Below are 193,360 nucleotides of genomic sequence, written 5' to 3' on the forward strand. Positions count from 1 at the left end.
CACCCGCGACGCTAAGAGCCTAGTATCTCGCCGGGGAGGAGGTCGATCGTGCTCCGACAGCAGGATGTGGGACACCGGATCGTGGTTCGCCGCATTGTGGGGATTCGCGAGGGCCGGCCCCTCTTTTCGGACGCCCTCGGTGAGCTGGTCGAGCTGAGCGAGACTCATCTCACCATCGCCACCGCCCAGGGCCGGCTCCGGGTGCCGGTGGCCGAGGTGCACCGGGCCAAGCGGGTGCCCCCCACCCGCCGGCCCACCGCCTCGGCCGTGGTCGAACTGGAACTCGCCGCCGACGAGGCGTGGCCGGCACCGGTACGCGCCCGGCTCGGCGACTGGCTGCTGCGCTCCGCCGACGGCTGGACCGGCCGGGCCAATTCGGCGCTGCCGGTCGGCGACCCGGACCGCCCGCTGCCGGCGGCGATCGACGCGATCGAACGCTGGTACGCCGAACACGGCCAACCCGCCATGGTCAACACGCCGTTGCCGCTGGCCGTGCCGGTCGGCGCCGAACTGGACGCCCGGGGCTGGACCGCCCGGCCGCTGACCCTGGTGCAGACCGTCCCGCTGGCCACGCTGCGGCCGGCGGAGCCGCCCCCCGCATCGCCCCCCGGTCCCACCCCGCAAGGCCCGGCCGGCGGTGCGGCGGTCGCCCTCACCGGCGTGCCGTCCGAGGAGTGGCTCGCGGTCGCCGCCGGGCGCAAGGGCGGCCTGCCGGACTCCGCCCGGCACATCCTGACCGCCGTGGCCCAGGTCCGCTTCGCCCAGGTGTACGCCGACGGCGCGCTGCTGGCGACGGGCCGGGGCACGGTCACCGGGCAGGGCCGCTGGCTGGGGCTCAGCCTGATCGAGGTGGCCCCGCAGGCACGCCGGCAGGGGCTGGCCGCCCGGGTGATCCGGGCGCTGGCCGACTGGGGCACGGCCGAGGGCGCGACCCACGCCTTCCTCCAGGTGGAACAGCGCAACATCGAGGCGGTCTCGCTCTACCGCAAGCTCGGCTTCACCACCCACCACACCTACCTCACCCGCGTCGCCCCTCCCACCTGACCCACCCCGGGCGGGTGGGTCAGCGGCGGACCACCCGGCGGGGCTTGCCCACGTTACGCTCGGCGTACCGTTGGAGCTGGCGGGAGCGGTGGTCGCGGCCGAGGGCGATGAGCACCAGGTAGCCGATCGCCACGCCGGCCGCCGCGGCGGCGAGATAGAGCCAGATCTGGGCGAAGAAGAGCCCCGCTCCCCCACCGAACGGATCGTTGCCGACCAGCAGCGGGCCGACGAGCACGGTCAGCAGCAGCGCCACCGCCACCGCGGCGGCCACGTCGGCTCCCCAACGCGCCGCCGGCACGACCCGGCCCCAGGCGAAGACCACCCCGGCCAGCACCAGTCCGACCACGATGAACATGCCCAGCGAGACCCGGTCGGCGGCAGTGTCGTTCCCGTCGAAGCCGAGCTTGATGATCACCCGGGCCACCACGTTGACCGCGAACAATGCCGCCGCGAGTACGCCGACAGCCCGCCACCGATCTCTCATCACACGCCTCCTGCCACACCGCCCGCCGCGTCGACGGGGCTCCTGGCAGGAATATCTACCACCGTCGGCTGTGTGCCGTCATCACCCGTCGTGGCGGCGCGGCTGCGGGCTGAGGATCTGCCGGAACGCCATCACCGCGAACGTCATCGCGCCGGTGGTGATCATCGCCAGCCCGACCCAGTTGTCCCCGGCGACCAGCAGGTCACCCTCGGCAGTACGGACCGCTGCCACCGCCATCAGCACGAACCACGGCAGGGCCGGCAACGCCACCGCCCACTTGCGGCCGATCGTGGCGTACGCGAACCAGCTCACCGCGATCGCCCCCAGGATGGTGACCACCACCGACACCCCGATCAGCTGCCCGCCGACCCGGACGGTGGACAGCAGCAGGCCGATCAGGGCGGTGAGCACCCCGCCGACCACGGCGACCAGCCCGCCGACCAACCGCAGCACGACGTCGAACAGGCGTACCGTCGGGCCGGGTGGCGGCGGGACGGCGGCGGTCTCCTCCTCGACTACCGGCATCGGCGTGGCGGGCAGCGTCACCGGAGCCCGGCCGTCGCCGAGGCCGGCCCGCCCCCCACCGGGTACGCCTGCTCCGGCCGACGTGCCGCCGCCACCGGCTGACCGGCAGCCGGGTCGGGCCGGCCGGCGGACGAGCCCGACGGGTTCGTGTCGATCCCGGCGAAGAGGTCACTCTCCCAGCCGTTCGGTCCACCGGCTGGGCCGGGTTCCCCCACCGCCAGGGTGAAGAACTCCACACCCATGAACTCGGCGCCGAAGTTGCCGGCGATCGCGTACAACCAGGAGTTGGCGGGGATCTGGGTGCCGTGCGCCCGCATCGCCGCCTCTTTGGCGGCGTGCTGGTCGGTGGCGTCGATCCGGGCGGCGATCTGGTCGTCCGGGGTGCCGAAGGGCAGTTCGTCGACGCTGTCGATGCCCGCGAACGGGTTGTCCGAGGACTCGGTGAAGTGGCTCATGCCGGCCTCCAGGACGCTGCGTGGCAGCGCCGTCCAGTAGACCTTGGCCGGGGCGATGCCCTCCGCGGCGGCCAGCTCGTGTGCCCGCATCGTCACCCGGTGCGCCTGGATGTGGTCCGGGTGACCGTAGAAGCCGTTCGGGTCGTAGGTGACCATGACCTGCGGGCGGATCTCCCGGATGACGTCCAGGAGCTGACCGGCGGCCACGTCGAGGTCGGCCGCCCAGAACGCCCGGGGGTGCTCGTTGGTGGCCAGCCCCATCATGCCCGAGTCCCGGTAGCGGCCCGCGCCACCGAGGAAGCGGTGGTCGGTGACGCCGAGCGCGGCGCAGGCGGCGGCCAGCTCCCCGATCCGGAAGCCGCCGAGCTGGTCGGCCTCGGCAGCGGCGAGCTGCGCCAGCTCCGGCACGTGGATCTCGCCTTCCTCGCCGAGGGTGCAGGTCACCAGCGTGACGTGGGCGCCGTCGGCGGCGTAGTGCGCCATCGTCGACCCGGTGCCGATGGACTCGTCGTCGGGATGCGCGTGGACCAGCAGCAGGCGTCGGTCGGGCAGCGTCGTCACGACGGTCACTCTAACCGGCGGTCCGTCCGCGCCGGGGCGTACGCGTCCACCCAGGTCGGCCACATCACGCCCGGCACCGCTCTACGATCCGGGTTGTGGACTTTCCCGAGCTGGCCGCCCGTACCCGTCGGTTCAGCCACGGGGCGCCGCGTGCCGTGTCCGTGACCGGTGACGGTTCCCGGGTGGTCTTCCTCCGCTCGGGCGGCCCGGAGGACCCGGCCGACGCGCTCTGGGCGCTGGAGACCGCCTCCGCCGAGGAACGCCTGGTCGCCGACCCGGCCGTGCTGCTCGGCGACGACGCCGACCCGGTGGCGCTGGCCCCCGGTGAGCGGGCGCTACGCGAACGACGTCGGCTCAGCACCGCCGGCATCGGCTCGTACGCCCTGGACGGGGCGGGCCGGGTGGCGGTGTTCGCGCTGGCCGGCCGGCTGTTCCGGGCCGATCTGGTGCACGGCGACGTGATCGAGGTGGCCACCGTCGGCCCGGTGATCGACCCGCGTCCCGACCCGACCGGTCAGCGGGTGGCCTACGTGACCGACACCGCCGACGGGGTACGCCGGGGCGAGCTGCGGGTGGTCGCCCCGGACGGCACCGACTCCCTGCTGGCCGGCGAGGACGGTGGGGTGAGCTGGGGGCTCGCCGAGCATGTGGCGGCGGAGGAGTTCGGCCGGTTCCGGGGTTACTGGTGGGCCCCGGACGGGCGGATGGTGCTCGCCGCCCGGGTCGACGAGTCCCGGCTGCCGCGCTGGCACCTGCACGACCCGGCGGACCCGGCGACCCCGCCGACCACCGTCGCGTACCCCCGGGCGGGTGGGCCGAACGCCGAGGTCAGCCTGCACCTGCTCGACCTGGACGACGGCTGGGTCGACGTGCACTGGGACCGGGAGACCTACCCGTACCTGGCCTCGGTCGACTGGGCCGACGGCAACCCGCTGATCACGGTGCTGCGCCGGTCGCAGCAACACGGCCTGGTGCTGGCGGTGGACCCGCGTACCGGGGAGACGCAGGTGCACGCGGAGCTGGCCGACCCGCGCTGGGTGGAGCCGATCCCGGGCACCCCCGCGCACCTGCCGGACGGCCGGGTGCTGGTCGGCGGCGAGCTGGCCCACGACGGGTACGACGCCCGCTGCCTGTTCGCCGACGGCACCCTGCTCACCCCGCCCTCGCTGTACGTACGACGGGTGGTGGGCCGGCTGCCCACCGGTCCCGGGCCGGCCGACCTGCTGGTGGAGGCGAGCGAGGGCGAACCGAGCCAACGGCACCTCTACCGGGTCCGTACCGTGATCGGTGGTGGGGTGGACGCCCGCCGGATGAGCAGCACCCCCGGCTGGCACACGGCGGCGGTCGGCGGGGACACCCTGGTGGTCGGCACCGCCTCGCTGGACGAGGCCGGGACGAGCTGGTCGGTGTGGCGCGGCGACCGGGAGGTGGCCCGGCTACGGTCGCTGGCGGCGACCCCGTCGTCGGCGCCCCGGCCGATGCTGGTCCGGGTGACCGACCGCCGGTTACCGTCGGCGGTGCTCTACCCGACCGAGCACGTCAAGGGCACCCGGCTGCCGGTGCTGCTGGACGTCTACGGCGGCCCCGGCCACCAGGAGGTGGTGGCCGCCCGGTCGGCCTGGCTGGAACGGCAGTGGTGGGCGGACTGCGGGTTCGCCGTGGTCACCATCGACAACCGGGGTACGCCGGGCGTGGCACCGTCGTTCGAGAAGGCCATCCACCGGCGGGTGGCCGACGTGATCCTGACCGACCAGGTGGACGCGTTGACCGCGCTCGCCGGCAAGCACCCCGACCTGGACCTCGACCGGGTGGCGATCCGGGGCTGGTCGTTCGGCGGCTGGCTGGCCGGGTTGGCCGTGCTACGCCACCCGGAGCTGTTCCGGTGCGGCATCGCCGGCGCCCCGGTCACCGACTGGACGCTGTACGACACCGCCTACACCGAGCGCTACCTGGGCCTGCCCGACGACGGCATCGACGTGTACGGGCACCACTCGCTGGTGGAGCTGGCGGCGGAGCCGCTGCATCCCGGCGAGCCGGCCCGCCCGCTGCTGCTGGTGCACGGGATGGTCGACGACAACGTGGTCGCCGCGCACACGCTGCGGCTGTCGGCGGCACTGCTGTCGACCGGCCGGCCGCACGCGGTGCTGCCGCTGACCGGGGCCACCCACATGGCGGCCGGTGGGCTGTCCGAACGCCTGCTCCGCCTGGAACTCGACTTCCTCCGCACCCACCTGGGTTGACCTGGTCGGCGCGGACCGGACCGGTCTGCTGGTCGGGGCGGGCCAGCAGGGCGAACGCGTTCGGCAGGCGGCCCCGAAAGCCCGCCGCGTCAACGTCACCACCACCCCACCCCCACCCCACCCCACCCCCGCCCCGGTGATCAAGAGGTTTACGTCATTCTGCGGCCGAATTCTGACGCATACCTCTTGATCACCGGGGCGGGGCGAGCAACCGGTCACCGGGTGGGACGGGGAACGGAAACAGGGCTGCGGTGGGGGGCGGGTTCGCGCAGACTTTCCGGTGATTCCGCCGCCCCGAACCCGGAGATGACATGCAGACGTTGCGTCCAGAGCCGACCGCGCGGCGTGCCGGCTGGATGTGGGCCGGGGCTGCGGCTGGGCTCCTGCTCGCGGTGGGCATGTTCGTGAACAGCAACAAGTCCCGTACCCCTGCCTCGGCGAGCCGGCCGCCGACGGAGACCTTCGTGGCCTCCGGCACGGTGCTGCTCGGCGACGGGGCGTCCTTCGTCGCCGACGGGCACGGCGGCTGCGCCGGTACGGGCGACCATGCCGGCGTCAAGGAGGGGGCAGCGGTGATCGTCACCGCCGGAGCCGGGTTCGCCGGCGGACGCTTGACCGATGCCCGGGCGTTCCCTGGCGGCAGTTGCCAGTTCCGGTTCTCCGTGCCGGGGATACCCACCAAGCAGGACGGCTACCTGCTGATGGTCGCCGACGGCGACCCTCGCCGGTACCTCGAACACGAGTTGAGGAGCGCCCTGCTGGCTCTGAGGGTCGACTGACGATCCGCGCGGAGGCTCCCGGACGCTGGAGCCCACCCGCCCGCCGGAGCCGTGACCCGATTTCACCCAAGGTCACGCTGGATCCAGGAGGTAGTGGCCTCGCAGTCGCCGGAAGCCACTACCTCCTGGATCCAGCACGATCTCCAGCCGAGGCCGGGCCGGGTGGCGGGTCTACACCGGCGTCGGCAGCCTCAGAGCAGTCCGAGACTGACGGCGAGCGGGGTGATCGTGGTGGGGGCGTGCGGGTCGTGGGCGACCTGGGCGACCACCTCCCGTACCGCCGGCCGGTGTCGGACCTCGGCGGGAGCGATGCTGTCGGCGCGGATCAGCACCCGCGCCGCGCTGACCGCATCGCCGGTCAGCAGGTACCCGCGAGCGGCGTCGACCAGGTGCGCGGCCCGGTGCTCGACCGGCAGCCAGCGCCACCCCTCCCAGCCGATCACCTCATCGTGCCGGGCGACCGCCTGCGGGCCGTCGCCCAACTCCACGGCGGCGGTGACCCGTCCCGCCTCGACGGCAGCCGGCCCGAACCCCGTCCGGTGGTGGTCGTGCCCGTCGCCCACCCGGGCGGCCATCTCGGCGGCCTCGTTCAACAGCTCACCGGCCGCCCGGTCGTCTCCGGCCCGCGCCGCGATCAATGCGGCCTGCACCAGCAGCGACCCACACAGCGACCACTCCTGCGGCGTACCACCGTCAGGGTCGGCCGGGGCCACCTGGTAGGCCGCAGCCAACATCACGGACCGCGCCCCCGCCGACGCCCGCAGCACCTGACCGAGTTGCACCGCCGCACCCGCCAGCAACACCCGCTCACCGGTGGCGGCGCACATCGCCCGCTCGGCGGCCATCCAGGCAAGACTCCCCTCGTCCAGCTTCACCAGCAGCGCCGCCGTCACCCGGTACGCCTGCACCACCGCCGCCCGACCCGCCTCCGGGTCCCGCACGTGGGCGCGGTGCACCTCGGTCAACAGCCCCGGCAGCAACTCCACGAGGCGCGGGTAGCGGGCCTGCTGGAATGTCGTCCACGCGTGCTCCACCGCCCGCGCCAGTCGATCCGTCGACGGCACCTCCCGGCCCGCCGTCGGCCGACCAAGTGCCATCTCGTACGTCGACAACGCCGCCCTGATCCGGCCGACGTCTCCTCTACGGGTATCCGCTCCGCCTCGGCCTGCGCCAGAATCCGCTGCCGCGCCGCCTCCCGCTCGGCGGCGTCGATCTGCTCGCCCCGGCCCGTCGTCGACCCGTCGCCACGACGCTTCATCGTCACCCCCATCAACATCGCGGCGGCAAGCTCATGCCAACGCGTGCTTCATAGATTGACGCTGGAGTGTCGCCATGCGCGGCGGCATAAGGAGTGACAATAGGGTCACTTAGTGGACGACATTAAGGCGACAGAGCGGTACGGTGACCGGCATGGCTGCCCCCAACATCACGCTGCGTACGGTCCGGACCAGGATGCGGATGAGCCAGGACGACTTCGCCCGTGCGCTCCAAGCAGCCGGCCACCGCGTCGGCGAGCCCAATGACGCCAACAAGCGACTCGTCCAACGCTGGGAGGCCGGGGTGATCGCCGCCCCTCGGCCCCTCTACGCCCGCGCGTTGGAGGTCGTCACCGGCCTGCCCATCACACTGCTCGGTTTCGCCGCGATGCCGGACGGCGGCGCGGTGGATGATCCCCACGGCGGCAACGGCCTCACCTCGCCCATGGGCGACCTGGCCACCCCGACGCCCAGATCAGCCGCCGTGCACGGGTCACACGAGGGGGTGTGGCTGAGCCGCTATCAATACCACTCCAGCAGCCGGGGCGAGTCCTTCGCCGGGCAGCACTTCATAGTCGTGCTCCAGCACGGTGACCGGTTGACCGTGCGCAGCCTGCCCGGCTCGGCGGCCTCGTCGCTGTCGCTGGATCTCAGCGTGGACGGTGCCGTCGTCACCGGCACCTGGGTGGAGCAGACCGACCCCGCCGGCCACTACCGGGGAGCCCGCTACCACGGCGCGATCCAACTGCTGGTGGAGCCGACCGGCCGGCGGATGGCGGGGAAGTGGGTCGGGTTCGGCAAGGACATGGACGTCAACACGGGCCCCTGGGAGCTGACCTTCCAGGACGCTTCGACGTCCAAGACGACGCTCGACCGCTACAACACCCCGCCCGAGTAGTCTCTTGACGCCATGTGCCTCCGTTCGGGATCCCACTACTCACCGATCAGGGCGCGAGGGGGCGATTCCCCCGCCGCCACAGGGCCGTCCATGGGTGGCATGCTTCGTCGGACCGTCGCGGCGAAGCGTCGTGCGCCTGCGCTGGCCAGGTAGTCCAATACCTGGTGGGCCGTCAACTGACGACCACGTCGGCCCGTGCCGGCCGCCTGCTCGCCGAGAATCCGCAGCAGGGTTCGCGGCTCACGGGCCCACAGATCGAGGAGAACGGTGTCGGGGTGTTCGGCGACCACCCCGTGGGGTTCGCAGGCGGCGAGGGGGAAGTCCCGCAGGTTGCAGGTGATGATCGAGTCTGCTCCGGTTGCCACCGCAGCGGCCAGCACGTGCCGGTCCTTGGGGTCGTTGCGCATCTGGTCGATCAGGTGCTCGTAGCCGGTGACCAATGCGTCCTCGAAGGCCGCGTTCATGAACGCGATTCGCCGGTCGATCGCGGCTGCCGGCACCGGCACGTGTCGTCGGACCTCCGCAAGAATGGCCGGTGACCAGCGCGGTTGATAGAGGTCTTCCTCAGCCAGCCGCAACAGGAAGTCGCACAGTGCGTTGGGGATCAGAACGTTGGCGTCCAGGACCGCGATCGTCGTCACCCGTCAGGCCGCGTCATCCGTCTCGACCGGTGCGGGCTGTCCGTACATGCCCATCTCGACCGCGTCTGCAGTCAACTCGTCGAGGAGCGCCCGCCGGGCCTGCCCACGCCGATCCCGATAGGCCAGAACCTGGTCAAGCGGGATCCGGCGCGACGAGTTCGGCCGCGAATAGCCGATCTCGCCGGCCTCCAGCAGTTTGATCAGGGTGGGACGGGACACTCCGAGCAACCCCGCTGCCTCGGTGGTCGTCAACTCCCGGTCCACCGGCACGATTGCCACCCCCCGACCGGAGGCCAGGACATCGGCGATCCGGGTCAACACGTCCCGCACGGACGACGACACCTCGACCTGCACCCCACCACGGGTTACCGCCAAAGCCCCCGAGCCGTCGTGGAGCAGGCTGACCAACTCGGTAAGCGAATGGCGTTCGCTGTCCCCCGGCATGATCGCTTCCGCAGCCATAGCCCCTCCCTACCGTTCGACGCCATCACCATCATCCCCTGAAGTGAAAAAAGTGCAACCACCTTCGCGGTTCGGAGCGGCCCGAGCTGGCGGCGGGCTCGCTCATGTCACCAATTGCGCAAATCGTACGAGTCGTACAAGCTTCGACGGACGCCGCCATTACCACTCAGCGCGCCCACGAGCGCCGACGGGCTCCCTCCCGACGCCGACCGGGGAGGGAGCCCGCCGGCTCAGGGTGGCGTCACTGTTTGACGTGGGCGTTGACGAAGGACGGGTAGCCGAAGACGCTGGAGATGAAGACCCCGCCGGCCTTGGACCCGTGGACCGTGTAGGCCACGTCGACGAAGAGCGGCACCACCGGGGCGTACTCGGTCATGATCCGCTGGTCGAGCTTGCCCCACTCGGGCCCCTGGTCGGCCGGGGGCATCGCCTGGATCCGGTCGATCTCGGCGTTGACCGCCGGGTCGTTGAAGTACGCCTGGTTGCTGTTGCCCTCGGCCTTGATGGTGCGGCCGTCGTAGAGCACCGGCAGGATCGACGCGCCGCTGGGCCAGTCGGCGGCCCAGTTGCCGATGTAGAGGTCCCACGGGTTGTTCTTCTTCTTGATCTCGTCGAGCTTCGCGTCGTCCGGGATGTTCCGCACAGTGATCTTGAAGCCGGCGCGTTCCAGGTTGCCCTTGAGCTGGGTGCCGATCTGCTGTTCGGTGGCGCTGTCGGCCACCCCGAGGACCAGCTCCGGGGTTTTCCCGCCGAGCAGTTCCTTGGCCTTGTCGACGTCGCCGTTGGCACCGGCCGGGTAGGCGTCGTACGCCTGGTAGCCGATGGTGGACGGCGGCATCAGGGTGGTCATCGGCTGGGCGACGGTCTGCCCACCGAGGGCCTTGACCAGGCCGTCCCGGTCGATGGCGTAGTTGAGCGCCCGCCGGACCGCGAGGTCGGTCACCCGCTGGTTGTTGATCACCAACTGGTTGGCGCTCGGCGTCGGGGACAGGATGCTCCGCGCCTTGAGGGCCTGGTCCTGGGCGACCCGCGCGACCAGCGAGGCGGGCACGTAGTTCCAGGCCAGCGCGCTCTGGTCGGTGCCGTTGTCGGCGATCACCCGGTTGACGGCCGCGTCGGGTGTCGGCCCGAAGGTCCAGACGAACTGGTCCGGATACTGGTGGCGGACCGGGTCGGTGGCGGCGTCCCAGTGCGGGTTGCGGTCCAGGGTGAGTTGCACCCCGGCCTGGTTCTTGGCGATCTTGTACGGTCCGGAGGAGAACGGCTTCTGGTCCAGGTTGACCCCGGTGTCCCGGTCCGGCCGCAGTGGCGCGGTCGTCGGCAGCGAGACCGCGAACGGCAGGTCGCAGCGGGGCTTGGCGAACTCGAACCGCACCGTCTTGGCGTCCGGGGTGGTCAGGCCCGGCGGCAGCGACGTCCTGTTCTTCGCGAAGTCCCACTTCGTGTCGTACTGCGGGCTGTCGGCCAGCCACTCCTGCAGGTAGGTGGGGCCGCCGGTCAGGTCGGGGTCGAAGGAGCGGGCGATGCCGTACGCGATCTCCTTGGACGTGATCGGGCTGCCGTCCTCGAACTTGACCCCGTCCTTGACGGTGAACTCCCAGACCCGGCAGTCGCTGTTGACGTTGTTGCCGGGGGTCTGCGCCAGGTCACCGACCAGGACCAGGCCACCCTTGCCGTCGTCCTTCCAGGTGGTCAGGTAGCGGGCGAAGAGCGGGTTGGCCATCAGCCCGGCGAAGGAGTACGTCCGCTGCGGGTCCAGGTGGGAGATGGGCGTCTCCCGGATGACGGTGAAGGTGCCGCCCTTCGCCGCGCCGGCCACCTCGGCGGCGGGGCCCTGCGAGTCCTTCGGGTCGGTGGCGATCACCCCGGTCTGCTGCCGGCCGGTGTCCACGGTGGTGCCTTCGCCCGTGTTCTCCGAGCAGGCCCCCAACGCCACCACCAGGGCGATCGCGCCGCCTGCGGCGGCTGCTGCGCGTGGTCGCATTCCTACCTCCTCCACCCCGTCACCGTCGGGCGTGAACGCCGACGTCCCGAGGATCGTCAAGAAGAAAAACTTCGGACTGTCTAACAGATGTCGACAACTCTTGTCGCCCGGCGGGCCGGGTGCGCTGCACCCGACAGGCCGCCCGCCGGCTCAGCGCAGCCGTACCCGGGGGTCGATCGCCGCGTACAGCAGGTCCACCAGCACGTTCGCCAGCACCACGAAGACCGCCGCGATCAGCACGGTCGCCATGATGGTGGGCAGGTCACCGGCGCGCACCGCGTCGACCGCCGTGCGCCCCATGCCGTTGAGGCCGAAGGTGGTCTCGGTGATCACCGTGCCGCCGAGCGCGCCGCCGACGTCCAGGCCGGCGATGGTCACCACCGGGGTGATCGCCGCGCGCAGCGCGTGCCGGCCGTACACCGTGGGTTGGGACAGACCCTTGGCCCGCGCGGTGCGGACGAAGTCCTCGGACAGCGTCTCCAGCATCTGCGCCCGGGACAGCCGGGCGTAGATGGCGGAGAAGAGGAACGCCAGCGCCAGCCAGGCCAGCACCAGGCCACTGGCCCAGCGCACCGGGTCGTCCAGCAGCGGCGTGTAGCTGGGCACCGGCAGCCAGCGCAGCGTGTAGACGAACACCAGCAGCAGCACCGCCCCCACGAAGTACAGCTGCAACGACGCCCCGGTCAGTGAGAAGCCGATCGCCGCCCGGTCCAGCCAGGTGCCCCGGCGCAGCGCCGACACCACACCCAGGCCCACCCCGAGCAGCAGCCACAGCACCGCCGCCGGGACGACGATGCTCAACGTCACCGGCAGCACCCGGGAGATGGTGTCGCTGACCGCCTCGTTGGACACGTACGACCAGCCCAGGCAGGGCGCGTCGCACCGGCCACCCTGGGCGCTGCCGAGGTCCCGGCCGGTGACGATGCCCTTCATGTAGCCGGCGTACTGGCTGATCAGCGGGTCGCGCAGGCCCAACTCCTGACGGACCCGTTCCAACCGTTCCGGGTTGCAGTTCTTCGGGCACATGCCGGTGACCGGGTCCCGGGGCAGGGCGAAGAACATCAGGAAGCTGAGCACGCTCACCGCGAAGAGCGTCAACGTCGCCGAGAAGAGCCGCTTGACCAGGAACCGCGCCACCGCCGCGCCCTCCTACCGGGACGACTTCGGGTCGAGCGCGTCGCGCAACGCGTCACCGAAGAGGTTGAAGGCGAACACGAGCGCAAAGATCGTGACGCCGGGGAAGAAGACGTACGCCGGGTCGGTCTGGAGGTAGTCCAGGCTGCGGTAGATCATCCGGCCGAAGCTGGGGGTGGCGTCGGTCAACCCGACCCCGATGAACGACAACGCCGCCTCGCCGGTGACGTACGCCGGCACCGCCAGCGAGAAGGACACCAGGATCGGCGCCCAGAGGTTGGGCAGCAGTTGCCGGAACAGCATGTGTCCCAGCCCCGCGCCGCTGGCCCGCGCCGCCTCCACGAACTCCCGCTCGCGCAGCGCGATCACCTGCCCGCGCACCAGCCGGGCGGTGCTCGTCCAGCCGAACAGCGCGAAGACGGCGATCAGCACCCCGATCTGGAACGCGGCCGGCACCTCGTCCCGCTGGCCGTAGAAGCGCAGCGCGAGGGTCGGCGTCAACGCCAACGCGATGATCAGGAACGGCATCGCCAGGGTCAGGTCGGTGACCCAGTTGACCACCGCGTCCACCCAGCCGCCCAGGTAGCCGGCGACGGTGCCCAGCACGACACCGATCACCGCCGTGGTCACCGCCGCCGCCACGGCGATGAACAGTGAGGTACGCAGCCCGTGCACCAGCCGGATGAAGATGTCCCGGCCCAGCCCCGGCTCCAGCCCGAACCAGTGTTCCCCGGTCACCCCGCCGGCATAACCGAGCGGCATCCCGAACCCGTCCAACCGGGACTGGAACTGCTCCCGGGGTCCGACCCCGTACGCCCACTCGATCAGCGGGACGGCGAGCGCCACCAGCACGAAGAAGACCAGCAGCGCACCGCTGAACAGCCCGGTCCGGTCGCGCCGCAGCCGGGCCCAGGCGAGCTGTCCGGGCGAGCGTCCGACGAACCCGGGCCCGGACCGGTCGCCACCCGGCCCCGTCCCGGTCTCGGCTTCGGCCAGCGCCGCCGGATCGACCGGGGACACACTCATCGCGCCACCTCCCCGGCGTTCCCGTCCAGCCGACCCGCACCGTCGCCCGCAGGCGTCGCGTCCACGACGGCACCGCCCGGACCGGCCGCGCCCGGGTGGGACGGGGTCGGCGGTCCGGCCTCCGGGAAGTGGCAGGCGGCCGCCTGCCGGGCCTCGTCGCGGGCCACCAGCGTCGGCTCCTCGCGGGCGCACACCTCCTGCGCCCGGGGGCACCGGGTACGGAACCGGCACCCCGACGGCGGGTCCAGCGGCGTCGGCACCTCCCCGGTCAGCCTGATCCGCCCGGCCGGGCCGAGCGTGCCCACGTCCGGGATCGCCGACAGCAACGCCCGGGTGTACGGGTGCCGGGGTCGCTGGTAGATGTCGTCCCGGTCGCCGATCTCCACGATCCGGCCCAGGTACATCACCGCGACCCGTTGGCAGAAGTGCCGCACCACGGCCAGGTCGTGCGCGATGAACACGAACGCCAGGCCGAGGTCGCGTTGCAGGTCCCGCAGCAGGTTCACCACCTGTGCCTGGATCGAGACGTCGAGGGCGGAGACCGGCTCGTCGGCGACGATCAGCCTGGGTCGCAGGGCCAGCGCGCGGGCGATCCCGATCCGTTGCCGCTGCCCACCGGAGAACTCGTGCGGGTACCGGTTGTAGTGCTCCGGATTGAGCCCGACCAGTTCCAGCAGTTCCCGGACCCGCGCCTTCACCCCGCCGGGTGGGTCGATCCCGTTGACCTGCAACGGCATCGCCACGATCCGCCCGACGGTGTGCCGGGGGTTCAGCGAGGCGTACGGGTCCTGGAAGATGATCTGGAGGTCCTGCCGCAGCGGGCGCAGCTCACGCCGACGGGCGTGGGTGATGTCCCGGCCGGCGAACTCGATCGTCCCGGCGGTCGGCTCCAGCAGCCGGACCAGCATCCGGCCGGTGGTGCTCTTACCGCAGCCGGACTCCCCCACGAGCCCCAACGTCTCGCCGGGCCGCACGTCGAAGTCGAGCCCGTCGACGGCCCGCACCAGCCCCCGGGACCGCAGGCCGCTGCGTACCGGGAAGTGCTTGGTCAACCCCCGCACCCGCAACAACGGCTCGGCCGCGTTCACGGCATCCGCCTCTCGCCCGCGACTGCGGGACTCCGCTGCGCTACGTTCCTCGCGCTCATGGCAGCCGCCTCTCGCCAGCGACTGCGGGACTCCGCTGCGCTACGTTCCTCGCGCTCATGGCAGCCGCCTCTCGCTCAAAGCCCCGGCTGCCAGGCGGGTGCGCTCGTCGGGGGGCAGGTGGCAGGCGACCAGGTGGCCGTCCGCGCCGGTCGGGACGAGGCGCGGCACCTCGGCGCGGGAGCGGTCGCCGGCGTACCGGCAGCGCGGGTGGAACGCGCAGCCGGGGGGCAGGTGGATCAGGGAGGGCGGGTTGCCCGGGATGGGCACCAGGTCCGCGTCCGGGTCGCCGTGCAGCGACGGCACGCTGGAGAGCAGTCCCCAGGTGTACGGGTGCTGCGCCCGCCGGAGCACCTGTGCCGCGCTACCCTGCTCGACCACCCGACCGGCGTACATCACCAGCACGTCGTCGGCGACCTGGGCGACCACCCCCAGGTCGTGGGTGATCAGGACGATCGCGGTGTGGAACTCGGCCTGGAGGTCGGCGAGCAGATCGAGGATCTGCGCCTGCACCGTCACGTCCAGGGCGGTGGTCGGCTCGTCGGCGATGATCAGCGCCGGGTCGTTGACCAGCGCCATCGCGATCATCGCCCGCTGCCGCATGCCGCCGGAGAACTCGTGCGGGTACTGGTCGTGACGGCGGGCCGGCTGCGGGATGCCCACCCGGTCGAGCATGTCCACGGCACGGGCCCGTGCCGCCCGCCGCCCCGCCCGGGGGTGGTGCACCCGGTACGCCTCCGCGATCTGCCGCCCCACGGTGTAGTAGGGGTGCAGCGCGGAGAGCGGATCCTGGAAGATCATCGCCACGTCCCGGCCGCGCAGCCGGCGCATCCGGTCCTCGGGGAGGCCGACGAGTTGCCGGCCGCCGACGGTGATCGCGCCGGTGACGGTGCTGCGCCGGGGGTCGTGCAGGCCGAGGACGGCCAGCGAGGTGACGCTCTTGCCGGAGCCCGACTCGCCGACGATGCCGAGCGTCCGGCCGCGCCGGACGGTGAAGGACACCCCGTCGACCGCGCGCACCACACCGTCGGCGGTGTCGAACCGCACCCGCAGGTCGTCCACCCGCAGGTACGGCTCGTCGCCGACGCGCTGTCCCGGCACGGCCGGGCCGGCGTCCGGCGGACCGGGCGGCGCTGCTTGCGGACTGTCCACGACCGCCTCCCTCGGGTTGTAGGGAACCTACAACAAAGAGCCGAGGCTGAAAATAAGCTACGGACCGTGAGCTGACAGCGGACCACAGCGTAACGACCCGATGACCCCGCCGCGCGCCCCGGCCGCCCCGCCCGAACCAGCGCGCCCGCCGTCGCGGCCCCGCGTCGCCGTGCGGTGTCGTCACCCGCCTGTCGCACCCGGGGTGCGACCATGGCCATGGTGCCCGATGGAGGATGCCCGGCGACACGAGGTGGAGGTGACCGACCATGACCGCAGCGGTGTTCGGCCACGACGGACCGTGGACCGAAGAGGAGTACCTCTCCCTCGATGAGACGTCCCAACGCGTCGAACTCTTCGACGGGAGCCTCCACGTGACCCCAGCCCCCACCCCCCGCCACCAGCGCATCTCGCGCAAACTGGGCAACATACTCGAACCGGCGGCCGAGAAGGTCGGTCTGGAACTGCTGGAGGCGGTGAACGTTCGACTCCGGCCCGGCCGCATCCCCATCCCCGACCTCATCATCACCGACCCGGTGAATCTGGACGTGCTCATGATCGAGGCAGATGAAGTGCACCTCATCTGCGAGATCATCTCGCCGAGCAACGCGTCCACCGACAAGGTCCTGAAGATGCACTACTACGCGGCAGCCGGCATCGAGTGGTACCTGCTGGTGGAGCAGAAGACCGGCACGCTACGCCTCTACCGTCGGCGGGGCCGCCACTACACGGAACACTCCGCCACCAAACGCGGAGAAACCCTGCGCCTGCTTGAGCCGGTGCAGGCCACGATCCGCCCGGAGGAGCTGGTGCCCTGACGGATGTCGGTCGGCTCGCTAGGGTCGGTCCATGACCGAGTTCGATGCCGCAGCCGCCGCCGTGCAGGCCGCCCTCGACGCGGGCGCCCGGTATGCCGACGCCCGGGTGATGCACCTGCGCTACGAGTCGATGTCCGCGCGCAACGGCGACATCGAGGAGCTGACCCAGGACGAGAGCCTCGGCCTGGGGGTGCGCGCGCTGGTCGGGTCGGGGTGGGGCTTCCACGCCGTACCCGAGCTGTCCGACGCGGCGGCGCGCGAAGCCGGCCGGCGGGCCGCGCAGGTCGCCGCCGCGAGCGCCCGGGTGCCCGGCCCGCCGATCACGCTGACCCCGGCCGAGCCGGTGGTGGCGAGCTGGGCCTCCGACTGCGCCGTCGATCCGCTCGGGGTGGCCCTGTCCGACAAGGGCGACCTGCTGGTCCGGGCCACCGAGGCGGCCCGCGGGCAGGGGGCCGACCTGGCCCAGGGGCTCTACCAGGTCTGGGACACCCGCAAGTGGTTCGTCTCCAGCGAGGGGCACCGCATCGACCAGCACATCCGCGAGTGCGGCGGCGGCATCTCGGCCACCTCGATCGGCGAGCACGAGACCCAGCGCCGCTCCTGGCCGAGCTACCGGGGCCAGTACGGCACCACCGGCTGGGAGCTGGTCGAGTCGCTGGATCTGACCGGGCACGCCGCCCGGATCGCCGACGAGTCCCGGGCGCTGCTCACCGCCCCGGAGTGCCCGGCCGGCGAGACCGACCTGATCCTCGGCGACGAGCAGCTCGCGTTGCAGATCCACGAGTCGGTCGGGCACGCCATCGAGCTGGACCGCATCCTCGGCTGGGAGGCGGCGTTCGCCGGCACCTCCTGGCTCGACCTGGCCCAGCTCGGCTCGCTGCGCTACGGCTCCGAGCTGATGAACGTCACCATCGACCCGACGATCCCCGGCGCGCTGGGCAGCTTCGGCTTCGACGACGAGGGCTCCCCGGCGGTCAAACGCGACGCGGTACGCGAAGGCCGCTGGGTCGGGGTGCTCGCCGGCCGGGACTCGGCCGCCGTCGCCGGCCTGGACCACGGCGGCAGCGTACGCGCCGACGGCTGGGCCCGGCTGCCGATGGTGCGGATGACCAACGTGGGCCTGGAACCCGGCCCGCACACCCTCGACGAGATCATCGCGGCGACCGACGACGGGGTGCTGATGGACGTCAACCGGTCCTGGTCGATCGACGACCGGCGGCTCAACTTCCAGTTCGGCTGCGAGATCGCCTGGGAGGTGCGCAACGGCCGGCGCGGCCGGATGCTGCGCAACCCCACCTACACCGGCATCGGGCCGCTGTTCTGGCGGTCGATGGACATGCTCTCCTCCGAGATCGTCCCGTGGGGCACCCCGAACTGCGGCAAGGGCCAGCCCGGCCAGATCGGGCACACCGGCCATCCGGCCGCACCGGCCCGGTTCCGGGGCGTCCGGGTGGGGGTACGGGCATGACCGGCCTGCGGGACGCCGGGGCGACCGAGCTGGACGTCGCCGCCCGGGTGGTGGAGCTGGTCCACCAGCTCGCCGGGCCGGCCGCCGAGGCCGAGGCCATCGTCGTCCGGCACGACCTGGCGCTGACCCGGTTCGCCAACTCGTTCATCCACCAGAACGTCGCCGGGTCTCAGGTGACGGTGCGGCTGCGGGTGCACGTCGACGGCCGCACGGCCACCGGTGGCGGCAGCCTGGTCGACCCGGACGGGCTGCGCGCCCTGGTCGGGCGGACCCTCGCCGCGGCCCGGCTCTGCCCGCCCGACCCGGCCTGGCCGGGGCTGACCCCACCGTCGGCGGTCCACTCCAACGGCCTGCTCGACGAGGCGACCGCCTACGCCGAGCCGGCGGACCGCGCCGACCGGGTCCGGGCCTTCGTCGACGCGGTGGGCGGGCTGGAGGCAGCCGGCTACTGCCGCACCTCCTACCGGTCGGGGGCGTTCGCCAACTCGGCCGGCCAGTCGGCGCAGGGGCGCACCACCGAGGCGGCGATGGACGGCATCGCCCGCACGGGCGGCGCGGACGGGGTGGCCCGGCTCTGCGCCGGTCGCCTCGACGAGGTGGACGGCACGCTCCTGGGGGTCCGGGCGGCGGCGAAGGCACGGGCCGCCGCCGACCCGGTCGAGCTGCCCCCGGGCCGGTACGAGGTGGTCCTCGAACCGGCCGCCGTGGCCGACCTGTTGCAGAATCTCGCCTGGTCCGGTTTCAACGGCAAGCGGTACGTCGAACGTCAGTCGTTCGCCCGCCCCGGCACCGCCCAGTTCGATCCGGCGGTGACCCTGGTCGACGACCCGACCGGCACGCTGCCGTTCGACCTGGAGGGCACCCCGCGTCGGGCGCTCACCCTGGTCGAGGCGGGCACCACCCGTGCGGTGGCCCACGACCGGCGCAGCGCCGTCGCGGCGGGCACGACGTCGACCGGGCACGGGACGCCCGACGGATCCACCTTCGGCCCGGTCCCCAGCAACCTGCGGTTGCTCGGGGCACCCGACGGCGGCCCGACCGGCGGGGCGGTGGACCCGGCGACAGACGGCGACCCGACCGGCGGCCCGGTGCCGGGAGCGGTGGTGGATGCGGACACCGCCGCGCTGGTCGCCCCGATGACCCGGGGGCTGCTGGTCAGCGACTTCTGGTACACCCGGGTGCTCGACCCGTTGAGCCTGGTGATCACCGGGTTGACCCGCAACGGGGTGTGGCTGGTGGAGGACGGTGTGCCGGTGCGGGCGGTGCGGAACTTCCGCTTCACCGAGTCGTACCCCCGGGCGTTGGGGCCGGGCACGGTGCTCGGCCTCGGCCAGCGGCCGGTCCGCCAGCCGGACCGCACCGACGGCGGCTGGTGGGAGGGACCACCGCTGCGGCTGGCCTCGTGGAACTTCACCGGTGGCGCCTCGGGCTGACCGGTTCCCGCTGGTCCGCCGGGGGGTGTAGCCGGTTGGCCGCAACCGGTCAGGATTGATCACGGTCCGGGTCTTTCCAAGGTGCGGGACACACGGGACACTGCGTTGCGCGGCCCGACCGTGATGATCGGCGTAACGTGTGTCACTTAGCTGCGCCGATGTCCCGGCGTGGTCGCCTGCTTGCGCACGACGCGGCAGTGGACACGGTCCGGCCGGTCCACTGACCGGCACGGAACGTGAACCGCCCGCCCGCGAGGGCCCGTCCCGTCAGGAAGACGACTCGAATGACATCAACGGCAACGAAGCCGCGGGGTGCGCGGGCGCGCGCCGCCATCGCGGCGAAGACGTTGCGGACCGACCGCTGGTGGTTCGCCCCCCTGATCACCGTCGTCGGGCTCAGCGCCTGGGTGGCGTACGCGACCGTCCGGGTGTTCATGCACAAGTGGTACTGGGTGGACCAGTACCACTACCTGACGCCGTTCTACTCCCCCTGTGTGACCGACCGGTGTGTCGAGGGTTCCTCGCACTTCGGCACTCTCCTGCCCGGCTGGTGGATCATCCCGGACGCGGCGCTGACCCTGCCGTTCCTGCTGCTGTTCCGGTTGACCTGCTACTACTACCGCAAGGCGTACTACCGGTCGTTCTGGTTGTCGCCGCCGGCCTGCGCGGTGCCGGACGGGCACAAGTCCTACTCCGGGGAGACCCGGTTCCCGCTGCTCGGGCAGAACCTGCACCGCTACTTCTTCTACGCCGCCGCGATCATCTCGCTGATCAACACCTGGGACGCGGTCCTGGCCTTCCACTCGCCCGAGGGCTTCGGCTTCGGGCTGGGCAACATCGTCCTGCTGGTCAACGTGGTGATGCTGTGGGCGTACACGATCTCCTGCCACTCCTGCCGGCACATCATCGGCGGGCGGCTCAAGCACTTCTCCGCGCACCCGGTGCGGTACCGGGCCTGGACGTTCGTGTCCAAGCTGAACACCCGGCACATGCAGCTCGCCTGGATCACCCTCGGCACGCTGGCCTTCACCGACTTCTACGTGATGGCCATCGCCGCCGGCTGGTTCACCGACCTGCGGTTCATCAACTAGAGGGCGCGGCGACATGACCACTACCACTCGCATCGAACGACACCACTACGACGTCGTCGTGATCGGGGCCGGCGGCGCCGGCCTGCGCGCGGCGATCGAGGCCCGGCTCGCCGGCAAGAAGACCGCGATCATCTCCAAGTCGCTCTTCGGTAAGGCGCACACCGTGATGGCCGAGGGCGGCGCGGCTGCCGCGATGGGGAACGTGAACAGCCGGGACAACTGGCAGGTGCACTTCCGCGACACCATGCGCGGCGGCAAGTTCCTCAACAACTTCCGGATGGCCGAGCTGCACGCGAAGGAGTCGCCGCAGCGGATCTGGGAGCTGGAGACGTACGGGGCGCTCTTCGACCGGACCAAGGACGGCAAGATCTCCCAGCGCAACTTCGGTGGGCACGAGTACCCCCGGCTGGCGCACGTCGGTGACCGGACCGGCCTGGAGCTGATCCGCACCCTCCAGCAGAAGATCGTCTCCCTCCAGCAGGAGGACAAGCGCGACCTCGGCGACTACGAGGCCCGGATCAAGGTGTTCTCCGAGACCACCATCACCGAGCTGCTGCTCGACGGCGACCGGGTGGCCGGGGCGTTCGGCTACTACCGGGAGTCCGGGGAGTTCATCCTGTTCGAGGCCCCGGCGGTGGTGCTGGCCACCGGCGGCGTCGGCCGCTCCTACAAGGTCACCTCGAACTCCTGGGAGTACACCGGGGACGGGCACGCGTTGGCCCTGCGCGCCGGGGCCACGCTGATCAACATGGAGTTCCTCCAGTTCCACCCGACCGGCATGGTCTGGCCGCCCTCGGTGAAGGGCATCCTGGTCACCGAGTCGGTGCGCGGTGACGGCGGGGTGCTGAAGAACTCCGACGGCAAGCGGTTCATGTTCGACTACGTCCCCGACGTCTTCCGCAAGCAGTACGCGGAGACCGAGGAGGAGGCGGACCGCTGGTACACCGACCCGGACAACAACCGACGCCCGCCGGAGCTGCTCCCCCGCGACGAGGTCGCCCGCGCGATCAACAGCGAGGTCAAGGCCGGTCGGGGTACGCCGGCCGGCGGTGTCTACCTGGACATCGCCTCCCGGCGTTCGGCCGACGAGATCCGTCGCCGGCTGCCGTCGATGTACCACCAGTTCAAGGAACTGGCCGACGTCGACATCACGGCCGAGCCGATGGAGGTCGGGCCGACCTGCCACTACGTGATGGGCGGCGTCGAGGTGGACCCGGACTCCGGGGCCGCGTACGGCACCGTGCAGGGGCTGTTCGCCGCTGGTGAGGTGTCCGGTGGCATGCACGGCTCCAACCGGTTGGGCGGCAACTCCCTGTCCGACCTGCTGGTCTTCGGCAAGCGGGCGGGCGGGCACGCGGCGTCGTACACCGATCAGCTGACCTCGCGGCCGAAGGTGCCGGTGGGTGCGGTGGAGACCGCCGTGGAGGCGGCGCTGGCGCCGTTGCAGCGGGACACCGGGGAGAACCCGTACACCCTGCAGCAGGACCTCCAGGCGGTGATGGGGGATCTGGTCGGGATCATCCGCCGGGAGGGCGAGCTGGTCGACGCGCTGCACAGGCTGACCGAGCTGCGCGAGCGGGTGGCGAAGGTGAGCGCGGCCGGCGGCCGGCGCTACAACCCGGGCTGGCACCTGGCGTTGGACCTGCGCAACATGCTGGTCGTCTCGGAGTGCACCGCGAAGGCGGCGCTGGAGCGGCAGGAGTCGCGCGGCGGGCACACCCGCGAGGACTTCCCGACCATGGATCCGAGCTGGCGTCGGGTCAACCTGGTCTGCGCCCTGGACGGCGACACCGTCCGGCTGGAGCACAAGCCGCTGCCGAAGATGCGGGCCGAGTTGATCGGTCTCTTCGACCGGACCGAGCTGGCCAAGTATCTGACCGACGAGGAGCTGGCCGACTTCGACGCCCTCACCGAGGAGGCGAACTGATGGGAAGCAAGAGGGAGTTCCGCATCTGGCGGGGCGACGAGACCGGCGGTGACCTCCAGGACTACTCGGTCGAGGTGAACGAGGGCGAGGTCGTCCTCGACGTCATCCACCGGCTACAGGCCACCGAGGCGCCGGACCTGGCCTGCCGGTGGAACTGCAAGGCGGGCAAGTGCGGCTCCTGCTCGATGGAGATCAACGGCAAGCCCCGGCTGAGCTGCATGACCCGGATGTCGACGTTCGAGGAGTCGGAGACCGTCACGGTCACCCCGCTGCGGACCTTCCCGGTGATCCGGGACCTGGTCACGGACGTCTCGTTCAACTACGAAAAGGCGCGGGAGACGCCGGCCTTCGCCCCGCCGGCCGACCTGGCCCCGGGCGAGTACCGGATGCAGCAGGTCGACGTGGAGCGCTCGCAGGAGTTCCGCAAGTGCATCGAGTGCTTCCTGTGCCAGAACGTGTGCCACGTGATCCGCGACCACGAGGAGAACAAGCCGGCCTTCTCCGGCCCCCGGTTCTTCATCCGGGCCGCCGAGCTGGACATGCACCCGTTGGACGCGAAGACCGACCGCAAGCAGTACGCGCAGCAGGAGCAGGGGCTCGGCTTCTGCAATATCACCAAGTGCTGCACGGAGGTCTGCCCCGAGCACATCAAGATCACCGATAACGGGATCATCCCCATGAAGGAACGGGTCGTCGACCGCAGGTACGATCCCCTGGTATGGCTCGGTAGCAAGATCTTCCGTCGGGGCGAGACGCCCCAGAGCACCGCGAACAGCGCGGGAAAGGGGTCCGTGGTGCACAGCGGCGCTCGTCAGACCGGGGTCCACTCGCACGCCGGCGGTTCCGGCGACCCGGCCGCGGAGGCCCAGGCGCAGCAGGGTGTGAACTGGCACCGCGAGGTCCCGCACCCGACGATGCCGGCGGTCGACGACCGGGGCAGGCTCCCGCTGACGGAGCTGACCTTCGACCGGGCGGCGGCCCCGTCGCCGTTCGGTGACGACGTCACCTTCCCGCTGCCGCCGGAGCACCTCAACTTCGCCCACCCGAGCCAGGACGACAAGCCGGCAGGCGAGGGCGACAGGCACTGACGCCACCCGGCGGGCCCGCAAGCACTGACACACCCGGCGGGCCCGCAAGCATTGACGCCACCCGGCGGGCCCGCAACGGGCACGACAGACGACGGGGGTCGCGGCGCAAGCCGCGGCCCCCGTCGCCGTCCGCACCCGGGTGGCCGACCCGTCAGTCGGCGGCCAGCAGCGGGCGGAGGGCGGCGACGATCGGCGCGTCGGCGGGAAGCCAGGTGACGCTGTCCAGCTCACCGGCGGCGAGCCAGCGCAGCGCGGAGTGTTCCAGCGCGCGCGGCTGGTCGCCGTGCAACAGGCGGGCCGCGTACACCTTCAACACCGACCGGCCGTGGGCCATCCGGACGTCCCGGCCGATCCGGTCGCCGATCTCCACCCGGACGGCCAATTCCTCGGCGCACTCGCGGATCAGCGCGGCCGTCTCGCTCTCGCCCGGCTCGACCTTGCCGCCGGGAAACTCGAACATGCCGGCGACCTCGGGGGGCGCGGTGCGCGCACAGGCGAGCACCCGCCCCGCGGAGATGATCGCCGCACCCACGACCACCCGCGGCTCACGCCGGTCGGTCTGCCCGTCACCGCTACACCGTTCGGTCTGCACGGGCGTCCAGCGTGCCAGATCAATCGTCGGTTTGGGTACCGTCCTCGACCGGTAGGCCAATAAGAGACGGAAGTGTGGGCGTGGACACACCGCCGTCAGGTCGACAGACTGTTAACACCACGAGGACACGGGACGGCGACGATTTGGCCACAAGCCGGCAACGGCGCCTGGGAGGTGCGGTGATGCGTGCGCTGTTCACCAGCCGAACCAAGCACGACTATCTCAGTGACGCCCTCACGCTCCTGCACGGGTGGACCCGTGACGGTGAGCAGATCCGCCGCACCCTGGTAATGGACGACTCCCAGCACGCGGAGCTGACCGAGCGGGTCAAGGTCGTCGCGGACGCGCTGCGGTTGCGACCGGACATCAGCCGGCAGGACACCGAGACGCGCATCCGGGTCGGCCACGGCGACGGCGAGCCACTCACCGACGGTGAGGTGCTGCTCGCCGCCCGCATCGAGGACGCGTACCGTGCGGTGACGGCGGACTGAGCGCCCCGCGACGGCGGGCACCCGTCCGACGGCAGCACGCCCACGGCCACCCCCGTCATCGTCGGCCCCCGTCCGCCACCGCACCGTCGCCACCAGCCTCAGCCTAGGGCCGATCAGCGGCCGACCAGCTCCCCGGAACGTCCGACCCACCCCCACCGAGTGGTCAACTCGACACCGTCGGTCACGGTCACCGCATCGGTTCACCCTGCGCGGTGGGCAACCGAAGGGCCTGGCGTACGGCGAGCTCGGTGGCCGGGTCCGGGTGCTGCCCCGCCTGTGCCACGATCTGGAGCAGCCTGCCCCGGTCGGGCTCGCCGTCGGCGTCCCGCCAGGCCGGCTCGTCCTGCTCCATCTCGGTGAGCAGCCGTTCCATCGCCGGCCGGACCGCCTCCGGCCAGGGTTCCCGGCGCAACCGGAACCACATGTCGGTGTGGGTGCCCTCGGCCCGGCGGACCGCGTCACGCAACGTCGCCGGGGTGGCGGTCGACCCGCTGGCCACCAGGGCGGCCCGCGCCTCGGTCCAGTCCCGGCTGGCCAGCAGGTAGCCGAGCTGCGCCGGGTCGAGCACCGTACTGTCCATCCGCAGCGGACGGGACAGCTGGGTCGGTGAGGTCAGATAGCAGGTGATGGTGGGATCGGTGGACCAGTCGACCCGGGTCGGCAGGTACCAGCTCAACCGCACCTCGGCGGGCAACCCCAGCGGGTCCACCACGTAGCTGCGCTGGCGCTGCCGGCAGAGCGTCTCCGCCCGCTGGGAGAGCGCCGCCGCGCCGGGGTAACGCTCGTCGGCGGAGCGTTCGTACGCCGGAAAGTCGTCGACGTACTCGGCGTTGTGGGGCGCGTCACAGCCGACCCGGGTGACCTGCTCCGGCGCGGTACGGCTGGCGGTGGCCCCGGTTGGCACCCGGAAGCAGTCCCCCACCCGTAGCCCCCGCAGCCCGGTGTCCGGGTCGGTGCCGGTCGCCGTGACGCCCCACGCCACCAGGCCGGCCAGCACCCAGCCGCCGAGAAGCACCAGCCCGGCGGTCACCAGACCCTTCCCCCGCTCGCCCTCGCGCCTGATCCGTCGCAGCGCGAACACGGCGGTGACCGGCGCGAGCACCCCGCCGAGCAGGCCGAACACGAGGGTGACGACGGCCATCCGGTTCAGCCGGCCCCGGGTGGGCGGCCGCTGCGGCCACGGCTCCCAGTCGGGCACGTCGGTGGTGCCCGCCCGGCGGGGCGCAGCCGCGTCCGCGCCACCGGCCGGTGCCGACGAGGGCTCCGGCCGGGCCTCGTCGGTGGGTTGCGCCTCGGAATGCTCGCTGGTCACGCCGCTTCCCTCCCCCGTCGCCCGCGTCTGGCCAGGCATGGGGAGACTAGTCGACGGGGCCAACCGGCGGGCAACCGCCGACGCTGGCGGGCACCTCCTACCGTGGATTCCATGGCAAATGCGACGTACGACCGCAAGGAGCAGTTCAACCAGATCCGCAGTGGACTGCTCGACGGGGAACAGATCATCGCCGTCTACGACGCCGTCGGCACCGGCACCGGGTTCATCGGCCTGACCGACCGGCGGGTGATCATCCAGGACCGGTCATTCGTGGGGAAGAAGTTCGCGATCACCAGCATCCCGTACTCCAAGATCACTAGCGTGAGCGTGGTGAGCAACAAGTCGTGGGGCGGGGAGTTCTTCTCCACCGGCTCGATCGCGGTGCACGTCGGCACCCACACCTACGAGGTGGAGTTCCGGGGGGCGCAGAAGAGCCACCACGTGCACAACGTGATCCTGCACTACATCTCCTGACCGCCCCCGCGCTGCCGGCCACCGACCCGCCCGCCGACCCGCCCCTCCCGCCGCGCCGCCGACGGGTGCCCACCCCGCTCCGCCTGACCCCCGGATCGGGCGGTCCCTGGAATACTCGGCCCATGCGGACGACTCTCCACTGTGGCCGGCGGGGGCAGGTGCGGCGTGTTCCTGCGTGACGTGCTGGCCACCGACGTCGAGGCGTACCTGCGGATGCGCTGCGACCCGGTGATGATGGCCGAACTCGGCGGGCCGCTGCCGCCGGCCCACGTGACCCGGCAGGTCCGCCGGGACGCCCGGTTGGCCGCCGACGGCACCGCCCTGATCAAGATGATCGTGGTGGACGACGCCGTCGCCGGGACCGTCACCCTCTGGCGGCCCGCGCCGGACGACGGGACGGCCGCCGAGATCGGCTGGATGGTGCTGCCCGAGTTCCAGGGCCGGGGCCTGGCCAAGCGGGGCGTCCGCGCGCTGCTCGACCAGGCCCGGGCCGAGCGACGGTGGGACACCGTGCACGCCTTCCCGGCCGTCACCAACGGCCCGTCCAACGGGATCTGCCGGGCACTCGGATTCACCCCGCGCGGCGAGGAGGACGTCGAGTTCAACGAGCAGGTGATCCGTACCCGGCACTGGACGCTGGACCTGGCCCGCCCGCCGGAAACCGGGTTGCCCCGCTGACCGGCCCGCTGCTTGGCTGGGCGTGAAGCCGACCGGAAGGAGCTGACGACATGTCGTACCCGACGGGGTCCACCCAGGCACCGACAATCCTCCAGCAGCGGGAATCGAGGCTTCGTGACCACCAGCGACACGGCAGTGCCGGCGCGGCTCAGCGCCGGTAACGACAGAGCGGTCCGGCCCGGGGAAGGGGGCCGCTGATGTCGGTCTTCGACGACCCGGGCCACTTCGGCAGGATGTGGGCCGACAGCTACGACAACCCCGGCAACCCCGACCCGGCACCGGCGGTGGACTTCCTCGCCGGTCGGGCCGACGGCGGACGGGTGCTGGAACTCGCCATCGGGACGGGCCGGGTGGCGTTGCCGCTCGCCGCCCGGGGCGTACCCGTCGACGGGGTCGAGGCGTCACCGGAGATGGTGGCGAAGCTGCGCGCCAAGCCCGGCGGAGACGGCATCCCGGTCACCGTCGGCGACCTGGCCGACGTGCCCGTCACGGGTCCATACCAGCTGGTCTACCTGGTGTTCAACACCCTGTTCAACCTGGTGCGCGCGGAGCGGCAGCAGGACTGCTTCCGCAACGTGGCCCGGGTGCTGGCCCCCGGTGGCGAGTTCGTCGTCGAGGCGTTCGTGCCCGACCCGGCCAACTTCGACCGGGACGAGCAGGTACAGATGCGGGCGGTGACCGAGGACTCCGCCACCATCCGGCTGCACCAGTACGACCGGGCCGCACAGACCTTCATCCGGCAGACGATCACCTTCGACCGCGACGGGGTGCACCTGGAACCGTTCGCGATGCACTACCGCTGGCCGGAACAGATCGACGAGCTGGCCGAACAGGCCGGTCTACGGCTCGTCGCCCGGTACGCCGACTGGCACCGGCAACCCTTCGACGACGGCAGCAGATCGCACGTCTCGGTCTACCGGCGCTGACCCGGTGACCGGCCGGGGTCGGGGCGGGGTCGGGGCGGGCGTCCCGACCCCGGCCGGGCCAGCCGTCGATCGTCGAGGTGCCGGTGTTGGCGCCGGCACGCCGTCGCCCGCTCCCGGGGCGCTCGTTCGGGCGGCCCGGGATCCGCACGTCACAGCCGCTTGGCCATCCGGATCGCGGTCACCTCGAAGCCCATCTGCTCGTAGAGCGCCCGCGCGCCGGTGTTGAACCCGAACACGCTCAGCCCGATGGCGACCACGCCCCACTCCCGGCAGAGCCGCTCGGCGGCCTCGATGATCGCCCGGCCGTAGCCCCGGCGGCGCAGCTCCTCGCGTACCGCGAAGTCGTAGCCGAAGGCGTGCAGGCCGTCGGACTTCTGCTCCAGGTGCAGCCAGAGCCGACCGACCTCGACGTCGTCGTCGTACGCCGTCCAGAGCCGGTGCCCCTCGGTGGCCAGGCCGTCGGGCAGCAGGCCCTGGAAGTCCTGCCGGGCCTTCTCCCGCGCCTCCGGCAACGGCATCGCCCCGGAGGCGGCGATGTTACGCGCGTAGTCCTCCTCGGCGCGTTCCCGGTAGCGGAGGTACTGCTCGTCGGTCATCGGTTCCAGCCGCAAGGTCACCACACCACCACCGTAGGGTCAGCACCACCCCGCCCGCTGTCCCGTGGTCGCAGGGTCGACCGGTGACCCGCGAGAGCGCCGGTTCCCGACTGGCGTCCGGCGGGGCCGGCTGTCAGCCTGGGTCCGTGCGGTACGACCCTCAACGGCACCTCTGGTCCGCGCTCTCGGTCGCCGAGGTGCACGAGTTGTTCGCCGGCTGCCCGACGCGCTGGTGGCTCTCCGGGGGATGGGCCATCGACCACTGGCACGGCAGCCCGAGCCGACCGCACGGCGACATCGACGTCAGCACCCTGCGGCCGGCGCTGCCCGCCCTGCTGCACGCACTACCGGCGGACCTGCGGCCGTTCGCGGCCCGGCGGGGGCACCTGTTCCCGCTGGCGGACGGGCACGACGCCACCGGGCTGCACAACATCTGGGTGTACGACGCCGGCCGGGACCGCTTCGTCCTCCAGATCAACCTGGAGGACGGTGCCGAGACGGACTGGCGCTACCGACGCGATCCACGGATCACGCTCCCGTGGGAATCGGCGGTAGTGTCCGTCCGCGCCGTACCGACCGGGACGCCCGGCACCCAACTGCTGTGGAAGTCACCCGACCCGCGCCCCCGCGACGAGCACGACCTGGACGTCGCCCGACACCTGCTGACCCCGGCGCAGCGCCGGTGGTTGCGCGACGCGGTCCGACTGGCCCACCCGCACTCACCGTGGGCGGACGACCCCCGGCTGGGGCACCCCTGACCCGCGCCCCTCGGCGGCGGCGAGGCACCCGCGGTCCGCGGCTGGGCGGGCTGGGATCAGACGTTGAAGCGGAACTCCACCACGTCGCCGTCCTGCATGACGTACTCCTTGCCCTCGATCCGGACCTTGCCGGCGGCCTTCGCCGCCGCCATCGAACCGGCCGCGACCAGGTCGCCGTAGGAGACCACCTCGGCCTTGATGAAGCCGCGCTGGAAATCGCTGTGGATCACCCCGGCGGCCTCCGGGGCGGTCGCGCCGACCGGCACCGTCCAGGCCCGCGCCTCCTTCGGCCCCGCCGTGAGGTACGTCTGGAGCCCGAGCGTGCGGAAGCCGACCCGGACGAGCTGGTTCAGCCCCGGCTCGGACTGCCCGATGGACTCCAGCAGCTCGCGGGCCTCCTCCTCGGGCAGATCCACCAGCTCGGATTCGATCTTGGCGTCCATGAACACCGCCTCGGCGGGGGCCACCAGGGCGCGCAACTCGTCGAGGAAGGCGGCGTTGGCCAACTCCGCCTCGTCGACGTTGAAGACGTAGAGGAACGGCTTGGTGGTGAGCAGGTGCAGCTCCCGCAGGTGCTCCAGCTCGATCTTGGCGGCGGCGGCCCCGGCGTACAGGGTGATGCCGCCGTCGAGCACCTCGACGGCCTGCTTCGCGGCGGCGACGGCGGCGGCCCGGTCCTTACGGAGCTTGGCCTCCTTCTCCAGCCGGGGCAGCGCCTTCTCCAGGGTCTGCAGGTCGGCCAGGATCAGCTCGGTGTTGATCGTCTCGATGTCGTCGGCCGGCGAGACCTTGCCGTCGACGTGCACCACGTTCGGGTCGGAGAAGGCCCGCACCACCTGGCAGATGGCCGAGGCGTCCCGGATGTTCGCCAGGAACGCGTTGCCCCGGCCCTGCCCCTTCGACGCCCCCCGGACCAGACCGGCGATGTCGACGAACGACACCGGCGCGGGCAGTACCTTCTGCGACGAGAAGATCTCCGCGAGCTTGTCGAGCCGCCCGTCCGGCAGCCCCACCACCCCGACGTTGGGCTCGATGGTGGCGAACGGGTAGTTCGCCGCGAGCACGTCGTTCTTGGTCAACGCGTTGAACAGGGTGCTCTTGCCGACGTTGGGCAGGCCGACGATGCCGATGGTGAGACTCACGACGGGCCAGCTTACGCCGTCGGCCCCCGGTACCCGGCAGGCAGGCCCGCCGGAGACGCTCAGGCGGTCAGCAGCCGGGGCTCGATCCGGGTCTCCCGCACCCCACCCGCACCGTCCGGCACCACCTCGTACGCGGCCACGCCGGGCCGGTCGGCGACCGCCTCGGCCAGCCGGGTGCCCCGGTAGACCAACCCCACCCCGTCGTCGGTGCAGTGGCTGGCCGGCAGGGTGCCGTCGGCGACCAACCGGTGCAGCAGCGGCCGGCGCTGCGCCTCACTGTCGTAGTGCACCCCGTTGCCGTACCGCAACCAGCCCAGGCCGTCGGTGTAGGCGCGCAACTGCCGCCCGAAGCTGTCGGTGGGCCCGCCGACGTGCCAGCAGATCGAGCCCGCGGAGACCCCACCGAGCACCACCCCGGCCTCCCAGCACTCGCGCAGGATCTCCGGCAGGCCGTGCACCCGCCACACCGCGCACAGGTTGGCCACGCTGCCGCCACCGACCCAGATGATGTCCTGGCCGAGCAGGTGGGCCCGGACGTCCTCGACGTTGGGCATCGGAAACAGCGCCAGGTGCGACGGGCGGTAACGGGTACCGGCGAATGCGCCGTGGAAGATCGTCAACGAGGTGGGCTGGTCGCCGACGGCCTGGTTGAGATAGCAGATCCTCGGCTCGTCGACCTGCGCCAACTCGGCCATCAGGTCGAAGACCGGCCCGGGGGCGGCATCCAGGGGCCCCCGACCCCGGCTGGTGAAACCCATGCTGGTGGCGACGATCGTCGGTTGAACGGCGGGCATCCTGGTCCTCTCGCTGGCTGACTCCCGCCCCCATCCTGCGCCACCGCCGGCCCCGCCCACCCCAACCCCCGGCAACCGCCACCCGGCGGGTCGCGCCGCCGCTGCGGTCACCGGCCCGGGTCACCCGGCGAGACGCCAGCCCACCCCGCCGTCGGTCACCCCGGGCAACTCACCCGCCGCCGCGAGCGGCAGGGTGAACCGGTCCGGCGCGGTCGGGCCGGCCCGCTCGGACTCACCGAGCATCCAGTGGACCTCGTCGGCCGTCCAGCCCAGCCCCCGCCGGCCGGCGATCTCCCGGACCAGCCGCCGGCCGACCCGGGTGTCGTCGTCGTAGAACCGCATGCACCAGTGGTGCGCCCACATGCCCAGCGCCCGCAGACCGGCTGCGTCGAGGGACCCGGCCAGCCGACCGCACGCGGTGTCGGCGAACGGCCGCGCCGGGTCGTCGGCCCGGTCCCGCTCGATCGCACCGAAGGCGGCCGGCGCGACCACCCGCATCCGGTCGTAGAGGCCCTGCGCGGCGGCCTCGTCCAGCCGCGCCCGCCCTGACCGAGGGTCGCCCCGCCCGGTCACGCTCGCCATCGCCGCACCCTTCTGGAGTTGGTGCCGGGACGCTACCGACCACTACCGACACTTTGCCGCGGGAAACTCCCCGCGGATCCCGGGATAGCTGCGCCGGGCTGGGGCGTCTGTATCGGTGACAGCCAACATCGGGGAGGGCGGGTGGACGAGGACGACCGGGCCCGGCTGGCCGAGTTCGTGGCCAGCCGGACGCCGGCCCTGATGCGGGTCGCGTACCTGCTCACCGGGGACCGGCACGCCGCCGAGGACCTGTTCCAGTCGGCGCTGGCCAGGACCATTCCGAAGTGGCGCGACCTGCGTCACGCCGACCCGGAGGGTTACCTGCGCGCGGTCATGTACCGGGAGCAGGTCAGCTGGTGGCGGCGACTGCGCCGGTACCGGGAGACGTTGCTCACCGGTGCCGCCGAACGGGCCGGTCCCGACCCGTTCGGCGGCACCGACGTACGCCTGGCGATGCGGGCCGCGCTGCGCGCGCTGCCGGCGGCCCAGCGCACGGTCGTGGTCCTGCGCTACTACGAGGACCTGACCGAGACCCAGGTGGCCGCCGCGCTCGGCTGCTCGGTCGGCACCGTGCGCAGCCGCACCCACCGGGCCGTGGCCCGGTTGCGGCAACTCCTGCCGGACATCGAACTGCTGGAGGTACGGCGGTGACCACGCCCATCGAGGACCTCATCCGCGCCACCCTCACCGACCTTGCCGAGGAGGCACCGACAGTGCACGACCAGTTGACCCGCGCGGAACACCGGGCCCGTACCCGACGCCGCGCCACCGTGACGATGAGCGCCGTGGGTGCCGTCGCCGCCGTGCTGATCGCCGCCCCGCTCGCGATGGCCGCCAGCGGTCGCGGGGACGCCCCGCCCGCCGTACCGGCCTCGACGCCGAGCAGGGGGCCGGCCGCGCCGGTCCCCGCCCCGGCCCGGACCGCACCACCCGTAGACCGGCCACCGCTGACCGGCCGGACCGCCGAACCGGGCGCACCCGTCCCGGCCCGCACCGCCGCACCGGCGGCACCCGGGATGCCCGCACCGGCCCGCACCGCACCACCCGTCGACCAGCCCCGGACCGGCCGGGTCCCCGCCGCACCGGTCCCCGCCCGCACCGCACCGCCCGTCGACGAGGGCCCGCGGGGCGGCCGGCCGGCCGCCCCGACGACGGGGAACTGACGCACGGCGACCCTGCCGGCCGTCGACTTACTGCTGTCGGCCGGCGGGGTCGCCCGCCCTCGCGCCGGGCGGCGCGGACGGTGGCCGCCCTCGGACCGGGCATGCTCAGGTCCGATTCCCGCGAGCCACCGCTGCTGAGCTGCGGGCATGATCGGTGGCGTGGAGTTGGACTTTGAACGGTGCTATCGGGCCGTGGACAGCCGTGACCAGCGGTTCGACGGCTGGTTCTACACCGGCGTCACGTCGACCGGGATCTACTGCCGGCCGTCGTGTCCGGCGATGACGCCGAAGCGGCGCAACGTCCGGTTCTTCCCGTCGGCCGCCGCCGCGCAGGGGGCCGGGCTACGGGCCTGCCGCCGGTGCCGGCCGGACGCCGCGCCCGGTTCCCCGCAGTGGGACGTCCGCGCCGACGTGGTGGGTCGGGCCATGCGGCTGATCGCCGACGGGGTGGTCGACCGGGACGGCGTGCCGGGGCTGGCCGCCCGGCTGGGCTACACCGAGCGGCACCTGCACCGGATGCTCCGGGCGGAGTTGGGTGCCGGCCCGTTGGCGCTGGCCCGGGCGCAACGGGCACAGACCGCACGGACGCTGATCGAGACCACCGGACTGGGCCTGGCGGAGGTGGCGTTCGCGGCCGGCTTCGGCAGTGTGCGGCAGTTCAACGACACCGTCCGCGAGGTGTACGGGACGGTGCCGTCGCAACTGCGTACCGGGCGGGGCAGCCGACCGGCACCGGGCGGGGCGGGCACGATCACGCTCCGGTTGGCGTACCGGCCGCCGCTGCACGCCGCTGCCCTGCTGGAGTACCTCGCCGCCCGGGTGCTGCCCGGCCTGGAGGAGGTGCGCGACGGGACGTACCGCAGGGGGTTGCGGTTGCCGCACGGCCCGGCGGAGGTCGCGTTGACGCCGACGAGCGGACACGTCGTGGCGACGCTGCGGCTGGCCGACCTGCGGGACCTGGCCCCGGCGGTGGCCCGGTGCCGGCGTCTGTTCGACCTGGACGCCGACCCGGAGGCGATCGACCAGACACTGGCCGCCGACCCGGTCCTCGCCGGGGTCGTCGCCGCCGAACCCGGGGTCCGTGTGCCCCGGTCGGTGGACGGCTTCGAGTTGGCCCTGCGCGCCATCGTCGGCCAGCAAGTCTCCCTCCCCGCCGCCCGCACCACCCTCACCCGCCTCCTGACCCACCCCACCCCCACCCCCGGCCCAGCCCCCAGCCCCACCCCCGGCCCTGGCCCCGGTGATCAAGAGGTTTGCGTCACGGAGAGCGCTTCCCCGCGACGCAAACCTCTTGATCACCCCGGCGGGGCGGGCGGGGGCGGCGGGGCGGGCGGGGGCGGCGGGGCGGGCGGGGCGGGCAGTGGGGGGTGGGGGGTGTGGGGGGTTCCGGGGGCGGAGGAGGTGCTGGGGTTGCCGGATGCGGCGTTCGGGATGCCGGTCGCCCGACGGGAGACGATCCGGGCGCTCGCCCGGGCGATCGCCGCCGGGGAGATCGACCTGGAACCGGGCGGGGACCGGGCCGAGACGGTACGACGGTTGACCGCGCTGCCCGGGATCGGCCCGTGGACGGCCGGTTACCTGGCCATGCGGGCTCTCGGCGACCCCGACGTGCTGCTCCCCACCGACCTCGCGATACGCCGGGGCGCCGCCGCCCTCGGCCTGCCCCACACCCCCACCACCCTGGACGCGTACGCCGACCGTTGGCGGCCCTGGCGGTCGTACGCGGCGATCAGACTCTGGAGAGCGGCATGACCACCATCGGCACCACCACCATGGACACCCCGGCCGGCCCGCTCAGCGTGCTGGTCGACCCGGACGGCGCGATCCGGGCCGCCGGGTTCACCGCCGACCCGCAGAGCCTGCTGCCGTTGGTGCACCCGAGCCTGCGTGGCCCACTGGAGCCGTACGCCGACCTCGGGCCGGTGACCGCCGCCGTCCGCGCCTACCTCGACGGGGACCTGACCGCGATCGACGGGGTGCCGGTACGGCAGCAGAGCGGCGGCGCGTTCCAGACCCATGCGTGGACCGTGCTGCGCGACGTCAAGCCCGGTGAGCCGATCACCTACACCGGGTACGCCGCGCTGGCCGGCCGGCCCGCCGCGGTCCGGGCGGCCGCCGCCGCCTGTGCCCGTAACGCCGCCGCCCTCTTCGTCCCCTGTCACCGGGTGCTGCGCACCGACGGGACCCTCGGCGGCTACCGGTACGGGCTGCCGGTGAAGAAGTGGTTGCTCGGGCACGAGCGCCGGCTGACGGCAACCTGACAGCGGCATCGACGCGGATCGACGCTACCGTCGGGTAGTGCCTGCGCAGCGCGACGGCGACCCGGCCATCCCGAGGGCGGACGGCCGGGTCCCTCCGCTGCGCAACCTCTGGCGGCTGCGCCGCTACCTGCGCCCGTACGCCGCCGCGTACGTGCTGTTGCTGCTGGCCGCGCTGGCCGCGACGGGGGCGGGTCTCGCCGTACCCCTGGTGGCGCAGCGGGTGGTGGACGGGCCGATCGCCCGGCACGACCCGGCGGGGCTGCTCCGCCTCGGCGGGCTGGCCCTGCTGCTCGGGCTGGTCGAGGCGGTGCTGATCTTCATCCGGCGGTGGAGCCAGTCGTCCTCCTCGGTCGGCATGGAGGCGACCATCCGCGCCGACCTCTACGCCCACCTGCAACGCCTGCCGGCCGGCTTCCACGACCGCTGGCAGTCCGGGCAGCTGCTCTCCCGGGCGATCAGCGACCTGTCGGTGCTGCGCCGGTTCCTCTCCTTCGGCCTGCTGTTCCTGGTGCTCAACGTGGTCACCTACGTCGCCGTGGTGGCCCTTCTGCTCCGGCTGCACGGGCCGCTGGGGCTGCTGGTGGCCGCCAGCGCGGTGCCGCTGTTCCTGATCAGCCGCCGGTTCGGCCGGCACTACCACACGGCGTCGCGGCGGATGCAGGACCAGCAGGGCGACGTGGCCACCCTGGTCGAGGAGACCGCGCAGGGGCTGCGCACCATGAAGGCGTACGGGCGGGGGCCGGAGCTGGCCGACCGGTTCGCCGGGCGGGCCCGCGCGCTGCACGACACCGGCGTCGGCAAGGGCGCCCTGCTGGCCCGCGCGTCGGCCCTGTTCGACCTGGTGCCCAACCTGACCCTGGGGGCGACCCTGGTCGGCGGCGCGACGCTTGTCGCCCGGGGCACGTTGACCATCGGGGAACTGGTCGCGTTCGTCAGCCTCCAGCTCATGCTGATCTGGCCGGTGCAGTCGCTCGGTTGGATCATCGCCAACGGGCAGGAGGCGGCGACCGCGGCGGACCGCATCCAGGAGGTGCTGGACACCCCGCCGTCGATCGTGGACGCCCCGGACGCGGTCGCACTGACCCGGTCGGCGGTGCGCGGCCGGCTCCGCTTCGAGGGGGTGTCGTTCCGCTACCCGGGCAGCGCCGAACCGGTGCTGCGGGAGATCGAGCTGACCGTCGAGCCGGGCGAGACGCTGGCCCTGGTCGGGGCGACCGGCTGCGGCAAGAGCACCCTGCTCTCCCTGGTCCCCCGGCTCTACGACGTGACCGCCGGCCGGATCACCCTGGACGGACACGACCTGCGGGGGGTACGCCTGGACGCGCTGCGCCGGCTGGTCGGGGTGGCCTTCGAGGAGCCGACCCTGTTCTCCATGTCGGTCTGGGAGAACCTCACCCTGGGCTGCCCGGACGCGACCGGCGACGAGGTCCGGGCCGCGTTGGCGCTGGCCCAGGCCGACTTCGCGTACGACCTGCCGTGGGGGTTGGCGACCCGGGTGGGCGAGCAGGGCCTGTCGCTCTCCGGCGGGCAGCGGCAACGGTTGGCACTGGCCCGCGCGGTGCTCGGCCGGCCGGCGCTGCTGGTCCTCGACGACCCGCTCTCCGCCCTGGACGTGCAGACCGAGGCGCTGGTCGAGGCGGCGTTGCGCCGGGTGCTGCGGGACACCACCGCGCTGCTGGTGGTGCACCGGCCGTCGACCGTCGCGCTGGCCGACCGGGTGGCGCTGCTCGACGGGGGGCGGATCACCGCCGTCGGCCGGCACTCCGAACTGCTGGCCACGGTGCCGGCGTACCGTGCGGTGCTCGCCGCCGAACCCTCGCCGGCACCGGGCCTGGTGCGTTCGTGAGCCGTCGACCACCGCGGCAGCACCCCCCGGCCGGTGACGACGGCCAGCCCGGCACCGCGTTGTCGCACTGGCGGGGCCGGGCCACCGACCCGGACGCCGACCGCAGCCGCGCCGAGGACGACTCCCCCGAGGCGGTGGCCCGGCTGCGGGGTCGCAGTCGGGCGCTGCTGCGGGACCTGCTCCGTCCGCACCGCCGGCCGTTGGGCGTGGCGGTGGCCCTGCTGCTGGCCCAGAACACCGCCGCGATGGCCGGCCCGTACCTGGTCATGCTCGGTATCGACCGGGCGGTGCCGCCGCTGCGGGCCGGCGACCCGGGTCCGTTGGCGGCCGTCGCGGGCGCGTTCGCCGTCGCGGCCGTCACCGAGTACGTCGCCCGGCGCAGCTACCTCACCCGCTCCGCCCGGATCGGCCAGGCCGTCCTGCTCGACCTGCGCCAGCGGGTGTACGGCCACCTGCTGACCCTCTCGGTCGGGTTCCACGAGCGGTACACCTCGGGTCGGGTGGTGTCCCGGCTCACCAGTGACGTGGACTCCATCGCCGAACTGGTCGACGGGGGGATCGACACCCTGGTCGCCGCTGCGCTGTCGGTGCTGTCGGTCGCCGCCATCCTGCTCTGGCTGGACCTGCCGCTGGCGGCGGTGACCCTGCTGGCGTTCCCGTTCCTGTTCTGGCTGTCCCGCTGGTTCGCCCGGGCCTCGGCCCGGGCCTACCGGCACAGCCGGGAGGCGGTGGCGCTGGTGATCGTCCACTTCGTGGAGTCACTGCGCGGCATCCGTGCGGTGCAGGCGTTCCGGCGTGAGCCGCGCAACCAGCAGATCTTCGTGACGGTCAACGACGAGTACCGGCGGACCAGCCTGCACGGCTTCCGGCTGATCGCCACCTACTCGCCGGGGATCAAGGTGATCGGCAACGTGACCGTGGCGCTGGTGCTCGGGTACGGCGGTTGGCGGGTGCTGGGCGGCGCCACCGAGGTCGGGGTGCTCGCCGCGTTCCTGCTCTATCTGCGCCGGTTCTTCGAGCCGATGCAGGAGCTGAGCCAGTTCTACAACTCCCTCCAGTCGGCGACCGCCGCCCTGGAGAAGCTCGCCGGGGTGCTGGACGAGCAGCCCGGGGTGCCCGAACCGGCCTCGCCGGTGCCGTTGCCGGCCGGGCCGGGCCGGGGTGCGGTGACGTTCCACGCGGTGTCCTTCGGCTACCTGCCGCAGACGCCGATCCTGACCGGGTTGGACCTGGTCGTGCCGGCCGGGCAGACGGTCGCCCTGATCGGCCCGACCGGCGCCGGCAAGTCGACGGTGGCGAAGCTGCTCGCCCGGTTCCACGACCCGGACGCCGGCACGGTCGAACTGGACGGCGTCGACCTGCGGGACCTGTCCGACGCCGAGCTGCGGCGCGCGGTGGTGCTGGTGACCCAGGAGAACCACCTGTTCGGCGGCTCGGTGGCGGAGAACATCCGGTTCGGGCGGCCGGACGCCACCGACGCGGCGGTGCAGGCGGCGGCGCGGGCGATCGGTGCGCACGACTTCATCGCCGCCCTACCCGACGGGTACGCCACCGAGGTGCACCGGCGCGGCGGCCGGCTCTCCGCCGGGCAGCGGCAGCTCGTCGCGTTCGCCCGCGCGTTCCTGGCCGACCCCCGGGTGCTGATCCTCGACGAGGCCACGTCGTCGCTGGACGTGCCGACCGAGCGGTTGGTGCAGCGGGCGCTGTCCACCGTGCTGCGCGACCGCACCGCGCTGGTGATCGCGCACCGGCTCTCCACGGTGGAGACCGCCGACCGGGTGCTGGTCGTCGACTGTGGACGGATCGTCGAGGACGGCCCACCCGCCCGGCTCGCCACCACCGGTGGCCGGTACGCCGCGCTGCACCGGCAGTGGCGTGATTCGCTGGTCTGACCCGGCCGAGGGGCAGCCCGGTGGCCGTGGGACGACTAGACTCTGCCCGCATCGATGGGCCTCGCCCCCGTTTTCACCGGTCCGCCCGGTCGGGTGCGGCGGAGCCGATCACATCGCCGGCATACGGGGAGGTTGCGGCGTGCGGATCCGTGGACGAGTGGTGCTGGCAGCGGCATTGGCGCTGAGCACGATGGGGACGACAGGCGTGGCGTTGGCCGTGGACCGGGATGCCGGTGCGGCCACCGGCGCGACCGGGGGCACCTGGGCGGCGGGGACGGTCCCGGTCGCCGGGGAGGTCCGCGCGTCGGCCCGCGCCGACACGGCTGGCCGGGCGGCGGCGCCGGCCGCAGCACGCCCGGCGCCGGTGGTGACCCGCCCCGCGACCCAGGTCGCGCAGGCCGCCCCCGCCTCGGTGAGCTACCTGAGCGACCGTTACCGGGTCGCCCCGGGCGAGGCCGCCCGCCGGCTGGCCCTCCAGGAGTTGTCCGCGCCGCTGGCCGACACCCTGGCCGCCCGTTTCCCCGATTCGTACGCCGGGATGTGGCTGGACCAGGCCGGTGGCGGGGTGCTCACCATCGCCGCCACCGATCCGGCACCGGTCACCGAGGCGGTCGCCGGCCTGCCGGACGCCCGGCACGTCACCGTCGTGCCGGTCCGCCACTCGCGGCGCGACCTCGACGCGGCGGCGGCCCGACTGGCTGGGACGCTGGGCGTCACCGCCGGTCGGGACGTGCTGGTCGACGAGCGGGCCAACGAGGTGCTGGTGCTCACCGGCGACGCGGTGCCCGCCGACGACGCCCGGCTGGCCGGCACGCTCGACGCGGCCGGGGTGCCGGTGCGGGCCCGGGCCCGGCTCGACGGCTCCGCGATCCCCAAGGCGTGCGACCCGCGCTACTGCGCCAAGGCGCCGATGCGGGGCGGCATCCGGCTCGACGTGCCCCGCGACGACGGCACCGTCGGCGGCTGCACCACCGGCTTCAACGTCCGGGCGAAGTCCGGGCAGTACTACGTGCTGACCGCCGGGCACTGCGTGGTCGGCGGCCGGCACCAGCGCGTCGACGACACCTGGCACCAGTTCCTCGGGCCGAAGGTGCCGGTGGGCCTGGAGTCGACCAACCCGGTGCTGGCCGAGAACGCCTTCCCCAACGACTACGCGGTCCTGCCGTACGCGAAGGGCGCGACGACCCGCTGGGCGTACCCGAGGCGGACCGTGGGCAACGCGCCGAGCCTGGTCAACTACTGGTGCGTGGCGGACAATCCGGCCTGCGCCAGCAAGGGCAGCCGCGACGTGCCGATCACCGGCGTCACGCCGTACTCCGCCGTGCAGGCCGGCTGGGTGGTCTGCGCCACCGGCTCGGCGTACACCCCGAAGGCCGGCGAGCAGTACGTCGACTCGGGCGCCGGAGCCGGCTACCTGCCGGGCACCCGCTGCGGTGAGGTCATCGGCAAGGCCAGTGGCGGCATCGACGTGCGGGTGTGCGCCCGGCCGGGTGACAGCGGCGGTCCGCTGTTCACCGAGTCCGACGGGCGGGCGCTGGGCATCCTGAACAACGGCGACCCCGGTGAGGGCCCCTGCACCAACCCGGACGAGAAGAACACCTACGCGCCGGTCTCGGTGATCCTCGACCGGGTCAACGGCCGCACCGGGCTCGGCTTCCAGATCGCCACCCAGGGCCCACTGCTCACCCCGCCGGTCGGCTCCTCGAACCGGTAACCCACCGGGTCCGGCCGGCTCCCCGAACCGTTAGGTCGACGGGTCCGGCCGGCTCCCCGAAGCGGTAGGTCGGCGGGTCGGGTCGGTCGGCGGGTCGGGTCGGTCGCCGCGCCCGGCCCGCCCCACGTCGCACCGCACACCCGGCCCGCCACGACCCATGACGTGCCGGCGCCCGGCGCGAGGAAGCCGGCACGCCGGATAAAGCCGGTGGGCGGGAGGTCGCACGCTGCCTACGATCGACCGATGACTGATACGGCGAGGACGGTCCGCGCCGGTGTGCCTGAACGTCCCACCCTGGACGGCATCGAGGAGCACTGGGCGCACCGCTGGCAGGAGGAGGGCACGTACGCGTTCGACCGGGAGAAGGCGACCGTAGCGGGTCGCGGGCCGGCGGGAACCCCGCGTCGGCACGGTCGCGGCGACGACGTGTACTCCATCGACACCCCGCCGCCGACCGTATCCGGCGAACTGCACATGGGGCACGTCTTCTCGTACACGCACACCGACACGGTGGCCCGGTTCCAGCGGATGCGCGGGCGCAACGTGTTCTACCCGATGGGCTGGGACGACAACGGCCTGCCCACCGAACGCCGGGTGCAGAACGTCTACGGGGTGCGCTGCGACCCGTCCCTGCCGTACGACCCGGCGTGGCAGCCGCCCGACGCCCCGGTCACCGAGGCCCGACGCCGGGAGCCGACGCCGATCTCCCGACGCAACTTCGTCGAGCTGTGCGAACGGTTGACCGCCGACGACGAGCAGGTCTTCGAGGCGCTCTGGCGGCGGCTCGGGCTGTCCGTGGACTGGTCGCTGACGTACACCACGATCGGGCGGGCGGCGCGGGCCACCTCGCAGCGGATGTTCCTGCGCAACCTGGCCCGGGGTGAGGCCTACCAGGCGGAGGCGCCGACGCTGTGGGACGTCGGGTTCGGCACCGCCGTGGCGCAGGCGGAACTGGAGGACCGGGAGCGCCCGGGGGCGTACCACCGGCTGCGGTTCACCGGGCCGGGCGGGCGGGAGGTGCTGATCGACACCACCCGGCCGGAGCTGCTGCCGGCCTGTGTGGCGCTGGTCTGCCACCCCGACGACGAGCGGTACGCCGACCTGGTGGGCGCGACGGTGCGTACCCCCGTGTTCGGGGTGGGGGTGCCGGTGCGCGCGCACCCGCTGGCGGACCCGGCGAAGGGCACCGGCGTCGCGATGGTGTGCACGTTCGGTGACCTGACCGACGTGACCTGGTGGCGGGACCTCGACCTGGAAACCCGGGTGGTGATCGGCCGGGACGGTCGGCTGCTGGCCGAGCCACCGGCCGACGTGCCGGCGGCCCCCTACGCGGCGTTGGCCGGGCAGCCGGTCAACGCCGCCCGCCGGGCCCTGGTGGAGCTGCTGCGCGAGGCCGGTGACCTGGTCGGCGAGCCGCGCGAGATCACCCATCCGGTGAAGTTCTACGAGCGCGGCGACCGGCCGTTGGAGATCGTCTCGACGCGGCAGTGGTATCTGCGCAACGGCGGCCGGGACGCCGGGCTGCGGGCGGAGCTGCTGGCCCGGGGTGACGAGCTGCGCTGGGTGCCGGAGCACATGGGGCACCGCTACGCGCACTGGGTGGGTGGGCTGACCGGTGACTGGCTGGTCAGCCGGCAGCGCTTCTTCGGGGTGCCGGTGCCGGTGTGGTACCGGCTCGACGCCGTTGGCGAGCCGGACCACGCCAACCCTCTCACACCGGACGAAGCGTCGTTGCCGATCGACCCGTCCAGCGAACCGCCGCCCGGCTACGACGAATCGCAGCGCGGCGTGCCGGGCGGTTTCGTCGGCGACCCGGACGTGTTGGACACCTGGGCCACCTCGTCGTTGACCCCGCAGATCGTCGGCGGCTGGGAGACCGACCCGGAGTTGTTCGACCGGATCTTCCCGATGGACCTGCGCCCGCAGGGGCAGGAGATCATCCGGACCTGGCTCTTCGCCACCGTGGCCCGCGCCCACCTGGAACACGGGGTGCTGCCCTGGCGGGACGCGGTGTTGTCCGGCTGGATCCTCGACCCGGACCGCAAGAAGATGTCCAAGTCCAAGGGGAACGTCGTCACCCCGATGGCGCTGCTGGAGCAGCACGGGTCGGACGCGGTCCGCTACTGGGCGGCCAACGGCCGCCCCGGCATGGACCTGGCCTTCGACCCGGCGCAGATCAAGGTGGGGCGGCGACTGGCCACCAAACTGCTCAACGCGTCGAAGTTCGCGCTCGGCCTCGGTGCCGGCGACGCCCTGCGCGCCCCGGCGACCACCCCGCTGGACACCGCCATGCTCGCCGAACTGTCCGCCGTGGTCACCACCGCGACGACCGCCTTCGACGGGTACGACCACACGACCGCCCTACAGGCCACCGAGGCGTTCTTCTGGCGGTTCTGCGACGACTACATCGAGTTGGTGAAGGAACGCGCCTACGGCACCGGGCCGGGTGCCGACTCGGCCCGGGCGGCACTCGCCACCGCCCTGTCGGTGCAGCTACGGCTCTTCGCCCCGGTGCTGCCGTACGTGACCGAGGAGGTCTGGTCGTGGTGGCGGTACGGCTCGGTGCACCGGTCGACCTGGCCCACCACGTACGAGGTGGACCGGGCCATCACCGGCACCGGTGACCCGGCCCTGCTCCGGCTGGCCGGGGACGCCCTGGCCCAGATCCGCCGGGCCAAGTCCGACCGCAAGTTGTCGATGCGGGCGGAGATCCCGCTGGCCGAGGCGTTGGGCCCGGCGGCCCTGCTCGACCAGCTCACCCTGATCGCCGACGACGTGCGCGCCGCCGGCCGGATCACCACCCTCGACCTGCTCCCCGACCGCACGTCCGAACTCGTCATCGCCAGCGCCTTCTGAGGCGGGTCGGTGCCGGATCGCCGATGTGGCGGTACCCCTGCGACCGGGTACCACCACATCGGCGCAACGGTGTCGACCGGTCATCGTCCGGTCCGGCCGGACCGGGTCAGCTGGTTTCTCCGGCGACGCTGAAGGAGCGGAGCCGGTCGATCGCCAGGACGGTGAAGCCGACGCTCACCAGGGCGATCAACACGACCGCCACCGGCACCGAGACGGTCGTCGACAGCAGTGCCGTGGGGGCCATCCGGTCGGCCAGGGCGATCACCCACTGCTGGATCGACAGCACCCTGGTGCCGCTGACGAAGTTGCCCAGCAGCCCCTCCCAGATCAGCACGTACACCAGGCCGAGCAGCACCGGCCGCCGGGTGACCAGGCTGAGCGCCAGGAACAGCGCCGAGTAGGCCAGCGCACCCAGCGCCGAAGCGGCGGCGAGGGCCAGGCCGAGGCGTACCGAGTCGGCGAGCACGCCCGCGACGTAGAGCGGCACGGCGACGGTGACCGCGCTGACCCCGGCGGCCACGGCGAGTTTCGGCAGCACGATCTGCCAGCGCGGCAGCGGCTTGGTCAGGATGTGCACCACCGTGCCGTCGTCGATCTCCGCGCCCAGCACGCCGGTGCCGACGATGAGCGCCACCACCGGCAGCACCACGGCCAGACCGAGGCCGACCAGCACCGGCGACGCCCACTCGCCCGGGTCGACCCCGAGCGACCGGCAGAGCACGGCGAGCAGCACCAGCACCGCCGGCAGCGGCAGCAGCATGAGGAACCGGCGACGGCCGAAGAGCCCACGCGCGGTGATCCAGGAAACGGTCGACATCAGGCCTCCACCAGGTAGGAGAAGACGCTCTCCAGGGACTCGTCCTCGGGGGTCAACTGCCGGACCCGGATCTGCCGGGCGAGCGCGATCTTGGGCAGCGCCCGGGTGAACGCGCCGTAGTCGCCGGCCCGTACGGTCAGGCCGGTCTTGTCCAGCTCCACGCCGGTGACCGACGGGTCGGCCATCAACGCCACGGCCAGCGCCCGGTCGTCGGTGGAGCGGACCGCGAAGACGTGCGGTCGGTTGGTCATCAGCCGGCGGATGGTGCGGAAGTCGCCGGAGGCGGCCAGCCGCCCGGCGACCATCACCTGCACGGTGCCGGAGACCTGCTCGACCTCCTCCAGGATGTGCGAGCTGAACAGGATGGTCCGCCCGGCGTCGCCGAGGGAGTGCAGCAGGCCCATCATGTGCAGCCGCTGGCGCGGGTCCATCCCGTTGAACGGCTCGTCGAGCAGCAGCACCTGCGGGTCGTGCACCAGCGCGGCGGCCACCCGGGTGCGTTGCCGCATCCCCTTGGAGTACGTGCCGATCCGGCGGTCCTGAGCGTCGGTCATCTCGACCAGCTCGATCGCCCGGCGGGCGGCGGCCTCCGGGTCGGGCAACCGATGCAGCTTCGCGCTGGCCAGCACGAACTCCTTGGCGGTGAGGAAGGAGTGCACCGCCTCCCGCTCGCTGACCAGCCCGAGCCGGCGGTAGACGGCCGGGTTACGCCAGGTCGACTCGCCGTCGAGGGTGAGCGTGCCCCGGGACGGGGCGAGGAAGCCGGCCATCATGTGCAGCAGGGTGGTCTTGCCGGCGCCGTTCGGGCCGAGCAGGCCGGTCACCCCGGAGCCGAGCCGCATGGTGACGTCGTTGACCGCCACCACGTTGCCGTACCAGCGGGAGACCCCGGCGAGATCCAGGGTGCTGGTGGTGACCGCCGGCCGGGCGTCGGTGTCGAGTGTGGTCATCGGGCGGCCACCTTCCGGTATCGCAGCAGCAGCAGGGCGGTGCAGGCGGTGACCAGCAGCACGGCGACGATCGCGTAGACCGGGCCGAAGCTGCCGATCGGCATCCCGCCGCCCTGTCCCTCGGGCACCAGCAGGTCACCGAGCGCCCAGGTGCCCACCCCGCCGACCAGCGTCGACGGCGAGGCGAGGAAGGCCAGCTCGTTGACCGCGCGGGACGGCAGGATCGACAGCACGCCGACGACCGGGGTGGTCATCAGGAAGACCGCCACGATCCCACCGGCGGCGAAGGCCCGCTTGCCGGTGAGCGAGGCGACCAGCAGACCGATCGAGGCGAAGACCACCGCCCACAGCCCGGCGTAGAGCAACCCGGGCAGCAGGTCCAGCAGCTCGTTCCAGGTCCCGCGCAGGCCGTCGGGGGTGGTGAACGCCGCCCCCAGGAACATCACCAGCTGCGGCCCGCCCAGCAGCAGCCAGATCGCGCTGACCAGGGAGAGCAGCTTGGCCAGCGCGTAGTCGTCGCGCGGCAGCGGCCGGGAGAAGTAGAGCGGGAGCACGCCGCTGCGCAGGTCCCGGGAGACCAGCTCGGGGGCGGCCACCGCGACGAAGAAGATGACCAGCCAGCTCATCGCGTCGGCGAACTGGGCGTACGTCATCACCACCTCGCCGAGCTGGCTGCGGACGGCGGTAAGGCCCGCGGCCACCACGGTCACGATGCCGACGACCAGCCAGGGGAAGATCTTCGCCTTGGCGCTGCGGCCCAACCCGAAGACCGTCCGCAGGCCGTGCCCGTAGAGCGCGCCGAAGACGTGCCGGCGGCCCTGCCTCGGGCCGGTGTACCGCTGGTAGCCGATGTCGTGGATGACGCCGGTCGGCTCAGGCATTGCTGGGCTCCCTCGGGGCGAAGAGTTCGGCCACCCGGTGCCGGCGCTGGTCCAGCCGGTGCAGCGGCAGGTCCAGCTCGGCGACCACGCCGAGGATCAGGTCGTAGGTACGCTCGTCGACCAGCGGGACGAGCAGCATCCGGCCGTCGCGGGTCACCGGCAGGTCGAGCGCGGCGAGCCGGCCGGCCAGCTGGTCGGTGCCCTCGCTGACCTCGACGGCGAGCAGGTCGGTGGCCGAGGTCATCGCGTCGATCCGGTCGGCGCGCAGGAGCCGGCCACCGTCGATGGCGATCAGGGTGTCGCAGATCCGCTCCACCTCGCCGAGCAGGTGCGAGCAGACCAGCACGGAGATGCCGAATTCGGTGCCGATCCGGTGGACCAGGGCGAGCATGGCGTCCCGGCCGGCCGGGTCGAGGCCGTTGGTGGGCTCGTCGAGCAGCAGCAGGTCCGGGTCGTGCACCAGGGCCTGGGCGAGCTTGACCCGCTGCTTCATCCCGGTGGAGTAGCCGCCGACCGGCCGGTACCGCTCCTCGTAGAGGCCGACGTGCCGCAGCGTCTCGGAGGCGCGCTCGCGGGCCACCGTCCGGGGCAGGCCGCTCATCCGCCCGAGGTGGGTGACGAGTTCGGCGGCGGACAGGTCGGGTGGGAGCGCCTCGTGCTCCGGCATGTAGCCGACCCGGGCGCGGACCGCCGCCGGGTCGGTGGTGGGGTCGAGGTCGAGCACGGAGACCCGTCCGCTGGTCGGCGGGAGCAGGCCCAGCAGGATCTTTATCAGGGTCGACTTGCCGGCGCCGTTGGCGCCGACCAGCCCGATGATCCCCGGCTCGACCGCGACGGTGAGGTCGGTCAACGCGGTGACCCGGCCCCCGTACGTCTTGGTCAGCGACTCGGTCGCGATCAGTGTCACGCCGCCAGCCTAGGGAGGCGGCACCCTGGCGGGTATCCGGAATCGCCCGGGGACTTCCCTGAGGTCGGTGACGGGACGCGGGCCTGGTGCCGGCCCGCGTCCCGTCGGCTTCAGCTCCGGGTGATCACCTCGTGCTTGCCCAGGCTCTCGGTCCGCTGGCCGATAAGGGTGCGTAGCTGGGCCACGTCGGAGTCGACGGCGGCGGCGTCCGCCCCATCGACCTTCTTCAGCACCGTGCTGATCGCGGTGAGTGACTCCGCCGCCTTCCCGCTGCCGAAGACCTGTTGGTACAGCTCCCGGTAGGCGTCCTCGTAGGTCGCCTTGAAGGCGTCGCTGGCGAGGAAGCGCTCCTTGAGCTTGTGGCCCATCATCATCCCGCCGCGCGGGCCACCACCCTCGTTGTCCGCACCCCGGGCACCCGGCCCGGCTGGCTGCCCGGGTGGCGCTCCGGCCTGCTGACCCGGCTGCTGACCGGCCTGTTGCCCCGGCTGCTGGCCCGGCCCGCCCGGTGCTGCCTGGTCCGTGACCGCACCGTTGGCACCGGCCGCGCCGGGGAAGCCCCGGCCCGGGCCGAACCCGCCGCTGTCGTGCGGGCCCTGGCTGGCGTTGCCGCTGAAGGTCAGGTTGTGGTCCCAGCTGATCACGCTGAACTTCTTCGTCCCCAGGTCGTACCAGAGGTAGTAGTTCTTCCCCGGGCCGGCCATGTCGTCGAAGTTGAGCAGCAGGTTCTGCAACGCGACGTACCGGGCGAAGGACGCCACGTCCACCCTGTCGGCGAGGTGCGCGTCGAACTCCTCGTCGCTGGCCGAGTTCACCCACCGGATCAGGTTGATCACCGGTTGCAGGTCCTGACTGCCCTTCATGGTGATCTGCTTGAAGTCGTCGGCGTACTCGGTCGGATCGTCGCCCTGGTCGGTGAAGCTGCCGCTGGCCAGCGACTTGTAGAGCACCCCTGTGCCGTCCATCTGATCGGCGAAGTGCTCGTCCGGGTGCTCGACCAGCAGCCGGGCGGTGGTGGGCCGGTCGTTGACGGTGAACGAGGAGTACGCGTACCGCTGCGCGGGCTCACCCGTGGCGTCGAGCAGCGACAACGACAGGGCCTCGTTGAGCACCGTCGAGCCGCCGCCCATACCGCCCACCCGGACGGCCACCTCCCGGTGCCCCTGGTAGCGCCGGCCGTCGACGAACTCGTCGAAGCTGAGCAGCCACGGCAACGTCTCCGGCTCCTCGGCCTTCAACGCCGCCCGGGTCATCCCACCGGGGAACTGACCACCACCGGCCTGCTGACCGCCGCCGGCCTGCTCGCCTGTTCCGGGCTGCTGAGTGCCGGGAGCAGCCCCGTCCGGCAGCCCGCCGTCGGGGAATCCTGCGCCCTGCGGCAGCCCGCCGCCGGGGAATCCTGCGCCCTGCGGCAGCCCGCCGTCGGGGAATCCTGCGCCCTGCGGCAGCCCGCCGTCGGGGAATCCTGCGCCCTGCGGCGGCCCGCCGTCGGGTGGCCCGCCCGGGAACCCGCCGCCCGGTCGCGGCCCACCGCCGTTCTCACCCCGGCCCCCGGAGGGCCGCGTCTCGCCCTTCCAACTGAGCTGGCCGAGCGTCGAGTTGCCCTTGAGTCGGATGCCCACGCTGGGGATCGTGGTCCCGTCGACGGTCAGGTCGGCCTCGACGTACCCCTTCTCGCCCTCCTTCCAGTAGGCGTCGAGCATCCGCTCGTAGTCGGCGTTGCGGAACGTCAGCGAGATCTCGTGCGCGCGACCGGCGTCGAAGAGGTCGACGGTGCCGGGGATGTCCACGCTCACCACGTCGCCCCCGGAGCCCCCGGCACTTGTCACGTAGGGGCGGATCCGTTCCGTCCCCAGCACCAGGGTCAGTACGGCGAGGAAGGCCGCGCAGGTGGTGAGCAGCTTCCAGTTCTGCCGCACCCGGACCGGCAGTCGGCGACGCAGCCGGGGCGGCAGCACCGACCGGGTACGCAGGGACTGCGCCATCACAGGTCCGTCTGGTCGTAGCCGGTCAGCACGGTCACCCGCTGGCCCGAGGTCCGCTCGCTGAGCGCGCTGATCAGGTCACCCGGCTCGCCGCCCTTCTTCAACCGGACCGTGTACGTCATCTCGGTGAGCGCACCGGCCCGGATCGTCTCCATGCTGACCAGTTCGAATTCGGTGGTGTGCCGGACCAGCACGTCCTGGATGTCAGCGGTGTGGTTGCCGCCGGCCGGGACCTGGACCTTGACGACCTGCCGCTGCACGTTGAGCGCGAACCAGTTGAACCGGTACATCACCACGATGATCAGGCTGATCGCCACGGCGGCGACGACGGCCAGGCTGTAGAACCGGGTGCCGCAGGCCATCCCGACGCCCATCACCAGGAAGATGAAGCCGACGTCGCGGGTCTCCTTGATGGCGTTGCGGAACCGCACCACTGACAGCGCGCCGACCAGGGCGAAGGCCCGAGCGATGTTGGAGCCCACCACCAGCATGATCAGCGAGATCAGCATGCCCAGGATGATCAGCGTCTGGACGTACGACTGGCTGTACGACACGTTGCGGTGGGTGGACCGGTAGACCCAGCCGATCATGGCGCTGAGCAGGAAGGACAACGACAGCGTGAGGGCGATGTCGCCCGTGCTGAAGGTGCCGGACAGGTCCTGGAACGTGATGTCCATCGGGGTTCAGGCCTCGCTTCTCGGGGTGGGGGCCACCAGGTCGGCGGCGGGATCGGCATCCTGGACGTGGAAGATCGAGCGCGGCACGCGGCCGAACGCCTCGACGCTCTGGCAGTACTTGGAGACCCGCACCACCGACAGCTCGGCCCGGCCGGCCAGGTCGGTGAGCCAGTACGGGACCCGTTCGTTCGCCTTGACCTCGACGATCGACTTCGAGGCCGGAATGATCAGGCGGTTCTCGGCGTCCGCGCCGAGGTGGAAGTCGCGGTCCCGGCCGCGCACCCGGTGGTCGAGGGTGACCCGCAGGCCCAGGTCGGCTGCTTGGCCGACGAACGCCTCACGCTGGTAGCCGGTCATCGCCACCGGACGCAGGTCGAGGCCGGAGACGAGTCCCAGCACCTCCTCGACGAAACCGCGCTGGGAGGGATCGTGTTCGATCATGACGCGCTCGTCGCAGAGTTGGCGGGCCACCCGGTAGGGCACGGCGATCCGGCGCTTCTGGGTGACCCGGTTGACCCGCTGCTTGATCTCGACGTGCACGGTCCCGTCGTCGGTCACGCCGGACCGGTCGCCGTAGTGGCGTACCCGCAGCTTGCGACGGAACTTCAGCCCCTCGATCTTCTCCCAGTAGAAACGCAGGTCGGTGGTGTCGTAGTAGACGCTCCAGACGCCGTAGCCACCGTCACCGCCGTGCGCGTCGGGCGTCATCCGGGCGGCGAGTGCGGCCCGCAACGCCGGTACCTTCGTCGTCTCGACCAGGTACTTGATCTCGTACCGGTTGAACGCGTGCAGCTTGCTCGGCGCCCGGAGGGCGTGGCCGGCGTGGTCGGTGTCACCAGCAGGGGGCGACGACTCGCGGTGCCCTCGGGCGGAGGGTTCGGCGATGGTGGACGGATCGGATCCGGGGGTCCGGCGGGGGAATCGTAGTCGCATGCGGTGGGCGCTCTCTGGTCGCGAAGGGGTCGCCGGCAGCTAAGGCGACCGGACCGGAAAGTCGATGTGAACGACCTATGAACGAGCTATGGATCGTGGATGTCCGACGACGGTAAGGCTTTCGTAACGCCGCCGGCCGGTGCCCGGCCGCCGCGGTCCGGCAAGACTGAGCGGCATGTCCCGTCGACCGTTTCGTACCCCGCTGACCTGGGTCGCCGTCGCCGTCCTCGGTGTCGGCGTCGCCTTCGGCCTGTACTGGTTCCAACCCTGGAAGGTGGTGACCGACAACCAGGTCGACGAGCAACTCTCCGAGGTGGACGCCGCCCCGGCCGGCACCACCCCGACCGACGCCCCCGGCGGCACGCCCACCGGGACCACCCCCGCCGGCACCACGCCGACCACCGGCAGCCCCACCAGCACCCGGCCGGTGGTGGTCAGCCGGGGAGAGTTCGTCAGTCATGAACACGACACCTCGGGCACCGCCCGGATCGTCCGTACCGCAGACGGGGGGCACCGGCTGGAACTGGTCGGGTTGGACACCTCCAACGGCCCCGACCTGAAGGTCTGGCTGACCGACCAGCCGGTCCGCACCGGCCGGGCCGGCTGGGGCGTGTTCGACGACGGCCGCCGGGTTGAGCTGGGCCGACTCAAGGGCAACAAGGGCGACCAGGCGTACGCCATCCCGTCCGGTGCCGACCCCGCCGGGCTGACGAGTGTCGCGATCTGGTGTCAGAGATTCGCCGTCTCGTTCGGTGCCGCACCCCTGGTTCCGGTGGGTTGACCTCGCTCATCGACCGGTCGACACCCTCCCCCGTTGATCCACTTCCGGGTCGGCAGTGGAGTGGCGCTCTCGACCGATCGCCGGCCGACTGAGAAACTGTGATCCGGCCAGCGAGTGAGGGGTACGGATGAGCAACGGTTCAGTGCTGCCCGAGGACGTGCTGCGGGATGCCCCCGCGTACGCGCCGCGCCCCGGTGAGCTGGCCGATCTGGAGTTGCTGCTGAGCGGGGCGTACACCCCGCTGGCCGGCTTCATGACCCGCGCCGACCTGGCCTCGCTACAGCGTCGCGGTCGGCTGGCCGACGGCACCTCCTGGCCGGTCCCGGTGACCCTCCAGGTGCCCACCGCCGTCGCCGACGGGCTGGACCAGGCCGACCCGGGCCGGCGGACGCTGGTGCTCACCGACGGCGAGGGTGCCCCGGTGGCGGCCCTTGAGGTGACCGACGTCTGGCCGGTCCGCGAGGGTGTGGCCGGGCTGGGCGGCCCGGTCCGCCGGCTCGGCGACGGCGGGCACGGCCCGTTCCAGCGGCTGCGCCGGGGTCCGGAGGAGATCCGACCGCTGCTGCCCCCGGGACGGGTGCTCGGGGTGATCGCCGACCGGCCGCTGCACCGGCCGCAGCTGGCGCAGATCGCGCACGCGGCCCGTACCCTCGGCGCGCACCTGCTGGTGATGATCCCGGTCGGCGAGGACGGCGCGGGTGGGTTGCCCACCGAGGCCCTGGTCCGCAGCGTTTTCGCCGCCCGGGACCGGATGCCCCCGGCGACCCTGGTCGCGGTGCCGCTGCCCCGCCGCGCCGACGAGATCAGCGACGCCCTGTTGCGGGCGAGGATCTCCGCCGCGTACGGGGTGACCCACCTCCTCTCCACCGGCGCCATGCTCTCCGGGGCGGGGCTGCGGGTGCTGGTCCCCCGCGAGCTGGCCTACGACAGCCGGGACGGCCAGTGGCGCTGGCGGGACGACATCCCGCCGCGTAACCGCAAGCTGGCGCTGAGCGAGGCGGAGATCGACGACCTGCTCGACCGGGGGTTCCCGCTGCCCGAGTGGCACACCCCGCCGGCAGTGGCCAAGGAGCTCGCCCGGGCCCGCCCGCCGCGCCGGCACCGGGGGCTGGTGGTCTTCCTGACCGGGCTCTCCGGTTCCGGCAAGTCGACCATCGCCCGGGGGCTCGCCGACCTGCTCCGGGAGCAGGGCGAGCGCACGATCACCCTGCTCGACGGCGACGTGGTACGCCGGGAGTTGTCGGCCGGGTTGACCTTCAGCCGGGCCGACCGGGACGCCAACGTCCGGCGGATCGGCTGGGTGGCGGCCGAGATCGCCAGGCACCGGGGGGTGGGCATCTGCTGCCCGATCGCCCCGTACGCCCAGGCCCGGGCCGCCGTGCGGGAGATGGCCCGGTCCGCCGGGGCGGGGTTCCTGCTGGTGCACGTGGCCACCCCGTTGGAGGTCTGTGAGCAGCGCGACCGCAAGGGGCTGTACGCCCGCGCCCGGGCCGGCCTGCTCACCGGGATGACCGGCATCGACGACCCGTACGAGACGCCGACCGATGCCGATCTGGTGGTCGACACCACCGGCCAGAGCATCGAGGAGGCGGTGCAGGCGGTGATGAACCATCTCACCGAGACCGGCTGGGTGGAGCCGCGCCTGCCGTCCGCCTGACCTCGGGGTTCTACTTCCGCCGCTGCCTGCTGCGCGCTAGTGTTCAATCTTGTTTGAACACGTTCGAGCGCGTGCAGGTGTGCGGGGAGGTACGGCGGATGCTGGCACGGCAGCGACAGGCGACGATCCTCGACCGGGTCCGGACCGCCGGTGGCGTACGGGTCACCGAGCTGGCTGCCGAGTTCGGTGTCTCCGACATGACCATCCGGCGGGACCTGGACACGCTGCACGACCAGGGGCTGCTGGCCAAGGTGCACGGCGGGGCCACCACCACCGGCCCCGGCTCGACCGACGAACCGGGCTTCCACGCCAAGTCCGTCCGGCAGTCCGCCGAGAAGGCCGCCATCGCCGGCCACGCGGCCGAACTGGTCCGGCCCGGTGCGGCGATCGCCCTCTCCGCCGGCACCACCACCGCCGAGCTGGCCCGCCGCCTGGTCGACGTCGCCGGGCTGACCGTGGTGACCAACTCGCTGCCGGTGGCCGAGATCCTGCACACCGCCGGCCGCCCCGACCAGACCGTGGTGCTGACCGGCGGGGTACGCACCCCGTCCGACGCGCTGGTCGGCCCGCTGGCCGTGGAGGCCATCCGGTCGCTGCACCTGGACCTGCTCTTCCTCGGCGTACACGGGATCACCGAGCGGGCGGGTTTCACCACCCCCAACCTGATGGAGGCGGAGACCGACCGGGCCCTGGTGGAGGCCGCCGACCGGCTGGTCGTCCTCGCCGACCACACCAAGTGGGGCACCGTGGGCATCTCCTCCATCGTCGGCCTGGGCGCCGCCGACGTGCTGGTCAGCGACGACCGGTTGGCCCCCGAAGCGCGCCGGGTGATCGACGAGAAGGTGGGCGAGCTGGTGATCGTGACAGGCACGGGCCGGGCGACCGGGCAGGAGACGACGCGGTGAAGCGTACGGCGATCGAGCTGGCCGACGGCCGCGAGCTGATCTACTTCGACGAGCGGGACGACGCCGTCCGGGACCAGCCGGACCAGCGGGAGCTGCCCCCACCTCCGCCGGCCTCCCAGCTACGGTACGACCCGCTCACCGACGAGTGGGTGGCGGTGGCGGTGCACCGGCAGACCCGGACCTTCCTCCCCCCGGCCGACCAGTGCCCGCTGTGCCCGTCCCGGGGCGACCGGCACAGCGAGATCCCCGCCCCCGACTACGACGTGGCGGTCTTCGAGAACCGGTTCCCCTCGCTGAGCCAACGGATCGCCGACGAGCCGGCCGAGATCACCGGGTTCACCCCGGTCCGCCCCGGCCAGGGACGCTGCGAGGTGGTCTGCTTCACCGACGACCACCGGGCGTCCTTCGCCAGCCTCTCCCCCGCCCGGGTCCGGCTGGTGCTGGACGCGCTGGCCGACCGGACCACGGCGGTCGGCGCACTGCCCGGGGTGGAGCAGGTGTTCTGCTTCGAGAACCGGGGGGTGGAGATCGGCGTCACCCTGCACCACCCGCACGGCCAGATCTACGCGTACCCGTTCGTCACACCGCGTACCCGGTCGCTGCTCGCGGCGGCCCGCCGGCACGCGGAGCGCACCGGCGGCGGCAACCTCTACGCCGACGTGCTCGCCACCGAGCGCGCCGCCGGGGACCGGGTGGTCGCGGCCAACGACCACTGGACGGCGTACGTGCCGGCGGCGGCCCGCTGGCCGTTCGAGGTGCACGTCGCGCCGCACCGGCCGGTGCCGGACATCCCGGCGCTCGACGACGCCGAACGGGACGCGTTCGGCCCGCTCTACCTGGACGTGCTCCGCCGCTTCGACGGGCTGTTCGACCTGCCCATGCCGTACATCGCGGCCTGGCACCAGGCGCCGGTGCGGATCGACCGGGAGCTGGGCCACCTGCACCTCCAGCTGTTCACCATCCGCCGGGCGAAGGACAAACTGAAGTACCTGGCCGGCTCCGAGTCGGGCATGGGGGTCTTCATCAACGACATCGCCCCCGAGCGCGCCGCCGAGCTCCTGCGCGCCGGCTGACCCCGCTCCCCTGCCCGCCGGCCGACCCCGCACAGCAGGACGCGGGGGGCCCGGGACGGGCCCCCCGCGGGGAAGGGACGGCTGGCTGTGCTCGACAGCCCGGGAGGCTTGTCGATCGGCACTGGTGCCGTGCGGTGACCGACGTGCTCCCTGGACGCGACTGGCACCACGTCCACCCGGCTCAACGACCTCTTCCCCGACCGGTGACGCCGCCGTCACCCGGACGGGTGGCACCGCCGGTGCCGCCGACCGCAGGCCGCCGGTGCTGCCGGGGCCTGTGCTGCCGGGGTCGCCGGTTCCGGTGCTGCCTGTGCTGCCGGTGCCGGTGCTGCCGGGGCTGCCGGTGCCGGTGCTGCCGGGGCTGCCGGTGCCGGTGCTGCCGACCTTCTGGCACACCGGTGCCGCCGGTGCGCGTCGCCGGGCCGCAGACGACGGAACCCGTCGGCGGACCGCCGACGGGTTCCGTGGGTACGGGCGAGGGTCAGGCGCTGAGCCTGCGCGCCAGGTTCTCGTCGAGGGTGTTCATGAACTCGTCGGTGCTCTGCCACGGGGCGTCGCGCGAGATGAGCAGCGCGAGGTCCTTGGTCATCTGGCCGGACTCGACGGTGTCGACGATGACCTGCTCCAGGGTGTCGGCGAACTCGGTGACCGCCGGGGTGCCGTCCAGCTTGCCCCGGTGGGCCAGGCCCCGGGTCCAGGCGTAGATCGAGGCGATCGGGTTGGTCGAGGTCTTCTCGCCCTTCTGGTACTGCCGGTAGTGCCGGGTGACCGTGCCGTGCGCGGCCTCCGCCTCGACGGTACGACCGTCCGGGGAGAGCAGCACGGAGGTCATCAGGCCGAGCGAGCCGAAGCCCTGCGCGACGGTGTCGGACTGCACGTCACCGTCGTAGTTCTTGCAGGCCCAGACGTAGCCGCCCTCCCACTTGAGCGCGGCGGCGACCATGTCGTCGATGAGCCGGTGCTCGTAGGTGATGCCGGCGGCGGCGAACTCGTCCTTGAACTCGTTCTCGAACACCTCGGCGAAGAGGTCCTTGAACCGGCCGTCGTACGCCTTGAGGATGGTGTTCTTGGTGGACAGGTAGACCGGGTAGCCCCGGTCCAGGCCGTACCGGAACGAGGCGCGGGCGAAGTCCCGGATCGACTCGTCGTAGTTGTACATGCCCATGGCGATGCCGCCGCCGGAGAAGTTGGCGACCTCCATCTCCATCGGGGTGCCGCCGTCGGCCGGGGTGTAGGTGATGGTCACCGTGCCCGGGCCGGGGACCACGAAGTCGGTGGCCTTGTACTGGTCGCCGTGGGCGTGCCGGCCGATGATGATCGGCTTGGTCCAGCCGGGGACCAGCCGGGGCACGTTCGACATGATGATCGGCTCGCGGAAGACGACGCCGCCGAGGATGTTACGGATGGTGCCGTTCGGCGACCGCCACATCTTCTTGAGGCCGAACTCCTCCACCCGGGCCTCGTCCGGGGTGATGGTGGCGCACTTGACGCCGACGCCGTGCTCCTTGATGGCGTTCGCGGCGTCGATGGTCACCTGGTCGTCGGTGGCGTCCCGGTGCTGGATCGACAGGTCGTAGTAGTGCAGGTCGACGTCGAGGTAGGGCAGGATCAGCTGCTCCCGGATCTGCTTCCAGATGATCCGGGTCATCTCGTCGCCGTCGAGCTCTACGACCGGGTTGTTTACCTTGATCTTCGCCATCGGCCGGCGCTCCTCTCGGGGGACACGTGCTCAAGCAGTACGAGCGTACTGGAAACCGGTTCACGGCACCGAGCCGGCCTCGACCCGGCGGCCCCGGACGGCCAAAATCACCGCGTGGGCCGGGGCGGACCCTGGCACCATCACCGGATGCCACTGAGCCGCACCCTCGGGTCTATCACGGTCACCGCCCTCACCGACGGCGAGGGACCGTTCTTCCAGCCCCGGACGCAGGCATTCCCCGCAGCCACCGCCGCACACTGGCGCGAGGCGGACCGGCGCGAACCCGGTTCGGTCACCGACGACGGCGACTGGTGGCTGCCGTTCCGCGCCTTCGCGCTGCGCGTCGGGGACGGGCCGGTGACCCTGGTCGACGCCGGCATCGGGCCGGCCGACTCGCCCGCCGCGAGCTGGGCACCGGTCCCCGGTCGGCTGCCGGCCGAACTGGCCGTCGCCGGCATCGACCCGGCCGACGTACACACCGTGATCCTCACCCACCTGCACAGCGACCACATCGGCTGGGCGGTGACCGGCACCCCGGGCCGGCCCTACTTCCACAACGCGACCTACCTGCTCCAGCGGGCCGAGCTGGCCGCCGTGGAGAGCATCAACCCGGGACTGCCGGCCGGTCTGATCGCGCCGTTGCGCGCCGCCGGCCAGCTCCGCGTGGTCGACGGCGACACCACCCTCACCCCCGGGGTACGCCTGCTACCCACCCCCGGGCACACCCCCGGCCACCAGTGCGTGCTGGTCGACACCGGCGACGACCGGATCCTGTTCACCGGCGACCTGCTGGTGCACGTGGTGCAGCTGATCGACCCGGAGCTGGCCTACGCCCACGAGGCGGACCCGACCACCGCCCGAGACTCCCGCACCACCCTGCTCGACCAGCTCGCCACCACCTCCACCCCCACCCTCCTAGCCACCCCCCACCTCACCGCCCCCTTCACCCCCCACCCGCCCACCCTCGCCCCACCCCGTCCCACCTCGCCCCGTCCCACCTCGCCCCGTCCCACCTCGCCCCGGTGATCAAGAGGTTTCGGTCATGCCAGGGCGATTTCCTGACCCAAACCTCTTGATCACCACCGGAGCCGGGCACCTGCCAGCGGTGATCAAGAGGTTTGGGTCACGTCAGGGCGGTTTCCTGACCGAAACCTCTTGATCACCCGCCGCGAGCCCTGACCCAATGCAGTGATCAAGAGGTTTGGGTCAACTCAGGCCGACTGGTTGACGCAAACCTCTTGATCACCGGGGCAGGGACGGCGGGACGGGCGGGACGGGGTGGGGTGGGGACGGCGCAGGGGCGGGACGGCGGAAGCCGTCCCGCCCCTGCGGCGGATGGTTCAGCGGATCACATGCTGGCCACGTCGGCCTGCTTGGCGCGGACGGCCTCGGCGGCCTCCTTGAGGCTGGCCAGCTCGTCGGCGTCCAGGTCGGTCTCGACGACCCGCTTCACGCCCTCCGCGCCGATCTCGGCCTCGACGCCCAGGTAGACCCCGGAGATGCCGTACTCGCCGTCGACCCAGGCGCAGACCGGCATGACCGCGCCGGAGTCCTCGGCCACGGCCCGTGCCATCCGGGCGGCGGCGGCGGACGGGGCGTAGTACGCCGAACCGGTCTTGAGCAGCGCGACGACCTCGGCGCCACCGTTGCGGGTCTTGACGACCAGCTCCTCGATCTGCTCGGCGGGCATCGCGTCGCGCAGCGGCTTGCCGTTGACGGTGCTCTGCGACGGCACCGGGACCATGGTGTCGCCGTGCGAGCCGAGGGTCAGCGTCTTGACCGACTTCACCGGTACGTCGAGGGCCTCGGCGACGAAGTTGGTGAACCGGGCGCTGTCGAGCATGCCGGCCTGGCCGAGCACCCGGTTCTTGGGGAACTGGGTGGCGAGCTGGGCGAGCGCGGTCATCTCGTCGAGCGGGTTGGACACCACGATCACGACGGCGTTCGGGGCGTACTTGGCGACGTTCTCGGCGACCTGCCGCACGATCTTGGCGTTGGTCTCCAGCAGGTCCATCCGGCTCATGCCCGGCTTACGGGGCAGACCTGCGGTGATCACCACGACGTCCGAGCCCTCGATGGCCTCGTAGCCCTCGCCGTTGGGGCCGGTGGTGGCACCGACGACCTTGGTCTCGAAGCCCTCGATCGCGCGGGACTGGTTGAGGTCCAGCGCGAGACCCGCCGGCTTGCCCTCCACGATGTCGGTGATCACGACGGTGTCGAAGACGTCGTACTCGGCCAGGCGCTGTGCGGTGGTGGAGCCGTAGAACCCGGCCCCGACGACAGTGACCTTCTTACCCATGGTCGTCCCACTCCCCTGCTACCAGTCGGTTTTCCCGACCGTAACAGTCAACGTGGCACCGTTCGGGCCAGGGGCGGCGACCATCCCCGGGATGGGGCCAACGTCACCACCGCCCGGTTCCCGGTGGGGTACGCGGTGGGCGGCGGCACCTGCGGCGGAGCATCCCGGTAGCGCAGGCGTGCGCCACCGCCGCGCAGGGCAGACCACCCGCCCAGCAGGGAACACCCGCCGCCGCGCTGGGGAGTCAACCGCCAAGCGGGGAAGGCCGGCCGCCCAGCGGGGAAGGCCGGCCGCCCAGCGGGGAAGGCCGGCCGCCCAGCGGGACAGCCGGCCACCCAGCAGATGAGGTCAGCCGGCAGCGGGGAGTCAACAACCAAGCGGGACAGCCGGCCACCCGGCAGGGGAGGTCAGCCGGCACGGGAGGTCAGCCGTCAGCGGGGGGAGCCGCCGGACGGCAGCGGAGGTCAGCCGGCAGCGGGGGAACCCGGGCGGCAGGGGAGGTCAGCCGCGTTCGGCGCGTTCGACGACGTTGGTGAGCAGCATGGCCCGGGTCATCGGCCCGACGCCGCCCGGCATCGGCGCGAGCCGGGCGGCGACCTGGGCCACCTCCGGGTCCACGTCGCCGGTGTAGCGGCCCTTGCCGTCGTCGCCGATCACCCGGGTGATGCCGACGTCGACCACCGTGGTGCCCGGGGTGACCATGTCGGCGGTGAGCAGGCCGGGCACCCCGGCGGCGACGATGACGATGTCGGCGGCGCGGGTGTGGGCGGCGAGGTCGAGGGTGCCGGTGTGGCACAGGGTGACGGTCGCGTTCTCGCTGCGCCGGTTGAGCAGCAGGCCGAGCGGCCGGCCGACGGTGTTGCCCCGGCCGACCAGGGCGACGTTGGCACCGCGCAGCGGCACGTCGTACCGGCGGAGCAGCTCGACGATGCCGCGCGGGGTGCAGGGCAGTGGGCCGTCGTAGCCGAGCACCAGCCGGCCCAGGTTCACCGGGTGCAGGCCGTCGGCGTCCTTGTCGGGGTCGATCAGCTCCAGGGCCCGCTGGGTGTCGAGGTGCGCCGGCAGCGGCAGCTGGACGATGTAGCCGTGGCAGCCCGGGTCGGCGTTCAGCTCGGTGAGCACGTCGTCGAGCTGCTGCTGGGTGGCGTCGGCGGGCAGCTCCCGGCGGATCGAGGCGATGCCCACCTCGGCGCAGTCGCGGTGCTTGCCGTTGACGTACGCCTCCGAGCCGGGGTCCGCGCCGACCAGGACGGTGCCCAGGCCGGGGGTGACCCCTCGCTCGGCCAACGCCTTGACCCGTACCCGCAGCTCGTCCTTGATCTTGGCTGCGGTCGCCTTGCCGTCCAGGATGATCGCCGTCACGACCAGATCGTCTCACGGCCGGCGGACGGCGAGCCGGCGACGGGGCGGCCGTCACTTTGAGTTACGTGCCATTGGTCACTTTGTGTCACCTTAGTGTGGCAGGCCACGACGTCGTGGCGGACGGAAGACCCCACACCGACTGCGGGCCGGACAGGCGACGCATACCCCCCACGGCGACCGATCGGCCCTCCGTGGGCATCCGACACCCCCTCCACGCCCATAGTGAGCAGCAAAAATCGCTTCTCCCCGATACCAGGCGAGCAGAACAACCACAAGGGCACTGCCGGTGGTCCGTTATCCGTTCGCAACGCTTCCGTTGTCGTCGGGCCGATCCCGACCTACCGTTGCCGGACGTTGCGCAGAGTCACCCAGCGCCGGGTCCGGCTGCGCTACGTAATGAGATGAGGAGACCCCCATGCGTGTGCGCAGGCTTGCTGCCTGGACCGCTCTCCCGCTCGCGGTGACCCTGGGCCTGGCGGCCTGCGGCTCGGGCGGCGGCAGCGGAACCGGTCAGTCCGACCCCAACGCGGCCGTGCGGATCGAGATCGCCGAGCCGCAGCACCTGGTGCCGACCAACACCAACGAGACCAGCGGTTCGCAGGTGCTCGCCGCCCTGTTCAGCCCACTGGTCGACTACGACGAGGCCAACAAGCCCTACGAGGTGGCGGCCGAGTCGGTCACCTCGTCGGACAACAAGGTCTGGACGGTCAAGCTCAAGGACGGCTACACCTTCCACAACGGCGAGAAGGTCACCGCCGACAACTACCTCGACGCCTGGAACTACGGCGCGTACGCCCCCAACGGGCAGAACTCCAGCTACTTCTTCGAGAAGATCGCCGGGTACGCCGACCTGCAGGGCGACAAGCCGGCTGCCGAGCGGCTGTCCGGGCTGAAGAAGGTCGACGACCTGACCTTCACCGTCACGCTGACCGAGCCGTACAGCGAGTTCAAGACGATGCTCGGGTACACCGCCTTCTATCCGCTGCCGAAGGCCGCCTTCTCGGGGCCCGGCACGCTGAAGGAGGGCTACGAGCAGGCCCCGATCGGGCAGGGCCCGTTCCGGATGAAGGGCTCCTGGCAGCACGACGCCAAGGTCGAGGTGGAGCGCTACGACGCCTTCCCCGGCGAGCAGCCGAAGGTGGGCGGGGTCGAGTTCCGGATCTACCAGCAGCCCACCGCCGCGTACGCGGACGTGCTGTCGGACAACCTCGACGTGATCAAGACGATCCCGACCGAGAACCTGTCGACCGCCGCGACCGACCTGGGCGACCGGTTCCAGCAGAGCCCGGCATCGTCGTTGCAGGTGCTGGCCTTCCCGACCTTTCAGAAGGAGTTCAGCAAGCCCGAGGTGCGCAAGGCCATCTCGATGGCGATCGACCGGGACGAGATCACCAAGTCGATCTTCAAGGACTCGCAGCAGCCGGCCCGCTCGTTCGTCTCGCCGGTGGTCGCGGGTTACCGGGAGAACACCATCGGCGCGGCCGGCGAGTTCGACCCGGCCAAGGCGAAGTCGGCGTACGAGGCCGCCGGTGGCCCGAAGAAGATCGAGCTGTCGTACAACGGCGACGGTGGGCACAAGGACTGGATCGACGCGACCTGCAACCAGCTCAAGGCCAACCTGGGTGTGGAGTGCGTCGGCACCGCCGAGCCCAAGTTCGCCGACCTGCTGACCAAGGTCAAGGCGAAGCAGCCGGTGGGCCTGTTCCGGATGGGCTGGGTGATGGACTACCCGTCGATGGAGAACTACCTCGGCCCGCTGTACAGCACGAACGGTTCGTCGAACTACTACGGCTACAGCAACCCGGAGTTCGACAAGCTGCTCGTCGAGGGCGCCAAGGCCCCGAACGAGGAGGCCGCGATCGCGAAGTACCAGGCGGCGGAGGACCTGCTGGCCAAGGACCTGCCGGTGATCCCGCTGCGCTACGGCCAGAACAACTTCGGCCACTCGACCAAGGTGAAGAACGTCCAGATGGACCTCTTCGACCGGATCGACCTGCTGAAGATCGAGGCGGTCAGCTAGTCCGGGCGGCGCGAACGGCCGCCAGCAGGTGAAGGGGCGGCGTCGGCGAACGGCCGCCGGCAGATGAAGGCGCGGCGGCGGCGAACGGCCGACCGGCACGTGCAGGGCGCGTCGGCGGCAACGGGGCCGTCGACGGGAGCAACGGGTCGGGTCATCGGTGGACGGTGGCCCGACCCGCCTCCGTCTCCGCCCCTTATCAGCAAGACTGCACAGTATGTTCCGCTTCGTTCTGCGGCGTCTGCTCCAGATGGTCCTCGCCTTCTTCGGGACCACGCTGATCGTGTACGCCCTGATGTTCGCCGGCCAGGGCGACCCGATCCAGGCGCTGGCCGGCGAACGGCCGGTCACCCCGGCCCAGCGGGCGTACCTCACGGAGAAGTTCCACCTCGACCGGACCGGGATCGGCGGCTTCTTCTACCGCTACCTCGACTACCTCAAGAACCTGCTCCAGGGTGACCTCGGCCAGTCGCTGACCGGCCGATCGATCGGGGACATCCTCGCCGCCGCCTGGCCGGTCACCGTCAAGCTGGCCGTGATCGCGATGGCCGTGACGATCCTGTTCGGGGTCACCGCCGGGGTGCTCGCCGGCATCCGCCGGGCCAGCCTCTTCGACAACGCCACGCTGGTGCTGACCCTGCTGGTGCTGGGCATCCCCACCATCGTGCTGGCCCCGCTCGCGCAGTACCTGCTCGGCGTCCGCTGGCCGATCTTCCCCCCGACCGCCGGCGCCGACCCCGACCTGTGGGCCCTGCTGCTGCCCGGCATCGTGCTCGGCTCCCTGTCGCTGGCCACCGCGCTGCGGCTGACCCGGACCTCGGTCGCCGAGAACCTGCGCGCCGACTACGTCCGCACCGCCCGGTCGAAGGGGCTGGTCCGGCGGCGGATCATCGGGGTGCACGTACTGCGTAACTCGCTCATCCCCGTGATCACCTTCCTCGGCGTCGAGCTGGGCAACCTGATGAGCGGCGCGATCATCACCGAGGGCGTGTTCAACATCCCGGGGGTGGGCTTCAACCTGTTCCGGGGCATCCGCACCGAGGACGGCCCGCTGGTGGTGGGCATCGTCAGCGTGCTCGTCGTCGTCTACCTGGTCGCCAACCTGGTGGTGGACGTCCTGTACGCCGTACTCGATCCGAGGATCCGCTATGAGTGAGCGCGACGAGGTACGGGCATGAGCGACTTCGAGACGGTGGCGGCGACGGAGGACCAGGCCGCCCGCCGGGGGGTCTCCGGTGAGCCCGGCACCCCCGACCGGGTCGGCGTACCGCAGAAACCCCGCAGCCTGGCCGGGGACGCCTGGCGTGAGCTGCGCCGCAAGCCGGTCTTCTGGATCAGTCTGGTGCTGGTCGTGCTGGTCGCCGCGATGGCCGCCGTGCCGTCGCTGTTCACCGCCAACGACCCGCGCGACTGCGTGCTGTCCCGCCAGCACGCCGGGGCGTCCGGCGGGGCCATCTTCGGGTACGACTTCCAGGGCTGCGACACGTACGCCCGGGCGGTCTACGGGGCCCGCGCCTCGCTGCTTGTCGGCGCGCTCTCCGCTCTACTCACCGGGGTCGTCGCGCTGGTGGTCGGGATGGTGGCCGGCTACTTCGGCCGCTGGGTCGACGCGGTGCTCTCCCGGGTGATCGACATCGTGCTCGGCATCCCGCTGCTGCTCGCCGCGATCGTGCTGCTCAAGCGGGTCAGCACCAGCAGCGACACGGTCCGGCTGTTCGCGGTGATCTTCGTGTTGGCGGTGCTCGGCTGGACCACCGCCGCCCGGGTGGTCCGCTCCTCGGTGATCACCGCCAAGGAGCAGGACTACGTCGCCGCCGCCCGGATGCTCGGCGCGGGCGACGGCCGGATCATGTGGCGGCACATCCTGCCCAATGCGCTCGCCCCGGCGATCGTGGTGCTGACCATCGCGCTCGGTTCGTTCATCGCCGCCGAGGCGACCCTGAGCTTCCTGGGCATCGGACTGAAGGCGCCCACCATCTCCTGGGGCATCGAGATCGACGCCGGCCGGGTGCACATGCGCGAGTCGGCGACCCCGCTGGTCGTCCCGTCCGCCTTCCTCGCGCTGACCGTGCTGGCCTTCATCATGCTGGGCGACGCGATCCGCGACGCCTTCGACCCGAAGCTGCGGTGAGCACCGTGCCGGCCACAGCGCCCCCACCCCCCACGCCCGCAACGGGCCCGGCACCCACGCCCCGCACGCCCGCAGCGGGTCCCGCAGTCGCGAGCGAGAGGCAGATCCGGTGACCGAGTCCACGGTCCGGCCCACGCCGGCCTCACCCACCCCGCCCGGCGGTCACCTGCTGGAGGTACGGGACCTGCACGTCGAGTTCCGCACCGGCGAGGGGGTGGCCAAGGTGATCAACGGGGTCTCCTACCACCTGGACCCGGGCGAGACGCTGGCCGTGCTCGGTGAGTCCGGCTCCGGCAAGTCGGTCACCGCCCAGGCGGTCATGGGCATCCTGGACACCCCACCGGCGGCGATCCGTTCCGGTCAGATCCGCTACCGGGGCCGCGATCTGCTCACCCTGCCCGAGGAGCAACGCCGGCAGGTACGCGGCAAGGAGATCGCGATGATCTTCCAGGACGCCCTGTCGGCGTTGAACCCGGTCTTCCCGGTCGGCTGGCAGATCGGCGAGACGCTGCGACACCGGGACGGGATGTCCCGCGCCGACGCCCGACGGCGGACCGTCGAACTGATGGACCTGGTGCGCATCCCGGGGGCGGCCGGACGGCTCGGCGACCACCCGCACCAGTTCTCCGGCGGGATGCGGCAACGCGTCATGATCGCCATGGCGCTGGCCCTGGACCCGAAGGTGCTGATCGCCGACGAACCGACCACCGCCCTCGACGTCACCGTGCAGGCCCAGATCATGGACCTACTGGCCGACCTGCGGCGCGACCTCGACATGGCGATGATCCTGATCACCCACGACCTGGGGGTGGTGGCCGGCGTCGCGGACCGGATCGCCGTCATGTACGCCGGCCGGATCGTCGAGCACGCCGACGTCCACGCGTTGTACCGGGCACCGGCCCACCCGTACACCAAGGGGTTGCTGGCCTCGATTCCCCGGCTGGACGTGCGCGGCCGGGAGCTGGCCACGATCCGGGGACTGCCACCGAACCTGATGCGGATCCCCACCGGCTGCCCGTTCCACCCCCGATGCCCGTACGTGCAGCAGGTCTGCGTGGACGTGGTGCCGGACGACCTGGTCCTCGCCGACGGCCGGACCAGCGCGTGCCACTTCGCGCAGGAGGTCCACGATGACCGCGCCCGCTAGCCCGGCCAAGGTCCGGGGCGAGACCATCCTCGCCGTCGACGACCTGGTCAAACACTTCCCGATCACCCGGGGCGTGCTCTTCCAACGGCAGGTCGGCGCGGTCCGGGCGGTCGACGGGGTCAGCTTCGTGCTGCGTCGGGGCGAGACGCTCGGCATCGTCGGCGAATCCGGCTGCGGCAAGTCGACCCTCGCCCGGCTGCTGATGCGGCTGGAGACGCCGACCTCCGGCCGGGCCACCCTGGAGGGCCGCGACCTGCTCTCCGCCTCCGGGGGCGAACTGCGCCGGCTGCGGCGCAACATGCAGATGGTGATGCAGGACCCGTACACCTCGCTGAACCCCCGGATGACGGTGGGCGACATCATCGGCGAGCCGTTCGACATCCACCCCGACGCCGCACCCAAGGGCAGCAAACGCGGCCGGGTGCAGGAGTTGCTGGACCTGGTCGGGCTGAACCCCGAGCACGTCAACCGCTACCCGCACCAGTTCTCCGGCGGTCAGCGGCAACGCATCGGCATCGCCCGGGCGCTCGCCCTGCGCCCCGAGGTGATCGTCTGCGACGAGCCGGTCTCCGCCCTGGACGTCTCGATCCAGGCCCAGGTCATCAACCTGTTGGGGCAACTCCAGGACGAGCTGGGCCTGTCGTACGTCTTCATCGCGCACGACCTGTCGGTGGTCCGGCACATCTGCGACCGGGTGGCGGTGATGTACCTGGGCCGGATCGTCGAGATCGGCACCGAGGAGGAGATCTACGAACGGGCCACCCACCCGTACACCCAGGCGCTGCTGTCCGCGGTGCCGGTGCCCGACCCGGCCGCCCGCGACGCCACCGGCATCATCCGGCTGACCGGCGACGTGCCCAGCCCGGCCGACCCGCCGTCCGGCTGCCACTTCCGCACCCGCTGCTGGAAAGCCGAGGACATCTGCGCCCGGGAAGACCCGCCGACCGTCCCCCGGCCCGCCGACCCCCACCCCAGCGCCTGCCACTTCGCCGCCCTACGCGACCCGCCGGGCGGGGCCTGACCACCGGTCACCGCGCCGTGTGGACACCTACGGCCGAGCACACACCGGGTGCCGCTCGGCCGTAGGTGATCACGCAGGCGGTGCGCCGGGCCGGCCGGTGGCGGCCCGCCCGGCCGGGGTGGATCAGTGGAAGAAGTGCCGGGTGGCGGTGAGGTACATGGTGACGCCGGCCTGCTGGCAGGCGGCGATGGTGTCCTCGTCGCGGATCGACCCGCCGGGCTGGACGATCGCCTTCACCCCGGCGTCGATCAGGATCTGCGCGCCGTCGGCGAACGGGAAGAAGGCGTCCGAGGCGGCGACGGACCCCCGGGCTCGCTCCGCACCGGCCCGGCTGACCGCCAGCCGGGCCGAGTCGACCCGGTTGACCTGACCCATCCCCACCCCGACCGACGCGCCGTCGCGGGCCAGCAGGATCGCGTTGCTCTTCACCGCGCGGACCGCCCGCCAGGCCAGCACCAGGTCCCGCAGGGTCGCCTCGTCGGCGGCCTCGCCGGTGGCCAGCTTCCAGTTGGCCGGGTCGTCGCCCTCGGCGTCGATCCGGTCCCGCTGCTGCACGAGGACACCGCCGGTGACCTGCCGCCACTCAGCCGGCAGCGGGGCGAAGGCCGGGGCGCGCAGCAGCCGGATGTTCTTCTTGCCCTGGAGGATCTCCACCGCGCCGGGCTCGAACTCCGGTGCCACCAGCACCTCGGTGAAGATCTCCGCGACCTGCCCGGCCAGCTCCACCGAGACCGGTCGGTTGACGGCGATCACCCCGCCGAACGCGGAGACCGGGTCGCAGGCGTGGGCCTTGCGGTGCGCCTCGGCGACGTCCGCGCCGACGGCGATGCCGCACGGGTTGGCGTGCTTGATGACCGCCACCGCCGGCTGGTCGGGGAAGTCGTTCGCGGCCCGCCAGGCGGCGTCCGCGTCGACGTAGTTGTTGTAGGACATCTCCTTGCCGTGCAACTGCTCGGCCTGGGCCAGCCCCGGCGGGCTGCCCGGGTCGGCGTAGACGGCGGCACCCTGGTGCGGGTTCTCGCCGTAGCGCAGCGTCGCCTGCCGGCGCAGGGCCAGCCCGGCGAAGTGCGGCCAGCCGTCCTCGGCGGGGGCGGCGGTGCCGGCGAACCAGTCGGCGACCGCGACGTCGTACTCGGCGATGTCGGCGAACGCGCGGGCGGCCAGCGCCCGCCGCTGGGCCAGCGTGAAACCGCCCTCGGCCAGCGCGGCGACCAGCGCCGGGTACGCGGCCGGGTCGGTCACCACGGCGACCGAGGCGTGGTTCTTGGCGGCGGCCCGGACCATCGCCGGCCCACCGATGTCGATCTGCTCGACGCACTCGTCCGCCGACGCGCCGGAGGCGACGGTTTCCTGGAACGGGTAGAGGTTGGAGACCAGGACGTCGATGCCGGCGATGCCGTGCTCGTCGAGCTGCGCGCCGTGCGAGTCCTTGCGCAGGTCGGCCAGGAGACCGCCGTGGATCTTGGGGTGCAGGGTCTTGACCCGGCCGTCGAGGATCTCGGGGAAGCCGGTCACCTGCTCGACCGGGGTCACCGGCACGCCCGCGCCGGAGATCGTCGAGGCGGTGGAACCGGTCGAGACGATCTCCACCCCGGCCCCGTGCAACGCGCGGGCCAGCTCGACCAGACCACTCTTGTCGTAGACGCTGACCAGTGCCCGCCTGATCGGGCGGCGGGAGTCCTGCGGGGCACTCACGGAACGGTGACCTTTCTTCCGGTGATCGTCCAACCTGCACGAACCAGGCGACCGACCTGCTCGACGAGCTGGCGGCGCTCGGCTTGCTTGATGCGCTCGGTGAGCGTCTCCTCGTCGTCGTCGTCGAGGACCGGCACCGCGACCTGCGCGACGATCGGGCCGGTGTCCATCCCGGCGTCGACGAAGAAGAGGGTGGCCCCGGTGACCTTGACGCCGTAGGCGAGCGCGTCCCGGGGGCCGTGGATGCCGGGGAACGCCGGCAGCAGCGTGTTGTGCGTGTTGAGATAGCGGTCGCCGAAGGCCGCCAGGAACTGCGGCCCGACCAGCTTCAGGAAACCGGCGGAGATGACCAGGTCGGGCTGGTGCTCGGCGACGTGCGCGGTGAGGGCCTTGTCCCAGTCGGCGCGGGTGGGGTGGTCCTTCACCCGGTCGACGAAGGTCGGCACCCCGGCGGCGGCGGCGCGGTCCAGCCCGACGATGCCGTCCCGGTCGGCGCCGACGGCCACCACCCGGGCCCCGTAGCCGGGGTCGGCGGCGGCGTCCAGCAGCGCCTGGAGGTTGCTGCCGGAGCCGGAGACGAGGACGACGAGGCGGGCGACGGGCGCGGGCTCGGTCACACGGGCCACCCTAGCGGGCAGGTCGGCCCGCCCATCCTGCGGGCGGCGACGTTTCGGGTGATCACGCGTGTCGCCCGGACACGGTACGCTGCCGGTCGCCCGGTGGCCGGGCCGCGCCCGCCACCGCACCCCATAGCCAATGATCAGGTACGGACGCCGTACCGACGTGAACGAGGAGTACCACAGATGCAGCCCGGCTACCCCAACCCGCAGCAGCCGATCAACAACAACATGACCCCGTCGATCGTGGCCATCTTCTTCTTCTGGCCGCTGGCGATCCCCGCCATCATCAACGCATCCAAGGTCAACCCGGCCCTGCAGCAGGGCGACTACGCGGGTGCCGAGGCCGCCGCCCGCGAGTCCAAGAAGTGGTCGAAGCTGGCCTTCATCATCGGTGGTGTGTGGCTCGTCATCGTGCTGCTGTGCTGCATCTTCGGTGGTGTGATGGGTGCGATCGACGGCAGCAGCACCAGCAGCTACTGACGGCCCACGACTGAGGAGCAGCCGAGATGCAGCCCGGAAACCCCGGCCACGACCCGTACGGCCAGCAGCCCCCGCACGATCCGTACGGGCAGCAGCCCGTCTCGGGCCAGCCGCAGGACCCGTACGCCGCGCCGCAGGCACCGTACGGGCAGCAACCGGCGGCACCGTACGGCGAGCAGCCTCCGCAGTACGGGCAGCCCCCGCACGACCCGTACGGCCCCCAGCCCACCTCGGGCCAGCCGTACGAGCAGCCCTTCCAGCCGGACCCGTACGGCCAGCCCGTCCACAAGGACCCCTACGGGCAGCAGCCGTACGCCGCGGCGGCCTCCTATCCGGGGGCCGGCTATCCAGCGCCGCAGGGGCAGCAGAACACCCTCGGCCTGGTGTCGCTGATCCTCGGCATCGCGTCGCTTCCGCTGCTCTGCTGCCTCTTCCTGGGCATCCCGCTCGGCATCGGCGCGGTGATCACCGGTTGGCTGGGGATGCAGAAGGCCAACCAGGGTCTGGCCAGCAACGCCGGTCAGGCCAAGGCCGGCCTGATCTGCGGCGCGATCGCGGTCGGGCTCGGCATCCTGCTGCTGCTGCTCAACCTCATCGGCAGCTTCACGCTGCCCACCTCGCCCTGACCGGGCGCGACATCGAGGGGCGTCCCGGCACCGTCCGGGGCGCCCCTCGCCGTAAACCGGCAGCACCGCGAGACCGCCGGGCCGGCACGGGACGGCCAGGCCAGACCGCCGGGCCGGCAAGAGACGGCCAGGCCGGCAGCACCGCGAGGCCGGCGGGCCGGCACGAGACGGCGAGGTCGACCCGGCCAGGCCGGCCGGACCGCGCAGCCGGCAGCAGGGTGCGCGGCGCGGTGCAGCCGGCAGGACCGCGCAGCCGGCAGGAGCGGATGCTCAGTCGACGACCGGGCGGGGCGGCCGGTCGGCGGCTGATCGGGGGCGGTCCCGGCCCGTACGCGACCGGTCCTCGACCGGGCCCGGCCGGTCCGCAGCCGGCCGGGGGCGGGTGACGGGCGACCGCGGCCGGGCGGGTGGGCGGGCCGACGACGGACGGTCGAGCACCTTGGCGGCGGCGGCCCCGAGCAGCGCGCCGACCGCGACCACGGCGGTGGCCACTGCCGCCACCTGCCACGGCACCGGGCCGATCTCGGCCAGCCGGCCGCCGCCGAGCGATCCGCCGGAGGCCACCGCGGCGAGCCCGACGACCAGGCCGACCACCGGCCCGGCGAGCGCCGCCGGGCCGAGCAGCGCCGGCCAGTCCGGCCCGGCCCGGTCGTCGGGGTCCGGGCGGAGCAGCCGGCGGCCGAGCAGCCAACCCGCCGTCATGCCGGCCAGCACCGGCACCGCCAGCAGCGCCGCACCGAGCCCGTCGACCGGGCCGCTGGGCAGGCCGGCGAGCAGCGGTACGGCCGGCAGCGACCCGACGGACACTTCGCTGAGGCGGATCGCCGTGCCGGTGCCGACGGCGAACCCGGGGCCGAGCAGGTAGGCGGTGGACCAGACGGTGGCGTTCGGTGCGTAGGCCAGGCTGACCAGGGTGATGCCGGCCTGCCCGGCCACCCCGGTCCGGTAGGCCCCGATCAGGTCGGCGGCGTCTCCCCCGCCGGTCGCCACCGCCAGGCCGGCCGCCACGGCACCCGCCCCGAGCAGCAGCAGAGCGGCGACCAGGCCGGTGCGGACACCGTCGCGCAGCACCGCCGGCGCACGCTCGGCCAGCAGGCCGGCGACCCCGGTGGTGCGTGCCGCCCCGACCAGGGCCGCCACCGTGCCGAAGAGCAGCAGGGTCAGCCCGGACCGGACCGGGGAGACCCGCAGGCCGGTGCTGTCGACCAGCAGCGCGGCCAGGACGCCGAACAGGGCGTACCCGATGCCGACCGCGACGGCGACGGTGGCCGCCTGCCGGGGGGACCGGCCGCCGCGCGCGCCGACCGCCCGGCTGGCGTGCACCCCGGCCCGGCTCAGCCGCCAGCACGCGAACACCGAGAGCGCCAGCGGGACGAGGCCGATCGGGCCGGCGGTGGTCCCCAGCGGCACCCCGTGGCCGAGCAGCCAACCGGCGAGACCGGCCCGCAGCGCACCGACCACCGAGCCGGCGTCCTCGGTGAACTGGGCCAGCCCGAGCACCACCGCCACCGGCAGATAGGAGGTGACGGCGGCACCGGCGGCGGCCACCCCGGCGGCGACCGGTAACGGCGCCCGGGAGCGTCCGGGCTGCTCCGGCCGACGGGGGGCGGGCACCCGGGCACCACCGGCACGGCCCGGCGGCCGGCCGCCGGCACGGGCACCGCTGGGACGGCGGGGCTGATCAGGGGTGATCGAGGACATCGGGTCTACTCTGGCACGCCGCGCCGGTGGTGGCTGCCCGCCGGGGCCGCCCGGCTCCGGCGAGTTCCGTGATCCACCGCCATGGGCCCCCGATCCGGTCTAGCCTCGGCGCAGGGACGCGACCGAAGTCGCGGCACCGATCGCCCGGAGGAAGCCGTGAATGCTCCGTACCCACCGCCACCGGCTGCGGCCGGGCGGGACCGCACCACGCTCTGGGGGGTGCTCGGCATCGTCCTCGGCCTGATCTGCTGCGGCATCCTGGGCATCGTCTTCGGTTACCTGTCGATCCGCGACGCCAAGCGGTACGGCCAGTCGCCGCTGCTCGGTTACCTGGCCATCGCGTTCGGCGTGATCAACATCATCGGCACCGCGATCTGGCGGGCCAGCGGGAACTACCCGCTCTGGAACAACTGAAGGGGCCGACCGTCTCCGGTCGCCCCCTTCAGCTGTGCGTCGCTCGTTCGGGCTGGTGCAGCCCACGGCTCAGCGGCCGGACATCAGCTCCCGCATCAGCTTGGCGGTCTCGGTCGGGGTCTTGCCGACCTTGACCCCGACCGCCTCCAGCGCCTGCTGCTTGGCCTCGGCGGTGCCCGCCGAGCCGGAGATGATCGCGCCGGCGTGCCCCATGGTCTTGCCGGGGGGCGCGGTGAAGCCGGCGATGTAGCCGACCACCGGCTTGGTGACGTTGTCCTTGATGAAGTCGGCGGCCCGCTCCTCGGCGTCGCCGCCGATCTCGCCGATCATGACGATCGCGTCGGTCTCCGGGTCGGCCTCGAACGCGGCGAGCGCGTCGATGTGGGTGGTCCCGATGATCGGGTCGCCACCGATGCCGACGCAGGTGGAGAAGCCGATGTCGCGCAGCTCGTACATCATCTGGTAGGTCAGCGTGCCGCTCTTGCTGACCAGGCCGATCCGGCCGGAGCCGGTGATGTCGGCCGGGATGATGCCGGCGTTGGACGCGCCGGGCGAGGCGATGCCGGGGCAGTTCGGCCCGATGATCCGGGTCTGCTCCCCCTTGGCCACATTGTACGCCCAGAACGAGGCGGTGTCGTGCACCGGCACGCCCTCGGTGATCACCACGGCGAGCGGGATCTGCGCGTCGATCGCCTCGACCACCGCGCCCTTGGTGAACTGCGGCGGTACGAAGATCACCGTGACGTCCGCCCCGGTCTCCCGCATCGCGTCCGCGACGGAGGCGAAGACCGGCAGCTCGGTGCCGTCGAAGTCGACGGTGGTGCCGGCCTTGCGCGGGTTGACCCCGCCGACGACGTTGGTGCCGGCGGCGAGCATCCGCCGGGTGTGCTTGGAACCCTCGGAACCGGTCATCCCCTGCACGATGACCTTCGACTCCTTGGTCAGCCAGATCGCCATCGTCAGACCCCCGCAGCTGCCAGCTCGGCGGCCCGCTCGGCCGCGCCGTCCATGGTGTCGACCCGCTGCACGAGCGGGTTGCCGGCGCCGTCGAGGATCGCCCGACCGGCCTCCGCGTTGTTGCCGTCGAGCCGGACGACGAGCGGCTTGGTGACCTTCTCGCCGCGTTCCTCCAGCAGGGCCAGCGCCTGGATGATGCCGTTGGCGACCTCGTCGCAGGCGGTGATGCCGCCGAAGACGTTGACGAAGACGCTGCGAACCGACGGGTCGGACAGCACGATCTCCAGACCGTTGGCCATCACCGCGGCGCTCGCGCCGCCGCCGATGTCGAGGAAGTTGGCCGGCTTGACGTTGCCGTGCCGCTCGCCCGCGTAGGCCACCACGTCGAGGGTGGACATGACCAGACCCGCGCCGTTGCCGATGATGCCGACCTCGCCGTCGAGCTTGACGTAGTTGAGGTCCTTCTCCTTGGCGGCCTGCTCCAGCGGGTCCACCGCGGCCTGGTCGACCAGCGCCTCGTGGTCCGGGTGCCGGAAACCGGCGTTCTCGTCCAGCGTGATCTTGGCGTCGAGCAGCAGCATCGTGCCGTCGCCCGTCTTGGCCAGCGGGTTCACCTCGACCAGGGTGGCGTCCTCGGCGACGAACGCCTTCCACAGCCCGACCGCGACCGCGACGACCTGGTCGGCGACCTCGGCCGGGAACCCGGCCGCGGCGACGATCTCCCGGGCCTTTGCCTCGTCCACGCCCTCGACCGCGTCGATCGGGGCCTTGACCACCTTGTCGGGGGTCTCGGCCGCGACCTGCTCGATGTCCATACCGCCGGCCACGCTGGCGATGCAGAGGAAGGTGCGGTTCGCCCGGTCGAGCAGGTAGGAGAAGTAGTACTCCTCGGCCACGTCCGCGGTCACGGTGATCATGACCTTGTGGACGGTGTGACCCTTGATGTCCATGCCGAGGATGTCGGTGGCCCTGGCCACCGTCTCGTCGGCGCCCTCGGCCAGCTTGACGCCGCCGGCCTTGCCACGGCCACCGACCTTCACCTGCGCCTTGACGACCACCCGACCGCCGAGGCGTTCGGCGATCGCGCGGGCCTCCTCCGGGGTCGTGGCGACGCCGCCGGCGAGCACGGGCAAGCCGTGCCGCTCGAACAGGTCCCGCCCCTGGTACTCGTACAGGTCCACGATTGCGCGTCCCGTCCCGTCTCCGCGGCGCGCCGTCGCGCCGCCGCCAGCGTTGTGAAACTCCGTTGACGCCTGTCATCAGTTGAAACAGGCCATTGGCCGCAGCCTAGCGAGGTGGGCACCGGCGGCAACCGAGCGGGTGCGCGGTGTGCGGTAATGCACAGCGCGCCGCTGGCGACTCGCCGGTGACACAAATTGGTCCACAGGTTGTCCCAAGCAACGCGTAACCCCACCGTACGGGCGTCGTTGAGTCTGATGTCGGAGCGCTGGTCAGCGCGAAGACGGGAGCGGCCGATGCCCTGTCGGTCGAGGGGTGGCGGCGGGGCATCGTGCATAGAAGGGCCGGGCGTGTGAGGGGTGCGTCCGGCCCTTCACCCTGCCCGGATTCGGATGCCTCCCGATCCGTCGCCCCGGCCGGGCCACACCGCCCCCGGGATCACACCGCCGCCCGGGTCACACCACCGCGGGGAGCACACCGCCGCCGGGGTCACGGCACGACGAAAACGGCGGCGACCGGAAACCGGCACACCACCGTCGGCGTACGAAGGGGTGCGGCGCACCCGGGTGGTCAGCCCACCGGCTGGGCCACGTTGGCCCGGACCCACTCCACGATCGACTGGGTGGTCGCACCCGGCGTGAAGATCTTCTTGACGCCCAGCTCCACCAGCTCGGGGAGATCGGCGTCGGGGATGATGCCGCCGCCGAAGACGACGATGTCCCGCGCGTCCCGCTCGGCGAGCAGCTCCAGCACCCGGCGGAAGAGCGTCATGTGCGCACCGGAGAGCACCGAGAGGCCGACCGCGTCGGCGTCCTCCTGGATGGCGGTCTCGACGATCTGCTCCGGGGTCTGGTGCAGGCCGGTGTAGATGACCTCCATGCCCGCGTCACGCAGCGCACGCGCCACCACCTTCGCGCCCCGGTCGTGGCCGTCGAGGCCCGGCTTCGCGACGACTACCCGGATACGAGAGTTCATCAGCGCACACCCTTCACGGCTCCGCGGCTACCAGCTGAACGAACGGTAACCCGACCGACCCGGGGTGGAGAACCCGGGCCGGACCCCTACCGTGCCGACCGGCGACCCGGAAGCCGGACGCCTCCGCCGAACGGTCACGGTGCGCGACGAACGGGCAGGAAGAGGGACAGCCGTCCGGCGTCTGGAGCTATGACAATGAGGGACGGAAAGGGACAGAAGGAATCGCCGCTTCGGTGCCTACGCTTGTGACCGGAGCGGTGGAGGGCTAACGTGTCCACGGTTGTCATCAGGTCCACGGACGGGTGATGACGCGATCTACGACCGTTCGATCAGCTGCACCGAACGGTCGGAGATTGCATCGGATCCCCGACAACGGAGGGTGTGCGTGCGCCAGCGCCTGTCGTCTGAGCCCGATAGATATCGCGGCCGCCGCCGTGTACCAACCCCCCCACGGAGCCGCTACGCGGCGGTCGTCACCACCGCGTTCGTCGGTGCCGGGATCGTCGCGCTCGGCGCGGGGGCGATGCCGGACGCCAAGAGCGTCAGCCCGTCGGTCCTCGACGAGCTCCGGCAGGCCTCGATCACCAGCCAGGACGCCGCCGCGCGGGCCGACGCCGCCGACCGGGCCACCCGCGACAACGCCCGGGACACCGCGGCGGGCGTCGACGAGCAGGACCCGTGGCTGCTGCCCATGCAGGGCTACGACTTCAACTCCCCGTACGGCATGCGGTGGGGCAAGCTGCACACCGGCATCGACCTGGTCGCGCCGGAGGGCACCCCGTACGTGGCCATCCACTCCGGCACGGTCACCAAGGCCGGCTGGTTCGGCGGTTACGGCTACGCGGTGATCGTCCAGCACGCCGACGGCAGCGAGGCCATCTACGGTCACTCCTCCGCGGTGAGCGTGCACGAGGGCCAGCAGGTCAAGGCGGGCGACCAGCTCGGCCTGGTCGGCAACACCGGCCACTCATACGGCGCGCACCTGCACCTGGAGGTCCACGTCAAGGGCCAGCCCCTCGACCCGGTGCCGTGGCTCCAGGAGCGCGGAGTGGACATCAAGCTACAGGTCGAGGCGTACTACACCGAGAAAGCCGCCTCCTGACCCTGCGTGACGCCTGTTGACCGCCCGGATCTACGGATCCGGGCGGTTTCGCGTGCGGGTAAGTCTGCTGCGTCACACACCGCGATGTGACCGACGGCACTGGCGACCCGGCCCGGTCAACGGGGCAGACGACACCCCGGCGGGACATAGCCGGGCAGGCCTGCGGGGCGGTCGGGGCTACCCGCCGGTACCGGTTCCCGTCCCGGCGCGCTCCGACACCCAGGATGGTCCGGTCCGAATCCCCTGAGTGTGTGAAGGTCCGCCGTGCAGGAAGACAACGACAGCACCACCGGCAACGCCGACAGCACCACCCGCAATGCCAGCACCACCCGCAACGCGCGGATCTCCGCCGCCGTGATCCGGCACCGGCGGCGTCACCCACGCGGCGCGCGCGCCCTCGCCGTCGGCGTGGTCGCCCTGGTCGGCCTCGGCCTGGCCGGGGCCGCCACGGCCGCCCTCGACCGGGACGACGCCCCCGAGCCGGCCACCGTCGCGCTCGACGCACAGGCCCGTGCCGAGGCCGCCGACCGTGCCGACCGGTCCACCCGGGAGTCGACCGCCCCGGCCAGCCCCAGCGCCGTGCCGACCCCCACCAGCGCCAGTCCCACCCCGACGGCCGCCCCGACGCGGAAGCCGAAGACCAAGCCGAAGGTCACCGCGAAGCCGAAGGCCGTCGCCAGGAAGACCACCGCTCCCAAGCCGAAGCCGTCCTGGGTGATCCCCATGGCGGGGGCCGGGATCACCTCCTGCTACGGGCAGCGCGGGGGCGCCCTGCACGCCGGAATCGACTTCGCCATGCCGGCCGGTACCCCGATCCACGCCGCTGCGGCCGGCACCGTGGTCAAGGCCGGCGACGTCGGCGACGGCTACGGCATCTCGGTCTTCGTCGACCACGGCAACGGCTACCTGACCCACTACGCCCACCAGAGCAGCGTGAAGGTCGGCGTCGGCGACCGGGTCGGCGTCGGCGAGGTGCTCGGCTACGAGGGCTCCACCGGCGACTCCACCGGCCCCCACCTGCACTTCGAGGTGCACCAGGGGCAGATGTGGAACCAGATCGACCCGGCGCCGTTCCTGCGCGCCCGGGGCATCGACGTGGCCTGCTGAGCCGCGACGGCGAAGGGCCCGGCCCGGCAGCACGCCGGGCCGGGCCCTTCGGCGTCGGTCAGAGCTTGTCGAGCGGGGCGTGGCGCAGCACCAGCCACATGGTCTGGTCGCCGAAGTCGATCTGCGCGCGGGCGCTCGGCCCGTGCCCTTCGACCGCGAGCACCCGCCCCAGGCCGTAGCGCTGGTGGTTGACCCGGTCGCCGGCAGACACCTTCGGCCCCTGCGGCAGCTCGCTGGCGGTGGCCAGCCGACTGGCGTCGACCCCGAGCCGTTTCGCCAGCTCCGTCGCCCTCGGCGTGCCCCCGGTGAAGCCGCCACGCCCGCCGGGCACGCGGTCCGCACGCCCCCCGACGCCGCCGCCCCCACCGGCCCACGAGGTGTACGTCCCCTCGGTGCGCTCCCAGCGGACCAGCTCCGGCGGCAGCTCCTCCAGGAAGCGCGACGGCGGGTTGTACGACGGCTGCCCCCAGGCCGACCGGGTGACCGCCCGGGACAGGTAGAGCCGCTGCCGGGCCCGGGTGATCCCCACGTACGCCAGCCGCCGCTCCTCCTCCAACTCCCGGGTGTCGCCCAGCGAGCGCAGGTGGGGGAAGACGCCGTCCTCCAGGCCGGTCAGGAACACCACCGGGAACTCCAGGCCCTTGGCGGTGTGCAGGGTCATCAGGGTGACGACCCCCTGGTGGTCGGGGTCGTCGGAGGGGATCTGGTCGGCGTCGGCGACCAGCGCCACCTGCTCCAGGAAACCGGCCAGGGTGGCCCGCTCACCGTCCTCGCCAAGCGCCTCGATCCGCTCGGTGTACTCCCGGGCGACGCTGACCAGTTCCTGGAGGTTGTCGACCCGGCCGGCGTCCTGCGGGTCGACGCTCTCCTCCAGCTCGGTCAGGTAGCCCGACCGGGTCAGCAGCGCCTCCAGCACCTCCTCCGGGGTGCCCTCCTCGGCCAGCTCGCGGGCACCGTCGAGCAGCGCGACGAACTCGGCGATGGAGTTGGCGGCCCGGGTGGAGATGCCCGGTGCCTCCCGGGCCCGGCGCAGCGCCGCGCCGAAGGAGATCCGGTCCCGGCTGGAGAGCGCCTCGACGCACGCCTCGGCCCGGTCGCCGATGCCCCGACGTGGGGTGTTCAGCACCCGGCGGAGGCTGACCGTGTCGTCGTCGTTGACCACCGCGCGCAGGTAGGCCAGCGCGTCGCGGACCTCCTTGCGTTCGTAGAAGCGCACCCCGCCGACCACCTTGTAGGGCAGGCCGACCCGGATGAACACCTCCTCGAAGACCCGGGACTGGGCGTTGGTGCGGTAGAAGACGGCCACGTCGCCGGGGCGGGTCTCTCCCGCGTCGACCAGCCGGTCGACCTCCCGGCCCACCCAGTCGGCCTCGGCGTGCTCGGTGTCGGCGACGTAGCCGACGATCTGCTCACCGGCCCCGGCGTCGCTCCACAGCCGCTTGGGCTTGCGGGAGGTGTTGCGGTCGATCACCGCGTTGGCCGCGTTGAGGATGGTCTGGGTGGAGCGGTAGTTCTGCTCCAGCAGGATCGTCCGGGCGTCGGTGAAGTCCCGTTCGAACTCCAGGATGTTGCGGATCGTCGCGCCCCGGAACGCGTAGATCGACTGGTCGGCGTCACCGACGACGCACAGCTCGGCCGGCGCGATCCCCTCGGTGCCGGCGACCAGCTCCTTGATCAGGGTGTACTGCGCGTGGTTGGTGTCCTGGTACTCGTCGACCAGGACGTGCCGGAACCGGCGGCGGTAGCTCTCCGCGACGTGCGGGTGCGACTGGAGCAGGTGCACCGTCGTCATGATCAGGTCGTCGAAGTCCAGCGCGTGCGCCTCCCGCAGCCGCCGCTGGTAGAGGGTGTACGCCTCGGCGAGCGCCCGCTCGTTGGGGCCCGTGGCCCGGCCGGCGAACTCCTCCGGGTCGGTCAGCTCGTTCTTCAGGTTGGACACCTGGGCGGCGAGCCCCCGGGCCGGGTAGCGCTTCGGGTCGAGATCCAGCTCCCGGGCGACCATCTGCATCAGCCGGCGAGAGTCGTCGGCGTCGTAGATGGAGAAGGTCGACTTCAGGCCGGCGTGCTCGTGCTCGGCGCGCAGGATGCGCACGCAGGCGGAGTGGAACGTCGACACCCACATCAGCCGGGCGCGCGGGCCGACCAGGTGGGTCACCCGTTCCTTCATCTCACCGGCGGCCTTGTTGGTGAAGGTGATCGCGATGATCTCGCCGGGGTGGACGTCCCGCGCGGCGAGCAGGTAGGCGATCCGGTGGGTGAGCACCCGGGTCTTGCCGGAGCCGGCCCCGGCCACGATCAGCAACGGCGAGCCGGAATGGGTGACCGCATCCCGCTGGGGACCGTTCAGGCCCTCCACCAGGTCCTGCGGGTCGAGGCGGCGGGCGGGGCCGGGCCGGCGCGGCGGAACCGACGCGGGCTCGGGCGCGGGCGGGGACGCGGGGATGTCGAAGAGAGGATGCATCGCACGGCGAGTCTATGCCGTCGGCCGGACACTTCCCGCCCGCGCACGCCCGGGGCGCCCGAGCCCCGTCACCACCGCCGCGCCACGGCCACCTGCCGCCGCTGTCACGCCACGACCCGGTGACGGCGTCGGCCAGGACTGAGACGAACCTGTCACGCTGGCCCCACTGGCATCTTGGGTCCCGAGGCGCGACGATGACCCGGGAAATCCCCGCCTGCTCCCCCGTAGACGACTTGGGAGAACAACCATGAGTCAACCGCGCTCGCGCGGTCGGGCCGTGCTGCGTCACCTCGCCGCGCCGGTCCTCGCCCTGGCCGTCGTGGCCAGCCTGCCCAGCACCGGCCGCACCACCACGCCGCCGGCCGACGCCGCCCCCGGGGCCGGCCTCGCCCCGGTCGCCGTCTCGTACGCCACCGCGACGGGTGGCGAGGTCAAGGGCCAGTTCCTCAGCTACAACGACTTCCACGGCGCGATCGACCCGCCCGGCGGCAGCGGCGCGACCGTCAACGGCACCCCGGCCGGCGGGGTGGAATACCTGGCCACCTGGCTGAAGAAGCTGCGGGCCGAGGCGAAGGCCGAGGGCCGGGTCACCACCACCGTCGGCGCCGGCGACCTGATCGGGGCCACCCCGCTGGTCAGCGCCGCCTTCCACGACGAGCCCACCATCGAGCTGATGAACCAGATCGGCCTGGACGTCAGCTCGGTCGGCAACCACGAGTTCGACGAGGGCGTCAAGGAGCTGCTCCGGATCGACAAGGGCGGCTGCCACCCGGTCGACGGCTGCCAGGACGGCGACGGCTTCGCCGGCGCGAAGTTCACCTACCTCGCCGCCAACACCATCAACAAGAAGACCAAGCTGCCGATCCTGCCCCCGATCGACGTGAAGTTCGTCGGTGGCGTGCCGGTCGGCTTCGTCGGGGTCACCCTGGAGGGCACCCCGGGCATCGTCAACCCGGCCGGTATCAAGGACGTCACCTTCACCGACGAGGTGCAGACCGCCAACAAGTGGGGCGGCCTGCTCAAGCTCTTCGGTGTCAAGGCGATGGTGCTGCTGGTGCACGAGGGCGGCGCACAGTCCGCGCCGCCGGCCACCCCGGGCGTCTCCGACTGCGCCAACTTCTCCGGCCCGATCGTCGACATCGTCAAGGGCCTGCGGCCGGAGTTCGGCGTGGTGGTCTCCGGGCACACCCACCGCTTCTACTCCTGCTCGCTGCCGAACTCCTCGGGCAAGCCGAGCGTGGTCACCAGCGCCGGCAACAACGGCCAGCTGGTCACCGACATCGACTACTCGCTGGACCGGCGGTCCGGCCGGTTCACCGGCATCACCGCGAAGAACGTGATCGTGGAGAACGGCGTGCGCAACGCCGACGGGACCTGGCAGCAGACCGGCGGGGTGTTCGCCAAGAACCCGGCCCTGGTCGACGCGGGCGCGAAGACGCTGGCCGACAAGTACCGCACGGCGGTCGCCCCGATCGCCAACCGGGTGGTCGGGAAGATCAGCGCCGACCTCGTCCGGGACGTCCGGCCCAACGGGGAGAGCCCGATGGGTGACGTGATCGCCGACGCGCAGCTGGCGTACACCAGGGGCGACGGGGCGCAGCTCGCGCTGATGAACCCGGGCGGCGTACGGGCCTCCCTGTCGTACGGGGCGTCGGCCGGTGGTGAGGCGCCGGGCGAGGTGACCTACGGCGAGGCGTTCACCGTGCAACCGTTCAACAACCTGGTGGTCACCCAGACGTTCACCGGCGCGCAGCTCAAGGACGTGCTGGAGCAGCAGTTCGTCGGCTTCAAGGGGCAGACCACCCAGCGCATCCTCCAGCCGTCGGCCGGGCTGACCTACTCGTACGACAGCACCGCGCCGGCCGGCTCGCGGGTCAGCGCGCTGACCCTGAACGGCACCCCGGTCGACCCGGCGGCCAGCTTCCGGGTCACCACGAACGACTTCCTCGCCAACGGCGGGGACGGGTTCACCGAGCTGGCGGGCGGCGCCGGCCGGACCACCGCCCCCGGCTTCGACGTGGACGCCCTGGTGGCGTACCTGGGTGCCGGGGAGCCGGTCGCCCCCACGGCGGCGGACCGCATCACCCGGTTGGGCTGACCTGAGGGCCGGGCTTCCCGTCGGCGCGTCCGCGCGCCGACGGGGCCCGGCCCGATCCCGTCGGCGGGGGACACGGTCGAACCCGGCGGCCGGGGACTGCTTGCGCGGACCGGCTTCCGGTCGGCATACTCGACGACGTGATCGAGCGGCGGTTCTTCTTTTACTACGGCACCGGGAGTCCGGCAGCCGTGGGTCGCGCCTGATCGACAGGACCTACGAAAGCCCCGGGCTCGGAGAGCCCGGGGCTTTTTCGTCCCGGGATCCGAACACCGGGCCCGAGACCCGAGGGGTACGACGATGATGACTGACGTGGTGGAGTCCAGCGGTGGCCCCGCGCGGCACGACGAGCCGGCCGGGGCCGATCCCACGGAGACCGACCCGACCGGAGCCGCTGCCGCCCGTACCGGCACCGGTGACACGGCGGCGGCCGAGCGGATCGTGGCGATCAGGGAACGGATCGACGAGATCGACCGGACGCTGATCGCGCTCTGGCAGGAACGGGCGGCCCTCTCCCAGGAGGTCGGGGTGACCCGGATGGCCTCCGGGGGCACCCGGCTGGTGCTCTCCCGGGAGCGCGAGATCCTGGAGCGCTTCCGCACCGAGTTGGGGGCCGACGGTACCCAACTCGCGCTGTTGCTGCTGCGGGCGGGGCGCGGCCCGCTGTAAGGGCGGACCGCCGGGCGCTGCGGAAGGGCGGACCGCCGGGTGTGGGGGTGGAGCTGCCGGACCACGGGCCGGCAACGACGAACCGCCTGCCGCCGTCGGGGTGACGGTGGCAGGCGGCCCGGGTGTGGCTCACGCGTCGTGCGTGGCGACGATCTCCCGCTTCTCGGCGAAGTGGCAGGCGCTCGGGTGGTCCGAGCCGGGGCGGATCTCCAGCAGCGGCGGCTGCTCGGCGCAGAGGTCCTGCGCCTTCCAGCACCGGGTGCGGAACCGGCAGCCCGACGGCGGGCTGATCGGCGACGGGACGTCACCGGTGAGCCGGATGATCGCCTTGTTCTCCCGCAGCGTCGGGTCCGGCACCGGCACCGCCGACAGCAGCGCCTGGGTGTACGGGTGGGTCGGCCGCTCGTAGATCTCGTCCTCGGTGCCGATCTCCACGATCTTGCCGAGGTACATCACCGCGACCCGGTCCGACAGGTGCCGGACCACCGACAGGTCGTGCGCGATGAACACGTACGACAGGCCCAGCTCGTTCTGGAGCTTCTCCAGCAGGTTCATCACCTGGGCCTGGATCGAGACGTCCAGGGCGGAGACCGGCTCGTCGCAGACGATCACCTCGGGGCGCAGGGCGAGCGCCCGGGCGATGCCGATGCGTTGCCGCTGACCGCCGGAGAACTGGTGCGGGTACCGGTTGATGTGCTCCGGGTTGAGGCCGACCAGGTCGAGCAGTTCCTTGACCTTGTCCCGGCGGCTGCCCCGCGGCGCGACCTCCGAGTGGATCTCGAACGGCTCACCGATCAGGTCACCGACGGTCATCCGCGGGTTCAGCGAGGTGTACGGGTCCTGCATCACCAGCTGGATCTGCCGGCGCAGCCGCCGCAGCGCGCCACCGGAGAGCTTGGCGATGTCCTGGCCCTTGTAGTGCACCGTGCCGGCGGTGGGCTTCTCCAGGTTCATCAGGACCCGGCTCAGCGTCGACTTGCCGCAGCCCGACTCGCCGACCACGCCCAGCGTCTCGCCGGCCTTGAGGTCGAACGAGACACCGTCGACGGCCTTGACCTGGCCGATGGTCTTCTTGAACACGATGCCCCGGGTGACCGGGTAGTGCTTGACCAGGTCACGGACTTCGATGATGTTGTCAGTCACGGTTCACCAGCTCCTCGGCGAAGTGGCAGGCGCTGGCCCGACCGGTGCCGATCTGCAACAGCGGGGGGACGGTCTCCCGGCACACCGGCTGCGCCATGGGGCAGCGCGGGTTGAACGGGCAGCCCGGCGGGATGTTCATCAGGTTCGGCGGGAGGCCCTTGATGGTGCGGAGCTGCTGCCCCTTCTCGTCCAGCCGGGGGATCGAGTTGAGCAGGCCGAGCGTGTACGGGTGCGCCGGCTTGGCGTACAGGTCGTAGACGTCGGCTTCCTCGACGATCCGGCCGGCGTACATGACCGCGATCCGGTCCGCGACGTCGGCGACCACGCCGAGGTCGTGGGTGATCAGGATCATGCCCATCCGGCGTTCCCGCTGGAGTTCGCCGAGCAGGTCCATGATCTGGGCCTGCACGGTCACGTCCAGCGCGGTGGTCGGCTCGTCGGCGATCAGCACCTCGGGGTCGAGCGCCAGCGACATCGCGATCATCGCGCGCTGCCGCATGCCCCCGGAGAACTGGTGCGGGTAGTTGCTGAACCGGCCCTTGGCGTTCGGGATCTTGACCTGGTCGAGCATCTCGATCGCGCGCTTCTTGGCGTCGGAACGGCTCATCCCGCGCCGGATCCGGAACTGCTCGGCGATCTGGAACCCGACGGTGAAGACCGGGTTCAGGGCGGAGAGCGAGTCCTGGAAGATCATCGCGATGCCCTCGCCACGGATGCGGCGACGTTCCTCGGCGGACATGGTGAGCATGTCCTTGCCGTGGAAGCGGACCTGACCGCCGGTGACGAAGCCGGGCGGCATGTCCAGGATGCCCATGATGGTCTGCGCGGTGACGCTCTTACCGGAGCCGGACTCGCCGAGCACGGCGAGGGTCTCCCCCGCGTCGACGTGGTACGTCACTCCGTTGATGACCTTGGCGACGCCGTCCCGGGTGCGGAACTCCACCCGCAGGTCGTCGACCTCGAGCAGCCGGCCGGAGGGGCGACCGGATCCGTCGGCGCCGGGCGCGGACTGCTCGGACACGAGAATGTCGGACAACTCAGTCTCCCCTATCGGAGCTTCGGGTCGAGGGCCTCGCGGACCGCCTCGCCGAGCATGACGAAGCTCAGCACGGCGGTGACGAGGAACGCGGAGGGGAAGAAGAGCAGGAAGGGCGAGACCCGGAGGTAGTTCTGCGCTTCATTGATCATGATGCCCCAGGAGACCACCGGGCTCTGCAGGCCGATACCCAGGAAGGACAGGGTGGCCTCGGCGCCGATGAAGGAACCGATCATGATCGTCCCGTAGACCAGCAGTGGCGCCAGGCAGTTCGGCAGCAGGTGCTTGAAGATGATCCGGCCGGTGCTGGCACCCATCGCGCGGGCCGCCACGATGTAGTCGGCCTCCTTGGTGGCGAGCACCGAGGAACGCATCAGCCGCATCACCACCGGCCAGCTCAGCAGCACCAGCGAGCCGATCACCAGGAACTTGATCTCCCACTCGCCGTTGTTGGCGCCGGCGCCGTTGAACGTGGTGAGGATGACGATCGCGCCGAGCACGAACGGCAGGCCGAAGAAGATGTCGGTGATCCGGGAGAGCAGGCCGTCGACCCAGCCGCCCTTGTAGCCCGCGATGATGCCGACCGCCCCGCCGATCAGCAGTGTGCCGATCGTGGAGAGCAGCGAGACCACGATCGAGGCGTTGGCGCCGTAGATCACCCGGGCGTAGACGTCCCGCCCGAGCACGTCGTAGCCGAACCACGCGTCGCCGGAGGGCTCGAGCCGGCTGCGGGAGAGCGCGGTGGCGTCCGGGTCACCGGAGGTGAACAGCGACGGGAAGGCCGACATCACCACGAAGAGCACGATGAAGATGGCGGAGATCCAGAACAGCGGCTTGCGGCGCAGGTCGATCCAGGCGTCGCCGAGCAGGCTGCGCGGCTTCTCCTTCTTGCCCGCCGGGCCGACGGGGGCCGGGGAGCTTGCCTCGGTCAACTGCTCGGGACGGGGCGTGCTCACGATCGAAGCGGCACTCGGGTCGCTCATGCCTGCACCTCGCTGCGCTCGGCGCCGGCCTGGTTGCCCGCGCACACTGCAATGACGATTCGTTCGCTGCTGCGCTCACTCATAGCGGATCCTCGGGTCAAGTGCGGCGTAGAGCAGGTCCACCAGCAAATTCATCACCAGGTAGACGAGTACCAGCACGACCACGATGGAGACAACGGTAGCGCTCTCCTTGGTGACGATCGCCCGCAGCACGGTGCGGCCGATGCCGTTGATGCCGAAGATGCCCTCGGTGATGATCGCGCCACCCATCAGGGCGCCGAGGTCGGTGCCGAGCAGGGTCACCACCGGGATCAGCGAGTTGCGCAGCAGGTGGATACCGACCACCCGGCGCATCGGCAGCCCCTTGGCGATCGCGGTACGCACGTAGTCGGCCCGGCGGTTCTCCGCGATGCTGGTGCGTGACACCCGGGCGATGTACGCCATCGACGCGCTACCCAGCACGAAGCCCGGTAGGAGCAGTTCGGTGATCCGCATCTCGTTGGAGACGGTCGGCTTGACGATGCCGAGCTTCACACCGAAGAACCACTGGAGCACGAAGCCGACCACGAAGACCGGCAGCGCGATCAGGAAGAGCGTGGAGACGAGGACCAGGTTGTCCAGGAAGCCATTGCGGCGCAGGCCGGTGAGCACACCGGCGGTGAGACCGATGACACCCTCGATGACCAGGGCCACCAGGGCCAGCTTGAGGGTGTTCGGGTACGCGGTGGCGATGATCTCGCCGACGTCGCGCCCCGACCAGGTGGTCCCGAAGTCGCCTTGCAGGAGGTTCTTCATGTAGGTGGCGTACTGCACGAACCAGGGCTGATCCAGCTGGAACTTCTCGGTCATCATGGCCCGGTAGTTGTCCGGGCAGCCACGGTCACCGCACTTGCCGGCGAACGGGTCCCCGGGGACCTTCCACACCAGCAGGTAGATCATCAGCGTCGTCCCGATGAAGACCGGGACGAGTTGGAGCAGCCGTCTCACCAGATAACGGCCCATGGGGTGGTCCTCCTGACAAGGGGTGTGCCGGGGGCGGGGGTGCGGCCGACACGGGTGGCGACAACGTGGCGAGGGGTGGGGTGCACGCACTCGCGGAACGGCCCCGGGTCGGGCTCACCGGTAGGCGAGCCCGACCCGGGGTCAGATCGAACGGATCAGAGCTCGACGGAGGTGATGTCGAGCTCGCCGACGTTGGTCAGCTCCATCTTCTTGATCTTCTCGGAGTGACCGGACTGCTGGCCACCGAAGTAGATCGGCATCGACGGAACGTCCTGGTCGATCTTCTCGACCGCCTTGGCGAACAGCTCGTGCGAGGCCTCCAGGCTCGGGGCGGAGCTGGCCTGCTTGGACAGGGCGTCCACCTCGGGGTTGCTGTAGAGACCGTCGTTCGAGGAGCCACCGGTCACGTAGAGCGGGTTGATCCAGTTCTCCACGTCCGGGTAGTCCTGCTGCCAGCCGGCACGGTAGGCGCCGTCCATCTTGTGGGCGTTGATGTTCTGCCGGAAGACCGCGAAGGTCGGCACACCGACGGCGACCGCGTCGATACCCAGGGTGTTCTTGATCTGCCCGGCGACGGCCTCCATCCAGTCCTTGTGGCTGGCGTCGGCGTTGTAGTACATCTTCAGCTGCCCGGTGAAGCCACCGGCCTCGCTCAGGAGCTGCTTGGCCTCGTCCGGCTTGAACTGGCAGGCGGTGCAGTTGCCCGGCTTGGCACCCGGGGTCAGCGGGTTGGCCCAGCTGTCGGCCGGCTTGCGGTTACCGAAGAAGATCTTGTCGGTGATCTCCTGCCGGTTGACCGACAGCGAGATCGCCTTGCGCAGCTTCGGGTTCTGGAAGCGCTTGTCGTAGATCGGGAACGCGATGATGCCGGTGGACGGCGTGGTCGACGGGATCGCCCGGTCGGCCAGGTCGGCTTTCCACTTGTCGCCGGCCAGCGAGGAGACCGGAACCTGCTGCTGGAAGTCCAGGTTGTTGGAGACCAGGTCGTTGTAGGCCGCCGTGTCGTCCTGGTAGATCTTGACGTTGACGTCCTTGATCTTCATCTTGTCGCGCAGGTTGTAGTCGTCGAACCGCGTCAGCTTGATCGCGACGTTGTTCTCCCACGAGACGAAGCTGACCGGGCCGTTGCCGATCGGCTTCTTGCCGAATGCCTCGGCGCCCTGCGAGAAGAAGGCGTCCGGCAGCGGCATGAAGGTGCTGTAGCCGAGCTTGGTCGGGAACACGGCGGTCGGCGCGGCGAGCGTGACCTCGAAGTTCCAGTCGTCGACGACCTTGAGGCCGGACATCTCCTTGGCCTTGGGCTCGGGCGCCTTCTTCGGGCCGTCACCGTCCGGGTCGGAGGTGTTGACGTCCTCGAAGCCGGCGATGTCGGCGAAGAAGCTGGCGTTCTGCGCGCCGTTCGGCGAGTACGCGCCCCAGTTCCAGGCGTCCACGAAGTTCTTGGCCTTGACGACGGTGCCGTCGTGGAACTTCGTGTTCTGCTTGATCTTGATCTTGTAGACCTTGGAGTCGGTCGTCTCGATCGACTCGGCCAGCGCGTTCTGCGGCGCACCACCGTTGTTGGGGTACTCGACCAGACCGGTCCAGAGCCAGTCGATGATCTTGCCGCCACCGGTCTCGGTGGTGTTCGCCGGAACCAGGGGGTTCTCCGGCTCGGTGCCGTCGACGACGATGGCCCCGTCCGAGCTGCTGGCGCCGCTGCTGCCTTCGTCGTCGTTACCGCTGGAGCAGCCGGACGCGATGAGCGCGAACGCCGCACCCATCGCAATGGCGCCGCTCGCCCGCTTCGAGACTCTCATTCCGAGGGGCCTCCTCTTTCTAACCTGGTTCCGTCGTGGGTTTCACGCACGTTGGGGGGTGACACCGCACGGCGATCATGTGTTGCAGATCACCGGTTACCGCAGAGAAATCGGGACACCCCAGGGGTACCGATCCGCCGGGCCACCACACCCCCGTACTCGGCTCCCGGGCAGGCTCGACGACCACGATCCGTGCCGGAGGCAGCGGCGACGTGGTCGGCCGGGACACACGGGTGCCTCACATCAGGGGTGAGGTGCTGCCACTGTGACACCCACCGGCCCATTACGTGAAGGTGCCGTTATCAAGCCGTTAGTTGCCTGCCGTGTTGCCGATACTTGAGAAAAGATCATGAGATGCCCTGGTCGTACCGCTCTGAGCAGGAAAGACAGCAAGTCCGCTCGACCGGGTGGTGACCCCCGGGTCAGCAGTGTGAGCTTTACCGCCGTCCGGTTGGCGTGCTCCGACCTCCACCGGGCGTCACCGCATTCTGCCCGTCCGGCTGAGGGCGGCTTCGGCCAGCCGGAGCACAGTCCCAGCCAGCCGGCCGAAGACAGTCGACACACCTGCACCGCAGCTGACTGCCGGCCGCCGCGACGCCCCACCCCGCCGACGACCGGCCCTCCGCCACACCGCCCCCACGCCACCGGGTCTCGGAGCCCCCGCAGGGGTGACCGGTGAAACAGCCGGCCCCGGCACCGTCGGGTGCCGGGGCCGCAGGGAGCCGTACGTCAGACGGTGAAGTGGACCTTGCGACGACGGACCAGCAGCACGGCCACCGCGCCGAAGGCCAGCAACGCCAGCCCCGCCAGGGCGGCCAGCGCGACCGGCGAACCGGTCAACGGCAGCCCGCCACCGTTGCTGGCGGGCGAGGTCGACGGTGCCGGGCTGGCCGGCGACGAGGACTCGACCGGGGTGGCCGACGGCGACGGCGACCCGGCCGAGGGGGACGGCGACGGCGACGGCGACCCGGACGGGGTGGCCGACGGCGACGGAGAGGCGGGGGCGGCGGCGAAACTCGCTGCCGCGTCGGCGTTCACCGAGGTGCCGGTGCTGCCACCCAGGATCAGCTTCTGCTTGGCGTTCTTGCCGCCGGAGAAGAGGAAGACCCGACCGAAGGAGACCGAGTCCGGCGCGGAGACCGTCACGGTGACCCGACCGGCGGCGGTTGCGGTCAGCCAGAACCGGCCACCGTTGGTGGTCGTACCGACCGGACGCCCCTCGGCGTCGACGGCACGGCCACCCTCGACCTTCAGCGCGATCTCCCCCGCCGGCCCGTGCACCGTGAACGGCCCGGCCCGCCCGCCGGTGGTCGCGGTGGCCGACGCCGGGTCCAGGCTCAGCTCGGCCTTCGGCTCCGGCTGGTCGGTGGCGTTGCGCACCAGGTAGTCGTGTACCCGGCGGATCACGTCGTACTCGGCGGCGGCGGTCAGCCCCCGCTCCCAGTCGCCCAGGGTGATGCCGTCACTGAAGTGCCAGACGGCCGTCTGGGTGCCGAAGTAGAGCAGCGTGTCACGCCGGGAGTCGGGCAGCCCGGCGGGCAGGGTGGCCCCGGCGGCGGCGAGCAGCTTCGCCCGGTCGGCGTTGGGGTAGCCGTGGGTGAGCACCCACTGCACCCGACCGAGGTTCTTCACCTCCGACTCGCCCCAGGTGCCCTCGGCGTACTCGCCGTCACGGGCCACCGGGGTGTGGAAGTCGATGCAGAAGACCGGCACGGTGCCGTCCTTCAACTCCAGGGCCAGCGCCGAGGTCTTCTGCGCCCGACCGTCCAGCTTCAGCGTGACGCCGGTACCCGGCACCGCCCGCGCCACGCCCTTCGTCGCCGGCTCGGCGGCGGCCGGACCGGCTGCGGCGAGCACCAGCGCGCCACCGGTGACGAGCGCCGTGGCGATACCCGCCCAGCGTCGTCCTCGTTGTCCGAACATCAGTTCCGTGCACCTCTCCCCAGGGGTGGGCCCGCTCCCGGCGGGCCGGTGTGCGTCGCCCCCGGGCGGGGTCGTGACACCACCCGCACGCGCGAAGGCGACGGGGCATTATGCGACACGAATTGATCTCTTGTCAGCCCTGGGGCGATGCTCCCGGAATGGGAGGTCTCAGACGAGTCGTCGGTCCGCCGCCCAGCGGGACAACTCGTACCGGTTGGACATCTGGAGCTTGCGCAGCACGTTCGACACGTGCGTCTCGACCGTCTTGATCGAGATGAACAGCTCCTTGGCGATCTCCTTGTACGCGTACCCCCGGGCGAGTAGGCGCAGCACCTCGCGCTCGCGGTTGGTGAGCTGGTCCAGCTCGGGGTCGGCGACCGGGGCGTCCGGCCGGGCCGCGAAGGCGTCCAGCACGAACCCGGCCAGCCGGGGGCTGAACACGGCGTCCCCGTCGGCCACCCGGCGGATCGCGTCGGTCAGCTCGTCCGGGGAGATGGTCTTGGTCACGTAGCCCCGGGCACCCGCCCGGATCAGCCCGATCACGTCCTCGGCGGCGTCGGACACGCTCAGCGCCAGGAACTTCACCTGCGGGTGGCTACGGCGCATCGCCTCCAGCACCGCCCGACCCCCACCGTCGGGCATGTGCACGTCGAGCAGCACCACTTCCGGCCCGGTCGCGGCGATCCGGGCGACCGCCTCGGCCACCGTGCTCGCCTCCCCGACCACCTCGACGTGTGCGCCCAGCTCGGCCCGGACCCCGGCCCGGAACATGGCGTGGTCGTCGACCAGGAAGACCCGCAAACGCTCCACCCGGGTCGGGGCGTCCGAACCCGGTTCCATCGACTGCTCCGCCATCTCAGCTGTCCCTTTCCGCCGTGGAGCCGGTGCCGGTGATCGGCAGCATCAACCGGACCTCCGTCCCCTCCCCGGGCTCGGAACGGATCTCCGCCCGGCCACCGTGCCGCTTCATCCGCCCGATGATCGACCCTCGGACGCCGTGCCGGTGATCCTCCACCGTATCCGGGTCGAATCCCTTGCCCCGGTCCCGGACGAAGACGCTCACCTGCTCCGGCTCGACCTCGGCGTAGAGCGACACCGTCTGCACCCCGGCATGGCGGGCCGCGTTGACCAGCGCCTCCCGGGCCGCCGCCACCAGCGCCCCGACCCGTTCGTCGGTCTCCCGGTCACCCACCACCACCGCCTCGACGGTGATCGCGAAGGTGTCCTCCACCTCGGCGGCGGCCTGTTCGAGCGCTGCCGCGAACCGTTCGGTCGGCGAGGCGGTCGGCTTGTAGAGCCAGTTGCGCAACGACCGCTCCTGGCCCCGGGCGAGCCGCTGCACCGTCTTGACGTCGCTGGCGTTGCGCTGGATCAGGGCCAGGGTGTGCAGCACCTGGTCGTGCACCATGGCGGCCAGTTCGGCACGCTCCTGCTCGCGGATGCGCCCCTCCCGCTCCGAGCGGAGCTGGTTCCACGTACGCCACAGCACCGGGGCGGCCACCACCCCGACGCCGACCAGCCCGACCAACGCGAAGATCACCCCGTTGACCACCGCGTCGAGGTTCTGCACCGGCGAGTAGACCGCCGCCACACCGATGATGCCCACGGCGACCAGTACCGCGCCCCCGGCGAAGCGGAGCACGAAGGCCCGCCGGTCGCTCTCCTCCACCACCGCGCCGAGCCACGGCACCGGCATCGACCCGCTCCACTGCCGGCGGCGCTCCGGCGCGGACTGGTGCCAGATCACCCCGGCACCGACCGCGATGATCGCCACCAGCCAACCGGCGGTGCCCGCCGCGCCGACCGAGTCGAAGACCAGCACCTGGACCAGCAGCACACCGAGGCCGATCGCCACGAACGGCAGCAACTGCCCGGGGTCCCGCCGGGGCGGGGTCGCGGTGTCACCCGGCCGCAGCGGCACCACCGCCCAGAACGCCGCGTACAGCAGCAGCCCCAGTCCGCTGAGCCCGAGCAGCACCATGAAGGCGACGCGTACCCGCAGCACCGAGATGCCGAGATGGTCGGCGATGCCGGCGGCCACACCGGCGGCCAGCCGGTGCTCGGGCGCCCGGTAGAGGCGCGGCGGCGGGGTCACGACGCTGATCGGAGGCTCCCAGGTCACGGTGGGTGGCGGACGGACACCCCGGAGTGCGGTGCCGCTCCGATCGTCACACGGGGGAGACGGTGCCGACCACGGGGACGCCCCGGACATCCGCCCACCGGGATCTCAGGGTGGGGTCAGGGTCGGTTCCGGAGGCGACTCGGCCCGGCGACGCCGCAGGATCGAGTCATGACCGAGGACCCTGCCCCGCCGCCGTACCCTCAGGTGGCCGCACCGGGTGGTATGCCGCCGCCCGGCTCCGCCGCCGGGCCGCCCCCGGCGCCCACGTCGCCCACGGGGGGCGACGACGCGCCGAACCCGCCCGGGGGGTATCCCCCGCCGTCCGGAGGTGCCAGCTTCACCTCACGGTACGGCCTGGTCCGGCCCCGTGACGGCCGCTACCTGGCCGGGGTCTGCGCGGCCATCGGCCGGGCCACCAACACCGACCCGGTGCTGTGGCGGGTGCTCCTCGCGGTGCTCGGGTTCTTCGGCGGGGTCGGCATCCTGGTCTACGTGGCCGCCTGGCTGATCATCCCGGGTGAGGGGGACAGCGCCTCGCCGCTGGAGTCGATGCTGGGTCGGGGCCGGTCGAGCATGTCCCCGATCACCGTGATCCTGCTGACCATCACGGTCGCGGTGGGCTTCGGTTACATCGTCACCGACGCGTTCCGGGCGGTGCTGCTGGGCGCGGCCATCCTCATCGGTGGTGCGCTGCTGCTCAACCGGGAGAGCCGCCCCGGCGTGCCGGCCGCCGCCGGTCCACAGCCCGGCCCGGCCGCCCCGCCCGGACCGGTCCCCCCGGTCGGCTGGCCGGCCCCCTTCGCCCCGGTGGCGCCCGCCCCGCCGGCATCCCCGTTCCCGTCGGATCGTGGCGGGCAACCCGCGGGGTGGCCGGCGGCCCGCACCGGCGAACCGGCCGGCTGGCCGGCGCAGACCCGTACCGCACCGCTTCCGGCCTGGCCACCGGCCGCGCCGATGGAGCTGGCGGCGACCCGGGCGGAGGCACCGGCCTGGCCGCCCCGGCCACCGCTGACCGGTGTGCCCGCCACCGCGCCGGTGACCGTCCCACCCACCGGTACGGGCTACCGGCCGCCGTTCGCGCCCCACGGCCCGTACGCCGGGGGCCCTCCCCCACCGCCGCCGCCCGCACCCCGGGTCAAACCGCCGAAGAAACCGAAGGAACGGTCGGCGCTGGGTGCCGCGACCTTCTCGCTGATCTTCCTGGCCCTCGGCGTGGTCGCCATCCTGGACCTGCTGGACGTCTTCCCGATCGGCGCCGCCGGCTACTTCGCGGCGGTGCTCGCCACCATCGGGTTCGGGCTGCTGGTCGGCACCTGGTTCGGCCGGGCCCGCTGGCTGATCGCCCTCGGCCTGGTCGCCGCCGCCGCTCTCGGTGTCGCCACGGTCGCCGAGTCCTACGACCGGGTTCGGGGTGTCGACGGGGCGGTCACCTGGGCCCCGACCAGTTACCAGGAGCTGGCCGACCGCTACGAGAACAGCTTCGGTGACGCGACCCTGGACCTGCGTGCGGTGGACTTCGACAAGCGGGACACCGACCTGACCGTGGTGGTCAACTTCGGGGAGGCCACCATCGTGGTGCCGCCGAACGTGGACGTCACGGCCGTGACGAACGTCAAGGCCGGGGAGGCCACCGTCTTCGGGAAGAGCAGCTCCGGGTTGGACGGGCAGGGACGCCAGGTCACCGATCTGGGGCTGGACGGGGCCGGCGGCGGCACGCTGCGGCTCACCGTCCACGTCAACGCGGGCAATCTGGAGGTGATCCGGTGAAGGGCCATCGCACCGATCTGGTGTCGTTCGTCTTCGGGCTGCTCTTCGTCGGGCTCTCCCTCTGGTGGCTGCTCGCCCAGATCCTCGGGCTGGCCCTGCCCGCGGTGGGCTGGTTCCTGGCCGGCGCGCTGGTGCTCATCGGAGTGCTCGGGCTGGTCGGGGCGGTGCGCTCGGCCCGCACCCCGGACCGCCTGGTCCCGCCGGCCGACGGCGAGCCGGGCCGACAGCACGGCTCGGACCACCGACCCGAGCACGAACCGGCGGCCCGGTCCGACGACCAGGACGCTTCTCGGCGGCCGTCCGGCGACCTGGTGGACCCCCCGGTCACCGGCCCACCCGGGGCGCCCAGCTGACCGCACCGGTGCGGGCGGCGTCCGACGGCTCGTATGCTGGCCGGGGAGATCCCGCCTCCGCCGGCACGCGCCACGTCGTCGGGCTCCGCCGGTGCCTGCGCACCAGGTGCCCCGGCACCGGCCCGGATGCGCCTCGTCCGGGCGTCCGAGGCGGTCCCGCCGCGACGTCCGTCTCTACCCGTCAGGAGTCCGCCCGACATGACCCAGTTCCCCGCCGTGCGCCCCTCCGGTCCATCCGGTCCGGTCCGCATCGGCGAGCGTGCCGCCCGTACCCTCGTCGCCGAACTCGCCCGACGCAACGACCCGAAGGCAGCCCTGCTGGTGGGTGCGGCCCCCGGGGCCGCGGCCCTCGCCGAGGCGATCGACGCGCTGCTGCCGGGCGACACGTTGACCGTCGTGCCGGCCGCGACGACCGACGCCGCCACGCTGCGTGAGCACGTGACGGTCCAGGGCCGCTGGGTCGCCGACCGGGTCCGGGTGGTCGACTCCCTCGCCGAGGCGGACGCCGCCGAGCTGGTCATCGCCGCCGAGCCGTTCACCGGCACCGACGAGGAGACCCGCGACGTCGTCGACGGGCTCACCAAGTACCTGACCGACGGCGCGGTGCTCAGCGTCGCCGCACCGGTGTTCCGCACCGACGGGGCCGCCGCCGAACTGGACCGGATCGGGGTGCTGCACGGCGTCCGCACCGACCTGGTGCTGCGTAACTCCCCGCCGGTACGGGTGCACCACCTGCGGTTCACCCCGGCCGCCGCCGCCTCGGCCGCCCAACTGGCCCCGGCGTACCGGCCGTCGAGCGTGCCGCTGACCCGGGGCATGCACATCGACTCGAACGGGGTCACCGCGGCCGGCATCGCGCTCGGCCTGGCCGCCGTCGCCCGGGTCGTCCGGCCGAAGTCGAAGCTGTGGCTGGTGCCGGCACTGGCCGCCGCCCCGGTGGCCGCGTTCTTCCGGGACCCGCAGCGGGACGTGCCGGAGGACCCGTCCGCGGTGGTCGCCGCCGCCGACGGTCAGGTGCTGTCGGTGCAGCGGCTGCACGACGAACGGTTCGGCGACGGTGAGTGGCTGCGGATCGCGGTCTTCCTGTCGGTGCTGGACGTGCACGTCAACCGCTCCCCCGTGGCGGGCAAGGTGGTCGACTACTTCGTCGCCGACGGCGGCTTCGTCAACGCCATGAAGCCGGACGCCGAGCACAACGTCGCCGCCTACACGGTGCTGGACACCGCGCACGGCACGGTGGTGGTGGCGCAGCGGACCGGGCTGATCGCCCGCCGGATCGTGCAGCGGGCACCGGTGGGGGCGCTGCTGGCCCGGGGGGAGCGGTTCGGGCTGATCCGTTTCGGCTCCCGTACCGACGTCTACCTGCCGGCCGACGCCGCCACCCCGCTGGTCGGCCCCGGCGACAAGGTGGTCGGCGGTTCCTCGGTCATCGCCCGCTGGAGCTGAGTCGACACGAACGCGAACAGGGGCGCCGCGGTCGCGGCGCCCCTGTCGTGTAGCTGCGGACGGGTCAGGCGGTGCGGCGCTGGTGCAGCCAGAGCAGCGGACCGCTGACCAGGTAGCCCACCACCACGAGGGCGAAGGTGAGCCGGATGTCGACAAGCGCGCCGACGGCCGGGGCCAGCCACAGCCACGGCGGCAGTTTCACCAGCCGGGCCAGCTTGGCGTACGGGAAGCTGGAGACCATCGCGAAGGCCAGCAGCGCCACCCCGCCGATCTGCACGCTCGCCGGCAGCGGCAGCCCGATGGCCACGGTGAGGGCGAGCACCGCCGCCGCCATCGTGGTGGGCACACCGCAGAAGAACCGGCCGTCCTTGGGCGAGACGTTGAACCGGGCGAGCCGGATCGCGGCGCAGGACGCGACGAGGGCGGCCGCGACCGCCGCGGCGGCGGTGGGGGCCGATCCGGCCAGTGCGGCGTAGACCACCACCGGGGCGGCGAGGCCGAACGAGCACATGTCGGCCAGCGAGTCCATCTGGGCACCGAACGGGCTGGCCACGCCGAACTTGCGGGCGAGCGCGCCGTCGAGGCCGTCGAAGATGACGCAGGCGATCAGCAGGAGTGCTGCGATCCGGGTCTGGCCGTTCATGGCGACGAAGATGGCGTTGATGCCGAGCACCAGGCTGGCCAGGGTGCAGGCGTTGACCAGCGCGAACTTCATCCGGCGGGCGGGGGTACGCGCGCCGGGGAGCAGCGGGATCGCCATCGCGGGCGACTCGTCGACCGGCGCGGCGGGGCTGAGGGCCGGGCTGACCGGGGCGACCGCCGCGATCTCGGTACGGTCGAGGGTGACCCCGCGACGGTCGAAACCGTAACGGCGACGCTGCCGGTCGACGCGGTGCTCGGGAAGAACCAGGTCGGTGCCGTTGAGCTGGTCGCCATCCCGGCGACCCACCCGGACCAGCAGCACCTGGCGGGCGAATGTGCTGCTGCGGCGCAACCGGCCCGCCCAGCGACGCCCTGCGGGGCGCGGACTGTCAGTCGTACGACGCCGGCGCCATGGGGCTCTCGGCACGTTTTCCTCCATCACCGGATCGGCTGGCCGCCCGTGTGGGCGGGTGTCCGGCTGTCTCGTGCCGGACCGCTCTTGGCCCGGCAGCCGTTCGAGCGGAGTACACCATTGCACAGCGGCGTGGTGGTTGGCGATAGCTGCCGGCGGTACTGGTAACTACTCTTAACCGCGCAAACCGCTCGCTTATTCCCATCTCGGGCTTCATCGCCCGTTTTCTTCGCCAACCGCAGTGCCGACTTTACCGGAGCACCCCACAGTCGGCTCGTCGAGCGACCGTCATCCGACCGTCCGCCCGGTGGCCAACTCCGCGACGTCGGTCATCGCCAGGCCGCTGAGCTGGGCAGACGTGAACCAGGCGGCAGCCTGCGTCGATCCGCCGGCCGCCTCGGTGACCACTGGATCGGTGGGCTCGTCGACCAGCACCCGATAGATCACCCGCACCCCGTGCCAGTCCAACGGACGCCCTTCCGGGCCCAGCGCGACCGGATTGTGCAGATTGTCGGCCAGCATCAGCCGGTCGATCCGGCCCCGCTGACCCGACTCCTCCACCAACTCCCGTAACAGACCGTCAACCGGTTGCTCACCGTGATCGGTGCCGCCACCGGGCAGGTGCCACAGACCGGCACCCGGATAGCCGGGCGCGATCATCGTGAGCAGCACCCGTCCGTCGGGGTCGGTGACCAGCCCGTACGCGGCGAACCGCTGCCGTCGGTCAGCAGTGGGCTCCACCCCGGCGGACGTTACTTCCGCCGACCCCGCCTCTTCCGCCGACTCCGACCCGGCCGGTGAATCCGACGGGGCTGGCCCGGTCGGCGGTCCGGCGGCGGGCGGAGGTGGTGGCGGTCCAGGCGGTCCAGGCGGTCCGGCGGCGGGCCGGGCGGGCAGGCCGAACAGTTCGGCGGTGAACGGCATCAGCGGCAGCGTGGCGGCCTGCTGCGGAGTGCACCAGGCCAGTTCGGCGGGACCGTCGGCGGTCGTTTGGTCACCGTGCGACGGCTGACCATCGAGGACCGTGACGTGGAACACCAACCGGTCGGTGTGCACCGGCACCTCGACCGCGCCGAGGCGGCGGGTGGACAGATCGGCGACGGCGGCGCGCAACCCGCCGACGGCGACGCCCAGCCCGGTCTCCCCGGTGAACCGGCGGACCACCGTGTCGGCCGGATGCTCCGCGTGCGCCACACCCCCACCGGGCAGCCGCCAGAGCCCCGGTGCCGGATCGGCTGCGGCCCCGCGCACCAGCAGCACCCGGCCGGTGTCGTCCGCACACCAGCCGTACGCCGCGATCCGTCGTCGCTCCTGCACGTGTACTCCCCCGCCCGCGTTCCGCCCCGTCGATCATGAGGCTAGCGGTCGCCCGAGCGGGGTGGGTGCCGTCGCACCGGCCTGTCCGGCCGGTGCGACGGGCGCAGCCGGTCAGGCGGTGAGGCGGGCGGCCTGGACCGCCTCGGCGGTGACCTCGGTGAGCCGGTCGGTGGGCAGGGCGCCCAACTCCTCGCGGCCGAACCAGCGGGCCTCGCAGGTGGAGCCGCCCACGTCGGTGACGGTGGGCGGGGCGGGCTGGTCGACCATCACCCGGTAGAAGGCCCGCACGCCGTGCCAGTCGATCGGGTAGCCCTCCGGGCCGAGCGAGGCGGCGTCGCGGTGGCTGGCCACCCCGAGCAGCTCGACCAGTCGCCCCGTCTGCCCGGTCTCCTCGACCAGTTCCCGGATCAGCGCCGCGCCCGGCTGCTCGCCGTAGTCGGTGCCGCCGCCGGGCAGGTGCCAGCAGCCCGCGCCCGGGTAGCCGTCGGAGACCCGGGTGAGCAGCACCCGACCCGCCGGGTCGGTGGCCACCGCGTACGCGGCGAAGCGCTGCGCCCGGTGCAGCCCGTCCGGGCCGGGGACGGCGTAGAAGGAGGGGAACTCGGGGGCCTCGTCGGGGACCACGTCGGCGGAGGACGCCGGCAGCCCGAGGGCACGGGCGGTGAAGGCCCGCAGCGGCAGCTCCCGTGCCTCGTCGAGGGTGTACCAACGGGCCAGGTCGGTGGAGCGGTCGACCCGGTCGGTGAGGGTGCCGCCGCGCACCGACACCTGGTAGATCAGGCGGTCGGTGTGGATGGTGATGCGGCGCTCGGGCAGCGCGCGCATGTCGGCCAGCACGTCCGCCAGGCCGGCGACGGCGACCGAGAGACCGGTCTCGGCGGCGGTCTCCCGGACGACGGTGTGGTTCGGGTCCTCGCCGTGGTCGACCGCCCCGCCGGGCAGGGACCATACGCCGGGGGTGCCGGAGCGCTCCGATGCGCGGACCAGTAACACTCGGCCGACTGAATCAGCACAGACTGCATATGCCGCGATCCTGCGGAGCGGCTCCAGCAAGGTGGTCACGGGGCCAAATTCTCCCCGGGTCGCGTTACCAGTGCGGAAAAGAGTCGGATTCCTGACTCAGGGCTGGCCTCTCGGGGATCGATCAGGGTAGGGATCGGGGCAGTCACCGAGGTCGTCGGGGTGGTCGGCGCGGACCGTGGAGACATGACTTCGACGAGCACCCCTCACGCCCCGTACAAGCAGCTCCGCCGGCCGACCACCGACCGGATGGTGGCCGGCGTCGCCAGCGGTCTCGGCCGCTACTTCGCCGTCGACCCCACCCTGGTCCGGGTGTTGTTCGCGGTGGCGACCCTGGTCACCGGCGGTCTGGCCGCGCTGGCGTACCCGGTCATGTGGTTCCTGATGCCCGAGGAGCCGGCCGGCGCACCGGCCTGGCCGCACCCGACGGACCCGGCGGCGCAGCCGGCGACGACGGCTGCGACCACCTGGCCGCAGCCGACGGCCCCGACCACCGGACCCCAGCCGGGCGGGCCGACCACCTGGCCGCAGCGGGACGGTCCGACCGCCGGGCCTCAGCCGGGCGGGCCGGCGGTCGGGCCGCAGCCGCCGACGACCCCGCCGACGGCCGGCTGAGCCCGGCTCACTCCCACTCGATGGTGCCCGGCGGCTTGCTGGTCACGTCCAGGACCACCCGGTTGACCTCGGCGACCTCGTTGGTGATCCGGGTGGAGATCCGGGCCACCACCTCGTAGGGCAGCCGGGACCAGTCGGCGGTCATCGCGTCCTCGCTGGAGACCGGGCGCAGCACCACGGGATGCCCGTAGCTGCGCCCGTCACCCTGCACCCCGACGCTGCGCACGTCGGCCAGGAGCACCACCGGGAACTGCCAGACACCCCGGTCCAGGCCGGCGGCCGTCAGCTCCTCCCGGGCGATCAGGTCGGCGTGGCGCAGCAGGTCGAGGCGCTCGCGGTCGACCGCGCCGATGATCCGGATGGCCAGCCCCGGCCCCGGGAACGGGTGCCGCCACACCATCGCCTCGGGCAGACCCAGCTGGAGCCCGAGCGCCCGGACCTCGTCCTTGAACAGCGTGCGCAGCGGCTCGACCAGGGCGAACTTCAGATCCTCCGGCAGGCCGCCGACGTTGTGGTGGCTCTTGATGTTGGCGGTGCCGGTGCCGCCACCGGACTCGACCACGTCCGGGTAGAGGGTGCCCTGCACCAGGAACTCGACGTCGCCGTGGGCGGCGATCTCCCGGGCGGCGGCCTCGAAGACCCGGATGAACTCCCGGCCGATGATCTTCCGCTTCTGCTCCGGGTCGGTCACCCCGGCCAACGCGCCGAGGAACCGGTCGGCCGCGTCGACCACCTTCAGCTTGATGCCGGTGGCCGCCACGTAGTCCTTCTCCACCTGCTCGGCCTCACCGGCGCGCAGCAGGCCGTGGTCGACGAAGACGCAGGTGAGCTGGTCCCCCACCGCCTCGTGGACCAGCGCGGCGGCGACCGCCGAGTCCACCCCGCCGGACAGGCCGCAGATGACCTCCTTGTCGCCGACCTGGGCCCGGATCCGGGCCACCTGCTCGTCGATGATGTTCTGCGGGGTCCAGGTTGGCGCGATGCCGGCGATGTCGTAGAGGAAGCGGCGGAGCATCTCCTGCCCCTGCGCGGTGTGCCCCACCTCCGGGTGGAACTGCACACCGGCCCGCCGACCGGCCAGGTCCTCGAAGGCGGCGACCGGGGCCCCGGCCGACTCGGCGGTCACCGTGAACCCGGCGGGGGCCTCGGTCACCGCGTCACCGTGGCTCATCCAGACCGGCAGGTCCGCCGGCAGGTCCCGCAGCAGCACACCCGGGTCGAGCAGCCGGGGACGCAGCGGGGTGCCGCCGTACTCCCGGTTGCCGGTCCGGGCGACCGTGCCGCCGAGCGCCTGGGCCATCGCCTGGAAGCCGTAGCAGATGCCGAAGACCGGCACGCCCGCGTCGAACAGCCCGGCGTCGATCTGCGGGGCGTCCGGGGCGTAGACACTGGACGGGCCGCCGGACAGGATGATCGCGGCCGGGTCCTTCGCCAGCATCTCGACGACCGGCATGGAGTGCGGGACGATCTCCGAGTAGACCTTCGCCTCGCGCACCCGGCGCGCGATGAGCTGGGCGTACTGGGCTCCGAAGTCCACCACGAGGACTGGGCGAGGCGTGCTCATGTGCGCAAAGCCTACCGACAGTCACACCCGCCCCGGGCACGGGCCGCCCCCGGGCGTGCCGCACCCGGTCAGCGCGGCCCGTGACGCAGCGCGCCGGGGGCGTCCGCCGGGACCGCCGGGTGCCGCGGTGCCACCACACCCACCCGGGTGTACGCCGACCCGAGCGGCGGCCGTGGGTCCGGTTCGCCCTTGTTCGGCCAGTACGACATGGCCCGCTCCGCCTGCGCGGTGATCGTCAGCGACGGGTTCACCCCGAGGTTCGCCGAGACCGCTGCCCCGTCGACCACGTGCAGTCCCGGATGGCCGTGCACCCGGTGCCACGGGTCGATCACCCCGTCGGCCGGGCTGACCCCGATCACCGCACCGCCGAGGATGTGCGCGGTCATCGGGATGTCGAACGGTTCGGTGAGCGCCCCGCCGGGGGTGCCGCCGATCTCCTCGGCGAGCAGTCGGGCGGCCCGGTTGCCGGCCGGGATCCAGGTCGGGTTCGGGGTGCCGTGCCCCGGCCCGGAGACCAGCCGCCGCTGGCCCAGCCACCCCCGCCGCCAGCGGGTGGTCAGCGAGTTGTCGACCGACTGCATCACCAACGCGATGACCGTCCGCTCGGACCAGTGCCGCACCGAGAGCATCCGGACGGCCTGCCCCGGATGCCGGGCCAGGCCGACCAGCCAACGCCGGAGCCGGTGCGGGCCACCGTCGACCAGCAGCGACTGGAGCAGCCCCATCGCGTTGGCGCCCCGGCCGTAGCGGACCGGCTCGACGTGGGTCTGCGGGTCGGGGTGGAACGAGCTGGTGATCGCCACCCCGTCGGTGAAGTCCAGCCCCCGCAGCCGGGCCTGCCGCCGGCCGACCGACGCGCCGAGGATCGCCTCCGAGTTGGTGCGGGTCAGCTCGCCGAGGCGGTCCGACAGGCGGGGCAGCACACCGGTCTGCTTCATCTCGTGCAGCAGCCGTTGGGTGCCGAGCGCACCGGCCGCGAAGACCACCTGGTCGGCCCGGAACACCTGGCGACGGCGGCGCAGCCAGGCGCCGGTCCGTACGGTGTGCACCCGGTAGCCGCCGTCGGCGGCCGGCTGGACGGCGGTGACCGTCGTCAGCGGGTGGACCCGCGCGCCGAGCCGTTCGGCCAGCCACAGGTAGTTCTTGACCAGGGTGTTCTTGGCACCGTGCCGGCAGCCGGTCATGCACGAACCGCAGTGCGTGCAGCCGGTGCGCTCCGGGCCGGCCCCGCCGAAGTACGGGTCCGCCACGCGTCGACCGGGGTGGCCGAGGTGCACCCCCACCGGGGTGGGCCCGAAGGTGTGCCCCACCCCCATCCGCTCGGCCACCGCCCGCATCGCCCGGTCCGCGCCGGTGTGCCGGGGGTACGTGGTGACCCCGAGCATCCGGGCGGCCTGGTCGTAGTGGGGGGCGAGTTCGGCCCGCCAGTCGGTGACGTCGCGCCACTGCGGGTCGGTGTAGAAGGCGTCCGGCGGCTGGTAGAGGGTGTTCGCGTAGACCAGGGAGCCGCCGCCCACCCCGGCGCCGGAGAGCACCAGCACACCGCCGCCGTGCTTCCGGTCGGCCGGGCGGAGCAGGGTGAGCCGTTGCAGCCCGTAGCAGCCGAGCCGGGGTGCCCAGAGGAACCGGCGCAGCCGCCAGGAGGTCTGCGGGAACTCGTCGTCGGCGAACCGCCGGCCCGCCTCCAGCACCCCGACGGTGTAGCCCTTCTCGGCCAGCCGCAGCGCGGTGACGCTGCCGCCGAAGCCGGAGCCGATGACGAGCACGTCGTACCGCATGAACGCATCATTACCGGCGGGTAGCCATCGCGCCAGTGCCGGATTTCGCGCGATCATGCTGACCGTCGCCGACCGCAACCCGGGGGGCCGGTCGACGCGTTGTGCAGACGGGGGTGGCGAGCGATGACTCAGGAAACCGGAACGGGACGCCCACGATGGGTGTGGGGGCTGGCCGCCCTGGTCGGTGTCGTACTGGTGGCGGTGGTCGCCCTGGTGGTGACCCGGCAGGTCCGCGACGACGGGCCACGGCGTACGGCGGGGCCGGTCGCCACGACCGCCAGCCCCACACCGAGCCCCACCCCCAGCCCGACCCCGCCCCCCGGCGCGGCCATCACCGGCCCGCTCAACCTGCTGCTGGTCGGGGTGGACACCCGGGTCAGCGTGCCCGGCTGGGAACCGCACGGCGACTCGGTGCTGATCCTGCACGTGCCGGCCGGGCTGGACCGGGCGTACCTCTTCTCGCTCCCCCGCGACCTGGTGGTCGACATCCCGGCGTTCCCCAAGTCGGGCTACCAGGGCGGCCGGACCAAGCTCACCCATGCCATGAGCTACGGCAGCCGGGTGCCGGGCAAGCCCAAGAACCCGAGCGCCGCCCAGGGGTACGAGCTGCTGCGCAGCACCGTCGCCGGGTACACCGGGCTGCGCTTCGACGCCGGTGCGGTGATCACCTTCAACGGCTTCGACCGGCTGGTCGACACCCTCGGCGGGGTGGACCTCTACGTCGACCAGCGGGTCCCCTCCCTGCATCGCCGACCGGACGGCAAGTACCGCGACCCGGCCCCCGGTGGGGGCGGCTACACCGGCCCGCAGATGGTCTACGAGAAGGGCGAGCGGCACCTCAACGGCTGGCAGGCGCTGGACTACGCCCGGCAGCGGTACATCACCGGCGGCGACTACGCCCGGCAGCGGCACCAGCAGCAACTCCTCCGGGCGCTGGCCGCCAAGATCCTCAGCGAGAACCTGGCCCGGGAACCCGACCGGGTGGACCAGGTGGTGGCGGCGCTCGGCGACACCCTGGTCTATGCCGGCGGCCCGCGCATCGTCGACCTGGCGTACGCGCTGGGTGGGATGAGCGCCGACCGGATCACCCTGGTCGGGCTGCCCGGCGACGGGGTGGGCAAGGGCAGCAGCTACCGGGGTGAGCAGCTCACCAGCGTCGGCAAGGGCTTCCTGCCCGCGCTCAAGGCCGGCAAGGCCGAAACCTACCTCGACGCCCACCCCGAGCTGCGGGTGAAGAACTGACCTGGTGCGGGTCGGGCGGGCCGACCCGGCCGCAGCCGGTCAGCGGCGGGTGGGGGTCGCGGGGCGTTCGGTGCCGTACAGCCAGGTGACGAAGAGGTCGTCGAGCTGCTGCCCGCTGACCCGCTCGGCGGTCGCCACGAACTCGACGGTGGTGGCGTTGCCGTTGCGCTTCTCCGCCGCCCAGGTCTTCAGTAGCCGGAAGAACGCCTCGTCGCCGATCGTCACCCGCAACGCGTGCACGGTCATCCCGCCCCGCTGGTAGACCGACTCGCTGAACAGGTTGGTCACCCCGGGCGCGGCCGGCGGCACCCGCCAGACCTGGTCGTCGGACGCGGCGTACTGCTGCTCGAAGGCGGCCTGTGCGGTCTCCCGGCCCTGGTGTTCGGCCCAGAGCCACTCGGCGTACGTGGCGAGCCCCTCGTTGAGCCAGATGTCCTCCCAGCGGGCCACCGAGACGCTGTCGCCGAACCACTGGTGGGCGATCTCGTGGGCGACCACCCCGGTGTTCTCGCCGGTGCGGAAGAAGTTGGCCGAGTAGACCGGCCGGCTCTGCGTCTCCAACGCGTACCTGATCCGGGGCTCGTCGACCACCACCCCGCCGTACGCCCCGAACGGGTACGGCCCGAAGACGGTCTCCAGGTAGTCGGCGACCGCCAGGGTGCCGGCGATCGACTCGTCGGCGGCACCCCGGGGCAGACTGGCGGCGACCGCGCTGAACACCGGCCGGCCCCGGTGTTCGCCGGTGCTGGTGCGGTACTTCCCGATCACCACCGTGCTCAGGTAACTCGCCATCGGGGTCGCCTCGGACCAGCGCCAGGTGGTCCAGCCACCCGCCGCCGGGCGTTGCCCCTGCGGCACCCCGTTGGCGACCGCGACCAGCCCCTTGGGCACGGTGATCTCGAAGTCGTAGGCAGCCTTGTCGGAAGGGTGGTCGTTGACCGGGAACCAGCTGCTCGCCGACTCGGGCTGGCCGAGCGCGATCGCCCCGTCGGCGGTGTGCAGCCAGCCCCCCTCGCCGATCGTCTCGTTGGGCAGCGGCACCGGCTGCCCGTCGTAGCCGACCTCGACGGTGAACGCCGCCCCGGACCGGACCGGCGTGGCCGGAGTGACCACCAGCTCGGCTCCCTCGCGGGCGTGCCGGGCCGGGGTGCCGTCCACGGTGACCCGACGGACCGTCAGGCCGGCCAGGTCGAGGTGGAACAGGGGCAGGTCGGCGGTGGCCCTGGCCCGCACGGTGGTGGTGCCGCGCAACTCGTCGCCGGCGGGGTCGTAGCGGACCTTCAGGGTGTACCGCTCGACGTCGTAACCGCTGTTGCCGGCGGTCGGGAAGTAGGGGTCGCCGACGCCGGCCGGGCCGGGGGTCACGCTCGGGGTCGCACCGGGGGTCGGGGCGGACCGGGACTCCCGGGGTTTCGGGCCGGCAGTGCAGCCGGCCAGGGCGAGCGCCACGGTCACCAGCAGCGCGAGGCCGCGCCGGTTCCGGCTCATGGCCACCTTCGTCCCCCGTTCGCCGCCCCGCCGTGCGCGCAGCCTACCGAGCGGGCCGACCCCGTGTGCGCCGAACGACGGACCGACGGCAGGGCGGGTCGGCGGCCCCACGGCAGGGCCGAACGGCAGACCCGGGCAGGACCGGCCGGCGGGGTCGAACGGCGGCCCCGACGGCGAGACGGGCCGCGACGGCCGGCCCACACCGGGGCCGGCCGGCCGTCGTGCCTGGCGGGTCAGCGGTCGAGGACCAGGCCGACCTTCTGGAACTCCTTGAGGTCGCGGTAGCCGCACTTGGCCATCGCCCGACGCAGCCCGCCGAAGAGGTTGAGCTGGCCGTCCGGCTCGTCGGCCGGGCCGAAGAGCAGCCGCTCCATCGAGCCGAGCGGCTCACCTGCCACCTCGAAGGCACCGCGCGGCAGCGACGGGTGGCTGGCCGCCGAGTGCCACCACGCCCCGCCGGCCGGGGCCTCCTCGCACAGCGACAGCGGCTCACCGAGCATCACCGCGTCCGCGCCGCAGCCGAGCGCCTTGGCGATGTCGCCGGAGGTCTGCATGTCACCGTCGGCGATGAGGTGCACGTAGCGTCCACCGGTCTCGTCGAGGTAGTCGCGGCGGGCCGCGGCGGCGTCGGCGATCGCGGTGGCCATCGGCACCCGGATGCCGAGCACCGACTCGCTGGTCGACCAGTCGTCGCCGCCGATGCCGACGATCACCCCGGCCGCACCGGTACGCATCAGGTGCAGCGCCGTCTTGTAGTCGGTGCAACCGCCCACGACCACCGGAAGGTCGAGGTCGGCGATGAACTCCTTGAGGTTCAGCGGCTCGTCGGTGGTCGAGACGTGCTCGGCCGAGACGATGGTGCCCTGGATGACCAGGATGTCGACGCCCGCGTCCAGGATCACCGGGGCCAACGCCAGGGTGTGCTGCGGGGAGACCCGGACGGCCACCGTGCTGCCACCGGCCCGCAGCTCACGGACCCGCTCGGCGATCAGGTCGGGGCGGATCGGCTCGGCGTAGACCTCCTGGAGCCGCTTGGTGGCCCGGGCGTCCTCCCCCAGACCGGCCAGCTCCTCCAGGACCTTGGCCGGGTTCTCGTACCGGGTCCACAGGCCCTCGACGTTGAGCACGCCCAGGCCGCCGAGCTGACCGAGCCGGACCGCCGAGGCGGGGCTCATGGTGGCGTCCGACGGGTGGCCGACACAGGGGATGTCGAACTGGTAGGCGTCGAGCTGCCAGCCGGTGGAGACGTCGTCGACGTCCCTGGTCCGGCGGCTGGGCACGATGGCGATGTCGTCCAGGTGGTAACCGCGCTGCGCGGTCTTGCCCAGCCCGATCTCGACCACGTCACGCATGAGGGACTCCAGGTGGTTGGGGTGGTGGGTCAGCGGGTGTGGTAGTTGGGGGCTTCGACGGTCATCTGGATGTCGTGCGGGTGGCTCTCCTTGAGCCCGGCCGCGGTGATCCGGATGAGCTGGCCCCGGTGGTGCAGGTCGGGGATGTTCTCCGCACCGGCGTACCCCATCGCCAGCCGCAGCCCACCGACCAACTGGTGGGCCACCCGGGACAGCGGCCCCCGGTAGGGCACCTGACCCTCCACGCCCTCCGGGACCAGCTTGTCGTCGCTGAGCACGTCCTGCTGGAAGTAGCGGTCCTTGCTGTACGACTTGGCCTGGCCCCGGGACTGCATCGCGCCCAGTGACCCCATCCCCCGGTACGCCTTGAACTGCTTGCCGTTGACGAAGATCAGCTCGCCGGGGCTCTCCTCACAGCCGGCCAGCAGGCTGCCGAGCATCACCGAGTCGGCACCGGCCACCAGGGCCTTGGCGATGTCGCCGGAATACTGGATGCCACCGTCGCCGATCACCGGGACGCCGGCCGGACGGGCGGCGCGGGCCGCCTCCATGATCGCGGTCACCTGCGGCACGCCGACCCCGGCGACGATCCGGGTGGTGCAGATGGCCCCCGGGCCGACACCCACCTTGACGCCGTCGGCACCGGCGTCGACCAGGGCCTTCGCCCCGGCGTACGTGGCCACGTTGCCGCCCACGATGTCGATCGTGACGTCGGCCTTGAGCCGGCGGACCATGTCCAGCACGGCCCGCTGGTGACCGTGCGCGGTGTCCACGATCAGCACGTCGACGCCCGCGTCGACCAGGGTGCGGGCCCGCTTGTAGGCGTCCTCGCCGACCCCGATGGCGGCGGCGACCCGCAGCCGGCCGGCGTCGTCCTTGGTGGCCTCCGGGTACTGCTCGCTCTTGGTGAAGTCCTTCACGGTGATCAGGCCGCGCAGCCGCCCCGACTCGTCCACGATCGGCAGCTTCTCGACCTTGTGCTGGCGCAGCAGCGCCAGCGCGTCGTCCTTGCTCACCCCGACCGGGGCGGTGACCAGCGGCGTCCGGGTCATGATCGCGTGGACCGGGGTGGCCGGGTCGGAGACGAAGCGCATGTCCCGGTTGGTGACGATGCCGACCAGCTGACCGTCGCCGTCGACCACCGGGACGCCGGAGATGCGGTAGCGACCGCACAGCTCGTCGACCTCGCGCAGGGTGTCCTCGGGGCTGGCCGTCACCGGGTTGGTGATCATGCCGGACTCGGAGCGCTTGACCAGGTCGACCTGGAGCGCCTGGTCCTCCAGGGACAGATTGCGGTGCAGCACGCCGATGCCGCCCTGCCGGGCCATGGCGATCGCCATCCGGGCCTCGGTGACGGTGTCCATCGCGCTGGACAGCAGCGGGATGGTCAACTCGACGTTGCGGGTGAGCCGGGTGCGGGTGTTCACCCGACTGGGCACCACGTCCGACTCGCCCGGCTGGAGCAGCACGTCGTCGAAGGTCAGCCCGAGCGGCACCACCCGCGCCGACCCGGCGGGCAGCTCCGGCAGGTGGCCGCCCCACTCGCCGCTGTCGACGCCGGCCGGAAGATCGGTGCTGGGCGAATTCTCCACGATTGCTCCCCTGAGCTGCTCGGACGGGATTCAGCGAGGCGGCGCGCGCGGCACCGGCGCACGCCGGGGTGACGGCGAGTCGTCTCATCGTACCCACTGAGCTGGGCGGCCCTCGTCGGCGACCGGCCGGCGTCGGCGAGGCCACAGCGACCGCCGGGGGGCGCGTGCGGCGAGGGTTGGGTCTACGGTGAGGGGGTGCACGACGAGCCCATCGACCCGTTCAACGGCGACCCGGCCGATCCGGCTGCGGGGCTGGACGATCCGGGCGACGACGCCCCGCTCGACCCGCTGACCGAGGTCGAGCGGCAGGACGTGCTGGAAGACCTCGCCGACCTGGAGATCTACCAGGCCCTGCTGGCCCCGATCGGCGTGCGCGGGTTGGTCATCGAGTGCGAGGACTGCCGCGAGCCGCACTACTTCGACTGGGACCTGCTCCGGGGCAACCTGCGGCACCTGCTCAGCTCGGGCCGCCCCCGGGTGCACGAGCCGGCCTACGACCCCGACCCGGACCACTACGTCACCTGGGACTACGCCCGTGGCTACGCCGACGGGGTGCACGACACCCTGACCGAGTCCACCGGCGACGACGACCCCGACCCGGACGACTGACCGGCACGACAGACGCCCAGGCACCCAGGCCGGCACTCTGACGACCAGGCCGGTACGACGCCCAGGCGACACGACGGTCTGACGACCAGGCCGATGCAGCGCTCAGGCGACCAGGCCGGCGCGGAAGCCGGCGGCCACCGCGTGCGCCCGGTCCCGGGCACCGAGCTTGCGGAACAGCCGTCGGGCATGGGTCTTGACGGTGTCCTCCGAGACGAACAACTCCCGGCCGATCTCCGCGTTGCTCTTACCCTCGGCCATGCCGAGCAGCACCTGGAGTTCACGCTCGGTCAGCCCGACCGAGGTCCGCCCGCCGCGCGCGCCGGGGGCCGGCCGGGATACCCCACCGGCCGGGCCCGCCTCGACCGGGCCGGTCTCCGGTTCCTCGTCGACCTCGTCGTCACCACGCTGCACGGGCACCACCGACGGCGCTCCGGGCGGCCCCTCGGCCGCCGCCTGCGACCAGCCCGCCGTCGGCGTACGGCCGGTGGTGGGTCGGGGTGGTGCACCGACCGCCGCGGTATCCCGGGCGGGGTCGGCGACCCGGTGCCGGGCGGGCCGGCCGGGTGCGGAGAGCAGCAGCAGTGCCTTGGCCACCGCGCTGGTCAGGTCGTGGTCGGCACCCTGGATCAGGCCGCGCGCCCCGGCGCTGATGGTGGCCGCTGCGGCCTCCGACTCCTCGACGCCGAGCAGCAGCACCGCGGCATGCGGTGCGCGGGCCAGCACCCGGCGGACGAAACCGGCGCTGTCCGGCCGGGTGAGCGCCGTGTCGGCGAGCACCACGTCGACCGGGCGTTCGGCGAGGCGCAGCATCACCTCGGGATCGGAGACGGCCGTCCGGACGACCGCGGCCAGGCCGAGTCGCGACGCCGCATTGGTCAACTGCTGCGCGGCGGCCGGTGTCCGGACGCATACGAGAACGGTACGCACGGTGGTCTCCTCTCCGGACACGAGCAGACCATGACGGGGTCCACCGGGGAGGAGGTTCCGGGCAATCCTCCGAACTTTTCCGACATTTGGGTCATAGGCCGCAGCCGGCTCGGGTTTTCGATCTCATCACGTGTGAGTCGACGCGGGTTCGGGTACCGATGCTCCAGGCCGGAAGGCGGTACGCAGCGCGGACCACAGCCCGGACACCGGTTCAACGAGGATCTCCGCGGTGCCGCGCGGGAGGAGGGGTGCTGATGTCGAACGTACGCAGACTGCCCGGACCCATCGTCGACCTGTGGGACTGGCAGCGTCTCGGTGCCTGCCGGGGCCGCGACAGCGCCCAGTTCTTCCACCCGGACGGCGAGCGCGGTTCTTCGCGGCTGCGCCGGGAGTCCGGCGCCAAGTCCGTCTGCCAGGCCTGCCCGGTACGCGCCGAGTGCGCGGCGCACGCCCTGGCGGTCCGCGAACCGTACGGCGTCTGGGGTGGGCTCAGCGAGTCGGAGCGGCTGCGGCTGCTCGCCCTCGGCTGGGAGGACCTGGCCGACCGCCGGCAGACCCGGGTGGACATCGCCCGGATGGAGGCCCGCCTCGGCGCTCCGCACAAGACCGCCGTACCGGCCCAGCACAAGATCGCCTGACCGACCCCACACCTCGACGAGGCCGCACTCCGATCTCCGGAGCGCGGCCTCGTCGTTTCCCCGGCCCCTGGTCCCGACGCCGGGCCGGGCCGGCCGACATGCACGAAGAGCGGGGCGGGCCCGGCATCGCCGGACCCGCCCCCTCATTCCACCCGATCCCGCTCCGAGCCGTCCTACGGCTCACCCGGTGCGGCGTACGCCGCCGGTCGCGGGAGTCAGGAACAGCGGGGTCCCACCTGCATCACACCGTCAGCGCTGCAGGGTCAGCAGACCCGGCCGGTACGGCAGGAGGCCGTAGTCACCGCCCGAGTTCGTGGCGCGGCCCTGGTACAGCAGCTGCAAGTTGCACGGGTCGATCGTGTTCGTCTGGTCCGCGCTGGTGCGCAGCAGTTCACCGTGACTGATGTCGTTGGTCCAGGTGGCACCGCTGTTGGTCTTGCCCGCGAACGGGTTGTTGTAGGTCGTCGCGTTCGGCGTCCAGGTGCCGCTCAGGCTGGTCGCCGTGAACGAGCGGAAGTAGCGCTCCCAGCCGCTGGTCCTGGCCTCGATGATCATCAGGTACTGGTTGCGGCCCGCGACCTTGTAGACCTGCGGTGCCTCGAAGATGTTCTCCGAGGTGTCGCTCATGATCGTCGTGTAGCTGGAGCCGAAGCTGCCCGGGAAGTTCCCGATCGGCATGATCTGGCGGTAGATCTTGCCGTTGTCACCGGCGAAGAACAGGTACATGTTCTGGTCGTCGCCGATGATCGTCTGGTCGATCACGCCGGTGCCGGAGTCGGTGATCTTCGCGGTCGACAGGGTCTGCGCGGCCGACCAGCCGTTGGCGTTGGCCGGGTTGGTCGACGTGCGGTACGAGAACGACGTCGGGCCCCACTGGTGGGCGAGGATCCAGATGTTCTTCGGCGCGAAGTAGAACAGCGACGGCGCGACGGTGCTCTGGCTCATGGTGTTCTGGCTGGCCGAGCCGAGCTGGTTGAGGTTGTCGACCAGGCCGAAGTTCATCGAACCCCAGCCGCCGGTGGCGCTGCTGCTGTGGGTGGTGGCGTACACCAACTGCTTGCCCTGGTAGGGGGCGATGGTGAAGTCCTTGAGTGACGCCCAGCCGGACTTCGGCTGCGCCAGCGGGCCGGTCGACGACCAGCGGTAGGACGTCGGCAGGGAGCAGTTGCCCGGCGGCGGGGTGGTCGGCGGAGGCGTGGTCGGCGGCGGGGTCGTGGGAGGCGGCGTGGTCGGCGGCGGGGTCGTGGGGGGCGGGGTGGTCGGCGGCGGGGTGGTCGGGTTCGGGCCACCGTTGCAGGCCACCCCGTTGAGCGCGAAGCTCGTCGGGACGGGGTTGCTGGACGTCCACGCGCCGTTGAAACCGAACGACACCGAGCCGTTGGTCGGGATCGCGCCGTTGTAGCTGACGTTCTTGGCGGTCACCGCCGAGCCGCTCTGCGTCACGGTCGCGTTCCACGCCTGGGTCACCGACTGCCCGGAGGCGAAGGACCAGGTCAGCGTCCAACTGCTCAGCGCGTCACCCAGGTTGGTGATGGCGACGTTGGCCCCGAAGCCGCCACCCCACTCCGAGGAGACGGCGTAGTTCACCGAGCATCCCGCCGCCGCCGCGCCTGCGGGCAACGCGGTGACGATCGATGCCGACGCCAGCAACGCGACACCGGCCGAGATCAGGCCGACATTGGCCGATCTGGATCTGGACATAAAACACCCTCCTGACGGGACGGAACGTGCACATTGGTGGTGGTCGTTGTTAGGTGAACGTTAACAGTCGCATCAGGGATGTTACGGGAGCGCTCCCACAGCCTCAACCCTCGACACCGCGGAGGATTTTCCAGTAATCAACACATCGATCGTGGCTGATGACCGAGAGGTGGTGCGGAATCAGCGGACGGTGACTGTGACACTGTGCCAACCGGTGGCGCCGTCCGGGGCCACCGGGGCGGCCAGCGGGGTCTGGGTCTCGCCGTCCCGGTCGGTCGCCCGCACCTGGAGGGTGTGCTCACCCGGGGTCGCCGGCCACCGCCACGACCACTGCACCCAGGTGTCCACCGACACCGCCGGGGCGAGGGTCGCCTCCTGCCACGCGCCGCCGTCCACCCGTACCTCGACCCGGGCGATCCCCCGGTGCTGCGCCCAGGCCACCCCGGCCACCACCACCTCACCGGCGGTCAGCCGGTTGCGCGGGCGGGGGGTGTCGATCCTCGACTGGGTCTTCACCGGCCCCTGCGCCGACCAGCCACGTGGCACCCAGTACGCGTCGAAGTCGGCGAAGCTGGTCAACTCCAACTCGGTGACCCACTTGCAGGCCGACACGTACCCGTAGAGGCCCGGCACCACCATCCGCACCGGGAACCCGTGCTCGACGGGCAGCGGCTCGCCGTTCATCCCCACCGCCAGCAGGGCGTCCCGGCCGTCGCGCAGCACCGCCGTCGGGGTACCGCAGGTCCAGCCGTCGACCGAGCGGCCGACCACCTGGTCGGCCCCCTCCTCCGGTTCCGCCTCGTCGAGCAGTTCCCTGATCGGGACGCCCAGCCAGCGGGCGTTGCCGATCAGGTCCCCGCCCACCTCGTTGGAGACGCAGGCGAGGGTGACGTAGCGCTCCACCATCGGGCGGGCGAGCAGCTCGGCGAAGGTCAGCTCGATCGGCTTGCGTACCCGGCCATGGATGCGCAACCGCCAGGTCTCCGGATCGACCTGCGGCACCACCAGCGCCGTGTCGATCCGGTAGAAGCCACCGTTCGGCGTGGTGTAGGGGGCGAGCTGGGCCAGCGACAGGTCCGCGCCGGCCGGCACCGTAGGCGCCGCCGCCGACGGGGTGGGCAACGCGACCGCCTCCCGGGCCGCCGAGACCCCCCGCCGCCCGGCGAGCCAATGCCCGCCCAGCCCCACCACGGTCGCCGCGCCCGCCAGCAGGCCGGCCCCCCGCAGGAACCGCCGCCGGGACTCGGGGTCGGTCGACTCCAACGGTTCCCAGCCGGCCGGTGGCCCGGCGGCCGGGGGATCGCCCGACCCGACGGACCGCTCCGCCGCAGGCCCCGGGGTCGGCTCGCCCATCGACGTGGCGGACGACCCGACGGCTGCGGGCCCCCCTGCGGCCGGGGACGGGGACACCTCCGCCGCCGGGGACGGCCCGACGGACGGAGCCGGCTCACCGGAAGGAGCCGGCGCGGGGTGAGCCGCCGCGGTGGGTGGCAGGGCGGTGGATGGCAGGGCGGTGGATGGCAGGGCGGTGGGTGGCTGCCAGGGCCAGGGGTCGAGCTGCCACGGGCCGGCCACGAACGCCCAGAGCACCAGCGCACCCAGCCCTCCGCCGAGCAGGGCCGGAAGGGTGTCGGCAGCGTCCGCGCCGGCCCGAGTGAGCGCGGCGGCGGCACCGAGACCGGCGAACACCGTGATGCCCAACAGCCCCACGGCCAGCCGGCGCGCGGCGAGCACACCGATCCCGGCGGCGAACGCCGCCAGCAGCACCGCCGTACCCACCAGCAGGGCGATCTTGTCGTACCGGCCGAAGACGTCGATGGCGAACTGCTTGAGCGGCTCGGGGACCGTGTCGACCACCACCCCGCCGACCGCGATCAGCGGGGCGGAACGTGGGCCGGTGAGGACGGCGACCGGCTCGGCGACACCGATGGCCACCACGGCGGCGGTGACCCCGGCCAGTGCGGCGAAGCCGCGGGGGGTGGTGCTCATCCGGCCAGTGTCGTCGATCGACCGGGCCGGCCGCCAACCACGTCACCGATCCGTAAGCAGCCGGCCCCGGACGCGTCAGGGCGCACCGCCGAGGTACGACGGTGCGCCCTGAACAGGCGTACTACCGGGTCAGAAACCCGGGCCGTGCTGGTGGCCGTGACCGTGGCCGTGGCCGTGCCCACCGGCGGCGGCCGGCTCCGGCTGCTCCGGCTTCTCCACCACGAGGCTCTCGGTGGTCAGCAGCAGACCGGCGATCGAGGCGGCGTTGGTGACCGCGTTACGGGTCACCTTCACCGGGTCGATGATGCCGGACTTGACCAGGTCGACGTACTCGCCCTTGGCGGCGTCGAGGCCGTGGCCCCACTCCTTGCCGGCGACCTTCTCGACCACCACGTAACCGTCGTGGCCGGCGTTCTGGGCGATCCAGCGCAGCGGCTCGACCAGCGACTTGCGCACGATCGAGACACCGACCTTCTCGTCACCGGTCAGGCCGAGGTCGTCGTCGAGCACCGAACGGATCTGGGCCAGCGCGGCGCCGCCGCCGGGAACCGTACCCTCCTCGACCGCGGCCTTGGTCGCGGCGATCGCGTCCTCGATGCGGTGCTTGCGCTCCTTCATCTCGACCTCGGTCGCCGCGCCCGCCTTGATGACCGCGATGCCACCGGAGAGCTTCGCCAGCCGCTCGGCCAGCTTCTCCCGGTCCCAGTCGGAGTCGGACGCCTCGATCTCCTTGCGGATCTGGGCGACCCGGTCGGCGACCTCGGCGGACTGGCCGCCGCCGTCGATGACGGTGGTGTTCTCCTTGTCGACCACGACGCGCCGGGCGGTGCCGAGCGCCTCCAGGCCGACCTGGTCGAGGCGGTAGCCCAGCTCCGGGGCGACCAGCTCGGCGCCGGTCAGGATCGCCATGTCCTGCAGCATCGCCTTGCGACGGTCGCCGAAGCCCGGGGCCTTGACCGCGCAGACCTTGATGGTCTTGCGGATCGCGTTGACCACCAGGGTCGACAGCGCCTGGCCGTCGACGTCCTCGGCGACGATCAGCAGCGGCTTGCTGTTCTGGAGGACCTTCTCCAGCAGCGGCAGCAGCTCCTCGATCGCCGAGATCTTCTGCGTGGTGATGAGGATGTACGGGTCGTCCAGCACCGACTCCTGCGACTCGGAGTCGGTGACGAAGTTGGGCGAGATGAAGCCCTTGTCGAACTGGAGACCCTCGGTCACCTCCAGCTCGGTGGTGAGGGTGGAGCCCTCCTCGACGGTGATGACACCGTCGCGGCCGACCCGCTCCATCGCCTCGGCGATCAGCTCGCCGATGGTGGCGTCCTGCGCGGAGATCGTCGCCACGTGCGCGATCGACTCCTTGTCGGCCACCTCGACGGCCCGGCCGAGCAGCGCCTCGGAGACCTTGGCGGCCGCCGCGTCGACGCCCCGCTTGAGGCCGGCCGGGTTGGCCCCGGCGGTCACGTTGCGCAGGCCCTCGCGCACCATCGCCTGGGCCAGCACGGTCGCGGTGGTGGTCCCGTCGCCGGCGACGTCGTTGGTCTTCGTCGCCACCTCCTTGACCAGCTGCGCGCCGAGGTTCTCGTACGGGTTGGTGAGCTCGATCTCCTTGGCGATGGTCACACCATCGTTGGTGATCGTCGGCGCACCGAATTTCTTGTCCAGGACGACGTTGCGCCCGCGCGGGCCGAGGGTGACCTTGACCGTGTCCGCGAGGGCGTTGACACCGTGCTCCAGCAGGTGTCGGGCGTCGTCCGAGAAGCTCAGGATCTTCGCCATGAATGTCCCTTCGAAGCGTCGTCGCCCCGGCCCGGCGAGCCGGACCGGGGCGACGACACTGGAATCGGTTGGTTACTTCTCGATGACCGCGAGAACGTCGCGGGCGGAGAGCACCAGGTACTCCTCGCCGGCGTACTTGATCTCGGTGCCGCCGTACTTCGAGTAGAGAACGGTGTCGCCGACCTTGACGTCGAGCGGCACGCGGTTGCCCTTGTCGTCGATCCGGCCCGGGCCGACGGCGAGGACGGTGCCCTCCTGCGGCTTCTCCTTGGCGGTGTCGGGGATCACGATGCCCGACGCCGTGGTGGTCTCAGCCTCGTTCGCCTGGACCACGATGCGGTCCTCGAGCGGCTTGATCGCAACCTTGGTCGCGGTAGTCACGGGCATACCCTCCTGGGGTACTTGGTTTCGTTGCCGGCCGAGAGTCCGACCAGCGTCAATCTGCCACATGCCACCGGGCGGGGCCGTCGTCGCGGGTGCCGGTCCGCCTGGCGTTCAGCACCCGGACCAGGTGGCCCGGACGCTGGCACCCTCAGGGTGAGAGTGCTAATCGCAGGTTATTCCTCGGCTAGCACTCCGTCAAGGAGAGTGCCAATCCGCCGCCCTTCGTGTCGACCGGGCGGTGCCCGACCCGACGGCGGCGATCCGGCGGTGCGGACACCGCCCGGAGGCCGCGACACCGACCGGAGGCCGCGACACCGGCCCGACCGAGTCGGCCCGTCGGCCGGGCCGGACAATGAGGGCGTGGATCTCGACCAGTTCGCCGCGCTGCGTACCCCCGAGGGGTCGGTCGTGCTCGCCGCGGCGACCGAGGTGGCCGGCGGCGACCCGCTGGTCGCGGCGGCGGCGCTGCGGTCGCGTGGGGTGCCCCCCGGGCTGGCCGCCGCCGCGCTGACCCAGGCCGAGCTGCGTCGCCGGGCGGTCGGCAAGTTCGGCCCCGAGGCGGCCGGGATGTTCCTCACCCGCCCCGGCCTGGAGCAGGCCACCCGTCGGGTCGTCGCCGACCGGCGGGCCGGGCGGCTCGCCGCCGCCGGGGTGCGCACCCTCGCCGACCTGGGCTGCGGCCTCGGCGCCGACGCGCTCGCCGCCGCCCGCGCCGGCATCCGGGTGTACGGGGTGGAGGCCGACCCGGTCACCGCCGCGCTCGCCGCCGCGAACGCCGAGGCGGCCGGCCTGGCCGGGCGGTTCACCGTCGAGTGCGGCGACGCGACGGCGTTCGACGTGACCCGGGTCGACGCGGTCTTCTGTGATCCGGCCCGACGGCGGGCCGGCACCGGACGACGGATCTTCGACCCGAACGCCTACTCGCCGCCGTGGGACTTCGTCACCGGGCTGGCCGGCAGGGTGCCGCACACGGTGGTGAAGGTGGCCCCCGGCGTCGACCACGCGTTGATCCCGGCCGGGGCCGAGGCGGAGTGGGTCAGCGTCGACGGGGACCTGGTCGAGGCGGCCCTCTGGGGCGGCCCGCTCGCCGAGGTGCCCCGCCGGGCGACCGTGCTGAGGGCGGGGACCGCCGACCGGCAGCGCCCGGCGGACGGTTCTCCCACCTGCCGTACCGCCGACCGCGATCCGGTCGCCGCCCACCAGTTGACCGGCACCGGTGCGGCCGAGGCCACGGTCGGACCGGTGCGGCGCTACCTGTACGACCCGGACCCGGCGGTGGTCCGGGCGCACCTGGTCGCGGAGCTGGCCGGCACGCTCGACGCGACGCTTGCCGATCCGAGCATCGCCTACCTCTACGCCGACGCCCCGCGGCCGACCCCGTTCGGCCGGTGCCTGGAGATCGTCGACGTGCTGCCGTTCTCGCTGAAGCGGCTGCGCGCACTGCTGCGGGAGCGCCGGGTCGGCCGGGTCGAGATCCTCAAGCGGGGCTCGGCGCTGGTGCCCGAACAGCTGCGCCGGGACCTGCGGCTGGCCGGAGAGAACCCGGCCAGCCTGGTGCTGACCCGGGTGGCCGGGGCACCGACGGTGCTGGTCGGTCGACCGGTCGCGGACGGGGCCGGGCCGGGCTAGCGTGACCGCATGGCGGGACGGTCCACCGCGGCGACGGCGCTGCTGACCAGGCAGAAGATCACCCACAGCATCCATCCGTACGACGTCTCCCCGGATGCGCCCCACTACGGCGCGCTGGTCGCGGCGGCGCTCGGGGTGCCACCGCAGCGGGTGTTCAAGACCCTCGTCGCCGAGGTGGACGGGGCGCTGACGGTGGCGGTCGTCCCGGTCACCGGCGAGCTGGACCTCAAGGCGCTGTCGGCGGCGGTCGGTGGCAAACGGGCCACGTTGGCCGACCGGGCCGTCGCCGAGCGGAGCACCGGGTACGTGCGGGGCGGGATCAGTCCGCTCGGTCAACGGCGACGGTTGCCGACGGTGGTGGACGTCTCCGCGCTGGACCACGAGACCGTCTATGTCTCGGCGGGTCGTCGGGGTCTGCAGCTCCAGCTCGCCCCGACCGACCTGGTCGCCCTCACCGGGGCCGGTACCGCGCGGATCGCCACCCGCTGACCAGCCCCGGCAGGGCGGTCGCAGACCGGACACGCAGCGTGATTGCGGGACGGGTGTCCTGCGGGTGACAACCGCGTTGCTGAATTGTTACCGCCGCCAACAAACTTCTGACCTCGGCAGTCTTGCGCCCAAGATGTGAGCGGGAATACGTTGCCGGACACAACAAAACACCGACCACTCCTTCCCCCACCCTCGAAAGGACCCGTGCAGACATGCGCAAGGGCTTCCTCACCTTCGCCGCCGTCGGCCTGCTCGCCACCGGCAGCATGGCCGCCTGTGGCGACGACTCCAGCAGCAACGACACCGGCGGCAGCGCCGCCAAGAAGCCGAAGATCGGCGTGATCCTGCCGGACAGCAAGTCCTCCGCCCGCTGGGAGACGGCCGACCGCCGGTTCCTCAAGGAGGCGTTCGACAAGGCCGGCGTCGAGTCGGACATCCAGAACGCGCAGAACGACAAGAACGCCTTCCAGACCATCGCCGACCAGATGATCACCGGTGGCGTCACCACCCTGATGATCGTCAACCTGGACTCCGGCACCGGCAAGGCCGTGCTGGACAAGGCGAAGTCGCAGGGCGTCGCGACGATCGACTACGACCGGCTCACCCTGGGCGGCTCCGCCCAGTACTACGTCAGCTTCGACAACGAGGCCGTCGGCAAGCTCCAGGGCGAGGGCCTGGCCAAGTGCCTGACCGAGAAGGGCGTCAAGAACCCGACGGTCGCCTACCTCAACGGCTCGCCGACCGACAACAACGCCACCCTGTTCAAGAACGGCTACGACTCGGTGCTCAAGCCGAAGTTCGAGTCGAAGGAATACACCAAGGGCCCCGACCAGGCCGTCCCGGACTGGGACCCGGCGCAGGGTGCCACCATCTTCGAGCAGATGCTCACCCAGACCGGCGGCAAGATCGACGGCGTGCTCTCCGCCAACGACGGCCTCGGCAACGCGGCCATCTCGGTGCTCAAGAAGAACAAGCTCAACGGCAAGGTCCCGGTGACCGGCCAGGACGCCGACGTGACCGGCCTGCAGAACATCCTCGCCGGTGACCAGTGCATGACCGTCTACAAGGCCGTCAAGAAGGAGGCCGACGCGGCCGCCGAGCTGGCCATCGCCGTGGCGAAGGGCGAGCGCAAGGAGACCGGGCAGACCGTCAAGGACCCGGAGAGCGGCCGGGACGTCCCGTCCGTGCTGCTGGAGCCGAAGGCGATCGACAAGTCGACCGTCAAGGACGTCGTGGCCGACGGCTACGTCGACAAGGCCAAGCTCTGCACCGGCGCGTACGCCGCGCTCTGCACCGCCAACGGCATCAGCTGACCCGTACGACGAGCGTCGTACCCCGCCGACGCGACGCCGCCCGGCACGGAACCTCGTGCCGGGCGGCGCTCGCCGCCGGACGGGTCCCGAGATCTTCCCTCCGTACGAAGGAGACCCCCGTGTCCGCGACCCCCCTGCTGGAACTGCGCGGGATCGACAAGAGCTTCGGTCCCGTCCAGGTCCTGCGCGACGTCGCCCTCGCCGCCCACGCCGGAGAGGTGACCGCACTGGTCGGCGACAACGGCGCCGGCAAGTCCACGCTGGTCAAGTGCATCAGCGGCATCTACCCGGCCGACGCCGGTGAGTTCCTCTTCGACGGCCGACCGGTGAGCATCAACAGCCCCCGCGACGCCGCCACGCTCGGCATCGAGGTCGTCTACCAGGACCTCGCGCTCTGCGACAACCTCGACATCGTGCAGAACATGTTCCTCGGCCGGGAGAAGCACAGCGGGCTGGTGCTCGACGAGCCGACCATGGAGCAGATGGCCGCGGAAACCCTGGCCGGGCTCTCCGTACGGACCGTGAAGTCGCTGCGCCAGCACGTCTCCAGCCTCTCCGGCGGGCAGCGGCAGACCGTCGCCATCGCCAAGGCGGTGCTCTGGAACAGCAAACTGGTCATCCTCGACGAGCCGACCGCCGCGCTGGGCGTCGCCCAGACCGCCCAGGTGCTCGAACTGGTCCGCCGGTTGGCCGACAACGGGCTGGCCGTGGTGCTGATCTCACACAACATGAACGACGTCTTCGCCGTGTCCGACCGGGTCGCCGCGCTCTACCTCGGCCAGATGGTCGCCCAGGTGAAGACCACCGACATCACCCACTCACAGGTCGTCGAGTTGATCACCGCCGGTCGTTCCGGCAACCTCGGTCTGACCGGCGAGCCGGTCACCGCCGGCAACGGCGCAGGACCCGCCGACACCACTGCAGGAGGCGTTCGATGACCACCACCGCCGTGCGCAAGGAAGGCCCGGCGGCGGTCACGCCACCGCCTACCGTCGGCAGCCACCTCCGCGGCTACTGGGGCCGGGTACGCGGCGGCGACATCGGCGCGCTGCCCGCCGTACTCGGGCTGATCGTGCTCTGCACGGTCTTCTCGGTCATGCGGCCGTCGTTCCTCACCGCCGGCAACTTCGCCAACCTGTTCACCCAGGGCGCGGCGGTCACCCTGATCGCCATGGGGCTGGTCTTCGTCCTGCTGCTCGGCGAGATCGACCTCTCGGCCGGCTTCGCCAGCGGGGTCTGCGCGGCCGTCCTGGCCAACGTCGCCACCAAGGCCGGCTACCCCTGGTACGTGGCGGTGCTCGCCGCGATCCTCACCGGCGTGGTCATCGGCACCGTGCTCGGCTTCCTGGTCGCCAAGATCGGCATCCCGTCCTTCGTGGTCACCCTGGCCGGCTTCCTCGCCTTCCAGGGCATCGTGCTGATGCTGATCAGCGGGGGCGCCAACATCTCGGTCAACGACGAGGTGCTGGTGGCGATCGCCAACCGCAACCTGCCGCCCACCCTCGGCTGGGCGCTGGCCGCCATCGCCATCGGCGGGTACGCGGCCGTGCAACTGCTGCGCCACCGCAAGCGGCTGTCCCGGGGCCTGACCACCGACCCGATGGCGGTGGTGCTCGCCCGCATCGGCGGGCTGACCCTGATCCTCGGCATCGCGGTCTACATCCTCAACCAGGAACGCAGCCGCAACGTCCTGATCAACTCGCTCAAGGGCGTACCGATCGTGGTGCCGGTCATCGCGGTGCTGCTGATCGTCTGGACCTTCGTGCTCCAGCGCACCAGCTACGGCCGGCACGTCTACGCCGTCGGCGGCAACAAGGAGGCCGCCCGCCGGGCCGGCATCAACGTCGACAAGATCCGCATCTCGGTCTTCGTGATCTGCTCGTCCATGGCGGCCATCGGCGGCATCGTCGCGGCCAGCCGGGCCAACTCGGTGGACCCGAACACCGGCGGCAGCAACGTGCTGCTCTACGCTGTCGGCGCAGCGGTGATCGGCGGCACCAGCCTCTTCGGCGGCAAGGGCCGGGTCCTCGACGCCGTGCTCGGTGGCGCGGTGGTCGCCGTCATCGACAACGGCATGGGCCTGATGGGCTACAGCGCCGGGGTGAAGTACGTCGTCACCGGCGTGGTGCTGCTCCTCGCGGCCAGCGTGGACGCGCTGTCGCGCCGCCGCGCCTCCGCCTCCGGCACCCGCTGATCCGCGTACGCCACCGGCGGGACATGGGGTGCCACCAACGATGCGGGTAGGACCGAGCCAGGACGAGATCCGGCGGCAGAACCTCGGGGCCCTGCTCCGGCACGTCCACGTGCACGGCGCCACCTCCCGCGCGGAACTCACCACCGCCCTCGGCCTCAACCGCAGCACCATCGGCGCGCTCACCTCCGACCTGGCCGGCGCCGGGCTGGTCAGCGAGGGCACGCCCAAGGAGACCGGCCGGGCCGGACGACCCTCACTGGTCGTCCGGCCCGAGTCGGCCCGGGTCTACGCGTACGCGTACTCGATCGAGGTGGACCGGCTGCGGGCCGCGCGGGTCGGTCTCGGCGGCGAGGTGCTCGACCGCCGTGAGCTGGACCGGCCGCGTGACCTGGACGCCGCGGAGACCGCCCCGATGCTGGCCGGCGCGCTCAAGCAGATGCGGGAACGGGTGGCACCCGGGTCGGTCTGCGTCGGCGCCGGGGTCGCCGTCTGCGGCATGGTCCGCAAGGCCGACGGGCTGGTCCGGCTCGGCCCCACCACCGGGTGGGTGGACGAGCCGATCGGCGCGGCGCTCGCCGCCGAGGTGGGCGTGGAGTTGCCGGTCACGGTCGGCAACGTGGCCGACGTCGCCGCCTTCGCCGAACACGCCCGGGGTGTCGCCGCCGGCTGCGACAACGTCATCTACCTCTACGGGGACGTCGGCGTCGGTGCCGGCATCATCGCCGGAGGCCGCCGGCTGACCGGCCACGGTGGCTACGGCGGCGAGGTCGGACACATGGTCGTGGTACGCGACGGCACGCCCTGCGAGTGCGGCTCACGGGGCTGCTGGGAGACCCAGATCGGCGAGTACGGGCTGCTGCGGGCCGCCGGCCGCTCCGAGGCCCGGGGCCGCGACGCGCTGCTGGCCGTGTTCGACGCCGCCGACCGGGGTGACGCCCGCGCCCAGACCGCCGTACGGCACGCCGGTGACTGGCTCGGCTTCGGCGTGGCGAACCTGGTCAACATCTTCAACCCCGAGATGGTCATCTTCGGTGGCACCATGCGGGACCTCTACCTCGCCGCCGCAGCCCAGGTCCGCAGCCGGCTCAACGAGACCGGGCTGCCCGCCTGCCTGGAACACGTCCGGCTGCGTACCCCCAAACTCGGTGACGACGCGGCCCTGATCGGCGCGGCCGAGCTGGCCTTCGAACGGCTCCTCGCCGACCCGCTCGACGCCGCCTGAACGGATACTCCCCGACTCGTGCGCCACCCGGTGAACTGATCGGCCCGACAGTCCGTACCAGTGGACGGACGGGCAGCCGGCGGGTCGCTGCCCGGCAGGACAGGTCGGCCCGGATCGAGGAGGCACCGCAGCATGGCATCGCTGGATTCCGTACGTCGTCGGCGAGGGCACCGGACCCACCGGGTGGCGGTGTTGGTCGTCACCTTCCTGGCCGGGCTGGTCGTGCTACCCGGCATGGCCGTCGCCGCTCCCGGCGTCCAGATGAACGCCGCCGACGTGGCGCTGCTCAACGGCGTTCGACTGGCCGGCCTGTGGGAGATGCCGGCCGGCACGATGGCCGCCGACAAGGGCCAGTCCGCGCGGGTACGGGAGGTCGGCGCGGAGATCGCCCGGCAGCACGGCGTCCTCGACGAACTGGTGGTGCAGGCCGCCAACAAGCTGGGCGCGACGCTGCCGAGCGACCCCACCACCGAGCAGAAGGGGTGGCTGACCGAAATGCAGAACGCCTCCGGTGCTCAGTTCGACCAGATCTTCGTCACCCGGCTCCGGGTGGCCCACGGCAAGATCTTCCCGGTGATCGGCGCGGTCCGGGCCAGCACCCGGGACAACACCGTCCGCAAGCTCGCCGACGAGGCCAACAAGTTCGTCAACGACCACATGGCCATGCTGGAGAGCACCGGCCTGGTCCGCTGGCAGCAGATGCCGCCGGCCGCGATCCCGGCCGCGCAGCAGGACTCGCTGGTCGCCGCCGCCCAGGCCGGGGCCGCCGGCCCGTCGGTCGCGATCAGCACCACCGTCGTCTGGGCGGTCTTCCTGCTCGCGCTCGGCGCGGGCGGCTACGCCACCTGGCGGATCACCCGCCGCAGCTGACCCCACGCACCTGACCCGACGGCCCGCAGGCGGCACCACCGCCGGCGGGCCGTCGGGCTGTCCGGGCCGGGGCGGCCGATTTTCCGGCCGGGGTGGCCGACTTCCGGGCGCACCGGGTTGGGGACGGCCGGCTGTCCGGGCGCACCGGGTTGGGGGCGGTCGGTCAGCGGTCGACCTGGGTGAAATCCCACGAGTGCGGGGGACGGGCGACCAGGGTGGCCGGCGGATCAGGCAACGCGCGGGGGTTGCTGCGCCACTTCGAGATGACCACCACCCGGTGGTCGGTGGACGAGAAGACCTCACTGGACAGGTGCAGCGGATCGTGCTCGAACTCCGGCAGCGCCGTCTCGCACACCCAGGTGATCAGGTCGGCGAAGCCGTACGACTCGGCCCGCGCCTCCCACATCCGTACGATCACGTCGTCCCTCCCGTCACACGCTGACCGTGGTCAGGGGCAACGCCGAGTCGGCGGGCAGGTCCAGCCGGCTCGGGCGTACCCCGGCGGCCACCAGGTGCGACCCGAGTGCGGCGACCATCGCCCCGTTGTCGGTACACAACCCCGGCCGGGGCACCCGGACCCGGATGCCGTACCGCTGCGCCCGCTGCTCGGCCATCGACCGCAGCCGTGAGTTCGCCGCCACTCCCCCGCCGATGACCAAAGTGTCCACCCCGTGTGCCCGGCACGCGGCGAGGGCCTTGCCGGTGAGCACGTCGCAGACCGCCTCCTGGAACGACGCGGCCACGTCGGCCACCGGCACCGGCTCACCGGAGCGCCGCCGGCCCTCCACCCAGCGGGCCACCGCCGTCTTCAGTCCCGAGAAGGAGAAGTCGTACCGGTGGGCGGCGAGATCCTTGGCGGCGGTGAGGCCGCGCGGGAAGGCGATCGACGCCGGGTCGCCGGACCGCGCCTCCCGGTCGATGTACGGGCCACCCGGGAAGGGCAGGCCGAGCAGCCGGGCCACCTTGTCGAACGCCTCCCCGGCCGCGTCGTCGATGGTCGCGCCCAGCGGGGTCACCCCCCGGGCCAGGTCGTCGACGAGCAGCAGCGAGGAGTGCCCACCGGAGACCAGCATCGCGATCGCCGGCGCGGGCAGCGGGCCGTGCTCCAGGGTGTCCACGGCGACGTGCGCGGCCAGGTGGTTCACCCCGTACACCGGTTTCTCGGCGGCCAGCGCGTAACCCTTGGCGGCGGCCACCCCGACCAGCAGGGCACCGGCCAGGCCGGGCCCGGAGGTGACCGCGATCGCGTCGATGTCGGCGATGGTCACCCCCGCCTCGCGCAGCGCCCGGTCCATGGTCGGCACGATGGCCTCCAGGTGTGCCCGGCTGGCCACCTCGGGCACCACCCCACCGAACCGGGCGTGTTCGTCCACACTGGAGGCGAGCGCGTCGGCGAGCAGGGTGTGCCCGCGCACGATGCCCACCCCGGTCTCGTCGCAGGAGGTCTCGATGCCGAGGATCAGCGGTTCGTCAGCCATGGTCCGTCCCGTCTGCGGCCGGTTCCGCGTCACGCCGCATGACCAGCGCGTCGGTGTTGCTCGGTTGGTAGTAGCCCCGCCGTACGCCGATCGGCTCGAACCCGTACGTCGCGTAGAGCCGCTGGGCGGGGGCGTTGTCGACGGCCACCTCCAGCAGGACGCTGCCGATCCCGCGCCGGGCCGCCTCGGCGAGCAGGTCCACCAGCAGCGCCCGGCCGATCCCGCGCCGCTGGGCGTCCCGGCGGACCGCGATGTTCTGCACCCACGACTCGCCGTCCGGGTCGACGGTCAGACCCGCGTAGCCCAGCAACGACCCGTCCGTGTCCAGGGCGACCCGGTAGTAGTGGCCGCTGGCCAACTCGTTCCAGAACATCGCCGGCGACCACTGCTCGGCACCGAACAGGTCCTCCTCGATCGGCAGCACCTCGGCGACGTGCCACCAGCGGAACCGGTCGATGCGTACCGTCACGGCAGCACCGACTTGCGGCTGGTCGCCGCGACCGCGTCCGGGCGGCGCAGATACAACGGGGTGAGCGTCTCGCCGGGGGCACCCGCCCGGATCCGTTCGGCGGCCAGGGTCACCAGCGCGACGGCGTCGGGGTAGCGGGGTTCGGCGCACAGCGGCAGGCCGAGCACGTCGGCGTAGCGGTGGGCACCGTCGCCGGCCGCGACGGTCACGGCCAACTCCCGGGCCCGGGCGGCGGCGACCGCCGGGGCGTCCACCTCCGGCCCGACGATCCGCTGGCCGTCGCCGTCGTAGACCGCCCAGTAGACCTCCTTGCGCCGGGCGTCGGCGGCGACCAGCACCCGCCGCTCCCCCGCCGCCGCGTCGCCGACCGTCGCCCCGCCTGTTCCGACCTGTCCGCCCGTGGCGTCGCCGGCTGTGGCCTGTCCGGCCGTGGCGTCGCCGGCTGTGGCCTGCCCGCCCGTGGCGTCGCCGGTTCCGGCCGGCCCGGCCGTGGCGCTGCTGGCTTCGGCCTTACCGGACACGGCGTGGCCGGGCGACGCATCCGCCGTGGTGGTCGGGGTGGTGGGGTGGGCGATGCCGTCGAGCGAGCAGACGCCGTACGTGGGGATGCCGAGCACCTGGCCCATGGTGGCGGCGGTGACCAGGCCGACCCGCAGCCCGGTGAAGGGACCGGGGCCGAGCCCAGCGACGATCGCGCCGAGGTCACCCGGTCGCGCGTCGACGTCGGTGAGCACCGCCTCGACCTGCGGGGCGAGTAGCTCACCGTGGGCCCGGGCATCGATCGTGCACCGGTACGCCCGCAGCGCGACGCCGTCCGCCGTGACCTCGACCAGCGCCGCGGTGACCGCGGGGGTCGAGGAGTCCACCACCAGTACGAGCACGGTAAGCCAGCCTAGCCGTCCGTCCGCGCCGCCCGCCCACACCCCGCCCGCCCACACCCCGCCCGCCAGTCACGCCCACGCCCGCCCCACCCCCGGTCGGGCAACGCCGGTGCCGCCATCGCCGGAGCCGGTCGTCGGGAGGGGCCGGCCGCAGGACGCAGGACGGTGGGGTGGGCCGGAACGGGGTGTAGACGGTGGGGTGGGCCGGAACGGGGTGTAGCATTCCGTGGTAACCGTTATGCCTCTCCGTCATTTTTATGACGCACAGGCATAACGGTTACCGCCATCACCTCATCATGCTGGGATGCCTGAGAGTGGTCGCCTCACCACAGAGATCGCCGCCCTGCTGCGCCGGGAACGCCATGCCGCCGCGCTCACCCAGCAGCAACTGGCGGATCGAGCCGGGACGAGTCAGAGCGCGGTGGCCCGCATCGAGCGCGGGGAACGGGTGCCGGCCCTCCCGTTGGTGGAGCGTCTCTTCGCCGCCCTCGGCCAACAACTCGCCGTTACCGCCGAGCCGCTCGACAGCCACCTCGACGCCCGGATGGACGCCCTTGCCGCACGGTCGCTCGACGAGCGGATCGACGAACTGGGGCTGGACCGGATGTTGGAGCGGCTGGGCGATCTGCCCCACCTGGTCACCGGCGGCACCGCCGCACTGCTCCAGGGCGCGCCGGTACCGGTCGACGCGGTCGAGATCGCCGTCCGGTGGCGCGACTCCGCCCGGTTCACGGCCTGGCTGGAAGCCGCCTACGGGCAGCGCTGGAACGCCAGGTGGCGGGAGTTCGGCGGACTGTACCTGGAGCCGGAGGAGCCGGGCGAGCACTACTGGATGACCCGGTACGGCGGGATCCGTGCCCAACTGTGCGACGAGTTCCCGGAGGCGATCGAGGTGCGACACGGGGGCCGCGGCTACCGGGTGGTCCCGCTGGTCATGGTGGAGCTGACCGACCCGCAGGCCGCCGCCCTGCTGCGCCGACACCGCCAACGCTCAGCCGCCGACCGCACCTGACTCAACCCACACCTCGGTCACCGGCCACCTCCCTGGGCAGCGGGCCGAGGGAGGTGAGCCAGGGAGGTGGCCGGTGACCGAGGAGGTGAGCCGGGCGGCCGACAGCCGAGAACGGTGGGCCAGGTGGCCGCGAGGGGCGGGCCGGGCGACCGACAGCCGAGAACGGTGGGCCAGGTGGCCGCGAGGGGCGGGCCGGGCGACCGGTATGGCGGGCCGGGTGGGCGGGCGGCGGGGTGGGCGGGTCAGCCGGCCGTGCGCTCCCAGTCGATCGGGGGCGCACCCGCGTCGGCGAGGGCCTTGTTGGTGGCGCTGAACGGGCGGCTGCCGAGGAAGCCGCGCGGGTTCATCGGGCTCGGGTGGCCGGCCTCCAGCACGACGTGCCGGGTGTTGGTGACCAGGGCGGCCTTCTTGCGGGCGTAGCCGCCCCAGAGCAGGAAGACCACCGGCTCGTCCCGGGCGTCCAGGGCCCGGATCGTCGCGTCGGTGAACTCCTCCCACCCCCTGTTCGCGTGCGAACCGGGGCTGGCCTGCCGGACGGTGAGCACCGCGTTGAGCAGCAGCACACCCTGCGCCGCCCAGCCGTCCAGGTTGCCGCTGCGCGGCTTGGGCACACCGAGGTCCTCGCTCAGCTCCTTGAAGACGTTGCGCAACGACGGCGGCACGGACACCCCCTCGCGGACGCTGAAGCTCAACCCGTGCGCCTGCCCCGCCTTGTGGTAGGGGTCCTGGCCGAGGATCAGCACCCGGCACTGCTGCGGACCGCACAGCCGGTAGGCCGAGAAGAGATCGTCCAGCGGCGGAAAGACGGTCTGGGTGGCGTACTCGTGGGCGACGAACTCGGCCAGCGCCGCCGTCCGGGCCGGGTCCAGGTGCGGGGTGAGCACGGCACGCCACTCCTGCGGCAGCAGCGACAGCAGGTCGAGGGCGGGGGTGTCGTCGGGCATCGGCAACCTTTCACAACGAAGTCCACGGCACTCTAGGCAGCGGGTACGACAGCCCTCGGCGCAGGGCGGCCCTTCCGGAGCCGGTCAGCCCAGCGCGGTCAACCGTCGCGACCAGTCCCCGCCCACCGGCTCCAACTCGACCACCCGGGTGTCGTCGTCGCGCCGGTCGATGCGGACCCGCAGGTGGGCGTCGGCGAGCTGCTCGACCAGCCCTTCGCCCCACTCGACCACGGTCACCGAGTCGTCCACCGAGGCGTCGAGGTCCAGGTCGTCGATCTCGGCGCGCGGGTCGGTCGCGTCACCCAACCGGTACGCGTCGGCGTGCACCAGGGCCACCGTGCCGCCGCGTGCCGGGTCGGGCCGGTGCACCCGGGCGATCACGAAGGTCGGCGAGGTGACGTCGCCGCGTACCCCCAGGCCGGCACCGAGGCCCTGGGTGAGCGCGGTCTTGCCGGCCCCCAGCGGGCCGGTGAGCAGCAGCAGGTCACCGGCGCGCAGCACCCCGGCGAGCCGCCGGCCGAAGGCGTGCGTGTCGTCGACCGTGGGTAGCGTGACGCGTACGGTCACCGGGCCACCCCGGGTCGGTCCGGCCCGCCGGCGACCGGCGCAGGGACGACGGGCCAGCTCACAGCGCCTCCAGGAAGCGTTCCAGCGCGGCGTTGACCTCGTCGGCGTGTTCCAGCATCACCACGTGCCCGCTGTCTCGGATCTTCAGGTATTCGGCGTGCGGCAGCCGACGGACGATCTCGTCCGAGTGGACCACCGGCGTGATCATGTCCTTGTCGCCCACCACGACCAGCACCGGTGTGCCGCTCAGCGCGGCCAGCGCCGGGAACCGGGAGTGGGTGGCCAGGGTCCGCAGGTAGCGGGTCACCGTGTCGGCCGACGTGCGGGAGTTCATCCGTTCCACGTACGACACCAGGGCCGGGCTCGGTTTCGGGGTGCCGAAGCCGTACCGGCGGGTCAGCAGCCAGGCCACGTTGGAGGTGGACTTCCGGGCCCGGTCGATGACGAGCCCGCCGTACCGGGTGGTGGTGCTCATCATGAACAGCACCGGCGAGCCGACCCGGCCGAGTAGGGCCGGCGCCACCAGCTTCGTCTCGGCGAGCAACCCGCCCGACGTGGCCATCAGCACCGTGCCGACCACCCGGTCACCGAAGAACTCCGGGTACGCCTCGGCGAACGCCATGATGGTCATCCCGCCCATCGAGTGCCCGACCAGTACCAACGGCCCCTCCGGGGCGGTCCGGTCGATCACCCGGCGCAGGGTGTGCCCGAGCGCGGCGAGGTCGTACTCGCCGCTCTCCAACCGCCCCGACCGGCCGTGCCCCGGCTGGTCGTACGCGACGACCCGGTAGTCGCCCCGCTCGGCGAGCAGTTGACGCTGGAAGTGGAACGTCCCCATGTCCAGGCAGAAGCCGTGCACCAGCACCACCGTCGGGTGCCCCGGCACCGGCCGGGTCGGCTCGACCACCTCGACGTGGATGTCGGTGCCGTCCGGCAACTCCAGCCGGTACGCCTCGTCGTAGCGCTGCGCGCCGAAGTCCTCCCCCGCGTACGGGTCGGCGGGGTCGGCCTTGAGCCGGCGGACCAGGGCGCGTTCGGTGGCCACCCCGGCGGCCAGCCCGGCGGCGGCCACCCCGACCGCGGCCCCGACCACGCCGGCCACCCTGCCTGCGGCCGTCCTCGGCCGGGGCACCCGGAACCGGCTGACCGCGCTCACGGTCGCTCCCCGTCGTAGATCCGGGGCACCCGGACCCCGCCGAACCGGGTGACGATCTCGTAGTTGATCGTGCCGACCGCCTCGGCCCAGTCGTCGGCGGTGGGCATCCCGTCGTCGCCGCTGCCGAACAGGGTCGCCACGTCACCGGCGGCCACCTCGTCGGCACCGCAGTCGAGCACGAACTGGTCCATGCAGACCCGGCCGGAGATGGTGCGTCGTTTCCCGCCGAGTTGCACCGGGCCGACGTTGGAGGCGTGCCGGGGCACCCCGTCGGCGTAGCCGAGCGGCACCACCGCCAGGTTCGCCTCCTCCTCGGTGGTGTAGGTGTGCCCGTAGGACACGCCGGTGCCGGCGGGGACCCGCTTGGTGAGCATCACCCGGGCCCGCGCGGTCATCGCCCGACGCAACCCGAACTGCTGCCCGGCGATCGGTGACAGCCCGTACACGGCGATCCCGGGCCGGACCAGGTCGAAGTGGGTGTCGGGTCGGGTCAGGGTGGCCGCCGAGTTGGCCAGGTGCCGGTAACGCGGGCGCAGGCCGGCCCGGTCGACCATGGCCAGCCCCTCGTGGAACACCGCCAACTGCCGGTCGGTGGTGGGGTGGCCGGGCGAGTCCGCGTACACGAAGTGGCTCCACACGCCGACGACCTCGACCAGGCCGTCGGCCTGGGCCTTCGCGGCGGCCTCCAGCAGGGTCGGCCAGTCGGCCACGGTGGCGCCGCCCCGGGACAGGCCGGTGTCGATCTTGAGGTGCAGCCGGGCGGGCCGGTCGGCGGCCCGGCCCGCCGCGACCATCTCGTCGAGCTGGGACAGGCTCGCGGCGGCCAGGTCCACCCCGGCCGCCACCCCCTCGTGCAGGGGCAGCCCCGGGTCGAGCAGCCAGGCCAGCACCGGCACGGTGATCCCGGCCCGGCGCAGGGTCAACGCCTCGTCGAGGGTGCACACCCCCAGCCAGTCCGCCCCCGCGTCGAGCGCGGCCCGCGCCGACGGGACCATGCCGTGGCCGTACCCGTCGCCCTTCACCACCGCCATCAGCTCGGCGCTGGTGCCCGACCGGAGTCGGGTCACGTTTGCACGGATCGCGTCCAGATCGACGCGTACCTCGGCCTGCCACATGCGCCCAGCCTACTGGCGTCGCTGATCACCGGCCGGTGGACGCCGACCCGGGCCGGTCAGAGCAGCGGGGCCACCACCGGGCGCAACGCGGCCACCACGTCCGGCGCGGTCACCGGGCCGCCCCGGGCCGCCTCCCGACCGGCCAGCCCGTGCAGGTACGCCGCGACGACCGCCGCCCGTTCCGGGGCCAGCCCGGCGGCGAGCAGCGAACCGAGCAACCCGGCCAGCACGTCCCCGGTGCCCCCGGTGGCCAGCGCGGGGCTGCCGGTCGGGTTGACGTACGCCCGGCCGTCGGGCGTGCCGACGACCGTGCGGTCCCCCTTGAGCAGCACCGTCGCGTTCATCCAGGCGGCCAGCCGCAGCGCGGCGGCGACCCGGTCGGCCCCCGGCTCCTCCCCGGAGAGCCGGCGGAACTCCCGGTCGTGCGGGGTGACCACGATCGGGGCGTCCCGGTTGCGCAGCCGGCCGGCGAGCGAACCGTCCACCAGCAGGGTCAACGCGTCGGCGTCGAGCACCACCGGCACCGGCGCGGCCAGCACCGCGCGCAGCTCCGCCCCGGCCTGCTCGTCGGTGCCCAGGCCGGAGCCGCAGACCCAGGTCTGCACCCGGCCGGCCCCGGCGACCCGGTCGGTGGCGATCACCGACGGGTGCTGCCGGACCACCTCGCCCCGGGCGCCACCGGCGTACCGGACCAGCCCGGTGGGGCCGGCCAGCGCGCCACCCACCGAGAGCACCGCCGCCCCCGGGTAGGTCCGCGACCCGGTGGCCACCCCGACCACGCCCCGGCTGTACTTCTCCGAGGACGCCCCGGTGCGGGGCCACCAGTCGCGCACGTCCGACCATTCGGTCACCCACGATGCGGGGGTGCCGCGCAGCCACGGCCCGAGCCCGATGTCGACCAGCTCGACCTGACCGGCGAGCGGGGCCGCCGGGCCGACCACCAGGGCGGGTTTGAGCGCGCCGAACGCCACCGTCACGTCGGCCCGGACGGCGCCGGGCCGACCGGACCCGTCCGTCGGCACGTCCCCGGTGTCCACCGCCACCCCGCTGGGCACGTCCACCGCGACGACCGTGGCCCGGCCGCCGTCGCGTCCCCGCAGCGCGGGCAGGCCGGCGACGAGGTCGTCAGCGGCCTCCCGCAGCCCACCGCTGCCCCCGATCCCGACGATCCCGTCGAGCACCAGGTCGACGGTGGGCGGTGGGGCGTCGACCAGCCGGCCACCGGCGGCCCGCAGCGCCGCCAACCCGTCGGCGTGCGTCCGGCCGGGGGCGGTCGCCAGCACGGCGACCTGCGCGCCGCGCCGGGCCAGCCGCTCGCCCGCGTACAGCGCGTCGCCGCCGTTGTCGCCGGAACCGGCCAGCACCAGCACCCGCGCGCCGTAGACCCCGCCCCGGCCGGCGAGCAGCAGGGCGCAACGTCGGGCCAGCCCGGCCGCCGCCCGCTGCATCAGCGTCCCGGGCGGGAGGGTGGCCATCAGGCCGGCCTCCGCCGCACGTACGTCCGATACCCGCCACACCGGTCTCATGCCGTCCCCGTCCCTGCCGCCGGCCGTCTTCCCGGCCACGGCGTCCCGTCGCGGAGGGACGGCCGGTTCGACCCACGTCCCGGCTCCGTCGTGGCCGAGATCACCCTACCGGCGGCCGGGCGGCAGAGTAGCCACCGGCGACGCCCCGGGCAAGACCTGTGGACAACCCGGGGGTACGACCGCCGCCCGTCGTCCACAGGGCAGGTCCACCGGCTGCCCGTCCGCCTAGCGTCGGTGCGGCAGTCGGGCGGCGGGACCGACCACGGGGGTGGAGGAGGCGGGCGGGTGACGAACGAGCCGGTGGAGGTCGACCTGTCGGTGCTGCGGGTGGCGGCCGGTGGGTTGGCCGACGAGGCGTACGCGCTGGCTCAGGGGTTGGCGGGCCGACCCGGCCTGGTGCTGTCCGCACCGGGGTGGCGGGCCGGCTCCGCCCTGGCCGGGCTGGAGTCGGCGGTGCACGCGTGGCACGGGGCGCTCGGCGTCCGGGTGGCGGAGGCCGGCGCGGCCCTGCGCGCCGCCGCCGAGGCGTACACGGCGGCCGACGACCGGGCCGCCGGGCGACTGGTCGGCCGACCCCGATGATCGGGTACGCCCAGCTCTGGTCCGCCTCCCCGGGTGACTGGGACGCGGCGGGGGTGGCCTGGCGCGGGGTGGACGCACCGGTCGGGCGGCGACGGGCCGGGCTGGCCGACCGGGCCGCGGCGTTGCGGGCGGGCTGGGCCGGCGGGGCGGCGACAGCGGCCGGTGGGCGGCTCGACGGGCTCCGGTCGGAACTGGCCACCATCCTGCCGGCGCTGGTCGAGGTCGACCAGGTGCTCGCCGAGTTCGCCGGTCGGCTCCGGGTGGCGAAGGCCCGGCTCGCCGAGGCGGTGGCGCTGGCCGACCGCACCGGCGTGGCGGTAGACCGGCACGGCGGTGTCCGGGCGGCACCCCTGCTCTGGCGCGGCCCCGAGGCGGGTGAGCTCCCGGTCGGGGTGGGTGCCCGCCCTTCTCCGACGGGCGGTGGCGTCGGCGCGGGGGGCCAGGTCCGTGGTCCGGCCCCGGACCCCCGCGCCGGTGGGAGCGCCACTGGCAGCGGCGCGGGTGCCGGGGGCGGCAACGGGGCGGCGGCGGGCGCAGGCGGCGGGGGTGGGGGCGGCGGGGTGGGTTCGCCCGTGGCGGTGGGGCAGGTGGCGGCGGCGCTGCGGGAGGCGCTCGCGCTGGCCGACGCGGCCGACCGGGAGGCGGCCTCCCGGCTGGCCGAGCTGTCCGGGGCGGCCCGCACCGGCTGGGTCGAGCGGCCACCACCGGGCCGACCGGCCGACGACGCCACTGCGGCGACGGTCCGGGCCTGGTGGGCCACCCTCACCCCGGCCCAGCGGCGCTGGCTGGTGCTGCACGAGCCGACCCGGATCGGCCCGCGCGACGGGGTGCCGACCTCGGCCCGGGACCAGGCGAACCGGCTGCTGCTGGCCGGCCACCGGGAGGCGCTGCTGACCGCCCGCCGGGCGACGCCGGGCGGGCGCGGTCGGCGGCGGATCGATGCGGCGTTGGCCGTCCTGGACGGGCTCGCCGGTCGGCTGGCCGCCACCTCACCGCCCCGGGCGTACCTGCTCGGGCTCGACCCGCGCGGTGACGGCCGGGCGATCGTCGCGCTGGGCAATCCGGACCGGGCCGGCCGGGTGCTCACCTACGTGCCGGGGATGACCAGCGACCTCGCCGACGTCCCCGGTGAGCTGGGCCGGGCCGCCCGGGTGCAGGCCAGGTGCGCCGCCATCGCCCCCGGCGTGGAGACGGCGGCGGTGCTCTGGCTGGACTACGACGCCCCCGACTTCCTGCCCGAGGCGTCCTCGTCGACCCAGGCCCGGGACGCCGGTCCGGCGCTGCACCGTTTCCAGGAAGGGCTGCGCGCCACCCACGACGGGCCCACGGCCCGGCAGACCGTGCTCGGGCACAGTTACGGCTCACTGGTGGTGGGCAGCGCCGCCCGGGACCACGGGCTGGCCGCCGACGCGCTCGCCTTCGTCGGCTCACCAGGAGTGGGGGTGGACCGGGCCGGGGCGCTCGGCCTGCCACCGCAGCAGGTCTGGTCGAGCACCGCCGACGACGACGTGATCAGGCTGGTCGAGCCGCCCCGGGAGCTGGCCGGCCGGGCGGTGCTGGCCGCCTCGCCGCTGGCCAGCGCCGCCTCACTGCTACGCCCCGACGACCACCAACTGTGGTTCGGGCACGACCCGAGCGATCCGGGTTTCGGTGGCCGGACCTTCCCCAGCGGCCGGTACGGCCACACCGGCTACTGGGAGCCCGGCAACCCCGCCCTGGACGGGATGGCCCGGATCGTGCTCGGCCGGTGACCGGGTCACCGTCGGTGGCGCGGGGTCACCTACTCGACGGTGACCGACTTCGCCAGGTTGCGCGGCTGGTCGACGTCGTGGCCCCGGGCAGCGGCGATCTCGGCCGCGAACACCTGCAACGGCACGGTGGTGACCAGCGGCGCGAGCAGGGTCGGCGTACGCGGCACATAGATCAGGTGGTCGGCGTAACGCACCACCGCCTCGTCGCCCTCCTCGGCGATCACGATGGTCCGCGCACCTCGGGCCCGGACCTCCTGGATGTTGGAGACGATCTTGTCGTGCAGCATGCCCCGGCCGACCGGGGACGGCACCACGCAGATCACCGGGGTGCCCTGGTCGATCAGGGCGATCGGCCCGTGCTTCAGCTCACCGGCGGCGAACCCCTCGGCGTGCATGTACGCCAGCTCCTTGAGCTTGAGCGCGCCCTCCAGGGCCACCGGGTAGCCGACGTGCCGACCGATGAACAGCACCGTCGGCTCGGACTTCAGCTCCCGGGCCAGCTCCCGCACCGGCTCGATCCGGCCCAGCAGCTCCCGCAGCTTGCCCGGCATCTCCTGGAGCTGGGCCACCACCGCGCCGACCTCGTCGGCGAACTTGATCCCGCGTACCTGGGCCAGGTGCAGCCCGATCAGATAGCAGGCGACCAGCTGGGTGAGGAACGCCTTGGTGGAGGCGACGGCGATCTCCGGGCCGCCGTGGGTGTAGAGCACCGCGTCGGACTCGCGCGGGATGGTGGAGCCGTTGGTGTTGCAGATGGCCAGCACCCGGGCCTTCTGCTCCTTGGCGTGCCGCAGCGCCATCAGGGTGTCCATCGTCTCGCCGGACTGCGAGATCACCACGATCAGGGTGGACCGGTCGAGCACCGGGTCGCGGTAGCGGAACTCGCTGGCCAGCTCCACCTCACAGGGGATCCGGGTCCAGTGCTCGATGGCGTACTTGGCGACCATGCCGGAGTGGTAGGCGGTGCCGCAGGCCACGATGAAGATCTTGTCGACGTCGCGCAGGTCCTGGTCGCTGAGGCGGACCTCGTCGAGGGCGATCTCGCCGGTCTCGGTGAGCCGGCCGAGCAGGGTGTCCGCGATGGCCTGCGGCTGCTCCTCGATCTCCTTGAGCATGAACCAGTCGTAGCCGCCCTTCTCGGCAGCCGAGGAGTCCCAGTCGATGTGGAAGTCCTTGCCGGTGGCCGGCTGACCGTCGAAGTCGGTGATCTCGATGCTGTCGGCGGTGATCAGGACGAGTTGGTCCTGCCCCAGCTCGACCGCCTCGCGGGTGTGCTCGATGAACGCCGCCACGTCACTGGCCAGGTAGTTCTCCCCCTCGCCCCGGCCCACCACCAGCGGCGAGTTGCGCCGGGCGCCGACCACCGCACCGGGAATGGCGGCATCGACGGCGAGCAGGGTGAACGCGCCCTCCAACCGCCGGCACACCACCCGCATCGCGGCGGCGAGCAGTTGCGGGCTGTCGGTCCCGCCGGCCGCCCGCAGCTCGGCGAGCGCGTGGGAGAGCAGATGGGCGGCGCACTCCGTGTCGGTGTCGCTGGTGAACTGGACGCCGTCGTCCTCCAGCTCGGCGCGGAGCTTGGCGAAGTTCTCGATGATGCCGTTGTGGATCACGGCGACCCGGCCGTCGGGGGCCAGGTGCGGGTGGGCGTTACGGTCGGTCGGGCCGCCGTGGGTGGCCCACCGGGTGTGCCCGATGCCGGTGGTGCCGTCGCCGATGCCGACCGGGCTGGCGGCGCAGTCGTCCGGGTTGGTGGCGGCCCGCTCGGACAGGACCTTCTCCAGGTTGGCCAGCTTGCCGGCCTTCTTCTCGGTGAGCAGCTCGTCGTCGCAGACGATCGCGACCCCGGCCGAGTCGTAGCCCCGGTATTCCAGCCGCCGCAATCCGTCGAGCACGATGCCGAGCGCCGGACGTGCGCCGGCGTAACCCACGATTCCACACATGGTTCGCAGCCTAACCCAGTTTCGCTCACCTCGCGTGCGCGGAAGTCGGGCAATCAATCACCGATTTTGAGCGATCGGTCGGTGACGGGCGGCAATCGGACTACCGGCGCACCCGGCCGTCCGGACGGGGTTGCGGGCGGCCCGGCGGTACGAGAGTCTCTCGGCGACCCCTGGAACGTCCCTGGGACGGCTCGCTCGCCCCTTTCCTCCACTTCCGTCCCGGAGCCGCCATGTCCGACGCGCCACCCCCCAGCGATCCCCCGCCCCCGCCCGGCGACCCGGCCCCGGCTGCGTCCAACGACCCGTCGCCCGGCCCGTCCCCCTGGACTCCACCGGACCCGTTCGCGGTCCCGCAGCCCTGGGCGGCCCCCGACCCGTGGCCCGGCGGTCCGACTGCCGGCAGCGCGCCCGCCGGGCCGGTCCCTCCCGACCCGCCGATCGACCCTGCCGGCGCACCCGCTCCCGGCTGGCCCGGCACACCCCCGCCCACCGGTTGGCCCGGTCCGACGCCGGGACCCACCGGTTGGCCCGGTCCGGCCCCCGGACCCACCGGTTGGCCCGGCGCGGCCCCCGGGCTGCCCGGCGGCCCGCCCACCGGGTGGCCCGGCACGACCCCGGGAATGCCGGGCGGGCCACCCGGTCCCGGCTGGCCACCGCCGGGGTATCCGCCGCCGTTCGCCTATCCGGCCCACCCGTCGCCGGGCGGGCGGAGCTCCACCGGCACCGGTGCGGTGGTGGGCATCGTGGTCGCCGTGGTCGTGGTGCTCGTCCTCGTCGTCTGCGCCTGCTTCTGCGGGGGAGGTCGCCTGCTGGGCAGCTCCGGGCCGGACACGGCAACCGCAGAGCCCTACGACAACGGTTACTACGACGACGAACCCGAGCCGAGCTGGAGCCCGCCGCAGCCGCTCCAGCCGCCAGCGCCCGCCACCGCGCCGGCCGACGGCCCCGGCCGGTACCCGGTGACGTACGAGGTGACCGGGACCGGCTCCGTCGACCTCCAGTTCTATGACGGGGACGGCTACTTCATCCGACAGGACAAGGTGCGGCTGCCCTGGCGGATGACGCTGCGTGTCGACGATCCGACCCGGGTGCTGGTCAGCGCCACCCGCTCCGGCGGCAACCCGGGCGGGTTCCGGTGCACCACCACCGTCGGCACCCGGCCCCGGGTCACCGACGTGGCCGGCCCGGACGACTGGCAGGTGCAGTGCCACGCCAACCGGGTCCGCTGACCCGCCGGACCAGGGGAAGACCCCGTCAGGGGAAGAATGGCGGCGACCGGACCCGGTGGCAGGGGTGGTCGCGGGCCGTAGGCTGACGGGCGTGACGACGTCGACCGATGTGGACCCGCTGGTGACCCGGATGCGTCCGTTCGGGACGACGGTATTCGCGGAGATGTCCGCGCTCGCCGTCCGGACCGGTGCGGTCAACCTGGGCCAGGGCTTCCCGGACACCGACGGGCCGCCGGAGATGCTGGCCGCCGCCGCCGAGGCGCTGCGCTCCGGGCACAACCAGTACCCGCCGGGCCCCGGCATTCCCGCCCTGCGCGCTGCCGTCGCCGCGCACCAACGGCGGTTCTGGGCGCTGGACTACGACCCGGACGGCGAGGTGATCGTCACCGCCGGGGCCACCGAGGCGATCGCCGCGAGCATCCTCGCGCTCTGCGAGCCGGGCGACGAGGTGATCTGCTTCGAGCCCTACTACGACTCGTACGCGGCGTCGATCGCCCTCGCCGGGGCGGTACGACGGCCGGTGACGCTGCGCCCCGGCGACGACGGCCGGTACGCCTTCGACCCCGCCGAGCTGCGGGCCGCGTTCGGGCCGCGTACCCGGCTGATGCTGCTGAACTCCCCGCACAACCCGACCGGGAAGGTGTTCACCGCGCCGGAGCTGGCCCTGCTCGCCGACCTCTGCCAGGAGCACGACGTGTACGCGGTCACCGACGAGGTGTACGAGCACCTCGTCTTCACCGACGCCGCCGCCGCGCACCTGCCGCTGGCCACCCTGCCGGGGATGTGGGAACGGACCCTGCGCATTTCGTCGGCCGGCAAGACGTTCTCCTGCACCGGCTGGAAGGTGGGCTGGGTCAGTGGCCCCGCCGCGCTGGTGTCGGCGGTGCTGCGGGTCAAGCAGTTCCTCACCTTCGTCAACGCGGCACCGCTGCAACCGGCGGTCGCCGTGGCGCTGGCCCTGCCCGACGACTACTACACCGGTTTCCGTGACAGCCTCCAGCGGCAGCGGGACCTGCTGATCGGTGGCCTGACCGACGCCGGTTTCGCGGTGCTCACCCCGGAGGGGACGTACTTCGTCACCGCCGACATCACCGGCCTCGGCGGTCGGGACGGGTTGGAGTTCTGCCGGTCCCTGCCGGAACGCTGCGGTGTGGTGGCGGTGCCCACCCAGGTCTTCTACGACGACGCGGAGGCCGGCCGGCGGTTGGTCCGGTTCGCCTTCTGCAAGCGTCCCGAGGTGCTGACCGAGGCGGTCGCCCGGCTACGCGCCCTGTCCGACCCCCGCTGACCGCCCACGCGGGACTGGCGTCCGACGCCCGCTGACCGCCCGCGCGGGCCGGCATCGTCGCGCCCGCCAGCAGGGTCAGCCGGCACCGGCACAACCGGGGGCACGCGGTGGGGCAGCCACCGGGACGCTCCCCGGGCCCACCGGCGACGCCGGCAGCACAACGAGGGGTGGACCAGGCGGGACCCGCCCGCAACGGGGGCGGTCAGTTGGCAGGGCTGGCGGCGCTGACCTGGGCGGCGATCCGTTCGGCCACCGACCGGGCGGTCTCCTCGGTGCCGGCCTCGACCATCACCCGGACCAACGGTTCGGTGCCCGACGGCCGCAGCAGCACCCGGCCGGTCTCCCCCAGCTCCGCCTCGGCCCGCTCGACCTCGGCCTTGACGGTGGGTGCGGTGGCACCGGCGGTGCGGTCGCCGACCGGCACGTTGATCAGCACCTGCGGCAGCTTGGTGACCACCGAGGCCAGTTCGGCCAGGGACCGGCCGGTGGCGGCCATCCGGGCCATCAGGTGCAGGCCGGTGAGGACCCCGTCGCCGGTGGTGGCGTGCGCGGGCATGACGAGGTGGCCGCTCTGCTCGCCGCCGAGGGCGAGGCCGGAGGCGCGCAGCTCCTCCAACACGTACCGGTCGCCGACCTTGGTCTCGACCAGCCGGATGCCCTGCGCGGACATGGCCAGCCGCAGGCCGAGGTTGCTCATCACGGTGGCGACCAGGGTGTCCTGGGTCAGCTCACCGGCGTCGCGCAGGGCCAGCGCGAGGACCGCCATCAGCTCGTCGCCGTCGACCTCCGCGCCGGTGGCGTCGACCGCCACGCAGCGGTCGGCGTCGCCGTCGTGGGCGAGGCCCAGGTGCGCACCGTGCTCGACCACGGCGGCCCGCAGGCTGTCGAGGTGGTTGGAGCCGCACTCGTCGTTGATGTTGAGGCCGTCCGGTTCGGCGTGGATCGCGATGACCTCGGCGCCGGCCTCCCGGTAGGCCACCGGGGCGACCTCGGCGGCGGCGCCGTTGGCGCAGTCGACCACGACCTTGATGCCGTCGAGGCGGTGCGGCACGGTGCCGACGAGGTGCTGCACGTAGTGGTCGGCACCGTCGAGCAGGTCGTGTACCCGGCCGACCCCCGCGCCGACCGGACGGTCCCAGGCGGTGGTGGCGTTCGCCTCGACGGCCGCCTCGATCCGCAACTCGATCTCGTCGGGCAGCTTGTGCCCACCGGCGGCGAACAGCTTGATCCCGTTGTCCGGCATCGGGTTGTGCGAGGCGGAGAGCATCACGCCCAGGTCGGCCTTGGCCTCGGCGGTCAGGAACGCCACGGCCGGGGTGGGCAGCACGCCGACCCGGACCACGCTGGCCCCGGCGCTGGTGAGCCCGGCGACCACGGCGGCCTCCAGCATCTCGCCGCTGGCCCGGGTGTCCCGCCCGACCACCGCCAGCGGCGGGTGGCTGCGGTCCGACTCGGCCAGCGTGTGCGCGGCGGCCACCGCCACCGCGAGCGCCAACTCCGGGGTGAGATCCACGTTCGCCCGCCCGCGTACGCCGTCCGTGCCGAACAACCGCCCCATACCCGCGAACCTCCGGTGCACCTGCGATGAGTGGAGAAAACGGAAACGGCCGGGCCGCCTCCCGTGGGGGAGGCGGACCCGGCCGTCCGTCAGAAGTACAACGCGCTGGTGGTGATCAGCGCTTCGAGTACTGAGGCGCCTTACGGGCCTTCTTGAGACCGTACTTCTTGCTCTCCTTGACCCGGGCGTCCCGGGTCAGGAAGCCGGCCTTCTTCAGGGCCGGGCGGTCGTCCGGCTCGTTGACGATCAGCGCACGGGCGATGCCCAGCCGCAGCGCACCGGCCTGGCCGGTGGTGCCGCCGCCACGCAGGTTGGCGATGACGTCGAACTGCTCCAGCTTCTCGGCGGTGACCAGCGGGTCCTTGATGAGCTGCTGGTGCACCTTGCTCGGGAAGTACGACTCGAGCTCCTGGCCGTTGCAGGTGATCTTGCCGGTGCCGGGGACGATACGGACCCGGACGATGGCCTCCTTGCGGCGGCCCACGGTCTGGATCGGCCGGTCACCACGAGGCGCGCGGGCGACGGGCGCGGGCGCCTCGGTGGCCTCAGGGGCTTCCGGGGCAACCTCGGTCTCGGTGATGTCGGTCATGCTGTTTCCTTCGCCCTCGCTCACTGCGCGATCTGCTTGATCTCGAACGGCACCGGCTGCTGCGCCAGGTGCGGGTGCTCGGCACCGGCGTAGACCTTCAGCTTCTTGATCAGCTGACGGCCGAGCTTGTTGTGCGGGAGCATCCCCTTCACGGCCAGCTCGATGGCCCGCTCGGGCCGCTTGGTCAGCAGCTCCTCGTAGCCGATCTGCTTGAGGCCGCCCGGGTAACCGGAGTGCCGGTAGGCGACCTTGGTCTGCCGCTTGTTGCCGGTCAGCGCCACCTTGCCCGCGTTCACGATGACGACGAAGTCGCCCGTGTCGACGTGCGGCGCGAAAGTCGGCTTGTGCTTGCCGCGCAGCAGCGTGGCGGCGTGGGTGGCCAGGCGGCCCAGCACGACATCAGAGGCGTCGATAACGTGCCACTGACGCTCGATCTCACCCGGCTTCGGGCTGTACGTACGCACAGGTCTACCTTGTCTCGTCGTCGGTCTGGGGTCGCGCGCCGAGGTGACCAGAGGCTTCCCGGCCGGACCAGCGCGCACGAACGACCAAGCGTACCTGAGCGGCACGCCTCTGGATGTCGTACAACAGCAGGCAACGATACCCGGCGCCCGGTCTGCTGGTCAAAACGGGGGGTCGGCCGGCGTGGCCTGCGGTTTCGGCGGATGACCAGGGTCACACGCCGATCAGCTTACCCGGGCCGGGCCGCAGGTAGACCACCCAGGTCACCACGAAACAGAGCGCGTACCAGCCGATGAAGGCCAGGTAGGCGGCGTCCGCGTTGCCCGAGGTGAGGAACGACTGCCGGAAGGCCACGTTCACCAGCACCCCGCCCGAGGCGCCGACCGCCCCGGCGATGCCGATCAGCGCCCCGGAGCGTCGCCGGGCCCGGCGCTGCGCCGCGACCGGGTCGCCGGTCAGCTCCGCCTCGGCCGCCGCCCGGACCCGGAAGATCGCCGGGATCATCTTGTAGGTCGACCCGTTGCCGATGCCGGAGAAGACGAACAACGCCAGGAACCCGACGAGGTAGAGCGGGAACGACTGCTCCCGGGCGGCGTAGAGCACCAGGCCGGCGCCGACGGCCATCGCGACGAAGTTCCAGAACGTCACCCGGGCCCCGCCCAGCCGGTCGGCGAGCTGACCGCCGAACGGTCGGATCAACGAACCGATCAGCGGCCCGAGGAAGGTCAGCCAGGCCGCGTCGACCGGGGTGGGGAACCGCTCGGCGAACTGGAGCTGGAGCACCTGGCCGAAGGCGAAGCCGAAGCCGATGAACGAGCCGAAGGTGCCGATGTACAGCAGGGACATCACCCAGGTGTGCCGGTCGCGGGCGGCCTCCCGCAACGCGCCGGGTTCGTTGTGGGCGTCCGGGATGTTGTCCAGCCAGCGGGCGGCGGCGAGCGCGGCCAGCACGATCAGCGGCAGGTACACCGCCGGCACCAGCCGGGGGTACGCGGCCCCGGCGGTGGCCAGCACCGCCAGCCCGACCAGTTGCACCGCCGGCACGCCGAGGTTGCCGCCCCCGGCGTTGAGCCCGAGTGCGCGACCCTTGAGCCGGTCCGGGAAGAACAGGTTGATGTTCGCCATCGACGAGGCGAAGTTGCCGCCGCCGACCCCGGTCAGGCAGGCCAGCACCATCAGCGTGGTGTACGACACACCCGGCTCCAGCAGCAGCGCCATCGGCACCGCCGGCACCAGCAGCAGCAGCGCGCTGACGATGGTCCAGTTCCGCCCGCCGAAGCGCGCCACCGCCAGGGTGTACGGCAGCCGCAGCACCGCCCCCAGCGCGGCCGGTACGGCGGTGAGCAGGAACTTCCCCGCCGGGTCGATGCCGTACGCCGGGCCGAGGAAGAGCACGGTGACCGACCAGAGGCTCCACACCGAGAAGCCGACGTGCTCGGCGAAGATCGACACCCAGAGGTTGCGACGGGCGATCGGCGCTCCGGTCGTCTGCCAGAAGGTCGGGTCCTCGGGTCGCCAGTCGTCGATCCGGTGCCGCCGCCCGGCGGGCCGGTCGGGTCCGGCGGCGGTGACAGCCGCGTCGGCGGTCGGCGGGACGTCGGTGTCGCCCGGCGGACCGACCGTGGCGGCGGCCAGCGGGTCGGTGGTGGCGGCCGGTGGATCGGCGGCGGCGTTACTGCTGCTGGCGAGCGTGCTCACGGCGACTCCTCCTCGTCGATGTGAGCAGGACGCTAGGCAGGGTCGGTTTCCCGGCGGTGCCCCACGTGGGTCGGGCCGGAAACGGAGACCGCACGTCGACCGGGAACCGGTGGTGAGGGGCCCACCGTTGCGGTGGGTCGCCGCTCCCGCCGGGGCGGGTCACAGCTCCTGGAGGATGCGCAGTGCGCGGGCCACCCGCTGCATGGTCTCGGTGTCGGCGACGTCCACGCACTCGGTGAACCACTTCTTCATCGGCGCCGACAGCCGGTCGGGCATCACCACGTTGGCACCCATCGGCACGGCGAGCGGGGAGTCGCGCAGCAGGGCGGTCTCGACCACCTCGGCGACGATCACGATCGGCACGTCGGTGGAGTTGTAGACGTCGGAGCTGATCACCAGGCCGAGCCGTTCCCGGGCGCCCTCGATGCGCCAGACCTCTCCCCTACGCAGCACGCGGGCGACCGCCGAAGAGCACGTCGGCGACCATGCCCACCTCGCGGGCGTCGGCGAGGGCGGCGGACTCCAGGTCGAGCCCGGCCCGCCCGACCGCCTCGGCGTGGGCGGTGAAGACCTCCCGCAGCGCCTTCTCCCGGGCGGCCTGGTCCATCCAGGCGGAGAGGGAGAGTCCTTCCCGCTTGGCGAACCGGCGGGCCTCCTCGATCGTCTCGTCGGAGAACGAGAGGGTCACCTTGGCAGTCATGCCTGCGATCCTACTCCCGGTATGACCGCCGGTCGTTCCGTTCGCCCGCCTCGACGAACCCGACAAACCGCCGTGTGCCACCGCCCGGCCGGCCCGCCGCAGGGGGTCCGGGTCAGGCGGGACGGCGACCGCCGAAGACCGCGAACCGCCACGCCTTGTAGAAGCAGTCCACGTCGACCAGGCCGGCGTCGACCAGCCACCGGCACTGGTCGGTCACCGACGCCGGGCGGTCGTGCCGCATCCGCTCCCGGGCGGCGGCGATCTCGTCGGCATCCGAGCCGCGCGCGGCGGTCTGGGCCAGCCAGACGTCGTCGTAGCGGCGGTCCAGGGTCGGGGTGGGGCCGGCCACCTGCTCGGCGTTGACGAACACCCCGCCGGGGACGAGCGCGTCGGCCGCCCGCCGGTAGAGGGCGCGCTTGCCGTCGTCGTCGAGGTGGTGCACGGCCAGGGCGGAGACCACCGCGTCGTAGCGGCCGGCGGGGAGCGGGTCGGCCAGGTCGGCCACGACGGTCCGGTGCGCCACCCCCCGGGCGGCCAACCCGTCGGCGGCCACCGCGAGCATCCGCGCGGCCCCGTCGACCAGGGTCACCCGCACCCCGGGCAGCGCCGCGGTGAGCAGCAGGGAGAGCAGTCCGGTGCCGGCACCCAGGTCGAGCACCTCGGGGGTACGCCCGGCGGCGAGCGCGGCCCGCAGCGGTGGGGCGGCCACCTCGACGGCGGTGCCGTAGAAGTCGTCGAAGCAGGGGACGAGCCGACGGCGGGCCCCGTCGTAGGAACCTGCCACCGCATCGAAGGCCGCCGTCACGTCCACGATCCACCCCTCTCACATATTAAGAAACTTGTCTCATATTATAGACCCCACCGACCGGTCCCCTGCCCCCGTGCGGTGTGAACCGCTCTTGACAGGACCGAAACAGAAGGGACCCCGGTCGGAAACCGCCCGGCGGCACGCTTTGCGGACATGACAGACGGTGCACGCGCCGCGACACGAACGGAGCCCCCGCCCCGGGAGACGGAAACGCACTGCCCGTACTGCGCGCTCCAGTGCGGCATGATCCTGCGGGACGCCGACGGCCGGATCGAGGTCCGGCCCCGGGAGTTCCCCACCAACCGCGGCGGGCTGTGCCAGAAGGGCTGGACCGCCGCCGAACTGCTCGACCACCCCGACCGGTTGACCACCCCGCTGGTCCGCGACCCGTCCGGCACGCTGCGCCCGGCCAGCTGGGACGTCGCGCTGGACCGGATCGCCGACGGGCTGCGCACCATCCAGCGGGCCCACGGCCGGGACGCGGTCGCGGTCTTCGGCGGCGGCGGGCTCACCAACGAGAAGGCGTACGCCCTCGGCAAGTTCGCCCGGGTGGCGCTGCGGACCCGGCACATCGACTACAACGGCCGGTGGTGCATGTCCTCCGCGGCGGCGGCCGGACTGCGCGCCTTCGGCGTCGACCGGGGGCTGCCGTTCCCGCTGACCGACCTGGGCCGCACCGGAACCCTGCTGCTGGTCGGGGCGAACCCGGCCGAGACCATGCCGCCGCTGATGCGCCACGTGACCGACCAGCGGGCCCGGGGCGGCCGGCTGATCGTGGTCGACCCCCGGCTCACCGCCACCGCCCGCCAGGCCGACCTGCACCTGCAACCGCTGCCCGGCACCGATCTCGCGGTCGCCAACGCACTGCTGCACATCGCGCTCACCGAAGGGCTGATCGACCGGGAGTACGTCGCCACCCGTACCGAGGGCTTCGACGCGGTACGCCGTACCGTCGCGGGGTACTGGCCGGCCGAGGTGGAACGGCTCTCCGGGGTGCCGGTGGCCGACCTGGAGGCGACCGCCCGCGCGCTCGGCACCGCCGACTCGGCGGTCATCCTCACCGCCCGGGGCGCCGAACAGCACGCCAAGGGCGTCGACACCGTCAGCGCGTACGTCAATCTCGCCCTCGCCCTCGGCCTGCCCGGCCGCCCACACTCCGGCTACGGCTGCCTCACCGGTCAGGGCAACGGCCAGGGTGGACGCGAGCACGGCCAGAAGTCCGACCAGCTCCCCGGCTACCGCAAGATCGACGACCCGGCGGCCCGCGCCCACGTCGCCGGGGTCTGGGGAGTCGACCCCGCCGAACTGCCCGGCCCCGGGGTGCCGGCCTACCAGCTGCTCGACTCGCTCGGCACCCCCGACGGCCCCCGGGCACTGCTGGTCTTCGGCTCCAACCCGGTGGTCTCCGCGCCCCGGGCGGCCCGGGTCGAGTCCCGGCTACGCGGGCTGGACCTGCTGGTGGTGGCCGACTTCCTGCGCTCCGAGACGGCCGAGCTGGCCGACGTGGTGCTGCCGGTGGCCCAGTGGGCCGAGGAGGACGGCACGATGACCAACCTGGAGGGTCGGGTGCTGCGCCGCCGGGCGCTGCGCCCACCGCCCCCCGGCGTCCGCACCGACCTGACCGTCCTCGCCGAGCTCGCGGCCCGCCTCGACGACGCCCCCGACGCACCGGCCCCGGCGACGACGCCGGACGGCCCGGCCCCGACCACCCCGACGACCACCCGGCCCGCCGTCCCGGCCCCGCGCACCCCTGCGGACCACGTCCCGGCCCCGCGGACCGCGCCGGACCGGTTCCCGACCGACCCGAGGGTCGTCTTCGCCGAGCTACGGCGGGCCTCCGCCGGGGGCGTCGCCGACTACGCCGGGGTCAGCTGGGACCGGATCGAATCCGCCGACGGGGTCTTCTGGCCGTGCCCCGACCCGGACGGGCCGGACTCCCCCCGGCTCTTCGCCGACACCTTCCCCACCCCCAGCGGCCGGGCCCGGTTCCACGCCGTGCAGCACCGGCCGGCGGCCGAGGAGGTCTGCGCCGACTACCCGCTGCACTTCACCACCGGGCGGGTGCTGGCCCAGTACCAGTCCGGCGCGCAGACCCGGCGGGTGGCCGCGCTGCACCGGGCCGCCCCGCACGGCTTCGTCGAGCTGCACCCCGACCTGGCCGACCGGCTCGGGGTGGCCGAGGGCGACGAGGTCCGGGTCGCCTCCCGCCGGGGTGAGCTGCGGGCACCGGCCCGGCTCAGCCCGACCATCCGGCCCGACACCGTCTTCGCCCCGTTCCACTGGCCCGGGGCGGCGCGCGCCAACTCGGTCACCAACGACGCCCTCGACCCGGTCTCCGGGATGCCCGAGTTCAAGATCTGCGCGGTCCGGGTGGAGCGGGCATGACCGGGCAGATCGTGATCGTCGGGTACGGGATGGCCGGCGCCCGGCTCGCCACCGAGCTGCACGCCCGCAACGGCGACCGGAAGGTCACCGTGCTCGGGGCGGAACCGCACCGGGCGTACAACCGGATCATGCTCTCCACCCTGCTGGCCGGCAAGGTCGACGAGCCCGACGTGGAGCTGGCCGAGGTCGCCGGGCAGGGCACCGACGTGCGGACCGGGGTGGTGGCCGCCGCGATCGACCGGGCCACCCGGACGGTGCACACCACCGACGGCGACCGGATCGACTACGACCACCTGGTCCTCGCCACCGGCAGCCGGGCCGTGGTGCCCCCGCTGCCCGGCCTCGACCCGGCCGCCCTGCCGCCCCGGGTCGCCGTCTTCCGCACCCTGGCCGACTGCCGCCGCATCCTCGCCACCGCCCGCACCGCCCGCACCGCGCTGGTGCTCGGCGGTGGGCTGCTCGGCCTGGAAGCGGCGCGCGGCCTGGCCGCCCGGGGGTTGGCGGTGACCGTGGTGCACCCCCACCCGCACCTGATGGAACGCCAGCTCGACCCGGCCGCCGGGGAGGTGCTCGCCGCCACGCTCGCCAGGCTCGGCGTCACCACCCGACGGGGGGTGCCGGCGACCGGGTTGGCCACCGACGACGACGGGGTCCGCCTCGACGTGGCCGACGGCACCACCCTGCACGCCGACCTGCTGGTGCTCTCCTGCGGGGTGCGCCCCGACACCGACCTCGCCACCGCCGCCGGGCTGGCCGTCGACCGGGGGGTGCTGGTCGACGACCGGCTACGCACCGACGACGGGTCGATCTCGGCGATCGGCGACTGCGCCCGCACCGGCGGCCCGACCGGGCTCGTCGCACCCGCCTGGGCACAGGCCCGGGTGGTGGCCCGGCTGCTCACCGGCGAGGACCCGGCGGCCCGCTACCGGCCCCGACCGGTGGTGACCCGGCTCAAGGCCGCCGGGATCGACCTGGCCGCGATGGGCGACCCGACGGGCGGCCCCGGCGAGGAGTTGACCTTCGCCGACCCGGCCCGGGGAACGTACGCCCGGCTGCGTATCCACCACGACCGGCTGACCGGGGCGATCCTGCTCGGTGACAACCCGGCGGTCGGCACGGTCGTGCAGCTCTTCGACCGGGGCGCCCCGGTCCCCACCGACCGGCGGGCGCTGCTGCTCGGCCGGTCGCTCGGCAGCGCCCCCGCGACACCCGCCGCCTCCCCGGCGCTGATGCCGGACGCGGTGACCGTCTGCCAGTGCAACGACGTCGACAAGGGCACCCTGGTGCGCTGCTGGCGCTCCGGCGCCCGGACCGTCGACGAGGTGGTCGCCGCGACCCGGGCCGGGACCGGCTGCGGTGGCTGCCGGCAGGCCGTCGAGGGCATCGTCGGCTGGCTGTCCGAGGTGGACTCGGTGGGGACGACCCGATGACCGTGATGACACCACGAGGAGGTGACCCGATGACCGGTGGACGATTGGTCGTCGTCGGCAACGGCATGGTCGGCCAACGGTTCGTCGAGGCGCTGCGCGCCCGCGACCACGACCGGCGCTGGCAGGTGACGGTGCTCGCCGAGGAACCCCGCCCGGCGTACGACCGGGTGCGACTGTCGGCGTTCTTCGACGGGGTGTCCGCCGAGGAGCTCAACCTGCACACCCCCGACGAGGGGGTGCGGCTACACCTCGGCGAGCCGGTCACCGGGATCGACCGGGACCGGCGGGTGGTGACCACCGCGACCGGGGAGCACCCGTACGACGCGCTGGTGCTGGCCACCGGGTCGTACCCGTTCGTCCCGCCGGTGGCCGGCACGGACCTGCCGGGCGTCTTCGTCTACCGCACCCTGGACGACCTGGAGGCGATCCGGGAGCACGCCCGGGGCCGGGTGACCGGGGCGGTGATCGGCGGCGGCCTGCTCGGTCTGGAGGCCGCCAACGCGCTGCGGCTGCTGGGGTTGCGCACCCACGTGGTGGAGTTCGCCCCCCGGCTGATGCCGGTGCAGGTCGACGAGGCGGGCGGCGCGATGCTGCGGCGCTACGTGGAAGAGCTGGGCGTCACCACCCACCTCGGGGTGGGCACCACCGCGCTGCGGCCCGGCCCGACCGGCACGGTCGCCGCGTTGGACCTCTCCGACGGTGGCACGGTCGACGCCGACCTGGTGGTGGTGGCCGCCGGCATCCGGCCCCGCGACGAGCTGGCCCGCGCCGCCGGGCTGGGCCTCGGCCCCCGGGGCGGGGTGCTGGTCGACGGGAGCTGCCGCAGCGACGACGAGCGGATCTGGGCGGTCGGCGAGTGCGCGGCCGTCGACGGCACCTGCCACGGCCTGGTCGCCCCCGGGTACGCGATGGCCGAGGTGGTGGCCGACCGGCTGCTGGGCGGCGCGGCCACCTTCCCCGGCGCGGACAGCGCCACCAAGCTCAAGCTGCTCGGCGTCGACGTGGCCTCGTTCGGTGACGCCCACGGCACCACCCCCGGCTGCCTGGACGTCACGTTCACCGACCCGGTCACCCGCTCGTACGCGAAGCTGGTCCTCTCCGACGACGCGCGGACGCTGCTCGGCGGGGTGCTGGTCGGGGACGCGACCGCCTACCCGACGTTGCGGGCCAGCGTCGGCGGGCCGCTGCCCGCTCCCCCGTTGACGCTGCTGGCCCCGGCCGGCGAGGGCGGCGGCGGGGTGACCGCGCTGCCCGGTGCGGCGCAGGTCTGCTCCTGCAACGCGGTGACCCGCGACGACATCGACGCGGCCATCGTCGGCGGGGCGTGCGACGTGCCGGCGTTGAAGGCGTGCACCCGGGCCGGGACGAGCTGCGGCTCCTGCGTGCCGATGCTCAAGCAGTTGCTCGACGCGGCCGGGGTGCAGCAGTCCACGGCGCTGTGCGAGCACTTCGACGCCAGCCGGCAGGAGTTGTTCGACATCGTCCGGGTGCGCGGCATCCGGACGTTCTCGCAGCTCGTCGCCGAGCACGGCCGGGGCCGGGGCTGCGACGTCTGCAAGCCGGTGGTGGCCTCGATCCTCGCGTCGCTGGGCACCGGGCACGTGCTCGACGGCGAGCAGGCGTCGTTGCAGGACACCAACGACCACTTCCTGGCCAACCTGCAACGCGACGGCAGCTACTCGGTGGTGCCCCGGATCCCGGGCGGCGAGATCACCCCGGACAAGCTGATCGTGATCGGTGAGGTGGCCCGCGACTTCCAGCTCTACACCAAGATCACCGGCGGGCAGCGGATCGACCTGTTCGGCGCGCGGGTCGAGCAGCTCCCGCAGATCTGGCGGCGGCTGGTCGACGCCGGCTTCGAGTCCGGCCACGCGTACGGCAAGGCGCTGCGCACGGTGAAGTCCTGCGTCGGCGAGACCTGGTGCCGCTACGGGGTGCAGGACTCGGTCGGCCTGGCCGTCGCGCTGGAACTGCGTTACCGGGGGTTGCGGGCCCCGCACAAGCTCAAGTCCGCCGTCTCCGGCTGCGCCCGGGAGTGCGCCGAGGCCCGCAGCAAGGACTTCGGCATCATCGCCACCGACACCGGGTGGAACCTCTACCTCGGCGGCAACGGCGGTTTCCGGCCCCGGCACGCCGACCTGTTCGCCACCGACCTGACCACCGACGAGCTGATCACCCTGATCGACAGGTTCCTGATGTTCTACGTCCGCACCGCCGACCGGCTGCAACGCACCTCCGCCTGGATCGAGGCGATGGACGGTGGCCTGGAGCACCTCCGGTCGGTGATCGTCGACGACTCGCTCGGGCTCTGCGCCGAACTCGACGCGGCGATGGCCCGGCACGTCACGTCCTATTCCGACGAGTGGCGGGACGTGCTCGACGACCCGGAACGGCTGCGCCGGTTCACCTCCTTCGTCAACGCCCCCGAGGTGCCGGACCCGTCGATCACCTTCGCCGTGGAACGCGGCCAGCCGGTACCGACACGCGGTCCCGTCGCCGCCGGGGCCGCACCACCGGACGGGGCCGCCGCCCCCGCCGGGGCACCCACCCGGCGTCGCCAGCCGGTCGTCCTCGGCCTGCCGGAGGTGCGGCGATGAGCGACACCGTCACCATCGGCTGGGCCCCGGTCTGCCCGCTGGAGAGGCTGGAACCCGAGCGCGGCGTCGCCGCCCTGGTCGACGGCGTCCAGGTGGCCATCTTCCGCACCGACGACGAGCTGTTCGCGGTCGACAACCTCGACCCGCTCAGCGGCGCGTACGTGATGTCGCGGGGCATCGTCGGCAGCCGGGGCGGGGTGCCCACCGTCGCCTCCCCCCTGCACAAGCAGGTGTACGACCTGCGAACCGGGCTGTGCCTGGACCTGCCCGGGGTGACCCTGCCCCGGTACGACGTCCGCTGCCGGGACGGCCTGGTCGAGGTGCGGCTGCGACAGGAGGAGTGATGCGGGACGAACTGGCCGGCTTCACCATCGGAGTGACCGCCGACCGGCGACGCGACGAGTTGGCCGCGTTGCTGGAACGGCGCGGTGCCCGGGTGGTGCTCGCCCCGGCCCTGCGGATCGTGCCGCTGGCCGACGACACCGACCTGCGGGACGCCACCCGGGCCTGCCTGGACCGGCCACCGGACGTGCTGATGGCCAACACCGGCATCGGGATGCGCGGCTGGTTGGAGGCGGCCGAGGGCTGGGGGCTGGCCGAGCCGCTGAAGAACGTGCTGTCCCGGGCCTACGTGGTGGCCCGGGGCCCCAAGGCGCGCGGCGCGATCCGGGCCGCCGGCCTGCACGACCAGTGGTCGCCGGCCTCGGAGAGCTGCGAGGAGGTGGTCGAGCACCTGTGCCGACGTGGGGTGGCCGGGCAGGTGATCGCCATGCAGCTGCACGGCGACCGGCAACCGGAGTGCACCGAGGCCCTGGAGGCCGCCGGGGCCACCGTGATCGAGGTGCCCGTCTACCGGTGGGCCCCACCGACCGACCCGGCCCCGCTGCACCGGCTGATCGACCTCGTCGCCGGCCGGCTGGTCGACGCCGTCACCTTCACCTCCGCCCCGGCGGCGGAGGCGCTGCTGCGCGCCGCCGGGGACCGTACCGAGACGGTGCTGGCCGCGTTGCGGGGCGACGTGCTGGTCAGCTGCGTCGGCGCGGTCACCGCCGAACCGCTGGTGCGGCGGGGCGTGCCGGTCAGCGCGCCGACCCGGGCCCGGCTCGGCGCGCTGGTCCGCACCATCGTGGACGAACTGCCCCGCCGAACCGTCACGGTCAAGGCGGCCGGGCACCTGCTGACCCTGCGTGGGCACGCCGCCGTCATCGACGGGGAGCTGCGGCCCCTGGCGCCCGCGCCGATGGCGGTACTGCGGGCGCTCGCCGCCCAGCCCGGTCGGGTGCTGTCCCGGACCGAACTGCTGCGCACGCTGCCCCGGGGGGCCGACGAGCACGCGGTGGAGATGGCGGTGGCCCGGCTGCGGGTGGGGCTGCGGGCACCCCGGGTGGTGCAGACCGTGGTCAAGCGCGGCTACCGGCTCCGGGTGGAGTGAGGCCGGGGGTTGGTGGAGTGCGGTCGACGTCGCGCGGGCGGGATGCTCAGACCTCCAGTCGCACCAGCGCCCGCAGGAAGGCCGACGCGTGGTCGGCCTCGTCGAAGGCGATCTCCCGGAACAGCGCCGCCGCCCGGCGGTCACCCGCCGCAGCCGCCTGCCGGGAGAACGTGGGGTACATGACGGTGGCCTCGTACTGCTCGCCGTCGATCGACTCCCGCAGGTTGGCCGCGTTGTCGCGGACCAGTCCGGCCAGCTCGGCGGTCTGGGCGAAGTGCTCGCCCAGCTCCTGGCCGGCCGTGTTGTCCCAGAGCCGGGCCAGCCGGAGGACACCGGTGGCGCGGGCGTGCCCGGCGTACGAGGTGTAGCGCGCGTTGGCGAACGCCTCACCCCGTAGGGTGGCCTCCAGGTTCTCCTGGGTCGCCCCGGTGCAGGCGGGCAGGCTCGGCAGGATCGGCACCGGGGGCACCGCCTCGCCCACCGGGATGCGTACCCCGGAGCCCGGATCGGTAAGCGCTTGCAGCGCGGTGCGGAACCGGGCCGCGTGCACCGCCTCGTCGGCGGCGAGCTCGGTGAACAGCTCGGCCGCCTCGGCACAGCCGTCCTGCTGCGCCTGGGCGGCGAAGCCGGGATAGACCACTGTCGCCTCGTGCTCCTCGCCGGCGATCGACTCCCGCAGGTTGTCCACGTTGCTGCCGACGAAGTCGATCAGGTTCGCCTCGGCCGCGAAGTGGTCGTACCGCTCGGTCCGCGCCGTGTCGGCGAAGAGCCGGGCGATCCGCCGTTCGCCGGTACGCGCCGCCTGTTCGCCGTACGCCAGGTACTTCGCGTGGGCGAACGCCTCCCCCTCCATCGCCGTCAACGCGTCCGCCCGGGTCTGCGGATCGAGACCGGCCGCCTGGGCCGGCCCGGCGACTCCGGCCCCGAGCACGACCCCGGCCGCAATGATCGACATCACTGTCACTGTGCGCATGACGCCACCTCCACCAATGTTCCAGTGAGGAACCTCTCACTGGGCGTTACATTCGTGGAAAAGCGTACGTTGCTGCAGGTCAGAGTGGGTTCATCCAGTTTCTGGGCGCACCCGGAGGGCGTCGTCGGATTGAGCGCGGCCACGCCGTGTCGTTACAAATGGTGACAGGTTTGCCCTCAGCCCACCGGAGTCGGGAAGCCCCGGCCGTGCTCGGCCTGCAGCCGGATCATGGCGTGCTCGACCACCGTCACCAGCACCTGCTTGACCGACTCCCGGTCCCGGGCGTCGCACATCACCAGCGGCACGTCCGCCGAGATGGCCAACGCCTCGCGGACCTCGTCCGGCTCGTACAGGTCCGAGCCGTCGAACCGGTTCAGCGCCACCACGTACGGGAGTTTGCGGTTCTCGAAGTAGTCCAACGGGGCGAAGGCGTCGGTGATCCGCCGGGTGTCCACCAGCACGGCGGCACCCACCGCACCCCGGATGATCTCGTCCCACATGAACCAGAAGCGGGTCTGCCCGGGGGTGCCGAACAGGTACAGGATCAGGTCCTGCGCCATGGTGATCCGGCCGAAGTCCATGGCGACCGTGGTGGTCTCCTTGCCGGGCACCTTCGACGGATCGTCGATGCCGACGCCAGCGGCGGTCATCAGCGCCTCTGTGGTCAGCGGAGTGATCTCGGAGATCGCCCCGACCAGGGTCGTCTTGCCCACGCCGAAGCCGCCCGCGACCACGATCTTCGCGGAGACGATTCCCCGGCTCTGGCGCGACCCGACGGGGTCATAGCCTGCGAAGTCCACTTAGCACCCTTCCAAGGATTTCCATTCGCTCCTCGAACCCCTCGGCGGGAGCGGCAGTGTGTAGCGTGAGCAGACCGTCGGCGACCAGGTCGGCGACCAGCACCCGGGCGACGCCCAACGGCATCCGGGTGTAAGCGGCGATCTCCGCCAGCGACTGCGCCCGGCCCTCGCAGACGGTGGCGATCCGGTACTTGTCGTGGCCGGCGAAGCGGGACTCGGCCACCTGGGTCGCACTGGAGGTGAGCACCGCCTCCAGTGCGATGTCCCGGCTCGGCTCGGTGCGGCCCCGGGTGACCGCGTACGGACGCACCAACGCCCCGCGCGGGTCCCGTCGGGGGTCCATGCCGCGATCACCTCCTTCCGCCCGGGTCCGGCCCGGATGCGTCGTCCCTCCGGCCGGACGCGGTCGCGCCCGGCCTCACCGGTGCTACGAACGCACGGCGTCCCGGGGCAGCGGCACCAACGCCGCACCCACCCGTTCGACCAGCAACGCCATCTCGTAGCCGACCTGACCCACGTCACAGCTGCGGGCGGCGAGCACCGCCATCGACGAACCGTCGCTGATCGACATGAGGAATAGGTAACCGCTGTCCATTTCGATCACTGTCTGCAGCACCCCGCCCGCGCTGAACATCCGGGCGGCACCCTCGGTCAGACTCACCACGCCGGAGGTGATCGCGGCGAGCTGGTCGGCCCGGTCGGTGGGCAGGTCCCGCGAGGAGGCGAGCAGCAGCCCATCCGCGGACACCGCCACCACGTGGGCGATGCCCGCCACGCTGTCGGCGAAGTTGGTGAGCAGCCAACCCATGTCCTGCATGGCAGCTGGCCTGTTCATCGGTTCGTCTCCTTGGTCGAGGTGCTGTTGAGGTCCGCGCCTGCGGTGCGTCCGCGCTGCACGCCGCGGTGGTAGGCCGAGAGCAGACCGCGTACTTCGTCGGGGGTGCGGCGGCTGCGGTCCCGGCCCTCCTTCGGCTCGATCCCGCCGGGGACGAGCTGCGCCTGCGGCACCCGCTTCGGCAGGCCGGAACGGGTGGTGCCGGCGTTGGCCGGTTCGGCCGCCTGGCTGGCCCGGGTCCAGCCCTCGTCGGCCGCTGTCCGCCAGGCGTCGGCGTCGGCGGCCGGTGGGCCTGCCGGCGCCTCGGGCGCGGCCGGCGGGGTGGTGCCGAATGTCGACGCCGTGGTGGGGGCGGCCGGCGCGGTGGTGCCGAATGTGGACGCCGCGGTGGGGGCCGGCGGTACGGGTCCGGTGGCGGCGGGCGCTTGCGGGGCCGCCGGGGCGGGGGTGACGGTCGGGGTGCCGGCGGCGGTGGGTGCCGTCGGTACCCGGGTGGGCAGCGGCGGGCGGGTCGGCTTGCTCGCGCCGTTGGACCGCGGCGGTGCGGCCGGCGGTTCCTCGTCGAAGCGGGGCCGGGTGAAGATCGCGGTGGCGTCGTCGCCGTGCGACCGGAACCACACCGCCTCCATCTCCCGGAAGATCGGCGAGTCGGCCGGCCGGTCCGGGCGGGCGACCACCGGTGCGGCCGGCGCCGGCGGGGTGTAGGACGCGGCCGGTGCGGTGTACGGCTGGGCGGCCGGTGCGGCGTACGCGGCCGGCTGGGCCGCCGGGGCGAACGCCGCCGCGGCGGCGGCCGGGGCGAACGGGGTGGCCGCCGGAGCACCCGCGTACGGGGTGGCGGCGGGCGCACCGGCGTACGGGGTCGCCGCCGGGGCACCGGCGTACGGAGTCGTTGCCGGGGCACCAGCGAACGGCATGGCCGGCGCACCGTAGGACTCCGTCGGGGCGGGCGTGGCACCGGCGACCGGGCCGACCGGGAGCACCGGGGCGGACTCGCCCGGCGCGGCCCGGCGCGGCAGCGGGTCGATGGTCGGGTTCGCCACCGTCGGGCTGCCGGCCGAGAAGGCCCCGAACCCGGAGTCGGCCGACGGGGCGGGGACCGGCGCGAACGGTGGGGCGGAGACCGGGCCGCCGAACTGCACGGCGGGGGCGGTCTCCCGGGCGTCCACCGGCGGCTGCCACGGCGCGGGCGCCGGTGGGGCGGTGCGCCACTGGTCGTTCAGCGTCGCCGCCGCGCTGCGGGCACCGCTGAAGGCCCCGCCGATGCCGGACGACGCGGGCGTCGGCTGCTCGACCGCGAGCGGCTGGCGCGGACGGCTGATCGCCTGGTCGCGGCCCCGGTGGGCGGGCAGGACCACGGTGGCGTTGGGCAGCGTCACCTGGGCGACGGTGCCGCCCTCGACGTTGCGTCGCAGCTCCACCCGGACGCCGTAGCGGCTGGCCAGCCGGCTGACCACGGCCAGACCCATCAGCCGGAAGGCGGCCACGTCCACGGTCGGCGGGGCGGCGAGGCGGCGGTTGAGCGAGTCGAGCTGCTCGTCGGTGAGGCCGAGTCCCCGGTCCTCGATCTGGATCAGCACATAGTCGCGGATCCGCCGGCCGTCGGCGACGACGGTGGTGGTCGGCGGCGAGAAGCGGGTGGCGTTGTCCAGCAGCTCGGCGACGAGGCGTACCACGTCGTTGACCGCGTGGGCGGCGACCGAGATGTCGGTGTCGACGGTGCCGAACTCGATCCGGTTGTAGAGCTCCACCTCGGACTGGGCGGCGCGCAGCACGTCGACCAGCAGCGCGTCGTCGCGGCGCGGCACCGCCGAGTCGGCACCGGCCAGCACCAGCAGGTTCTCGTCGTTGCGGCGCATCCGGGTGGCGAGGTGGTCCAGCTCGAAGAGCTGGGCGAGCCGCTTCGGGTCCTCCTCGCCGCGCTCGATCGCGTCCAGTTCGCCGATCATCCGGTCGACCAGGGTCTGACTGCGGCGGGCCAGGTTGAGGAACATCGCCGAGACGCTGGTCCGCAGCGCCGCCTGCTCGGCGGCGACCCGGACGGCCTCCCGGTGGACCACGTTGAACGCCAGGGCCACCTGGCCGACCTCGTCCCGGTTGGTCAACCGGATCGGGTCCCGCACCTGGCGGACGATCTCCTCGACCCCGCCGTCGCCGACGCTGCCCATGTTCTGCAACCGCTTGACCGCGTCCGGCAGGTCGTGGTTGGCCACCGAGAGGGCGCCCTCGCGCAGCCGGCGCAGCGAGTGGTTGAGCGAGCGGGCCAGCACCACGGCGAGGGTGATCGCGACGATCAGGGTGAGCAGCACCAGCACCGTCTCGATGACGGCCTGCTGGATGACGTCGCTGCGGGCCTGCTCGGAGCGGGCGAGCAGGGTGTCCTGGAGCTGGATCTCGGTCCACCGCATCAGGTCGTTGACCGCGCCGATCGCGGCGCTGGCGTCACCGGCGCTGATCGGGCTGCGCTGGCCGACCGAGCGGGTGATGTCGGCGGCCACCCGGTCGGCGAGGCCGACGGCGTCACCGGAGACCGCGCTGAAGACCAGCGCACGTTGGGTGGGGTCGGCGGCGAGGGAGAAGCCGAGCAGTGCCTCCTGCTGACTGGTCAGGGTCGCCACGAACGAGGAGAACTGCTCCTCGTCGAGGCGTCCGCTGACCAGTGCGGTGTAGGCGACCGCCTCTTCCTCGGCGACGGCGGACTTGGCCCGGCTGAACGCGGCCACCGCGCGGCGGGCGTCCGCGAGACTCTCCTGGCCGGGCAGCTGGGCCAGGGTGTCGCCGTACGAGACCAGGTCGGTGAGGATCACGCCGTACCGCAGGGTGGCCTCGGCGACGGGCATCTGCCGGCGGTCGAGCACCTCCTGCCGGGTCGCGTCGAGCGTCCGCAGGTGGTCGTCGATCACCTTGAGCCGGTCCCGCACGGCGGCCGGGACCTCACCGAGGTCGGCCCGCTCGGCCCGGTAGGCGTTGATCCGCTCACCGGTGGCCCGGACCCGAAGGTTGTAGTCGTCCGGGAGCAGCTGCGGGTTGGCCAGGTAGCCGGCGGCGGCCATCCGCTCCTTGTGCAGATCCTGCGTCAGCGCCGAAACGTCGATGGAGAGCGCGGTCAGCGAGCGGATCTGGGTGGCGTCGACCGCACCCTCGGTAGTGGAGACGAGTCGGATTGTCGCCAGTGCGATGACCGCTGCGACCGGTACGACCAGAATGAGGGCGAGTTTGGAACGAATCCGCGCATCCCGCAGCCGGGGCAGTCGGCGCTCCCGTTCGGTTCCGGCGCTTTCGCCTGGCTCGGGCAGGGTCGTCGGTCCGGTGCTCACGACATCGCCTCCGTCGTATCTTCCACACGCCTGACCCGCCGACCCGCGCCTGGTGCGACGGACAGCGCCACGCGCGGCACGGCCGCGATTTCATCAGAGAAGATCCTGTTTGGGAAGCCGCGTTCGGACAGGAATCGGTCGACCAGCATGCTGATCACCGTTTTCCCTGCTTAGCAGGCCACCCCTGAACAGGGCATGTCACTCCAGAGTGTTCGTACGCCTCTGATGAGTGAGCATGGGTAAATATCTGATGTCCCCACAATGTGAGATTCGCGTCCCGAAACCGCCGACAGCATCCGCGCTTGACCGCACGCCCCGGCATTGGCAAGGTTTTGCAGGCTTTCGCGCACACCGTACGGCACACAATCCCGTTTCTCCACTGAGGACGGACTAGCGGCGGTGACCGGGCCCGTCCCGCGCCGCACCTGGAGGACTGAGTTGAGCCCCATCCGCTCCGCGACCATCGTGGCGCTCGCATCGGCCGTGCTGGCCACCACGCTCACCGGCTGCTCGTTCGGCGCGACAGAGGAGGACGACAGCCCGATCACGATCGCCGCCGATCTCGAACTCTCCGGCGTCGCCGCGCCGGTCGGCAAGGCATACCAGCGCGCCCTTGATCTGAAGGTCGAGCAGTTGAACTCCTCCGGCGCCCTGGGCTCCCGGAAGATCAAACTGGTGGTCAAGGACAACCGGTCCGACGCCAACGAGTCGCTGCGCAACATCGGCGACTTCAGCAACGACTCCACGGTCAACGCCATCATCATGGGCGGCTGCAACGAATGCGCCGTCGGCGCCGCGCGCACCATCAACGAACGGAAGGTGCCGACGATCGCACTCGCGCCGTCGGGCGCGGTCGCCAGCCCCGTCCCCGAACGCCGGTACGTGTTCAAGCTCGCGCCGAACGCGGGCGACAGCGCAGCCGCGCTCACCGCCGAACTGCGGCGGCGCGGGATCACCGAGGTCGGCATCCTGCACAGCGACGACGACTACGGCCGCGAGGGGCTGACCGCGCTGGAGGGCGAGTTCCGCAAGGTCGGCATCGAGCGGGTCCGCGCCGAGGCGGTACGCACCACCGACACCGAACTCGCCGCACCGGTTCGCCGGCTGGTCGACCGCGACCCCACCGGGCTGGTCATCTGGACCCCGCCGGAGCAGGCCACCCTCGCCGCCACCGCCGCCGACCAGTCCGGCTACTCCGGGTCGCTCTTCCTCGACGCCGCCGCGGCCGGTGACCTCTTCCTGGGCGGCTCCGGCCGGGCCACCGAGCGGGCCACCCTGATCTTCACCCAGACCATGGTGATCGACGACGTCATCGCCACCACCCCGGCCAAGGCCGCCCGCCGGCAGTGGTTCCAGGACTACACGGCCCGGTTCGGCGGCTACAACGGCCTCTCGTCGTTCGCCGCCGACGCCGTCCAGCTGATCGCCGACTCGGCGGTACGGGCTGGCGGCCCGAGTGGCCGGGTCAACCGGGACGGCCTGCGGGACGTGCTGGAGACGTCCCAGTTGGACGGCCTGTCCGGGCCGATCCGGATGACCCCGGACAACCACTCCGGGCTGATGCCGCAGGCGCTGACCACGCTGGTGGCCCGGGGCGGCCGGTGGCGGCTGGCGAGCTGACCGCCCCCGACCGACGGGCCGGCCCCCGGGTGGGGTCGGCCCGTCGGTGCTTCGGGTCGGGTGGCTGCGAGGGTCAGCGGGCCGAGGTGGTGGCCCGGACCCAGGGCAGGGCCAGCCGCTCGACCAGCGACAACGCCGAATAGAGCAGGATGCTCATCGCCGCGATCAGCACGATCGCCGCCCAGGCCGTGGCGGTGTCGCCTACCCCGTTGTACTGGAGGATCTGGTAGCCCAGGCCCGGCTTGTCGGAGTAGAACTCCCCGATCACCGCGCCGATCGCGGCCAGCGGCATCGCCACCTTCAGCCCGACGAAGATCTGCGGCAGGGCGGCCGGGAACCGCACCTTGCGGAACGACTGCCACCAGGAGGCGTTCAGCGACCGGGCCAGCTCGGCCAGGTCCGCCGGGGTGGTGGTCAGGCCGGTGGCGGTGGAGAGCACGATCGGAAAGAAGCAGAGCAGGAACACCATGGTCAGGATCGGCTTCGAACCCCAGCCGACCGAGACCACCAGCAGCGGCCCCAGCGCGATCTTGGGCACCGCGTTGATCGCCACCAGCAGCGGGGCGAACATCCGCTCGGCCCGCCGGGAGGCGGCCAGCGCCATCCCGATCAGCACCCCGGCGACCGTCGACAGCAGGAAACCGAGGACCGTCATCAGGGTCGTCGTGCCCAGCGCCGGGAAGAGCACGTCCGCCGATGCGGTCAGGGACGTCCAGACCGCCTGCGGTGGCGGCAGGGACGCCGGGTGCACCAGGTGCAGCCCGGAGGTGACCACCCACCAGACGGCCACCGTGACCACCAGGCCGGCCAGCGGCAGGCCGACCGCCGCCGGGCGTATCCGGGACCAGGGTGACCGGGCGGGCGGCGGGGGGACGGTCGGCACGGGCCGACCCGCGGGGGTCGGCAGGCCGGCCGAGCCGGGTACGGGACGGGTCCGGATCGAGTCCGTCACAGGATCCTCCTCTCCTGCCGGCACGCTGGCCGGCACGCGAACGGGGGTGCGCCCACCGGTCGTCCCGCTGGGTCGCACCCCCGTGGCACCTCGGCGTCGATCAGGCCTTCGGGACGAGGTTGAAGTCGATGATCTGGTCCGGGGTGATGTTCGACTTGAGCGCGCCGGCGCCCTGGAGGATCGCGATGCTCTTGGCGACCCGGTCGCTGTCCAGCGTGCCGATCGCCGTGCCGGAGTTGCTGGAACGCACGTAGCCGGCCATCAGCTGCAACTCGGCAGCGGCGGCGGCCGGGTTGGTGGTGTCCACGTTCTTCTTCAGGATGTCGGCCGCCTCCTGCGGGTGGGCCAGAGCGTACTCAAGCCCCTTGAGCAGCGCGGCGGTGAACTTCTTCACCTTCTCCGGGTTCTCCTTGGCGATCTTGCTGGAGGTGATCAGCGCGTTGCCGTAGAGGTCCTGCATCACGTTGCTGTACGGCAGCACGACGGGCTTCTTCTTGGTGACCGCCTCGACGGTGGGCTGGCCGACGACGAACTGGCCGATGCCGTCCACCTGGCCGGAGGCCAGCGTGCCCATCAGGGTCTGCGCGTCACCGTTGACCCAGGTGACTTTGTTGTAGTCCACCCCGGCCATCCGGGCGTACGTCGGGAAGAGGTTGCGCACGACGGAGCCGGGGGTGTCGGCGAGCTTCTTGCCCTCGAGGTCCTTGGGCGTGGCGATGTTCTTGCCCTCGACCGAGACGATGGCGGCCATGGTGCGCTGCTGGATCGCGGCCACCGCCACGAAGTCCTTGGCCACCCCGTTGCCGACCTGGAGCAGGCCGCCGGTCAGGTCGATCGGACCGAAGTCGGCCTGGCCGCCGACGATGGTCTGGATGACCGCGCCGGTGCCCTGACCGGGCTTGATCTCCACCTCGAAGCCGGCCTCCTTGAAGAAGCCCTTGTCCTTCGCCACCCAGGCGTAGGAGTCGCGACCGAAGTTGCCGAACGAGGTGAGGTAGGTCACCTTCTCCAGCGACTTGCCGTCGCCGGTCTTTGCGTCCGCCGAGTCGGACCCGCCACTGCAGGCGGATACCAGAGCGAGGGCGGTGGCCAGGGTGGCCGCGGCGACCGTGCGGGTCAGCCTTGTCATCTGTGCACCATGTCCTTTCCGACCGGGCGGTGTGCCCGGAGGGGGTTGTCGTTCCGGCGGGACGGCGTGAGGGGGCGCCGACGCAGCCGTCGTGAAGGGACTCTTCGCTGGCACAGCGTACGAGACACTTACCGTCACCACACCAGGCGGATCGGGTTGCGGAACGGAAACAACTCGACTCCACCCCGGACGGTGAGCGGCCGGCACGCTGGGGATATCCTTGTCGGATTCCTGACCGCCGACTCAGGGGAGACCGACGGCGATGATCAGACTGTCCGATGTGTCGCGCACCTTCGACGGCCGTTCCGGGCGGGTGGAGGCGCTGCGCGGGATCGACCTCGACGTGGCCGAGGGCGAGTTCGTCGCCGTGCTCGGCCGCTCCGGTTGCGGCAAGTCCACTCTACTCAGGATGATCGCCGGGTTGCTGCCCGTCAGCAGCGGCGAGATCACCGTCGCCGGCAGCCCGATCACCCGGCCCCGCCGGGACGTCGCGATGCTCTTCCAGAAACCCGCCCTGCTCCCCTGGCGCACGGTGCTCGACAACGTGCTGCTGCCGGCCGAGATCTTCGGCTGGAGCCGCGCCAAGCACCGCGAACGCGCCCGCCAACTGCTGGAACTCTCCGGCCTGGCCGGCTTCGAGAAGCGGCTGCCACACGAACTCTCCGGTGGCATGCAGCAGCGGGTGTCGCTGTGCCGGTCGCTGATCGGCGAACCCCGGGTGATGCTGATGGACGAACCCTTCTCCGCCCTGGACGCGCTCACCCGGGAGGAACTCTCCGGCGAACTGCAACGGGTGCACATGGAGACCGGGGCGACCGTCGTCTTCGTCACCCACTCCATCGACGAGGCGGTGCTGCTCGCCGACCGGGTGGTCGTGCTCAGCCCCCGCCCCGGGCGGATCCGCAAGATCGTCGACGTGGACATCCCCCGACCCCGCACCCTCGGCCGCAACGCCCACCTGGCCGACGTCGCCCGGGTCAGCGCCGACCTGCACGAACTGCTGATGGAACGGGAGACACCGGCGACCGCCGGGGTGGAGGGACGATGACCGTGCGAGTGGCGATCTTCACCGAGCCGCACCGGGGCGCCAGCTACGACGACCAGCTCCGGTTCGCCCAGCTCTGCGAGGCCGGCGGCTTCGACGGGTTCCTCCGGGCCGACCACTACCGGGCGATGGGCGACGAACCCGGGCTGCCCGGCCCCACCGACGCCTGGCTGACCCTGGCCGCACTCGCCCGCGAAACCTCCCGCATCCGGCTCGGCACCCTGGTCACCTCGGCCACCTTCCGGCTGCCCGGCCCGCTGGCCGTGATGGTCGCCCAGGTCGACCAGATGAGCGGCGGCCGGGTCGAGCTGGGCATCGGCGCCGGCTGGTACGAACGGGAACACACCGCGTACGGCATCCCCTTCCCCCAGGTCGGCGAACGCTTCGACCGGCTCGCCGAGCAGCTGGAGATCGTCACCGGGCTGTGGCGCACCCCCGTCGGCGAGACCTACAGCTGGGCCGGCGAGCACTACCAGCTCGTCGACGCCCCGGCCCTACCCAAGCCGGTCCAGCAGCCCGGCCCGCCGATCATCATCGGCGGCCGGGGCCCGAAACGCACCCCCGACCTCGCCGCCCGGTACGCCGACGAGTTCAACATGCCGTTCAAGTCGGTCGAGGAGACCGCCGAGGCGTACGACCGGGTACGGGAGGCGTGCGACCGGACCGGCCGGGCCGGGTCGGGACGGGCACCGCTGGTGCTCTCCGCCGGGATCGTGGTGGCGATCGGGCGTACCGACGCCGAGGCCCAGCGCCGGGCCGCACCGCTGCACGTCAAGAGCGCCCTGCCGCCGGAGGACCCGGTGGTCGGCTCCCCCGCCCAACTGGTCGACCGGATCGGCGAGTTCGCCGCGATCGGGGCCACCCGGGTCCACCTGCGGTTGATCGAACTCGACGACCTCGACCACCTGGAGCTCATCGCCGCCGAGGTGCTCCCCCAACTGGACGGAACCCGATGACCGACGTGACCCACGACCTCGAACTCGGCCCGGTCGGCCAGGAGATCGTCTTCGAGAACGACCGGGTCCGGGTGTGGCACATCCGGCTCGCCCCGGGTGAGCGGCAGCCGCTGCACCGGCACGACCACCCGTACCTGGTGGTGGCGATCGAGGGCGCGAAGAACGTGGTGCAGACGATCGACGGGACCCGGATCGACGCCGACGAGCCCACCGGCGGGGTGGTCTACCGGGACCCGGGTGCCGTCCACATGCTCACCAATGTCGGGGACACGACCTACCTGGCCCGCCTGGTGGAACTCAAGTAGTCGCTGGTAGCGCTTGGGTAACAGCTGGTCCCGGCCGCGCCGCGCCACAGTGGCGATCGGGCGCACCGGGCCGTAACGTGCGCGACATGGCCTTTCGGACGTGGGGCAGACTGCTGCTCACCGCACTCGGGGTGAGCATGTTGGCCGGGGCCGGCCAGCTCGGCATCGCGTACGGCTTCGGCATCGTCCGACTCACCGGCGACTTCACCGACGTCAACCGGTGGCCGGCCCAGCTCGCCTGGGTGGGCTGGTTCGCGGTGACCGCCGCCGTGGTCGGCGCGGTCCTCACCGGCCGGCTCGTCCGCCGTGAAGGGCTGCCGCAGGACACCCCGGTACAGCTGGCGATCTCCGGGGCCGCCGCGCTCGGCGCGCTGGTCGTCGCCCCGCTGTGCATGCAACCCGCCAGGGCCGCCGAGCTGAGCGCCGTCGACCCGGTCTGGGCGGTCGGCATCTGCGCGGTCGCCGGGGCGGTGGTCGGTGCGGCTGCCGCCTCGGCCGTCCTGCTGCGCCCCCCGCTGGGCTGGAACGTCGCCCTGATGGGCGGGGCGGTCTGGCTGGTCGCGCTCGTCTCGGCCGCACCGGGGGTGCTCTCCACCGACCCGCTGCGCACCGTACGCCTGGGGGTGCTGGAGCCGGCCTGGCTCGGCGCGGACCGGGCGCAGCAGTTGGCGATGCTGCTGCTGCCCGTGGTCGCGCTGGTGGCCGGCGCGGTGACCGGCGGGGTGGCCCGGCGGCGGGGGCACGTCCCGCTGATCGGCGGGGCCGCCGGGGCGGCCGGCCCGGTGCTGCTCGCCTTCGCCTACCTGACCGCAGGGCCGGGCGACGCGGTGGACCGTTACCAGCTCGCCCCCTACTACGCCGCGGTGATCGCGGTCGCCACCGGTGCGCTCGGCTCGGTCGCCGCCACGCTGCTGCGTTGGCCGCTGCTGCCCGCCCGCCCGGCCGCCGACGACGCGGGCGACGACGCGGCGATCGAGCCGACCGACATCCTCGCGCCCCTGCCCACCGCCCCCGACGCGCCCCGACCCGACCCGACCGGAGCCGTCTCCCCGGCAACCGGCCCGACCGGGACCGGCAGCCCGACTGGACCCGGCAGCACGACCGGGACCGGCTCGGACGAGGCGGTCACGGTGGAGCTGAGCGCCGCCGCACGGGCCTTCGACCCCGAGCCGCCGCGCGTCGGCCGCACCCCCGCCCACTGGGACTGGCCGGATCCCGCCGCTACCGTCACCGACCGGCCGGCGACCCGCCCCGCCCCGACCCCGGGCGGACCGGCCCGGATCGGCTCGACCCCGACCGAGCCGATCCCGACCGAGCCGCCCCGGGTCGAACCGGCCAGAGTCGAGCCGCCCAGGGTCGAGCCGGCCCCCGCCAGGTCGACGCGGGCCGAGACCAGCCAGACCGCACCCACCGCGGCGAAGCAGCGCAAGGCGACCGGACCGGCCACGGGGGAAGAACCCGAGGCCGCGCCCAGGCCAGGGGCGAAGCGGACCAGCCGGACCCGTCCCGCCGCCGTCGTCCCGGTGGCCGAGACCGGTCAGCCCGCGCCCGATCCAGCGGCCCCCACCGGCACCGGCAGCGCGGAGACGGACCGACCGGCCGTCACCGAACCCCGCCACACCCGGCCCGCCAGCGGTGGGCTGGAAGGCACCGGGCCGCAGCCCACCCGACAGGGCCGCAGCGGGACGGGCAGCACCGCGGCCGACCGCCCGGGTGTCGCCGGGCCGGGCGGTGCCCGTCCCGCTGCGACGGCCGCCGAAGCGGGCCCGGCGAGGGCCGGAACGCGGCACGTCCCACCGGACGGTGTCGAAAGCATGCCGCGCCCCCGCCACCAACTACCAGACCTCAGCGGTACGGGTGGCCCGGCCGACTCCCCCCGCCCGGAACCAGCCCGGGCCTCCCTGCCGTTTCCCGAACCGGACACCACCGAGCGAACGGAGCCCCCGGGGCCGGTCAGCCTCCGGTGGGAAGGAGACAGCTCCCGCAGCACCGCGCCGGTGGACGACACCTCCCCCGGTGCGGCTCCCGCCGGCCCAGCTCCGAGCGGCGACGGTCAGCAGCCAGCCGGCCGGGCCAAGGGCCGACGAGGACTGTTCCGACGGAACCGGTCACCCGAGGGTGAGTCGGCAGGCGATCCTCCCGCGGAGCCGGCGACGGCCGACGACGAGTACGTCGACTGGGTCGCCGGCCTGAGCAAGCCCCTCGCCGACAACGAACCGGAACGGGAGAGCGGCCGCCGCTCCCTACGCACCAGCGGCCGCCACCACCACCACGACTAACCCCCCTCACCCCGCCCCACCCCCGCCCTGCCTCACCCCCACCCCGCCTCACCCCCGTCCCCGGCCCCGCCCCGGCCCGGTGATCAAGAGGTTTACGTCAGATTCCGGCCGTCCCGTGACGCAAACCTCTTGATCACCGGGGCAGGGGGGCGGGGACGGGGGCAGGGGGGCGGGGGCGGGGACGGGGGCGGGGGCGGGGAGTCAGGCTAGGGGGAGGTAGACGCGGTTGCCGGTGGAGCGGAATTCGGCTGACTTGGCCTGCATGCCCTGGGCGGCGTACTCCTTCAGCTCCTGGGTGATCTTCATGGAGCAGAACTTCGGGCCGCACATGGAGCAGAAGTGGGCGGTCTTCGCCGGCTCCGCCGGGAGCGTCGCGTCGTGGTAGGCGCGGGCGGTCTCCGGGTCCAGCGACAGGTTGAACTGGTCTTCCCAGCGGAACTCGAACCGCGCCTTGGACAGCGCGTCGTCCCAGGCCTGCGCGCCGGGGTGCCCCTTGGCCAGGTCGGCCGCGTGTGCGGCGATCTTGTACGCGATCACGCCGGCCTTCACGTCGTCCCGGTCGGGCAGGCCGAGGTGTTCCTTCGGGGTGACGTAGCACAGCATGGCGGTGCCGAACATGCCGATCATCGCGGCCCCGATGGCCGAGGTGATGTGGTCGTACGCGGGGGCGATGTCGGTGGTCAGCGGGCCGAGGGTGTAGAACGGGGCCTGGTGGCACCACTCCTGCTGGAGGTCCACGTTCTCCTTGATCTTGTGCATCGGCACGTGGCCGGGGCCCTCGATCATCACCTGCACGTCGTACTCCCAGGCGATCCGGGTCAACTCGCCGAGGGTGCGTAGCTCGGCGAACTGGGCCTCGTCGTTGGCGTCGGCGATCGAGCCGGGTCGCAGCCCGTCGCCGAGGGAGAACGTCACGTCGTAGCGGGCGAGGATCGCGCACAGCTCCCGGAAGTTGGTGTAGAGGAAGTTCTCCTCGTGGTGCGCCAGACACCAGGCCGCCATGATCGAACCGCCCCGGGAGACGATCCCGGTGACCCGGTCGACGGCCAGCGGCACGTACGGCAGCAGCACCCCCGCGTGCACCGTCATGTAGTCGACGCCCTGCTCGGCCTGCTCGATGACGGTCTCCCGGAACACCTCCCAGCTCAGCTTGACCGGGTCGCCACCGACCTTCTCCAGCGCCTGGTAGATCGGCACGGTGCCGATCGGCACCGGCGAGTTGCGGACGATCGCCTCCCGGGTCTCGTGGATGCGCTTGCCGGTCGACAGGTCCATCACGGTGTCCGCGCCCCACCGGGTGGCCCAGGTCAGCTTCTCCACCTCCTCGGCGACCGACGAGGTCACCGCCGAGGTGCCGATGTTGGCGTTGACCTTCACCAGGAACGCCTTGCCGATGATCGCCGGCTCGCACTCGGGGTGGTTGACGTTGAGTGGCAGCACCGCCCGGCCGGCGGCGATCTCGTCGCGCACCAGCTCCGGCGGCAGCCCCTCCCGGATCGCCACGAACTCCATCTCCGGGGTGACCACCCCGGCGCGGGCGTACCAGAGCTGGGTGGGGCGTTTGGCGTCGACGCCGGCCAGCGGGGTGCCCGCGCCCCGGACCGGCGCGACGTCGCCCCGCTCGGCGATCCACGGTCCGCGCAGCGGCGGCAGCCCCACCTCCGGGTCCGAGCCGGGGCCGGAGGTGTCGTAGAGGCGCAGCGGCGGGTTGTCCCCGGCCAGCTCCACCTCGGCGAACGGCACCCGGACGTCCGGCCGGGACCCCTCGACGTAGACCTTGCGACGTGCCTGCATGACAGCCTCCCTGTTGGTCATCGGGACCAGCCGAAGTGGTCCAGCGGGCCGCGTCCCGCGCCCAGTTCCCAACCCCGCGCGCCGGTCAGCGCACGGGTGACGTACTCCTTGGCGGTGGCGACCGCGACCGGCACCGGGTCGCCGGCGGCCAGCCGGACGGCGATCGCCGCCGAGAACGAGCAGCCGGTGCCGTGGCTGTGCCGGGTGTCCACCCGGGGGGCGCGCAGCAGGGTGGTCGTTGCGCCGTCGGCCAGCACGTCGACCGACTCGCCGGCCGCGTCGACGTCACCGCCGGTGACCACCACGTACTCGGGGCCGCCGGCCGCCAGGGCCTGCGCCGCGGCGACCATCTCCTCGACCGTGGTCACCGGGCGTCCGGTGAGGGCGGCGGCCTCCGCGCAGTTCGGCGTCGCCACCCGGGCGTACGGCAGCAGCCGCTCGACGGCCGCGACCACCCCGAGCCGGTGTCCGCTGGTGGCGACGAGCACCGGGTCGACGACGAGGTGCGGCAGCCGGCCCGCCTTCGCCGCCTCGGCCACCGCGTCGGCGACCGCCGGGGTGCCGAGCATCCCGGTCTTCACCGCCCGGACCGCGAAGTCGCCGAGCACGCTGTCGAGCTGCTCGGTGACGGTGCGTGGGGGTAGCGGCAGCACGGCGTCCACGCCCCGGGTGTTCTGCGCGGTGACGGCGGTCAGCACGCTGGTGCCGTACGCGCCGAGGGCGGCGAAGACCTTCAGGTCGGCCTGGATGCCGGCGCCGCCGCCGGAGTCGGAGCCGGCGATGGTGAGCACGGTCGTGGGTGTCATGTCGTCTCCTCGGGCCACGCGTCGGTGCTCGGGGTGCGGGGGAAGGCGCTGGTGAGGGTCGTCGCGGCCCCGGTCGGGTCGGCGGCCCGCATGATCGCGCCGAGCACCGCCACCCCGACCGCGCCCGCGTCGACGCAGGCCGTCACCTGCTCCGGTGTCTCGACGCCGCCCAGGGCGAGCACGGGCACCGGGCTGCGCCGGATCAGGTCGCGCAGCCCGTCCGGGCGCAACGGTGGGCCGTAGCCGGGTTTGCTGCGGGTGGCCCAGACCGGTGAGAGCGTCACGTAGTCCTCGGTGGTCAGTCGGGCCAGCTCCGCCGTGTCGTGGCAGGACCGGCCGACCAGTCCGACGGCCGGCGGCGGGTACGGCCCGGCGGCGGGCAGGTGGACGGCGTCCCCGTCCAGCGGGTCGGGGCCGGCCACGATCAGGGTGCCGCCGGCCTGCGCCAGGACGGCCCGCAGGTCGACGGCGATCGCCGCCCGTTCGGCGCGGGGCAGGTCCCTCTCCCGCAGCACCACCCACCGCACCCCACCGCCTACCGCCCCCGCGACCACGTCGACGAGGTCGCCGCGCGCCACCAGCCGGTCGGTCAGCAGCACCACCCCGTCCGGCCGGAGGAGGGGTGGGGCGGCCGGGCGGGTCACAGGTCGGGTCTTCCGTCGTCGGGGGTGGAGGCGAGGGCGTGGAAGCGGCGGGGTATCCGCCCGGCGTTGTACGCGAGCCGCCCGGCCCGTACGCCGTGCCGCATGGCGGTGGCCATCGCCGTCGGGTCGGCGGCCCGGGTGACGGCGCTGGCCAGCAGCACCCCGTCGCAGCCCAGTTCCATGGCGAGGGCCGCGTCGGAGGCGGTGCCGATCCCGGCGTCGAGGATCACCGGCACGTCGACGCTCTGCCGGATGAGCCGGATGTGGTGCGGGTTGGTGATGCCCAGTCCGGAACCGATCGGCGCACCGGCCGGCATCACCGCCGCGCAGCCGACGTCGGCCAGCCGGCGGGCCAGCACCGGGTCGTCGGAGGTGTACGGCAGCACGACGAAGCCGTCGGCGACGAGTTCCTCGGCGGCCCGCAGCAGCTCCACCCCGTCCGGGAGCAGGGTGCGTTCGTCGCCGATCACCTCCAGCTTGACCCAGTCGGTGTCGAACGCCTCCCGGGCCAGCCGGGCCACCTTGACCGCCTCGGCGGCGGTGTAGCAGCCGGCGGTGTTGGGCAGCAGCCGCACCGCGCACCGGTCGAGCAGGTCGAGCAGTCCCCCGGCGGTGCCGGGGGCGGTGTCGACGCGGCGCAGGGCGAGGGTGACCAGTTCGGTGCCGGAGGCCCGGATCGCCTGTTCCAGCACGTGCAGGTTGGCCGCGCCGCCGGTGCCGAGGATGAGCCGGGAGGTGAAGGTCTGTCCGGCGATGGTGAGGGGCATCCGGGTCACCCGCCCTGGGCGGCGCTGAGCACCTCGACCCGGTCGCCGTCGCGCAGCTCGGTGGCGGGCCAGCCGCCCCGGGGGACCACCTCGCCGTTGACCGCGACGGCGATTCCGCGCCGCTGCCCGGTGACCGTGGCGACCAGGTCCGCGACGGTCGTGCCGCCGGCCAGCTCGCGTCCGACGCCGTTGACGATCAGTCGCACGTGTCCTCCTCAGTGGAACCGGTCGGCGGTGAAGGGGGTGAGCAGCGGGTCCGGCTGACCGGTGACGATCAGGTCGGTGATCAGGTCGGCGGTGACCGGGGTGAGCACGATGCCGTGCCGGTGGTGGCCGGTGGCGGCGAGCACGCCGGGGCGGCCGGGCAGCGGGCCGAGGATCGGCGCGTTGTCCGGGGTGCCGGGGCGCAGCCCGGCGGTGGCCTCGGTCAGCGCGTACTCGGCGAGTTCGGGGACGAGGTCGACGGCGGCCCGGAGCAGCCGCAGCACCGCCCCGGTGGTCACCTCGGTGTCGGCGCGTTCCTCGACGGTCGCCCCGAGGACCACCTCGCCGTCGTCGCGGGGGACGAGGTAGACCGACTCGCCGTCGGCGTACCCCCGGATGACGTGCCGGAAGCCGGGCGGGCGGTGGTCGGGCGCGCGCAGCCGCAGCACCTGGCCCTTGACCGGGCGGACCGGCAGCCCGGTCAGCGCGGCGGCGCCGCAGCCGGCGGCGACCACGACGACGGGCGCGTCCACCTCGGCCAGTCGGGTCACTAGGCCGGGCAGCAGGGTCGCGCCGGCCCGCTCGGCGGCGACCCGGAGCGCGTCGACCAGCCGGCGCGGGTCGACCTGGTGGTCGCCGGGGGCGACCGCTCCGCCGCGCAGCCGGGGGGTCAGCGCCGGTTCGCGCTCCCGCAGCTGCGACGGGCGCAGCGCGCTGATCGGCAGCCCCAACCCCTGCTGGTACGACCAGAGCCGGCGGGCTTCGGCCAGGTCGTCCCCGGTGAGCCCGACGACGAGGGTGCCGTCGGTGCGGTAGCCGAACTCCCTGCCGGTGGCGGCGGTCAGTTCGGCGGCGAAACCCGGCCAGCGGGCGGCGGACGCGGTGAGCAGCCCGGTCAGTTCCCGTTCCCCGAAGTACGCCTCGGCGACCGGGGCGAGCATCCCGGCGGCGACCCGGGACGCGCCGGAGCCGGGGGCCGGGTCGTGCACGGTCACCCGCAGGCCCCGGGTGGCGCAGCGCCAGGCGATCGCCAATCCGACCGGCCCCGCGCCCACGATGGCGACGTCGGGCCGGGTCAGCACGTCAGTGCCGCGATCAGTTCGGCGGTGGCCCGGCCCGGGTCGGCGGCGGTGGACAGCGCCCCGACCACCGCCACGCCGTACGCCCCGGCGGCCCGCAGCGCCGGCACGGTGGCGGCGGTGACCCCGCCGATGGCGATCACCGGCACGGCGACGGCGGCGACGACGGCGTGGATGCCGGCGGGGCCGATCGGGTCGGGCAGGCCGGTCTTGGTGGCGGTGGGATGGCACGGGCCGACGCCCAGGTAGCTGGCCCCGGCGGCGACGGCCCGGGCGGCGGCGTCCGGTTCCCGGGCGGTCGCGCCGAGCACGGCGGCGGGGCCGAGGACCCGGCGGGCCGCCGCGACGGGCAGGTCGTCCGCGCCGACGTGGCCGCCGTGGGCGTCCACCGCGAGGGCGACGTGCAGCCGGTCGTTGACCAGGCAGGTCGCCTCGTACGGCACGCAGAGCGCGCGTACCCGTCGGGCCAGGTCGTACGCCTGCCGGTCGGTGGTGTCGTCGGTCACCCGGACCTGGACGACGAGGTCGGCGCGGGCCACCGGGAGGGCGGCCCGTACGACGGCGAGCGGGTCGCACCCGGGGCGGGTGTCGGTGATCAGATGCAGTCGGCCGAGGGACGGCACGGCAACTCTCCTCCCTGCGCCGGCATTACCCGGATCAGGTTCGACGGTCGGGGGCTCTCAGCCCCCCTCTCAGCCCGGTGTACCGGGCTCCCGTGGGTCACGTGCCTGTGACCGTACGACAGATCCGCTGATCCGCCAAGGGGTGTTAGATTGATCCAGGACTATCAATGCGTACGGTTGTGGGCTTGTATCCACATAAGCCGGAAAAGCGAGTCGCCGATACCGAATCGTTACATGCTCATGCCTTGCCGGAAACCAATCCAGCGGCGCTAATTTGTTCAACCGATCGACATTATTCCGGTGCGGAGCCTCGGCGTGGCCCGCACCTGATCGCCACTGGTGCGGACCTCGGCGGGCCCACACCGATCCGACCGGGGACGGTCTGCGGCGAGTCGTCCCCATGCCCCCACCACTGTCCAGCACGGACAAAAGGAGCATGGAGTGTCTCCATCCCGCCATCGCCGCGCCCGTCGCGGCCCACTGGGTGCCGGTCTACTGGCCCTCTCCCTACTCGCCAGCGGCCTGATCGGCGGCACCGCCGCCCAGGCCGCTCCCGTCGCGGCGGCCCAGCCACAGGCCGCACCGGCACCGGCGGCAGCCGCCGCCGAACCCTTCTCGGTCCTGGTCTTCTCCAAGACCGCCGGATTCCGGCACGACGCCATCCCGGCCGGCATCGCCGCGATCCAGAAGCTCGGCACCGACAACGGGTTCACCGTCGACACCACCGAGGACGGAGCCGCCTTCAACGACACCAACCTGGCGAAATACCAGGCGGTGATCTGGCTCTCCACCACCGGTGACGTCCTCGACGCCACCCAGCAGGCCGCGTTCGAGCGCTACATCAAGGCCGGCGGCGGCTACGCCGGCGTGCACGCCGCCTCCGACACCGAGTACGACTGGGCCTGGTACGGCAACCTGGTCGGCGCGTACTTCTCCGGCCACCCCGCCAACCAGCAGGCCACCGTCAAGGTCGAGGACCACGCGCACCCGTCGACCGCCGACCTGCCGGACCGCTGGTCCCGGTTCGACGAGTGGTACAACTTCCGCACCAACCCGCGCTCCAAGGTGCACGTGCTGGCCAGCCTGGACGAGAAGTCCTACAGCCCGGGTGCCGGCGCGATGGGCGCCGACCACCCCACCGCCTGGTGCCAGGACTACGACGGCGGTCGGTCGTGGTACACCGGCGGCGGCCACACCCAGGCGTCGTACACCGAGCCGGAGTTCCTCAGCCACCTGCTCGGCGGCATCCGCACCGCGGCCGGCGTCGAGAACGCCGACTGCGGCGCCTCCAAGACCGCGAACTTCGAGAAGGTCACCCTCGACAGCAACACCAACAACCCGATGGAGCTGGACATCGCTCCGGACGGCCGGGTGTTCTACGCCGAGCGCGACGGCCGGGTGCAGATCGTGAAGCCGGACACCGGCAACACGGTCACCGCGACCCGGCTGGACGTCTTCACCGGCAACGAGGACGGCCTGCTCGGGCTGCGCCTCGACCCGGACTTCGCCACCAACAAGTGGATCTACCTGTACTACGCACCGGCCGGTGGCGCCCCGCGCAACTACCTGTCCCGGTTCACCGTCAACGGTGACACCATCGACAAGGCCACCGAGAAGGTCATCCTCCAGGTCGACACGCAGCGCAACACCTGCTGCCACGCCGGCGGCAGCATGACCTTCGACTCGCAGGGCAACCTCTACCTGGCCACCGGCGACAACACCAACCCGTTCGAGTCGAGCGCCTTCACCCCGATCGACGAGCGGGCCGGCCGGCAGGACTACGACGCGCAGCGCAGCGCCGGCAACACCAACGACCTGCGCGGCAAGGTGATCCGGGTGCACCCGGAGGACGACGGCACCTACACGATCCCGACGGGCAACCTGTTCGCCCCGGGCACCGCGAAGACCCGTCCCGAGATCTTCGGCATGGGCTTCCGTAACCCGTTCCGGATCGGCGTCGACCAGAAGACCGACACCCTCTACGTCGCCGACTACGGGCCGGACGCCTCGACGGCCAACCCGAACCGGGGCCCCGAGGGCCTGGTGGAGTGGAACATCGTCGCCACGGCCGGCAACTACGGCTGGCCGTACTGCACCGGCAACAACAAGGCGTACAACGACTACACCTTCCCGTCCGGGCCGAGCGGGGCGAAGTTCGACTGCGCCGCGCCGGTCAACGACTCGCCCAACAACACCGGCCTGACCAACCTGCCGCCGGCCATCGCGGCGACGGTGGACTACGGCTACGCCGGCGACCCGCGCTTCCCCGAGATCGGTGGCGGCGGTGCCCCGATGGGCGGCCCGGTCTACCGCTACGACGCCGACAGCACGTCGGGCCGCAAGTGGCCGGCGTACTACGACGGCAAGGCGCTGCTCGGCGAGTGGAACCAGTCGAAGATGTACACGATGCAGGTCAGCGCGGACGGCAAGACGCTGGTCGACATCAACCAGCTGCTCACCGGCATGCCGATGATCCGTCCGATGGACTTCGAGTTCGGTCCGGACGGCGCGCTCTACATGATCGAGTGGGGCACCGGTTTCGGCGGCAACAACGACGACTCCGGGGTCTACCGGATCGACTACACCGCCGGTGACCGCGCCCCCATCGCCGAGGCCAGCGCCGACCCCACCTCCGGGGCCGCGCCGCTGACCGTGAACTTCTCCAGCGCCGGGTCGCGTGACCCGGACGGCGGCACGCTGACCTACGCGTGGAAGTTCGGTGACGGCCAGACCTCCACCGAGGCGAACCCCACCCACACCTACACCGCGGCCGGCGACTACACCGCGCAGCTCACCGTCACCAACCCCAAGGGCCGCACCGCCGTGGCGAACGTGCCGGTGACGGTCGGCAACACCGCCCCGACGGTGACCATCGAGTTCCCGCCCAGCGGCGGTTTCTTCGAGTGGGGCGACCAGGTCAAGTACACGATCAAGGTGACCGACCCGGAGGACGGCACCGTCGACTGTGACCGGGTGCAGCTGCAGGTGCTGCTCGGCCACGACGAGCACGCCCACCCGCTGGAGCAGCACACCGGCTGCACCGGCACCGTGCAGACCTCGCTGGCGTCGGGTCACGGCGCGGAGGCCAACGTCTTCGCGGTCTTCGAGGCCACCTACACCGACGACGGCGGCACCGGCGGCGCCGGCCCGTTGACCGGTCGGGCGATCGAGATCCTCCAGCCCAAGCGCAAGCAGGCCGAGTACTACACGGCCACCGGGCGGGCCCCGGGCAGCACCGGCGGCGGTGACCCGGGCGTGCAGAAGGAGACCACCACCGACCCCGCCGGTGGCGGCCAGAACATCGGCTTCATCGAGGACGGCGACTGGTGGTCGCTCGTCCCGGCCAACCTGACCGGGGTCGAGCAGATCCGGTTCCGGGTGGCCTCCGAGGTCCAGGGCGGTCGGATCGACGTGCACGCCGGTGCCGTCGACGGCCCGGTCGTGGCCACGGCCACCGTGCCGAGCACGGGTGGCTGGCAGCAGTTCGTCGACGTGACCGCGCCGGTGACGGCCGGTGCGGAGGGCGCGCTGTACTTCGTCGCCAAGGACCCCGCCGGTGGCGCGGGTTCGCTGTTCAACGTCAACTGGATGGACTTCATCGGACGGGGCGTCACCGACAACGCGCCGCCGCAGGTGACGGCCACCGCCACCCCGGCGACCGGCACCGCGCCGGTCACCGTGACCTTCACCGGCACGGCCACCGACACCGAGGGTGACACCCCGCTGACGTACGCCTGGGACTTCGGTGACGGCGGGACGGCGACGACCCTGAACGCCACCCACACCTACACCACCCCGGGCACCTTCACCGCCACCCTGACGGTGACGGACAGCCGGGGTGCGAAGTCCTACGCGACCGTCCCGGTCAAGGTGGACGCGCCGACCAACTCGTGCCTCGGCGCGCGGTCGGACGAGTTCCTCGGCAACAGCCTCGACAAGGACCGCTGGTCGGTGGTCCGGGAGAACCAGCTCTACTCGGTCTCCGGTGGGGCGCTGCGGCTGCCCACCTCCTCGGGTGACCTGTACGGCTCCCGTAACGACGCGACCAACCTGGTGCTCCAGCCCGCACCCAGCGGGGCCTGGCAGGCCACCACGAAGGTCACCGTGCCCGTCACCGCCGACTACCAGCAGGCCGGCCTGCTGATCTACGGCGACGACGACAACTACGCCAAGGTGGACCTGCTCTACGGCGGTTCGCGCAAGGTGGAGTTCATCCGGGAGACCGCCGGGACTCCGCGTAACGACGCGGCCGACGCCGTGGCCGCCCCGGCCGGTGACACCATCTGGCTGCGGCTGATCAGCGACGGCACCAACCTGACCGCGCAGTTCTCGACCGACGGTGTCACGTTCACCCCGGTCGGCCGGTCCGCCGCGCTGGCCGGCATCACCAACCCGCGCATCGGCCTGCTCGCCCTCAACGGTGGCACCACCGCCCCGGTGGTGGACGCGGTGTTCGACTCGTTCCTGGTCTCGCCGGACGCCCCGGCCGGCCCGGTCACCCCGTCGGACGAGTTCACCGGCACCACGCTCGACAAGTGCCGGTGGAACGCGGTGCTCCGTGAGGACCCGGCCGGTTACCGGGTGGTCGACGGTGCGCTGAAGATCGACGTGCCGTCCGGTGACATCTACGGCACCAACAACACCGGGCCGAAGAACTTCATCCTCCAGACCGCGCCGAGCGGTGACTGGACCCTGGAGACGAAGGTCGACGGCAGTGCCCTGGCCGAGCAGTACCAGCAGGCCGGTCTGATCGTCCACGCCGACGACGACAACTACGTCAAGTTGGACTACATCGTGGACAACCAGGCCGGGCAGGCGGTCTCCCGGCGGATCGAGTTCCGTGGCGAACTCGCCGGGGCGACGCAGAACCCGCAGCCCCAGGTCTCCAACCTGACCTCGGGGGTGTGGTACCTGCGGCTGGCCCGCGCCGGTGACACCTTCACCGCGTCGTACTCGGCGGACGGGCAGGAGTGGACCACGTTCGAGACGGTGACGAACACCGCCGTCGGGGCCACCCCGAAGATCGGTCTGTTCACCCTCGGCGCGAACGCGGCCACCTCGAAGACGGCCTCGTTCGACTACTTCCGGCTCTCCACCAGGGCGGCCGACACGACCGCCCCGGTGACCACGGCCACCGTCTCCGGCACCCCGACCGAGGGTTGGCACACCGGCCCGGTCACCGTGACGCTGGCGGCGGCCGACGAGGCCGGCGGTAGCGGGGTGGCGAGCACCGAGTACCAGCTCGACGGGGCCACCACGTGGACCGCGTACACCGAGCCGGTGCAGGTCAGCGGGGACGGCACCCACGAGGTGCGGTTCCGGTCGACGGACGCGGCCGGCAACGTGGAGGCGACGAAGAAGGTCGCCGTGAAGATCGACGCCACCGCGCCGGTCAGCTCGGCGTCGTTCGCCCCGGCCAACGACGACGGCTGGCACAACGGCACCGTCCCGGTGGTGATCACCTCCACCGACGCCGGTTCCGGGGTCAAGAAGCTGGAGTGGTCGCTCGACGGTGGCGCCTGGACGGCGTACACCACGCCGGTGGAGGTGACCGGGGACGGCACGCACGAGCTGCTGTACCGGGCCACCGACGCCGCCGGCAACGTCGAGGCGCTGAAGTCGGCGGTCGTCAAGATCGACGGCACCAAGCCGACGTTGCTGGTCTCCGGCATCGCCGACGGCCAACTCTACGGTGACAGCCAGGACGTCCGGATCTCGTGGCAGGCGGTCGACCCGACCTCCGGCATCAAGACGACCTCCGGCGTGCTGGACGGTCGGGCGTACGCCAGCGGCACCCTGCAGGCGCTGTACGAGCTGCCGCTCGGCCTGCACGAGCTGACGGTGACCGCGACCGACAAGGCGGGCAACTCCACCACCTCGACGGTCCGGTTCTTCGTCACCACCTCGTTCCGGGACATGCAGAACCTGCTGGACCGGTTCAAGGCGACCGGACGACTCTCCACCAAGGCGCACCGTCAGCTGTCCAACAAGCTGGACGCGGTACGGGAGTCCGAGGCGGCGGGCAACGACAAGCGGGCGGTGCAGCAGTTGACCGCCTTCAAGGCGTTGGCCACCGACCCCGCGGTGGTGACCGACACCGACGTGCGGGACGTGCTGGTCCGGGACGCCGACGCCATGATCGTCCGGCTCGGTGGCGCGGCCACCAAGGCCGGCGTCAAGGCGAACGCCAACAAGTCGGTCAACGGGGCCGGCCGGCTCGGTGCCGACCCCACCCGGATCGCCAAGGGCGGTTCGCTGTAAGGAGCACCACGGGGCCGCTCCCACCGTCGACACCGGCGGTGGGGGCGGCCCCTCCACATAGCAAGGGAGACGTCGATGCGTACCTTGAGAGCCCTCGCCGCGCTGGTCGTGGCGGCCCTGGTGACCCTGCCGGCGGGTCCGGCGGCGGCGCACGGCGGAAAGGTCAAGCTGACGGTGGCCGGTGACGGCGCCGGTGGGGTGACCGTGATGGCCGTGTACGCCGACGGGCACCGGCTGGACCAGCCGGTCCGGCTCACCGTGACAGCCGAGGGTGAGGGGGGCCGGACGGCCGGGCCGGTGCAGATCGAGCCGTCCGGGGAGGGGCAGGGCTTCTACAGCAGCGGCCCGCTGCTCTCCCCCGGCGACTGGCGGGTGACGGTCCGCGCCCCCGCCCCCTACCAGAGCACGGCGACCGCTCAGGTGCAGGCCCGGGTGGCCCAGTCGCCGTCGCCGGTCGCCGCCACGCTGCCGCCCACCGGCGGGGACGCCGACGACGGCTTCGGCGGCTGGCCGTGGCTGGCCGGTGCGCTGGCGGTGGTCGTCGTCGCCGGGTCGACGCTGCTGTGGTGGCGTCGCCGGGCCCACCCCGGGGAGCCGACCGGCCTGGCCGGCTGACGACCTGGTACCCGATCGGGCCCGGACACCGCGACGGTGTCCGGGCCCGACCGCGTCCGACCCGGGTCGGTCAGAGCAGGGCGTCCAGGGCGTCGAGGTCGTCGTCGGTGGGCTGCCAGGTGCCGGCGGCGGCGTTCGCCCGGACCTGCTCGGCGGTGGTGGCCCCGGCGATGACGGAGGCCACCGCCGGTCGGGCGGCCAGCCCGCCGATGGCCACCTGGAGCAGCGTCAGCCCCCGCTGCGCCGCAAACGTCTCCAGCGCCTCGATGGTCTCCCAGCGGGCCGCGGCGAGCCGCTCGGCGTACCGGCCACCGCCGGAGAGGCGGCTGCCGGCGGGTGGGGCGGTGTCCCGCCGGTACTTGCCGGTGAGCAGCCCGTTGGCGAGCGGGAAGAACGGCAGCAGGCCCAGGCCGAACCGCTCGCAGGCCGGAATGATCTCGACCTCGGCGTCGCGGTGGAGCAGGTTGTAGTGGTTCTGCGCGCTGACGAACCGGGTCAGCCCCCGGGTCTTCGCCGTCCAGTCGGCGTCGGCGATCTGCCAGCCGGAGAAGTTGGAGTTGCCCAGGTAGCGCACCTTGCCGGCGCGGACCAGGTCGTCCAGCGCGGCGAGCGTCTCGTCGATCGGGGTGTCCGGGTCGGGTTCGTGCAGCTGGTACAGGTCGATGTGGTCGGTGCCGAGCCGGCGCAGCGACGCCTCGACGGCCCGCACCACGTACCGCCGGGACCCGCGTACCCCGAAGTCGCGGCCGTTGCGCCCGCCCATCGACATGCCGAACTTGGTGGCCAGCACCACGTCGTCCCGGCGGCCCTTGAGGGCCTGCCCGAGCAGTTCCTCGGAACCCCCCGGGGGCTCGCCGTAGATGTCGGCGGTGTCGAAGAAGGTGATCCCGGCGTCGAGCGCGGCGTCGACCACCGCCCGGGTGCCGTCGATGTCGAGCTTGCGGCCGAAGTTGTTGCAGCCGATGCCGACCACGGACACCACGAGCCCGGAGTCGCCCAACCGGCGGTAGGTCATCTCAGTCACGAGATCCACCCTATGCCGCCCGGACCGGCCCCGACCCCGCCCGACGACCGGCCGGGGTCGGCACCTCACGGTCCGCGTGGGTGACTCAGCCCACGTCCCAGACCGGCTCCGGGGTCTCCACCACCTCACCGTCCCCCCGGAACAGCACGAACCGGTCGAACGAGCGGGTGAACCAGCGGTCGTGGGTGACCGCGACGACCGTCCCGGCGAACGCGGCCAGTCCCGCCTCCAACGCCTCGGCCGAGGCCAGGTCGAGGTTGTCGGTCGGCTCGTCGAGCAGCAGCAGGGTCGCCCCGGACAGCTCCAGCAGCAGCACCAGGAACCGGGCCTGCTGACCGCCGGACAGGGTGCCGAAGCGCTGGTCGCCCTGGCCGGCCAGCTCGTAGCGGCTCAGCGCCGCCATCGCCGCGTGCCGGTCCATTCCGGCCCGGTGCTCGTCGCCCCGCCACAGCGCCTCGACCAGGGTCTTGGCCATCAGCTCCGGCCGGTCGTGGGTCTGCGAGAAGTGCCCCGGGCGGACCCGGGCACCCAGCCGGACCACCCCGCCGTGTGCCACCGGGGCCAGCGCGGCGGCCCCGTCGACCGGGCCGTTGGCCGGGTCGGGGTCGGTGCCGCCCCGGGCCAGCAGGCGCAGGAAGTGCGACTTGCCGGTGCCGTTGGCCCCGAGCACCGCCACCCGGTCGCCGTACCACAGCTCCAGGTCGAAGGGGTAGGTCAGGCCGTCCAGCTCCAGCTGCTCGCAGATCACCGCGCGCTTGCCGGTCCGCCCGCCGGCCAGCTGCATCCGGATGTCCTGGTCCTTCGGCGGTACGGGTGGCGGCCCGGCCTCCTCGAACTTGCGCAGCCGGGTCTGCGCCGCCTGGTAACGGGAGGCGAGCCCGTCGTTGTACGCGGCTTTCTGCTTGTACATCAGCATCAGCTCACGCAGCTTCTGGTGCTCCTCGTCCCAGCGGCGACGCAACTCGTCGAGGCGGGCGTGCCGGGCGGTGCGGGCCTCGTGCCAGCTGGCGAAGCTCCCCGGGTGCACCCAGGCGCTGCCCCCCTCGACGGCGACCACCCGGTCGGCGGTACGGGCCAGCAGCTCCCGGTCGTGTGAGACGTACAGCACCGACTTGGTGGACTCGCGCAGCCGTTGCTCCAGCCAACGTTTACCGGGCACGTCGAGGAAGTTGTCCGGCTCGTCGAGCAGCAGCACCTCGTCGGTGCCCCGCAGCAGCAGCTCCAGGGCGAAGCGCTTCTGCTGGCCACCGGACAGGGTCCGCACCGGGCGGTCCCGGGACGCGTCCCAGGGCAGGTCGAGCACGGTGGTGGTGACGGTGTCGAAGAGCACCTCGGCGTCGTACCCGCCGGCCTCGCCCCAGGCGGCCAGCGCGTCCGCGTACGCCAGCTGGGCCTTGCCGGCGGCGGTGCTGTACTTGCCGCGCAGCTCGGCGGCGCGCATGGCCTGTTCGGTGTCGACGAGCCGGCGGCCGGCGTCGCGCAGCGCCGGCGGGGCCAGCGACAGGGCCAGGTCGGCCAGCGTCGACTCGTCACCGATCATGCCGATGAACTGCCGCATCACGCCGAGCCCGCCGGCCCGCGCGACCGCGCCGGTGCGCACCGGCAGGTCCCCGGCGACCATCCTCAGCAGCGTCGTCTTGCCGGCGCCGTTCGGCCCGACCAGGGCGACCTTGGCCCCCTCACCGACCCGGAACGACACGTCGGCGAAGAGTTCCCGACCGTCCGGGAGGATGTGCCCGACCGCTGCCACGTCCACGTATCCCACGCGGGCATCCTGCCCGAGGCGTGGGGCCGGAGGACACCGGATTACCGGGTGACCCGCAGCACCCGGTAGCCCTTCTGGCTGGCGTGCCGGGTCACCGCGAAGCCCTCGTCGAGCAGCCAGCGGTGCAGCGAGTCGCCGCCGAGGTGGCGGGCCACCACCAGCCAGCCGACGCCGTCCGGGGCGAGCCGGGGCAGCCAGCGGCGCAGCAGTCCGTGCAGTTCGGGTTTGCCGACGTGGATCGGCGGGTTGGACCAGACCTGGGTGAAGGTGACGTCGGCCGGCACCTCGTCGGGGGTGACCGCGTGGACCCGGTCGGCGGCGTCGATGCGGGCGGCGTTCGCGGCGGTCAGTGCGCGGGCCCGTTCGTTGACGTCGACCGCCCAGACGGTAGCGGTCGGCGCGAGGTCGGCCAGCACGCAGCTGATCGGGCCGAACCCGGAGCCGATGTCGAGCAGGTGGCCACCGGTGGCGGCGGTCGGCAGGTCGGCCTTGCGCAGCAGGACGGCGGTGCCGGGGTCGAGCCGGGTGGCGGAGAAGACCCCGCTGGCGGAGGCGAGTGTGTAGTCGCGCCCGGCGACGTGGAACTCCACCTCGCGGGGGTGGGCCGGGGCGCTGGGCTCCGCGGTGAAGTAGTGGTCGCCGGTCACCGGGGCATTGTTCCACCGGTCCGGGGCGGGGCTGCCGTCGGCCGGCGTCCCCGCCCGACGCGCCACAGACCGTATTTCCTGTTATTACCCCCTAAAGGGGCAATGAACCCTACTCTGGGCGACATGGTATATCGGTACGAGTCCGCTGAGGACGCATTCGAGGAGAACCCGCGGCCCGACGCGGACCTGCCGCTGTTCCAGCCCCCGCCGACCACGGCGGCCGGGCCCTCCCCGTCCCGCTTCCCGGCACCGTCGCTGCCCCGGGTCAACCAACCGGCACCGCCGACGGTCGACCCCGTCCCGATCCGGTCCGCCGTCCAGGTGCCCGGCGCGACGTCCGCACCGGACCGCGCCAGGTCCCGCCGCTCCGGCGACGGCCGGGGCCGCCGGGGTGGCCGCGGCTGGCAGATCGTCGTCGGCGGGGCCGCCGTGCTGATGCTGCTCGGCCTCTGCGGGCTCGGCGGGGCCGTCCTGCTCATCGACCGCACCCCGACCGACGACACGTCGCCGAACGGGCAGGCCGCGCCGACGGCACCGGGCACCGCCACCCCCGACGACCAGGCCGACGGGCCACTGGACTCCCGGGAGGTCGACCGGCAGCCGTTGACCGCCAAGGAGGTCTTCCCCGGCAGCAAGCTGGTCATCGGCGTCGACCGGCACGAATACCAGGTGCTCAAGACCCAGTCGAACGCCAGCTGCGCCGTCGCGGCCACCGGCGAGATAGCCGACCTGCTGGTCACCCTCGGGTGCAGCCAGGTGGTCCGGGCCACCCTGCGCTCCCCCGACGAGGACCACCTGGTCACCGTCGGCCTGCTCAACCTGACCGACCTGGCCACCGCGCAACGCGTCCGGGACCGGATCCGCCCACTGCTCGACGACCGGCGCGGCCGGTTCCGGGGCATGCCCGCGGGGGAAGACACCGAGTCGGTCGCCACCGCCGCCGCCCGCGTCGCCTGGCAGGTGCGCGGCCACTACGTCGCCTACTGCCTGGTGACCAGGGACGACGCCGGTGCCGTCCCGGCCGGCGACCAGACCGTCCGCGAGATCATCTACGACCTGGTCGAACTGCACCTCGACAAGGGCGTCCTGGACCGCCGGGCGGCCGGCGTCAGCGTCGACCAACCCACCGCCAAGGCCACCAGCCCCTCGGCCACCCCGCACGCCGGGAACCGGAAGACCCCCACCCCCACCGCGACCCCCCGCGTCGGCGACCCGGACACCGACGAGCTGCCCGGCGACTGACGACCACCGACGCAGGCCCGGCCGGCGCGGCCGGGCCTGCGTCGTGCCCGGCCCGGAGGGAACGGGATCCGCCGCCCGGGACCCGACCGTCCCCCGGCCCTCAGGACTGGACGGGGAGCCGCAACCGGCGGGTACGGTCGGCGCGGTCGGCGTACTCGGCCGGGTCGTGTGGATAGCCGACGGCCACCAGGGTCAACCCGTGCGCCGGCGCGACCGTCACCTCGCTGGAGCGTTCCCGCCGGGCCAGCAGCCCCGCCGGCCACTCGACCGGACGTCGACCGTCCCCGGCGGTCAGCATCGCCCCCACCAGGCTGCGCACCATCGCCTGGCAGAACGCGTCGGCCTGCACGGTGGCGACCAGAATGCCGTCCGGGTCCCGCCGCCAGTCCAGCCGGGTCACCTCACGCAGGGTGGTGGCGTTCTCCTTGCGCCGGCAGTACGCCGCGAAGTCGTGCTCCCCCACCAGCCCGGCCGCCGCGACGTTCAGGGCGCCCAGGTCCAACGGCCGGGGCCAGGCGAGGGTGTCCCGACGCCGCAACGGCTCGACACCCCACGGCGCGTCGGTCACCCGGTACTCGTACCGGCGGAAGGTCGCCGAGAAGCGGGCGTCGAACTCGACGGGCACCTCGGTCATCGCCCGGACCCGCACGTCACCGGGGAGCAGCCGGGCCAGCCGGCGCAACAGCCGCCCCCGGTGCTCCGCCCAGACGACGACGGGCACGTCGAGGTGGCAGACCTGCCCGGTGGCGTGCACCCCGGCGTCGGTCCGCCCGGCCACCGTCAACCCGGTGACGGCACCCGCGCCGAGCACCAGGTCCAGCGTCTCGACCAGCACCCCGGCCACGGTGCGCCGGGTCGGTTGGACCGCCCAGCCGGAGAAGTCGGTGCCGTCGTACGAGACGTCCAGCCGCAGCCGGATCCGCTCGTCCACCTCGTACCTCCCGTTCACGACGTCGGGCCCGGCACCCCAGGAAGGGATGCCGGGCCCGACGGTGCTGCCGTTGCTCAGGCCTTCTTCTCGGTGGCCTCGGTCTCGGTAGCCTCGTCGCTGTCCTCGCGGGCGGCGGCGGTGTCACCGGACGCCGAGACCGGCGCCTCGGAGTCCTGGTCGGCCGGGGCCGCCGGGGTCTCCTCGGCCGGGGCGAGCGCCTCGACCTTGTCCTGCTGGGCGGCCTTGCGGGCGGCGGTCTTCTTGTTCGCCTTGGGCTCGGCGACCTGAAGCTCCTCCACCAGCTCGATGATCGCCATCGGAGCGGCGTCACCCTTGCGCGGGCCGGTCTTCACGATCCGGGTGTAGCCACCGTTGCGGTTGGCGTACCGGGGCGCGATCTGGTCGAACAGGGAGTAGACCACGTCCTTGTCCTTGACGACGCCCAGCACCCGCCGCCGCGAGGCGAGGTCGCCCCGCTTGGCCTTGGTGATGAGCTGCTCGGCCAGCGGACGCAGCCGCCGGGCCTTCGTCTCGGTGGTCTGGATCTTGCCGTGCTGGAACAGCGCGGTGGCCAGGTTGGCCAGCATCAGCCGCTCGTGCGCGGGGCTGCCGCCGAGGCGGGGGCCCTTGGTGGGCGTGGGCATGCTTGGTGCTCCTCAGGTGTGGCGGCAGCGCGGACTAGAGCTGCTCGGTCTCGCGATAGTCGTCGGTGTCGTAGTCGGCCTCACCGAAGGCGTCCACGACGTGTGCCGGGTCGAAGTTCGGGGCCGAGTCCTTCAGCCCCAGACCCATCCCGGCGAGCTTCATCTTGACCTCGTCGATCGACTTCTGGCCGAAGTTGCGGATGTCGAGGAGGTCGGCCTCGGTACGCCCGATCAGCTCACCAACGGAGTTGATGCCCTCGCGCTTGAGGCAGTTGTAGGAACGGACCGTGAGGTCCAGCTCCTCGATCGGCAGGGCCAGGTCCGCCGCCAGCTGGGCGTCCTGCGGGGACGGCCCGATGTCGATGCCCTCGGCGGTCTCGTCCAGCTCCCGGGCCAACCCGAACAGCTCCACCAGCGTCGAACCGGCGGAGGCCAGCGCGGTACGCGGGCCCATCGACGGCTTGGTCTCGACGTCGATGATCAGCCGGTCGAAGTCGGTCCGCTGCTCGACGCGGGTCGCCTCGACGCGGTACGTCACCTTGAGCACCGGCGAGTAGATCGAGTCGACCGGGATCCGGCCGATCTCGGCGCCGGCCTGCTTGTTCTGCGCCGCCGTCACGTAGCCGCGACCCCGCTCGACGGTCAGCTCCATGTCGAGCCGGCCCTTGCCGTTGAGGGTGGCGAGCTTGAGGTCGGGGTTGTGCACCGAGACACCGGCCGGGGGCTGGATGTCGCCTGCGGTGACGTCGCCCGGACCCTGCTTGCGCAGGTACATGCTGACCGGCTCGTCGTGCTCGGAGCTGACGCAGAGCTCCTTGATGTTCATGACGAGCTCGACCACGTCCTCCTTGACCCCGGGGATCGTGGTGAACTCGTGCAGCACACCGTCGATCTTGATCGAGGTGACCGCGGCACCCGGGATGGACGACAGCAGCGTACGCCGCAGCGAGTTGCCCAGGGTGTAGCCGAAGCCGGGCTCCAGCGGCTCGATGGTGAACCGGGAACGGGTCTCGTTGATCGACTCTTCGGAGAGAGACGGTCGCTGGCTGATGAGCATCTTTTCTCTTCTCTTCCGGGACGCCCGCTATATGACGTCCACGACACGAACTGTTCCGGTGGCCCGCCCCGCAGGACGGGCCACCGCAACGGGCCCTACTTGGAGTAGAGCTCGACGATCAGCTGCTCCTGGACCTGGGTGTCGATCACCTGACGGGCCGGGAGCGAGTGCACCAGGACCTTCATCTGGCTCGGGATCGCCTCCAGCCACGCCGGAACGGTCTTCGAGCCGGCCTGGGCCTGCGCCACGATGAACGGGGTGAGCTCCTTGCTCTTGCCCCGGACCTCGATGATGTCGTGCTCCTTGACGCGGTACGACGGGATGTCGACCTTCTTGCCGTTCACGGTGAAGTGACCGTGCTTGACAAGCTGGCGGGCCATGTCCCGCGAGTGCGCGTAACCGGCCCGGTAGACCACGTTGTCGAGGCGCGACTCGAGGATCTGCAGGAGGACCTCACCGGTCTTGGCCTGCTTGGCCACGGCCTCCTCGTAGTACCCGCGGAACTGCTTCTCCAGCACGCCGTAGACCCGACGCGCCTTCTGCTTCTCGCGGAGCTGGAGCAGGTACTCCGTCTCCTTGGTGCGGCCACGACCGTGCTGCCCGGGCGGGAACGGCCGGGACTCGAACGGGCACTTCGGGCCATCGCACTTGCTGCCCTTGAGGAACAGCTTCATCTTCTCCCGCCGGCAACGGCGGCAGTCAGCACCGGTGTAACGAGCCATCTCTCTCTAACCTCTCAGACCCGGCGACGCTTCGGCGGACGGCACCCGTTGTGCGGCTGCGGGGTGACGTCGGCGATCTGGCCGACCTCCAGCCCGACGGCCTGCAGCGAGCGGATGGCGGTTTCCCGGCCGGAGCCGGGGCCCTTGACGAACACGTCGACCTTGCGCATGCCGTGCTCCATCGCCCGACGCGCGGCGGCCTCGGCGGCCAGCTGCGCGGCGAACGGGGTCGACTTGCGGGAGCCCTTGAAGCCAACCTGGCCCGCTGAGGCCCAGGAGATGACCGCACCGGTCGGGTCCGTGATGGACACGATGGTGTTGTTGAACGTGCTCTTGATGTGCGCCTGCCCGTGGGCGACGTTCTTGCGTTCCTTGCGCCGGACCTTCTTGACTGCGGCTCCGGCACGAGCCTTAGGTGGCATAAGTCTTCTGCGCTCCTGTATGGGTTCTCGATCGACTGCTGGCTCTTCGCCTGAATCCCGGCTGGGAAGTTACTTCTTGCCGGGCTTCTTCTTGCCGGCCACGGTCCGCTTCGGGCCCTTGCGGGTGCGGGCGTTGGTCCGCGTCCGCTGGCCACGCACGGGCAGGCCCCGGCGGTGCCGGATGCCGGCGTAGCAGCCGATCTCGACCTTGCGGCGGATGTCAGCGGCGACCTCGCGGCGCAGGTCGCCTTCAACCTTGTAGTTCGACTCGATGTGGTCGCGGAGCTGGACCAGCTCCTCGTCCGTGAGGTCCCGAGCGCGCTTGTCCGGCGAGATGCCGGTAGCAGCGAGCGTCTCCTGGGCACGGGTGCGACCGACCCCGAAGATGTAGGTGAGCGCGATCTCCATCCGCTTTTCGCGGGGGAGATCCACGCCGACTAGACGTGCCATGTGCGGGCGTACTCCTCGTGATGTGTGGCGGAGGTGTGGACCCGTCCCACCCCGCTACCGACCTGTCCGACTCCGACGCGGTGTGCGCCGGCGACCGAACGGCCGCTGCCCGAGCGGGCCCCGGCCTCCGACCGGGGGTTGGCCACGAGAAGGTACGCGTGCGTACGTTCCGCGGCTGGGACGAGCTGGTGACGTGTTGTCGTCGGATCTGCGCGACCCGGACCGGTCCGCCGCCCTCCGTTCGTCACGGACGGCGGAATCGGATCAGCCCTGGCGCTGCTTGTGGCGCGGGTCGGTGCAGATCACCATGACCCGGCCGTGCCGGCGGATAACCCGGCACTTGTTGCAGATCCTCTTGACGCTCGGCTTGACCTTCACGGTTGCCTTACTTCCCATCTGGCCCGGCGACGCGATGACCGCGACTCCGGACGTCGAAGACGGACACGGGGACTTCCCGGCCGCCGTCAGGCTTACTTGTAGCGGTAGACGATGCGCCCGCGGGTCAGGTCGTACGGCGAGAGTTCGACGACGACCCGGTCCTCCGGCAGGATGCGGATGTAGTGCTGCCGCATCTTGCCGCTGATGTGAGCCAGCACCTTGTGGCCGTTCGCGAGCTCCACCCGGAACATTGCGTTCGGCAGAGGCTCGATGACCCGACCCTCGATCTCGATGGCTCCGTCTTTTTTCGGCATGTACTCCGCTGTCCTGACGTCGGTTGCTCCGGACGGCCCACAACGCCTTACACGGACCTCCCGATGGTCATCGGGGGCCCGCGCCAGCCGCGGCTCCGGGCTCCCACCGAAGCGCGGGGTGGGCATGCCGGAGTGGACGCTGTGCGCCGATCTGAAAGTGTACGCCCGCCCACTGGTGGTCGCCAAACCGGCCACCAGTGGTGTCACCCAACCGGACGAAACTGGGCACCCTCCCACGCAACGCCCGGCGGTCGGCGGTCGTTGCGGCGCTACCTGCGGCGCTTGCGCCGCCGCATGTCGCGCGCCACCCGCCGGCGGTCCCGCCGGGCGGGAGCACCGCCGGCGAACCCGCCAGTGGTACGCAGGAGCAGCAGAACCCCCCACGGGCCGAGCGCCCATGCCGGCCAGTAGAACAGCAGTTCCCGGCTGCCGACCGAGGAGATCGCCCAGATCACGGTGAGCAGGGCCGCCACCCGCAGCCAGGGCACCCACACCTCGACCGGCCACCGCCGGGAGCCGACACCCACGGGCACCGGCTCACCCACTGCGGTGCTCCCGGTCACCGGCGGCTCCGGCGTCACCTCCCGGTCGGGCTCCGACGCCCCGGAACCGGACACCGGCGGGGCCTGCGGGCCGAGCGGGGCCAGCGGGCCGAGCGGGGCCAGCGCGGAGCGCTGCGCGGACGCCGGTGCCGGCAGATCAGCCAGGACGGTGTCCAGTTCCGCGTAGGTCTTCGCCCCGTACGTCTGTTGCAGGCGTTCGTCGTACTCGTGCAGGTCGAGCCGGCCCTCCTCCAGGGCGACCCGGAGCCGTTCCGCCGTCGCCTCCCGGTCGGTGTCCGCCGCCCGCATCCGGTCCCGCTCCTGCATGCCGGCCCGCCTCTCCATGCCGGCAAGCATGACACCACGGGTCCACCGCCACCGAACCCCGTCACCGCCCACCGGGCCACAGGTCGGCTGCCGGACCAGAGGCCACACCGCCACCGCCCCGCGACCACCGCCAAGACCACCACCTCGGCCACCGCCACCACCACCACGACCATCACCACGGCCACCGCCACCACGGCCCCGCCACCACCACGACCATCACCACGGCCACCGCCACCACGGCCCCGCCACCACCTCGGCCACGGCCACCGCCACCACCAAGACCACCGCCACGGCCCCGCCACCACCACGGCCACGGCCACGGCCACGGCCACGGCCACGGCCACGGCCACGGCCAGCCGGATGCTCGTCCGGCTACGACGCCGGCACCGGCCAGCGCGACCGATGCCACCGGGCGGTTCCTCCGGTAGCGAGCCCATGCGGTCGACGGGTCGCCCCGACTCTCCACTCGAGGGGCCGCCCGTCCGCCCACCGGTGACCGCCCTCCCCCACCGCATCTGTCCTCGGGCCCTTTCGACCTGATGACATCAGCGATTCAGCCAGCACCCCCACCTCGGTCAGGAGGGGATCGGTCAGGAGGGGACCGCCGCCGAGAGGTCCTCTCCCTGCTCAGGCTGACACTCGACGTTCATGTGCTTCCCCCTACCGACGGTTGAGTCGTCAACGCCATCAGCTCGAAAGGACCCGGGGTGGTCAACTGGCACCGGCCCGTCGGGCCCGGTACGACAGCCAGCCACGCAGCGGCAACGGCGGCAACGGCGACAGGGGCGACAGCGGACGGCGGCAGCGGCGGGCGGCGGCAGCGGCGGGCGACGACAGCGGCGGGCGACGACAGCGGCGGGCGACGACAGCGGCGGGCGACGACAGCGGCGGGCGACGACAGCGGCGGGCGACGACAGCGGCGGGCGACGACAGCGGCGGGCGACGT

General features: G+C 72.6%; 169 protein-coding genes, 4 pseudogenes and 1 riboswitch. Of the genes and pseudogenes, 73 read left to right on the top strand and 100 right to left on the bottom strand.

Translation table 11 applies throughout. The annotated features are described in order from the left end of the window. Positions 1-48: 48 nt before the first annotated feature. The gene (locus AB0K25_RS06735) at positions 49-1,044 is read left to right on the top strand and encodes a GNAT family N-acetyltransferase (RefSeq protein ID WP_219464612.1); all 996 of its coding nucleotides are present in this window, start codon (positions 49-51) and stop codon (positions 1,042-1,044) included. A gap of 19 nt (positions 1,045-1,063) precedes the next feature. Here AB0K25_RS06735 and AB0K25_RS06740 read toward each other — a convergent pair whose 3' ends face one another. From AB0K25_RS06740 to mshB, 3 genes are all read right to left on the bottom strand, one after another. Then, a complete protein-coding gene (locus AB0K25_RS06740) occupies positions 1,064-1,528 on the bottom strand; it encodes a hypothetical protein (protein ID WP_208568042.1) in 465 nt (154 codons plus the stop codon). Between the two features lie 81 nt (positions 1,529-1,609). Further along, positions 1,610-2,053, bottom strand: coding sequence for a hypothetical protein (locus AB0K25_RS06745; protein WP_219464613.1), 444 nt, complete (start codon positions 2,051-2,053; stop codon positions 1,610-1,612). 17 nt (positions 2,054-2,070) lie between these two features. Continuing rightward, positions 2,071-3,078, bottom strand: coding sequence for an N-acetyl-1-D-myo-inositol-2-amino-2-deoxy-alpha-D-glucopyranoside deacetylase (gene mshB / locus AB0K25_RS06750; protein ID WP_219464614.1), 1,008 nt, complete (start codon positions 3,076-3,078; stop codon positions 2,071-2,073). Positions 3,079-3,164: 86 nt separating this feature from the next. Between mshB and AB0K25_RS06755 the strand changes: the two genes are divergently transcribed. Together AB0K25_RS06755 and AB0K25_RS06760 are read left to right on the top strand one after the other, a co-directional pair. Next, complete coding sequence (locus AB0K25_RS06755) at positions 3,165-5,309, top strand: prolyl oligopeptidase family serine peptidase (RefSeq protein WP_357535154.1); 2,145 nt, start codon at positions 3,165-3,167, stop codon at positions 5,307-5,309. Between the two features lie 311 nt (positions 5,310-5,620). Beyond that, positions 5,621-6,088, top strand: coding sequence for a hypothetical protein (locus AB0K25_RS06760; RefSeq protein ID WP_357535156.1), 468 nt, complete (start codon positions 5,621-5,623; stop codon positions 6,086-6,088). A gap of 191 nt (positions 6,089-6,279) precedes the next feature. Here the strand turns inward: AB0K25_RS06760 and AB0K25_RS06765 are convergent, their stop codons facing one another. After that, entirely contained in the window at positions 6,280-7,185 is a 906-nt protein-coding gene (locus AB0K25_RS06765) for an XRE family transcriptional regulator (protein ID WP_357535159.1), read from the bottom strand. A 313-nt stretch (positions 7,186-7,498) separates the two neighbouring features. On the opposite strand from AB0K25_RS06765, the gene AB0K25_RS06770 reads away from it, so the two are divergent. Continuing rightward, complete coding sequence (locus AB0K25_RS06770) at positions 7,499-8,242, top strand: XRE family transcriptional regulator (protein ID WP_357535161.1); 744 nt, start codon at positions 7,499-7,501, stop codon at positions 8,240-8,242. A 35-nt stretch (positions 8,243-8,277) separates the two neighbouring features. Here AB0K25_RS06770 and AB0K25_RS06775 read toward each other — a convergent pair whose 3' ends face one another. From AB0K25_RS06775 to AB0K25_RS06805, 7 genes are all read right to left on the bottom strand, one after another. Further along, complete coding sequence (locus tag AB0K25_RS06775; protein WP_219464620.1) at positions 8,278-8,883, bottom strand: PIN domain-containing protein; 606 nt, start codon at positions 8,881-8,883, stop codon at positions 8,278-8,280. Between the two features lie 3 nt (positions 8,884-8,886). After that, a complete protein-coding gene (locus AB0K25_RS06780) occupies positions 8,887-9,345 on the bottom strand; it encodes an excisionase family DNA-binding protein (protein ID WP_357535163.1) in 459 nt (152 codons plus the stop codon). A gap of 241 nt (positions 9,346-9,586) precedes the next feature. Next, positions 9,587-11,329, bottom strand: coding sequence for an ABC transporter substrate-binding protein (locus tag AB0K25_RS06785; protein WP_357535165.1), 1,743 nt, complete (start codon positions 11,327-11,329; stop codon positions 9,587-9,589). A 150-nt stretch (positions 11,330-11,479) separates the two neighbouring features. Continuing rightward, the gene (locus AB0K25_RS06790) at positions 11,480-12,466 is read right to left on the bottom strand and encodes an ABC transporter permease (protein WP_219464623.1); all 987 of its coding nucleotides are present in this window, start codon (positions 12,464-12,466) and stop codon (positions 11,480-11,482) included. A 12-nt stretch (positions 12,467-12,478) separates the two neighbouring features. After that, complete coding sequence (locus AB0K25_RS06795; RefSeq protein WP_357535168.1) at positions 12,479-13,489, bottom strand: ABC transporter permease; 1,011 nt, start codon at positions 13,487-13,489, stop codon at positions 12,479-12,481. Then, a complete protein-coding gene (locus AB0K25_RS06800) occupies positions 13,486-14,577 on the bottom strand; it encodes a dipeptide ABC transporter ATP-binding protein (protein WP_357535170.1) in 1,092 nt (363 codons plus the stop codon). The genes AB0K25_RS06795 and AB0K25_RS06800 overlap by 4 nt, the downstream gene beginning before the upstream one ends. A 114-nt stretch (positions 14,578-14,691) precedes the next feature. After that, positions 14,692-15,735, bottom strand: a complete 1,044-nt coding sequence (locus AB0K25_RS06805) for an ABC transporter ATP-binding protein (protein ID WP_357535289.1) — start codon at positions 15,733-15,735, stop codon at positions 14,692-14,694. 317 nt (positions 15,736-16,052) lie between these two features. Between AB0K25_RS06805 and AB0K25_RS06810 the strand changes: the two genes are divergently transcribed. From AB0K25_RS06810 to AB0K25_RS06835, 6 genes are all read left to right on the top strand, one after another. Further along, positions 16,053-16,601 (top strand): Uma2 family endonuclease, encoded by a 549-nt coding sequence (locus AB0K25_RS06810; RefSeq protein WP_363818942.1) that lies wholly within the window; start codon positions 16,053-16,055, stop codon positions 16,599-16,601. A 31-nt stretch (positions 16,602-16,632) separates the two neighbouring features. Next, entirely contained in the window at positions 16,633-18,069 is a 1,437-nt protein-coding gene (locus tag AB0K25_RS06815) for a TldD/PmbA family protein (RefSeq protein WP_357535174.1), read from the top strand. Further along, positions 18,066-19,502 carry a metallopeptidase TldD-related protein gene (locus AB0K25_RS06820; protein ID WP_363818945.1) on the top strand — a complete coding sequence of 479 codons (1,437 nt, stop codon included), beginning with the start codon at positions 18,066-18,068 and terminating at the stop codon, positions 19,500-19,502. Before AB0K25_RS06815 ends, AB0K25_RS06820 begins: the two co-directional genes overlap by 4 nt. A gap of 284 nt (positions 19,503-19,786) precedes the next feature. Then, on the top strand, positions 19,787-20,593 hold the full coding sequence (locus tag AB0K25_RS06825; RefSeq protein WP_204957815.1) for a hypothetical protein: 807 nt from the start codon (positions 19,787-19,789) through the stop codon (positions 20,591-20,593). Positions 20,594-20,606: 13 nt separating this feature from the next. Next, the gene (locus tag AB0K25_RS06830) at positions 20,607-22,520 is read left to right on the top strand and encodes a fumarate reductase/succinate dehydrogenase flavoprotein subunit (protein ID WP_208568031.1); all 1,914 of its coding nucleotides are present in this window, start codon (positions 20,607-20,609) and stop codon (positions 22,518-22,520) included. Continuing rightward, positions 22,520-23,608, top strand: coding sequence for a succinate dehydrogenase/fumarate reductase iron-sulfur subunit (locus tag AB0K25_RS06835; RefSeq protein ID WP_208568030.1), 1,089 nt, complete (start codon positions 22,520-22,522; stop codon positions 23,606-23,608). The genes AB0K25_RS06830 and AB0K25_RS06835 overlap by 1 nt, the downstream gene beginning before the upstream one ends. A 151-nt stretch (positions 23,609-23,759) precedes the next feature. Here AB0K25_RS06835 and AB0K25_RS06840 read toward each other — a convergent pair whose 3' ends face one another. Next, entirely contained in the window at positions 23,760-24,200 is a 441-nt protein-coding gene (locus tag AB0K25_RS06840) for a (deoxy)nucleoside triphosphate pyrophosphohydrolase (protein ID WP_357535179.1), read from the bottom strand. A 182-nt stretch (positions 24,201-24,382) separates the two neighbouring features. Here AB0K25_RS06840 and AB0K25_RS06845 point away from each other — a divergent pair, with 182 nt between their 5' ends. Beyond that, positions 24,383-24,691, top strand: a complete 309-nt coding sequence (locus tag AB0K25_RS06845; protein WP_357535181.1) for a 4a-hydroxytetrahydrobiopterin dehydratase — start codon at positions 24,383-24,385, stop codon at positions 24,689-24,691. A 187-nt stretch (positions 24,692-24,878) separates the two neighbouring features. Here the strand turns inward: AB0K25_RS06845 and AB0K25_RS06850 are convergent, their stop codons facing one another. Continuing rightward, positions 24,879-26,003, bottom strand: a complete 1,125-nt coding sequence (locus AB0K25_RS06850) for a septum formation family protein (RefSeq protein WP_363818950.1) — start codon at positions 26,001-26,003, stop codon at positions 24,879-24,881. A gap of 111 nt (positions 26,004-26,114) precedes the next feature. On the opposite strand from AB0K25_RS06850, the gene AB0K25_RS06855 reads away from it, so the two are divergent. The 3 genes from AB0K25_RS06855 (at position 26,115) to AB0K25_RS06865 (ending at position 28,081) form a co-directional block, all read left to right on the top strand. Further along, positions 26,115-26,477 carry a PH domain-containing protein gene (locus AB0K25_RS06855; protein WP_208568026.1) on the top strand — a complete coding sequence of 121 codons (363 nt, stop codon included), beginning with the start codon at positions 26,115-26,117 and terminating at the stop codon, positions 26,475-26,477. A 165-nt stretch (positions 26,478-26,642) separates the two neighbouring features. Further along, positions 26,643-27,155, top strand: a complete 513-nt coding sequence (locus AB0K25_RS06860; protein WP_363818954.1) for a GNAT family N-acetyltransferase — start codon at positions 26,643-26,645, stop codon at positions 27,153-27,155. Positions 27,156-27,352: 197 nt separating this feature from the next. Further along, positions 27,353-28,081, top strand: coding sequence for a class I SAM-dependent methyltransferase (locus AB0K25_RS06865; protein WP_363818957.1), 729 nt, complete (start codon positions 27,353-27,355; stop codon positions 28,079-28,081). A gap of 149 nt (positions 28,082-28,230) precedes the next feature. On the opposite strand, the gene AB0K25_RS06870 is transcribed toward AB0K25_RS06865, so the two are convergent. Further along, positions 28,231-28,701 (bottom strand): GNAT family N-acetyltransferase, encoded by a 471-nt coding sequence (locus AB0K25_RS06870; protein WP_219464635.1) that lies wholly within the window; start codon positions 28,699-28,701, stop codon positions 28,231-28,233. Between the two features lie 122 nt (positions 28,702-28,823). On the opposite strand from AB0K25_RS06870, the gene AB0K25_RS06875 reads away from it, so the two are divergent. Beyond that, positions 28,824-29,435: a hypothetical protein gene (locus AB0K25_RS06875; protein ID WP_363818960.1), complete on the top strand. Its 612-nt coding sequence runs from the start codon at positions 28,824-28,826 to the stop codon at positions 29,433-29,435. Positions 29,436-29,491: 56 nt separating this feature from the next. On the opposite strand, the gene ychF is transcribed toward AB0K25_RS06875, so the two are convergent. From ychF to AB0K25_RS06890, 3 genes are all read right to left on the bottom strand, one after another. Then, the gene (gene ychF / locus AB0K25_RS06880; protein WP_219464639.1) at positions 29,492-30,577 is read right to left on the bottom strand and encodes a redox-regulated ATPase YchF; all 1,086 of its coding nucleotides are present in this window, start codon (positions 30,575-30,577) and stop codon (positions 29,492-29,494) included. Between the two features lie 59 nt (positions 30,578-30,636). Further along, entirely contained in the window at positions 30,637-31,371 is a 735-nt protein-coding gene (locus tag AB0K25_RS06885) for a peptidase E (RefSeq protein WP_219464640.1), read from the bottom strand. 120 nt (positions 31,372-31,491) lie between these two features. Continuing rightward, entirely contained in the window at positions 31,492-31,869 is a 378-nt protein-coding gene (locus AB0K25_RS06890) for a hypothetical protein (protein ID WP_255598642.1), read from the bottom strand. Between the two features lie 225 nt (positions 31,870-32,094). Here AB0K25_RS06890 and AB0K25_RS06895 point away from each other — a divergent pair, with 225 nt between their 5' ends. From AB0K25_RS06895 to valS, 9 genes and pseudogenes are all read left to right on the top strand, one after another. Then, on the top strand, positions 32,095-32,604 hold the full coding sequence (locus tag AB0K25_RS06895; RefSeq protein ID WP_219464642.1) for a SigE family RNA polymerase sigma factor: 510 nt from the start codon (positions 32,095-32,097) through the stop codon (positions 32,602-32,604). After that, on the top strand, positions 32,601-33,116 hold the full coding sequence (locus tag AB0K25_RS06900; RefSeq protein ID WP_219464643.1) for a hypothetical protein: 516 nt from the start codon (positions 32,601-32,603) through the stop codon (positions 33,114-33,116). Before AB0K25_RS06895 ends, AB0K25_RS06900 begins: the two co-directional genes overlap by 4 nt. 159 nt (positions 33,117-33,275) lie before the next feature. Then, a pseudogene (locus tag AB0K25_RS06905) lies at positions 33,276-34,298 on the top strand (DNA-3-methyladenine glycosylase 2 family protein); the annotation flags it as partial. A 204-nt stretch (positions 34,299-34,502) separates the two neighbouring features. Then, positions 34,503-34,868 (top strand): annotated as a pseudogene (locus tag AB0K25_RS06910) (DNA-3-methyladenine glycosylase 2 family protein); the annotation flags it as partial. After that, the gene (locus AB0K25_RS06915) at positions 34,865-35,377 is read left to right on the top strand and encodes a methylated-DNA--[protein]-cysteine S-methyltransferase (RefSeq protein ID WP_363818965.1); all 513 of its coding nucleotides are present in this window, start codon (positions 34,865-34,867) and stop codon (positions 35,375-35,377) included. The pseudogene AB0K25_RS06910 and the gene AB0K25_RS06915, both read left to right, overlap by 4 nt. A 37-nt stretch (positions 35,378-35,414) precedes the next feature. Beyond that, positions 35,415-37,223 (top strand): ABC transporter ATP-binding protein, encoded by a 1,809-nt coding sequence (locus tag AB0K25_RS06920; RefSeq protein WP_363818968.1) that lies wholly within the window; start codon positions 35,415-35,417, stop codon positions 37,221-37,223. 59 nt (positions 37,224-37,282) lie between these two features. Next, on the top strand, positions 37,283-39,115 hold the full coding sequence (locus AB0K25_RS06925; protein WP_363819214.1) for an ABC transporter ATP-binding protein: 1,833 nt from the start codon (positions 37,283-37,285) through the stop codon (positions 39,113-39,115). Between the two features lie 160 nt (positions 39,116-39,275). Then, positions 39,276-40,829, top strand: a complete 1,554-nt coding sequence (locus tag AB0K25_RS06930) for a trypsin-like peptidase domain-containing protein (protein ID WP_219464648.1) — start codon at positions 39,276-39,278, stop codon at positions 40,827-40,829. A gap of 243 nt (positions 40,830-41,072) precedes the next feature. Next, positions 41,073-43,685, top strand: coding sequence for a valine--tRNA ligase (gene valS / locus AB0K25_RS06935; RefSeq protein WP_363818972.1), 2,613 nt, complete (start codon positions 41,073-41,075; stop codon positions 43,683-43,685). A 106-nt stretch (positions 43,686-43,791) separates the two neighbouring features. On the opposite strand, the gene AB0K25_RS06940 is transcribed toward valS, so the two are convergent. The 7 genes from AB0K25_RS06940 to AB0K25_RS06970 all read right to left on the bottom strand — a co-directional run bounded on the left by AB0K25_RS06940 (position 43,792) and on the right by AB0K25_RS06970 (position 50,835). Then, positions 43,792-44,502, bottom strand: a complete 711-nt coding sequence (locus AB0K25_RS06940; RefSeq protein WP_208568005.1) for an ABC transporter permease — start codon at positions 44,500-44,502, stop codon at positions 43,792-43,794. Then, positions 44,502-45,452, bottom strand: a complete 951-nt coding sequence (locus tag AB0K25_RS06945; RefSeq protein WP_357535193.1) for an ABC transporter ATP-binding protein — start codon at positions 45,450-45,452, stop codon at positions 44,502-44,504. The genes AB0K25_RS06940 and AB0K25_RS06945 overlap by 1 nt, the downstream gene beginning before the upstream one ends. After that, entirely contained in the window at positions 45,449-46,333 is an 885-nt protein-coding gene (locus AB0K25_RS06950; protein WP_363818976.1) for an ABC transporter permease subunit, read from the bottom strand. The genes AB0K25_RS06945 and AB0K25_RS06950 overlap by 4 nt, the downstream gene beginning before the upstream one ends. Beyond that, positions 46,326-47,240, bottom strand: coding sequence for an ABC transporter ATP-binding protein (locus AB0K25_RS06955; protein WP_208568002.1), 915 nt, complete (start codon positions 47,238-47,240; stop codon positions 46,326-46,328). The genes AB0K25_RS06950 and AB0K25_RS06955 overlap by 8 nt, the downstream gene beginning before the upstream one ends. Before the next feature lie 110 nt (positions 47,241-47,350). After that, a complete protein-coding gene (locus tag AB0K25_RS06960; RefSeq protein WP_363818979.1) occupies positions 47,351-49,225 on the bottom strand; it encodes a CotH kinase family protein in 1,875 nt (624 codons plus the stop codon). Beyond that, on the bottom strand, positions 49,225-49,902 hold the full coding sequence (locus AB0K25_RS06965) for a DUF4956 domain-containing protein (RefSeq protein ID WP_219464653.1): 678 nt from the start codon (positions 49,900-49,902) through the stop codon (positions 49,225-49,227). Before AB0K25_RS06965 ends, AB0K25_RS06960 begins: the two co-directional genes overlap by 1 nt. A 6-nt stretch (positions 49,903-49,908) precedes the next feature. Then, the gene (locus AB0K25_RS06970) at positions 49,909-50,835 is read right to left on the bottom strand and encodes a polyphosphate polymerase domain-containing protein (RefSeq protein ID WP_219464654.1); all 927 of its coding nucleotides are present in this window, start codon (positions 50,833-50,835) and stop codon (positions 49,909-49,911) included. A gap of 175 nt (positions 50,836-51,010) precedes the next feature. Here AB0K25_RS06970 and AB0K25_RS06975 point away from each other — a divergent pair, with 175 nt between their 5' ends. The 4 genes from AB0K25_RS06975 to galT all read left to right on the top strand — a co-directional run bounded on the left by AB0K25_RS06975 (position 51,011) and on the right by galT (position 55,251). Then, the gene (locus tag AB0K25_RS06975; protein ID WP_363818983.1) at positions 51,011-51,616 is read left to right on the top strand and encodes a DM13 domain-containing protein; all 606 of its coding nucleotides are present in this window, start codon (positions 51,011-51,013) and stop codon (positions 51,614-51,616) included. Between the two features lie 127 nt (positions 51,617-51,743). After that, positions 51,744-53,273, top strand: coding sequence for an adenylyl-sulfate kinase (gene cysC, locus AB0K25_RS06980; RefSeq protein ID WP_219464656.1), 1,530 nt, complete (start codon positions 51,744-51,746; stop codon positions 53,271-53,273). Positions 53,274-53,371: 98 nt separating this feature from the next. Further along, positions 53,372-54,178 (top strand): DeoR/GlpR family DNA-binding transcription regulator, encoded by an 807-nt coding sequence (locus AB0K25_RS06985; RefSeq protein ID WP_208567999.1) that lies wholly within the window; start codon positions 53,372-53,374, stop codon positions 54,176-54,178. Next, positions 54,175-55,251: a galactose-1-phosphate uridylyltransferase gene (gene galT / locus AB0K25_RS06990; protein ID WP_219464658.1), complete on the top strand. Its 1,077-nt coding sequence runs from the start codon at positions 54,175-54,177 to the stop codon at positions 55,249-55,251. Before AB0K25_RS06985 ends, galT begins: the two co-directional genes overlap by 4 nt. Before the next feature lie 481 nt (positions 55,252-55,732). On the opposite strand, the gene AB0K25_RS06995 is transcribed toward galT, so the two are convergent. After that, a complete protein-coding gene (locus tag AB0K25_RS06995) occupies positions 55,733-56,950 on the bottom strand; it encodes an NADP-dependent isocitrate dehydrogenase (RefSeq protein WP_357535202.1) in 1,218 nt (405 codons plus the stop codon). A 147-nt stretch (positions 56,951-57,097) separates the two neighbouring features. On the opposite strand from AB0K25_RS06995, the gene AB0K25_RS07000 reads away from it, so the two are divergent. Further along, positions 57,098-57,976, top strand: a complete 879-nt coding sequence (locus tag AB0K25_RS07000) for an MBL fold metallo-hydrolase (protein WP_363818988.1) — start codon at positions 57,098-57,100, stop codon at positions 57,974-57,976. Positions 57,977-58,298: 322 nt separating this feature from the next. On the opposite strand, the gene mdh is transcribed toward AB0K25_RS07000, so the two are convergent. Both mdh and AB0K25_RS07010 read right to left on the bottom strand, forming a co-directional pair. Next, positions 58,299-59,249 (bottom strand): malate dehydrogenase, encoded by a 951-nt coding sequence (mdh, locus tag AB0K25_RS07005; protein ID WP_219464661.1) that lies wholly within the window; start codon positions 59,247-59,249, stop codon positions 58,299-58,301. A 501-nt stretch (positions 59,250-59,750) separates the two neighbouring features. After that, positions 59,751-60,611 (bottom strand): bifunctional methylenetetrahydrofolate dehydrogenase/methenyltetrahydrofolate cyclohydrolase, encoded by an 861-nt coding sequence (locus AB0K25_RS07010; RefSeq protein WP_208567994.1) that lies wholly within the window; start codon positions 60,609-60,611, stop codon positions 59,751-59,753. A gap of 415 nt (positions 60,612-61,026) precedes the next feature. Between AB0K25_RS07010 and AB0K25_RS07015 the strand changes: the two genes are divergently transcribed. The 5 genes from AB0K25_RS07015 to AB0K25_RS07035 all read left to right on the top strand — a co-directional run bounded on the left by AB0K25_RS07015 (position 61,027) and on the right by AB0K25_RS07035 (position 66,927). Then, complete coding sequence (locus AB0K25_RS07015; protein WP_219464662.1) at positions 61,027-62,631, top strand: ABC transporter substrate-binding protein; 1,605 nt, start codon at positions 61,027-61,029, stop codon at positions 62,629-62,631. 214 nt (positions 62,632-62,845) lie between these two features. After that, a complete protein-coding gene (locus AB0K25_RS07020) occupies positions 62,846-63,784 on the top strand; it encodes an ABC transporter permease (protein ID WP_208567992.1) in 939 nt (312 codons plus the stop codon). A gap of 18 nt (positions 63,785-63,802) precedes the next feature. After that, positions 63,803-64,759 carry an ABC transporter permease gene (locus AB0K25_RS07025; RefSeq protein ID WP_357535206.1) on the top strand — a complete coding sequence of 319 codons (957 nt, stop codon included), beginning with the start codon at positions 63,803-63,805 and terminating at the stop codon, positions 64,757-64,759. A gap of 109 nt (positions 64,760-64,868) precedes the next feature. Next, positions 64,869-65,906: an ABC transporter ATP-binding protein gene (locus AB0K25_RS07030; RefSeq protein ID WP_363818993.1), complete on the top strand. Its 1,038-nt coding sequence runs from the start codon at positions 64,869-64,871 to the stop codon at positions 65,904-65,906. Further along, positions 65,890-66,927: a dipeptide ABC transporter ATP-binding protein gene (locus tag AB0K25_RS07035; RefSeq protein WP_208567989.1), complete on the top strand. Its 1,038-nt coding sequence runs from the start codon at positions 65,890-65,892 to the stop codon at positions 66,925-66,927. The genes AB0K25_RS07030 and AB0K25_RS07035 overlap by 17 nt, the downstream gene beginning before the upstream one ends. Positions 66,928-67,050: 123 nt before the next feature. Here AB0K25_RS07035 and purH read toward each other — a convergent pair whose 3' ends face one another. Further along, positions 67,051-68,622: a bifunctional phosphoribosylaminoimidazolecarboxamide formyltransferase/IMP cyclohydrolase gene (gene purH, locus AB0K25_RS07040; protein ID WP_219464668.1), complete on the bottom strand. Its 1,572-nt coding sequence runs from the start codon at positions 68,620-68,622 to the stop codon at positions 67,051-67,053. Further along, entirely contained in the window at positions 68,619-69,239 is a 621-nt protein-coding gene (gene purN, locus AB0K25_RS07045) for a phosphoribosylglycinamide formyltransferase (RefSeq protein WP_219464669.1), read from the bottom strand. The genes purH and purN overlap by 4 nt, the downstream gene beginning before the upstream one ends. Before the next feature lie 186 nt (positions 69,240-69,425). Here purN and AB0K25_RS07050 point away from each other — a divergent pair, with 186 nt between their 5' ends. Further along, complete coding sequence (locus tag AB0K25_RS07050) at positions 69,426-69,722, top strand: CD225/dispanin family protein (RefSeq protein ID WP_208567986.1); 297 nt, start codon at positions 69,426-69,428, stop codon at positions 69,720-69,722. A 26-nt stretch (positions 69,723-69,748) separates the two neighbouring features. After that, positions 69,749-70,348 (top strand): hypothetical protein, encoded by a 600-nt coding sequence (locus AB0K25_RS07055; RefSeq protein ID WP_363818998.1) that lies wholly within the window; start codon positions 69,749-69,751, stop codon positions 70,346-70,348. A gap of 426 nt (positions 70,349-70,774) precedes the next feature. Here AB0K25_RS07055 and AB0K25_RS07060 read toward each other — a convergent pair. Continuing rightward, positions 70,775-72,049, bottom strand: a pseudogene (locus tag AB0K25_RS07060) (DUF6350 family protein); the annotation flags it as partial. A gap of 156 nt (positions 72,050-72,205) precedes the next feature. Here AB0K25_RS07060 and AB0K25_RS07065 point away from each other — a divergent pair. Continuing rightward, complete coding sequence (locus AB0K25_RS07065) at positions 72,206-72,463, top strand: hypothetical protein (protein WP_208567984.1); 258 nt, start codon at positions 72,206-72,208, stop codon at positions 72,461-72,463. Positions 72,464-72,532: 69 nt separating this feature from the next. On the opposite strand, the gene sucD is transcribed toward AB0K25_RS07065, so the two are convergent. From sucD to AB0K25_RS07080, 3 genes are all read right to left on the bottom strand, one after another. After that, positions 72,533-73,420, bottom strand: a complete 888-nt coding sequence (gene sucD / locus AB0K25_RS07070) for a succinate--CoA ligase subunit alpha (RefSeq protein ID WP_208567983.1) — start codon at positions 73,418-73,420, stop codon at positions 72,533-72,535. A gap of 2 nt (positions 73,421-73,422) precedes the next feature. Then, positions 73,423-74,601 carry an ADP-forming succinate--CoA ligase subunit beta gene (sucC, locus tag AB0K25_RS07075; protein WP_208567982.1) on the bottom strand — a complete coding sequence of 393 codons (1,179 nt, stop codon included), beginning with the start codon at positions 74,599-74,601 and terminating at the stop codon, positions 73,423-73,425. Positions 74,602-75,169: 568 nt separating this feature from the next. Further along, entirely contained in the window at positions 75,170-75,574 is a 405-nt protein-coding gene (locus AB0K25_RS07080) for a cobalamin B12-binding domain-containing protein (protein ID WP_208567981.1), read from the bottom strand. 385 nt (positions 75,575-75,959) lie between these two features. Between AB0K25_RS07080 and AB0K25_RS07085 the strand changes: the two genes are divergently transcribed. Both AB0K25_RS07085 and AB0K25_RS07090 read left to right on the top strand, forming a co-directional pair. Then, positions 75,960-76,676 (top strand): M23 family metallopeptidase, encoded by a 717-nt coding sequence (locus AB0K25_RS07085; protein ID WP_208567980.1) that lies wholly within the window; start codon positions 75,960-75,962, stop codon positions 76,674-76,676. 354 nt (positions 76,677-77,030) lie between these two features. Then, on the top strand, positions 77,031-77,783 hold the full coding sequence (locus tag AB0K25_RS07090; RefSeq protein ID WP_363819217.1) for a peptidoglycan DD-metalloendopeptidase family protein: 753 nt from the start codon (positions 77,031-77,033) through the stop codon (positions 77,781-77,783). A gap of 58 nt (positions 77,784-77,841) precedes the next feature. On the opposite strand, the gene pcrA is transcribed toward AB0K25_RS07090, so the two are convergent. Beyond that, on the bottom strand, positions 77,842-80,244 hold the full coding sequence (gene pcrA, locus AB0K25_RS07095; protein ID WP_219464673.1) for a DNA helicase PcrA: 2,403 nt from the start codon (positions 80,242-80,244) through the stop codon (positions 77,842-77,844). Positions 80,245-80,491: 247 nt separating this feature from the next. Between pcrA and AB0K25_RS07100 the strand changes: the two genes are divergently transcribed. Both AB0K25_RS07100 and AB0K25_RS07105 read left to right on the top strand, forming a co-directional pair. Then, complete coding sequence (locus tag AB0K25_RS07100) at positions 80,492-82,342, top strand: bifunctional metallophosphatase/5'-nucleotidase (RefSeq protein WP_363819003.1); 1,851 nt, start codon at positions 80,492-80,494, stop codon at positions 82,340-82,342. 297 nt (positions 82,343-82,639) lie between these two features. Beyond that, entirely contained in the window at positions 82,640-83,008 is a 369-nt protein-coding gene (locus AB0K25_RS07105) for a chorismate mutase (protein WP_208567977.1), read from the top strand. A gap of 129 nt (positions 83,009-83,137) precedes the next feature. On the opposite strand, the gene AB0K25_RS07110 is transcribed toward AB0K25_RS07105, so the two are convergent. The 8 genes from AB0K25_RS07110 to AB0K25_RS07145 all read right to left on the bottom strand — a co-directional run bounded on the left by AB0K25_RS07110 (position 83,138) and on the right by AB0K25_RS07145 (position 93,016). Continuing rightward, complete coding sequence (locus tag AB0K25_RS07110) at positions 83,138-84,151, bottom strand: dipeptide ABC transporter ATP-binding protein (protein ID WP_208567976.1); 1,014 nt, start codon at positions 84,149-84,151, stop codon at positions 83,138-83,140. Next, positions 84,144-85,172, bottom strand: coding sequence for an ABC transporter ATP-binding protein (locus AB0K25_RS07115; protein WP_357535297.1), 1,029 nt, complete (start codon positions 85,170-85,172; stop codon positions 84,144-84,146). The genes AB0K25_RS07110 and AB0K25_RS07115 overlap by 8 nt, the downstream gene beginning before the upstream one ends. A gap of 26 nt (positions 85,173-85,198) precedes the next feature. Next, positions 85,199-86,170: an ABC transporter permease gene (locus AB0K25_RS07120; RefSeq protein WP_357535217.1), complete on the bottom strand. Its 972-nt coding sequence runs from the start codon at positions 86,168-86,170 to the stop codon at positions 85,199-85,201. Positions 86,171-86,245: 75 nt separating this feature from the next. Beyond that, positions 86,246-87,172 (bottom strand): ABC transporter permease, encoded by a 927-nt coding sequence (locus AB0K25_RS07125; RefSeq protein ID WP_357014576.1) that lies wholly within the window; start codon positions 87,170-87,172, stop codon positions 86,246-86,248. Between the two features lie 155 nt (positions 87,173-87,327). After that, positions 87,328-88,971: an ABC transporter substrate-binding protein gene (locus AB0K25_RS07130; RefSeq protein WP_357535219.1), complete on the bottom strand. Its 1,644-nt coding sequence runs from the start codon at positions 88,969-88,971 to the stop codon at positions 87,328-87,330. Positions 88,972-89,700: 729 nt separating this feature from the next. Then, complete coding sequence (locus AB0K25_RS07135) at positions 89,701-90,894, bottom strand: thioester domain-containing protein (RefSeq protein ID WP_255597737.1); 1,194 nt, start codon at positions 90,892-90,894, stop codon at positions 89,701-89,703. Between the two features lie 168 nt (positions 90,895-91,062). Beyond that, positions 91,063-91,749, bottom strand: a complete 687-nt coding sequence (locus AB0K25_RS07140) for a response regulator transcription factor (protein ID WP_208567972.1) — start codon at positions 91,747-91,749, stop codon at positions 91,063-91,065. Position 91,750: 1 nt separating this feature from the next. Next, positions 91,751-93,016 (bottom strand): ATP-binding protein, encoded by a 1,266-nt coding sequence (locus AB0K25_RS07145; RefSeq protein WP_219464680.1) that lies wholly within the window; start codon positions 93,014-93,016, stop codon positions 91,751-91,753. Between the two features lie 168 nt (positions 93,017-93,184). Between AB0K25_RS07145 and AB0K25_RS07150 the strand changes: the two genes are divergently transcribed. The 3 genes and pseudogenes from AB0K25_RS07150 (at position 93,185) to AB0K25_RS07160 (ending at position 96,582) form a co-directional block, all read left to right on the top strand. After that, on the top strand, positions 93,185-94,783 hold the full coding sequence (locus AB0K25_RS07150; RefSeq protein ID WP_357535222.1) for a PspC domain-containing protein: 1,599 nt from the start codon (positions 93,185-93,187) through the stop codon (positions 94,781-94,783). Beyond that, positions 94,780-94,965 (top strand): annotated as a pseudogene (locus tag AB0K25_RS07155) (hypothetical protein); the annotation flags it as partial. The gene AB0K25_RS07150 and the pseudogene AB0K25_RS07155, both read left to right, overlap by 4 nt. Before the next feature lie 369 nt (positions 94,966-95,334). Continuing rightward, on the top strand, positions 95,335-96,582 hold the full coding sequence (locus AB0K25_RS07160; protein ID WP_357535224.1) for a phosphatidylserine decarboxylase: 1,248 nt from the start codon (positions 95,335-95,337) through the stop codon (positions 96,580-96,582). A gap of 64 nt (positions 96,583-96,646) precedes the next feature. Here the strand turns inward: AB0K25_RS07160 and AB0K25_RS07165 are convergent, their stop codons facing one another. The 3 genes from AB0K25_RS07165 to AB0K25_RS07175 all read right to left on the bottom strand — a co-directional run bounded on the left by AB0K25_RS07165 (position 96,647) and on the right by AB0K25_RS07175 (position 100,015). Continuing rightward, positions 96,647-97,576 (bottom strand): CDP-alcohol phosphatidyltransferase family protein, encoded by a 930-nt coding sequence (locus tag AB0K25_RS07165; RefSeq protein ID WP_357535226.1) that lies wholly within the window; start codon positions 97,574-97,576, stop codon positions 96,647-96,649. A gap of 348 nt (positions 97,577-97,924) precedes the next feature. Further along, positions 97,925-98,953, bottom strand: coding sequence for an NUDIX domain-containing protein (locus AB0K25_RS07170; RefSeq protein ID WP_357535228.1), 1,029 nt, complete (start codon positions 98,951-98,953; stop codon positions 97,925-97,927). 111 nt (positions 98,954-99,064) lie between these two features. Further along, the gene (locus tag AB0K25_RS07175) at positions 99,065-100,015 is read right to left on the bottom strand and encodes an NUDIX hydrolase (RefSeq protein WP_219464683.1); all 951 of its coding nucleotides are present in this window, start codon (positions 100,013-100,015) and stop codon (positions 99,065-99,067) included. 144 nt (positions 100,016-100,159) lie between these two features. On the opposite strand from AB0K25_RS07175, the gene AB0K25_RS07180 reads away from it, so the two are divergent. Beyond that, positions 100,160-100,588, top strand: a complete 429-nt coding sequence (locus tag AB0K25_RS07180) for a PspC domain-containing protein (RefSeq protein ID WP_357535231.1) — start codon at positions 100,160-100,162, stop codon at positions 100,586-100,588. A gap of 7 nt (positions 100,589-100,595) precedes the next feature. Here the strand turns inward: AB0K25_RS07180 and guaA are convergent, their stop codons facing one another. Then, positions 100,596-102,152 (bottom strand): glutamine-hydrolyzing GMP synthase, encoded by a 1,557-nt coding sequence (guaA, locus tag AB0K25_RS07185; RefSeq protein WP_219464686.1) that lies wholly within the window; start codon positions 102,150-102,152, stop codon positions 100,596-100,598. Positions 102,153-102,220: 68 nt separating this feature from the next. Further along, positions 102,221-103,930, bottom strand: a complete 1,710-nt coding sequence (locus AB0K25_RS07190; RefSeq protein ID WP_363819014.1) for a GMC family oxidoreductase — start codon at positions 103,928-103,930, stop codon at positions 102,221-102,223. Between the two features lie 123 nt (positions 103,931-104,053). Between AB0K25_RS07190 and AB0K25_RS07195 the strand changes: the two genes are divergently transcribed. Then, entirely contained in the window at positions 104,054-105,172 is a 1,119-nt protein-coding gene (locus tag AB0K25_RS07195) for an LCP family protein (protein WP_357535236.1), read from the top strand. A gap of 39 nt (positions 105,173-105,211) precedes the next feature. Here AB0K25_RS07195 and AB0K25_RS07200 read toward each other — a convergent pair whose 3' ends face one another. From AB0K25_RS07200 to guaB, 3 genes are all read right to left on the bottom strand, one after another. After that, positions 105,212-106,660, bottom strand: coding sequence for a M1 family metallopeptidase (locus AB0K25_RS07200; RefSeq protein WP_357535238.1), 1,449 nt, complete (start codon positions 106,658-106,660; stop codon positions 105,212-105,214). Positions 106,661-106,893: 233 nt separating this feature from the next. Further along, on the bottom strand, positions 106,894-108,012 hold the full coding sequence (locus tag AB0K25_RS07205) for a GuaB3 family IMP dehydrogenase-related protein (protein ID WP_208567960.1): 1,119 nt from the start codon (positions 108,010-108,012) through the stop codon (positions 106,894-106,896). 29 nt (positions 108,013-108,041) lie between these two features. Next, positions 108,042-109,604 carry an IMP dehydrogenase gene (gene guaB, locus AB0K25_RS07210; protein WP_219464692.1) on the bottom strand — a complete coding sequence of 521 codons (1,563 nt, stop codon included), beginning with the start codon at positions 109,602-109,604 and terminating at the stop codon, positions 108,042-108,044. 195 nt (positions 109,605-109,799) lie between these two features. On the opposite strand from guaB, the gene AB0K25_RS07215 reads away from it, so the two are divergent. Then, complete coding sequence (locus AB0K25_RS07215) at positions 109,800-110,213, top strand: DUF5319 domain-containing protein (RefSeq protein ID WP_208567958.1); 414 nt, start codon at positions 109,800-109,802, stop codon at positions 110,211-110,213. Positions 110,214-110,315: 102 nt separating this feature from the next. Here the strand turns inward: AB0K25_RS07215 and AB0K25_RS07220 are convergent, their stop codons facing one another. Then, positions 110,316-111,140, bottom strand: coding sequence for a helix-turn-helix transcriptional regulator (locus AB0K25_RS07220; RefSeq protein WP_357535240.1), 825 nt, complete (start codon positions 111,138-111,140; stop codon positions 110,316-110,318). 254 nt (positions 111,141-111,394) lie between these two features. Here AB0K25_RS07220 and AB0K25_RS07225 point away from each other — a divergent pair, with 254 nt between their 5' ends. Further along, entirely contained in the window at positions 111,395-111,778 is a 384-nt protein-coding gene (locus AB0K25_RS07225) for a WhiB family transcriptional regulator (protein ID WP_208567956.1), read from the top strand. 249 nt (positions 111,779-112,027) lie between these two features. On the opposite strand, the gene AB0K25_RS07230 is transcribed toward AB0K25_RS07225, so the two are convergent. The 4 genes from AB0K25_RS07230 to groES all read right to left on the bottom strand — a co-directional run bounded on the left by AB0K25_RS07230 (position 112,028) and on the right by groES (position 117,631). Further along, positions 112,028-113,479 carry a non-reducing end alpha-L-arabinofuranosidase family hydrolase gene (locus AB0K25_RS07230; protein WP_363819020.1) on the bottom strand — a complete coding sequence of 484 codons (1,452 nt, stop codon included), beginning with the start codon at positions 113,477-113,479 and terminating at the stop codon, positions 112,028-112,030. 180 nt (positions 113,480-113,659) lie between these two features. Next, positions 113,660-115,468 (bottom strand): molybdopterin-dependent oxidoreductase, encoded by a 1,809-nt coding sequence (locus AB0K25_RS07235; RefSeq protein ID WP_357535244.1) that lies wholly within the window; start codon positions 115,466-115,468, stop codon positions 113,660-113,662. Between the two features lie 129 nt (positions 115,469-115,597). Beyond that, positions 115,598-117,244, bottom strand: coding sequence for a chaperonin GroEL (groL, locus tag AB0K25_RS07240; protein WP_208567953.1), 1,647 nt, complete (start codon positions 117,242-117,244; stop codon positions 115,598-115,600). Between the two features lie 72 nt (positions 117,245-117,316). Continuing rightward, entirely contained in the window at positions 117,317-117,631 is a 315-nt protein-coding gene (gene groES, locus AB0K25_RS07245) for a co-chaperone GroES (protein WP_084261531.1), read from the bottom strand. A 357-nt stretch (positions 117,632-117,988) separates the two neighbouring features. Here groES and AB0K25_RS07250 point away from each other — a divergent pair, with 357 nt between their 5' ends. The 7 genes from AB0K25_RS07250 to AB0K25_RS07280 all read left to right on the top strand — a co-directional run bounded on the left by AB0K25_RS07250 (position 117,989) and on the right by AB0K25_RS07280 (position 125,345). Continuing rightward, a complete protein-coding gene (locus AB0K25_RS07250; RefSeq protein ID WP_219464693.1) occupies positions 117,989-119,257 on the top strand; it encodes a methyltransferase domain-containing protein in 1,269 nt (422 codons plus the stop codon). A 9-nt stretch (positions 119,258-119,266) separates the two neighbouring features. Beyond that, positions 119,267-119,746 (top strand): Cys-tRNA(Pro) deacylase, encoded by a 480-nt coding sequence (ybaK, locus tag AB0K25_RS07255; RefSeq protein WP_363819024.1) that lies wholly within the window; start codon positions 119,267-119,269, stop codon positions 119,744-119,746. Between the two features lie 212 nt (positions 119,747-119,958). Next, positions 119,959-121,059 carry a substrate-binding domain-containing protein gene (locus AB0K25_RS07260; protein ID WP_219464695.1) on the top strand — a complete coding sequence of 367 codons (1,101 nt, stop codon included), beginning with the start codon at positions 119,959-119,961 and terminating at the stop codon, positions 121,057-121,059. 119 nt (positions 121,060-121,178) lie between these two features. Further along, positions 121,179-121,997, top strand: coding sequence for an ATP-binding cassette domain-containing protein (locus AB0K25_RS07265; RefSeq protein ID WP_208567949.1), 819 nt, complete (start codon positions 121,179-121,181; stop codon positions 121,995-121,997). Beyond that, positions 121,994-123,253, top strand: a complete 1,260-nt coding sequence (locus AB0K25_RS07270) for an ABC transporter permease (protein ID WP_208567948.1) — start codon at positions 121,994-121,996, stop codon at positions 123,251-123,253. Before AB0K25_RS07265 ends, AB0K25_RS07270 begins: the two co-directional genes overlap by 4 nt. Positions 123,254-123,293: 40 nt before the next feature. Further along, positions 123,294-124,475: an ROK family protein gene (locus tag AB0K25_RS07275; RefSeq protein WP_219464696.1), complete on the top strand. Its 1,182-nt coding sequence runs from the start codon at positions 123,294-123,296 to the stop codon at positions 124,473-124,475. Between the two features lie 132 nt (positions 124,476-124,607). After that, a complete protein-coding gene (locus AB0K25_RS07280; protein WP_219464697.1) occupies positions 124,608-125,345 on the top strand; it encodes a DUF4142 domain-containing protein in 738 nt (245 codons plus the stop codon). 163 nt (positions 125,346-125,508) lie between these two features. Here the strand turns inward: AB0K25_RS07280 and AB0K25_RS07285 are convergent, their stop codons facing one another. The 4 genes from AB0K25_RS07285 to tsaB are packed head-to-tail and all read right to left on the bottom strand — an operon-like array spanning position 125,509 to position 128,173. Beyond that, positions 125,509-125,763, bottom strand: coding sequence for a hypothetical protein (locus AB0K25_RS07285; RefSeq protein WP_208567945.1), 255 nt, complete (start codon positions 125,761-125,763; stop codon positions 125,509-125,511). Positions 125,764-125,776: 13 nt separating this feature from the next. Then, on the bottom strand, positions 125,777-126,823 hold the full coding sequence (tsaD, locus tag AB0K25_RS07290; protein ID WP_208567944.1) for a tRNA (adenosine(37)-N6)-threonylcarbamoyltransferase complex transferase subunit TsaD: 1,047 nt from the start codon (positions 126,821-126,823) through the stop codon (positions 125,777-125,779). Next, the gene (rimI, locus tag AB0K25_RS07295) at positions 126,816-127,292 is read right to left on the bottom strand and encodes a ribosomal protein S18-alanine N-acetyltransferase (protein ID WP_219464699.1); all 477 of its coding nucleotides are present in this window, start codon (positions 127,290-127,292) and stop codon (positions 126,816-126,818) included. The genes tsaD and rimI overlap by 8 nt, the downstream gene beginning before the upstream one ends. Then, positions 127,289-128,173 carry a tRNA (adenosine(37)-N6)-threonylcarbamoyltransferase complex dimerization subunit type 1 TsaB gene (gene tsaB, locus AB0K25_RS07300; RefSeq protein ID WP_363819031.1) on the bottom strand — a complete coding sequence of 295 codons (885 nt, stop codon included), beginning with the start codon at positions 128,171-128,173 and terminating at the stop codon, positions 127,289-127,291. Before tsaB ends, rimI begins: the two co-directional genes overlap by 4 nt. A gap of 304 nt (positions 128,174-128,477) precedes the next feature. Here tsaB and AB0K25_RS07305 point away from each other — a divergent pair, with 304 nt between their 5' ends. Beyond that, a complete protein-coding gene (locus AB0K25_RS07305) occupies positions 128,478-129,185 on the top strand; it encodes a helix-turn-helix transcriptional regulator (protein WP_219464702.1) in 708 nt (235 codons plus the stop codon). A gap of 242 nt (positions 129,186-129,427) precedes the next feature. Here the strand turns inward: AB0K25_RS07305 and ung are convergent, their stop codons facing one another. From ung to AB0K25_RS07330, 5 genes are all read right to left on the bottom strand, one after another. Beyond that, the gene (ung, locus tag AB0K25_RS07310; protein ID WP_219464703.1) at positions 129,428-130,129 is read right to left on the bottom strand and encodes a uracil-DNA glycosylase; all 702 of its coding nucleotides are present in this window, start codon (positions 130,127-130,129) and stop codon (positions 129,428-129,430) included. Between the two features lie 84 nt (positions 130,130-130,213). After that, the gene (tsaE, locus tag AB0K25_RS07315) at positions 130,214-130,696 is read right to left on the bottom strand and encodes a tRNA (adenosine(37)-N6)-threonylcarbamoyltransferase complex ATPase subunit type 1 TsaE (RefSeq protein WP_208568160.1); all 483 of its coding nucleotides are present in this window, start codon (positions 130,694-130,696) and stop codon (positions 130,214-130,216) included. A 58-nt stretch (positions 130,697-130,754) separates the two neighbouring features. Further along, positions 130,755-131,852 carry an alpha/beta hydrolase gene (locus AB0K25_RS07320; protein WP_219464704.1) on the bottom strand — a complete coding sequence of 366 codons (1,098 nt, stop codon included), beginning with the start codon at positions 131,850-131,852 and terminating at the stop codon, positions 130,755-130,757. Then, the gene (gene alr, locus AB0K25_RS07325) at positions 131,849-132,967 is read right to left on the bottom strand and encodes an alanine racemase (protein WP_219464705.1); all 1,119 of its coding nucleotides are present in this window, start codon (positions 132,965-132,967) and stop codon (positions 131,849-131,851) included. Before alr ends, AB0K25_RS07320 begins: the two co-directional genes overlap by 4 nt. 56 nt (positions 132,968-133,023) lie before the next feature. Beyond that, entirely contained in the window at positions 133,024-134,493 is a 1,470-nt protein-coding gene (locus AB0K25_RS07330; RefSeq protein WP_219464706.1) for an NAD(P)H-hydrate dehydratase, read from the bottom strand. 285 nt (positions 134,494-134,778) lie between these two features. On the opposite strand from AB0K25_RS07330, the gene AB0K25_RS07335 reads away from it, so the two are divergent. Continuing rightward, on the top strand, positions 134,779-135,075 hold the full coding sequence (locus AB0K25_RS07335; protein ID WP_357014531.1) for a hypothetical protein: 297 nt from the start codon (positions 134,779-134,781) through the stop codon (positions 135,073-135,075). Beyond that, the gene (locus AB0K25_RS07340; RefSeq protein ID WP_363819038.1) at positions 135,072-136,826 is read left to right on the top strand and encodes an alpha/beta hydrolase; all 1,755 of its coding nucleotides are present in this window, start codon (positions 135,072-135,074) and stop codon (positions 136,824-136,826) included. Before AB0K25_RS07335 ends, AB0K25_RS07340 begins: the two co-directional genes overlap by 4 nt. Before the next feature lie 29 nt (positions 136,827-136,855). Here AB0K25_RS07340 and glmS read toward each other — a convergent pair whose 3' ends face one another. Next, positions 136,856-138,769, bottom strand: coding sequence for a glutamine--fructose-6-phosphate transaminase (isomerizing) (gene glmS, locus AB0K25_RS07345; protein WP_208568166.1), 1,914 nt, complete (start codon positions 138,767-138,769; stop codon positions 136,856-136,858). 734 nt (positions 138,770-139,503) lie between these two features. Here glmS and AB0K25_RS07350 point away from each other — a divergent pair. After that, positions 139,504-139,998, top strand: a complete 495-nt coding sequence (locus tag AB0K25_RS07350) for a hypothetical protein (protein WP_219464708.1) — start codon at positions 139,504-139,506, stop codon at positions 139,996-139,998. A gap of 91 nt (positions 139,999-140,089) precedes the next feature. Next, complete coding sequence (locus AB0K25_RS07355) at positions 140,090-141,286, top strand: pyridoxal phosphate-dependent aminotransferase (protein WP_219464709.1); 1,197 nt, start codon at positions 140,090-140,092, stop codon at positions 141,284-141,286. Positions 141,287-141,488: 202 nt separating this feature from the next. On the opposite strand, the gene glmM is transcribed toward AB0K25_RS07355, so the two are convergent. From glmM to AB0K25_RS07390, 7 genes are all read right to left on the bottom strand, one after another. Next, positions 141,489-142,844 carry a phosphoglucosamine mutase gene (gene glmM, locus AB0K25_RS07360; RefSeq protein ID WP_357537837.1) on the bottom strand — a complete coding sequence of 452 codons (1,356 nt, stop codon included), beginning with the start codon at positions 142,842-142,844 and terminating at the stop codon, positions 141,489-141,491. 115 nt (positions 142,845-142,959) lie between these two features. After that, complete coding sequence (gene rpsI / locus AB0K25_RS07365; protein ID WP_091241865.1) at positions 142,960-143,433, bottom strand: 30S ribosomal protein S9; 474 nt, start codon at positions 143,431-143,433, stop codon at positions 142,960-142,962. A gap of 20 nt (positions 143,434-143,453) precedes the next feature. Continuing rightward, positions 143,454-143,897 carry a 50S ribosomal protein L13 gene (gene rplM, locus AB0K25_RS07370; protein WP_030489638.1) on the bottom strand — a complete coding sequence of 148 codons (444 nt, stop codon included), beginning with the start codon at positions 143,895-143,897 and terminating at the stop codon, positions 143,454-143,456. A gap of 211 nt (positions 143,898-144,108) precedes the next feature. Continuing rightward, a complete protein-coding gene (locus tag AB0K25_RS07375; RefSeq protein ID WP_208568316.1) occupies positions 144,109-145,422 on the bottom strand; it encodes a nitrate/nitrite transporter in 1,314 nt (437 codons plus the stop codon). A 330-nt stretch (positions 145,423-145,752) separates the two neighbouring features. Beyond that, positions 145,753-146,046, bottom strand: a complete 294-nt coding sequence (locus tag AB0K25_RS07380; protein ID WP_208568170.1) for a type II toxin-antitoxin system PemK/MazF family toxin — start codon at positions 146,044-146,046, stop codon at positions 145,753-145,755. Further along, positions 146,036-146,293, bottom strand: coding sequence for a DUF6364 family protein (locus tag AB0K25_RS07385; protein ID WP_091241872.1), 258 nt, complete (start codon positions 146,291-146,293; stop codon positions 146,036-146,038). Before AB0K25_RS07385 ends, AB0K25_RS07380 begins: the two co-directional genes overlap by 11 nt. Positions 146,294-146,405: 112 nt before the next feature. Then, positions 146,406-147,104, bottom strand: coding sequence for a class I SAM-dependent methyltransferase (locus tag AB0K25_RS07390; RefSeq protein WP_219464712.1), 699 nt, complete (start codon positions 147,102-147,104; stop codon positions 146,406-146,408). 150 nt (positions 147,105-147,254) lie between these two features. On the opposite strand from AB0K25_RS07390, the gene AB0K25_RS07395 reads away from it, so the two are divergent. Genes AB0K25_RS07395 through AB0K25_RS07415 form a run of 5 tightly spaced genes read left to right on the top strand, consistent with a single transcriptional unit; the run spans position 147,255 to position 154,945 of the window. Further along, positions 147,255-149,486, top strand: coding sequence for a molybdopterin oxidoreductase family protein (locus AB0K25_RS07395; protein WP_219464713.1), 2,232 nt, complete (start codon positions 147,255-147,257; stop codon positions 149,484-149,486). Then, positions 149,483-150,916: an FAD-dependent oxidoreductase gene (locus AB0K25_RS07400; RefSeq protein ID WP_219464714.1), complete on the top strand. Its 1,434-nt coding sequence runs from the start codon at positions 149,483-149,485 to the stop codon at positions 150,914-150,916. The genes AB0K25_RS07395 and AB0K25_RS07400 overlap by 4 nt, the downstream gene beginning before the upstream one ends. A 29-nt stretch (positions 150,917-150,945) precedes the next feature. Beyond that, positions 150,946-153,513 (top strand): nitrite reductase large subunit NirB, encoded by a 2,568-nt coding sequence (gene nirB / locus AB0K25_RS07405; RefSeq protein ID WP_363819045.1) that lies wholly within the window; start codon positions 150,946-150,948, stop codon positions 153,511-153,513. Beyond that, positions 153,510-153,857 (top strand): nitrite reductase small subunit NirD, encoded by a 348-nt coding sequence (nirD, locus tag AB0K25_RS07410; protein WP_208568175.1) that lies wholly within the window; start codon positions 153,510-153,512, stop codon positions 153,855-153,857. Before nirB ends, nirD begins: the two co-directional genes overlap by 4 nt. Beyond that, positions 153,857-154,945: a uroporphyrinogen-III synthase gene (locus AB0K25_RS07415; protein ID WP_208568176.1), complete on the top strand. Its 1,089-nt coding sequence runs from the start codon at positions 153,857-153,859 to the stop codon at positions 154,943-154,945. Before nirD ends, AB0K25_RS07415 begins: the two co-directional genes overlap by 1 nt. Before the next feature lie 46 nt (positions 154,946-154,991). Here the strand turns inward: AB0K25_RS07415 and AB0K25_RS07420 are convergent, their stop codons facing one another. From AB0K25_RS07420 to AB0K25_RS07445, 6 genes are all read right to left on the bottom strand, one after another. Next, complete coding sequence (locus tag AB0K25_RS07420; RefSeq protein WP_357537841.1) at positions 154,992-155,900, bottom strand: ferritin family protein; 909 nt, start codon at positions 155,898-155,900, stop codon at positions 154,992-154,994. A gap of 194 nt (positions 155,901-156,094) precedes the next feature. Continuing rightward, on the bottom strand, positions 156,095-156,718 hold the full coding sequence (locus AB0K25_RS07425) for an ATP/GTP-binding protein (protein ID WP_357537842.1): 624 nt from the start codon (positions 156,716-156,718) through the stop codon (positions 156,095-156,097). Beyond that, on the bottom strand, positions 156,699-157,061 hold the full coding sequence (locus AB0K25_RS07430; protein ID WP_067313317.1) for a DUF742 domain-containing protein: 363 nt from the start codon (positions 157,059-157,061) through the stop codon (positions 156,699-156,701). Before AB0K25_RS07430 ends, AB0K25_RS07425 begins: the two co-directional genes overlap by 20 nt. Before the next feature lie 84 nt (positions 157,062-157,145). Then, positions 157,146-157,553, bottom strand: coding sequence for a roadblock/LC7 domain-containing protein (locus AB0K25_RS07435; protein WP_067313320.1), 408 nt, complete (start codon positions 157,551-157,553; stop codon positions 157,146-157,148). Next, positions 157,550-160,870: a nitrate- and nitrite sensing domain-containing protein gene (locus tag AB0K25_RS07440; RefSeq protein ID WP_363819050.1), complete on the bottom strand. Its 3,321-nt coding sequence runs from the start codon at positions 160,868-160,870 to the stop codon at positions 157,550-157,552. The genes AB0K25_RS07435 and AB0K25_RS07440 overlap by 4 nt, the downstream gene beginning before the upstream one ends. Next, entirely contained in the window at positions 160,867-161,028 is a 162-nt protein-coding gene (locus AB0K25_RS07445) for a hypothetical protein (RefSeq protein WP_208568179.1), read from the bottom strand. Before AB0K25_RS07445 ends, AB0K25_RS07440 begins: the two co-directional genes overlap by 4 nt. Before the next feature lie 280 nt (positions 161,029-161,308). On the opposite strand from AB0K25_RS07445, the gene AB0K25_RS07450 reads away from it, so the two are divergent. Beyond that, the gene (locus AB0K25_RS07450; RefSeq protein WP_363819053.1) at positions 161,309-162,490 is read left to right on the top strand and encodes an ABC transporter substrate-binding protein; all 1,182 of its coding nucleotides are present in this window, start codon (positions 161,309-161,311) and stop codon (positions 162,488-162,490) included. Between the two features lie 73 nt (positions 162,491-162,563). Here the strand turns inward: AB0K25_RS07450 and AB0K25_RS07455 are convergent, their stop codons facing one another. Together AB0K25_RS07455 and AB0K25_RS07460 are read right to left on the bottom strand one after the other, a co-directional pair. After that, the gene (locus tag AB0K25_RS07455) at positions 162,564-163,373 is read right to left on the bottom strand and encodes an ABC transporter permease (RefSeq protein ID WP_363819222.1); all 810 of its coding nucleotides are present in this window, start codon (positions 163,371-163,373) and stop codon (positions 162,564-162,566) included. A gap of 169 nt (positions 163,374-163,542) precedes the next feature. Continuing rightward, positions 163,543-164,571 (bottom strand): ABC transporter substrate-binding protein, encoded by a 1,029-nt coding sequence (locus AB0K25_RS07460; RefSeq protein ID WP_357014499.1) that lies wholly within the window; start codon positions 164,569-164,571, stop codon positions 163,543-163,545. Between the two features lie 262 nt (positions 164,572-164,833). Here AB0K25_RS07460 and AB0K25_RS07465 point away from each other — a divergent pair, with 262 nt between their 5' ends. From AB0K25_RS07465 to AB0K25_RS07480, 4 genes are all read left to right on the top strand, one after another. After that, positions 164,834-165,619 (top strand): ABC transporter ATP-binding protein, encoded by a 786-nt coding sequence (locus AB0K25_RS07465; RefSeq protein ID WP_208568183.1) that lies wholly within the window; start codon positions 164,834-164,836, stop codon positions 165,617-165,619. A gap of 2 nt (positions 165,620-165,621) precedes the next feature. Then, a complete protein-coding gene (locus tag AB0K25_RS07470) occupies positions 165,622-166,572 on the top strand; it encodes an LLM class F420-dependent oxidoreductase (protein ID WP_363819225.1) in 951 nt (316 codons plus the stop codon). Then, positions 166,569-166,877, top strand: coding sequence for a cupin (locus tag AB0K25_RS07475; protein ID WP_145921730.1), 309 nt, complete (start codon positions 166,569-166,571; stop codon positions 166,875-166,877). Before AB0K25_RS07470 ends, AB0K25_RS07475 begins: the two co-directional genes overlap by 4 nt. Before the next feature lie 86 nt (positions 166,878-166,963). Then, on the top strand, positions 166,964-169,156 hold the full coding sequence (locus AB0K25_RS07480) for a hypothetical protein (RefSeq protein ID WP_363819057.1): 2,193 nt from the start codon (positions 166,964-166,966) through the stop codon (positions 169,154-169,156). A 201-nt stretch (positions 169,157-169,357) separates the two neighbouring features. Here the strand turns inward: AB0K25_RS07480 and thiC are convergent, their stop codons facing one another. From thiC to thiE, 7 genes are all read right to left on the bottom strand, one after another. Beyond that, the gene (gene thiC / locus AB0K25_RS07485; RefSeq protein ID WP_219464721.1) at positions 169,358-170,950 is read right to left on the bottom strand and encodes a phosphomethylpyrimidine synthase ThiC; all 1,593 of its coding nucleotides are present in this window, start codon (positions 170,948-170,950) and stop codon (positions 169,358-169,360) included. Positions 170,951-170,967: 17 nt separating this feature from the next. Then, on the bottom strand, positions 170,968-171,756 hold the full coding sequence (thiD, locus tag AB0K25_RS07490; protein WP_219464723.1) for a bifunctional hydroxymethylpyrimidine kinase/phosphomethylpyrimidine kinase: 789 nt from the start codon (positions 171,754-171,756) through the stop codon (positions 170,968-170,970). Then, positions 171,753-172,400: a thiamine phosphate synthase gene (locus AB0K25_RS07495; RefSeq protein ID WP_219464725.1), complete on the bottom strand. Its 648-nt coding sequence runs from the start codon at positions 172,398-172,400 to the stop codon at positions 171,753-171,755. The genes thiD and AB0K25_RS07495 overlap by 4 nt, the downstream gene beginning before the upstream one ends. After that, entirely contained in the window at positions 172,397-173,167 is a 771-nt protein-coding gene (locus AB0K25_RS07500) for a thiazole synthase (RefSeq protein WP_357537851.1), read from the bottom strand. The genes AB0K25_RS07495 and AB0K25_RS07500 overlap by 4 nt, the downstream gene beginning before the upstream one ends. Positions 173,168-173,172: 5 nt before the next feature. Beyond that, a complete protein-coding gene (gene thiS / locus AB0K25_RS07505) occupies positions 173,173-173,373 on the bottom strand; it encodes a sulfur carrier protein ThiS (RefSeq protein ID WP_219464730.1) in 201 nt (66 codons plus the stop codon). 9 nt (positions 173,374-173,382) lie between these two features. Further along, positions 173,383-174,453 carry a glycine oxidase ThiO gene (thiO, locus tag AB0K25_RS07510; RefSeq protein WP_363819062.1) on the bottom strand — a complete coding sequence of 357 codons (1,071 nt, stop codon included), beginning with the start codon at positions 174,451-174,453 and terminating at the stop codon, positions 173,383-173,385. Then, positions 174,447-175,073 carry a thiamine phosphate synthase gene (gene thiE, locus AB0K25_RS07515; RefSeq protein ID WP_208568190.1) on the bottom strand — a complete coding sequence of 209 codons (627 nt, stop codon included), beginning with the start codon at positions 175,071-175,073 and terminating at the stop codon, positions 174,447-174,449. Before thiE ends, thiO begins: the two co-directional genes overlap by 7 nt. Then, positions 175,068-175,176, bottom strand: a riboswitch (TPP riboswitch). Its footprint overlaps the gene before it by 6 nt. A 338-nt stretch (positions 175,177-175,514) precedes the next feature. Here thiE and AB0K25_RS07520 point away from each other — a divergent pair. Then, the gene (locus AB0K25_RS07520) at positions 175,515-181,334 is read left to right on the top strand and encodes a ThuA domain-containing protein (RefSeq protein ID WP_363819067.1); all 5,820 of its coding nucleotides are present in this window, start codon (positions 175,515-175,517) and stop codon (positions 181,332-181,334) included. Between the two features lie 75 nt (positions 181,335-181,409). Further along, positions 181,410-181,949: a hypothetical protein gene (locus AB0K25_RS07525; RefSeq protein ID WP_219464735.1), complete on the top strand. Its 540-nt coding sequence runs from the start codon at positions 181,410-181,412 to the stop codon at positions 181,947-181,949. A gap of 70 nt (positions 181,950-182,019) precedes the next feature. On the opposite strand, the gene AB0K25_RS07530 is transcribed toward AB0K25_RS07525, so the two are convergent. From AB0K25_RS07530 to AB0K25_RS07540, 3 genes are all read right to left on the bottom strand, one after another. Next, a complete protein-coding gene (locus tag AB0K25_RS07530; RefSeq protein ID WP_219464737.1) occupies positions 182,020-182,982 on the bottom strand; it encodes an aldo/keto reductase in 963 nt (320 codons plus the stop codon). Between the two features lie 76 nt (positions 182,983-183,058). Then, positions 183,059-184,738: an ATP-binding cassette domain-containing protein gene (locus tag AB0K25_RS07535; RefSeq protein ID WP_219464738.1), complete on the bottom strand. Its 1,680-nt coding sequence runs from the start codon at positions 184,736-184,738 to the stop codon at positions 183,059-183,061. A gap of 41 nt (positions 184,739-184,779) precedes the next feature. Further along, positions 184,780-185,385 carry a methyltransferase gene (locus AB0K25_RS07540; RefSeq protein WP_219464739.1) on the bottom strand — a complete coding sequence of 202 codons (606 nt, stop codon included), beginning with the start codon at positions 185,383-185,385 and terminating at the stop codon, positions 184,780-184,782. Positions 185,386-185,508: 123 nt separating this feature from the next. Between AB0K25_RS07540 and AB0K25_RS07545 the strand changes: the two genes are divergently transcribed. After that, the gene (locus AB0K25_RS07545; protein ID WP_357537859.1) at positions 185,509-186,627 is read left to right on the top strand and encodes a hypothetical protein; all 1,119 of its coding nucleotides are present in this window, start codon (positions 185,509-185,511) and stop codon (positions 186,625-186,627) included. A gap of 100 nt (positions 186,628-186,727) precedes the next feature. On the opposite strand, the gene truA is transcribed toward AB0K25_RS07545, so the two are convergent. The 10 genes from truA to AB0K25_RS07595 form a co-directional block, all read right to left on the bottom strand. Continuing rightward, positions 186,728-187,558 (bottom strand): tRNA pseudouridine(38-40) synthase TruA, encoded by an 831-nt coding sequence (truA, locus tag AB0K25_RS07550; protein ID WP_357537861.1) that lies wholly within the window; start codon positions 187,556-187,558, stop codon positions 186,728-186,730. Positions 187,559-187,632: 74 nt separating this feature from the next. After that, complete coding sequence (gene rplQ, locus AB0K25_RS07555; RefSeq protein WP_208568198.1) at positions 187,633-188,202, bottom strand: 50S ribosomal protein L17; 570 nt, start codon at positions 188,200-188,202, stop codon at positions 187,633-187,635. A 34-nt stretch (positions 188,203-188,236) separates the two neighbouring features. After that, positions 188,237-189,259, bottom strand: coding sequence for a DNA-directed RNA polymerase subunit alpha (locus tag AB0K25_RS07560; RefSeq protein ID WP_007073009.1), 1,023 nt, complete (start codon positions 189,257-189,259; stop codon positions 188,237-188,239). A gap of 95 nt (positions 189,260-189,354) precedes the next feature. Then, on the bottom strand, positions 189,355-189,981 hold the full coding sequence (gene rpsD / locus AB0K25_RS07565) for a 30S ribosomal protein S4 (RefSeq protein WP_067301470.1): 627 nt from the start codon (positions 189,979-189,981) through the stop codon (positions 189,355-189,357). Between the two features lie 14 nt (positions 189,982-189,995). Continuing rightward, entirely contained in the window at positions 189,996-190,403 is a 408-nt protein-coding gene (gene rpsK, locus AB0K25_RS07570; protein ID WP_030329919.1) for a 30S ribosomal protein S11, read from the bottom strand. Positions 190,404-190,472: 69 nt separating this feature from the next. After that, positions 190,473-190,853: a 30S ribosomal protein S13 gene (gene rpsM, locus AB0K25_RS07575; protein WP_091241981.1), complete on the bottom strand. Its 381-nt coding sequence runs from the start codon at positions 190,851-190,853 to the stop codon at positions 190,473-190,475. Positions 190,854-191,117: 264 nt separating this feature from the next. Next, positions 191,118-191,231 carry a 50S ribosomal protein L36 gene (gene rpmJ / locus AB0K25_RS07580; protein WP_012184307.1) on the bottom strand — a complete coding sequence of 38 codons (114 nt, stop codon included), beginning with the start codon at positions 191,229-191,231 and terminating at the stop codon, positions 191,118-191,120. A 92-nt stretch (positions 191,232-191,323) separates the two neighbouring features. Continuing rightward, entirely contained in the window at positions 191,324-191,545 is a 222-nt protein-coding gene (gene infA, locus AB0K25_RS07585; protein ID WP_007073013.1) for a translation initiation factor IF-1, read from the bottom strand. 269 nt (positions 191,546-191,814) lie between these two features. Then, on the bottom strand, positions 191,815-192,432 hold the full coding sequence (locus tag AB0K25_RS07590; RefSeq protein ID WP_363819073.1) for a DUF1707 domain-containing protein: 618 nt from the start codon (positions 192,430-192,432) through the stop codon (positions 191,815-191,817). Positions 192,433-193,125: 693 nt separating this feature from the next. Continuing rightward, on the bottom strand, positions 193,126-193,360 hold a 235-nt coding region (locus AB0K25_RS07595), incomplete at its 5' end, for a hypothetical protein (RefSeq protein ID WP_363819076.1).

The sequence above is a fragment of the Micromonospora sp. NPDC049257 genome (genome assembly GCF_040678915.1).
Lineage (GTDB): Bacteria > Actinomycetota > Actinomycetes > Mycobacteriales > Micromonosporaceae > Micromonospora > Micromonospora antibiotica.

Excerpts from the sequence above, each read along its gene's own strand:
- AB0K25_RS07195 (WP_357535236.1), top strand. The coding sequence starts at position 104,054 with ATGACTCAGGAAACCGGAACGGGACGCCCACGATGGGTGTGGGGGCTG.
- AB0K25_RS07435 (WP_067313320.1), bottom strand. The coding sequence starts at position 157,553 with ATGAACAGGCCAGCTGCCATGCAGGACATGGGTTGGCTGCTCACCAAC.
- AB0K25_RS06810 (WP_363818942.1), top strand. The coding sequence starts at position 16,053 with ATGACCGCAGCGGTGTTCGGCCACGACGGACCGTGGACCGAAGAGGAG.
- AB0K25_RS07080 (WP_208567981.1), bottom strand. The coding sequence starts at position 75,574 with ATGAACTCTCGTATCCGGGTAGTCGTCGCGAAGCCGGGCCTCGACGGC.
- AB0K25_RS07475 (WP_145921730.1), top strand. The coding sequence starts at position 166,569 with ATGACCGACGTGACCCACGACCTCGAACTCGGCCCGGTCGGCCAGGAG.
- AB0K25_RS07480 (WP_363819057.1), top strand. The coding sequence starts at position 166,964 with ATGGCCTTTCGGACGTGGGGCAGACTGCTGCTCACCGCACTCGGGGTG.
- AB0K25_RS07395 (WP_219464713.1), top strand. The coding sequence starts at position 147,255 with ATGACAGACGGTGCACGCGCCGCGACACGAACGGAGCCCCCGCCCCGG.
- AB0K25_RS07050 (WP_208567986.1), top strand. The coding sequence starts at position 69,426 with ATGCAGCCCGGCTACCCCAACCCGCAGCAGCCGATCAACAACAACATG.
- AB0K25_RS07160 (WP_357535224.1), top strand. The coding sequence starts at position 95,335 with ATGACCCAGTTCCCCGCCGTGCGCCCCTCCGGTCCATCCGGTCCGGTC.
- AB0K25_RS06745 (WP_219464613.1), bottom strand. The coding sequence starts at position 2,053 with ATGCCGGTAGTCGAGGAGGAGACCGCCGCCGTCCCGCCGCCACCCGGC.
- AB0K25_RS07545 (WP_357537859.1), top strand. The coding sequence starts at position 185,509 with ATGGTATATCGGTACGAGTCCGCTGAGGACGCATTCGAGGAGAACCCG.
- AB0K25_RS07415 (WP_208568176.1), top strand. The coding sequence starts at position 153,857 with ATGCGGGACGAACTGGCCGGCTTCACCATCGGAGTGACCGCCGACCGG.
- AB0K25_RS07275 (WP_219464696.1), top strand. The coding sequence starts at position 123,294 with ATGCGGGTAGGACCGAGCCAGGACGAGATCCGGCGGCAGAACCTCGGG.
- AB0K25_RS07500 (WP_357537851.1), bottom strand. The coding sequence starts at position 173,167 with ATGCCCCTCACCATCGCCGGACAGACCTTCACCTCCCGGCTCATCCTC.
- AB0K25_RS06820 (WP_363818945.1), top strand. The coding sequence starts at position 18,066 with ATGACCGGCCTGCGGGACGCCGGGGCGACCGAGCTGGACGTCGCCGCC.
- AB0K25_RS06740 (WP_208568042.1), bottom strand. The coding sequence starts at position 1,528 with ATGAGAGATCGGTGGCGGGCTGTCGGCGTACTCGCGGCGGCATTGTTC.
- AB0K25_RS06760 (WP_357535156.1), top strand. The coding sequence starts at position 5,621 with ATGCAGACGTTGCGTCCAGAGCCGACCGCGCGGCGTGCCGGCTGGATG.
- AB0K25_RS07015 (WP_219464662.1), top strand. The coding sequence starts at position 61,027 with ATGCGTGTGCGCAGGCTTGCTGCCTGGACCGCTCTCCCGCTCGCGGTG.
- ybaK (WP_363819024.1), top strand. The coding sequence starts at position 119,267 with ATGGCGGGACGGTCCACCGCGGCGACGGCGCTGCTGACCAGGCAGAAG.
- AB0K25_RS07035 (WP_208567989.1), top strand. The coding sequence starts at position 65,890 with ATGACCGCGCCCGCTAGCCCGGCCAAGGTCCGGGGCGAGACCATCCTC.
- AB0K25_RS07330 (WP_219464706.1), bottom strand. The coding sequence starts at position 134,493 with ATGAGACCGGTGTGGCGGGTATCGGACGTACGTGCGGCGGAGGCCGGC.
- AB0K25_RS07180 (WP_357535231.1), top strand. The coding sequence starts at position 100,160 with ATGACTTCGACGAGCACCCCTCACGCCCCGTACAAGCAGCTCCGCCGG.
- AB0K25_RS06825 (WP_204957815.1), top strand. The coding sequence starts at position 19,787 with ATGACATCAACGGCAACGAAGCCGCGGGGTGCGCGGGCGCGCGCCGCC.
- AB0K25_RS07130 (WP_357535219.1), bottom strand. The coding sequence starts at position 88,971 with ATGAGAGTCTCGAAGCGGGCGAGCGGCGCCATTGCGATGGGTGCGGCG.
- AB0K25_RS07430 (WP_067313317.1), bottom strand. The coding sequence starts at position 157,061 with ATGGACCCCCGACGGGACCCGCGCGGGGCGTTGGTGCGTCCGTACGCG.
- AB0K25_RS06985 (WP_208567999.1), top strand. The coding sequence starts at position 53,372 with ATGCTGGCACGGCAGCGACAGGCGACGATCCTCGACCGGGTCCGGACC.
- mdh (WP_219464661.1), bottom strand. The coding sequence starts at position 59,249 with ATGGGTAAGAAGGTCACTGTCGTCGGGGCCGGGTTCTACGGCTCCACC.
- AB0K25_RS06855 (WP_208568026.1), top strand. The coding sequence starts at position 26,115 with ATGGCAAATGCGACGTACGACCGCAAGGAGCAGTTCAACCAGATCCGC.
- thiD (WP_219464723.1), bottom strand. The coding sequence starts at position 171,756 with ATGACACCCACGACCGTGCTCACCATCGCCGGCTCCGACTCCGGCGGC.
- alr (WP_219464705.1), bottom strand. The coding sequence starts at position 132,967 with ATGTGGCAGGCCGAGGTACGCGTCGATCTGGACGCGATCCGTGCAAAC.
- AB0K25_RS07235 (WP_357535244.1), bottom strand. The coding sequence starts at position 115,468 with ATGAGCACCACCCCCCGCGGCTTCGCCGCACTGGCCGGGGTCACCGCC.
- AB0K25_RS07525 (WP_219464735.1), top strand. The coding sequence starts at position 181,410 with ATGCGTACCTTGAGAGCCCTCGCCGCGCTGGTCGTGGCGGCCCTGGTG.
- AB0K25_RS06770 (WP_357535161.1), top strand. The coding sequence starts at position 7,499 with ATGGCTGCCCCCAACATCACGCTGCGTACGGTCCGGACCAGGATGCGG.
- AB0K25_RS07135 (WP_255597737.1), bottom strand. The coding sequence starts at position 90,894 with ATGTTCGGACAACGAGGACGACGCTGGGCGGGTATCGCCACGGCGCTC.
- AB0K25_RS07340 (WP_363819038.1), top strand. The coding sequence starts at position 135,072 with ATGATCGGGTACGCCCAGCTCTGGTCCGCCTCCCCGGGTGACTGGGAC.
- AB0K25_RS06945 (WP_357535193.1), bottom strand. The coding sequence starts at position 45,452 with ATGACCACACTCGACACCGACGCCCGGCCGGCGGTCACCACCAGCACC.
- ung (WP_219464703.1), bottom strand. The coding sequence starts at position 130,129 with ATGCCCGACGACACCCCCGCCCTCGACCTGCTGTCGCTGCTGCCGCAG.
- AB0K25_RS07420 (WP_357537841.1), bottom strand. The coding sequence starts at position 155,900 with ATGTCGATCATTGCGGCCGGGGTCGTGCTCGGGGCCGGAGTCGCCGGG.
- glmS (WP_208568166.1), bottom strand. The coding sequence starts at position 138,769 with ATGTGTGGAATCGTGGGTTACGCCGGCGCACGTCCGGCGCTCGGCATC.
- AB0K25_RS07260 (WP_219464695.1), top strand. The coding sequence starts at position 119,959 with ATGCGCAAGGGCTTCCTCACCTTCGCCGCCGTCGGCCTGCTCGCCACC.
- pcrA (WP_219464673.1), bottom strand. The coding sequence starts at position 80,244 with ATGCATCCTCTCTTCGACATCCCCGCGTCCCCGCCCGCGCCCGAGCCC.
- rpsD (WP_067301470.1), bottom strand. The coding sequence starts at position 189,981 with ATGGCTCGTTACACCGGTGCTGACTGCCGCCGTTGCCGGCGGGAGAAG.
- AB0K25_RS07150 (WP_357535222.1), top strand. The coding sequence starts at position 93,185 with ATGACCGAGGACCCTGCCCCGCCGCCGTACCCTCAGGTGGCCGCACCG.
- AB0K25_RS06885 (WP_219464640.1), bottom strand. The coding sequence starts at position 31,371 with ATGCCCGCCGTTCAACCGACGATCGTCGCCACCAGCATGGGTTTCACC.
- glmM (WP_357537837.1), bottom strand. The coding sequence starts at position 142,844 with ATGGGGCGGTTGTTCGGCACGGACGGCGTACGCGGGCGGGCGAACGTG.
- AB0K25_RS07385 (WP_091241872.1), bottom strand. The coding sequence starts at position 146,293 with ATGACTGCCAAGGTGACCCTCTCGTTCTCCGACGAGACGATCGAGGAG.
- AB0K25_RS06835 (WP_208568030.1), top strand. The coding sequence starts at position 22,520 with ATGGGAAGCAAGAGGGAGTTCCGCATCTGGCGGGGCGACGAGACCGGC.
- AB0K25_RS06915 (WP_363818965.1), top strand. The coding sequence starts at position 34,865 with ATGACCACCATCGGCACCACCACCATGGACACCCCGGCCGGCCCGCTC.
- infA (WP_007073013.1), bottom strand. The coding sequence starts at position 191,545 with ATGCCGAAAAAAGACGGAGCCATCGAGATCGAGGGTCGGGTCATCGAG.
- AB0K25_RS06960 (WP_363818979.1), bottom strand. The coding sequence starts at position 49,225 with ATGGCGCAGTCCCTGCGTACCCGGTCGGTGCTGCCGCCCCGGCTGCGT.
- AB0K25_RS06785 (WP_357535165.1), bottom strand. The coding sequence starts at position 11,329 with ATGCGACCACGCGCAGCAGCCGCCGCAGGCGGCGCGATCGCCCTGGTG.
- rpsK (WP_030329919.1), bottom strand. The coding sequence starts at position 190,403 with ATGCCACCTAAGGCTCGTGCCGGAGCCGCAGTCAAGAAGGTCCGGCGC.
- nirD (WP_208568175.1), top strand. The coding sequence starts at position 153,510 with ATGAGCGACACCGTCACCATCGGCTGGGCCCCGGTCTGCCCGCTGGAG.
- AB0K25_RS06995 (WP_357535202.1), bottom strand. The coding sequence starts at position 56,950 with ATGGCGAAGATCAAGGTAAACAACCCGGTCGTAGAGCTCGACGGCGAC.
- AB0K25_RS06795 (WP_357535168.1), bottom strand. The coding sequence starts at position 13,489 with ATGAGTGTGTCCCCGGTCGATCCGGCGGCGCTGGCCGAAGCCGAGACC.
- AB0K25_RS06950 (WP_363818976.1), bottom strand. The coding sequence starts at position 46,333 with ATGCCTGAGCCGACCGGCGTCATCCACGACATCGGCTACCAGCGGTAC.
- AB0K25_RS06815 (WP_357535174.1), top strand. The coding sequence starts at position 16,633 with ATGACCGAGTTCGATGCCGCAGCCGCCGCCGTGCAGGCCGCCCTCGAC.
- AB0K25_RS06975 (WP_363818983.1), top strand. The coding sequence starts at position 51,011 with ATGTCCCGTCGACCGTTTCGTACCCCGCTGACCTGGGTCGCCGTCGCC.
- AB0K25_RS07025 (WP_357535206.1), top strand. The coding sequence starts at position 63,803 with ATGAGCGACTTCGAGACGGTGGCGGCGACGGAGGACCAGGCCGCCCGC.
- AB0K25_RS07100 (WP_363819003.1), top strand. The coding sequence starts at position 80,492 with ATGAGTCAACCGCGCTCGCGCGGTCGGGCCGTGCTGCGTCACCTCGCC.
- AB0K25_RS07200 (WP_357535238.1), bottom strand. The coding sequence starts at position 106,660 with ATGAGCCGGAACCGGCGCGGCCTCGCGCTGCTGGTGACCGTGGCGCTC.
- AB0K25_RS07560 (WP_007073009.1), bottom strand. The coding sequence starts at position 189,259 with ATGCTCATCAGCCAGCGACCGTCTCTCTCCGAAGAGTCGATCAACGAG.
- AB0K25_RS06765 (WP_357535159.1), bottom strand. The coding sequence starts at position 7,185 with ATGGCACTTGGTCGGCCGACGGCGGGCCGGGAGGTGCCGTCGACGGAT.
- AB0K25_RS07400 (WP_219464714.1), top strand. The coding sequence starts at position 149,483 with ATGACCGGGCAGATCGTGATCGTCGGGTACGGGATGGCCGGCGCCCGG.
- cysC (WP_219464656.1), top strand. The coding sequence starts at position 51,744 with ATGAGCAACGGTTCAGTGCTGCCCGAGGACGTGCTGCGGGATGCCCCC.
- AB0K25_RS06965 (WP_219464653.1), bottom strand. The coding sequence starts at position 49,902 with ATGGACATCACGTTCCAGGACCTGTCCGGCACCTTCAGCACGGGCGAC.
- AB0K25_RS07225 (WP_208567956.1), top strand. The coding sequence starts at position 111,395 with ATGTCGAACGTACGCAGACTGCCCGGACCCATCGTCGACCTGTGGGAC.
- groL (WP_208567953.1), bottom strand. The coding sequence starts at position 117,244 with ATGGCGAAGATCCTGAGCTTCTCGGACGACGCCCGACACCTGCTGGAG.
- AB0K25_RS07105 (WP_208567977.1), top strand. The coding sequence starts at position 82,640 with ATGATGACTGACGTGGTGGAGTCCAGCGGTGGCCCCGCGCGGCACGAC.
- AB0K25_RS07280 (WP_219464697.1), top strand. The coding sequence starts at position 124,608 with ATGGCATCGCTGGATTCCGTACGTCGTCGGCGAGGGCACCGGACCCAC.
- groES (WP_084261531.1), bottom strand. The coding sequence starts at position 117,631 with ATGCCCGTGACTACCGCGACCAAGGTTGCGATCAAGCCGCTCGAGGAC.
- AB0K25_RS07000 (WP_363818988.1), top strand. The coding sequence starts at position 57,098 with ATGCCACTGAGCCGCACCCTCGGGTCTATCACGGTCACCGCCCTCACC.
- tsaD (WP_208567944.1), bottom strand. The coding sequence starts at position 126,823 with ATGGCTGACGAACCGCTGATCCTCGGCATCGAGACCTCCTGCGACGAG.
- AB0K25_RS07120 (WP_357535217.1), bottom strand. The coding sequence starts at position 86,170 with ATGAGCGACCCGAGTGCCGCTTCGATCGTGAGCACGCCCCGTCCCGAG.
- AB0K25_RS06830 (WP_208568031.1), top strand. The coding sequence starts at position 20,607 with ATGACCACTACCACTCGCATCGAACGACACCACTACGACGTCGTCGTG.
- AB0K25_RS07020 (WP_208567992.1), top strand. The coding sequence starts at position 62,846 with ATGTTCCGCTTCGTTCTGCGGCGTCTGCTCCAGATGGTCCTCGCCTTC.
- rpsI (WP_091241865.1), bottom strand. The coding sequence starts at position 143,433 with ATGACCGACATCACCGAGACCGAGGTTGCCCCGGAAGCCCCTGAGGCC.
- AB0K25_RS06890 (WP_255598642.1), bottom strand. The coding sequence starts at position 31,869 with ATGCGGGTGGTCGCGCCGGCCGCCTTCGGTGCGATCGAGCGGGACCGG.
- AB0K25_RS07230 (WP_363819020.1), bottom strand. The coding sequence starts at position 113,479 with ATGTCCAGATCCAGATCGGCCAATGTCGGCCTGATCTCGGCCGGTGTC.
- rpsM (WP_091241981.1), bottom strand. The coding sequence starts at position 190,853 with ATGGCACGTCTAGTCGGCGTGGATCTCCCCCGCGAAAAGCGGATGGAG.
- AB0K25_RS06970 (WP_219464654.1), bottom strand. The coding sequence starts at position 50,835 with ATGCGACTACGATTCCCCCGCCGGACCCCCGGATCCGATCCGTCCACC.
- AB0K25_RS07140 (WP_208567972.1), bottom strand. The coding sequence starts at position 91,749 with ATGGCGGAGCAGTCGATGGAACCGGGTTCGGACGCCCCGACCCGGGTG.
- AB0K25_RS07590 (WP_363819073.1), bottom strand. The coding sequence starts at position 192,432 with ATGGAGAGGCGGGCCGGCATGCAGGAGCGGGACCGGATGCGGGCGGCG.
- AB0K25_RS07125 (WP_357014576.1), bottom strand. The coding sequence starts at position 87,172 with ATGGGCCGTTATCTGGTGAGACGGCTGCTCCAACTCGTCCCGGTCTTC.
- AB0K25_RS07205 (WP_208567960.1), bottom strand. The coding sequence starts at position 108,012 with ATGCGTGACGTGGTCGAGATCGGGCTGGGCAAGACCGCGCAGCGCGGT.
- AB0K25_RS07305 (WP_219464702.1), top strand. The coding sequence starts at position 128,478 with ATGCCTGAGAGTGGTCGCCTCACCACAGAGATCGCCGCCCTGCTGCGC.
- guaA (WP_219464686.1), bottom strand. The coding sequence starts at position 102,152 with ATGAGCACGCCTCGCCCAGTCCTCGTGGTGGACTTCGGAGCCCAGTAC.
- AB0K25_RS06780 (WP_357535163.1), bottom strand. The coding sequence starts at position 9,345 with ATGGCTGCGGAAGCGATCATGCCGGGGGACAGCGAACGCCATTCGCTT.
- nirB (WP_363819045.1), top strand. The coding sequence starts at position 150,946 with ATGACCGGTGGACGATTGGTCGTCGTCGGCAACGGCATGGTCGGCCAA.
- AB0K25_RS07190 (WP_363819014.1), bottom strand. The coding sequence starts at position 103,930 with ATGCGGTACGACGTGCTCGTCATCGGCTCCGGCTTCGGCGGCAGCGTC.
- rplQ (WP_208568198.1), bottom strand. The coding sequence starts at position 188,202 with ATGCCCACGCCCACCAAGGGCCCCCGCCTCGGCGGCAGCCCCGCGCAC.
- AB0K25_RS07270 (WP_208567948.1), top strand. The coding sequence starts at position 121,994 with ATGACCACCACCGCCGTGCGCAAGGAAGGCCCGGCGGCGGTCACGCCA.
- AB0K25_RS07460 (WP_357014499.1), bottom strand. The coding sequence starts at position 164,571 with ATGACAAGGCTGACCCGCACGGTCGCCGCGGCCACCCTGGCCACCGCC.
- AB0K25_RS06845 (WP_357535181.1), top strand. The coding sequence starts at position 24,383 with ATGCGTGCGCTGTTCACCAGCCGAACCAAGCACGACTATCTCAGTGAC.
- thiC (WP_219464721.1), bottom strand. The coding sequence starts at position 170,950 with ATGCAGGCACGTCGCAAGGTCTACGTCGAGGGGTCCCGGCCGGACGTC.
- AB0K25_RS06940 (WP_208568005.1), bottom strand. The coding sequence starts at position 44,502 with ATGTCGACCGTTTCCTGGATCACCGCGCGTGGGCTCTTCGGCCGTCGC.
- AB0K25_RS07055 (WP_363818998.1), top strand. The coding sequence starts at position 69,749 with ATGCAGCCCGGAAACCCCGGCCACGACCCGTACGGCCAGCAGCCCCCG.
- AB0K25_RS07465 (WP_208568183.1), top strand. The coding sequence starts at position 164,834 with ATGATCAGACTGTCCGATGTGTCGCGCACCTTCGACGGCCGTTCCGGG.
- AB0K25_RS06865 (WP_363818957.1), top strand. The coding sequence starts at position 27,353 with ATGTCGGTCTTCGACGACCCGGGCCACTTCGGCAGGATGTGGGCCGAC.
- sucD (WP_208567983.1), bottom strand. The coding sequence starts at position 73,420 with ATGGCGATCTGGCTGACCAAGGAGTCGAAGGTCATCGTGCAGGGGATG.
- valS (WP_363818972.1), top strand. The coding sequence starts at position 41,073 with ATGACTGATACGGCGAGGACGGTCCGCGCCGGTGTGCCTGAACGTCCC.